This window comes from Sphingobacterium corticis (genome assembly GCF_042684745.1).
GTDB lineage: Bacteria > Bacteroidota > Bacteroidia > Sphingobacteriales > Sphingobacteriaceae > Sphingobacterium > Sphingobacterium corticis.
Window position 1 is genome coordinate 57,672 of record NZ_JBHUMA010000006.1, and the last position, 230,686, is coordinate 288,357.

General features: G+C 41.0%; 196 protein-coding genes, 4 tRNA genes and 1 pseudogene (2 of these 201 only partly in view). 123 read left to right on the plus strand and 78 right to left on the minus strand.

Annotated elements, in window-relative coordinates; genetic code table 11:
* The 3 genes from ACFSQ3_RS06320 to ACFSQ3_RS06330 form a co-directional block, all read left to right on the plus strand.
* On the plus strand, positions 1-976 hold the 3' end of the coding sequence (locus ACFSQ3_RS06320; RefSeq protein WP_380868570.1) for a SusC/RagA family TonB-linked outer membrane protein. The gene continues 2,303 nt to the left of window position 1, outside the view; 976 of the gene's 3,279 nt are visible here — the last part of the coding sequence; the start codon falls outside the window, past its left edge; it ends in the stop codon at positions 974-976.
* Between the two features lie 21 nt (positions 977-997).
* Positions 998-2,476, plus strand: coding sequence for a SusD/RagB family nutrient-binding outer membrane lipoprotein (locus ACFSQ3_RS06325; protein WP_380868572.1), 1,479 nt, complete (start codon positions 998-1,000; stop codon positions 2,474-2,476).
* 155 nt (positions 2,477-2,631) lie between these two features.
* Positions 2,632-2,705 (plus strand) — tRNA-Asn (locus ACFSQ3_RS06330).
* A 273-nt stretch (positions 2,706-2,978) separates the two neighbouring features.
* On the opposite strand, the gene ACFSQ3_RS06335 is transcribed toward ACFSQ3_RS06330, so the two are convergent.
* Positions 2,979-3,509 carry a YfiT family bacillithiol transferase gene (locus tag ACFSQ3_RS06335; RefSeq protein WP_380868573.1) on the minus strand — a complete coding sequence of 177 codons (531 nt, stop codon included), beginning with the start codon at positions 3,507-3,509 and terminating at the stop codon, positions 2,979-2,981.
* 142 nt (positions 3,510-3,651) lie between these two features.
* Between ACFSQ3_RS06335 and ACFSQ3_RS06340 the strand changes: the two genes are divergently transcribed.
* Both ACFSQ3_RS06340 and ACFSQ3_RS06345 read left to right on the plus strand, forming a co-directional pair.
* Positions 3,652-5,412 carry a TlpA family protein disulfide reductase gene (locus tag ACFSQ3_RS06340; protein WP_380868575.1) on the plus strand — a complete coding sequence of 587 codons (1,761 nt, stop codon included), beginning with the start codon at positions 3,652-3,654 and terminating at the stop codon, positions 5,410-5,412.
* Between the two features lie 219 nt (positions 5,413-5,631).
* On the plus strand, positions 5,632-6,555 hold the full coding sequence (locus ACFSQ3_RS06345; protein ID WP_380868576.1) for a PfkB family carbohydrate kinase: 924 nt from the start codon (positions 5,632-5,634) through the stop codon (positions 6,553-6,555).
* A 20-nt stretch (positions 6,556-6,575) separates the two neighbouring features.
* Here ACFSQ3_RS06345 and ACFSQ3_RS06350 read toward each other — a convergent pair whose 3' ends face one another.
* The 4 genes from ACFSQ3_RS06350 to ACFSQ3_RS06365 form a co-directional block, all read right to left on the minus strand.
* Positions 6,576-6,782 carry a cytochrome b5 domain-containing protein gene (locus tag ACFSQ3_RS06350; RefSeq protein ID WP_380870025.1) on the minus strand — a complete coding sequence of 69 codons (207 nt, stop codon included), beginning with the start codon at positions 6,780-6,782 and terminating at the stop codon, positions 6,576-6,578.
* 35 nt (positions 6,783-6,817) lie between these two features.
* A complete protein-coding gene (locus tag ACFSQ3_RS06355) occupies positions 6,818-7,321 on the minus strand; it encodes an RNA polymerase sigma factor (RefSeq protein ID WP_380868578.1) in 504 nt (167 codons plus the stop codon).
* A 248-nt stretch (positions 7,322-7,569) separates the two neighbouring features.
* A complete protein-coding gene (murB, locus tag ACFSQ3_RS06360; RefSeq protein ID WP_380868580.1) occupies positions 7,570-8,586 on the minus strand; it encodes a UDP-N-acetylmuramate dehydrogenase in 1,017 nt (338 codons plus the stop codon).
* Positions 8,587-8,668: 82 nt separating this feature from the next.
* Positions 8,669-8,755 carry a hypothetical protein gene (locus ACFSQ3_RS06365; RefSeq protein WP_380870026.1) on the minus strand — a complete coding sequence of 29 codons (87 nt, stop codon included), beginning with the start codon at positions 8,753-8,755 and terminating at the stop codon, positions 8,669-8,671.
* Here ACFSQ3_RS06365 and ACFSQ3_RS06370 point away from each other — a divergent pair.
* Positions 8,726-9,304 (plus strand): TetR/AcrR family transcriptional regulator, encoded by a 579-nt coding sequence (locus tag ACFSQ3_RS06370; protein WP_380870027.1) that lies wholly within the window; start codon positions 8,726-8,728, stop codon positions 9,302-9,304. The two genes, ACFSQ3_RS06365 and ACFSQ3_RS06370, sit on opposite strands and share 30 nt — an antisense overlap.
* On the opposite strand, the gene ACFSQ3_RS06375 is transcribed toward ACFSQ3_RS06370, so the two are convergent.
* Positions 9,290-10,276: a YpdA family putative bacillithiol disulfide reductase gene (locus ACFSQ3_RS06375; protein WP_380868582.1), complete on the minus strand. Its 987-nt coding sequence runs from the start codon at positions 10,274-10,276 to the stop codon at positions 9,290-9,292. The two genes, ACFSQ3_RS06370 and ACFSQ3_RS06375, sit on opposite strands and share 15 nt — an antisense overlap.
* Entirely contained in the window at positions 10,269-12,449 is a 2,181-nt protein-coding gene (locus ACFSQ3_RS06380) for an FUSC family protein (RefSeq protein WP_380868584.1), read from the minus strand. Before ACFSQ3_RS06380 ends, ACFSQ3_RS06375 begins: the two co-directional genes overlap by 8 nt.
* A 303-nt stretch (positions 12,450-12,752) precedes the next feature.
* Here ACFSQ3_RS06380 and ACFSQ3_RS06385 point away from each other — a divergent pair, with 303 nt between their 5' ends.
* The 6 genes from ACFSQ3_RS06385 to ACFSQ3_RS06410 all read left to right on the plus strand — a co-directional run bounded on the left by ACFSQ3_RS06385 (position 12,753) and on the right by ACFSQ3_RS06410 (position 19,259).
* Positions 12,753-15,329, plus strand: coding sequence for a phosphoenolpyruvate carboxylase (locus ACFSQ3_RS06385; protein WP_380868585.1), 2,577 nt, complete (start codon positions 12,753-12,755; stop codon positions 15,327-15,329).
* A 68-nt stretch (positions 15,330-15,397) separates the two neighbouring features.
* Entirely contained in the window at positions 15,398-16,003 is a 606-nt protein-coding gene (locus tag ACFSQ3_RS06390) for a hypothetical protein (RefSeq protein WP_380868587.1), read from the plus strand.
* Between the two features lie 12 nt (positions 16,004-16,015).
* The gene (locus tag ACFSQ3_RS06395) at positions 16,016-17,047 is read left to right on the plus strand and encodes a Gfo/Idh/MocA family oxidoreductase (protein ID WP_380868589.1); all 1,032 of its coding nucleotides are present in this window, start codon (positions 16,016-16,018) and stop codon (positions 17,045-17,047) included.
* A 98-nt stretch (positions 17,048-17,145) separates the two neighbouring features.
* Entirely contained in the window at positions 17,146-18,027 is an 882-nt protein-coding gene (locus ACFSQ3_RS06400) for a Ppx/GppA phosphatase family protein (protein WP_380868590.1), read from the plus strand.
* Positions 18,028-18,076: 49 nt separating this feature from the next.
* Positions 18,077-18,160: transfer RNA gene (locus ACFSQ3_RS06405), tRNA-Leu, on the plus strand.
* 160 nt (positions 18,161-18,320) lie between these two features.
* Entirely contained in the window at positions 18,321-19,259 is a 939-nt protein-coding gene (locus ACFSQ3_RS06410) for a hypothetical protein (protein ID WP_380868592.1), read from the plus strand.
* 293 nt (positions 19,260-19,552) lie between these two features.
* On the opposite strand, the gene ACFSQ3_RS06415 is transcribed toward ACFSQ3_RS06410, so the two are convergent.
* Entirely contained in the window at positions 19,553-20,638 is a 1,086-nt protein-coding gene (locus ACFSQ3_RS06415) for an agmatine deiminase family protein (RefSeq protein WP_380868594.1), read from the minus strand.
* Between the two features lie 46 nt (positions 20,639-20,684).
* Positions 20,685-21,560 (minus strand): carbon-nitrogen hydrolase, encoded by an 876-nt coding sequence (locus ACFSQ3_RS06420; protein ID WP_380868596.1) that lies wholly within the window; start codon positions 21,558-21,560, stop codon positions 20,685-20,687.
* 184 nt (positions 21,561-21,744) lie between these two features.
* On the opposite strand from ACFSQ3_RS06420, the gene ACFSQ3_RS06425 reads away from it, so the two are divergent.
* From ACFSQ3_RS06425 to ACFSQ3_RS06435, 3 genes are all read left to right on the plus strand, one after another.
* Entirely contained in the window at positions 21,745-22,086 is a 342-nt protein-coding gene (locus ACFSQ3_RS06425; RefSeq protein ID WP_380868597.1) for a VOC family protein, read from the plus strand.
* A 37-nt stretch (positions 22,087-22,123) separates the two neighbouring features.
* Complete coding sequence (locus ACFSQ3_RS06430) at positions 22,124-22,693, plus strand: DUF3267 domain-containing protein (protein WP_380868599.1); 570 nt, start codon at positions 22,124-22,126, stop codon at positions 22,691-22,693.
* Between the two features lie 138 nt (positions 22,694-22,831).
* Positions 22,832-23,494, plus strand: a complete 663-nt coding sequence (locus tag ACFSQ3_RS06435; RefSeq protein WP_380868601.1) for a sterol desaturase family protein — start codon at positions 22,832-22,834, stop codon at positions 23,492-23,494.
* A 146-nt stretch (positions 23,495-23,640) separates the two neighbouring features.
* On the opposite strand, the gene ACFSQ3_RS06440 is transcribed toward ACFSQ3_RS06435, so the two are convergent.
* The 3 genes from ACFSQ3_RS06440 to ACFSQ3_RS06450 form a co-directional block, all read right to left on the minus strand.
* Positions 23,641-24,018, minus strand: a complete 378-nt coding sequence (locus ACFSQ3_RS06440) for a VOC family protein (RefSeq protein WP_380868603.1) — start codon at positions 24,016-24,018, stop codon at positions 23,641-23,643.
* A 149-nt stretch (positions 24,019-24,167) separates the two neighbouring features.
* On the minus strand, positions 24,168-25,253 hold the full coding sequence (locus ACFSQ3_RS06445) for an MBL fold metallo-hydrolase (RefSeq protein WP_380868605.1): 1,086 nt from the start codon (positions 25,251-25,253) through the stop codon (positions 24,168-24,170).
* Between the two features lie 26 nt (positions 25,254-25,279).
* Positions 25,280-26,671, minus strand: coding sequence for an arginine decarboxylase (locus ACFSQ3_RS06450; protein ID WP_380868607.1), 1,392 nt, complete (start codon positions 26,669-26,671; stop codon positions 25,280-25,282).
* A 107-nt stretch (positions 26,672-26,778) separates the two neighbouring features.
* Here ACFSQ3_RS06450 and argS point away from each other — a divergent pair, with 107 nt between their 5' ends.
* From argS to ACFSQ3_RS06465, 3 genes are read left to right on the plus strand one after another with little or no spacing between them, the layout of a single operon-like run.
* Positions 26,779-28,566: an arginine--tRNA ligase gene (argS, locus tag ACFSQ3_RS06455; RefSeq protein WP_380868608.1), complete on the plus strand. Its 1,788-nt coding sequence runs from the start codon at positions 26,779-26,781 to the stop codon at positions 28,564-28,566.
* 10 nt (positions 28,567-28,576) lie between these two features.
* Entirely contained in the window at positions 28,577-29,653 is a 1,077-nt protein-coding gene (locus ACFSQ3_RS06460; RefSeq protein ID WP_380868610.1) for a Gfo/Idh/MocA family oxidoreductase, read from the plus strand.
* Positions 29,646-30,842: a BaiN/RdsA family NAD(P)/FAD-dependent oxidoreductase gene (locus ACFSQ3_RS06465; RefSeq protein WP_380868612.1), complete on the plus strand. Its 1,197-nt coding sequence runs from the start codon at positions 29,646-29,648 to the stop codon at positions 30,840-30,842. Before ACFSQ3_RS06460 ends, ACFSQ3_RS06465 begins: the two co-directional genes overlap by 8 nt.
* 30 nt (positions 30,843-30,872) lie before the next feature.
* Here ACFSQ3_RS06465 and rodA read toward each other — a convergent pair whose 3' ends face one another.
* The 9 genes from rodA to ACFSQ3_RS06510 form a co-directional block, all read right to left on the minus strand.
* Complete coding sequence (gene rodA, locus ACFSQ3_RS06470) at positions 30,873-32,150, minus strand: rod shape-determining protein RodA (RefSeq protein WP_380868614.1); 1,278 nt, start codon at positions 32,148-32,150, stop codon at positions 30,873-30,875.
* Positions 32,143-34,089: a penicillin-binding protein 2 gene (gene mrdA / locus ACFSQ3_RS06475; protein WP_380868615.1), complete on the minus strand. Its 1,947-nt coding sequence runs from the start codon at positions 34,087-34,089 to the stop codon at positions 32,143-32,145. The genes rodA and mrdA overlap by 8 nt, the downstream gene beginning before the upstream one ends.
* A 20-nt stretch (positions 34,090-34,109) precedes the next feature.
* Complete coding sequence (locus ACFSQ3_RS06480; protein ID WP_380868617.1) at positions 34,110-34,634, minus strand: rod shape-determining protein MreD; 525 nt, start codon at positions 34,632-34,634, stop codon at positions 34,110-34,112.
* Positions 34,627-35,460 carry a rod shape-determining protein MreC gene (gene mreC, locus ACFSQ3_RS06485; protein ID WP_380868618.1) on the minus strand — a complete coding sequence of 278 codons (834 nt, stop codon included), beginning with the start codon at positions 35,458-35,460 and terminating at the stop codon, positions 34,627-34,629. Before mreC ends, ACFSQ3_RS06480 begins: the two co-directional genes overlap by 8 nt.
* 132 nt (positions 35,461-35,592) lie before the next feature.
* Complete coding sequence (locus tag ACFSQ3_RS06490; RefSeq protein WP_380868620.1) at positions 35,593-36,615, minus strand: rod shape-determining protein; 1,023 nt, start codon at positions 36,613-36,615, stop codon at positions 35,593-35,595.
* 149 nt (positions 36,616-36,764) lie between these two features.
* Positions 36,765-38,426, minus strand: a complete 1,662-nt coding sequence (locus ACFSQ3_RS06495; protein ID WP_380868622.1) for a M1 family metallopeptidase — start codon at positions 38,424-38,426, stop codon at positions 36,765-36,767.
* Positions 38,427-38,693: 267 nt separating this feature from the next.
* A complete protein-coding gene (locus tag ACFSQ3_RS06500) occupies positions 38,694-40,370 on the minus strand; it encodes a helix-hairpin-helix domain-containing protein (RefSeq protein ID WP_380870028.1) in 1,677 nt (558 codons plus the stop codon).
* Between the two features lie 141 nt (positions 40,371-40,511).
* Positions 40,512-41,831, minus strand: coding sequence for an NAD(P)/FAD-dependent oxidoreductase (locus tag ACFSQ3_RS06505; protein WP_380868624.1), 1,320 nt, complete (start codon positions 41,829-41,831; stop codon positions 40,512-40,514).
* A 204-nt stretch (positions 41,832-42,035) separates the two neighbouring features.
* A complete protein-coding gene (locus tag ACFSQ3_RS06510; protein WP_380868625.1) occupies positions 42,036-43,016 on the minus strand; it encodes an acyl-ACP desaturase in 981 nt (326 codons plus the stop codon).
* A gap of 150 nt (positions 43,017-43,166) precedes the next feature.
* Between ACFSQ3_RS06510 and ACFSQ3_RS06515 the strand changes: the two genes are divergently transcribed.
* From ACFSQ3_RS06515 to ACFSQ3_RS06525, 3 genes are read left to right on the plus strand one after another with little or no spacing between them, the layout of a single operon-like run.
* On the plus strand, positions 43,167-44,390 hold the full coding sequence (locus ACFSQ3_RS06515) for an aminotransferase class V-fold PLP-dependent enzyme (RefSeq protein WP_380868627.1): 1,224 nt from the start codon (positions 43,167-43,169) through the stop codon (positions 44,388-44,390).
* Between the two features lie 9 nt (positions 44,391-44,399).
* Positions 44,400-44,816, plus strand: a complete 417-nt coding sequence (locus ACFSQ3_RS06520) for a SufE family protein (protein ID WP_380868629.1) — start codon at positions 44,400-44,402, stop codon at positions 44,814-44,816.
* Positions 44,817-44,846: 30 nt separating this feature from the next.
* A complete protein-coding gene (locus ACFSQ3_RS06525) occupies positions 44,847-45,272 on the plus strand; it encodes a Dabb family protein (RefSeq protein ID WP_380868631.1) in 426 nt (141 codons plus the stop codon).
* On the opposite strand, the gene murI is transcribed toward ACFSQ3_RS06525, so the two are convergent.
* Positions 45,265-46,101: a glutamate racemase gene (gene murI / locus ACFSQ3_RS06530; RefSeq protein ID WP_380868633.1), complete on the minus strand. Its 837-nt coding sequence runs from the start codon at positions 46,099-46,101 to the stop codon at positions 45,265-45,267. The two genes, ACFSQ3_RS06525 and murI, sit on opposite strands and share 8 nt — an antisense overlap.
* Positions 46,102-46,230: 129 nt before the next feature.
* A complete protein-coding gene (locus tag ACFSQ3_RS06535) occupies positions 46,231-47,652 on the minus strand; it encodes a glycoside hydrolase family 125 protein (RefSeq protein ID WP_380868635.1) in 1,422 nt (473 codons plus the stop codon).
* A 205-nt stretch (positions 47,653-47,857) separates the two neighbouring features.
* Between ACFSQ3_RS06535 and ACFSQ3_RS06540 the strand changes: the two genes are divergently transcribed.
* Both ACFSQ3_RS06540 and aroQ read left to right on the plus strand, forming a co-directional pair.
* Positions 47,858-49,501, plus strand: coding sequence for a gliding motility protein RemB (locus ACFSQ3_RS06540; RefSeq protein ID WP_380868637.1), 1,644 nt, complete (start codon positions 47,858-47,860; stop codon positions 49,499-49,501).
* A gap of 59 nt (positions 49,502-49,560) precedes the next feature.
* Complete coding sequence (aroQ, locus tag ACFSQ3_RS06545; RefSeq protein WP_380868639.1) at positions 49,561-49,980, plus strand: type II 3-dehydroquinate dehydratase; 420 nt, start codon at positions 49,561-49,563, stop codon at positions 49,978-49,980.
* A 25-nt stretch (positions 49,981-50,005) separates the two neighbouring features.
* Here the strand turns inward: aroQ and ACFSQ3_RS06550 are convergent, their stop codons facing one another.
* Together ACFSQ3_RS06550 and lgt are read right to left on the minus strand one after the other, a co-directional pair.
* Entirely contained in the window at positions 50,006-51,220 is a 1,215-nt protein-coding gene (locus tag ACFSQ3_RS06550; RefSeq protein ID WP_380868641.1) for a multidrug effflux MFS transporter, read from the minus strand.
* Between the two features lie 63 nt (positions 51,221-51,283).
* Complete coding sequence (gene lgt / locus ACFSQ3_RS06555) at positions 51,284-52,108, minus strand: prolipoprotein diacylglyceryl transferase (protein WP_380868643.1); 825 nt, start codon at positions 52,106-52,108, stop codon at positions 51,284-51,286.
* Positions 52,109-52,202: 94 nt separating this feature from the next.
* On the opposite strand from lgt, the gene ACFSQ3_RS06560 reads away from it, so the two are divergent.
* The 6 genes from ACFSQ3_RS06560 (at position 52,203) to ACFSQ3_RS06585 (ending at position 57,851) form a co-directional block, all read left to right on the plus strand.
* Entirely contained in the window at positions 52,203-53,318 is a 1,116-nt protein-coding gene (locus ACFSQ3_RS06560) for a M42 family metallopeptidase (RefSeq protein ID WP_380868645.1), read from the plus strand.
* Positions 53,319-53,324: 6 nt separating this feature from the next.
* Positions 53,325-53,648: a DUF3467 domain-containing protein gene (locus tag ACFSQ3_RS06565; protein WP_380868647.1), complete on the plus strand. Its 324-nt coding sequence runs from the start codon at positions 53,325-53,327 to the stop codon at positions 53,646-53,648.
* A gap of 130 nt (positions 53,649-53,778) precedes the next feature.
* The gene (locus ACFSQ3_RS06570; protein ID WP_380868649.1) at positions 53,779-55,290 is read left to right on the plus strand and encodes a carbon-nitrogen hydrolase family protein; all 1,512 of its coding nucleotides are present in this window, start codon (positions 53,779-53,781) and stop codon (positions 55,288-55,290) included.
* Between the two features lie 67 nt (positions 55,291-55,357).
* A complete protein-coding gene (gene folB, locus ACFSQ3_RS06575; RefSeq protein ID WP_380868651.1) occupies positions 55,358-55,723 on the plus strand; it encodes a dihydroneopterin aldolase in 366 nt (121 codons plus the stop codon).
* Between the two features lie 160 nt (positions 55,724-55,883).
* On the plus strand, positions 55,884-56,327 hold the full coding sequence (locus ACFSQ3_RS06580) for an Hsp20/alpha crystallin family protein (RefSeq protein ID WP_380868653.1): 444 nt from the start codon (positions 55,884-55,886) through the stop codon (positions 56,325-56,327).
* Between the two features lie 198 nt (positions 56,328-56,525).
* Positions 56,526-57,851 (plus strand): ammonium transporter, encoded by a 1,326-nt coding sequence (locus ACFSQ3_RS06585; protein ID WP_380868654.1) that lies wholly within the window; start codon positions 56,526-56,528, stop codon positions 57,849-57,851.
* A gap of 59 nt (positions 57,852-57,910) precedes the next feature.
* Here ACFSQ3_RS06585 and ACFSQ3_RS06590 read toward each other — a convergent pair whose 3' ends face one another.
* Together ACFSQ3_RS06590 and mazG are read right to left on the minus strand one after the other, a co-directional pair.
* On the minus strand, positions 57,911-59,059 hold the full coding sequence (locus ACFSQ3_RS06590; RefSeq protein WP_380868656.1) for a serine hydrolase domain-containing protein: 1,149 nt from the start codon (positions 59,057-59,059) through the stop codon (positions 57,911-57,913).
* An 18-nt stretch (positions 59,060-59,077) separates the two neighbouring features.
* On the minus strand, positions 59,078-59,881 hold the full coding sequence (gene mazG / locus ACFSQ3_RS06595) for a nucleoside triphosphate pyrophosphohydrolase (RefSeq protein ID WP_380868658.1): 804 nt from the start codon (positions 59,879-59,881) through the stop codon (positions 59,078-59,080).
* A gap of 103 nt (positions 59,882-59,984) precedes the next feature.
* Between mazG and ACFSQ3_RS06600 the strand changes: the two genes are divergently transcribed.
* On the plus strand, positions 59,985-60,302 hold the full coding sequence (locus ACFSQ3_RS06600) for a hypothetical protein (protein WP_380868660.1): 318 nt from the start codon (positions 59,985-59,987) through the stop codon (positions 60,300-60,302).
* A 129-nt stretch (positions 60,303-60,431) separates the two neighbouring features.
* On the opposite strand, the gene ACFSQ3_RS06605 is transcribed toward ACFSQ3_RS06600, so the two are convergent.
* Entirely contained in the window at positions 60,432-62,591 is a 2,160-nt protein-coding gene (locus ACFSQ3_RS06605) for a S46 family peptidase (protein ID WP_380868662.1), read from the minus strand.
* Positions 62,592-62,679: 88 nt separating this feature from the next.
* Between ACFSQ3_RS06605 and ACFSQ3_RS06610 the strand changes: the two genes are divergently transcribed.
* Positions 62,680-63,621, plus strand: coding sequence for a hydrogen peroxide-inducible genes activator (locus ACFSQ3_RS06610; protein ID WP_380868663.1), 942 nt, complete (start codon positions 62,680-62,682; stop codon positions 63,619-63,621).
* A gap of 43 nt (positions 63,622-63,664) precedes the next feature.
* On the opposite strand, the gene ACFSQ3_RS06615 is transcribed toward ACFSQ3_RS06610, so the two are convergent.
* Both ACFSQ3_RS06615 and ACFSQ3_RS06620 read right to left on the minus strand, forming a co-directional pair.
* Entirely contained in the window at positions 63,665-64,117 is a 453-nt protein-coding gene (locus tag ACFSQ3_RS06615; protein ID WP_380868665.1) for a DUF6314 family protein, read from the minus strand.
* Positions 64,118-64,123: 6 nt separating this feature from the next.
* On the minus strand, positions 64,124-64,714 hold the full coding sequence (locus tag ACFSQ3_RS06620) for a riboflavin synthase (protein WP_380868667.1): 591 nt from the start codon (positions 64,712-64,714) through the stop codon (positions 64,124-64,126).
* Positions 64,715-65,081: 367 nt separating this feature from the next.
* Here ACFSQ3_RS06620 and ACFSQ3_RS06625 point away from each other — a divergent pair, with 367 nt between their 5' ends.
* Together ACFSQ3_RS06625 and ACFSQ3_RS06630 are read left to right on the plus strand one after the other, a co-directional pair.
* Positions 65,082-66,338, plus strand: a complete 1,257-nt coding sequence (locus ACFSQ3_RS06625; RefSeq protein ID WP_380868668.1) for a putative DNA modification/repair radical SAM protein — start codon at positions 65,082-65,084, stop codon at positions 66,336-66,338.
* Entirely contained in the window at positions 66,338-67,114 is a 777-nt protein-coding gene (locus ACFSQ3_RS06630) for a TIGR03915 family putative DNA repair protein (RefSeq protein ID WP_380868670.1), read from the plus strand. The genes ACFSQ3_RS06625 and ACFSQ3_RS06630 overlap by 1 nt, the downstream gene beginning before the upstream one ends.
* Before the next feature lie 52 nt (positions 67,115-67,166).
* Here ACFSQ3_RS06630 and metQ read toward each other — a convergent pair whose 3' ends face one another.
* The 5 genes from metQ to ACFSQ3_RS06655 form a co-directional block, all read right to left on the minus strand.
* Complete coding sequence (gene metQ, locus ACFSQ3_RS06635) at positions 67,167-67,973, minus strand: methionine ABC transporter substrate-binding lipoprotein MetQ (protein ID WP_380868672.1); 807 nt, start codon at positions 67,971-67,973, stop codon at positions 67,167-67,169.
* 10 nt (positions 67,974-67,983) lie between these two features.
* Positions 67,984-68,637 carry a methionine ABC transporter permease MetI gene (metI, locus tag ACFSQ3_RS06640; RefSeq protein WP_380868674.1) on the minus strand — a complete coding sequence of 218 codons (654 nt, stop codon included), beginning with the start codon at positions 68,635-68,637 and terminating at the stop codon, positions 67,984-67,986.
* Complete coding sequence (locus ACFSQ3_RS06645; protein ID WP_380868676.1) at positions 68,618-69,655, minus strand: methionine ABC transporter ATP-binding protein; 1,038 nt, start codon at positions 69,653-69,655, stop codon at positions 68,618-68,620. The genes metI and ACFSQ3_RS06645 overlap by 20 nt, the downstream gene beginning before the upstream one ends.
* A 75-nt stretch (positions 69,656-69,730) precedes the next feature.
* Positions 69,731-71,653, minus strand: a complete 1,923-nt coding sequence (locus ACFSQ3_RS06650) for a gamma-glutamyltransferase family protein (protein WP_380868677.1) — start codon at positions 71,651-71,653, stop codon at positions 69,731-69,733.
* An 87-nt stretch (positions 71,654-71,740) separates the two neighbouring features.
* Complete coding sequence (locus ACFSQ3_RS06655; RefSeq protein ID WP_380868679.1) at positions 71,741-73,258, minus strand: NAD(P)H-hydrate dehydratase; 1,518 nt, start codon at positions 73,256-73,258, stop codon at positions 71,741-71,743.
* A gap of 48 nt (positions 73,259-73,306) precedes the next feature.
* On the opposite strand from ACFSQ3_RS06655, the gene rlmB reads away from it, so the two are divergent.
* The 4 genes from rlmB (at position 73,307) to ACFSQ3_RS06675 (ending at position 77,056) form a co-directional block, all read left to right on the plus strand.
* Entirely contained in the window at positions 73,307-74,089 is a 783-nt protein-coding gene (gene rlmB / locus ACFSQ3_RS06660; RefSeq protein ID WP_380868680.1) for a 23S rRNA (guanosine(2251)-2'-O)-methyltransferase RlmB, read from the plus strand.
* A 9-nt stretch (positions 74,090-74,098) separates the two neighbouring features.
* Positions 74,099-75,124: an isoaspartyl peptidase/L-asparaginase family protein gene (locus ACFSQ3_RS06665; RefSeq protein ID WP_380868682.1), complete on the plus strand. Its 1,026-nt coding sequence runs from the start codon at positions 74,099-74,101 to the stop codon at positions 75,122-75,124.
* 55 nt (positions 75,125-75,179) lie between these two features.
* Positions 75,180-75,692 carry a TlpA family protein disulfide reductase gene (locus ACFSQ3_RS06670; protein WP_380868683.1) on the plus strand — a complete coding sequence of 171 codons (513 nt, stop codon included), beginning with the start codon at positions 75,180-75,182 and terminating at the stop codon, positions 75,690-75,692.
* 146 nt (positions 75,693-75,838) lie between these two features.
* Positions 75,839-77,056 (plus strand): MFS transporter, encoded by a 1,218-nt coding sequence (locus ACFSQ3_RS06675; RefSeq protein WP_380868685.1) that lies wholly within the window; start codon positions 75,839-75,841, stop codon positions 77,054-77,056.
* A gap of 318 nt (positions 77,057-77,374) precedes the next feature.
* Here ACFSQ3_RS06675 and ACFSQ3_RS06680 read toward each other — a convergent pair whose 3' ends face one another.
* The 3 genes from ACFSQ3_RS06680 to ACFSQ3_RS06690 form a co-directional block, all read right to left on the minus strand.
* Positions 77,375-77,590 carry a hypothetical protein gene (locus ACFSQ3_RS06680; RefSeq protein WP_380868687.1) on the minus strand — a complete coding sequence of 72 codons (216 nt, stop codon included), beginning with the start codon at positions 77,588-77,590 and terminating at the stop codon, positions 77,375-77,377.
* A 103-nt stretch (positions 77,591-77,693) separates the two neighbouring features.
* Positions 77,694-78,815, minus strand: coding sequence for an AbiH family protein (locus ACFSQ3_RS06685; protein WP_380868689.1), 1,122 nt, complete (start codon positions 78,813-78,815; stop codon positions 77,694-77,696).
* 29 nt (positions 78,816-78,844) lie between these two features.
* On the minus strand, positions 78,845-79,681 hold the full coding sequence (locus ACFSQ3_RS06690) for an AbiJ-NTD4 domain-containing protein (protein WP_380868690.1): 837 nt from the start codon (positions 79,679-79,681) through the stop codon (positions 78,845-78,847).
* A gap of 121 nt (positions 79,682-79,802) precedes the next feature.
* Between ACFSQ3_RS06690 and ACFSQ3_RS06695 the strand changes: the two genes are divergently transcribed.
* Positions 79,803-80,714: a hypothetical protein gene (locus tag ACFSQ3_RS06695; protein WP_380868692.1), complete on the plus strand. Its 912-nt coding sequence runs from the start codon at positions 79,803-79,805 to the stop codon at positions 80,712-80,714.
* A 205-nt stretch (positions 80,715-80,919) separates the two neighbouring features.
* Here ACFSQ3_RS06695 and ACFSQ3_RS06700 read toward each other — a convergent pair whose 3' ends face one another.
* Complete coding sequence (locus ACFSQ3_RS06700; RefSeq protein WP_380868694.1) at positions 80,920-82,743, minus strand: DEAD/DEAH box helicase; 1,824 nt, start codon at positions 82,741-82,743, stop codon at positions 80,920-80,922.
* 132 nt (positions 82,744-82,875) lie between these two features.
* On the opposite strand from ACFSQ3_RS06700, the gene rpe reads away from it, so the two are divergent.
* The 3 genes from rpe (at position 82,876) to ACFSQ3_RS06715 (ending at position 89,051) form a co-directional block, all read left to right on the plus strand.
* Positions 82,876-83,559 carry a ribulose-phosphate 3-epimerase gene (gene rpe, locus ACFSQ3_RS06705; protein WP_380868696.1) on the plus strand — a complete coding sequence of 228 codons (684 nt, stop codon included), beginning with the start codon at positions 82,876-82,878 and terminating at the stop codon, positions 83,557-83,559.
* A 382-nt stretch (positions 83,560-83,941) separates the two neighbouring features.
* Positions 83,942-86,713 carry a bifunctional aconitate hydratase 2/2-methylisocitrate dehydratase gene (locus ACFSQ3_RS06710; RefSeq protein ID WP_380868698.1) on the plus strand — a complete coding sequence of 924 codons (2,772 nt, stop codon included), beginning with the start codon at positions 83,942-83,944 and terminating at the stop codon, positions 86,711-86,713.
* Positions 86,714-86,774: 61 nt separating this feature from the next.
* Positions 86,775-89,051 carry an aconitate hydratase gene (locus ACFSQ3_RS06715; RefSeq protein WP_380868700.1) on the plus strand — a complete coding sequence of 759 codons (2,277 nt, stop codon included), beginning with the start codon at positions 86,775-86,777 and terminating at the stop codon, positions 89,049-89,051.
* Between the two features lie 87 nt (positions 89,052-89,138).
* On the opposite strand, the gene ACFSQ3_RS06720 is transcribed toward ACFSQ3_RS06715, so the two are convergent.
* Positions 89,139-89,546 carry a DUF5606 family protein gene (locus tag ACFSQ3_RS06720; RefSeq protein WP_380868702.1) on the minus strand — a complete coding sequence of 136 codons (408 nt, stop codon included), beginning with the start codon at positions 89,544-89,546 and terminating at the stop codon, positions 89,139-89,141.
* 15 nt (positions 89,547-89,561) lie between these two features.
* Complete coding sequence (locus tag ACFSQ3_RS06725; protein WP_380868704.1) at positions 89,562-90,020, minus strand: peptidylprolyl isomerase; 459 nt, start codon at positions 90,018-90,020, stop codon at positions 89,562-89,564.
* Positions 90,021-90,149: 129 nt separating this feature from the next.
* Here ACFSQ3_RS06725 and radC point away from each other — a divergent pair, with 129 nt between their 5' ends.
* Both radC and ACFSQ3_RS06735 read left to right on the plus strand, forming a co-directional pair.
* Positions 90,150-90,842 carry a RadC family protein gene (gene radC / locus ACFSQ3_RS06730; RefSeq protein ID WP_380868706.1) on the plus strand — a complete coding sequence of 231 codons (693 nt, stop codon included), beginning with the start codon at positions 90,150-90,152 and terminating at the stop codon, positions 90,840-90,842.
* A gap of 40 nt (positions 90,843-90,882) precedes the next feature.
* Positions 90,883-92,628, plus strand: coding sequence for a M14 family zinc carboxypeptidase (locus ACFSQ3_RS06735; protein WP_380868708.1), 1,746 nt, complete (start codon positions 90,883-90,885; stop codon positions 92,626-92,628).
* Here ACFSQ3_RS06735 and rmuC read toward each other — a convergent pair.
* Positions 92,612-93,925 carry a DNA recombination protein RmuC gene (gene rmuC / locus ACFSQ3_RS06740; RefSeq protein ID WP_380868709.1) on the minus strand — a complete coding sequence of 438 codons (1,314 nt, stop codon included), beginning with the start codon at positions 93,923-93,925 and terminating at the stop codon, positions 92,612-92,614. The two genes, ACFSQ3_RS06735 and rmuC, sit on opposite strands and share 17 nt — an antisense overlap.
* Before the next feature lie 86 nt (positions 93,926-94,011).
* On the opposite strand from rmuC, the gene ACFSQ3_RS06745 reads away from it, so the two are divergent.
* Entirely contained in the window at positions 94,012-94,233 is a 222-nt protein-coding gene (locus ACFSQ3_RS06745; protein WP_380868711.1) for a hypothetical protein, read from the plus strand.
* A 95-nt stretch (positions 94,234-94,328) separates the two neighbouring features.
* Here ACFSQ3_RS06745 and ACFSQ3_RS06750 read toward each other — a convergent pair.
* The 9 genes from ACFSQ3_RS06750 to xerD form a co-directional block, all read right to left on the minus strand.
* Positions 94,329-94,400 (minus strand) — tRNA-Arg (locus ACFSQ3_RS06750).
* A 192-nt stretch (positions 94,401-94,592) separates the two neighbouring features.
* Positions 94,593-95,051, minus strand: a complete 459-nt coding sequence (locus ACFSQ3_RS06755) for a MarR family winged helix-turn-helix transcriptional regulator (RefSeq protein WP_380868713.1) — start codon at positions 95,049-95,051, stop codon at positions 94,593-94,595.
* Position 95,052: 1 nt separating this feature from the next.
* Positions 95,053-95,286 (minus strand): hypothetical protein, encoded by a 234-nt coding sequence (locus ACFSQ3_RS06760; RefSeq protein WP_380868715.1) that lies wholly within the window; start codon positions 95,284-95,286, stop codon positions 95,053-95,055.
* A 9-nt stretch (positions 95,287-95,295) separates the two neighbouring features.
* Entirely contained in the window at positions 95,296-95,484 is a 189-nt protein-coding gene (locus ACFSQ3_RS06765) for an EVE domain-containing protein (RefSeq protein WP_380868717.1), read from the minus strand.
* Positions 95,474-95,833, minus strand: coding sequence for a VOC family protein (locus ACFSQ3_RS06770; RefSeq protein WP_380868719.1), 360 nt, complete (start codon positions 95,831-95,833; stop codon positions 95,474-95,476). Before ACFSQ3_RS06770 ends, ACFSQ3_RS06765 begins: the two co-directional genes overlap by 11 nt.
* A gap of 138 nt (positions 95,834-95,971) precedes the next feature.
* Positions 95,972-96,616, minus strand: a complete 645-nt coding sequence (locus tag ACFSQ3_RS06775) for a hypothetical protein (RefSeq protein WP_380868721.1) — start codon at positions 96,614-96,616, stop codon at positions 95,972-95,974.
* Between the two features lie 8 nt (positions 96,617-96,624).
* Entirely contained in the window at positions 96,625-98,940 is a 2,316-nt protein-coding gene (locus tag ACFSQ3_RS06780) for a TonB-dependent receptor (RefSeq protein ID WP_380868723.1), read from the minus strand.
* A 53-nt stretch (positions 98,941-98,993) separates the two neighbouring features.
* Entirely contained in the window at positions 98,994-99,362 is a 369-nt protein-coding gene (locus tag ACFSQ3_RS06785) for a hypothetical protein (RefSeq protein ID WP_380868724.1), read from the minus strand.
* A 41-nt stretch (positions 99,363-99,403) separates the two neighbouring features.
* Positions 99,404-100,321 (minus strand): site-specific tyrosine recombinase XerD, encoded by a 918-nt coding sequence (gene xerD, locus ACFSQ3_RS06790; RefSeq protein WP_380868726.1) that lies wholly within the window; start codon positions 100,319-100,321, stop codon positions 99,404-99,406.
* 133 nt (positions 100,322-100,454) lie between these two features.
* Here xerD and fabV point away from each other — a divergent pair, with 133 nt between their 5' ends.
* The 7 genes from fabV to ACFSQ3_RS06825 all read left to right on the plus strand — a co-directional run bounded on the left by fabV (position 100,455) and on the right by ACFSQ3_RS06825 (position 108,976).
* Positions 100,455-101,654, plus strand: coding sequence for an enoyl-ACP reductase FabV (fabV, locus tag ACFSQ3_RS06795; RefSeq protein ID WP_380868728.1), 1,200 nt, complete (start codon positions 100,455-100,457; stop codon positions 101,652-101,654).
* 780 nt (positions 101,655-102,434) lie between these two features.
* On the plus strand, positions 102,435-103,667 hold the full coding sequence (locus ACFSQ3_RS06800; protein WP_380870029.1) for an MFS transporter: 1,233 nt from the start codon (positions 102,435-102,437) through the stop codon (positions 103,665-103,667).
* A 168-nt stretch (positions 103,668-103,835) separates the two neighbouring features.
* Positions 103,836-104,579, plus strand: coding sequence for an SDR family oxidoreductase (locus tag ACFSQ3_RS06805; RefSeq protein ID WP_380868730.1), 744 nt, complete (start codon positions 103,836-103,838; stop codon positions 104,577-104,579).
* A gap of 54 nt (positions 104,580-104,633) precedes the next feature.
* Positions 104,634-105,548 (plus strand): helix-turn-helix domain-containing protein, encoded by a 915-nt coding sequence (locus ACFSQ3_RS06810; RefSeq protein WP_380868731.1) that lies wholly within the window; start codon positions 104,634-104,636, stop codon positions 105,546-105,548.
* Between the two features lie 80 nt (positions 105,549-105,628).
* Positions 105,629-106,195: a DUF1543 domain-containing protein gene (locus tag ACFSQ3_RS06815; protein ID WP_380868733.1), complete on the plus strand. Its 567-nt coding sequence runs from the start codon at positions 105,629-105,631 to the stop codon at positions 106,193-106,195.
* On the plus strand, positions 106,186-107,520 hold the full coding sequence (locus ACFSQ3_RS06820; protein WP_380868735.1) for a GH1 family beta-glucosidase: 1,335 nt from the start codon (positions 106,186-106,188) through the stop codon (positions 107,518-107,520). The genes ACFSQ3_RS06815 and ACFSQ3_RS06820 overlap by 10 nt, the downstream gene beginning before the upstream one ends.
* 175 nt (positions 107,521-107,695) lie before the next feature.
* Positions 107,696-108,976: a sugar porter family MFS transporter gene (locus tag ACFSQ3_RS06825; protein WP_380868737.1), complete on the plus strand. Its 1,281-nt coding sequence runs from the start codon at positions 107,696-107,698 to the stop codon at positions 108,974-108,976.
* Between the two features lie 112 nt (positions 108,977-109,088).
* Here ACFSQ3_RS06825 and ACFSQ3_RS06830 read toward each other — a convergent pair whose 3' ends face one another.
* The 4 genes from ACFSQ3_RS06830 to ACFSQ3_RS06845 all read right to left on the minus strand — a co-directional run bounded on the left by ACFSQ3_RS06830 (position 109,089) and on the right by ACFSQ3_RS06845 (position 113,905).
* The gene (locus tag ACFSQ3_RS06830; RefSeq protein ID WP_380868739.1) at positions 109,089-110,111 is read right to left on the minus strand and encodes an LLM class flavin-dependent oxidoreductase; all 1,023 of its coding nucleotides are present in this window, start codon (positions 110,109-110,111) and stop codon (positions 109,089-109,091) included.
* A 194-nt stretch (positions 110,112-110,305) separates the two neighbouring features.
* Positions 110,306-110,782, minus strand: a complete 477-nt coding sequence (locus ACFSQ3_RS06835; RefSeq protein ID WP_380868741.1) for a DUF2721 domain-containing protein — start codon at positions 110,780-110,782, stop codon at positions 110,306-110,308.
* A gap of 33 nt (positions 110,783-110,815) precedes the next feature.
* Positions 110,816-112,336, minus strand: a complete 1,521-nt coding sequence (locus tag ACFSQ3_RS06840; RefSeq protein ID WP_380868743.1) for a DEAD/DEAH box helicase — start codon at positions 112,334-112,336, stop codon at positions 110,816-110,818.
* 90 nt (positions 112,337-112,426) lie between these two features.
* A complete protein-coding gene (locus tag ACFSQ3_RS06845) occupies positions 112,427-113,905 on the minus strand; it encodes a sensor histidine kinase (protein WP_380868745.1) in 1,479 nt (492 codons plus the stop codon).
* A 176-nt stretch (positions 113,906-114,081) separates the two neighbouring features.
* On the opposite strand from ACFSQ3_RS06845, the gene ACFSQ3_RS06850 reads away from it, so the two are divergent.
* Both ACFSQ3_RS06850 and ACFSQ3_RS06855 read left to right on the plus strand, forming a co-directional pair.
* On the plus strand, positions 114,082-115,812 hold the full coding sequence (locus ACFSQ3_RS06850; protein WP_380868747.1) for an alpha-L-rhamnosidase-related protein: 1,731 nt from the start codon (positions 114,082-114,084) through the stop codon (positions 115,810-115,812).
* A 96-nt stretch (positions 115,813-115,908) separates the two neighbouring features.
* On the plus strand, positions 115,909-118,416 hold the full coding sequence (locus tag ACFSQ3_RS06855) for an alpha-L-rhamnosidase C-terminal domain-containing protein (protein ID WP_380868749.1): 2,508 nt from the start codon (positions 115,909-115,911) through the stop codon (positions 118,414-118,416).
* Between the two features lie 79 nt (positions 118,417-118,495).
* On the opposite strand, the gene ACFSQ3_RS06860 is transcribed toward ACFSQ3_RS06855, so the two are convergent.
* Positions 118,496-119,368 carry a helix-turn-helix domain-containing protein gene (locus ACFSQ3_RS06860; protein WP_380868751.1) on the minus strand — a complete coding sequence of 291 codons (873 nt, stop codon included), beginning with the start codon at positions 119,366-119,368 and terminating at the stop codon, positions 118,496-118,498.
* A gap of 146 nt (positions 119,369-119,514) precedes the next feature.
* Between ACFSQ3_RS06860 and ACFSQ3_RS06865 the strand changes: the two genes are divergently transcribed.
* The 3 genes from ACFSQ3_RS06865 (at position 119,515) to ACFSQ3_RS06875 (ending at position 124,876) form a co-directional block, all read left to right on the plus strand.
* The gene (locus ACFSQ3_RS06865; protein ID WP_380868753.1) at positions 119,515-120,333 is read left to right on the plus strand and encodes a phytanoyl-CoA dioxygenase family protein; all 819 of its coding nucleotides are present in this window, start codon (positions 119,515-119,517) and stop codon (positions 120,331-120,333) included.
* 1 nt (position 120,334) lies between these two features.
* Complete coding sequence (locus tag ACFSQ3_RS06870) at positions 120,335-121,174, plus strand: sugar phosphate isomerase/epimerase family protein (protein ID WP_380868755.1); 840 nt, start codon at positions 120,335-120,337, stop codon at positions 121,172-121,174.
* 540 nt (positions 121,175-121,714) lie between these two features.
* On the plus strand, positions 121,715-124,876 hold the full coding sequence (locus ACFSQ3_RS06875) for a glycosyl hydrolase (RefSeq protein WP_380868757.1): 3,162 nt from the start codon (positions 121,715-121,717) through the stop codon (positions 124,874-124,876).
* A 145-nt stretch (positions 124,877-125,021) separates the two neighbouring features.
* Here the strand turns inward: ACFSQ3_RS06875 and ACFSQ3_RS06880 are convergent, their stop codons facing one another.
* The 4 genes from ACFSQ3_RS06880 to ACFSQ3_RS06895 all read right to left on the minus strand — a co-directional run bounded on the left by ACFSQ3_RS06880 (position 125,022) and on the right by ACFSQ3_RS06895 (position 127,205).
* Entirely contained in the window at positions 125,022-125,159 is a 138-nt protein-coding gene (locus ACFSQ3_RS06880; RefSeq protein WP_380868758.1) for a hypothetical protein, read from the minus strand.
* A gap of 326 nt (positions 125,160-125,485) precedes the next feature.
* Positions 125,486-126,079, minus strand: coding sequence for an HD domain-containing protein (locus ACFSQ3_RS06885; protein WP_380868760.1), 594 nt, complete (start codon positions 126,077-126,079; stop codon positions 125,486-125,488).
* A 239-nt stretch (positions 126,080-126,318) separates the two neighbouring features.
* Positions 126,319-126,861, minus strand: coding sequence for a C40 family peptidase (locus ACFSQ3_RS06890; RefSeq protein WP_380868762.1), 543 nt, complete (start codon positions 126,859-126,861; stop codon positions 126,319-126,321).
* Between the two features lie 38 nt (positions 126,862-126,899).
* Complete coding sequence (locus ACFSQ3_RS06895) at positions 126,900-127,205, minus strand: DUF3157 family protein (protein ID WP_380868764.1); 306 nt, start codon at positions 127,203-127,205, stop codon at positions 126,900-126,902.
* Positions 127,206-127,361: 156 nt separating this feature from the next.
* On the opposite strand from ACFSQ3_RS06895, the gene ACFSQ3_RS06900 reads away from it, so the two are divergent.
* Entirely contained in the window at positions 127,362-128,414 is a 1,053-nt protein-coding gene (locus ACFSQ3_RS06900) for a type I restriction endonuclease (RefSeq protein ID WP_380868766.1), read from the plus strand.
* A gap of 28 nt (positions 128,415-128,442) precedes the next feature.
* Here ACFSQ3_RS06900 and ACFSQ3_RS06905 read toward each other — a convergent pair whose 3' ends face one another.
* Positions 128,443-129,462 (minus strand): hypothetical protein, encoded by a 1,020-nt coding sequence (locus ACFSQ3_RS06905; protein ID WP_380868768.1) that lies wholly within the window; start codon positions 129,460-129,462, stop codon positions 128,443-128,445.
* Between the two features lie 417 nt (positions 129,463-129,879).
* Between ACFSQ3_RS06905 and ACFSQ3_RS06910 the strand changes: the two genes are divergently transcribed.
* From ACFSQ3_RS06910 to ACFSQ3_RS07030, 25 genes are all read left to right on the plus strand, one after another.
* Positions 129,880-130,044, plus strand: coding sequence for a hypothetical protein (locus ACFSQ3_RS06910; RefSeq protein WP_380868769.1), 165 nt, complete (start codon positions 129,880-129,882; stop codon positions 130,042-130,044).
* A 310-nt stretch (positions 130,045-130,354) separates the two neighbouring features.
* Positions 130,355-131,827: a tetratricopeptide repeat-containing sensor histidine kinase gene (locus ACFSQ3_RS06915; RefSeq protein ID WP_380868771.1), complete on the plus strand. Its 1,473-nt coding sequence runs from the start codon at positions 130,355-130,357 to the stop codon at positions 131,825-131,827.
* Between the two features lie 9 nt (positions 131,828-131,836).
* Complete coding sequence (locus ACFSQ3_RS06920) at positions 131,837-132,502, plus strand: response regulator (RefSeq protein WP_380868773.1); 666 nt, start codon at positions 131,837-131,839, stop codon at positions 132,500-132,502.
* A 222-nt stretch (positions 132,503-132,724) separates the two neighbouring features.
* On the plus strand, positions 132,725-134,734 hold the full coding sequence (locus tag ACFSQ3_RS06925) for a phospholipase D-like domain-containing protein (RefSeq protein WP_380868775.1): 2,010 nt from the start codon (positions 132,725-132,727) through the stop codon (positions 134,732-134,734).
* Positions 134,724-135,788, plus strand: a complete 1,065-nt coding sequence (locus ACFSQ3_RS06930) for a hypothetical protein (protein ID WP_380868776.1) — start codon at positions 134,724-134,726, stop codon at positions 135,786-135,788. Before ACFSQ3_RS06925 ends, ACFSQ3_RS06930 begins: the two co-directional genes overlap by 11 nt.
* A 122-nt stretch (positions 135,789-135,910) precedes the next feature.
* The gene (locus ACFSQ3_RS06935; RefSeq protein ID WP_380868778.1) at positions 135,911-136,612 is read left to right on the plus strand and encodes a response regulator transcription factor; all 702 of its coding nucleotides are present in this window, start codon (positions 135,911-135,913) and stop codon (positions 136,610-136,612) included.
* Complete coding sequence (locus ACFSQ3_RS06940; RefSeq protein ID WP_380868780.1) at positions 136,596-137,978, plus strand: HAMP domain-containing sensor histidine kinase; 1,383 nt, start codon at positions 136,596-136,598, stop codon at positions 137,976-137,978. The genes ACFSQ3_RS06935 and ACFSQ3_RS06940 overlap by 17 nt, the downstream gene beginning before the upstream one ends.
* 77 nt (positions 137,979-138,055) lie before the next feature.
* On the plus strand, positions 138,056-139,255 hold the full coding sequence (locus tag ACFSQ3_RS06945; protein WP_380868781.1) for a porin: 1,200 nt from the start codon (positions 138,056-138,058) through the stop codon (positions 139,253-139,255).
* 43 nt (positions 139,256-139,298) lie between these two features.
* Positions 139,299-139,601 carry an urease subunit gamma gene (gene ureA / locus ACFSQ3_RS06950; protein ID WP_380868783.1) on the plus strand — a complete coding sequence of 101 codons (303 nt, stop codon included), beginning with the start codon at positions 139,299-139,301 and terminating at the stop codon, positions 139,599-139,601.
* A 17-nt stretch (positions 139,602-139,618) separates the two neighbouring features.
* Positions 139,619-139,990, plus strand: coding sequence for an urease subunit beta (locus ACFSQ3_RS06955; RefSeq protein ID WP_449329218.1), 372 nt, complete (start codon positions 139,619-139,621; stop codon positions 139,988-139,990).
* A 20-nt stretch (positions 139,991-140,010) separates the two neighbouring features.
* Positions 140,011-141,864: an urease subunit alpha gene (gene ureC, locus ACFSQ3_RS06960; protein ID WP_380868785.1), complete on the plus strand. Its 1,854-nt coding sequence runs from the start codon at positions 140,011-140,013 to the stop codon at positions 141,862-141,864.
* A 1-nt stretch (position 141,865) separates the two neighbouring features.
* Positions 141,866-142,393, plus strand: a complete 528-nt coding sequence (locus ACFSQ3_RS06965) for an urease accessory protein UreE (protein WP_380868787.1) — start codon at positions 141,866-141,868, stop codon at positions 142,391-142,393.
* Positions 142,362-143,048 carry an urease accessory protein UreF gene (locus ACFSQ3_RS06970; protein WP_380868788.1) on the plus strand — a complete coding sequence of 229 codons (687 nt, stop codon included), beginning with the start codon at positions 142,362-142,364 and terminating at the stop codon, positions 143,046-143,048. The genes ACFSQ3_RS06965 and ACFSQ3_RS06970 overlap by 32 nt, the downstream gene beginning before the upstream one ends.
* Before the next feature lie 20 nt (positions 143,049-143,068).
* The gene (ureG, locus tag ACFSQ3_RS06975; protein ID WP_380868790.1) at positions 143,069-143,680 is read left to right on the plus strand and encodes an urease accessory protein UreG; all 612 of its coding nucleotides are present in this window, start codon (positions 143,069-143,071) and stop codon (positions 143,678-143,680) included.
* Positions 143,681-143,689: 9 nt separating this feature from the next.
* Positions 143,690-144,598 (plus strand): urease accessory protein UreD, encoded by a 909-nt coding sequence (locus ACFSQ3_RS06980; RefSeq protein WP_380868792.1) that lies wholly within the window; start codon positions 143,690-143,692, stop codon positions 144,596-144,598.
* A gap of 17 nt (positions 144,599-144,615) precedes the next feature.
* Positions 144,616-144,969: a hydrogenase maturation nickel metallochaperone HypA/HybF gene (locus tag ACFSQ3_RS06985; RefSeq protein ID WP_380868793.1), complete on the plus strand. Its 354-nt coding sequence runs from the start codon at positions 144,616-144,618 to the stop codon at positions 144,967-144,969.
* Positions 144,962-145,681: a hydrogenase nickel incorporation protein HypB gene (gene hypB, locus ACFSQ3_RS06990; protein WP_380868795.1), complete on the plus strand. Its 720-nt coding sequence runs from the start codon at positions 144,962-144,964 to the stop codon at positions 145,679-145,681. The genes ACFSQ3_RS06985 and hypB overlap by 8 nt, the downstream gene beginning before the upstream one ends.
* 5 nt (positions 145,682-145,686) lie before the next feature.
* Positions 145,687-146,124, plus strand: coding sequence for an urease accessory protein UreE (locus ACFSQ3_RS06995; protein ID WP_380868796.1), 438 nt, complete (start codon positions 145,687-145,689; stop codon positions 146,122-146,124).
* 8 nt (positions 146,125-146,132) lie between these two features.
* The gene (locus ACFSQ3_RS07000; RefSeq protein WP_380868798.1) at positions 146,133-147,155 is read left to right on the plus strand and encodes an ABC transporter substrate-binding protein; all 1,023 of its coding nucleotides are present in this window, start codon (positions 146,133-146,135) and stop codon (positions 147,153-147,155) included.
* A 10-nt stretch (positions 147,156-147,165) separates the two neighbouring features.
* A complete protein-coding gene (locus ACFSQ3_RS07005; protein WP_380868800.1) occupies positions 147,166-148,170 on the plus strand; it encodes a FecCD family ABC transporter permease in 1,005 nt (334 codons plus the stop codon).
* Positions 148,171-148,222: 52 nt separating this feature from the next.
* Positions 148,223-148,942, plus strand: a complete 720-nt coding sequence (locus ACFSQ3_RS07010) for an ABC transporter ATP-binding protein (protein WP_380868801.1) — start codon at positions 148,223-148,225, stop codon at positions 148,940-148,942.
* A gap of 3 nt (positions 148,943-148,945) precedes the next feature.
* Entirely contained in the window at positions 148,946-149,446 is a 501-nt protein-coding gene (locus ACFSQ3_RS07015) for a GNAT family N-acetyltransferase (RefSeq protein ID WP_380868803.1), read from the plus strand.
* 82 nt (positions 149,447-149,528) lie between these two features.
* On the plus strand, positions 149,529-151,886 hold the full coding sequence (locus ACFSQ3_RS07020) for a TonB-dependent siderophore receptor (protein ID WP_380868805.1): 2,358 nt from the start codon (positions 149,529-149,531) through the stop codon (positions 151,884-151,886).
* 289 nt (positions 151,887-152,175) lie between these two features.
* Positions 152,176-154,482, plus strand: coding sequence for a TonB-dependent receptor (locus ACFSQ3_RS07025; protein WP_380868807.1), 2,307 nt, complete (start codon positions 152,176-152,178; stop codon positions 154,480-154,482).
* Positions 154,483-154,484: 2 nt separating this feature from the next.
* The gene (locus ACFSQ3_RS07030; RefSeq protein ID WP_380868808.1) at positions 154,485-155,675 is read left to right on the plus strand and encodes a PepSY-associated TM helix domain-containing protein; all 1,191 of its coding nucleotides are present in this window, start codon (positions 154,485-154,487) and stop codon (positions 155,673-155,675) included.
* Between the two features lie 41 nt (positions 155,676-155,716).
* On the opposite strand, the gene ACFSQ3_RS07035 is transcribed toward ACFSQ3_RS07030, so the two are convergent.
* The 3 genes from ACFSQ3_RS07035 to ACFSQ3_RS07045 all read right to left on the minus strand — a co-directional run bounded on the left by ACFSQ3_RS07035 (position 155,717) and on the right by ACFSQ3_RS07045 (position 158,947).
* Positions 155,717-156,268, minus strand: a complete 552-nt coding sequence (locus ACFSQ3_RS07035; protein WP_380868810.1) for a cysteine hydrolase family protein — start codon at positions 156,266-156,268, stop codon at positions 155,717-155,719.
* A gap of 12 nt (positions 156,269-156,280) precedes the next feature.
* Complete coding sequence (locus ACFSQ3_RS07040; protein WP_380868812.1) at positions 156,281-156,826, minus strand: TetR/AcrR family transcriptional regulator; 546 nt, start codon at positions 156,824-156,826, stop codon at positions 156,281-156,283.
* A gap of 168 nt (positions 156,827-156,994) precedes the next feature.
* On the minus strand, positions 156,995-158,947 hold the full coding sequence (locus ACFSQ3_RS07045) for a heavy metal translocating P-type ATPase (RefSeq protein WP_380868814.1): 1,953 nt from the start codon (positions 158,945-158,947) through the stop codon (positions 156,995-156,997).
* 287 nt (positions 158,948-159,234) lie between these two features.
* Here ACFSQ3_RS07045 and ACFSQ3_RS07050 point away from each other — a divergent pair, with 287 nt between their 5' ends.
* Positions 159,235-161,226: a BCCT family transporter gene (locus ACFSQ3_RS07050; protein ID WP_380868815.1), complete on the plus strand. Its 1,992-nt coding sequence runs from the start codon at positions 159,235-159,237 to the stop codon at positions 161,224-161,226.
* A gap of 123 nt (positions 161,227-161,349) precedes the next feature.
* On the opposite strand, the gene ACFSQ3_RS07055 is transcribed toward ACFSQ3_RS07050, so the two are convergent.
* On the minus strand, positions 161,350-162,303 hold the full coding sequence (locus ACFSQ3_RS07055) for an alpha/beta hydrolase (protein WP_380868817.1): 954 nt from the start codon (positions 162,301-162,303) through the stop codon (positions 161,350-161,352).
* Between the two features lie 263 nt (positions 162,304-162,566).
* On the opposite strand from ACFSQ3_RS07055, the gene ACFSQ3_RS07060 reads away from it, so the two are divergent.
* The gene (locus tag ACFSQ3_RS07060; protein WP_380868819.1) at positions 162,567-163,274 is read left to right on the plus strand and encodes a hypothetical protein; all 708 of its coding nucleotides are present in this window, start codon (positions 162,567-162,569) and stop codon (positions 163,272-163,274) included.
* Between the two features lie 262 nt (positions 163,275-163,536).
* On the opposite strand, the gene ACFSQ3_RS07065 is transcribed toward ACFSQ3_RS07060, so the two are convergent.
* From ACFSQ3_RS07065 to ACFSQ3_RS07075, 3 genes are all read right to left on the minus strand, one after another.
* A complete protein-coding gene (locus ACFSQ3_RS07065; protein ID WP_380868821.1) occupies positions 163,537-163,911 on the minus strand; it encodes a DUF4260 domain-containing protein in 375 nt (124 codons plus the stop codon).
* Between the two features lie 80 nt (positions 163,912-163,991).
* A complete protein-coding gene (locus ACFSQ3_RS07070; RefSeq protein ID WP_380868822.1) occupies positions 163,992-164,585 on the minus strand; it encodes a Crp/Fnr family transcriptional regulator in 594 nt (197 codons plus the stop codon).
* 114 nt (positions 164,586-164,699) lie between these two features.
* Positions 164,700-165,056 carry a VOC family protein gene (locus ACFSQ3_RS07075; protein WP_380868824.1) on the minus strand — a complete coding sequence of 119 codons (357 nt, stop codon included), beginning with the start codon at positions 165,054-165,056 and terminating at the stop codon, positions 164,700-164,702.
* Between the two features lie 165 nt (positions 165,057-165,221).
* Here ACFSQ3_RS07075 and ACFSQ3_RS07080 point away from each other — a divergent pair, with 165 nt between their 5' ends.
* A complete protein-coding gene (locus ACFSQ3_RS07080) occupies positions 165,222-165,497 on the plus strand; it encodes a winged helix-turn-helix transcriptional regulator (protein WP_380868826.1) in 276 nt (91 codons plus the stop codon).
* 326 nt (positions 165,498-165,823) lie between these two features.
* Here ACFSQ3_RS07080 and ACFSQ3_RS07085 read toward each other — a convergent pair whose 3' ends face one another.
* Positions 165,824-166,195: a response regulator gene (locus ACFSQ3_RS07085; protein WP_380868828.1), complete on the minus strand. Its 372-nt coding sequence runs from the start codon at positions 166,193-166,195 to the stop codon at positions 165,824-165,826.
* 248 nt (positions 166,196-166,443) lie between these two features.
* On the opposite strand from ACFSQ3_RS07085, the gene ACFSQ3_RS07090 reads away from it, so the two are divergent.
* Positions 166,444-166,896 carry an SRPBCC family protein gene (locus ACFSQ3_RS07090; RefSeq protein ID WP_380868830.1) on the plus strand — a complete coding sequence of 151 codons (453 nt, stop codon included), beginning with the start codon at positions 166,444-166,446 and terminating at the stop codon, positions 166,894-166,896.
* A gap of 58 nt (positions 166,897-166,954) precedes the next feature.
* On the opposite strand, the gene ACFSQ3_RS07095 is transcribed toward ACFSQ3_RS07090, so the two are convergent.
* On the minus strand, positions 166,955-167,185 hold the full coding sequence (locus ACFSQ3_RS07095) for a hypothetical protein (protein ID WP_380868832.1): 231 nt from the start codon (positions 167,183-167,185) through the stop codon (positions 166,955-166,957).
* A 391-nt stretch (positions 167,186-167,576) separates the two neighbouring features.
* Between ACFSQ3_RS07095 and ACFSQ3_RS07100 the strand changes: the two genes are divergently transcribed.
* Positions 167,577-170,087, plus strand: a complete 2,511-nt coding sequence (locus tag ACFSQ3_RS07100) for an ATP-binding protein (protein ID WP_380868834.1) — start codon at positions 167,577-167,579, stop codon at positions 170,085-170,087.
* Here ACFSQ3_RS07100 and ACFSQ3_RS07105 read toward each other — a convergent pair.
* A complete protein-coding gene (locus ACFSQ3_RS07105) occupies positions 170,058-171,224 on the minus strand; it encodes a calcium:proton antiporter (RefSeq protein ID WP_380868836.1) in 1,167 nt (388 codons plus the stop codon). The two genes, ACFSQ3_RS07100 and ACFSQ3_RS07105, sit on opposite strands and share 30 nt — an antisense overlap.
* A gap of 613 nt (positions 171,225-171,837) precedes the next feature.
* Between ACFSQ3_RS07105 and ACFSQ3_RS07110 the strand changes: the two genes are divergently transcribed.
* The gene (locus ACFSQ3_RS07110) at positions 171,838-173,067 is read left to right on the plus strand and encodes a tyrosine-type recombinase/integrase (RefSeq protein WP_380868838.1); all 1,230 of its coding nucleotides are present in this window, start codon (positions 171,838-171,840) and stop codon (positions 173,065-173,067) included.
* 7 nt (positions 173,068-173,074) lie between these two features.
* On the opposite strand, the gene ACFSQ3_RS07115 is transcribed toward ACFSQ3_RS07110, so the two are convergent.
* Positions 173,075-173,569 (minus strand): GNAT family N-acetyltransferase, encoded by a 495-nt coding sequence (locus ACFSQ3_RS07115; protein WP_380868840.1) that lies wholly within the window; start codon positions 173,567-173,569, stop codon positions 173,075-173,077.
* Entirely contained in the window at positions 173,538-173,852 is a 315-nt protein-coding gene (locus ACFSQ3_RS07120; RefSeq protein WP_380868842.1) for a type II toxin-antitoxin system TacA family antitoxin, read from the minus strand. Before ACFSQ3_RS07120 ends, ACFSQ3_RS07115 begins: the two co-directional genes overlap by 32 nt.
* A gap of 72 nt (positions 173,853-173,924) precedes the next feature.
* Here ACFSQ3_RS07120 and ACFSQ3_RS07125 point away from each other — a divergent pair, with 72 nt between their 5' ends.
* The 10 genes and pseudogenes from ACFSQ3_RS07125 to ACFSQ3_RS07170 all read left to right on the plus strand — a co-directional run bounded on the left by ACFSQ3_RS07125 (position 173,925) and on the right by ACFSQ3_RS07170 (position 185,902).
* Positions 173,925-175,097, plus strand: coding sequence for a hypothetical protein (locus ACFSQ3_RS07125; protein ID WP_380868843.1), 1,173 nt, complete (start codon positions 173,925-173,927; stop codon positions 175,095-175,097).
* 115 nt (positions 175,098-175,212) lie between these two features.
* Positions 175,213-175,383, plus strand: a complete 171-nt coding sequence (locus tag ACFSQ3_RS07130; RefSeq protein ID WP_380868845.1) for a hypothetical protein — start codon at positions 175,213-175,215, stop codon at positions 175,381-175,383.
* A gap of 205 nt (positions 175,384-175,588) precedes the next feature.
* Complete coding sequence (locus ACFSQ3_RS07135; RefSeq protein WP_380868847.1) at positions 175,589-176,797, plus strand: primase-helicase family protein; 1,209 nt, start codon at positions 175,589-175,591, stop codon at positions 176,795-176,797.
* A 226-nt stretch (positions 176,798-177,023) separates the two neighbouring features.
* A complete protein-coding gene (locus ACFSQ3_RS07140) occupies positions 177,024-177,638 on the plus strand; it encodes a hypothetical protein (protein WP_380868849.1) in 615 nt (204 codons plus the stop codon).
* On the plus strand, positions 177,610-177,951 hold the full coding sequence (locus tag ACFSQ3_RS07145; RefSeq protein WP_380868850.1) for a toprim domain-containing protein: 342 nt from the start codon (positions 177,610-177,612) through the stop codon (positions 177,949-177,951). Before ACFSQ3_RS07140 ends, ACFSQ3_RS07145 begins: the two co-directional genes overlap by 29 nt.
* Positions 177,952-178,034: 83 nt before the next feature.
* Positions 178,035-178,373 (plus strand): hypothetical protein, encoded by a 339-nt coding sequence (locus ACFSQ3_RS07150; RefSeq protein WP_380868851.1) that lies wholly within the window; start codon positions 178,035-178,037, stop codon positions 178,371-178,373.
* Positions 178,370-179,551, plus strand: a pseudogene (locus ACFSQ3_RS07155) (relaxase/mobilization nuclease domain-containing protein). Before ACFSQ3_RS07150 ends, ACFSQ3_RS07155 begins: the two are co-directional and overlap by 4 nt.
* Before the next feature lie 40 nt (positions 179,552-179,591).
* A complete protein-coding gene (locus ACFSQ3_RS07160) occupies positions 179,592-179,933 on the plus strand; it encodes a hypothetical protein (RefSeq protein WP_380868852.1) in 342 nt (113 codons plus the stop codon).
* 313 nt (positions 179,934-180,246) lie between these two features.
* Entirely contained in the window at positions 180,247-183,396 is a 3,150-nt protein-coding gene (locus ACFSQ3_RS07165) for a type ISP restriction/modification enzyme (protein WP_380868853.1), read from the plus strand.
* 16 nt (positions 183,397-183,412) lie between these two features.
* Positions 183,413-185,902: an HD domain-containing protein gene (locus ACFSQ3_RS07170; protein ID WP_380868854.1), complete on the plus strand. Its 2,490-nt coding sequence runs from the start codon at positions 183,413-183,415 to the stop codon at positions 185,900-185,902.
* A gap of 113 nt (positions 185,903-186,015) precedes the next feature.
* Here ACFSQ3_RS07170 and ACFSQ3_RS07175 read toward each other — a convergent pair.
* Positions 186,016-186,089 (minus strand) — tRNA-Ile (locus tag ACFSQ3_RS07175).
* An 87-nt stretch (positions 186,090-186,176) separates the two neighbouring features.
* Here ACFSQ3_RS07175 and ACFSQ3_RS07180 point away from each other — a divergent pair.
* The gene (locus ACFSQ3_RS07180; RefSeq protein ID WP_380868855.1) at positions 186,177-186,809 is read left to right on the plus strand and encodes an HAD family hydrolase; all 633 of its coding nucleotides are present in this window, start codon (positions 186,177-186,179) and stop codon (positions 186,807-186,809) included.
* Between the two features lie 91 nt (positions 186,810-186,900).
* Positions 186,901-187,092, plus strand: coding sequence for a 30S ribosomal protein S21 (gene rpsU / locus ACFSQ3_RS07185; protein ID WP_380868856.1), 192 nt, complete (start codon positions 186,901-186,903; stop codon positions 187,090-187,092).
* A gap of 102 nt (positions 187,093-187,194) precedes the next feature.
* Here the strand turns inward: rpsU and ACFSQ3_RS07190 are convergent, their stop codons facing one another.
* Complete coding sequence (locus ACFSQ3_RS07190) at positions 187,195-190,272, minus strand: beta-L-arabinofuranosidase domain-containing protein (RefSeq protein WP_380868857.1); 3,078 nt, start codon at positions 190,270-190,272, stop codon at positions 187,195-187,197.
* Positions 190,273-190,506: 234 nt separating this feature from the next.
* Here ACFSQ3_RS07190 and ACFSQ3_RS07195 point away from each other — a divergent pair, with 234 nt between their 5' ends.
* Complete coding sequence (locus tag ACFSQ3_RS07195; protein ID WP_380868858.1) at positions 190,507-191,580, plus strand: redoxin domain-containing protein; 1,074 nt, start codon at positions 190,507-190,509, stop codon at positions 191,578-191,580.
* 134 nt (positions 191,581-191,714) lie between these two features.
* Here ACFSQ3_RS07195 and ACFSQ3_RS07200 read toward each other — a convergent pair whose 3' ends face one another.
* From ACFSQ3_RS07200 to ACFSQ3_RS07210, 3 genes are read right to left on the minus strand one after another with little or no spacing between them, the layout of a single operon-like run.
* The gene (locus tag ACFSQ3_RS07200) at positions 191,715-193,895 is read right to left on the minus strand and encodes a S9 family peptidase (RefSeq protein WP_380868859.1); all 2,181 of its coding nucleotides are present in this window, start codon (positions 193,893-193,895) and stop codon (positions 191,715-191,717) included.
* Positions 193,888-195,279, minus strand: a complete 1,392-nt coding sequence (locus tag ACFSQ3_RS07205) for an aminopeptidase P family protein (RefSeq protein WP_380868860.1) — start codon at positions 195,277-195,279, stop codon at positions 193,888-193,890. Before ACFSQ3_RS07205 ends, ACFSQ3_RS07200 begins: the two co-directional genes overlap by 8 nt.
* A gap of 30 nt (positions 195,280-195,309) precedes the next feature.
* A complete protein-coding gene (locus tag ACFSQ3_RS07210; protein ID WP_380868861.1) occupies positions 195,310-198,054 on the minus strand; it encodes a DUF5695 domain-containing protein in 2,745 nt (914 codons plus the stop codon).
* A 199-nt stretch (positions 198,055-198,253) separates the two neighbouring features.
* Between ACFSQ3_RS07210 and ACFSQ3_RS07215 the strand changes: the two genes are divergently transcribed.
* From ACFSQ3_RS07215 to ACFSQ3_RS07320, 22 genes are all read left to right on the plus strand, one after another.
* Positions 198,254-199,117 (plus strand): helix-turn-helix domain-containing protein, encoded by an 864-nt coding sequence (locus ACFSQ3_RS07215; protein ID WP_380868862.1) that lies wholly within the window; start codon positions 198,254-198,256, stop codon positions 199,115-199,117.
* 119 nt (positions 199,118-199,236) lie between these two features.
* On the plus strand, positions 199,237-200,151 hold the full coding sequence (locus tag ACFSQ3_RS07220) for a dihydrodipicolinate synthase family protein (RefSeq protein ID WP_380868863.1): 915 nt from the start codon (positions 199,237-199,239) through the stop codon (positions 200,149-200,151).
* Positions 200,152-200,160: 9 nt separating this feature from the next.
* Positions 200,161-201,645, plus strand: a complete 1,485-nt coding sequence (locus ACFSQ3_RS07225; protein WP_380868864.1) for an aldehyde dehydrogenase (NADP(+)) — start codon at positions 200,161-200,163, stop codon at positions 201,643-201,645.
* A gap of 27 nt (positions 201,646-201,672) precedes the next feature.
* Entirely contained in the window at positions 201,673-202,671 is a 999-nt protein-coding gene (locus ACFSQ3_RS07230) for a 4-hydroxyproline epimerase (RefSeq protein ID WP_380868865.1), read from the plus strand.
* 25 nt (positions 202,672-202,696) lie between these two features.
* Complete coding sequence (locus ACFSQ3_RS07235) at positions 202,697-203,971, plus strand: NAD(P)/FAD-dependent oxidoreductase (RefSeq protein ID WP_380868866.1); 1,275 nt, start codon at positions 202,697-202,699, stop codon at positions 203,969-203,971.
* Between the two features lie 60 nt (positions 203,972-204,031).
* On the plus strand, positions 204,032-205,744 hold the full coding sequence (locus tag ACFSQ3_RS07240; RefSeq protein ID WP_380868867.1) for a DUF885 family protein: 1,713 nt from the start codon (positions 204,032-204,034) through the stop codon (positions 205,742-205,744).
* A gap of 31 nt (positions 205,745-205,775) precedes the next feature.
* Complete coding sequence (locus ACFSQ3_RS07245) at positions 205,776-207,191, plus strand: APC family permease (RefSeq protein ID WP_380868868.1); 1,416 nt, start codon at positions 205,776-205,778, stop codon at positions 207,189-207,191.
* A complete protein-coding gene (locus ACFSQ3_RS07250) occupies positions 207,188-209,419 on the plus strand; it encodes a S9 family peptidase (RefSeq protein WP_380868869.1) in 2,232 nt (743 codons plus the stop codon). Before ACFSQ3_RS07245 ends, ACFSQ3_RS07250 begins: the two co-directional genes overlap by 4 nt.
* A 175-nt stretch (positions 209,420-209,594) precedes the next feature.
* The gene (locus ACFSQ3_RS07255) at positions 209,595-209,996 is read left to right on the plus strand and encodes a hypothetical protein (RefSeq protein WP_380868870.1); all 402 of its coding nucleotides are present in this window, start codon (positions 209,595-209,597) and stop codon (positions 209,994-209,996) included.
* A gap of 866 nt (positions 209,997-210,862) precedes the next feature.
* A complete protein-coding gene (locus ACFSQ3_RS07260; protein ID WP_380868871.1) occupies positions 210,863-213,898 on the plus strand; it encodes a SusC/RagA family TonB-linked outer membrane protein in 3,036 nt (1,011 codons plus the stop codon).
* A 7-nt stretch (positions 213,899-213,905) separates the two neighbouring features.
* A complete protein-coding gene (locus ACFSQ3_RS07265) occupies positions 213,906-215,243 on the plus strand; it encodes a RagB/SusD family nutrient uptake outer membrane protein (protein ID WP_380868872.1) in 1,338 nt (445 codons plus the stop codon).
* 10 nt (positions 215,244-215,253) lie between these two features.
* Positions 215,254-216,594 carry a DoxX family protein gene (locus tag ACFSQ3_RS07270; RefSeq protein ID WP_380868873.1) on the plus strand — a complete coding sequence of 447 codons (1,341 nt, stop codon included), beginning with the start codon at positions 215,254-215,256 and terminating at the stop codon, positions 216,592-216,594.
* Positions 216,595-216,604: 10 nt separating this feature from the next.
* On the plus strand, positions 216,605-218,221 hold the full coding sequence (locus ACFSQ3_RS07275) for a hypothetical protein (protein WP_380868874.1): 1,617 nt from the start codon (positions 216,605-216,607) through the stop codon (positions 218,219-218,221).
* 16 nt (positions 218,222-218,237) lie between these two features.
* Positions 218,238-218,825, plus strand: a complete 588-nt coding sequence (locus ACFSQ3_RS07280) for a c-type cytochrome (protein WP_380868875.1) — start codon at positions 218,238-218,240, stop codon at positions 218,823-218,825.
* Between the two features lie 18 nt (positions 218,826-218,843).
* Positions 218,844-220,112, plus strand: a complete 1,269-nt coding sequence (soxC, locus tag ACFSQ3_RS07285; RefSeq protein WP_380868876.1) for a sulfite dehydrogenase — start codon at positions 218,844-218,846, stop codon at positions 220,110-220,112.
* A gap of 562 nt (positions 220,113-220,674) precedes the next feature.
* Positions 220,675-223,692, plus strand: coding sequence for a SusC/RagA family TonB-linked outer membrane protein (locus tag ACFSQ3_RS07290; protein WP_380868877.1), 3,018 nt, complete (start codon positions 220,675-220,677; stop codon positions 223,690-223,692).
* A gap of 31 nt (positions 223,693-223,723) precedes the next feature.
* The gene (locus ACFSQ3_RS07295) at positions 223,724-225,094 is read left to right on the plus strand and encodes a RagB/SusD family nutrient uptake outer membrane protein (RefSeq protein WP_380868878.1); all 1,371 of its coding nucleotides are present in this window, start codon (positions 223,724-223,726) and stop codon (positions 225,092-225,094) included.
* 11 nt (positions 225,095-225,105) lie between these two features.
* On the plus strand, positions 225,106-226,455 hold the full coding sequence (locus tag ACFSQ3_RS07300; protein WP_380868879.1) for a beta-carotene 15,15'-monooxygenase: 1,350 nt from the start codon (positions 225,106-225,108) through the stop codon (positions 226,453-226,455).
* Positions 226,456-226,471: 16 nt separating this feature from the next.
* Positions 226,472-227,941, plus strand: a complete 1,470-nt coding sequence (locus tag ACFSQ3_RS07305) for a hypothetical protein (RefSeq protein ID WP_380868880.1) — start codon at positions 226,472-226,474, stop codon at positions 227,939-227,941.
* A 22-nt stretch (positions 227,942-227,963) separates the two neighbouring features.
* Positions 227,964-229,421: an MBL fold metallo-hydrolase gene (locus tag ACFSQ3_RS07310; protein ID WP_380868881.1), complete on the plus strand. Its 1,458-nt coding sequence runs from the start codon at positions 227,964-227,966 to the stop codon at positions 229,419-229,421.
* 16 nt (positions 229,422-229,437) lie between these two features.
* Positions 229,438-230,085, plus strand: coding sequence for a hypothetical protein (locus tag ACFSQ3_RS07315; protein ID WP_380868882.1), 648 nt, complete (start codon positions 229,438-229,440; stop codon positions 230,083-230,085).
* A 227-nt stretch (positions 230,086-230,312) separates the two neighbouring features.
* Positions 230,313-230,686, plus strand: partial view of a phytoene desaturase family protein gene (locus ACFSQ3_RS07320; protein WP_380868883.1) — the beginning only. Its footprint extends 1,051 nt past the window's final position; 374 of the gene's 1,425 nt are visible here — the first part of the coding sequence; the start codon lies at positions 230,313-230,315; its stop codon lies beyond the right edge, outside the window.

The window sequence follows — 230,686 nt, forward strand, 5'->3', positions numbered from 1 at the left end:
TTTTACGTATTACAACAAGAAAAGTTTAGATCAAATTATGCAGGTAAATGTTTCTGGATCTACAGGTTTCCGTTCTTTGCGACTGAATGCCGGGGAAATTCAGAATACCGGTGTAGAAGCGCAGTTGAATTTGGGGATTATTCGTAAGCAAGAAGGTTTCCGTTGGGATATGGATATCAACTGGGCAAAGAATAACAGCCGTGTAAATAGCTTGTACACAGATCCAACAACGGGACAAGATTTGGAATCTTTCAATGTGACTTCCGCTTGGAGTATGACCATTGACGCTATTCCTGGTCGGCCTTACGGTGTGATGCGTGGAACAGCGTTCCAACGCGATGATTCGGGAGCAATTCTGGTTGGTTCGGATGGTTTGCCGCGCTATACAGGTTCTCCAGTTGAGCTAGGTAATATCACGCCAGACTGGGTTGGCGGGATCAATAACAGATTCAGCTACAAAGATTTTAGACTGAGTTTCTTGATAGACATGCGCAAAGGTGGCGATGTATTCAGTGTAACGCAATGGTTCGGTTTGCAATCAGGTGTACTGGAAGAAACTGTAAGCAACGGGATAAGAGAAACCGGTATTGTTTTGGGACAAAATTATATGGCAAATGAACGTTTTGTGTTGGAAGATGATTCTGCAAATGATATCCGCGTCGGAGCACGTGATTACTTCCAAAGCCTTTGGGGTGGAAGAGAAACAGGGATTATTGATGGAAGTTTCGTGAAGCTTCGCGAAATACAATTTGGATATGACTTCCCACAACGATTATTTACTAACTGGAAAGTGATAAAAAGAGCGGGTGTTTCGGTGTTTGCACACAACGTAGCGTTGTTGTACACGCATAAAAGCAACTTTGCCCACATTGATCCTGAAACTGGTTTTGGTGTTGGAAACGATGGCTTAGGTATCGAGCAATATCAAATCCCGTCCAACAGAAGCATTGGTATGAAATTAAACCTTACTTTTTAACCGCTCCTAACTCCTTTAGACATGACAACTATATTGAATAAAATAAAGAAACATAGGACAGCGATATTCGGAATTATGGCGGCAGCCTCTTTTCAGGCCGCTTGTACCAAAGATTTTGATCGGATTAATGCCAATCCAAACGAACCCACTGAAGCACCAATGACAAATGTTTTGGCCTACGTGCTGCAAGATTTTTCAGCGAATTTCTACAACGCTTGGGGCGATATGAACGAACCTTCGACCTATAGCGGTCATTTGGGAAAGATCGCTTATATTGACGAAGCGCGTTATATGTTTCGTGCCGGCACCATTACCGATTTGTGGAACAAGTTTTATCGCGATGTAAAGAATGCACAACTTGTTATTGCGTCGGCGGAACAACAAGATGCGGTTAATATGCAAGCCGCTGCGATGACTTTCCAAGCATTTATGTGGCAATTAGGAACCGATCGTTGGAGGGATATGCCATTTAGTGAGGCGGTAAAGGGAGATGAAGGTTTCGTGACTCCCAAATATGATACGCAGGAAGATATTTACCCAGTAATCATTGCGCAGTTGGAGCGGGCCGCTGAATTATTTGCCCAAAAGTCGAATGATCAGTTGGGTAATGGAGATTTGTTGTTCGGAGGCAATGTTACCAAATGGCAAAAATTTTGTAATTCTTTACGATTGCGTATCGCTTTGCGTTTATCGGAAGTAGATGTGCAACGTTCTCAAGCGACCGTCCAACAAATTTTAGGTAATCCAGCTCAATATCCGATTATGACATCTAATGATGATAATGCGTATTTCGTTTGGGCGGGCGCCGATCCGTACGTGGAGCCTTGGAATAATGACTCCAGAACCCGCGATGACCATGGAGTGAGTGTGAATATTGTTGATTCTTTGTCGAAATACGCCGATCCGCGATTGCCTATCTATGCCAAACCAGCTCCTTCCGATGGTACATATCGCGGGGTTGTGATAGGGCCTGCCAGTTCTCCGAGTGTGGCTATGTATTCGCGAATTGGATCGCGTTTTAGAGATAACAGTGCCGGATTCAGTCCGTTTATGAATTATGCGGAAACGGCGTTGATTGTTGCTGAACTTGCTAATTTGGGCTGGAGTACTGGAGCATGGACTGCGCAAGATGCCTACAACAATGGTGTTCGGGCTTCACTTCAAGAAAATGGCGTAGGTGCATCGCAAATTGATGCTTACATCAACTCTCCATCTGTGGCTTGGAATGGAAATACGTCAAAAATCTATTTGCAAAAGTGGTTAGCGCTGTTTAAAAATGGCCATGAAGCCTGGTCGGAAATGCGTCGTACAGATTTTCCCCTATTGCCTGCTGCACCGGGTTCTGCGTTCACAGGACATACTCGTCCGCCATTTAGATATCCTTATCCGGTGGATGAAACCACGTTAAATGGAAGAAATAGCGAACCATTCATCAAGGATGTGGTAGACAATTTTTGGGGTAAAAAGATGTGGTGGGACACCAGATCGAACGTTAGTTAATCAGAGTGGTTTTTTATAGCGTGTGTTTTCGCTTCCCGATTTCGGGAGGCGATTTTTTTATTAAGATGAAATTTTTCGAAAATCCATTTGCAATTATAATATCGGAATTGTACTTTTGTACCGCTTTAGAGGGGTAACTCAATGAAGAGCTAGATTCCTGAATAGCTCAGTTGGTTAGAGCATCTGACTGTTAATCAGAGGGTCGCTGGTTCGAGCCCAGCTTCAGGAGCTAAATAAAAAAGTCGTTTTTGATATCAAAAAACGGCTTTTTTTGTTTTTAGGGCAGATTAGGTACATTTGCTCTTGTCGGTTCGGGTTCTCCGAGTCGTCGTGATTTACATAGTTTTTTGTTGAACTTCACGCAGGAATGTTACAAATACGTTACAGAAATTCCAGCGTGTTTAAGGAAGAAAATTGTGGAAACCGTAAGCGCAAAAATTTTTGAACATCAAAAGAAAGCTGATGGCACTTACTCAGTTCGATTCATGTATATTTTCAAGTTTTAATTTTGTTTTGCGTTAACGATGTGAGCTAAGTGATGCTCGCAGTGCCAAGCATAAATTCCTATATTAGTCTTGAGTGAGATTTTTTCTTTGTTCTCGGGATGTAGAAATTCTTTTTCCAAGTCTTCATCGCTAAGGCTTTCCATTAAATTTACCCAGCGTTCGTGTAAACCTTCCAATATTAATAGTGAACTCCGTACCGGATAATACTTTGAATCCGATAATTCAGCCCACACATTTTCAAAATAAGGTTTTATTGTCGGCGTATTCTCTGTAAGAGTAAGTTTGAATCTAATAAAGCTGTTCATGTGGCTATCAGCGCAATGGTTTACCACTTGTGAGATTGTCCAACCATTCGGTCTATACTGTTTAGCGAGTTCTTCTTTTGTTAGATGTGCAACTTCCTTGTGAATTTTGGCTGGGAAATCTTTAATAGTTTGAATCCACTCGCGAATGTCATTTCTATCGATTCTTTCTGGATGTCTAAATCTTCCAATAGGATATTTTAGCTTTTCAATATTGTCTTCCATTTGAAGTTGAATTTAATTAAAGTTTATGCGCTATGAAACTTAAGGTAGCATAAATGTATTTTAAATAGAATTTTTATTAGTTAAATTATTATTATTAGGAAAAATTAGTAGCTTAGGACATACCTTTATTATCTATTTTCCAATGAATTACATCTTCGTCAAATTCATAGCGATTACATTTTTGATTGGATTCTTTTACTTTTCAGATGTTTATGCGCAAAATCCAGACAACATCCACCAAGATTATACTTCTTTTAGCTTAAAGGATAGCGTTCGAATTTTCAGAGGTAAAATTCTTGGCTTAGATTCAACGGAACTTGCCAAAATTCCTTATGCGGATGTTCGTGTTCAAACCTTTGATGTTGAAGGCGATTCCCGTATATCCTGTCCTATTTCGGTGAGCGGCACGTTCGATGTAATCCTTCCATATCACATTCCTTTGCAAGAGCTTTTTTTAGAATTAGGCGATTATAGCGAAACGTTCTTTGTGCTCGATTCAATAGAAGTGGACTTTGATTTTCAGCATGGTGATGAACCCGAAGTTCATTTCAGGGGAGAAAATGCAACGTCGAGCGAATTCTTGTTTTCCCACAATAAAGCTTTAAAGGAATCGGAAGGATATAAACAGTTCAGTTATGTCGCCGACAGTTTAATTGATGCGCAAATAGATTCGGCTGTGTTTTTCCGAGCGCTAAATACTTGGTCGGAAAATACAACGAGCTTAACAAATAAATTTTTGCATTCGAGAAATGTTTCGCCCGCGCTTCGTGATATTGTTTTGCAGTCCAATGAAGCGCAATTTTTGTCCTACGTACTACATTATTACTCAAACATGGAACGAATGCTGCCGGAAGAATTGTCACATCGTATAAAAGCTTTCCAAACAACGTATTTGCTATCTTCCATGAGTATGTTTTATCATTACTTATACTACTTCGCGCGATCTGTTTGGGAAGAAGAACGACAATCTCCTGCTTTAGATTTTATTTTGGATACAATGTCTAAAAGCGTGAATATGAATGCGGGTGACGTCGATCTTCTCATGCGAACAAAGACTTTATTTATCCAATATCAACAGGACAAAAGTACCGAGCTGAAACCGGCCTATTTTGATGAGCTTGAAAGTAATTTTCAGATTGTTAACGACCGATATAACGCAACTTTACAACGCACTATAAATGAATGGGTAGATACAAATCGTCAAACGCTTTGGGATTTCTTTTCCGACAGATACCCCCAACCAATAGATGACATCTTGATTGCGAAGAGCGGTCCGCGAAAGGAACAGTTAACGATCGACAGCTTATCGAAGACATACGAGCGTATTTTAACATACATTGAAACGCCCAAAATATCTTATTTTATCGATGCTTATGTGAAATCTATACAAAAACCACTTGTTGCAGCGGACGAAGAAAATTATAATGTAGTTAATAAAAGCGATTCTGTATTAGTTCCTATTGATTTTGCGAAAGATGCAGAACTTTACGTCGTGGATCACTTTGGTGGTGGCGAACTATTTGATCATTTGCTTACAAAATATAAGGGTAAGGTATTGTTTGTAGATTTTTGGGCAACTTGGTGTGTGCCTTGTTACGAAGATTTCGAACGAGCGAAAATGCTAAAAAATGGATTGGATACGTCGAATATTGTCTTCCTCTATTTATGTTGTGATTCGGAGCAAGGTGAATGGATCGGACGGATTCGCGAAAGAGAATTGTCTGGCGTGCATGTACTTTTTAATAAAGAACAAAGGCGCGAACTATTCAACCGATTTAACTTAGATGGTTATCCAAGTTATCTTTTTGTAGATAAATCAGGCCATATCGAACATCATGCGAGATGGGTTTTGAACGATCCAAAGAAAGGACAGGCGTTTTTATTGGAGCAGGTAGACAAATGATCCTTCCGACCTTGTAGCTGTTTTTCATCCAAATCGAACTGAAGCGAAAGCGAATCCGCGTTAACAGAACTTCACGCTTTCAACGAATTTTAAAACTTTAAAATAATATCTTTGCAAAACCGTTCGATTTCGTCGCACAAGCGTTTGAAATTGAAGTGAGGAAGCTAAACTTCCTGCAGCGCGAATTGGATTCGTTGTTCGGTATTAAAGAAATTATATATGTCATTAGTCATTGTAGGTTCGATTGCATTTGATGCTGTCGAAACTCCGTTTGGGAAAGCAGATAAAAATCTAGGCGGAGCAGCTGTGTTCGCCGGTTTAGCTGCTTCATATCTCTATGATCACGTGAAGTTGGTAGGAATTGTTGGTGGTGATTTTGGAGAAGATAATTTTAGCATTATTACCGATCGAGGGATAGATATTGCAGGTATTGAGATAGCTGAAAACCAAAAAACATTTTTTTGGTCGGGTAAATACCATGTGGACATGAATAGCCGAGATACTTTACAAACGGATCTTAACGTGCTAGCAGCATTTGACCCTAAAATTCCGGAGAGTTATCAAGACTGCGAATACTTGTTGCTCGGAAATTTGATGCCTGCTGTTCAAATTGCAACGCTAGATCGCTTGTCGAACAAACCCAAATTGGTCGTTATGGATACGATGAATTATTGGATGGATACGGCATTAGAGGATTTGAAAGTATTGTTGAAGCGCGTTGATGTACTAACCATTAATGATGGCGAAGCGCGACAATTGTCTGGAGAATATTCTTTGGTAAAAGCTGCCGAGAAAATTTTGGAGATGGGACCTTCTTATTTGATTATCAAAAAAGGGGAACACGGTGCGTTGTTATTTGGAGAAGGACAGGTTTTTTCTGCGCCAGCATTGCCGTTAGCTGAAGTTTTTGATCCAACAGGCGCAGGAGATGCTTTCGCGGGAGGCTTTATTGGTTATCTCGCCCAAGTAAAGACCGTCAATTTTCACAATATGAAAAATGCAGTTATTTACGGGTCTACTTTAGCATCATTTTGCGTAGAGAAATTTGGTACGGATCGATTGCGGGAACTGGAGCAAAAAGAAATTAAAAATAGGATAGGGCAGTTTGTGGCTTTATCGAAATTTGAAATAGGAGGCGAGTAGCCTCCTATCTTTTTTTATCATCATTCCAATTGACCAACAATCGGAAATCGTGCAAATACTTTCTCGCTGTGTGGCGCATCGCTTAACTCGGAAGTTAAGTCTTGACCCGCCCAGTGCTCGTAATGTTTTCCGTTTTGCCAAAGTCGACTTTCGGAAACATCGTAGATCATTCCTCGATAAGCTACCCAAATTTCTGGTCGATCTTGCCCATTTCTTCGGGCTAACATTGGTTTGCTGTAGCGTGGTAATTCGTTCAATGGTCTTAACTATATGCGTGCAAGGTTTTTTTCATTGCTTTGCGAGCAACGTGGATACGGGTTTTCACCGTTCCAATCGGAATTGCTAAATGATCGGCAATTTCGTGGTATTTGTATCCTTCGTAATACATGGTAAAAGGTACATAATAATCTTCGCTTAATTTACCCAAAGCGCTATTAATGTCTTCCATCATGAATTTATTCACACCCTTATTATGCGTTGCAGAAACAACTAAGTTGGCATTGCTGATTTCTTCTTCTTTTGTGATGAAAGAATTCGTTTTTACGACACGTCTGTAATTATTGATAAACGTGTTTTTCATAATCGTGTATAGCCAACCTTTTAAGTTCGTTCCTTCGCGAAAGTTCTTGAAATAAGTGACTGCTTTCAATAACGTATCCTGAACTAGATCGTTAGCATCGTCTCCATCTTTCGTGAAGTTTCTCGCGTATGATTTTAGCGAATCCGAATGTTGTACTACGAGTGTATTAAAATCTAACTTGTTCATACTACTGGTTATTTATGTGTTTACTAATGTGTGATTAACTATCAACTTATGCTCAATGCATAACACTAGGATAAAGACAAATACCGTGCAAAAACGAACTTGATTTGGAAAAAATGATACGGAATCTTTGGGTTAAAATACGCTAAAGTAGAAACGTAAACTCCGCAGATCATGCAACAGTAGGTTAATAAACGTAGTTTTTATGTTGGATAGAAAAAGATGAAAAAAGTTTAAAATCCGACAATTATTTATAAAATATTGACCTCGCGCTCCAATATAATCCCGAATTTTTGCCTAACATCCGTGATAATTTGTTCAGAAACGTCAAAAATTTCATCTCCTTCGGCCGCATTGGCATTGGTAAGTACTAATGCTTGCTTAGGCCAAACCAACACGTCGCCAACTTGTTTGCCTTTCCAACCACATTGTTCAATCAACCAGCCTGCAGCTAACTTTACGTTGCCATCAGCAAGCGCATAGGAAATCACGTTTGGAAATTCAATATTGATACCTTCAAATTGTTCGGCTGAAATAATCGGGTTCTTGAAGAAGCTTCCCGCATTTCCGATAGTTTGCGGATCAGGTAATTTTTCAACACGTATAGATGATACCACCTCAGCAATATCGCGGATAGTTGGGTTAGTAATTCCTCGGTTGTCCAATTCTTGTTGTATTGCACCATAGGAAGTATTTCTCTTCGCATTCAAATGAAGCTTATAAGTAACAGAGCAAATAATGAAACGTCCTTTATATTTGGTTTTGAAAATACTATCCCGATAGGTAAAACCACATTCATCGCGGTTGAACGTTACAAAAGTTCCTTCTTTTGTATCAAAGGCACGACAACTGTAAAAAACATCCATCAACTCCACCCCATACGCGCCAATATTCTGTACAGGAGAAGCGCCAACCGACCCCGGGATGAGCGCCATGTTTTCCAATCCGGGGAACTGATGTTCGATGCAGTGCCACACCAAATCATTCCAAACTTCGCCACCAGCGGATGTTACATACACATAGTTGCCATCAATGAAATGTTGTATTCCTTTGGTTTTGATATGAACGACCAACCCTGGGTAATCAGTTGTAAATAATACGTTGCTACCGCCGCCCAAGACAAAGAAGCTTTTGTCAAATGCATTATCGGTATGTAATTTTACCAACTGCGATTCGTCCGAAATCTGTACGTATTGATCAGCGAATGCTTCAATACGAAACGTATTAAACTGTTTTAGGGAAACTCGGTACGAAATCTGCTCGTTCATATTTGACTATCTTTGCTAAAAATTCAGATAAATTATTTAACTTTAATAATAAAGTGGCTAAAGATACCCAATAAGGGACGTATTAGCTAGAATTATCATTTCCAATATGAAGAGTGCTGACGCAAAACGTTTTAAAATAATTGAATCTGCCCTGCGTAGATTTTCTCATTTCGGTATGGCAAAAACAACCATGGCAGAAATAGCCAAGGATTTGTCGTTCTCTAAGGCGTTGTTATATTATTACTTTCCAGATAAAAATAGTTTGTACGCTGCAGTTTGGAACTACCTATTGGATGAACTGCTGGAACGAGGAGAAAAGATTATTGAAGAAGGAGGTGAGCTCGCAACGATAGTTAGTAAATTGTTGGATGCGCGTATGCATTTCTTTAATGAATATTACAACATCTTTGCGGATGCGTACTCTTTCCGAATGGAGTTGCCAATGGATTTGCAAGATTTGATCCCCAAAATCTATCAAAAAGAAATTCAGCAAGTCGTAAACCTTCTAAAGGTAGGCGTTGCCAATGGAGAAATTGCTCTTGATGATGAATATGATACCGCACGTTTGTTTCAAGCTTCGATGCACGGCTTGCGAGCTGGCCTGAAGAAAGATTTTAAAACGATGTTTGCTCCGCCTACTCAAGATGAGTTCAATGAGATCTTAACGATGCAGAAAAAAATGGCTACTATCTTTATTAACGGTTTACGGGTTCGTTAGTTTGTTAACGATATCGCTCACGATCATGTCCGCATGGATACGTGAGTTCTCAATAAACCAAAGATGCGTGTTCAATCCACCGCAAACTACCCCTGCCAAATAAAGCCCTTCTATATTAGTTTCCATCGTTACAGAATTGTGTTCCGGAATTCGGGGCGCTTCGTTCGGAACATCAATTCCAATTTTTTCCAAGAATGAAAAATTTGGTTGATAGCCAGTAAGCGCTAATACAAAATCATTTTCCAACGTAATCTCACCTTCCGGAGTTTGTATGCGAACATGATGCTCGGTGATCTCCGATAGGCAACTTTGGTAATACACGTTAATTTCTCCGGCACTTAAACGATTATCGATATCCGGACGTACCCAATATTTTACGCGCGGACTGATTTCATGCGAACGAATCACTAACGTAACATTTGCTCCTTTGCGATAGGTTTCCAATGCCGCATCTATCGACGAATTACTGGATCCAATCACGACGACGTTTTGCTTCGCATAATAATGTGGATCATCATAGTAATGTTTCACTTTCGGCAAATCTTCTCCCGGAATGCATACGTTAACCGGAACATCATAGAATCCTGTCGCCACTACAACGTGTTTTGCTTGGTAGTTTTCCTTCGAAGATTTTATGGTAAAAAAGCCGCTAATCTCATCCTTTACCACCGATGTGACTTCTTCGAACAAGTGCGTGTTCAGATCAAATTTATATTCAACACGGCGGTAGTATTCTAGCGCTTCGGCTCGTTTGGGTTTAGGATTTAAAGTAACAAATGGGACACCGCCAACTTCCAGTTTTTCCGCCGAGGAAAAGAAGGTCATGTTGACGGGGTAATGGTATAAGGAATTCACTAGACAACCTTTTTCCAAAATGATGTGCGACAGGCCTGCTGCTTGCGCTGCAATGCCGCAAGCGATCCCAATTGGTCCGCCTCCAATAATCAGTAGGTCGTAAATTTCCTTATGCATGTGTTACCTCCATCTCTTTATCAAACTTAATCGAATCGCGTTTCACTGCATCTTCGGTTGCTTTTGGCAAATCTGTTGATATTTTCCGCAAAAATTGTAATTGTTCGGTAATAAGCTTGGAATCTTCGTGATTTTCATCTTCATCGAGCGCACCTTGAAACTTGCTCGTCCAATCTTCCGGTGCATCATACTCACTAAAGGTTTGAATCAAACGGTACAAGTTGAAGGCTGTTTTCTTCAATAAATCGTATTGATTATTAGAAATGTGCAGGTTGCTCGCTTTATCAATTTCTGTAAATAGCGAAGCTGAATAAGAAAAGAAAACGTGATTCAATATAACGAATCTGTTGACATCCTTCGTGTTCTTTTGTCTCCATTTAGGCTCCGTAAGCATGCGTTGGAAAGTAGAGCCCATGTTAGCAGATGCGATATAAAGCTCTTTCCGCGCCAATTTATATTCCGTCACGTTGATGGGTTCGTCGGTAAACATTTTAGCCACTTGTTCGAGATAAACAAAGTTTGCCGTCAGCAGCTTGTAGATCGTCTCCTTAATTTTACTGCTCTCCCAATTCGGGAATACCACATAACTGGATAAGAACGCAAGCATTCCACCCAAAAATGTGTCAAAAACTCGCTCTTTAGCCATTTCGAACGTATTCACTCCAGTGAAACTAATCATAATTAATACGTATGGCGTCAAAAACACGACAAACATGATGTAGTTGATTCGAAATAGGCTGTAGGCAATCAGGAAAAATAAAATTAACAAAGCGAAAAGCACAATTTGATTTTGAATCGTAATTAAAATCAAGGCGCCGATAATACCGCCAATTACTGTCCCCATGAGTCGCTGTACATTTCGCTCTTTCGTTAGTCCAAAACCGGGCTTCAATATCACCAGTATCGTCAGCAGTACCCAAAAGATTCCCTTATCGCTAAAGTTCAGCAAGTGTAGCCCAATATAGGTGCCTGTCATTACAACGGCCATTCTTACTGCGTGCCGAAAGATGGAGGAATCTCTAGAAAGGTTACTTTTAAAGCTCTTCCAATCAATATGCGATGTTTGAATAAATTTGCTTGCGTCGTCTATTTCCTCTTTAACGATCGAAGAGGCATTTACTTGGCTGTAATTGTACATATTATTCAGCAATATGGTCATCTTTCGAATGTTGACAATTACCTTTTTCAAAGGAATGGTATTGCGTTCGTAATTTCTGTCGATTTGCTCCACTTTAAGGCGCAAATGCTCGATGTCTTTTGTGAAATCGTGCATCGGCGTGGGCATTTTATTGGCATTTAGCTGATAAGCAAAATGATCCAACTCATGGGTTAACTTGACTACTACATACCGAAAATGATGAAGAACTCCGGTGTCGTTAAACATCTTCCGGATCGCATCGTAATCGTAATACGTTGTCATTGTTTGTTCAAATAAATCGACAATATCGTTGAAAATCAAGATCAATAATCGGCCAAGTTTGGTCGTGTCTTTTACCGATCGTTTACTGTGAAACAGCAATTCGCGGACGTTTTCTTGATGCTTGTGAACTTCAATCTGTTTATCAATTACCTTTAGGTAATTTTCATCGTAATTTGTTTTCGCACTGTAGAAATTGGCACGTAGACGCAGAAATTCGGCAACGTGACGTATCGATTCGGCCAATTCCTGTTGTGCCAGTCGATATGGCTGAATTTGATTAAACGAGAAACTTACAATCATGTACCAAACTGCACCAATAGTGAAAAACATGATAAACTGCAGTTCTTCCTTTAGCGTGTATTCTCCTTCAATATGGATAAGCATCATCAATATACCCATAGCCCCGACGGTAGCTGCTCTTGCATTAAATACCCCAAACATGGAATATAAAAAGGAAACTAACGCAAGCACAACTCCCATAAAAACAATGGATGCGTTGACCAGAATGGTAAGTAGAAATGTAACTAAACAAACACCCAAACAAGCTAACATACCTGTACGACGATGATGCGGTGGGCCGGGAGTATCGGATAAGCCGATGAGAAGTGCTCCTAAAGATATTAAAGTGCCTACAAACAACTGATCGATAAGTGCGCACACCAAAACAGGTATAATACTTCCTATAGTGATGCGTAGGCCTTCGGCGAAATATTGTCCGTAAAAAAAACTTTTTATTTCTTTGGATTGTTTCATTTGTGTTTTCGGTTACAAAGATAACCATAATGCGCTTTACAAAAATGTTGCGACCAACAAATTATTACGCACAAATTCAGTAGGGTTTGCGAATACTTTATCTGCTTTAGACACTTCTTATAAGCGAATAAATTCAGCGCAGCTGTATTGCTATAATATAACAATCGAATTGATTTTGTTTTATTTTTTGTATTAATTTTTGAAACATAATGCGTTTTGACGAAAAATTTGGCAATTAACTTCAAAATATTATATTTGGGATTGCTTAAAAAATAGAGGAATAGTAAATAACGGAATACATACATGAAATCACTACAGAAACAAGCTATTTTCGGGAACGAAGTGCTTGTTCGCTTTGATTTGTTTAAAAGTCTTTTTTTGACTTTGCCCTTTCAACGCGTCAAGCATACAGGTACAATCCTGCCTTTTTTTGCTACACACTGCCAAAAAGGTGTGGAAGAGCGTCTTCCGCCAGAGGATATTATAGATAGCTTTTTCGGACAATACGAACAGTATGTTCAGGAAGATGATCGAGTTGATTTTCTTTTCAGGATAGTACAATATATTGAGCGCCAAGTGGTACTTTTTGATGCGGTGGAAGATTCATCTTTTCAAGAACTCGGCAAGACAGATGATTCCGAAAATCTAGACGCCTTTTTCAAATCGGTTAATCATAGCCCCGAACTTAAAAAGCAGGTTGCGAAAAAGCTAAAAGATTTTTCTGTTCGTCTGGTGTTGACCGCGCATCCCACACAGTTCTATCCAGGGCCGGTTTTAGGGATTATCAATGACTTAATCAATGCTTTGAAAGCGGATGATATTCAAGATATTCATCTATTGCTACAACAGTTGGGGAAAACCCCATTCTTAAATAAGGAAAAGCCAACTCCTGTGGATGAGGCGGCGAGTTTAGCTTGGTACTTGGAGAACGTATTTTATAAGGTTGCCTCGGATATTCATCAACGGGTGGATGCTGAATTGGACGACACCGAAAAAAGTGGGAAGCAATTGGTGGAATTAGGTTTTTGGCCGGGTGGCGACCGCGACGGAAACCCAAATGTTACGTGGGAAAGCACCAAAAAAGTGGCTTCGCTATTGCGAACAATTCTTTTCCGCTGTTATTACCGCGATTTCCGCACGGTTCGACGTCGCATTACGTTCCAAGGCGTTCAAGAGCCACTACAGAAGTTGCAAGAAATTTTCTATGAAAACAGTTTCAATCCGAAGGAAGATGCTACAGATTTAACGGATGAGATATTAGCAAATTTACACGATGCACGTGAAGTAATTGTTGAGCAGCATAATGGCTTGTTTGTTGAGTTAGTGGACGATTTAATTCATAAAGTAAACACGTTCGGATGTTATTTTAGCACACTGGATATGCGTCAAGATAGTTCGGTGTTGCGTGCCACGTTTGATCATCTTGTAAACAAATATCCAACAGAAACGGGCATTTCATCTTCGTCTTATTTGGAATCAGAAGATGAGAAACAAAAAGCGATTGGTTTCACAGAAGCTACCTTGGATCTGGAAGCTGAGCCAGATTCATTGATTGAGGATACGGTAAATGTTATCCGTTTAGTAAAGGATATCCAACGTTCAGGAAGCGAGCGCGCCGCGCAACGTTTTATTATCAGTAATTGCCAAAAGGCATCAGATATTTTAGGATTAGTGCAACTATTCTTGTGGCAAGGTTGGACGAAAGAGGAACTGAGTATGGATTTCGTTCCATTGTTCGAAACCGTCGACGATTTGAAGCATGCTGCGGAGGTGATGAAAACGCTCTATACACATCCATGGTACAGCGAGCATTTGCGCACACGCGGCAATAAGCAAACCATTATGTTGGGTTTCTCGGATAGCACGAAAGATGGCGGCTATTTGATGGCGAATTGGTCGATTTACAAAGCAAAAATCGAGCTAACGGCGATTGCACGCGAGTACGAGGTAGATTTGGTGTTCTTCGACGGTCGCGGTGGTCCCCCGGCACGTGGTGGCGGCAAAACGCAACGTTTCTACGCAAGCATGGGACGTGAAATTGAAAATAAACACATCCAATTAACCATTCAAGGGCAAACGATCAGTAGTCAATACGGATCACTGGACGCTGCTCGATTCAATATCGAAAAGCTGTTACATGCAGGCATTATTTCCGAAATTAAACAGCGCGAAGGCGATACATTGACGGAACAACAAAAGAAAGTAATCGATCAGTTGGCACAAGAAAGTCACCAAAAATTCTTAAGTCTTCGCCACGATCCACTATTCTTAAAATACTTGGAAGTGTTAAGTCCATTGAAAATGTTGTCTTCCATCAATATCAGCAGCCGTCCTGTAAAACGTAACTCGGATCGTGAATTACGTTTGGAAGATCTTCGTGCCATTAGCTTTGTGACTTCTTGGAGTCAATTGAAGCAGAATATTCCTGGATTTTATGGGGTAGGTAGTGCGTTGAAGTGGGCTGAGGATAATAACTTGTGGTCGACGGTAAAAAATCTGTATGAAACTTCCGGCATGTTTAGTACGATTATCGACAACTGCATGATGTCAATGACAAAGTCAAATTTTGACATTACGTCGTACATCCAGCACGATGAAACGTTTGGCGATTTTTGGAAAGGCTTATACGACGAGTTCTGTTTAACAAAAGAATATGTGCTCAAATTGACAGGTGCGAAACAATTAATGGAAAATTATCCGGTGGATCGCCTTTCTATTTTGGAAAGAGAGAAAATTATTCTTCCATTGCTTACTATTCAACATTATGCTATTCGCGTGTTAAATCGAGGACAAATTTCGGAAGAAAAGAAATCAGTATACGAGAAATTGATCGCGCGTACGGTTTATGGCGTGGTTAATGCAGGAAGAAATTTAGCTTAAGATCATTGTGGCGTTAAATAATGGAATAAGGGATATTTTATTATTTTTGTTGTCAAAATAGAATCATCATGAAATTAAATACAATTTTAGTAGCTGGAGCTTGTGCAAGTGTTTTGTTTACCACTTCATGCCAACCTTCTATGGGCGAGCGTCAATTGAAATATACGCACACTACGTTGGTAGATAAAGACGCTTACAATGCCATTCGCATTATTGGTGGAAAGGTGCCGTACGAATTGGATTACGCATCACATGTGGAAGCAAATGGTACAAGCGAAAACAAAGCATTGGCAGCGAAAGTGCAGGCAACATTCGCAGGAATGCTTGCTGAATTGGATACGTTAGCTACTAAAAATCAAGTTGATTTCCCAGTGTTGGGTGCTAAGCAATTCAAGGCTGAAAACGGCGAACACACTGCAGAGCATGTTGCTGCAACAGATTCTACTGCCGCAATAGCGCACGCGGATCACGCAGAGCACGGACACGCTCATGGTGCTGCCGATCATTATCAACATCATGTTCAACATGAGGTTGCTTTGATTAAAGATCAATTCACAAGATTGAGCCGTAACACCAACAAAGAATTGCGTGATTATGCTGCATCAAAATTGGAAGCATTATCAGAATTATACAAACAAGCAGGTGGCACCGAAGAAGCAGGTGGACACCACTAAAAGCATTATTATTTGAATAAGCACCAAAAAATAAAAACAGGTATTTTGGCGTATGGAATGTCCGGTAAGGTATTCCATGCGCCATTTTTAGTTGATAACGATCTGTTCGAATTCAGAGCAGTTGTTGAGCGAACCAAGAAGAATGCGCAAACGGATTATCCGAATGTGATAAGTTATGATTCGGTCGAAGAATTGTTGCGCGATCCGCAGATTGAATTGGTCATCGTGAACACACCGAATGATACGCATTTCGATTTTGCGAAGCAAGCCATTGAATTCGGTAAACATGTTTTAATCGAAAAACCCTTCGCGCCAACCACGGCGCAAGCAAAAGAATTGTTTGCACTTGGTCGGAAGTATGGCAAACAAGTGCTTCCGTACCACAATCGTCGTTTCGATTCCGATTTTCTTTCTTTAAAATATGTGCTGGAAAAACGGTTTGTTGGTCGGCCGATTGAATTACACATTCGCTTCGATCGCTACAAGCCGGAAATTGGACCAAAAGTATTTAAAGAAACGCGCCGACCAGCCGCCGGAGTAGTGTACGATTTGGGCTCTCACTTGCTGGATCAGGTCCTTTCTTTATTCGGTAAACCAAAATCGATGACTAAAATTTCCGGTTCTTATCGTGATCAATCGGTGGTCGACGATTTTGGAAATATCATTCTAAACTACGTGGATGGGCTCAATGTATATATTACTACAAGTTTATTAGTGGCTAATCCGCAAGCGTCAATCGTTTTGCACGGAACCAAAGGTTCTTTCGTAAAAGATAGAACGGATGTGCAGGAAGCGCAATTAATAAAAGGAATTCGCCCAATGCAAGCCGAATATGGCGAAGAAGCTGAAGGAAAGGACGGGCTACTTACTGTTCATCACGACGATGGTAGTTTCGAGCAATTAATTGTTCCGAGCAATCGCGGACATTATGAAAAAGTATTCCAACATGTGTATGATAGCATCCGCCAATCAGCTCCCTACTACGTTAGCGAAGACGAAATTGTCTGGCAATTGGATATTCTAGGGCCAAATAAAGGAAGTTAACGTTAATTAATCTTGTGTTAACAATAAAATAACGTAGTTTCATTAACATTGCGTTAAGCTATTGTAACGCTTGTTTCTACTACAACATCAAATTATTTATGAGATACGCTGCTATTGATATTGGGTCTAATGCTGTGCGATTACTGATCGCAGACATCATTGTTAGGGATCAGGAGATATCATTTAATAAAAATACGTTATTACGTGTTCCTCTTCGTTTGGGCGACGACGCATTTATCCAGCGCTATATCTCTGAATCGAAATTTACCGACATGGTCAAAACAATGCGCTCTTTTAGGGATTTGATGGACGTTTATAAGGTGACCGATTATATGGCGTGTGCAACATCGGCAATGCGTGATGCAGCAAACGGATCGGAAGTAGTAAAAGCCTGCAAAGAAGTTGGTGTCGACATTGATATTATCGATGGGAGCAAAGAAGCATTGATCATTTATAATAGCTATTTGGGCGCGAAGCTAGATAGAAGTCGTGTTTATCTCTTTGTAGATGTAGGTGGAGGAAGTACGGAAATTTCTTTGTTTGCCAACGGACGATTGATTGATTCCAGATCTTTCAATTTAGGAACGATTCGGATTCTAGATAATCAAGATCGTTCTGAAACTTGGGAAGAAATGAAAATGTGGCTGAAAGAGCTTACCAAAACCTATAAAGTCATTTATGGAATTGGAACTGGCGGCAACATCAATAAATTGTCGCGCCTATCCAGCGAGAAAGCCGATAAGCCGATATCCTATGCAAAGCTAAAAGCGCTGTATTTATATCTTAGTTCGTATTCTCTAAAAGATCGAATTAATGTATTGGGCTTGAAGAACGATCGTGCGGATGTCATCATTCCTGCTGCGGAAATATTCCTAACAGTCATGAAGTTCGGACGGTTGAAGAATATCACTGCTCCGCGTGTAGGATTGGCGGATGGAATTATTCAAACGCTCATCGATAATAATCGGGAGAATAGCTAATAAATCAGTTGCAACTGTCGCAAAAACCGCTATTTTTGTAGCACTCCAAGCTCAGGTGGCGAAATTGGTAGACGCACCATCTTGAGGGGGTGGCGCTCGCATGGGCGTGGCAGTTCGAATCTGCTCCTGAGCACAAAACAAAAAAGAGATCCCAAAGATCTCTTTTTTGTTTCAGACGCTTTTATTTTATCAGTACACACGTAATAAATTTCACTGCACAACGTAATTTTCAAAATATTTTATACTTTCGTCTGCGCAATAAATGCAGCTTCAACCATTCGTTTTGCCTCGTTATGAAAGAAATAATAAAGGATCGTAGTTTCCAACTTTCAATAATTTTGACATTTCTGTTTTTGGGAACAGGAATAGCCTTTTTGTTACTAGGATTGGCTGCGTATAGCTGGGTAATCTTTATATTGCTACCGATAGTACTCGGAATAGCATTGGGAGCTTTACCTAAAAAGCGACACGTTCTGAATGCTGCGATTGTTACAACAACCATAATTTTTATAGGATTGGTATTCCCAGGACTTTCTGGTGTGCTTTGCATTGTGATGACGTTGCCGCTCGTTATCCCCCTCATCTTTATAGGTTACATAATTACCCATCTGGTGAAGCGGTATAAGGATATCAAGGGTACTAACAAGTTTTCCGTCCTGATTCTACCAATTGTACCATTTTTGATTGCCGCGCCTACAGAAAATTACTTACAAAAGGATAAAGAATCCATCATAGAAATAAAGACCGAGCGGGTTTATAATTTCACGCCAGAACAAGTTTACGATGCGATAAAATCGGTAGATACTTTAGATGCGGAGAAACCTTACCTGATGTATTTCGACTTGCCAATACCTGTGAAATGCGTTTTGGAAAAGGAAGAGGTGGGCGGACTAAGGACCTGTTATTTCGAGGCTGGAGAGTCCAGTAGATATGATTTCGGAAAGGGAACCATTGTTGAAAGAATCACAGCGTTGGAGCGGGGAAAGGTTCTTAAAATGGACGTCGTCGATTATGAACTCGTGGGACGTAATTGGCTGGGCTTTAAAGAAGCTATATATTACTTCGATAAGGTAGGCGAATCATCATGCAAATTGACACGTATAACTACATATACATCTGTGTTGAATCCACGATTTTATTGGCGGCCCTTAGAAGAGTTGGGTATTAAACAAGAGCATGACTACGTTTTTAACAATTTGGCGAAAGATTTGAATAGCATGTTTAGCAAATAACGTATCATCAATTCTTGAAGCGGGGTATCTACACTTGTGGCGTTAGGGAATTTTAGTAGGTGCGGAAAAGGAGGAGAAAACTTCCATCTATACAAAAATTATTCTTTTTGCATGCTTACAGTATCCAATATGGGCGTAACAAACATATTTAGATGAACATAAGCCCCTTTTGATTACATCAATACGAACACTTCGATGAAAATCACTTCCGCACCTGATAAAATCCAACGAGCGAAGCGGATTTATAATCCTATTGAACTCGGTTAGCGTTGCAATGCGGAAGTGAATTCTATTTATTTTTTTACGCTAGGTTCTTGCTGACTTAAGCAGTGAAAACTCCCTAAACCCCAGATCAAATCTGTCGAATCAATGCCGATCACTTCACGATCCGGGAAATAGCGCGCTATAATTTCCAACGCTTTCGCGTCGTTCTTATCGCGAAAAGTTGGCACAACAACCACTTTGTTAGCGATGTAGAAATTCGCATAAGAGGCAGGTAACCTTTGGTCTTCATAAACGACGGCTTTTGGCATCGGAAGTTCAACGATATTCAATGGCCGGCCGTCCAACAAGCGCATTTCGCGTAAAGCGTGTAAGTTCTCTTGCAGAAGCTGGTAGTTTTCGTCGCTAGGATCACTTTCCACAACCGTCAGGACGGTGTCTTCGTTTACAAAGCGAGTAATATCATCGATGTGCCCGTCCGTATCATCGCCTACAATACCATCACCTAACCAAAGTACTTGCTTCTGACCGTAGAATTCTTTCAGGTAGCGTTCAATATCTTCTTTGGTTAGATGGGGGTTGCGATTTTCGTTCAACAAACAAGCGGTGGTTGTCAAAACCGTTCCGGCACCGTTGAACTCCACGGATCCACCTTCCATCACGATAGAAGGCGTGAACAAGCGATGTCCAAATTTATTTGCAATACGCGTTGGGATAACATCGTCCAAATCGTAAGGAGGATATTTTCCACCCCAAGCATTGTATCCCCAATCTACAACCGCTTTTTCGCCGGTTTCGCGGTTGATAACGAAAGCAGGTCCGTGATCGCGGCACCACGCATCATTCGTTGCATGATAGAAAAACTCAATGTTTTCGGAAGCCACACCTGCGTCGTTTAGGTGTTTCAATGCAAACTCGTGCATTTCTTCATTTTCCACATTGATGCGCACTTTTTGATGCGCAGCAACTGCTTTGATGAATTGACAATAAGGCGCGTAGATTTCATGCAATTTTCCGGGCCAAGAAGCTTCTTTATGCGGCCAGCTCAACCATAATGCATCTTGCAATTCCCATTCAGCAGGAAATGTGAAACCTAAATCTTTGGGAGTGGTTTGAAAATCTTGCTCCCAGTTTTTGTCGGATTGTACTTGTGCCATGTATGTTATAAAAAAGGCAAGCGAAGCTTGCCATCAATAATGTCAATTAATCTTCGTCAATAAATCGTTTGGTGATCGGGCTGTAAGTTTCTACCCGGCGATCACGCAAAAACGGCCAATGCTTTCTGAAATAATCGGATTCGTTCAAATCGATATCGACTACTTTCACTTCTTCCTGATCATGTGAAGCTAAATACAGCAGCTTTCCTTGCGCGTTGGCAACGAAACTACCACCCCAAAACTTCATGGCTCCATCTTGCTCAAAACCTACACGGTTGACAGAGATTACGGGCACACCATTCGCGACAGCATGCGATCGTTGGATCGTTTGCCATGCGTTATATTGGTCTTGATTCGTTTCCTCATCCTGGTCGGTTGCCCAGCCGATTGCAGTAGGGTAGAAGAGCATCTCAGCACCCATTAACGCCGTAATGCGCGACGCTTCCGGATACCATTGATCCCAGCATATCAAGATCCCGATTTTCCCGAATTTCGTTGAGAAAACTTTGTAACCTAAATCGCCCGGCGTAAAATAGAATTTCTCATAGAAAGCTGGATCATCCGGAATATGCATCTTGCGATATTTACCTAAATACGTTCCATCAGCATCTAAAACCGCTGTAGTATTATGGTATAAACCAGCCGTTCGTTTCTCGAATAGCGAAGCAATGATGACCACGCTCAACTCCGCAGCAACCGCCGATAAAGCATCGGTCGATGGCCCGGGAATGGCTTCTGCCAAGTTAAAGTTATCGTAATCTTCCACATCGCAGAAGTACAGCGACGTAAATAATTCCTGAAGACAAACAATTTGTGCGCCCTGAGCGGCCGCGTCCCGTACTTTCGCAATCGCTTTGTCTAGATTCGCCTGCTTATCGCTAACGCAAGACATCTGCACCAAGCCAACTTTCACTTTACTCATCTTTCTTTAAGTATGTTTTCCTATTGCAAAGGTATTCAAATTAAAATGTCCTTGGTCAATATTTCCAGATAAATTAATCTGCAAGAGGTAGTTTTTTGCGTAATTTGCTGAAGTTAATTCGAGTGCTGTATTTCGTGGTGTTTGGATTGCACGAAATGTTTTATCACCAAATGATCGTACAAATATGACTAATAATCACATCAACTATATTGAGTTTAAGGGCAGAGATTTAGTAGCAATAAAGAGTTTTTACACGCGCGCTTTTGATTGGGTTTTTACCGATTATGGACCCGATTATATTGCCTTTTCCGGAAGCGGATTGGATGGCGGATTTGAAAAATCTGCAACAGATCCAATCAATGGTGTACTCGTAGTACTTTACCACGAGGATTTGATGGTGGCGAAAGAACGGGTAATCGGAGCGAAAGGTATTATTACACAAGATATCTTTTCATTTCCCGGAGGGCACAGATTTCATTTTACAGATCCATCCGGTAACGAGTTGGCACTTTGGTCAGATAAATAGATCTAGAAAACATCATTTAAATATTTTGTAAAATAGTATGACCTCAAAAAAGGAGCATCTCATTGATGTGGCTGAAGCGAGTAGAATGGGATGCTCGATGCTGGTTCCTGTGCTTTTAAGTTACGTTGTTCCGTATTTGCTGATATGGAAATCGCATCTTTCCAAAGAATTTTTCGTTGTCGGATATTTGGATGTCGTTCCTGCATTTTTGTATCCACCGCTAGTTGTTTTAGTGATTTTTATAGGTATTATTTTGCATGAAGGATTGCACGGTTTGGCTTGGTCGATTTGCTCAAAAGCTGGATGGGCATCTATTCGCTTCGGGATAATGAAACCTAGTTATACACCATACTGTCATTGCATTGAGCCGCTTAGAGTTAGACAATACATTTTTGGAGCACTCACACCATTATTTGTTTTAGGGATGCTTCCTGCAATCTATGCGTTAATAACTGGCAATTGGCTGTTTTTAATCTTTGGCTTTTTCTTTACCGTTACCGCCGTAGGTGATGTTATGATCGTTATGAAAATGAGAAAGCTACATGCAAGTACGATAGTACTTGATCACCCATCCGAGGCAGGTTTTTATGTCCTAGAGAAACGTTGACAGCGCCAAACCTTTCTTTGATTCGATTTGACTATTGTAATAATTTGGTCAAACCGTGTTAATATATTTTTAACATAACTTACTTTGTTTATATTTGTATGTAAAATTTTATTACCAACACAATAATATTTATCGGTTATGGCAAAGAAGCATTATGTTTCCAACTCCAGCGAGTCCGTTCGCATGTTCAAGAGTAATTTTTTGGAGTCGTTAACGAAGGTGCATTATGCGGTGCCATTACTATTTTGGGTTCCCGTTATTGCTTACTTTATTTGGAGAGCAAATGCAATTGGAGAATTGGGCTTTGGCACTATTGCTTTGTATCTCGTGTATGGTTTGGGATTTTGGACATTGGCGGAATATGTGTTACATAGATGGGTATTTCATTATGAGTTGCCCGGAAAGTTAGGTCGCCGTATCCATTTTATATTTCATGGTGTACATCACGATTATCCAAAAGATAGATTACGTTTGGTAATGCCATTATCTGCCAGCATACCCATGGCGACGATTATTTATTTGATTTTCAGTTTATTCTTTTCTACATACTATTTAGCGGCATTTTTTGCCGGATTTTTAATTGGATATCTTGTTTATGACGAATGCCATTACGCTATCCATCACGCTAATTTTAAATCGGGATTTCTAAAAAGAATTAAGGATCACCATATGCTACATCATTATGCTGATCCAGAAAAAGGCTTCGGTGTAAGTTCCTATTTTTGGGATAAAATTTTCGGCACTACTTTTTCTAAAAAATCCGAAAAAAGAAAAGTAGACAACTCCACCTTACAAAGGTAATTATGGATTGTAAATTTACACATAAGGCTACATGAACTTTATGTTAACTTTGTTTAGGGTTGGTGTTAGTAGCAAGCGCGTTTAAACGAGAAATCACTTGATAATATAGTTTCCGAGCGAGATTTTATGTGTTTGAAACGGATTGCTCATATCTTCCAAGGTGGATCCTTTCTATTCTTCCCAGCGTAGTATAAAATGAGTTGATTGCCGTCAGGGTCTTTTAGCCTAGCTTCTTTCCATAGCCATTTTTGTTCCTTTGGCAAGGATTCGAATACGACGCCTTTTGTTTGCAATTCGATTACATCCTGATCTAAGCTTTCCGTTTCAAAGTAAATCCAAATATTATCGGTTCCGAATTTATTTGATTGATGAAGGGAAAAGGTTGAATCGCCACTTTTGCAGACAAATCGAGCGTAATGAGGCAGTGCTTGTACTATCAATTTCAAACCAAGCATTTCGTAGAAAGAAATCGATTTTTCGACATCTCGTACCGGAATGGTGATTTGATTTAGATTCAACTTCATTTATTTAAGGTTAACGGAGAAAATACGATTTCTAGAGATTTGCTAAGTTAAGAGATACATGGGAATTGAGTTATGTATTCTCCATCCAAAGAAATTCCGATAAAGTTATTTCTGCTTCACTTTGTCTTCGCGAAGATAACCTCCATTTTCTAAACTTGTTCCCACCAATGGAGGAAGGTCTGGTTTTGGTCGAGATATAGCACTTCGCCGATTTTTGGTGTTGCGACGGGAACACCGTTCGTTTGGCCGTGTTTGGAAACTTGCTTCAGCGGTTCATCCCAATCGTGAATGGAAAGAACAAATTTTGATGAATGCACGGGAAGCAATTTTTTTGCACGAAGTTCTTGGCTAGCTTTTACGACTTCGTCCGGCAACATATGGATGTATCTCCACGACTCGTTGTACTGTCCGTTTTCCAATACCGCCCAGTCAAATGGACCGAGTGCATCCCCAATTTTTTTGAAATGTGTGCCATATCCACTATCTCCACCTAAAAATAGGTTTAGATGTTGACCGCGAACGGCAAACGAAGACCATAAGCTGGTATTGCGTTTGAACCACCGTCCCGAAAAATGTCGAGCGGTACAGCTTGTGAAATGTAATCCATCAATATCGGCAGTTTCACCCCAGTACAATTCCGTGATTGTATTTGGTTCATATCCCCAACCTTCGAAATGTGCGCCCACGCCCAATCCGGTAAGCACTCTTTTTACTTTAGGTTTCAAAGCTAAAATCGTTGCATAATCTAAATGATCCCAGTGATCGTGACTGATCACGAGGATATCGATTTCCGGCATATCTTCTACATGGAAAGTGTTTGTTCCAAGAAATGCTTTGACATTGTTAATTGGCGAAGCGTTGCCGCTAAAAACAGGATCGACCAAAATGCGTTTGCCATCCAATTGGAGATAGTAGGAGGAATGGCCAAACCAAACCAATACATTGCTATCCAACGGCAATGCGTTCAGATCCGTTTGTACGTGCGGTAATTCGTGCAAAGGTTGTTTGTTCGGATTGCTCGTGAACAACCATTTTTTGATCACGGTGAACATGGATTCTCCTTCGGCCAAGCTCGGCGTATGCTCTAGGTTATCGAAAACACCATCTTTAAAATTAGGCGTTGCTTCCATACGTGCCAAGCGATCGCCCTTTGCGTAATATCCAACCTTATCCTGCTTGCTAAAAACATATACGGCTACAGCTAACAGCGCTAAAAGAATGATTAGTATTTGCATAAAACGCTTCAAGATGTAAATGGATTTTATTGATAACCCAATAGTTTCATTACTTGCTTAGAGTTTTGCTCCTCGCCAAAAACTTCGTAATTAAACGTTTCATCGCGATTGCGACGAATTAAAACATGTTTCGGAGAAGGCAACAAACAGTGATGGATACCGCCGTAACCACTTAACACTTCTTGGTAAGCCCCAGTATGGAAAAATCCAAGATATTGCACTTTACGTGTTTTAGGCATAAAAACCGAGTTCATGTGCGCTTCCTGATTGTAATAATCCTGACCATCACAGGTAATTCCACCCAAATTCACGCGCTCGTATTCCGAATCCCAATTATTGATCGGCAACAAGATATATTTTTGATTCAATGCCCAAACATCCGGTAGATTCGTGATAAATGAACCGTCTAACATCAGCCATTTCTCGCGATCATTTTGTTGCTTACGACCCAAAACTTTATACAAGATACCCGAAGCTTCCGCTACCGTGTATTTACCAAATTCTGTGATAATATCCGGTTCGATCACATCGTGCGAAGCACAGATTTGCTTGATGCGGTTAACGATTTCATTGACCATGTATTCATAATCGAAATCGTGTACCAAAGAATCCTTGAATGGCATTCCACCACCAATATCTAAGGTGTCCAAATCCGGGTTGATTTTTTTGAACTTACAATATAAGGTCACGTATTTCTCCAGCTCATTCCAATAATATGGTGTGTCGGAAATACCGGAGTTAATGAAGAAGTGCAGTAATTTCACTTTGAAATGTGGGTTTTCCGCCACTTTCGAATTGTAGAAGTCAATGACATCTTCCATACGGATTCCCAAACGAGAGGTATAGAACTGCGAATCAGGTTGCTCTTCCGCGGCAATACGAATTCCTAAATTACAAGGCGCATCCAATTCCACCTCATCATCGTACATATTGAACTCCTCTTTGTTGTCCAATACCGGGATGATATTTCTGTATCCATCATGCAACATATCGACGATATATTGCTTGTATTGATACGTTTTGAAACCATTACAGATAACAGTAATATCTTTAGTGACCGCACCCTGACGTTCCAGCGCATCAATCATCGGCATATCAAAGGCAGATGATGTTTCCAAGTGGATATCGTTCTTCAACGCTTCCTCCACGATGTGTTTGAAGTGCGAAGATTTAGTACAATAACAGTATTTATAAGATCCTCGATAATTGTGCTTCAATATAGCGGTTTGGAAAAGAATTTTCGCCTGCTGGATCTTCTTGCTGATGATCGGAAGATAGGTAAAACGCAATGGAGTACCATACGTTTCGATCATCTCCATCAGGTTTAGATCGTGAAAGTATAATTCGTCATCGATGATGTCGAATCCGTCTTGAGGGAAGCCGACACTTAAGTCAAGAAATTCCTGATAGCTCTGCATTTTTTGTTATTTTTGGCAAAGATATGCTTTCGTAATGAATACCCTATTACAATTACCGTAATTTTTCACCCTCATTATCAGAAGCTTTATAACATTCTTACATTTATATGGCGGATTCATCAATTCAACAAATACTCGTTGCCGAGACCGTAAATGCGGTAAAATCACTTTATTCAGCGGATATTCCTGATACTCAAATTAGTTTGCAAGAAACACGCAAGGAGTTTGAAGGGCAGTTTACCATTGTGGTATTTCCTGTAACACGATTTTCAAAAAAATCGCCAGAACAAACGGGTCAGGACATCGGAGAATTTTTACAAAATGCGATCGAAGATGTAGTATCCTTCAATGTTATTAAAGGCTTTTTGAATGTTGTTTTATCGGATGATTACTGGATCAAATTGTTAAACAATACGATCTCATCCGAAGAATTTGGTGTGTTTCCGGCAACAAGTAAACGGATTATGGTGGAATATTCATCACCGAATACAAATAAACCTTTGCATTTGGGGCATATCCGTAACAACCTTTTAGGTTTTTCGGTGGCTGAAATTTGGAAAGCATACGGTTATGATGTCGTTAAAGCAAACTTGATCAACGATCGCGGAATCCATATCTGTAAATCCATGTTGGCTTGGCAGAAGTTTGGAAATGGAGAAACACCAGAATCTTCCGGTTTGAAAGGTGATCATTTGGTCGGCAAATACTATGTCGAATTCGATAAAGCTTACAAAGCGGAAATTGAAACCTTAAAGGCGGATGGCCAAACGGAAGAAGAAGCGAAGCGCAATGCGCCGCTAATTCAAGAAGCACAGCAAATGCTTCAAAAATGGGAGGCAGGCGACGAAGCGGTAATCAGCCTTTGGAAAACAATGAATGAATGGGTTTATGCTGGTTTTGGCGTTACCTACAATTCCTTGGGCGTTTCTTTCAATAAATTCTACTATGAATCAGACACCTATTTATTAGGTAAAGATATTATCCAAGAAGGACTGGACAAAAATGTTTTCTTTAAGAAAGAGGATGGTTCTGTCTGGATCGATCTGACTTCCGACGGATTGGACGAGAAATTGGTTTTACGTGGCGATGGAACCTCGGTTTACATTACGCAGGATTTGGGGACGGCTCAATTGAAGTTCGATGAATTCGGAATGGAGGAATCTATTTACGTCGTTGGAAATGAACAAGATTACCATTTCAAGGTATTGTTCCTTATTTTAAAGAAACTGGGTAAAGCTTGGGCCGATGGATTGTTCCACTTATCGTATGGTATGGTGGATTTGCCTTCAGGAAAAATGAAATCCCGCGAAGGAACCGTTGTTGATGCCGATGATCTGATGGCAGAAATGGTCGAAACTGCACAAACGCGTACCGAGGAACTGGGCAAAACGGAAGGTTTTTCTGACGAGGAAAAGCAAGCTTTGTATCGCACCATCGGAATGGGCGCATTGAAATATTTCTTGCTAAAAGTAGATCCTAAAAAACGTCTGTTATTCGATCCAAACGAATCAGTAGATTTTCAAGGGCACACGGGTCCGTTTATACAATACACACACGCACGTATTAAATCGATCTTGCGCAAGGCGGATTATGTAGATACGAATACGACTGCCGATATAAAAAATATTACGGTTTTCGAACGCGATTTAGTACAAGCCTTAGGTAATTATCCGAACGTAATTGCTGTGGCTGCGAGAGAGTTTAGTCCAGCGCACTTGGCCAATTACGCGTATGAATTGGCTAAATTGTATAATAAGTTTTATCACGAAGTTAGCGTGTTGAAGGCAGACGATGCGGTAGAAAAAGCGTTCCGTTTAAAACTATCGTTTGCGACAGCGAAAATAATCAAGCATTCCATGAATTTGTTGGGCATCACTGTACCGGAACAAATGTAACGAAGAACAGATGTACAAAGTTGGTTTAATAGGTTTTTCCATTGGCGGTCAGGTTTTCCATGCACCATTTATTTCGGGCAATCCGGCGCTGCAACTTTACAAGGTAACCGCAAGAAAGCAAGAACAACAAGAACTGCTTGCTGCGCGGTATCCGGAAGCAGTTGCTGTACAATCAGCCAATGATATTTTTGAAGATCCTGCAATTGATATTGTGGTCGTTGCCACGTCAAATGATGTGCATTATGATTTTGCAAAAACAGCTTTGCTAGCTGGAAAGCACGTGGTTGTCGAAAAGCCGTTTACCAACACCACCGAACAAGCCGAAGAGTTAATCGCACTTGCTTCTGAAAAGAATTTGTTATTAACCGTTCACCACAATGCGCGTTTTCATTCGGATTTTAAGACCGTTCGTAAACTTATTCTAGAGAACGCTGTCGGCCGATTGACAAACTACGAAGCACGGTATGATCGTTTCCGAAATTATCTTCGCGAAGGTGCTTGGCGCGAAAAGAATTTGCCTGGTTCCGGCATTCATTACGATTTAGGTGCGCACTTGATCGATCAAGCTTTACAGTTATTCGGTGCACCTCAAACAGTCTTTGCAGATCTTCGCGTGCAACGCGATGGGGCAGAAGCAATCGATGATTTTGAGATTATTCTTTCGTACGATGCGCTGAAAGTTTCGCTAAAAGGACAAATGCTGGCGAAATTGCCAACGCCGAGGTACGCTTTGTATGGAACGGCAGGTTGCTTTATCAAACCAGGAACTGATCCGCAGGAGGAGATGCTTCGCAGCGGAAGTTTACCGCACCTAAACGCAGATTGGGGATTGGAGCCGGAATCGACCTACGGCACTTTGGCTGTTGAGGATCCCGAACACGGCGAACGCATCGAACCTGTTGCGAGCGAGCGTGGTTCTGGACAAGATTTTTATGCTAATATGGTGGATGTATTGGATGGCAATAGTACATTGATTGTACAGCCGAAACAAGCTCGCGATGTTATTCGCATTTTAGAACTTTGCGAACAATCTTGGGCGGAGAAAACCGTGATCTCTTTGGCTGGAGAACTTATTGCGTATGCCTAAATTCGATGCCATAATTGTTGGTGCGGGAGCGTGCGGATTAATGTGCGCTGCGCAAGCAGGCTTATTGGGTAAGCGTGTTTTGGTGCTGGAACGAAATGCTAAACCGGGCGCCAAAATTTTAATCTCCGGTGGAGGGCGATGCAATTACACCAATTTGCATACATCCATCGAAAATTTCGTCTCCGAAAATCCATCTTTTCTTCATGCTGCTTTCAGCCAATGGTCCGTGGATGACACAATTCAATTTTTCGAAAGCTTCGGTCGCATCCGAGGCGTAGAAAAAACCTTAGGACAATTATTCCCGCAATCCAATAAGGCAAAAGATATCGTCGAGGTATTCGTTCGCTTAATGGCGGAAACCGGACAAGTTTTACAGCTGAATAGCTTGGTGAAAAGCATTCGCAAAGAAAGCGAAGCGTTTTTTGTGGAAGTAGAAGCGGACGGTCGTCAACAAACCATTCAATCGACGAAAGTGGTTCTAGCTTCCGGTGGATTACCCGTGCATAAATTGGGCGCTTCAGATTTTGCGCTTCGAACTGCGAAGCAATTTGGCCATCGCGTTGTGCGAACTGCTCCAGCGCTCGTCCCTTTAACTATAACTGGGAAAGATGCAGATTGGTATGCTGCCTTGTCGGGAAATTCTCTGTTTGCGCGCGTTTGGAATGAACGTATATCTTTTGAAGAAAATATGCTGTTTACACATTGGGGACTGAGCGGTCCAGCGATATTACAAATTTCATCGTATTGGCGCGCGGGAGAGAAGTTCTTTGTTGATTTATTACCGACGCACCGTATGGATGCGCTGATCAAAGAAGAAAGGCAGTTTGGCGGTAAGCGCACGGTATCTCAAGTTCTGCAAGATCATTTCTCACGGAAATTGGTGGATGCATTAGGCAGTTTTCTGCCTTTGAGTTTGAAGATCGCATCATTAAGCAAAGCCGACGCAAAACTCATTCATGATTCGATTCACAGTTTTACGGTAAAGCCTGCCGGCGACAAAGGCTATGACAAAGCCGAGGTGATGTCCGGTGGTGTTGCAACAGATGAAATAAACGCAAAAACCATGGAATCAAAATTAGTTTCCGGACTGTATTTCGGTGGCGAAGCGATGGATGTTACCGGTTGGTTGGGCGGTTATAATTTCCAATGGGCTTGGGCTTCAGGCTACGCCATTGCACAAGCGATTTAATTATCTCATTTCAATTCTCACGATTTTTTCCTACCCGAAATTAGATAATCCTTTGCGGGAAGAATCAAATTTCAATAGAATGAATAGCAGGATTGTGAACGACCACAAAGACGATCCTCCGTAACTGATAAATGGAAGCGGAATTCCGATAACAGGTACAATACCTATCGTCATACCAATATTAATAAAGAAATGGAAGAAGATAATAGAAACGACCCCATATCCGTATATCCTACCAAAAGCAGATCGTTGTCTTTCAGCGATATTCACCAATCGCAGCAGTAGCGCCAAATAAACACCTATAAGAATCATACAACCTACAAAACCCCATTCTTCGCCAACGGTACAAAAGATGAAGTCAGTACTTTGTTCCGGAACGAAGTTATATTTAGTTTGCGTGCCTTGTAAATAACCTTTCCCAAAAAGCTGGCCCGATCCGATAGCGATTTTAGATTGGTTAAGATTATAACCTTGGCCACGAGGATCATCAATTTTCCCCAAAATGATGTCAATACGGTTTCGTTGGTGCGTTTGTAAAATGCTATTGTATGCAAAATCAACGCAAAGTATATACAGCGATGACGCTAAAAACAAAATACCGATATTAATCAGGTTTTTTCGTTTCCGACGAAGCAAATACATAAATACTCCAGCTGTGACGGCTAAGATTCCTATCAGAATCCACTGATTGAATACCAATGCCAACAGAAACAAAACGATCGCAAGTCCTGCAATAACTAGTACGTTCGTGCCGACGTAACCTTCTCTGTAGAATACAAAAATTAAAGAGAAGAAAGCCAAAGCCGATCCCGTATCGGGCTGAAGCATGACAAGTAAAACTGGGAACAGCACAATTGCCACACCGAAAAATAGTGTTCGTAAATTCGGGTTTTTAGTAATTTGGTTACTGAGATAGAAGGCCAACAATAAGCAAGTAGCTAACTTACCAAACTCAGATGGTTGTAAACGAAAGCTTCCAAGTGGAATCCAAGCCTGATTACCGCCAACGTTTCGTCCGACTACCAATACCGCTATAAGCAAAAGCGCAACGATAAAATAAACAAAGGGCGCTGATGTGATGAAAAAGTTTGCATCGATGATTAGAATACTGAACCCGATGATAATTGCAGTACCAATGAAAATCGATTGCTTGCCATAATTCGTTTCCAAATTAAACAGGCTTGCATGATCCGGATCGTAGACCGCTGCATGAATATTAAACCAACCGATTAAACAGAGCATAAACCAAAGGCACACCGTCCACCAGTCAATTTGTCCGAAAAAACTTTTTTTCTGTAAGCTATTCATGTCTACGCGGTCTTTGACTGTGGTGCACCAATAGAGCTGATGTTCCGTGTTGTTGCTTTTCTTTTTCCTTCTTGTTGTTCAACGCCGTTTGTGGTACTTCTACCGGTTTTTTCGGCTTGGGGCGCAAGTCACCGTTGTAAATACGATCTTGCAAATATTTCGGTAAGCTAATCGTATCGCGGATATAATTTTCTACCAACATGCTCGCAATTGGCGCAGCCCATGTTCCGCCATATCCAGCGTTTTCCACAAAAACAGCAATAGCGATTTTTGGATTCTCTCGCGGAGCAAATGCAAAAAACACGGCGTGATTTTCGCCATGCGGATTCTGCACGGTTCCTGTTTTACCACACATTTCAATACCAGGAATCGCTACCGCACGTCCTGATCCGCTTTTGTTGACAACGCGGCTCATTCCTTCAATAACTGATTCGTAGTATTTAGCATCAACTCCTGCCGAGATTTTTTCTGCAAACTCCGGTTTCACAATTTGTTCTTCACCAATCCCTTTGATCAAGTGAGGACGATAATAAAAGCCTCTATTAGCAACTATAGCCGTTAAATTGGCCATTTGGAGCGGCGTAATTCCGAGTTCGCCTTGCCCAATAGACAACGAGATGTTAAACGACGAACGCCATTTGCTACTGCCATAAATCTTCGTATAATAGTTAGAGGTAGGTACCAACCCAGGTTTCTCTCCTGGAAGATCAATGCCTAGTTTGTTTCCTAAACCGAATTTCATCAACGCTTCACGCCACAAATCGTAAGCCTGCGGTCCAGACATACCTCGCCCATCAATCATTCGGGCGAATACATTCGCGTAGTATGGATTACACGATGCTTCGATGGATCTCGCTAAATCAATTGTTCCATGCACGCCCGTGCATCGCATTAAACCTCTTCCGCCACCATAGCGATAGCCGCCATTACAAGTGAAGCGTGTGTTGGCATCGATCATACCTGCTTGTTGCGCGGTTAATGCGGCAACAATTTTGAAAATAGATCCTGGAGGATAGGAGGCCTGAATTGGACGTAAGAACATCGGTTTGTTTTCGTTGCGCAACAAATCCATGTAGTTGTTCCCCAAATCGCGGCCTACCATCAAATTTGGATCGTAAGTCGGACTACTGACCATCGCCAAAATTTCTCCGCTAGAAGGTTCGATGGCAACGACTGATCCCAACTTATTTTTCATTAATCGCTCAGCTAAAATTTGCAAATCGCGATCCAGCGATGATACCATTCCATCACCAGTAACTGCCAAGGTATCATATTTGCCCTCCATGAAAGATCCTTGTGGACGATTCAACGCATCCACCATTTGATTTTTCACACCACGCTTCCCACGAAGCAAATCTTCATAAGCGCGCTCTACCCCGGTAGCGCCGATGTAATCGCCAGGACGATAAAATCCCTCGGAACGCTCGATGTCGCGTTGATTGACTTCTTGAATGTATCCCAAAAATTGCGCAGCAATGCTATCTGGGTAACTTCGAACTGTTCTATTTTGGACATAGAATCCACGGAATTTATACAAGTGCTCCTGCAAGCGTGCGTACGTAGTGGAGGAAAGCTGCTTTTCGAATTGGGAAGCCCGATAAGGTGAATGCGATTTTGCTTTCTCCATCCGTTGGATATATCCTTCTTTGTCGATACCAATCAAATCGCACAATAGCAAGGTGTCAATATCTTTAGCCTCGCGCGGAGTAACCAATAAATCGTAAATCGGTTCATTCTGTACTAAAATCTTACCGTTACGATCCAAAATCGCTCCACGAGCAGGATAAACAATTACTTTTCGCAATACATTATTGTTCGCGGACAAAATGTAGCTATCGTCAATGATCTGAATATAGAATAATCGAATCACGATGAGCAGTGCCGTCGTAATAAAGATGCCTTGAATGACGTATTTTCGTGTAAAGAAACTATTGTTCATATACGCGATAGCTGATTAAATTAAATACCTAACCTTGATTTGCGTTTGTAAAATAACAGGCTGATAAGCATAGCGATAACGAATGTACTTAAACTACTTAACACGATGCTTCCAATCGTCTGTAAAAAGTTATGGAAAGAAAAGACTTCAATAACAAAAAGCAAAAAGTGATGAATTAATATGCTGAAAAAGACGTAAGATATATACCACTTTGATCCCAAATCGCCCCAAGATGGACTATTGGAAGATTGGCGAACATCCATTTCCAGTGTTACGCGAATAAACGCAATTCTAAACCAAGCTAAAGCTACGCACGCTGCGGTGTGAATTCCTAAAGAATCGTAAAACGCGTCGACCGTTAGTCCGGTAATGAATGCGAAGACGTATAAAAAGAAATTAGAGGTGCGTAACGGCAGCAGCAAAATTATCAGAATATACGGAAACGGAGCTGCTAGGTTGTAGTAACCAATATTTTTGAAGAGTACAACCTGAATAGCGATCATCGCCAGAAAACGAAGTACATTTTGGATCATTACTTTAGCCATTGTCTTCCCTTTCCGATTCTAAAGATTGCTTTTCTTCTTCCAAATTATCCTTTACAACATACACATGATGCAAATTATAGAAGTTGGTGCTTAGCTTAACGCGGATATCCAAGAAGCTTTCGCCCGACGTAATACCGGTTTCATCAACTTCTCCCACCTTAATACCTTTAGGAAATAAAGAAAATCCGGATGTGCGGATTACTTGGCCTTTCTCCGCTTTAATATGGTTCGGAATATCGCGTAATGTTCCTAATCGCGGATCCATATTATTGCCCCAAACCAACGACCCGAAGGCTTCGGTGCTATCTAATGTGACGGAAACACGTGAGTCGGGGTGAAGAAGCGAACGTACGGTGGAAAAATTAGTTGATACTTGTAATACGATACCTACTACTCCGTTCGATGTAATTACGCCCATACCTTTTTCAATACCTGCATTGGTACCTCTGTTTAGCGTTAAGTAATTACTTTTTTGGTGAATACTATTGTTTACCACCTCGGCAACAATAAACTCATACCGACTTTCGTCTATGGAATCTGCTAATGGAATAGAGTCAACGGTATCTTTCAGGATAAATTGTTGTAATTTTTGGCGAAGCAATGCATTTTCCCTTGCTAGATCTTCGTTCGTTTGGTCAAGGTCGAGGTAGCTTTTCCAACTGTTTAAGCGGCCGTAAAATGAGCCGACAACCGCATTAGATGAGCTGATAAAAGACGAACGCTGAAAACTATTGTTGCGGATTGCTAGTAAGATAGCTACCGTAAAAAAAAGGAGGAACCAGAAAAAGGCGTTATAACGAATTAAGAAAAGCCAAAGGTTTTTCATCCTGTTAGTTTATTGTTCTATTTTATAGGTTTACCTTAAAAGAGATTTCCCATAAATTATTTGACACGTTTACGGAAGTAGTAAATAACCAAAACCATAAACGTGTCTGTATTACTCCTGATGTGGAGTGGATTACTGCATTAAAAATTTGAATCGGCCAATGTTTTTCAGTGCGATGCCAGTACCTCGTACTACAGCACGCAATGGATCCTCTGCGATGTGTACAGGTAATTTTGTTTTCGCTTGAACGCGCTTATCCAATCCACGAAGCAAAGCGCCACCACCCGTTAGGTAAATTCCAGTTTGATAAATATCTGCAGATAATTCTGGAGGCGTGATCTCCAATGCTTTAAGAATTGCTTCCTCAATTTTAGAGATGGATTTATCCAAACAATGTGCAATTTCTGTGTACGAAACCGTGATTTGTTTTGGAATACCCGTCATCAAATCGCGTCCTTGTACCGGAAAGTCCTCTGGCGCATCAGTTAATTCTGGTAGCGCTGAACCTACTTCGATTTTGATTTTTTCTGCCGTACGCTCACCAATCATGATGTTGTGTTGACGACGAATGTACTGTACGATGTCCGAATCAAAGTTATCTCCCGCTACGCGAATAGATTGATCACAAACAATACCGGATAGTGCGATAACGGCAATTTCCGTTGTACCACCACCAATATCGATGATCATGTTACCAACAGGTTCCTCTACGTCGATTCCAATACCAACTGCCGCAGCCATCGGTTCGTGAATTAAGTACACTTCTTTAGCTCCAGCAATTTCCGCGGAGTCACGTACGGCACGTTTTTCTACTTCGGTAATACCGGAAGGAATACAAACGACCATACGAAGGGAAGGAAAGAACCAACTTTTACCATTGTTTACCAACTTTACCATGCCACGAATCAAATGTTCCGCAGCCGTAAAATCAGCAATTACGCCATCACGAAGTGGACGTACTGTTTTTATATTATCGTGGGTTTTCCCCTCCATTTGCATCGCGTGACGACCGATTGCAATAACTTTGTTAGTTGTACGGTCAAAAGCGACAATGGAAGGTTCGTCCACTACTACTTTATCATTATGTATGATCAAGGTGTTCGCTGTACCCAAATCAATCGCAATTTCTTGCGTAAACCAATTAAAAAGACCCATCTAGCGCGAATGTTCTAAGTTTTATTTTAAATGCAAACCTACTGAAAAAATATTGTTATCGGCTATAGTCATCCAATAAAAAATAATGGTTTTAGCCGATGCTTCTAGACGTTCCTTCGGTTTTTTATTCCAACGATAAAAGCGCTCGTTTATTGTATGCTTACTCCAACGTAGTAATTGAAAGTATCTACAATAATATTGTCTTTTGTCACTCCGGGAGCGCGTAGCATCTTGAAATCTTGAGTAGGTTTTAGTAAGATTTTTTTGCCGTCGACAAGGCTGACGTGAATCGGCATATCAAATCCTTCCACTTCGGAAATCCAGCGGTAAGCGATGTTTTTCTCAGGTATCACATTGATTTCTAAGGTCGGAATTCCGCGATGTTGCACGAATTGTTCAAAGGTTTTGGAAAGATTAATGCCGGAGTGCTTGCTGACATAGTCGACAATATCTGAGTAGTTTACCGTTTTATGGTAGAACTCTTTGTTTAACCCACGAAGAATTCCACGCCATCTATCGTCATCATCGATCATAGTGCGGATCATATTATGCATCACCCCACCTTTTGGATACATATCGCCGGAACCTTCTTTGTTCACATGGTATGGCCCTTGCATTGGAATATCATTTTTTATGCTTTTGCGATTTCCGTTTACATAGGTTTGGCTGGCTTCCTTGCCCCAGAAATAGTCAATAAATAGTGCTTCGGAATAGTTCGTGAAACTTTCGTGAATCCACATATCCGCCAAATCGTTCGAGGTGATGTTATTTCCAAACCATTCGTGTCCCGATTCGTGAACGACAATAAAATCCCACTTCAGACCCCATCCCGTTCCAGATAAATCTCTTCCCATGTAGCCATTGCCAAAACGGTTTCCGTAAGCAATCGCGCTTTGATGTTCCATGCCCAAATGCGCTGTTTCGACCAATTTGTAACCGTCCTCATAAAAAGGATACGGGCCAAACCAATATTCCAACGATTCCAACGTTTGGCGCGCATTTTTTTGCAAATGCCCCACCTTATCCTTGTTCTCTCGCAACACATAATAATCCATCGTGAGCGGACCATTCTCGCCTTGATAGATTTCGTTGACATGCACATAGTCGCCGATATTCAACGCTACATTGTAGTTATTGATTGGGTTACGAACCTTCCAATGATATTTGTTATATCCGCCTTTTAATTTTTCGGTTTTTACTAATCTGCCGTTCGATACATTCATCATGCCTTTCGGAACAGCAACAGAAATCAACATGCTATCTACCTCATCGGATTGATGATCTTTGTTTGGCCACCAAACGCTAGCGCCCATACCTTGGCAGGCTGTAGCTACCCAAGGTTTTCCTTGGCTATCTTGCTTCCAATCAAAACCACCGTCCCAAGGAGCGCGTGTGGCCTGAATCGGATTACCGGAGTATTCTACCACGAATGAATCCAACTTCCCTTTCGGAATGGTATTCGGAAAATCTACGAAAACAGCATTGTATTCCCTGGTGAAATTCAATTCCTTTCCCTGATAAATCACTTTATCCACCGAAAGATTCTCAAATAAATCGAACTGCAATTTGTTGAAATCATTTACCGCTTCGAAGCGAAACAAGTTGCTGCCTTCAACGTGCTTATTCTCAATATCGACCTTCACATCAAGATGGTAGTATTTGATGTCATAACACGTTCGATATGGCGTAAGCTGTCCACGGAGTGAATCGGCTTTGGAGAATAATTCCTTGGCTTTCATCAATTGGGCAGAAACACCAGTTGGGAGCGAAATGGTGCAAAAAAGTAAAATCTTGGCGAGTTTGTTTATCATGTTTATTTTGTCGCATATTATCCATTGTAAATCTACGAAAAATAGCGCTTGGTCTTCATATATGAAGGCATCGTGTTAGAATCGGTAAATCATTAGGTAATTTAGGATAATCAATAGACCAAGAAAATATTGAAAATTGTCATCATTGCCCAATCTGTGTTTTCTGTCGTAACCTAATCTTATTGTCGAAACTTGGAATTATTAGAACTCTAAGCTTCTAAATTAAACTTCGTAGCACCGGAACTCTATCAACTCTCTTAACCTTTCCTAACCTTTCCTAACCTTCCGCTCCTCAAAAAATGACTGAATTTGCTCCAAATTAAACGCATTCAAGCATTTATCCGCTGATAAGCCACCTTTTCGACCGGCCAAAACACCGTATTGCATATCGTGGAAACCTTCCATGCGGTGCGCATCCGGATTAATCGACAGCAGAACGCCTTTTTGCAATGCGTAACGGTGCCAGCGCCAATCTAAATCCAAACGCAGCGGATTAGCATTGATCTCAATAACCACCTGATTTGCCGCACAGGCATCAATCACCTTTTTGTAATCAATCGGATAACCTGCGCGGGAAAGTAACAATCGGCCAGTTGGGTGACCCAAAATTGTGGTGTATGGATTTTCGATGGCTTTGATTAGTCGTTCGGTAGCTTTTTCTTCGGTCATCCCCAAATTGCTGTGGATAGAAGCAACAACGAAATCGAATTTGGCTAAAATTTCATCTGGATAATCCAACGATCCATCTCCTAAAATATCGGACTCAATACCTTTAAATATTTTAAATGGCGCAAGTTGCTCATTCAATTGATCAATTTCCTTCCACTGATCTTCCAATCGTTCGATCGTTAAGCCATTCGCATAAACCGCAGTTTTGGAGTGATCGCAAATGCCCAAATACTGTAAGTTCATTTCTTCCTTACAATAGCGTGCCATTAGTTCCAAACTATGCACGCCATCGGAATAGGTGGAGTGATTGTGCAAAGTTCCCAAAATATCTTCGTTCGTAATTAATTGCGGTAGTTGGTTGTCTTTGGCTAAATCGACCTCATTAAATCCTTCACGCAATTCTGGTTCGATGTACGATAAACCAAGCGCAGTATAGATTTCTTCTTCAGATTTTCCGTCCGGAATTTCTTGCTGTATATGCGCTAATAGATCCAAATGCTCGCTCGATCCTGTCGTGATCAAAAGGTTTTTGGCAAAATCTTCTGGCGAACTGGTAAAGATGCGGTAGGAGATATTGTTGTCGTCTTTAAAATGAACGCTTTCTCGATCCGCGTCAACTTGCAAGACATAATCTTTGTTTTCTAAGGTAGAAACGAGTACGTGCTGCGGTAAATCGATCGAGAAATCGATAAATTGCAATACTTCTGATTTCCGACGATAATCTCCGGTAAATACTAACTGATTATCGGGGAAGCTTTTTTGCAACGCTTCGTAAGTGGCTTCTGCGAAAGGGATCGCTTTCGCGAAAAGCACCCAACCTTGGTTCGCAATGGCAAATTCTATATTTTTCTTGATTTCTTCCTGCGTTTTCAAACCGAAACCTTTGGCTTCCACCAAACGGTTTTCGTTGCAAGCGTAATATAATTCGCCGATGCTTTCGATCTCCAACGTTTTCCAAATGATTTGCATTTTTTTAGGTCCCAATCCTTTTATCTGCAACATTTCTTGCACGCCTTCGGGAACTTGTTCCAGTAATTTATCCAATTCCGGCAAAGTGCCCGATTGAATAATAAGCTTGATGCGTTCGGCCGTGCTCTTACCGATTCCGGGTTGTTCGGAAAGTTCTTCCAAACTGGCTTTTTCCGCCGCGAATGGCAACTTGTCGATCTTGAATGCTGCGCTCGTAATGGCTTTCGTACGAAATGGATTTTCGCCTAATAGTTCCATCAACTGACCATATAATTTGAAGCGTTTAGCGATACTTTTGTTGTCCATCTCAAAATCTATTTTACGAAGTTTATTATCTACGAAGATACTTAAATTATGAGCAACGTAATTCATTGGTTGCCCATAAACAGAGAAAGCGGCATAAGCCGCTCTCTTCCTGTTTTATACTAGGTATTTATTATTTCTATTTTAAACTTGCTCCACTTCCTCGGTTGGTTTAACAGAAGGTAATTGACGATCGTAACGGTGGACGATCAAACGAATACCACTATTTTTTGTGAAAAATTTCACCGACCAGTTGACAAAGGTTACCAATTTATTACGGAAGCCGGCAATGGAAAGTAAGTGAACAAACATCCATGTACACCAAGCCAAAAAGCCGTTCATATGGAATTTGCCCATATCTACCACGGCGCGATTACGACCAACGGTAGCCATGGAACCTTTATCGAAATATTTGAAATCCTCCACATTGTTGTCGTTTTTCATTTTACCCAAAATGTGGTTGGCCACGTATTTACCTTGCTGTTGCGCTACTGGAGCTACGCCCGGCAAACCATTTGGTGTTTTTTCGGTAACAGTTGCCGCCACGTCGCCAATCGCATAAACATTTTCCATGCCTTCGATCTCACATTGGCCATTTGTTTTGATTCTGTTGCCGCGTTGAATTAGTTCTTGATTAATTCCTTCGGGGAATTGACCTTTCACACCTGCACCCCAAATCACCGTTTTTGTTGGGATTTGATCGCCGTTAGATAAGGTAACCGTTAGGCCATCGTAATCTTTAACTACTGTGTTTAAGATCACTTTCACGCCCAATTCTTCCAAATAGCGTTTCGCATCGCGAGATGATTTATCGGAAAGTGCAGCCAAAACTTCGCCCAAACCTTCTACCAAATACACATTCATTTCGTGTTTAGAAAGTTCCGGGTAATCTTTTTTCAGCATGTGCAACTGAATCTCCGCGATAGCGCCCGATAATTCAACACCTGTTGGACCACCGCCTACAACAACGAAGTTTAAGAAACGTTCTCTGTCGTGCGCGTTTTTACGAAGCACCGCTTCTTCTAAGTTTTGTAGTACGTAACTACGGATATTTTGTGCTTCCTGAACACTTTTCATGCCCAAGGAATATTTCTCTACGTTAGCATTGCCAAAGAAATTCGATGTAGCACCGCTGGCAACCACTAAATAATCGTAATCGAAATCACCTACTGAAGTGTACACAATTTTGCTTTCCTGCTCAATACGTAAAACCTCCGCCATGCGAAAACGGAAATTATCTTGCGATTTAAACATTTTACGCAACGGGAATGCAATGGAATCCGATGCCAAAGTTCCTGTAGCTACTTGGTAAAGTAGTGGTTGGAAAACGTGGAAATTGTTGCGGTCAATTAATAAAACCTCAACTTCCTTGTCTCTTAAATGACGAGCTACTTCTATACCGCCGAAGCCACCGCCAATGATGACAACTCTTGGAAACTTTCTCTCAGACCGATTTAGCAACATAGTATTTCGATGAAATGTGAATTTTCTGCAAATATCCGACTATTTATCTCATTCTGATAAATAAAATTTAATAAATCTGAAAAAAAACCAGTCGGAGTGTTAGTTTTACTTTCAATAATCTATTTATCAGTTCTTTATCTCTTTTGGGTAAATGTGTACTTGCTACACTATAAAGACAAATATAAGAAGATGAATCCGAATTGTTTAACCTAAAATCCAGTTAAATTTATACTCCTGTTGTGGTACGCTAATTCGATCCGCTAATCGTAACAAACGATCCGGCAAACGCATTAGATAATCTCTCGCTTTTTCGCCTTGCTCATTGAGATCGGAAATTTTATCGATCTTCCAATCCTGCAACAAGGTTTTCAAAATATCGATATAATCTAGCGCGGTATATACGCCTGTGCGTTGAGCCGCATCGGAAAAATGCGAAAATAAACCACCTTTCGGACCACCGGATTCCCGAAGGAAATGTGCCGGCATGACAATCTTCTTCTTCATCATATCTTCAAAAGCGATCATCACCTCACTTGGATCGACGGTAAATGCTTTCGAGATAAACGACATATACGCTTTGGCATGGCGAGCTTCGTCCGACGCAATGACGCCGCACATTTTTGCCAATAAGGTATCGCCGGAGTTTTTGGAAATGCTCGCTACGCGCCGATGGGATACATTGGTAGCCAACTCTTGGAACGATGTATAAATGAAATTTCGGTAAGGATCGGCATCGGTCCCAATGTCAAAGCCATCTTGTATTAAATACTGTACTGATATTTCAAACTGACGCATATCAATCCGACCGGAAAGGTAGAGGTATTTATTCAACAAATCCCCGTGCCGATTTTCTTCGGCGGTCCATGCCCGAACCCATTTCATCCAGCCGCCTTGTTCGTTCTTTTCGACATCTTCCACCATCGTTAGCCACGATTCGTAAGTCGGCAAAGCTTCCTCGGTTACCGTATCGCCAATCAAAACGGCAACGAGATCATAAGGGAGTTCCTGCGCACTTTCTTGCAAATCCCGCACTTCATCGAAGAAAGTCGTACGAGAAGCATCCGGTAGGAAATCTGCGGGTTGCCACATTTTTTCTACAGGTTTTAGATAATCCGCCATTTCATTCAACATGAATGGCTCCAAATATTTCATTACCTCTTTGCGAGAACCTTCGGGTAAATTCATAGGTATCTGTTGCATAACAGAAACAAAGTTAGTCAAACGACCGCTCTTTCTCATCAAAACGTCAGCGTTTTGCCAAAAGGATGGCTTGCGGGCGTTATTTTGCAGGGATATATCGTAACTTTGTAGACCATAATAAAGAATATAAGCAGTTTGAAAGCATACGATATAGAAACCATTCGTGCCGATTTTCCGATTTTAAGCACGCAGGTGCATAATAAACCGTTGGTTTATTTGGATAATGGCGCAACGACGCAAAAGCCGAAACAAGTTATTCAGGCGATTACGGACTATTATTCGACCATGAATAGTAACATCCACCGGGGAGTTCACCATCTAAGCCAAATTAGTACAGACGCTTTTGAAGTAACACGAAGAAAAGTGCAAACGTTTATCAATGCGGTGCACGATTACGAAGTGATTCTGACCAAAGGCACGACGGAGAGCATCAATTTGGTAGCGGATTGTTACGGAAAAGGATTTATTAGTGAGGGCGATGAGGTGATGATTTCCGCCATGGAGCACCATTCGAATATCGTTCCTTGGCAAATGTTATGTGAATCGCGCGGCGCTACCTTGAAGATCATTCCTATGTTCGAAAATGGTGAGCTCGATATCGCCAGCTATCGCGAATTGTTGTCGGATAAAACAAAAATCGTAGCGTTTACGTACGTTTCTAATGCTTTAGGGACAGTCAATCCGGTTAAGGAAATGATTGCCGAAGCACATCGACACGGCGCCGTTGTTTTGTTGGATGCCGCACAAGCCATTCAGCACATGAAAGTTGATGTGCAGGAGTTGGATGTGGATTTTTTGGTTTTTTCCGGACACAAAATGTATGGGCCAACCGGAATCGGCGTGTTGTATGGTAAAGAAGCTTTATTGAATGCGATGCCGCCTTATCAAGGTGGTGGCGATATGATTAAAGAAGTTACCTTGACGAAAACAACCTACAACGATTTGCCGTTTAAGTTTGAAGCAGGTACACCGAATATCGAAGCCGGAATTTGTTTAGCGGATGCGATCGATTATATCGAAAACATTGGTTTGGAAGCGATCCAGCAACACGAAGAAGAATTGGTGCAGTATGCAACAGCGGAGTTGAGCAAAATCGAAGGTATGCGCTTCATCGGAACGGCCGCAGAAAAATGTTCGGTTATTTCATTCCTAATTGATGGTACGCATCCGTATGATGTGGGTGTATTATTGGATAAACAAGGAATTGCAGTCCGGACGGGTCATCACTGTACGCAACCGATTATGGATTTTTACGGTATTCCGGGCACGGTTCGTGCGAGTTTTGCGATGTACAATACCAAGGAGGAGGTTGATGTTTTGGTAAAAGGAGTGGAGCGCGCTGCGAGTATGTTACGATAAATAGAAATCATGACTATCAACGAAATACAAGACGAATTGATCGAGGACTTCGCTTTTTACGAAGACTGGATGGAGAAATATGAATACATCATTCAATTGGGCAAAGAATTGCCATTAATTGAGGAAGCGTATAAGCAAGACGAATACATTATCAAAGGTTGTCAATCCAAAGTATGGTTGAAGCCGGATATGCAGGCGGGAAAAATCGAGTTTACGGCAGATAGCGACGCAGTAATTACCAAAGGTTTAGTGAGCTTGATGGTAAAAGTGCTTTCCGGACATACACCGAAGGAAATTGCTGATGCAGACCTGTATTTTATCGATCAAATCGGTTTAAAAGAACATTTATCACCAACCAGAGCAAACGGTTTGCTTTCTATGGTGAAGCAGATGAAGCTTTACGCTATTGCTTTGCAAATGAAATAATAGTAACTTTCGGAAAACGAATCTACTATTATGGAAAGAAAATTTTTTATCAAAACATTGGGCGTTTCTTTGGCAACCGGTTCCATTATTTCTAGCTGTGCAGCGCAGGACGAGAAGAAAGAGAATTCACCTTTGGAGATAGGAGGGGAAAGCGTTATTGTTCATTCGGTTTATTTTTGGTTGCGCGAAGATCTGACGGAGGAAGAGCAAAAGGAATTTCCTCAATTTTTTGAAGCGCTAAAAAAAGTGCCCGGAATTTCTGCTTACCGAGTTGGAAAACCTGCACCGACAACGAAACGCGATGTAGTGGATAATTCCTTTTCGTACCATTGGTTGGCGTTTTTCGAGAATATGGATGATATCAATACCTACGAAAAACATCCGGATCACTTAGCTGCGGCAGAAAAATACTCTTCGTATTGGACGCGTGTGGAAGTGCGCGATTCCCTTACTTAATATCGTCATCTATGGCTTCCACCGAAGTGTGGAATGCCAAAACTTCTCGACCAAAAAAGAGCTTGGCTTTTTCACCAAAATCAACAGGATCGTCGGTTGTATAAAAGCTATATCGACTTTCCTGTTCGCATAATTGCTCCACTTCAGGATGTCTTTGCAAATATTCCTGCAAACTTTTGGCTACTAAATCGCCTTGCGAAACAAGCTTTACATGCTTTGGCGTATGCGCTTGAATGGTCGGTAGTAGCAGTGGGTAATGCGTGCAAGCTAATAAAATGGTGTCGATTTCATCCGATTGCGCGAGCAATGCTTGCACATCTTCGTTGACGAAATAATGAGTTCCTTCGCTGGACAGATCATTGTTTTCCACTAAAGGTACCCAAACCGGACAGGCGTGCTGATGTACCGTGATATCAGGATGAAATCGTTCAATCTCAATTTTATAAGAATCGGATTTGACCGTTCCTTGCGTCGCTAAAATACCAACGTGCTTGGTTTTCGTGTATGTGTTAATTACTTCGGTGGTCGGCCGGATTACGCCAAGCACTCTTTTGCCTTCCGGCAGATCATTTTGTTGTATGCTGCGGAGCGCTTTCGCGGATGCAGTATTACAGGCTACGATTACCAACGGGCAACCCATTTCGAACAACTTAAAAACACATTCTTTGGTGTATTGGTAAACCGTTTCAAACGATCGATTGCCGTACGGCACGCGGGCATTATCGCCAAGGTACGTGTAGCTGTATTGCGGAAGCAATTGACTGATAGATTTAAATACGGTCAAGCCGCCAAAGCCTGAGTCAAATATCCCGATGGGTCCCTGTTTCATTGCTTTGCATAGTTACGCATTATTCTTGATAGATTACGATTGCGATCTACGATTTGAATAAGCGCGCTAAAGGGTAAAAGGCTATCCCGTCGTCCGAGATAGCCTTTTTGCATAATTATAAAACTAAACTTACGCCAATAAATTTGGCTTTTCTTGGTAGGTTTTCCATAGAAGCTCACCAAACAAGGTGTTTGTCCAAGCAAACCAATGTCTTGTGAATTTTTTAGGATCATCTTTATGAAACGATTCGTGCATAAAGCCCGTATCGCCATGCGTTTTCTTCAAGGTTTGAATGCACGTACGGATTTCTTCGTCATTGGTTGACGTCATTGCGCGCATGATAATCGCCATCGGCCAAATCATATCGCGACCGATGTGCGGTCCACCGATACCTTCCGCATAAGTTCCTTTGAAGAAAAATGGATTTTCTTCTGACAGGATGAACTTGCGCGTGCGTTGGTATACTTCGTCATTTTTGTCAACAGCGCCCAAGTACGGCAACGATAGCAAGCTCGGCACGTTAGCATCATCCATCATCATGTAACTTCCGTAACCGTCAACCTCGAAAGCGTAAACACGGCCGTGCGTTGGGTGATCTACAATTCCATATTTGTTGACTGCTGCTTCCACTTCATTCGCTAATGCTTCCATTTTTTGTGCTAAATCCGTGTTGTTTTTTATTGTTTTTAAAATTGCAGCCGATTGTCTCAAACTCGTAATCGCGAAAAGGTTCGAAGGAATCAAAAACGGCAACATGGTACAATCGTCGGAAGGGCGGAAGCTTGAGCAAATTAACCCAACCGGTTTTACTGGATACCCCCAGCCATCTACTTGCAACGTATCTGTTCCGCGTGGCGTAGTACGCATGAAGTTATAAGGTCCTAAACTATCTTTACGTTGTTGCTCAACAAACGTTTTGTAAATATTTTCTTGTGCTTGCACCCATTCTGCGTCGAACGGCGTAGTATCCTTGGTTTCGTCCCAATAAGCATGCGCTAAACGGATTGGGTAACATAGCGAATCAATTTCCCATTTACGCTCGTGGATACCGGCTTTCATCTCAGTGTGATCCGAAAACCATTCGCCTTCTTTCGTTGGATCATTATAAAATGCATTCGCATACGGATCGATGTTGATACATTTTGCTTGTTTGTTGATCAATCCCAAGATCAAATTTTGCAAGCTTTTGTCCTTTTTCATGAAAGGAAGGTACGGCCAAACCTGCGCGCTGCTATCGCGTAACCACATCGCGTCGATATCGCCGGTGATCACATAAGTTAATTTTTGAGTAGCGGTGGATTCATCGTAAATCGTGGTATCCAACGTATTTGGAAAACAATTGTGGAACAACCAACCCAATTCTTTATCGGCAACTTTGCTTTGGAATTCTTTGATGATATTTTCGACTACTTTACTTTTAAAATGTCTGTCTTTTTCCGCTACACGAACGATTGGAAAAGATGAAGTCGCATCAGCAGCAAAAGAATATTTGCTCGCTAATACGCCTGCGCTTAATAATGCAGAATTTTGTATAAAGGTTCTACGCTTCATGCTACTATTTATTATAGGTGTTATTTAGTTTATTATTGCGAGCTCCAATATACATATTTTATTGATAAATGCATGCGTAAAATCGTTTTAGCTTTGGTGAAGAATATTAGAAGATGTTTGATTATAAACATGTCTGTCACAAAATCGGTTTGGTGGGTCTTTGCTTTACTATTTAGGCTTAATAATTGCGTGCTACCTCAAAAAAATGTCTAATTTCGTTTCTATGAAGATTATTCGTGGCTTAACACTGGCTTTTGGCGTTTTCGGACTGTCCGTTTCGGCGAGTGCGCAAATTGATTATTTACCGTATTCCTATTCGCTATATCAGCAATACGGCGAAACATTGTACAGTCCGGATAGTCGCGAATTCACGGCGGCAAAACCACTTTTAATCAGGAAAAGGTTATTCGCAGCACACGATTCCTTGATGAATCATCAGCGCGTAGCTTCAGATAATTGGTTCGCCAGGAAGCTCTTCAATGAGCATTTGGTGGAAGCCAAAGGAGAAGATTACCGATTTTATGCCGATTTCCTGCCGGATTTGGTAATTGGCTCCGATCTGAGAGCGGATAACAACAAGAACGTTTGGTTGGGCTCGAAAGGAGTTCAAGCAGGATTGAATATCAAAGATAAATTCGTATTCTACGGTAATCTAATTGATAATCGCGCCGTATTTCCGAATTACCTAAACGACTATATTAATACCAATGAAGTGATTCCCGGTCAAGGCATGGCACGTTTTCGCGGAGGCGATCGGAAAGCCTGGCTTTTCGCAACAGCCAACGCAACGTACGATTTCGGTGATTACTTTCAAGCAACCGTCGCTTATGATCGCAATCATATTGGTGATGGTTACCGCTCCGTTTTGCTATCTGATTTTTCTTCCAATTATGCGCATTTGCGTTTAACAGGAACTATTGGGAATGTGCGTTATACATCCGTTTGGGCTTACATGAATGATCCTCATACCGCGAGAATCGATTCTTTGCATAGCGGTGCCGAATTTGGCGATGGTCGAAAATGGGGTGCTTTTCAATATTTGGATTATAATATTAGCAATCGTCTTTCCGTTGGTTTCTTCCAAGCAATCACTTGGGCAAATCGTAATCAAGCTGGACACCGCGGATTCGATTTTAACTACGCGCTACCGGTCGCATTTCTGCGTCCAATAGAAAGCAATAACTCCTCGTCGCCCGATAAAATGTTTTTGGGTTTGAACGCGAAATATAAAACGTGGAAGAACGTAACCGTTTACGGGCAGTTCTTGTTGGGTGAATTTACGGGCAGTGAGTTTTTTGCCGGAAAGGGCTATATCCATAACAAGTGGGCAGCTCAGTTGGGCGCGAAAGGATACCACATGTTCGGTGTTCGTAATTTAAGTTTGTTGGCAGAATACAATTTGGCACGACCATATACCTATCAGCACTTTGTTGCAATCTCCAATTACAGCAATAATGCAGAACCGTTAGCGCATCCGCGCGGTGCGAATTTTCGCGAACTGATCGGTATGGCGAATTATTCCTGGAAGCGATTCCATTTTTCTTTGCAAGGGATGTACAGCTTGTATGGCACGGATCCTGGCGACGGAACGAGTTTCGGCGGAGATATTTTTCAATCGTATGAAAACTATCCAAACTTTTACGGCAACAAAATTGGGCAAGGCATTCGCAACGACTTATACTTTGCGGATATGCGCGCTTCCTATGTGCTGAATCCTGCTTATAACTTACGTTTTGAATTGGGTTACACGCATAGGCAACAGAATGTGGCAGATCGTCCGTCGATTCGTACGGGTGTGATCTCAGTTGGACTTCGATCCACATTTAGGCCGTTCTACGGCGATATTTAAAGCTTGGTTAGCGAATTTTAGTAGTCGCTGCCCAAATAGAAATGCATTATTAGCTAAACATGAAGAAAATCTTAATATTAAACGGCCCAAATTTGAATCTATTGGGCGTTCGTGAGAAAAGCATTTATGGCGATCAGGATTTTGTTTCCTTTTTCGAGGAATTGAAAGCGGAATTTCCAGATGTGGATTTGACGTATTTTCAAGCGAATGGGGAAGGAACAATCATTGATGAAATCCACAAAGTTGGATTCGAATGGGATGGGATTGTTCTAAATGCTGGAGCATATACGCATACTTCTATTGCAATTGCTGACGCAATTGCAGCGGTGAATACGCCAGTGGTGGAAGTGCATATCTCCAACGTCCATCAGCGTGAATCATTTCGTCAGCATTCCTACCTTTCGCCCAACTGCAAAGGCGTTATTCTCGGTTTCGGATTGAATAGTTACCGATTGGGGATTTTAAGTTTAATGTTGTAGTAGCTACAACATTAAACTTTGAAAGTTATATCGTGCGCGGTTTTCGCTTGAATTTTGGTAATCCCAAATAAATTAAAAAGCTTGTTACCGCGCCGATGCACATCACCGTAGCCATCGGTAATTGTGTCCCGTTGTGAAAATGACTAACCATTGCCGATGAAGCGGCGCCTAAAGCCATTTGGATACATCCCAATAAAGCCGAAGCGCTACCTGCTAACGTGCTGAATGGCGATAGCGCCAACGCGGAAGTGTTGGGGAAAATAAATCCTTGCGCGCATAAAAATATACAGATCAATCCCAATAAAACATATAGCGATTGTATACCCGAAAGCGCAAAAACGACTAAGGCAATTGCAGAAAACGCTTGAAAGTAACTCGCCTTTTTAGAAATCTGCTCACTAGTCATTCTGTTAAGTAATAACCGATTCAACTGCGTTGCCAAAATCAGACAGGATGCTACCATCGCGAATGCAATGCCATATTCCGATTCCGACAATCCGTACAAATTCTGTAACACAAAGGGCGATCCCGATAAATAAGCATACAATCCGCTTGCGGCGAATCCGCCAACCAAAGCATATAATAAGAAAACCGGTGTTTTAAATACCGACCAATAACCGCTCAAAATATCTTTCGGATATAGCGACATTTCCTTGTTTCCTTTGTATGATTCCGGTAAAATGAATATTACGGCAGCGAGAATTAATGTAGCCAAAGCAGCTAAGATCAAGAATATGACATGCCAATCGAAATGCGCTAAAACGAATGCACCAACGCTTGGCGCAACAATGGGAGAAACGCCGATAACGAGCATCAGCATGCTGAATACTTTTGCGCCTTCGCGCGGATCAAAATAATCCCTTACCATAGCGCGCGCCGCTACCATTCCCGAGCAACTTCCCAATGCTTGTAGAAATCGGTAAGCGATTAAGTGGTTTGCATCCTCCGTATAAGCACACAGAATGGAAGCAACAATGTAGATGATTAATCCAATCAACAACGGTTTTTTACGACCGAATTTATCAAGTAATGGTCCGTAAATGATTTGTCCCAAAGCAATTCCTACAAAAAATGCAGTCAGCGATAGCTGAATTTTTTCTACTGGGGAATCGAAATCTTTGGCAATCGTTTTAAACGCAGGCAAGTACATGTCAATTGAAAAGGGGCCGATCGCAGAAAGTAAGCCCAATATCAATAGGATAGCGAAGCGTTTGGATTTAGATAAATTGTTAAATGTCATAAAGTAAATGCGTACAAAATCAAAAATTAAAAAGCCCTTCTTGAATGGAAGGGCTCGTATCTCTTAACGTTTAACCGAATTCGGTTTTCGAAACAATAAATAGAGTCCTGCTAGAATAAATGGAATGCTTAAAATCTGTCCCATGTTGAGTAGCATTCCCTGCTCGAAAGCAACTTGATCGACCTTGAAATATTCTAAGACCAATCGAGCGCCAAATAGCAAGACGAGCAATAAGCCAAATAGTTTTCCCGGTGTTGGATGCTGATTTTTCTGATAAATCGCCCACATAATGAAGAACGAAATTAGGTAAGCAATCGCTTCATAAAGCTGTCCGGGATGGCGCGGAATGTTATCTTCCTGCGCGAAAATAATTCCCCAAGGCATATCCGTTGGATGACCAATAATTTCAGAATTGAAAAAGTTGCCCAAGCGAATAAAGAAGCATGCAATTGGTACGACTAGCATCAAGCGATCGGCAATCCAAATAAAGTTTATTTTGGTGTTTCTCGAGAATAACCAAAGTGCTGTCAAGATTCCGATAGCGCCACCGTGGCTAGCTAATCCAGTAAATCCGGTCATCTGCCAACCATCGCGCGTTTTCTGAAATGGAATAAACATTTCCAAGATATGATCTTTGTAATAGGCAAAATCATAAAACAAACAATGTCCTAAGCGTGCACCAATCAGCGTTCCTAAAAAGATATACATCGTCAGCTTGTCCAACAGTTCTTGTGGTTTTCCTTCGCGCACGAATACTTTATACATAAAATAGTACGAAGCAGCGAATGCAAAAAACCAGCAAAGCGAATAGTATCGCAAACCGAATGATCCTATGGTAAATATTTCTGGATCAATGTCCCAAACAATATGTGATAAATTAAGGTGCATGCCGTAGAATTATGCGGTAAAGATAGGGTTTCAGCCTTTAAATTTTGTCATGTGTATTTGAAATACTTATTTTGCATAGCACAAAAGCAAAAACATGAGTAAAAATAAATCTAAAGAAAATACACACGTACCAGTAATCAACGAAAAATCCTTAACGTTTTTTGAGTCTTACATCAATAATCCCTCACCGACCGGCTTCGAATGGCAGGGTCAGCGTTTGTGGTTAGATTATCTGAAACCGTACGTGGATGATACGTATATCGATAATTATGGAACTGCTGTGGGTATTATTAATCCGGAGGCGCCATACAAAGTGGTTATCGAAGCGCACGCAGATGAAATTTCTTGGTTCGTAAACTATATTACTTCCGACGGATTGATTTATTTAATTCGCAACGGAGGATCTGATCATCAAATCGCGCCATCAAAACGCGTAAACATTCATACCGATAACGGTATTGTGAAGGCGGTATTTGGCTGGCCGGCAATTCACACGCGTTCGGGCGAGAAAGAAGATTCGCCGAGCTTGAAAAATATCTTTTTGGATTGCGGTTGCACGTCGAAGGATGAAGTGGAAGCTTTGGGCATCCACGTAGGTAGCGTGGTGACTTACGAAGATGAGTTTATGGTTCTGAACGATCGTTATTATGTTGGTCGTGCTTTGGATAATCGCGCTGGGGGCGTCATGATCGCTGAAGTTGCTCGTTTGTTGAAAGAAAATAAGAAAACATTGCCGTTCGGTTTGTATATCGTGAATTCCGTTCAAGAGGAGATCGGTTTGCGCGGAGCGGAAATGATTGCAGATTATATCAAGCCGAATGTGGCTATTGTGACGGATGTTACGCACGATACCACAACACCGATGATCAATAAGATTACGCAAGGCGAATTGGCATGCGGAAAAGGTCCTGTGGTTTCTTATGCGCCAGCAGTTCAAATCAACCTCAACCGTCAGTTAATCGAGGTAGCGAAAAAGAATAATATTCCTTTCCAGCGTCAAGCTTCTTCCCGTTTTACGGGAACAGATACGGATGCATTCGCTTATTCAAACGGTGGTGTACCTTCGGCTTTGATTTCATTGCCACTGCGTTATATGCATACAACGGTAGAAATGATTCACAAAGAGGATGTCGACAACGTAATCCGTTTGATTTATGAAATGATTCTTTCTATTCAGCCTGATCAGGATTTCAGAACATTCAGCAAATAAAATACGATGAGTAATAATCAAAATAATCCTAATCCGGATGGACAGGAGATCAATATCGAATTGACTGAGGAAATCGCCGAAGGTATTTATTCTAATCTGGCGATCATCACGCATTCCAATACAGAATTTGTAGTGGATTTTGTTCGAATTATGCCGGGTGTGCCGAAAGCAAAAGTAAAATCTCGGATTGTGCTAACGCCAGAGCATGCTAAACGTTTGCTAACGGCTTTGCAGGACAATGTCAATCGATTCGAAGCGCAAAATGGAAAAATCGATACACGCGAAATGCCGATACCACTGAACTTCGGTGGCCCGACGGGCGAAGCGTAAGTTAATATAGAAAATAAGAGGTTCCGAAACGAACCTCTTATTTTTTTGGTGTGCTATTTGTTCATAATCGAATTTCAAGCAAAAACAATCGATAAAATCATCGGTTACTACAACGCATACAAACGACAAAATGGATATTAACTTAAGAACGCTCACGAAGAAAGACTACAAAGATCTTCGTGAATCTATGATAGAAGCTTACGACGGAAATGCAGGGGAAGCGTGGACCAGAACACATATTGATGATTTGGTAGAAATGTTCCCAGAAGGACAAATTTGTGTAGAAGTAGACAAGAAAGTGGTGGCTTGTGCGCTGTCGATCATCGTCAATACGAAGAAAACAAATATCTACGAAAAGTATTACGAAATCATCGACGATGGAAAATTTTCCAAGCATGATTCGGAAGGAGATACCTTGTATGGTATTGAGGTTTTCGTGCACTCGGAATACCGTTCGCTGCGTTTAGGTCGCCGTTTGTACGATGCGCGCAAGGAGTTGTGTGAGCAGATGAATTTGAAAAGTATTGTTGCCGGAGGACGTATTCCAAATTATCATACTTACGCGGCAACGATGAGTCCGCGCATGTACATAGAGCGCGTAAAACGCAAAGAAATCTATGACCCGACATTAACCTTTCAGCTGTCGAACGATTTCCACGTCAAGAAAATATTAAAGCATTATTTGCCGGAAGATGCCGAATCCATGCAGTTCGCCACCTTGTTGGAATGGAATAACATTTACTATGAACCGGATGCGAAGTTTAACAGCGCATCCCGCCAAACCATCCGTTTGGGATTGGTACAATGGCAAATGCGATCGTTCAAAGATTTGAACGAATTCTACGATCAGGTGGAGTTTTTCGTTGATGCGGTGAGTGATTATGGCTCGGATTTCGTGATGTTCCCGGAATTTTTCAATACGCCTTTGATGAGTCCGTACAACGATATGCCGGAGCGGATGGCGATGGAGAAACTGGCAGAATCTACAAAAGAAATCGTAGCAAAGATTCAGGAGTTTGCTGTTTCTTACAATGTTAATATCATTGCTGGATCAATGCCCGTAATGGAGCGTGGAAAGTTGTACAACGCCACGTTTTTATGTCACCGAAATGGTCAGCAGGACACCTATAAAAAGATTCACATCACACCGAATGAATCCAAATATTACGGAATGGTCGGCGGCAACGAAGTGAAGGTCTTTGATACAGATTGTGGCAAGGTAGGTTTGTTGATCTGCTATGACGTGGAATTTCCGGAACTCGGTCGAATTTTGGCCGATCAGGGTTTGCAAATACTTTTTGTTCCGTTCATGACGGATACGCAAAATGGGTATATGCGCGTTCGCGCATGCGCGCAGGCCCGCGCGATCGAAAACGAATGTTATGTAGCGATTGCCGGTTCGGTAGGTAATTTGCCGCGCGTAAGCAATATGGATATTCAGTATTCGCAGTCCGCGGTATTTACGCCTTCTGATTTTGCATTTCCAAACAATGCGATTAAAGCCGAAGCAACACCAAACACCGAAATGGTATTAATTGCCGACGTCGATTTATACGCCTTGCGCGACCTGCATGAATACGGTACGGTGAAAATATTGAAAGATCGCCGTAAAGATTTGTATGAAGTGAACCTGTTGAAGTAGGTTTCGCACATCTTGTTATGGATTTGTGTGTTTATTGTTATCTTTAAATACACAAATCTATTTATGCATGGCTACCATTACGCAGGAAATCGCCATTAAAGACGCGCGTTTCTTTTCTCCCATTGGTTTTTACTCGGAAGAACAATTGTTGGGGAATGAATTTTACGTGGACGTTTCGGTTTCCTTTCCTTTTAATAACCCCAATTCTGAACAGCTAGATAATACCATTAACTACGAAGAGCTATATCAAATCTTAGTGGAAATTATGGCGCCGCGCCGCGAATTGTTGGAATCTGCAGCGGAAGATGTTTTAAATAAATTATTAGAAAAATACGCCAATCTACAGACGATTTCGATATCCATTCGTAAACAAAATCCTCCATTCGGAGGTGATATCGCGCAATCTGTAGTGAGCTTACATTATCAACGATAGACAATATCTCATCGTAAAAAAAGCGATTTAAGACATTTTGTCTTATAAATTCGTGTTGTTTTGACATAATGTCATCTTTTTATTCTCATTTTAGTGTTGGTATGTGAATTGAAAAGCCATTCCTAAATAAACATTGATTTAAAAATAGGAGAACATAAAAATGGCTTTAGTAAAATTTCCAACTCGTACCGTTAACACTGATGCGGTTAACCCATTCGTAAATAACGTATTTGACAGCTTGTTTACCGATTCATTTATCAGCGACCGTTTAGTAACTCGTGTTCCGGCGGTTAACATTACCGAAACCGATACTGCTTTCAAATTGGAATTAGCAGCACCGGGGTTGAGTAAGTCGGACTTTAAAATCAGCGTAGATAAAAATTTGATCACGGTTTCTGCTGATCGTCAGACTAGCGAGTCCGATAAGTCAGCATCGTATAGCAAACGCGAATTTAATTACAGTTCTTTCAGTCGTTCTTTCACATTGCCGGATGTCGTAAATTACAACAATATTGAAGCAAACTATGCCGACGGTGTTTTATCAGTAGAAATTGGTAAGAAAGAAGATGCTGTTATCGCGAAAAGAAGTATTGAGGTAAGATAGTGTTGAGTTCTTAGAGTGTATGATGAGCTCTCGCGAAAGCGAGAGCTTTTTTTATTACAAATATTTTAATCGTGATCGGTATTTTTAATATTAATTATGTTTTATTCTGTTTTTAGTATCAATATTTTAAATATATGTTTGATATTTTAAATTTTTTATCGTTTTTTTGGTTCAATATTTAATTTATCAATAAAAATTATGAGTTTATCTGGAAAAAGATCTTTTATCCCAATAATTTTAATGGGAATTGTGGTTATTTTAGCGTTTTTCATACCTGGAATTCCAGATGTTACTAAAAATTATGATTATGATGGCGCAGATGTGGCTTGGATGCTTACCGCTGCGGCCCTAGTTTTGATCATGACGCCGGGATTAGCCTACTTTTACGGTGGTATGGTGAAGAAAAAGAATGTTATCTCCACCATGTTGCAAAGTTTTATCTGTATGGCAATCGTTGCAGTTTTATGGGTCGTATTTGGCTTTTCTTTAGTTTTCGGAGAATCCATCGGTGGATTCATCGGAAATCCAATGACATATTTTATGTTTGAGGGTGTAGTCGACGGAGAACCTTGGGGAGGTGCTCCGACGATTCCCTTCGTTTTGTTCGCGATGTATCAGTTAAAGTTCGCAATCATCACACCTGCTTTAATCACCGGAGCATTTGCCGAGCGTATTAAGTTTACGTCGTATGTATTGTTCGTTGTTTTATTCTTCGTGTTCATATACGCGCCCTTAGCGCATGCCACTTGGCATCCGGATGGATTATTGTTTAACTTGGGTGTTTTGGATTTCGCTGGTGGTACAGTGGTTCATATGTCGGCCGGTTTAACGGCACTTGCTTCGGCTATTTATTTAAAACACGGTAAAGATTTTAATACGCATCCGCATACTCCTGCAAGAATTACCTATGTTTTGATGGGTACAGGATTACTTTGGTTTGGTTGGATTGGCTTCAACGGTGGTTCTGCTTTTGGCGCTTCGGCATTAGCGGCAACTGCTTTAGCAACAACATCTACAGCGTCTGGTGCAGCAGCATTAACGTATTTGTTTTTCGACGCGGCAAAAGGAATTAAGCCATCTGCAACCGGGGTTTGTATCGGTGTGGTTGTCGGTTTAGTAGCGATCACTCCGGCAGCAGGATTCGTCACCATTCCACATTCTATCATTATTGGATCGGTAGCTGCGGTAATTAGTCGTTTGTGTATCGAATGGAGAACTAAATCGAAATTGGATGATACGTTAGATGTGTTCCCGAGCCACGGTGTTGGTGGTATGGTCGGTATGTTGTTGACGGGTGTTTTCGCGCACAGCGCAATCAACGAAGCGGTTGAATCTAACGGTTTGTTTTTCGGGGAAACTTCGCTATTTACGGCGCACGTGATCGGATTAATTGGTGCTACGGTGTTCACATTGGTTATGGCCTTTATATTATTAAAAGTAACCGATATCATTACACCACTGCGCGTTACCGATGAAGAAGAAGAGCTGGGCTTAGATTTCAGTCAGCACGGCGAGAAATTGTAGAATTCGTATTTATTCCATCCTCTATTATAAGCTTGTCTCGGTTCTCGGGACAGGCTTTCTTATTTTTCCAGCAGTTGATAAGTGTGTTGAATAAAGCGATAAAAATTGGATTTTGGGTTTGATGCAGATAACTTATCCGTTTGATGACCAAGGCGAACAATCATCAAGTCATCTTCCGGAATCGTAATTACATATTGCCCCAAATGTCCGTTCATATAAAAATAAGGCTTGCCTTGGAAATCACCCATCCACCAGCCGTATCCATATTCCGGAGAATCCGAAAAACGCGGAGTTTGGGACTGTGCTACATAGCTGCTATCCAATAACTGATCGCCATTCCACGTTCCATGATCACGGTATAATTTGCCAAAACGTGCAAAATCACGTGCATTACTCGCTATGCAACAATATGCTTTTTCTATTCCTTGCTCTTCGCTGTCAACCTGCCAAAGCGCATCATGTTCAGCGCCCATAGGTTTCCAAAAATAATCGGATAGCAATGTGCTTAAGCTTTTTCCGGTGGCGCGTTGGATGGCGATGCCCAAAAGTTGCGTATCACCACTTTGATAAATGAATTTCTTTCCTGGCGCCTGATAAATAGGTAAGGTGTTCATTACGGATTGGATATCACCGTCGAAGTATAATTTTGTAGTGATGGACGATGGACTATAATAATCTTCGCTCCACTTCATTCCGGAGCTCATCGTTACTAAATCTCGAAAAGTCAGATCCGAAGCGAATTCACCCTGAATTTCCGGGATATAGTCTGCGATCTTTTGATCGATGCTTTTGATTTTATCTTCACTGATGGCTCTGCCCAAAATCGCAGCAACCACACTTTTGGCCATCGAAAATGAATTGGATTTACTATCCACCTGATAACCGTCAAAATATTCTTCCAGGATGATTGTATCACGATGGATGATCAGGTAAGCGATGGATTTGATGTCTTGATGGAAATCACGAAGCGAATCGGGAAGATTAATTTTGTTATCCGCATTGGCGATTGCCCAAGGTTGTCCTTTTTCGTGGGCAATCACGTGATTATCGAAATGTTCGTAATCTGCTAAATATGCCGTATTGTGTCCGTGTAAATATGTCACCCAAACGGCTTTGACTAAATAACCGTAGCCAAATGCATACGCTAGCGCAATTGTTAGCGCGATAATGCCGATAAAAGAAGCTAAAATCTTTCCGAATAATTTCATGTGATGTTATGTTTAAGGTTACAAACGTTTGGCTTCGTTCCAATACACATCCATCTCCTCCAAACTCATTTCTGATAATTTTTGTCCTGCTTCCTGCGCACGCTGTTCTACATGCGAGAACCGCTTGATAAACTTTTTATTGGTGCGTTCTAAAGCATTTTCCGGATTTATACCCAGATGACGGCCGTAATTTATTAAAGAAAATAATAAGTCGCCAAATTCCGCTTCCGCGCGATCGGCATCTATAGCTTCATTATTCTTGATGTCAAATTCTTCTTTGAACTCTGCCATTTCCTCTTCTACTTTCAACCAAACTTCCGCTGGATCTTTCCAATCGAAACCGACACCGCGCACTTTGTCTTGAATGCGATATGCTTTCACTAACGCGGGCAATCCTTTCGGCACACCGGCTAAAACGGATTTGTTTCCTTCTTTCAGTTTTAGGCTTTCCCAATTTTTCTTCACGTCGTTTTCGTCTTCCACTTCCACATCGCTATAAATATGCGGATGGCGCGAAATCAATTTATCGCAAACGCCGTTTAATACGTCCACAATGTCGAAAGCTTTCTGTTCTTCCGCAATTCGTGCATAAAACACCAAATGCATCATTACATCGCCCAATTCCTTTTTGATTTCGGGCATATCTGATTCCAAAATCGCATCGCCCAACTCATACATTTCCTCGATAGTCAACAATCGCAAAGATTCCATCGTTTGCTTTTTGTCCCACGGACAAGCGACGCGTAAGGTGTTGAGTACGGTTAGAAGTCGATCGAAAGCTGCGTTTGCTGTTGGTTCCGCCGAAGGTATTGGATATGCCATGTAATGAATGTTGCTAATTTATGAGGCAAGTTAAAAAATGCCCGGCTGAAAACACATTTTAATTTCGCTTGTTGTTTCTGTAGGACACGATAAAATTGGGCTTATGACAACTAAACATAATTACGAATCGGCTTCCGTAGCCATCGAGAAATTGAAGGCGGAAGGATATGAGGTAGATTATAATATTGAATTTGATGAGCTCCACGCGAGTGCGACCGATTATAAAATCGATCAAATTTATCGCTATGAAGGCGCGACCGATCCGGGTGATGAATCGCATGTTTATGGTATTCAGAACGTCAAAACGGGATCTAAAGGTATTTTTGTAGCCGGAGATATTTCGGTTATTGAAGGTAAAAAGCGCGATATTATTTTGGAGCTGGATTTAAAAGCGCGTAAGGAAGAGCACGGAGAAGATTAAACTTCGCTATGTCAAGAGGGGATAGCTTGCCGTAGATTTTTTTTGAATAGATAGATAGATGAATGAAAAAGCAGGTTGGAAGAGTTTCCAATCCTGCTTTTATCAATTTTATAGAAAGGTTTGCGGTATTTATTTCACGCCCATTTCTGTTAAAATAAACTGTGCATTATCCACTTTGTCGGCAACCCACAATACAAAGCGAATATCGACTCCGATAGAGCGACTGTAGCTTTCATTCCATGCAAAATCATTGATCGTTGCGTCATAAGCGCGGTCGAAATTCACACCGATCAGCTCTCCATTTGCATTCATAATTGGCGAACCGGAATTACCACCGGTCGTATCCATATTGTACAGGATGTTGACAGGAACATCGTTCAAATCTTTCTTGAAATAGCTGCCGAAATCTTTCGCTAGCCAAGCTTCTTTAATTTTGCTAGGATAGCCAAATTCCGGAAGTCCTGAATTTCCTTTTTCGATCAATCCTTTCACCGTGGTGAATGGCTCCATGTAGGTTGCATCGGCAGGACTGTAGCCTTTAATATTTCCGAAAGTTAGGCGTAAAGTTGAATTGGCATCAGGAATAAATGCTTTGTCCAAAAACTTTTCACGGACAGCAACGTAATCACCCATTAACTTGTTCAGCGTGCCTTCCCGACGTTTTTGTTCCGCGCTAAATGTTGCATATTCTTGCTGTAGTGCGCTGTGTAGCTTTAGTAAATCATCTTGATAAGACAGGATGTTTTCCGGTGAGGAAATAATCTTGTTCAGCGATTCTTGTTGATTGATTTTGCTGCTTCCCAACATCGGAACAATCCATTGACCGGTTGTATCTTGTTGCGCTTTTGGTTGGCTTTTCAAAAACTGCAAGCTGTTTGCTCCATCTAATTGTGCAGCTTGGGCAAATAGATGTTTCGCAATTTCTTGATCGACTCCCAAGTGATACGCTTCAAAAAGGTCGTTGATTCCTTTTTTTAAAGCAATGATATTTTGATCGTACAGTGCTTGTCGAGCTTTTGGATTACTTTGTTGCGCTAATGCTTGTTGAAACGATTGAAAATAATTAGCGATATTGAATGATTTAACACCCGTGTAAATGTTGTTCATCCACAATTCACGTGGCGCATCGGCAAATACCTGCTCGTAATGTTTTTCGATGTCTGCCATTAGCGTGCCGTAATCGTTGCGCAGTTGCGGATTTTTCTGAATGAATTCCGCTAATGCAGCATCTTCTTTTTTCTTTGTTTCGATCAAGTCGATGTTGCGCAAACCTTTCAATTTGCCGCGGTAATTCTTAAGCACATTTGCATTTCGTTTAATACGAGTCGCTAACGCCAATTCTACCGATTTGTCTTTCTTTCCCGCTTGTTCCATGCGTTGATTTTGAAAATCGTACAGTTCGGATGTATAAGGAAGGAGAAATTCTTGTTGGTAAGCGATATAAGAAGCAGGGCGATGGCGGAACGTGCGCCCCGGATAACCTAAAATGAAAACGAAATCATTTTCTTCCACGCCGTTTGGATTTACTTTGAGGTGTTTTTTCGGTTGATAAGGCACGTTTTCTTTTGAGTACGGTGCGGAAGATCCATCTTTTGCCACGTACGCACGCAAAAAAGAATAATCGCCAGTGTGACGCGGCCAAACCCAGTTGTCCGTTTCAAAACCAAATTCTCCAATATTCTGTCTTGGAACATACACCAAACGTACATCTTCTATCGTTTTGTACTTAAATAGCACATAGCTTTTTCCGATGAACATTTCGGAAACCTCCGCTATAATTGTCGGATCTTCTTTCTCCGCTTGTCGAGCGATGGATTCGCGTTGTTTGTTGATGATATCAATGCGCTCAATCGGATCAGAAACATTTGCAACCGCGCTTAAAACTTGTTTGGAAACATCTTCGTACGAATCAGTGATGCGAATGGTAAGCCCTTTCGCTTCAATTTCCTTTTCCTGTTGTTGCGCAACGAAACCATTTTCTAGGTAATTATGTTCTGGCGTGCTGGCCAATTGAACGGCGCTAAACGCACAGTGATGGTTGGTAATGATCAATCCTTTGCCTGAAACGAAAGAACCCGAACATCCGCCTACGCGAACCAAAGCGTCAACCAAACCGACGCTTCCAGGATTGTAAATGTCCTTTTCTGAAATTTTTAAACCTGCTTTTTTCAATCCGGCTCGACTTAATTCGCTCAGTGGAAACATGCCTTCGTCAGGAACCGTTGCGGCAAACTGAAATGCACTGGCGCTGAGTAGGAGGGCGGTTAGAATGGTTTTGCGTGAAATCATATTTTTATTTCTTGTGTTGGATTTCAAAAATACGATATTCCAAACTATGAGTGATATTTATTAACTTGCTATAGTTTAAATTTATATCATGACGCTGGTTCAATTAGAATATATTATAGCTGTAGATACGTATCGAAGCTTTGTGGCAGCAGCGGAAAAATGTTTTGTGACGCAACCGACGCTTAGCATGCAGATTCAGAAATTGGAAGAATCATTGGGCGTGAAGATATTTGATCGGAGTCGGCAGCCCGTTGTACCAACGGAAGCGGGAGGCAGAATTATTCGTCAGGCGCGTGTTGTATTGGCGGAGAGCCGAAAAATAAGGGACATTTTACAAGAAGTTTCCGGTGAATTGTCCGGCGAATTTAAAATTGGGGTGATCCCGACGGTAGCGCCATATCTTTTACCGCCGGTTATTGCATCCTTCGCCAATCAATATCCCAATCTGAAGATCCAAATTTGGGAATATACGACGGAGAAAATTGTGCAAGAATTGAAATCCGGAACGTTGGATTGCGGTATTCTTTCCACGCCGTTGCAAGATAGCGCGATCGCGGAATTGCCTTTGTACTATGAAACTTTTGTGGCTTATGTTTCGAATCAGAGTAAGCTATATGCTAAAAAATTGTTGCAAGCAGATGAAATTGCGGAAGAGAATTTGTGGTTGCTCAATGAAGGCCATTGTATGCGTGGGCAGGTTTTAAATATTTGTAATTATCGACATAATCAAACTGAAACTGGAACATTCGATTATAACACGGGAAGCGTAGAAACGCTTAAAAGAATGGTGGATGTGAATGGCGGGATCACTATTTTGCCCGAACTTACTATTTTGGATTATGATGAGGATGCATTGCAACACGTTCGCTATTTTAAAGCGCCGGAACCTGTTCGTGAAATCAGCATCGTTATGACTAAAAATTACAGCAAGCAACAAGCGATTGAAGCTTTGAAAAAGGAAATTATACAAGCTATTCCGGAACGGTTTCGATCAAAGAGAAAGATGGATGTGATGGGATTTCGACGATGATGATTTTCTTGGTTAAGCATTTTCTTCGGCTGATCAGACCGACCTAGAATTTGTAGATGCAGGAAATGCGTTCCTCAATATGGTGCTTCTTGTGGATTGTCCAATCTAATTGAATATAAGATTTTTCAAAGCGCAATTCGCCATTGTATTCATCCAAATCACATAGATGTGGGTCATTGGAAGACCAAAGGTTATCTCCGCGATAGCTCATATCAAATAGATAAACGGGATTTTCTGCTCCGAATCGTAAGTGTGCTAGCGAAATGGAATTTTTCACGCTATCAAAATGCCATTGATAAACATTGCGGCTTTTAAATTTGCCGTGCCCATTTTCAGAATGGCCATTCTCCAAGAAAATAAGATTGTTATAATCATCAATCTCAACTGTCACAAATCCAGAACCTGAAACAGCCGTTGCGCCTTCTTTCGTGGAAGTTGCGCGGAGGTCGTATGTTTTTACTAAGGAAAGTTGTTGTCGGCAATCGCTTAAATACATAAAACCTTAATCTCGTAGCGACATGATTTTACTAACATACTTGCCAATGATATCAAACTCTAGATTGACGGTTTTACCGACCGCGATATTGCGAAAGTTTGTATGCTCTTTGGTGTATGGAATGATGGCTACAGAGAAGCGGTCATTTTGCGAATTTACAACAGTTAAGCTAATGCCGTCAACGGTGATGGATCCTTTTTCCACGGTGATATTATTCAATGATGGATCATAAGCAAAAGTGAGCAAAGTGCTTCCGCCTTGATCTTCAATTTCTACGCAGGTGGCTGTTTGATCAACATGTCCTTGAACAATATGTCCGTCCAATCGTCCGCCTGCAACGGTGCAGCGTTCTAAATTTATGACGTCGCCAACCTGCAATCCACCCAAGCTAGATTTTATTAAAGTTTCCTGAATAGCCGTTACTTTATGTGATGATTCGTCGATAGCAACTACCGTCAAGCAAACACCATTATGCGCAACGCTTTGATCTATTTTAAGGGCGTCACTAATGGTGGATTCGACAAAGAAATGTACATTGTTTTCCTCTTTTTCTATTGCTTTGATGCTTCCTAAGCATTCGATAATTCCTGTAAACATAAGCTTGTTTCTGTTGTAAACAAAGATAAGTAATATCTCAGGAAACTATTTTTAAAAATATTTCAGAAAAATTTTTATAGTGTAAAAAATACACTATCTTTGTGGTATCATAATTTAGGTTTATAATTGGTTAGTAAAGGTTTTCATTCTCCCCGTTTGAAAACCTTTTTTTATGCCCTTAAATTTGTGAATTCCTCGATTGCTTCTTTTCATTTTCTATTCATTTTACAGCTTAGAATTCCTTGTGCCAAACGGATTAAGTATAAATACTATTTTTTATAGTTAATAATGCTAAATAAATTAGTTTTATTATTTTTGATTTGTCGGTGATAAATCGATGGGTTTGAAAAGCAATAAACCTTGGGAAATGGCAAACGATCGGATTAAGGAAAAGTTGGAAATATTGGCGGACGCGGCGAAATATGATGTCAGTTGTAGTTCGAGTGGAAGTGATCGAAAGAATAAAAAGGGCGGATTAGGAAATACCGGCGCGGGAATCTGCCATACCTATACGGAGGATGGTCGCTGTGTTTCTCTTTTGAAAATTCTGTTAACAAACCACTGCATTTTCGACTGCGCTTATTGTGTTTCTCGCAGAAGTAATGATATTAAGCGCGCGGCGTTTACGGTGCAGGAGGTGGTGGATTTGACCATTAATTTTTATCGTAGAAACTATATCGAGGGGCTGTTTTTAAGTTCCGGTATTTTTAAAAATGCAGATTACACCATGGAACGTTTGGTATTAATTGCTCGGAAATTAAGGCAAGAACATCATTTCAATGGATATATTCATTTGAAAACCATTCCCGGTGCTTCCGATGATTTGTTGAATGAAGCAGGTTTGTACGCCGATCGTTTGAGTGTAAATCTAGAAATTCCTACGGAAACGGGCTTGAAGCTGCTAGCTCCGGAGAAGAATAGGAAGGATATGGACGTTCCGATGGATTATCTTAAAAATCAGATTATTCGTACGAAGGAAGAAAAAAAGATATTTCGGTCGACACCAAAATTTGCTCCAGCTGGACAAAGTACGCAAATGATTATTGGTGCGTCTGGTGAATCGGATATGCACATTATGAAAACAGCGGATCATTACTATTCGCAGTATCATTTAAAACGTGTTTATTATTCCGGTTATATTCCCATTTCCAATGATAATCGCCTGCCGGGATTAGGTTCGGATGTGCCAATTATTCGGGAAAATCGCTTGTATCAATCCGATTGGTTACTGCGTTTTTATGGATTTAAGCGCGATGAAATCGTTAACGATTTGCATCCGAATTTGGATTTGGATATCGATCCAAAGTTGGGTTGGGCTTTGCGTAATTTGAATCAATTTCCAATCGATATTAATCGTGCGAGTTACGAAATGATTGTTCGTATTCCCGGTATTGGTGTTACTTCGGCAAAGAAGATCGTTGCTGCTCGGAAGTTCGGTGCTTTGCGCATGGAGCATTTGCAGAAGATTGGCGTTTCTGTTTCCAAAGTCCGTTATTTTATTACTTGTCAAGGTTTTTTACCACTGCTGTCGGATCGACCTGCGGAGATGATTAAACATTATATTTTGGCTGGATCGAATACGAAATATAAGAAAGTATTCAATCAACAATTGACATTATTTTAATGCTGCAGCATCGGATCATATTGGCTTACGATGGCAGTTGGTTGGGTTTGCTAACGGCTATCTTTGAGGTGTATGAGTATAAATATACTTCTGCTTCGATTCAGCGTTTGGAATATGCGGATCAAGGCGACCTTTTTGCGAAGCGCCATGAAGTACATACGCAGGAGGAGAAAGCCATGCGCGTTAAGAAAGGCTTGTTAGCGAAGATCGATAAAGCAGGATTTCATGAGCTTTACTGCGCTTACTTGTCGGAACTGGAAGATAGCGAAAATTTAATCCTGCGTTTGGTGCGGCATTATTTAGGCGATGTCGGAAATTCGCTTCGACAAAATTATGGTCATGAAGATGTGTTGCGATTGAAGCAAATCAACAAATCAGTTTCCCGAGAACGTCATCGCTTCAAAGCTTTTGTTCGTTTCAAAAAGTTAAATGATAATTTGTTTTTCGCTCGAATCGATCCAGATTTTAATATTTTGCCTTTAATTATTTCCCATTTCGAACAACGCTATGCCGATCAAACTTGGGTAATTTATGATTTGAAACGTGATTACGGTGCATATTACGATTTGAAAACCGTAACGGAAATTCATTTAAGCGATCTGCCGACCGATCAAGAATTGATGATGAAAGGAGAGGAGTTTGAGGAATTGTACGATGATCTGTGGAGAAGATATTTTCGAAGTACAAATATTACGGAGCGGAAGAACACGAAGTTGCATGTTCAGCATGTTCCCAAGCGCTATTGGAAGTATCTCAATGAAAAAATGGATTTGTAAAACTATCGACTTCGCTAGTTTCACAAATCCATTCGTTATCTTCAAATGGTATTTACCAGCCTTTAATCGCTTGGCCTTTGAAAAGCTCCTGCGCTTTTTTCTCCACTTCTTCCGACTGATATGCTTTCACGAAATTTTTTACCTTTTCTAAATCTTTGTTGTCTTCGCGCGTGACAATTAGATTGACGTAGGGAGATTCTTTTCCTTCGCGGAAAAGGCCAAATTCTTCTGCATTCAATCCGGCTTGTGCTGCAAAGTTGTTGTTGATGATGGCAATGGTCACTTCCTGATCATCCAAAACTTTCGGCAATTGCGGTGCTTCCAATTCCAAAATGCGCAGATTTTTCGGGTTCTCCGTGATATCAATTACTTTCGGAAGGATGCCAACACCATCTTTCAATTTAATCAAACCTTGTTCTTGCAGCATCAATAAAGAACGTCCGCCATTAGTCGGATCGTTGGGAATAGCAATCGTTGCATTTGCGCTTAGTTGATCCAAAGATTTAATCTTTTTGCTGTAGGCAATGATTGGATACACAAATGTGTTTCCAACTGCCGCTAATTTGTAACCGCGTTGCTTTGATTGCTCCGATAAGTACGGCGTGTGTTGAAATGCATTCGCATCGATATCGCCGGTGCTCAATGCTTCATTAGGCATGACATAATCGTTGAAGGTCACCAATTCGACCTCCAAATTGTATTGTTCTTTAGCCACTTTCTTAGCGGTTTCAGCAATATCTTTTTCTGGTCCGGCTACGATGCCAACACGAATGGTATTTTCATCCGTTGCGTTGCTTCCGCACGCGCTAAAAATGGAGACAGTAGCTAGAACAAGTAAGGGAGCAATAATTTTGTGCATATTTTTAATATTAACGATGATCGAATTTTTTTGAAAGGAAGTTTCCGCCGTATTGGATGAGGATAACCATAATGATTAGTAGCAATAGTACCGCGTTCATGATTTCTGCATCATAACCAATATATCCATATTGATAACCGATTTGTCCTAAACCTCCTGCGCCAACAGCGCCACCCATTGCGGAATAACCGACTAAGGTAATAAGCGTCACGGTAGCGTGATTAATGATTGATGGTAATGCTTCCGGCAAAAGCACTTTTTTGATGATTTGAAAATGGGTAGCACCCATGGATCGAGCGGTTTCTACCAAGCCGACAGGTAAATCCAATAAACTGTTTTCGATTAAACGTGCTATAAACGGCGCAGCTCCAATACTTAGGGGAACTAAAGCGGCCTTCAAACCAATGGAAGTGCCCACGATGCTTCGTGTAAATGGAATCATCCAAACGATAAGGATAATAAATGGAATGGAACGCGTCACATTGACAATAAACGATGCAATATTGTGAGCGGTTCGATTTTCCAACATGCCACCTTTGCGCGAAATAAACAAATAGATGCCAGTCGGTAACCCTAAGCAGAATCCGAAAAAGCAAGATACAAAAGTCATGGCGAGCGTTTCGCCTGTTCCTTCCACCAATAGCTTAATTACTTCCGACGACATATCCTATTAATTCTGTTTGTGTATAATTCTTTGAAGCAAAGTGATGCGCCTCATCCGCGCGGGAACCCGAAATCTTCACAATAAATGATCCCAACTTCAACGTACCAATACTTTCAATTTGTGCTTCGATAACTTCTAAATCCACATCAAACTGCTCACGAAGTGCGGTGAACGTATAATCTGCATTATTGCGCGTCTGGACGCGAATCAAAAGTTGATCGGTATTTGAAATGCGTTGTTCCTTCAGTTTGCTTTGGTATTCGATAGGCAATTCCGCGCGCACCGCCGACGCCACGAATTCCGCAGTATGAGCATCTTTCGGAGAACCGAAAATTTGTTCGCGATTGCCCAATTCTACGATCTTGCCATCCTTTACAATCGCTACGCGATCGCAAATGGATTTCACCACGTGTATTTCATGTGTAATTAGAACGATCGTTATTTGCAGTTGCGCATTGATCGTTTGCAATAATTTCAAAATCGATTTAGTTGTCGCCGGGTCCAGCGCGCTGGTTGCTTCATCGCAAAGCAGTAACGAAGGATTGGTAGCCAAAGCACGCGCTATCGCAACACGTTGTTTCTGTCCGCCGGAAAGTGCATTCGGGTAATCCGTTGCCTTTTCGGAAAGACCGACAAGCTCCAGTAATTCTAAAACTCTGTTTTTGATTGCAGCTTTTGGTGTTTGACTCAGTTCAAGCGGTAATGCTACGTTCTCGAAAATCGTACGTGAAGCCAAAAGATTGAAATGCTGAAAGATCATTCCGATGTGGCGACGCTCATTTTGCAGTTGGCGCTCCGACATATTGGTCAGCGCATTTCCTGCTACCCAAACTTCCCCTTCATCAGGCTTTTCTAACATATTTAAGCAGCGAAGAATCGTGCTTTTCCCGGCGCCGGAACTACCAATAATTCCGAATATCTCACCCTTTTCAACAGAAAAAGAAACATCATCCAATGCTTGCACGCGCTTTCCTTTGTTGGTGGTGTACACCTTCGAAATATGCTTGACTTCAATCATTACCTAAACTCGTTGTAAAAAGAGTTTCAAAAGTACGCAAAAAGGCGTTATGTTAATCTACTAAAATGATAGTTTTTACCAAGCAATTCCGTAATCTTCGCCATTATTACTGCTTCCGCCCCAAAGCGTTCCATGTTTCTCGTCGAAATAGATTGCATTAATAGGTCCGCTGGTGCGATTGCCAAGTTGAATGGTATATCCCATGCGCTCCAATTGTTCAACCACATCTTTTGGTGTGCGTCGATCCAATAATAAACTTCCCGCGCGTGGTTTTCGATCATCGATTTTTGTTCCGCCCAAGGAAAGCCAAAGCTGGTTGCTGTTTATATTAGCTGCTTCCGCGGCAGGTTGCGGTTTCATATCAAATTCGACCACGTTTAAAAAGAATTGCAACAAATTCTGATCTTGTGTATCTCCGCCTTGAACAGCGAAAGAAAGGAAAGGCTTTCCGTCTTTAAGCGCCATCGCAGGAGTGAGCGTAACGCGCGGTCGCTTGCCGGGTTCTACCACATTGAACGGACTGATCAAAGAGTCCAAAACAAAACTCTGTAAACGTTGACTCATGCCCACGCCCGTATTTCCGGCAATGCATGCGGGCAGCCATCCACCGCTCGGTGTAATGGAAACTACCCAACCTTCGGCATCTGCCGCTTCCACGCTCGTCGTGCCGCGAAGTAAACGGTCGTTGTAAAGACTGTCAACGGGCAATAACGAAGCGGTTACATCATGTTTTGGAACGAAATCCCCTTCACCTTGCGCTGTTGTATCGGTCAGCTTAGCTCTTTGTTGAAGTAAATCGATATACGGATTTTTGCTATTTTGAAATGGATATGGATCGCCAGGTTGCGTGCTTGGATTATTCTTTGTTGGGTCGATCGTTGCAGCGCGTTGTGCTGCGTAATCATCGCTCAATAATCCTTTTATCGGCGTCTGCGGTTGAAATGCTGGATCGCCGTAATAGAAATCACGGTCAGCAAAAGCTAAGTTCATTGCTTGATAAACGGTGTGGATATATGGAGCGCTATTATAACCTAAACTTTTTAGATCGAAGTTTTTGAGGATATTTAAAGCCTGCAGCATCGCAGGACCCTGCGTCCACGATTGCAATTTATAGACATCAATTCCTTTGTAATTGATTTGCAAAGGTTCTTCTTCGATCGGTTTCCAATTCGCCAAATCTTCTTTCGTAATCAGGCCACCCTGCTCTTTGCTGCCGCGGACAAATTCATCCGAAATATCCCCTTTGTAAAAGCGATCGTATGCCGCCATAATCGCATCTTCCCGACTTTTTCCTGCTTTCAATGCTTCTTGCTCCGCAGAAATCATTTTGGATAAGGTTTCCAAAAGATCGCGTTGGACAAATATTTCTCCAGCTTCGGGCGCTTCGCGTTCTTCGCCTTCGTGCGTCAAAAAGACCTTTTTACTGTATGGCCATGTTTTGATACGCTCTTTGCCACGCTCGATGCTGTTCGCGGTTTGCGCGTCAATTGGATAACCTTCCGCCATTTGCATCGCAGGTTGAAGTACTTCCTTTAAACTTTTTGTGCCGTATTTCGCCAACATAAAACAAAGTCCGCCCGGCGTGCCCGGAGTAACTGCCGCCAACGGTCCAAATTCCGGTGGAAAATTATAGCCCTTGGATTTAAAAAAATCAGCAGTCGCTCCAGTTGGAGCAACGCCTAATGCATTTATAGCGATAACCTTTTTAAGTTTGGGATGATAGATCAAAGCTTGCGTTTCACCACCCCAACTCAAAACATCCCACATCGTGCAGGTTGCCGCCAACATCGCGCATGCTGCATCAACCGCATTGCCGCCTTTCTGAAATATTTGCGATCCAGCAGTTGCAGCAAGTGGTTTTCCCGTAATCGCCATCCAATGTTTTCCGTGCAATGGCGGTTTTTGCGTTTGTTGCGCGGTAGCAGAAAAAGTTGCAAGCGCAAAAAGCGGAATACATAGAAATTTCCCTTTTTTATAGATAGATGATGATTTAAACATGCGGTGTTGTGTTGTTAGTTGTGCTAATATAGCGTGAATCTCTCCAGATTATACGAGTTTGTGCGTAATAATGCTGTTAGTTTTTACTTATACAGGCAAAATATCCTCCCAAGCATCAGAAATACCGCTAATTATATCAGAAGCAATGATGCTTTTAGGATGAATATGTCTGCTTGCGCAATCCGCTGCTAAGCCGTGCAGATAAACGCCAAGGATCGCTGCATTTTTTGGTAAGAAGCTTTGCGCTAGCAAGGAAGTAATTATTCCAGCCAACACATCACCGCTACCAGCAGTCGCCATTCCCCAATTTCCGGTCGAGTTAAAATGAATTTCTCCATCGGGCAATACCACGGCTGTGTTTGCCCCTTTAATTAAAACAATAACTTGATGTTTTTGAGCGAAAGCACGTGCTTTTGCTAACTTTTCCCAATCATTCTGCCAGGAGCCGATAATTCTTTCTAACTCCTTGGGATGTGGTGTCAGAATCGCTTCCTTTGGTAATAAAAACAAGTATTCAGGATGCTGCGAAAGTATATTTAAGGCATCTGCGTCCAATACTAAATTTGCGTGCGTAGAAGAATGTGAAAGGTTTCTCAAAAATTCGAAAAGTGCACTTTTCGTTTTTTCATGCTGGCTCATTCCCATGCCGAATCCAATCGCTTTGTATGGATTAATCGCCGTTGGAAAAGCAGAAAGATGCTCGAACGTTTCATCTGTCGTCAGCATCGCTTCCGGGAAATTGGTTTGTAAAATCGGATATGCGCAGGCCGGACTGTGAATGGTGATCATGCCACAACCGCTTTTCAATGCTGCTTTGGCACTGAGATGCACCGCGCCAATCTTGCCGTAGCTTCCGCCACTAATCAACGCATGTCCGAACGTACCTTTGTGTGCAAACCTACTCGGCATACTGACTAATTGTTGGACAGATTTTTTCGTTATAAATTGGTGCCGACTTTCTATTTCTTGTAAAGCAGATTCCGATAAGCCAATATCCAAGACCTGAAACGATCCAACATATTTACCGTTCTCAGGTTGTAGCAATGCTAATTTCGGACAATGAAATGTATATGTCCAATCCGCTTGAATAATGGGCGCAGTAAAATCAGATGTTTGATCGGCATACAATCCGGAAGGAATATCGACGGCGATCACGGTGTTTTTTGTCGCATTGATAGCAGAAATAAGCACGTGCCAATCTTGGTTAAGCGGTCTGGAAAGGCCAATTCCGAAAAGGCAATCCACAATTATATCAACGTCTGAAAAGAGGATTTCGTTAGAAATAGCCTCAACCTTGACCGCCATATTATGCAATCGCTGTTGATTTTCTAGATTATCCGCGCTGTATTCTTCGGAATTCTGCAAAAGAATACGAACCGATCTTCCTGCCTGATACAATAATCTTCCCAACGCTAATCCATCGCCACCATTATTACCATTTCCGCAAAAGATCACGAAAGTCGTTTTTTCGTTTGGAAAATCGAGCTGGGTTTGTTCAAATAAACGTTGCGCAGCGCGCTCCATCAGGTCAATCGAACGGATGCCTTGCCTTTCTATCGTAGCACGATCTACGGTGTGAACATCGGAAGCGGATAAGATTTTCATTCTTCATCGAAGATAATGTTTACTTTTGAGCTTTAAAAAGTAAAATATATGCAGCAATTTCAGCGTAGAGAGCCCCGCGGTGAGCGAAGAGAGACAAATCAAATGGTTTTTGGTATCCGTGCCGTGATGGAAGCGATCGATAGTGGAAAAGAAATTGAATCCTTATTTATACAACGCGGACTGAGTGGCGGTTTATTGATGGAGCTAAAAGCGTTGTTGAAAGAACATAATATTCCGTCGCAACAAGTGCCCGTCGAGAAATTGACTCGTATTACGCGTAAAAACCATCAAGGGGTAATTGCGGTTATTTCTCCGATCACCTATCAGCAAATCGAAGACTTGTTGCCAACGATTTACGAAAAGGGCGAAACGCCATTACTATTGATGTTGGATGGGGTGACGGATGTGCGCAATATGGGCGCTATCGCACGAACAGCAGAATGTGCTGGCGTACATGCGATCATTGTACCTAAAAAGGGATCGGCGGAAATTAATCCTGACGCAATTAAAACATCGGCGGGAGCACTTTATAAAATTCCTGTTTGCCGTCAAGATTCATTGTCCAAAGTTGGGCGTTTCCTAATCGAATCGGGTGTTCAAATGGTGGTCAGTACGGAGAAAACGGAAGATTCGATTCACGATGTGGATTACACCGTTCCTACCTGCGTGGTTATGGGTGCGGAGGATGTAGGCGTTTCGGACGATCTTATTCGTATTTCGGATAAGTTGGCGCGCATTCCGATGTACGGTGAGATTAAATCCCTGAACGTTTCTGTTTCGGCTGGCGTCGTGATCTATGAAGCCATTCGTCAACGTGCGATCAACAAATAAAATTTTTCTATGAAGTTTTCGTATCTATTTGCTTCGCTATTGATTGGCGCGCTAAGTTTTTCAGCGGTTTTCGCACAGCAATCCAAATATGTGATGGCTATTCATGGCGGTGCCGGAACTATTCTGAAAAAGAATATGACGGATTCCATGGAAGCTGCTTATACGGAAGGTTTGAGACAAGCGTTGCAAGCGGGATACGATGTTCTAAAAGCTGAACAAGGAACAAGTTTGGATGCAGTAGAAGCAGCAGTGCGCGTGATGGAAGAGAATCCATTGTTCAATGCCGGGAAAGGTGCGGTATTCACCAACGAAGGCAAGAATGAAATGGATGCCGCCATCATGGACGGAAAAACAGGGCGTGCTGGTTCCGTAGCAGGCGTAACAACTTTGAGAAGTCCTATTCAGGCGGCTCGAGCTGTGATGGAAAAATCAGCACATGTGATGATGACGGGTGCTGGTGCGGAAAAGTTTGCTAAAGAACAGAATTTAGAAATAGTGGATCCGAGTTATTTCCATACGGAAGCGCGTTGGAAAGGTTTGCAGCAAGCGAAGAAGCAAGATTCATTGGCTATGCGCTTAGATCATTCCATGAACGCAGAATCCTTGGAATTATATAAAGATTATAAATACGGCACGGTGGGCGCAGTGGCGGTCGACCAGAATGGCGATTTAGCAGCAGCGACCTCCACGGGTGGAATGACGAATAAACGTTACGGTCGGGTAGGAGATGCACCAATCATCGGTGCTGGAACGTATGCTGATAATAATACGGTGGCAATTTCATGTACTGGCTGGGGCGAGTTTTTTATTCGTAGCGTAGCTGCTTACGACGTGGCTGCGCGAATACAATATGGAGGCGCAACGCTGGCTGCAGCGGCAAAAGCAACCATTGCCAAAATCGCTGAAATGGGTGGTGACGGCGGATTGATAGCGATCAATCGCGATGGAGAAGTCGCCATGCCGTTTAACACCGCCGGAATGTACCGCGGAGCTGTAAAAGAAGACGGAACGATAGAAATTTACATCTACAAATAATCGAGTGAGCGTTGTTTCAAACGCTCACTTTTTGTTTAATTCAATCTATATTTCAATGAAGAAGTTTTGTTTTTTATTGTTGATGTTGCCACTGTTTGTGGTTGCGCAAAAGAATGCGGATCACGGTGCGCGCACCTTTGTTGATAATTATCAAAAGATTAATACGTTCGAAGCTTTGTTGAAAAAGCTGGAAGGCCGTACGGTTTACATCGATCTTTGGGCTACTTGGTGTGGACCTTGTGTTGCTGAATTTGCGCATAAAGATGCGTTGCATGATTTTGCTGCAAAAAATGATATCGATCTGCTTTACATTTCCATGGATCAGGACAAAGATGATCACAAATGGAAGAAATTTATAGAACGCCGTGAACTTTCGGGAATGCACATGCGTGTAAATAAGGCATTGTATACGGATATTCAGAAGAAATTTTCCCAAACCGTTCAAGGCCAGCGTGTGTTCGGTATTCCTTACTATATCATTGTGAAGGATGGAGAAATCGTTCTTAAAGATGCACCACGACCAAGTTCCGGCGAATTGCTGTTTACCGAGTTAATAAATTACAAGTGATGGAAATTGAGTAATTAGTATTGAGATGCTAGTATTTAGATCGTAGACTAAGCTTCTCACTTCTAGTTTCTCACTACTAAAATCTAACATCTATCTACTAATATCTAAATACCAACTACTAATATCTAAATACTAAAATCTAATTAATGCCATCTATTTTTAGTTCGAATAATCTTCAAAAACCAACATATTCATTACTATTTGCTGTTTGTGTAGCGCATTTGTTCAACGATTTGTTGCAGTCCGTGATTCCGGCGATTTATCCTCGATTGGAAGATAAATACGATTTGAACATGGCGCAAATCGGTGTAATTACTTTGTGTTTTCAGTTATCGGCATCTATTTTTCAGCCAGTTGTTGGCGCGTATACGGACAAACATCCGAAGCCTTATTCGCAAATGATTGGCATGTTGTTTTCCACTGCCGGAATGATTTCTTTGGCCTATGCAGCGAATTATGAGTGGATTTTGATTTCGGTAATCCTGGTCGGAATTGGTTCGTCAATTTTTCATCCCGAATCTTCTCGCGTAGCCTATATGTCGGCCGGTGGCCGACGTAGCTTTGCGCAGGCAATGTTTCAAATTGGTGGAAATACAGGTGCTGCTTTAGCGCCGTTGCTTATCGCATGGATTGTTATTCCAAACGGGCAGCAGTATATTCTTTGGTTTGCCGTCGTTGCTTTGTGTTCACAAGTCATTTTAGGATATATCGGACGTTGGTACAGCAGACATTTAAAAAACTTACAATCGAAGCCGAAAAAGGCGATTTTGTTGCCGGATTTGTCGGCCGCACGCATCAATTGGTCGGTCGTCATTTTGTTGTTGCTTATTTTCTCCAAATACTTTTATACCGCGAGCATTACCAGCTATTTTCAGTTTTATACGATTGATCGATTTGGGTTAACGGAGGTGCAGGCGCAGGTTTATCTGTTCTATTTTCTGATTGCTGTTGCGGTCGGATCATTGGTTGGTGGATTGTTGGGCGATTATGTAGGTAGAAAATATATTATTTGGTTTTCTGTACTCGGTGCTGCACCGTTTACATTGCTGTTGCCGTATGTTGACTTATTTTGGACAGGCGTATTAATTGTGATCATTGGGTTGATTATTTCCTCCGCCTTTGCAGCAATATTGGTGTTTGCGCAAGAATTACTACCTCGGAAATTAGGAATGATATCTGGGTTGTTCTATGGCTTTGCTTTTGGAATGGGCGGATTGGGATCCGCGTTTTTAGGTTGGTGGGCAGATCAAACATCGATTGATTTTATTTATCACGTTTGTTCCTATTTGCCGTTAATGGGTATTGTCGCTTATTTCCTTCCGGATATGAAGAAAGTAACTTTCCGTCCATTGGATGGGAATTAGGGAAAATAGTCCTTTGGGGTTTAGGTTATTTTTGATGATCAAATGAAGGTTATCGGCTGTCGGAGCTATGGAATTTCGATATGCAGATTATAGGCATGCTTTAAAATGAGCTTTACGACAGATGAGAACACTAACCGGAAAAGCTCCCAAAACAGTCAAGTTACAAAGAGGCTATCAGGGTTGAACTTTCTGAAGTCCATCTTCTTTGTTTAGTTATAACCGTATAGAGCTGCGATGCTCATACTTGTATGCCTGAATACAAAAGTATGGAGGCTTGTGGTAGGATAAAACGTTAAGGGACAACAATCCGGGGTTTTGTCAACTGTTTGGGGGATTGCCGTCATCGATTTCGACAATCATCAATTCATCGTTTTGCCAAATTCCTTTTCGCTGCAGTATATTTTTGATGAGTGATAGATTTGCGGAAAGATCGAGGTAAAGCTTTTCCTCTTGCTCATTGTCCGAGTCATCCCATTTTAGTTGTAACAAGCTGTCGAGCTTCTCGATGGCTTGTCTTAAATTTACTTTTGTCATAATCGCAAAGATGGTGTGTGCGATTGATGCGCGAGGAATGATTGGGGAGGTGATATCTACACATATGGGAATGTGTCTGAAATAGCTCACTATCGGATTAATATTAACTACCCAACGGGAAGCATTTGGTCTTGTCAACTAGCCTATTCCGAAGCTTTTGTTTATTCCTGAAGTGTCTCGATATGTTTTGAGCAATCTCCGTGTAATTATCATCTCCATACCCCTTATTCCAATAATAAGGTTGAATAGCGCAGCAGTTATTGTGTTCAAAAATTTCATTCAATAATGTTCTGTCGGATAATCCGCATGAGTGACCCCAGATGTTTACCACGAATAGTTTCGAATCAAGGAATCGTAATAAGTCTGAATAGTTTGAAGTATTGAAATACCCAAATGACTTTATGTGCTCAAAAAATCGGTTGTCATTAGTTTTCTCCATCATAATATATTCATCTCCTATCTCATCACCATAACCAAATATTGGGATATTCTTTTTGTCGAATAAGGAGCCATGGATATCTACTGTAGTAGAATAGTTTTCACAGTGAATTTGGTGAGTAAGTCCTGTATAATTAAAATTTAAGAACATGGTACTTGAAGGTTGAACCGTGTGATTACTCAATATCTGGTTTCCGTATTCTTTCTCTATTCTATTGATGTGTGCCTGATCTAACACTATTTGAGTATCAATAGAAGCATCGGCGCAGACCTTAAAATTCCAGCTAGGCTTTTTGGACTCACAAGCAATCCGTAAATAATCGCATAACCTGTTTTTTAGAACTCTTAACTCCTCATTTAGACTGTCTAAATTGTTTGATTTTTCTAGACAATTGGAAAGATGTTGATAGTAAATCATTTCGATGTCAACCCAACTTAAGTCGTTGAAATGATATGCTATTTCTCGAAAGAATGCAGAAAAATACTTAAAATTAAACACCAGCATTAGTTCACCATCAACAAAATAGTCGAACTTCATAGTGTCTCCATACTGAAACATAGTTTTTCGTATGATTTCCATATATTCAGGATCAGAGATTTCATAATATGGTCTATCGTACTTTAATGAATGCTTTACAGAAACCTCAAAAAAGGTTGTAATGCTTTGCCCTTTTTCAACTGCCTCACGGAACCGCTCGATAAGATACCACTCCAAAAAATCTTTATACTGGGATTTGATACCGTTGTGAATGTCGAATCCATTTCCAACAATGATGAGCTTATTCATGGATTATATAATTAAAATATGTCGAAAAGTTATACTTTGGATTCCTTGATTTGAAGATAGTTTATAAATGCACTACATGAGACCAGCATAAATTGCGCGTCTTCTTGAGATAACACATCTTTATCCATTAGAGCATGTCTTATACCTTTTTCGTCGCTAGTATATGCATACAGCTTTTGAAATGCAGAATTAAGGGCGGGATGGAGGTCAATTTTTTTTGATAACGCATTTAACGAGGCGCCTAACATGGCTTTTGTATCACCAGTCGACGCTTTACAATATGATTCAACCGCGCTAATAGATTCCTTAATAGAGTTTCTATAATCTGGATTTTCTCTATCTGAAAGCATGCTTAATGCACTTTTCAAATGTACTTTTACACCATTGAATTTATTGTCATTAATTGCTTCTTCGATAGTATTTATCTCTTCCACTGATGTTATAGGAGCTAGCTCAAAATTTATAAATCTATAACCAGACATACATTTTTCTAAAGCAATATTGCATTCCGAGACAAAAACTTCATTCGTTGGTATCTCTAATCTATCGCCATAATGTTGAGGTAGAAATTCAATAAAATCGTAGACATTAAACCATTCTGTTTCAAAGAAAAATTCTTTGAGTTTGTGTTTTAAACGATATGTATCTCTTGCAAGTTCATCATATCGGTTATTAAATAAATCAACCCAAATATGAAACATCAAGTTTCGAAATTCTGGACGACAATCTGATAATTCGTGCCTTACGTTATTCCAATAAGCCATTAAAAATAAGTTCCATAGTCTATTTCTAAGCGCGTCATCTATATCATCAATCTGAATCGTATCTCTTACGGACGTCATTCCAAATCTTTGCGAAAATCTCATAAATTGTTGTAGTTAAATGAATGATAAATATAATTTATTTCTAACAAATAAAATATACGGTTTCCCGTATTGAGGATAATAATATTGAGTTGTATATTCGCATACCAAACTTTTACCTGTAATGAATAAGAAAAAAGAAGAAATGCCAAATGAGACTGTAGAATCAAATCCTGTGGCGAGTGCTAAAGAATGTTTTATTATAACACCAATTGGCAAAAAGAACTCGGAAATATATAATAAAACTGAAGGGCTTTTGAGATCGGTGTTAACCCCCGTATTAGAAAGCTTTAACTTCATCTCAATTCCAGCACACAAGATTGATAACACAGGCTCTATAAATAAGCAAATCATAGATAAGATTGTTAAGTGTGACTTGGTAATAGCAAATTTGACAGGAGTCAATCCAAATGTAATGTACGAGTTGGCGATTAGGCACTCATTTGGTAAGCCTGTAATAATGATTGCTGAGGCAGGAACTATTTTACCTTTTGATATTTTTGATCAACGCTGCATTTTCTATAGTGATACATTTTTAGGAGCTGAAGAACTTAAACCTGAATTACATCGAAGAATTGAACTCATTCTGGAACAAGGTACTGATCAAACAGAAATTAATAATCCAGTATACAACGCAATAACTGAAGTCGCTCAAATTAACAACCTACCTTCGGATGAAAAGGGGGTTGTTGATATTATCATGAATAGACTGGATGAAATTGAATCTACTGTTCGTACAAAGTTCACGAGTTCAGAAACAGTAAGAGCTGTTGGATCAACTCCTATTTCAACTAGACCTTACTATTCGGTCGCTAGGGTCGAGTTAAAGGATCTAAATGATGAAGAATTTAATAGACATTTAACGCAACTTAAAAGAAGATTTGCTATTCGAATTATTGAGACTATTGATCCAAGTACTTTAGTGATAAGAATTATTGGTAGAAAGGAAGAAATAATGAGGTTTTTATCTCTTATATCAGACTTTCCTAGTGTCATATCCGTTGATATGGATACACCTATGAAAAGATTCGATTAAGTTTTTCGGATTGTCTTGCAAGCCTACCTCCAGTTCTTTACCAGTAAGCGCGAAGTACAAGTTCTGTAGCTGGTGGAGATATTCAACGTGATAAAATCTTTTGGAATGACCGTTTAATCCTTGCAAACAGTTTTTTAACAAATCCATCAAAAAAAATAGGTCAACAGCATGCTGTTGACCTATTTTACTATTTATTAGATTCTTCTTAGTATCTGCTTTTTGAAGAAGACGAAGATCTACGTTTTCCGGAGAAATCTTTGAAACCTCCACCGCGGCTGTCGTCAGAACGATCAGAACGGTAAGATGAACGGCCGGAACCCCCAGAGCGGTTGCCGCCATTTCTTGAACGATCTCCACTGCGTCCGCGACGGTCACCACCGCCACCACCGCGACGTTCTTCACCAGAAACTTCGATGCGTACACCGCGTCCGTTGAAATCTACGCCTTGGAAACCTTGAATCACTTTCTCTACTTCAGCATCTTGTACCTCGAAGAATGTGAAAACACCTTTCAAGTCAATTTTACCGATGTCTTTTCCAGAGATACGTGTGTTGTTGCAGATATATCCCAACATGTCACCACGTGAGAAATCATCTACAGAACCTAAGTTGATAAACAATCTAGTATAACCTTTTGATGCTTCTCTGTTACGTCCTTCACGACGATCACCGCGTTCGCCACGATCATTTCTGATATCGCGCGCATCCACATTCAAATCTGGAGCATTACGGTAATAATCTAGGAATTTGTTGAATTCCAATGATGCAAAACGCGCAATGATTTCCTCTTTGCTTAGGTCTTGCAAGTTTTCCATGATGGATGGTAAAAACGGAGCAATCTCTTCTTGGTTAACCGTGACATGATTGATCTTGTCAACAATTTTGAAAAGTTGCTTTTCGCATACCTCAGCACCAGTTGGAACTTCTTTCTTATCGAAAGATTTACCAATGATTTTTTCGATATGACGAATTTTACTCATTTCTTTCACGTTAATCAAAGAAATAGAGATACCTGTTTTACCGGCGCGAGCTGTACGACCAGAACGGTGCGTGTAGTTCTCTACCTCGTCAGGAAGTGAATAGTTGATTACGTGCGTAACATCATTCACATCAATACCACGAGCAGCAACGTCCGTAGCGATAAGCAATTGTAAACTGCGATCGCGGTAACGCTTCATTACTCTGTCGCGTTGTTGTTGCGATAAGTCACCATGCAAAGAATCTGCATTGTAACCGTCCTTCATCAATGCTTCAGCAATTTCTTGCGTTTCGATTTTGGTACGGCAAAATACGATACCAAAAATTTGAGGATAAGAATCCACGATGCGTTTGAAAGCAGCGTATTTATCTCTCGCTCTAATCAAGAAGTACTGGTGCTCGATGTTTGCATTTCCCGTGTTTTTTGTACCTACGGTTAATTCAAACGGATCGGTCATGTATTTCTGCGCAATACGACGTACCTCTTTAGGCATCGTTGCAGAAAATAACCAAGTTTTTTTCGTGTCTGGAGTTTCAGAAAGAATGTTGTTGATATCCTCTTGGAATCCCATGTTCAACATTTCATCTGCCTCATCCAATACAACATAGTTAACGTCTGAGAAATCGATGGCTTTACGGCCAATGATATCTAGCATACGTCCTGGAGTGGCTACTACGATCTGCACACCGCGTCTGATTTGACGAAGTTGATCGCTAATGTTCGCTCCTCCGTATACAGCAACCACGCTAACGCCGTCAATGTATTTCGCGAAGCTTTCCAAATCTCTAGAGATTTGCAAACACAACTCACGCGTCGGACAAAGTACTAAGGCTTGCGGATGCTTTTGTGAAGGATCGATTTGTTCTAATAATGGAAGACCGAATGCTGCTGTCTTCCCTGTGCCGGTTTGGGCTAATCCGACAAAATCGTTGGTGCCAGTCAATAAAACAGGAATGGCTTGTTCCTGGATAGGAGAAGGTTTTTCGAAACCTAACTCGGTGACTGCATTAACAATCTCATGACGGATTCCCAATTCTAAAAATGGGTTCATGAAATAAAATATACAATAGGCGATATTGCCTAAGGCGGTGCAAAGATAAGAGTAATAATTGATAAATACTAAATTATTAAAAAACAGTATTTTACTTCAGAACCCGTATCTTTGGATTTAGTATAAAAACACATGAACACGGCTTCTAAACACCTGATTGCGCCATCCATGCTGGCGGCTGATTTTGCTAATTTGCAAAGCGATACCGAAATGATCAATGCAAGCGCGGCGGATTGGTTTCATATTGATATTATGGACGGATTATTCGTTCCGAATATTTCTTTCGGTTTTCCGGTGATGAGTGCAATAGCCAAGCATGCGCAGAAACCATTGGATGTACATTTGATGATCGAAAAACCTGATCGTTATTTGTCGGAATTTCGCGATGCCGGCGCAGCCAATATCACGGTGCATTACGAAGCTTGCACACATTTGCATCGCACGATTGCGGCCATCAAAGATTTAGGTTGCCATGCTGGTGTTGCGCTGAATCCACATACGCCGGTTCATTTGTTGAATGATATCATCGCCGATATTGACTTAGTGTGCATTATGTCCGTAAATCCGGGATTTGGTGGGCAGAAATTCATTGAAAATACCTATGCCAAAATCCGTGAATTGCGTGCAATGAGCGCAGGCGTGAATGATAATTTGTGGATCGAAATTGATGGCGGAGTTAGCTTGAATAACGCTGAAGCGCTGCTCTCTGCTGGTGCGGATGTGCTGGTTGCAGGTAGTTTTGTGTTTAACTCTTCTGACCCGGTTTCCACCATTCAACAATTGAAGGACGTCAATCCTGAAGTAAAGTTCCTTTAAAACATTTATCAGTTGCTTGAATGTCTGATATATCGGCTCGAGTGGCGCTCTTTGTTTAGAATATTTCCAAATTAAGGAAGCGCTTGGTCATATTATGTTTACACATTCATTTTTGTTATTTTTGGGGCGATCGTGCGAAGCGGGATGCTGAGCTTTTGCGGTCGCCGTACTCATTTTTCTACTTGGTGGTCAGAAGGTGTCGGGTAGCTGTAACGGAAGTTTTTGAGAATGTGGGGAGCCTACACGTTTATTCGTCGATCGACGATGTGCCGATGTCTACTACGGAGATTGGAGTGAGTTCAAATATTTTAATAGGAGAGTATTTTAGAAGTTTATGCGTTTGCTTTCAGCGACGCTCTGTTAGATTGAATACAATTATAATATGAGTTTATATAACGAATACGTACAAGAGATTAAGGAAAGAGAAGAACAAGGTCTTCATCCAAAACCAATTGATGGTGCAGATTTGGCGAGTGAAATTATCAGTCAGATTAAAGATGCTGATAACGCGAATCGCGAAGATTCTCTTCAATTCTTTATCTACAATACATTGCCGGGTACTACAAGTGCAGCTGGCGTAAAAGCAAAATTTTTAAAAGAAATTATCTTGGGCGAATCAATCGTTCCAGAAATTTCAGCCACTTTTGCTTTCGAACTATTGTCGCACATGAAAGGTGGTCCGTCGATTGAAGTACTGCTTGATTTGGCTTTAGGTAGCGATAGCGCAATTGCGGCACAAGCTGCAGAAGTATTGAAAACGCAGGTTTTCCTGTACGATGCGGATATCGATCGTTTGAAAGTAGCTTTTCAAGAAGGAAATGCAGTAGCCAAAGCGATTTTGGAAAGCTATGCGAAAGCAGAGTTTTTCACGAAGTTGCCGGACGTTCCAGAGGAAATCAAGATCGTGACGTTCATTGCTGCGGAAGGTGATATTTCTACAGATTTATTATCTCCAGGTAACCAAGCGCACTCCCGTTCTGACCGCGAGTTGCACGGTAAATGTATGATCACGCCAGCCGCTCAAGAAGAAATTAAAGCATTGCAAGCACAGCATCCAGATGCAAGCGTGATGTTGATTGCTGAAAAAGGTACGATGGGCGTTGGATCTTCCAGAATGTCAGGCGTGAACAATGTGGCGTTGTGGACAGGTCGAAAAGCAAGTCCTTATATTCCCTTCGTGAACATTGCGCCAATCGTTGGTGGTACGAACGGTATTTCTCCAATCTTTTTAACTACGGTTGATGTGACGGGTGGTATCGGTATCGATTTGAAAAACTGGGTGAAGAAAACGGATGCGGAAGGAAATGTCGTTCGTGACGAAAAAGGCGATCCAATTCTAGAAGAAGTATATTCCGTAGCGACAGGCTCTACATTCACCATCAACACGAAAGCGAAGAAACTTTACAATGGCGATCAGGAATTGATCGATATGTCGAAATCGTTGACACCGCAGAAAATGGAATTTATTCGTGCAGGTGGTTCATATGCGATCGTATTTGGTAAGAAAATCCAAACCATTGCAGCTCGTATTTTAGAAATCGAACCTACGGCAGTTTTTGCACCATCGAAAGAGATTTCAGTAGAAGGGCAAGGATTGACCGCAGTAGAAAAAATATTCAACAAAAACGCAGTTGGCGTTGCCGCAGGAAAAGTGCTGCATGCAGGTTCTGACGTTCGTGTGGAAGTTAACATTGTCGGATCGCAAGATACAACAGGTTTGATGACCGCACAAGAATTGGAATCCATGGCTGCAACGGTCATTTCTCCGATCGTGGATGGTGCTTATCAGTCTGGTTGTCACACGGCATCGGTTTGGGATAAAAAAGCGCAAGCAAACATTCCGAAATTGATGAAGTTCATGAACGAATTCGGTCTTATCACAGCGCGTGATCCGAAAGGAGAATATCACTCGATGACGGACGTTATTCACAAGGTATTGAACGATATTACCGTGGATGAATGGGCAATCATCATCGGTGGCGATTCGCATACGCGTATGTCTAAAGGTGTTGCTTTCGGGGCCGATTCTGGTACAGTAGCATTGGCTTTAGCGACAGGTGAGGCGTCTATGCCGATTCCGGAATCTGTTAAAGTAACCTTCAAAGGTGAAATGAAAGATTACATGGATTTTCGTGATGTGGTGCATGCTACACAAGCGCAAATGCTTCAGCAATTCGGCGGAGAAAACGTATTCCAAGGTCGTATTATTGAGGTGCATATCGGAACGCTTCCAGCGGATCAGGCATTTACATTTACCGACTGGACTGCGGAGATGAAAGCGAAAGCTTCTATTTGTATTTCGCAAGATGACACTTTGATCGAATCCTTGGAAATTGCTAAAGGTCGTATCCAAATTATGATCGACAAAGGCATGGAAAATGATAACCATGTATTGCAGGGATTGATCAACAAAGCAAACAAACGTATTGAGCAAATTAAATCAGGCGAAAAACCAGCGTTAACGCCAGATGAAACTGCTAAATATTATGCGGAGGTCGTGATCGATTTAGATGTTATTGCCGAGCCAATGATTGCCGATCCAGACGTAAACAACGCAGACGTTTCTAAAAGATATACACACGATACCATCCGCGGACTTTCGTACTACGGTGGCGAGAAAAAAGTGGATTTAGGTTTCGTAGGATCATGTATGGTGCACAAAGGCGATTTAAAAATCGTTTCGCAGATGTTGAAAAACTTAGAAAAACAACAAGGTAAAGTGGAGTTCCACGCGCCTTTAGTTGTTGCTGCACCTACTTATAATATTATTGATGAGTTGAAAGAAGAAGGAGATTGGGATATCCTTCAAAGATACTCAGGATTCGAGTTTAGCGATCTTTTGCCGAAAAGCACTGCGCGTACCGAATACGAAAACATCATGTATTTGGAACGTCCTGGCTGTAACTTGTGTATGGGAAACCAAGAAAAAGCAGCTAAGGGAGATACTGTTTTGGCAACTTCTACGCGCCTTTTCCAAGGTCGTGTAGTGGAAGATTCTGAAGGCAAAAAAGGCGAATCGTTATTGGCTTCAACGCCGGTAGTTGTTCTTTCTGCGATCTTGGGACGTATTCCAAATGTGGAAGAATACCGTGTTGCAGTGGAAGGAATTGATTTGACGACTTTCGCTCCGCCTGAAAAAGCTTTAGTAGGTTAAAACTACTTTGAACTTGATTTGTTCAGAACAATAGAGTTTACAACATAAATTGAGAAGAGATATGGCTTTTGATATTGAGATGATTAAAAAGGTCTACGATCACTACGAGGAGCGTGTAAACGCTGCTCGTAAGGTGGTTGGCAAACCTTTAACTTTAGCAGAGAAAATCCTGTACACGCATTTGTGGAATGGTAATGCGGAAGAAGCATACGAAAGGGGACAATCGTATGTGGATTTTGCGCCTGATCGCGTGGCGATGCAGGATGCGACCGCGCAAATGGCTTTGTTGCAATTTATGCAAGCGGGCCGACCGCAGGTAGCTGTTCCGTCTACGGTGCATTGTGATCACTTAATTCAGGCTCGAGATGGAGCGCAAGAAGATTTGTCGCGTGCTAAGCAAGAAAGCTCAGAGGTGTTCAACTTTTTGAGCTCCGTTTCAAATAAATATGGTATTGGTTTTTGGAAACCTGGAGCAGGAATTATCCACCAAGTAGTTTTGGAGAATTATGCTTTTCCCGGTGGGATGATGATCGGTACGGATTCGCATACGGTAAACGCAGGCGGATTAGGCATGGTAGCTATCGGTGTTGGTGGGGCTGATGCCTGTGATGTTATGGCGGGCCTTCCTTGGGAACTAAAATTTCCGAAGCTGATCGGTGTTAAACTGACTGGAAAACTTTCCGGATGGGCGACACCAAAAGATGTGATTCTAAAAGTAGCCGGAATTCTTACCGTAAAAGGTGGTACTGGCGCTATCGTAGAATATTTTGGCGAAGGTGCAAAATCTTTGTCGTGTACGGGTAAAGGAACGATCTGTAACATGGGAGCGGAGATCGGAGCAACGACTTCCACTTTTGGTTATGATGAATCGATGGAGCGTTACTTACGCGCTACCGACCGTGCAGATGTTGCAGATGCCGCGAATAAAATCAAAGATTATTTGACCGGAGATGATGAAGTATATGCTGATCCGGAAACTTATTTCGATCAACTGATTGAAATCAACTTATCGGAATTGGAACCTTCATTAAATGGCCCATTTACGCCGGATTTATATACGCCGATTTCGCGCATGCGTGAGGAGGCGGAAAAAAATGGTTGGCCAACGAAAGTTGAGTGGGGATTGATTGGTTCTTGTACCAATTCTTCTTACGAAGATTTATCGCGGGCTGCGTCAATTGCGCAACAAGCAATTGATAAAGGTTTGGTCACCAAGGCAGAATTCGGGATCAATCCCGGTTCGGAGCAGGTGCGATACACTGCCGATCGCGATGGTTTGTTGAAAACCTTTGAAGATCTAAATGCCACATTATTTACCAATGCCTGTGGTCCATGTATTGGTATGTGGGATCGTGCTGGCGCGGATAAACGCGAGAAGAATACGATCGTTCACTCCTTCAATAGAAACTTTGCAAAACGTGCGGATGGAAATCCCAATACCTATGCATTTGTAACATCCCCAGAAATGGTCGCTGCGATCGCCATATCCGGGGATTTAGGTTTCAATCCGGTAACTGATACCTTGACGAACAAGGACGGTGAGCAGATTAAATTGGAAGCGCCGACGGGTGATGAACTGCCGGAAAAAGGTTTTGCGGTTGAAGATGCGGGATATCAAGCGCCAGCAGAAGATGGATCTGAGGTTTCTGTAGATGTTGCTCCGGATTCGGATCGTTTGCAGTTGCTAGAACCTTTTGCTGCTTGGGAAGGTACAGATTTGAAAGGTCTAAAACTTCTAATCAAAGCGAAAGGAAAATGTACAACCGACCATATTTCCATGGCCGGTCCGTGGTTGAAATACCGTGGTCACTTGGATAATATTTCCAATAACTTATTGATTGGTGCTGTTAACTTCTTCAATGATGAAACCGATACGGTAAAAAATCAATTGACGGGCGAATACGGCGCTGTACCGGCTACGCAACGTGCTTACAAAGCGGAAGGAATCGGTTCGATCGTCGTGGGTGATGAGAATTACGGAGAGGGTTCTTCTCGTGAACATGCTGCCATGGAGCCTCGCCATTTGGGTGTTCGTGCGGTGTTGGTGAAATCTTTCGCTCGTATCCACGAAACAAACTTGAAAAAGCAAGGTATGCTAGGTTTGACCTTTGCCGATAAAGATGATTACGATAAAATTCAAGAGAACGATACGATCGATATTATCGGATTAACTGATTTTGCTCCGAATAAATCCCTGACGTTGGTACTTCATCACGACGATGGATCGTCGGAGGAGATTGAGGTAAATCATTCATACAATGCGCAGCAAATCGGTTGGTTCAAGGCTGGAGCGGCATTGAATATTATTCGCAAAAATCAAGAGAAGAAAGAAGCATAGATTTTATATCTTCTAATAGTATTAACAATAAAAAGTCCGGAATCGTATATACGATTCCGGACTTTTTATTGTTAGACAACTAGTTATCTATTCGCTAATTGGCTCAGGCGTTTCCTCATCAAATAGTGGAAGTTCTTTGATGATAGCGTACCAGCTAATTACTTTTTTAATGTCAGAACTGTATACGCGTGATTCGTCATGTCCTGGCGCAGCCTGACGGAAAAATTCACGTAATGTATTTCCATCTGCTTTCGCTGAAGGCACTTCCAATTCACCCGCTTTTAACGTTTCGAAGATATCTAATAAACGGATTTCTTCTTCCTCGCCGTAGATAGTAATATCTTCCAACGTCGCCATTTTCGTGTTCGACAAGTTGATTACGGTCTTCACTTTAGCGTTGTCCAAGCTTTCTAAGATGAAACCACCTTTATTCTGTCCAACTAATTTGAAAAGTCCGGGCTTTCCAGTTACTGAAACTAATCCTCTTAAATTCATGCTTACCTAAAATTATTAATCTTCGATAACATCAATACTCAAAATACGGTCGCCTTGACGGATGTCATCAACAACATCAACATTCTCAATCACTTTGCCGAAACAAGTATGGTTGCGGTCTAGGTGAGCGGTGTTGTTGCGACTATGGCAAACGAAAAATTGAGAACCGCCTGTGTTTCTTCCAGCATGCGCCATAGAAAGCACACCGCGATCGTGGTATTGGTTTTCGCCAGTCAACTCACAGTCGATGTGGTAACCCGGACCACCAGTTCCAGGCATTCCAGTTGCGCCTTCGCGCGTATTTGGACAACCGCCTTGGATAACGAAATCAGGGATTACGCGGTGGAATGTCAAACCATTATAATAGCCCGATTTGGCCAATTTGATGAAGTTCTCTACAGTTTTAGGTGCATCTTCCGTGTAAAATTGAACGGTCATATCACCTTTTTCAGTTTTGATTATTGCTTTGCTCATACTATAAAATTGCTAAACGCCAAAGATACATATTATACCGCGAATAGAACGTCAAGCACGGCGTCAAAAATGGTTAACAATATTTTGTGTAAAAAATATTAACTTTAATGATAATTAAAAACCTAGATCATGATGATGGAAAAGATGGTCATTCGAGAATGGGATGAAGCCGATCGTCCTCGAGAAAAATTGCTGGAGCAGGGTAGAAGGGCGGTGAGCAATGCAGAATTGTTGGCGATTTTAATCGGCTCCGGATCGCGGAAGGAAACTGCGGTGGAGCTCTGTCGCCGATTGCTTGCGGATGTTGATAATAGTTTATCGGCGCTTTCTAAACTCGAAGTTTCGGAACTTTGTCGCTATAACGGCATTGGCGAAGCCAAAGCAATCACGATTATTGCCGCGATGGAACTCGGGCGGCGACGAAAGGAAGCGACAGAGGAAATGCCGTCCGTACTGAATAGTAGCAAGCGCGTGTACACTTTTTTTCGCGATAAATTGATCGATCTTCCGCACGAGGAATTTTGGGTGTTGTATCTCAACACAGGTTGTAAATTGATTAATAAACAGCAAATCGGTCGTGGTGGAAATGATTTTACACCAGTTGATGTGCGAATTATTTTAAAACATGCGTTGCAAGCCAATGCACATTCGATGATTTTGATTCACAATCATCCATCGGGAACGCTTTCGCCCAGTCAAGCAGATAAGCAATTGACAGATCGCGTGGTGGAGGCAGCAAAATTGATGGATATTCGCGTAAATGATCACGTAATTTTTACAGATCAAAGCTATTTTAGTTTTCGCGACGAAGGAATTTTATAGCTGAGCGCATGTTTGGTATCTTTGTGCAAAACAATCTGCCATGTTCGCCTTCAAACGCATTCTATTTTTTAGTTTTCTCGTGTTTTCGTTCAATCAAACAACGATTGCACAGCAAACGCCTTACGAACTTGACCCTGCTCATAATACGACAACTACGTATGAGGAACTAATTCGTTACTATCAAACGTTGGCTGATTCTTCGCCAAAAGCCAAGTTGTTGGAATTAGGAAAAACGGACGTGGGCAAACCGTTGCATTTGCTCGTGCTTTCGCAAGATGAACTGTTCGATCCTGAGCGGGTAAAAGCAGCAGGTAAAGCAGTGTTGTTCATAAATAACGGGATTCATCCGGGTGAGCCCGAAGGGATTGATGTGGGGATGATGTTTGCTCGCGATATGCTGCAAAAAAATATGTTGCCGAAAGATGTCGTGATTTGTATGATTCCGGTTTACAACGTGGCCGGTATGTTAAATCGCGGCGTTTCGCGAGTCAACCAAAACGGACCGACCTCGTACGGTTTCCGTGGAAGCCTGCAACATTATGATTTGAATCGCGATTTTATCAAAGCGGATACGCGAAATTCCCTTTTATTCCAAAAAGCATTTACAAATTGGGATCCGGATATGTTTTTCGATACGCATGCCAGTAATGGTGCGGATTATCAGTATATCATGACGTTGATTGCTACGCAAAAAGATAAATTGGCTGCGCCATTGAGCCAAATGATGCAACAAACCTTTTTGCCCGAACTTTATCAACGCATGGCAAAATCCGGATACGATATGGTGCCTTATGTCAATACCATTGCAGCAACGCCGGAATCTGGTTTGGTTGATTTTTTGGAAACGCCGCGTTATTCATCCGGCTTCGCCGCATTGCATCATACGATTGGTTTCATGCCCGAAACGCACATGTGGAAACCTTACGAGCAACGTGTGGAATCCACGTACATGCTTTTGCAGCATTTGTTGGATTTGGTGGTAAGCGAAAAAGATGCTTTGAAAAATGCGCGTTCGCAAATTAAGGAAACCGTAAAATCGCAATCCCATTTCCCGATAACGTGGGCTTTGGACACGGCGAAAATCGATTCATTCTCATTCAAAGGATTTCAACATGGCTATAAACCAAGTAAGATAAGCGGAAAAGATCGTTTGTATTACGATCGTTCTGTGCCAAAAACAATTCAGATTCCGCATTACAAAGAATATTACGCAACGCGAACGATAGAAAAGCCGATGGTTTACGTATTGCCACAAGCTTATGATCGCATTGTAGAACGTTTGCTGGCAAATGGTGTTCGCTTAAAACCGTTGGAGCAAGATACGGTTATGGAGGTGCAAATGTATTATATCCAATCCCTGAAAACATCTCCAAATGTTTATGAAGGACACTACATGCACACGGACATTCAGCTCAAACCTGTCGCTATGAAAAGACAATTTTACGCTGGTGATTGGTGGATAGAAATGGATCAAACGGTCAATCGTTATATTGTCGAAACCTTGGAGCCAGAAGCGCACGATTCTTTCTTTCGTTGGAATTTCTTCGACGGAATTTTAAGTCAAAAGGAATATTTTTCAGCATATATCTTTGAGGAAGAAGCCGAAAAACTGCTCAACGAACATCCGGAATGGAAACAGAAATTGGAAGCAAAGAAAGCAGCTGATTCTGCTTTTGCCAGCAATGGACAAGCGCAATTGGATTGGATTTACAAACAATCTGTGTACTACGAGGACTCGCATTTCCTTTATCCTGTAGGACGCGTAATTTCTAGTCCTCGTCAGTAAATGAATCGTCGGTTGATGCTGGCAAATCCAAAATGTTGCGCGCTTCTTGACTTTCCAACGTTCCCACATCACGCAATTTTCGACTCATCACGTTTGTGCGTGTTAATCGAAGGTCGTGCAACGATTTTGAAGCAGAACTCAATTGTTTGTCCACTTTGTCGAGCTGATCGGAGAAAGTTTTAAATTCCGTTTTTACCGCTTCCAAGATTTTCCAAACTTCGCTGCTTCGTTTTTGGACGGCCAATGTGCGGAAGCCCATTTGTAAACTGTTGAGTAGCGCGGAAAGGGTGGTCGGACCGGTGATGGTAACGCGGTATTTGCGTTGCAATGTTTCAAACAAGCCGGGATGGCGAAGCACTTCGGCGTACAAGCTTTCGATGGGTAAAAACATAATCGCAAAATCCGTGGTGTGCGGCGGATCAATGTATTTGCTGCTGATATCTTTCGCGAAAGATTCAACGCTTCGCAATAAAGCTTTTTGGTGTATATCAATCGTTAATTTATCGCCAGCTTCATAAGCATCTAAAAGTGCCTGATAACTTTCAACTGGAAATTTTGAGTCGACCGGCATCCAAACTGCTTCATCACTATCTTTACCAGGCAGTTTTATAGCAAACTCCACATTTGCTTGCGAACCTTTTTTGGTCGCCACATTTTGCGCGTACTGATCGGTAGTGAGCAGTTGCTCCAGTATATTGGCTAATTGATATTCGCCGAGTACACCCCGCGTTTTTACGTTGGAAAGCACTTTCTTCAAATCGCCAACGCCCGTTGCCAAAGTTTGCATTTCCCCCAAACCTTTATGCACCAATTCCAATCTTTCGCTGACCAGCTTAAACGATTCTCCTAATCGTTTTTCTAACGTCGTTTGTAGCTTTTCATCAACGGTTTGTCGCATTTGTTCCAGCTGCCGACGATTATCTTCGCGCAATCCTTGTAGATGTTCCGCTGCTGAACGATTGATGTCGTGTTGTTGCTTGGTTAATTCCGAAAAACGTAAAGTCAGCAATTCATGCAAAGCTTGACTTTGTTGTTGCGTATGCTTTTCTACGGAGCGCAAACTATTGTTTAATTCTTCCCGGTTAATTTGCGATTGTTGATTGGCTTCCGTGCGATGCCGATGAAAATCATCGCGAATCGATTTTTCCAACAGCTCCTGCTGATGCGCCAAACGTTGCAATTGCTGATCTAGATGCTGCCAACGATTGGCGGCATTGCCATCGTTTTTTCTAAATAGCTGAAGTAAAATGATGATTACCGTTAAAGCAATCAGTATAAATAAAAGTGTGTGCGTCATCCGTTTATTTTATTGCGCAGTGTGTTTGCAAGAAACAATTTGGCGGTTTGGACTGTTGTATTGATAATCATTAACATAACAATACTATGAGAAAGCTAATATACATGATTTTGGGGATAGGTTCATTCGGTTTTGTAGCATGCCATTCATCGCAGGAAAAAGCTGGCGACACGGAAAGTGAATTGACACCGGTTGAACCTGCTGATAAACAGCTTTACAACATCAACCAATCCGATGAAGAGGTGATTAATTTGGATACCACGCAAACGGATACGACGGCAACTGACACCGCAAAATGGAGAAAATAGGGAATTTCTAGACTTTGCGAATGTGCGTCCATAACGAGTCGGACAGCATACAAATGCAAAAAGCGTTCAACTATTGTTAGACGCTTTTTTTATTGTGCCCGCGGCGAGATTCGAACCCACATCGTCAGAACCGGAATCTGATATTCTATCCATTGAACTACGCAGGCGGTGTCTGCAAAAATAGTGTTTTTTTGAAGCTTTTGTCGAAAAAACAAATCAAATACGCAACCTGTTGATTAATAGTCATCTTAATTAGCGAAATTAGCCGATAACTACTCTCGGCGATCTATGCGATGGTGTTGAATTTTTGAATGCGTTTATATTGTACTCGAAAATTAAGCTATGTGATGGTGTAGAAATCATCGTTTATGCACAGCTATAAGATCCAACATATACTCGTTGAAGTTCGATAAGCGTTCATTCAATGGTGCGAAAAAGGTTTTATCTGCATTTTCCACCGCTGTTAATGCTTCCTGCAAAATCAGTGCGCCAGCTTCCGTCAGCTTAATAACTTTTGCACGCGTATCCGTTCTGTGTTCATGTCGACTGATAAATGCTTTCTCCTCCAACGTACGAAGTACTTTGGAAACCATCATCCGATCCGCGTTTCCTTGATTAGCAATGTCAACCTGTGTAACCTGATCATTCGTTTTGCTCAACCAGCCTAACGCCGCCAATAAAACAAATTGCGTTTGCGTTAGATTTAGCGGATCTAATTCTTTTTTTAGCTTGCGTTGCCAAAGTAGCGTTACTTGCCCCAACAAATATCCCGGACTGTCGTTGGGCGTTTTGAATTGAAATTCGATATCTTTTTGCATTTTATTTTTTAAGCATCTTCGAGGATATTAAACTAAAATCATGTTCGTTTATTTCCAAAAAACCAAAACGGAATGGTATTCCCCAACTGCTTTTATTTTGGATAAACTCCAAATCATCAATCAGTGGCAAGATAGAAATATCTTCGGTTTTAAGAAATTCGATATCTCTTCGCGAAGGACAAAAGTCGGCAGAAGCGTTAAATGTGTATATTTCATCATCCAATACCTTTCCCAATGCCGTAAATTACTGACATTTTTCGGTTTTGCCCAAAGTTTGTTTTCCTGAATAAAACATGACAAAATCACCTTTATGCATCCGCTTTAGCGGAGTGGATTTCCCATGACAAGTTTGTGCGATGGATTGATCCACCGCGGATTTTACATGATCCTTCGATGCAACAATCACCCAAAATTGGGTGGCTCTATCTTTCATTCAAAAATGTAAGCTTGTATCCGTCGATATCTCTCACATGAAATGCGCGACCAAATGGTGTGACGATAATAGGACCGACGCCTTCCAACGCATTAGCAATAAAACTTTCGCGTAACCTGTCCACTTCCTCATCGACCGCAAACCACAACGCAACACCAACGCCCAATTCGCGATCTTCCAAAGGTTCTAATGGCGTACGAATTGCGAAACTCGCTTGACCTTTGTTGTATTTGAAAACACAAGCTTGTGGATTAGCATTTTCAATTTCGAAACCTAATTTTTCGGTGTAGAAAGCCTTTGAAGCTTCTAAATCTTTCACTTGTAGTGAAGCAAATGTCAATTGAATCATTTTAAAAATTTTTGTTGTCACAAATATAGTATATTCGACAACAAAAAAAGAAATGTGTTTCTTATATTTTAGAAATCCCTTAAACAAAAAAAGGTTGCTAACACGAGCAACCTTCTAATTTATTGTGTTTTATTATTTTTAGTGACCACCGCCATGTCCGTCTACGAAATGCATTTCTACGCTCAAGTCTAAATCTGTCGCTCCAGCGAAATTCATAAAATCAGTTCTATTCCAATCATCAGCGGTGATGCTCGCTTTTACACCCGGGTTCAAGTGACGCAAAACGTAGCGCAACGTAAATGTTTGGGAAGCTTCTAATACGGTTAAGTATCCGGTCACCCCAACATTAACAGCGGTTCCATCTTCTTTCTTATCAGCGTACACATAATCGAATGTGTTAATTTCTGTTGCAGGATTGGCCGTAAAGAAAACTTGATGAATATCATCTCTCGCAACGAAAGTTTGCTCGGAGCGGCGTCCGGCGAAATCAGTACTTTGCAACTCCAAGCGATAGGTTTTGCCCTTATCCAAATGGTAGTGCGCGCCTACCGGTGGCAGTAATTTTCCACCTGTTTGCGTGAATTTTATCGTGTCGGTATGCGCACCACTAAAATCTTCATAGTGGACATGATCACCGTGTGGTTCCACATTTACTTCGGTCAAGATTAATGTTGCCGTGCCTGTTTCTTCTTGATCGGTTTCCGGAACGGGATCATCTTTCTGGCAAGATTGAATGGATAATCCAGCAACTGCTGCGAATAAGAAAATTAAATTTTTTTTCATGATGTTTTTTAAAATTGATAAGTAAAACCTAATGTTATGTTTCTTCCCATTTGATGGGTGAAATACCGCATTCTGTCCATATAATCTTTGTAGAGCACATTAAAGATGTTTTCTACGCCTAGATTACATTGAATACGGTTATTCTTTATAGGTAGTTGTGCGCTACCATAAAGATGAAAAAGTTGATAGGATGGCGGCGGATTTGTGTAGTCGGTCGCTGGATCAAATCTTCTTTGTCGATCGACAAAGGTTTGCGCTAAACGAATGTAGTTTTCGGTTGGTTCGCCGTATTGCCATTTAATGCTATGTTGCAAGCGATCCGCCGGGATAAATGGGAAATAGCTGTTGTTGTCCAAATCGCGCGCACGAACCAATGATCCTTTCAATGCGTAAGTAAATCTTGGAGCGATATTCCAATCCAATTGCACATCTACGCCATAGAAAAAGGCATCGTGTTGACGGTAGTTAAAAACGGGAAATGTACCGCGGATCGTTTGTCGAACGGAATCCGGATTTGGCGTTGCGTAAATATAGTTTTGAATGTATTGCGCATATAAATCGGTTGTTAGCGCGATACGCTCATTTTTAAACAGCATAGAATTCACCCATTTCAATCCGCGTTCCGACTTCAAATTCGGATCTCCAACTTCGTACGTTCCACTTCCGTGATGCAGTCCGTCGCTATACAATTCGTTGGCAGATGGTGCACGCCAGGCTAAGCCGATATTGCTTTTTATAGTCCAGTTGGAAGATGCGTGGTACGCCAATCCTGCCGATCCGCTCCAATTGTGAAAATCGCGGCGATCGGTAAGTAGATATTGGCGAACTACGCCATTTTCATCGATGTTGCTGTAATCATAGCGGTATCCGGCAACGTCGAAATAGTGGTAATCGTAGCGCGCGCCCAATTCCCCGTGAAATTTGCCCCAATGATGTTGCGTAATAGCAAATATGCCCAAATTATGATTATCAAAATTGGGGATAATCGGGGTCGTTCCGGTTCCCGGAACATTGTTGTTAATCTGTAACATGCCGTCCACGCCGATGCGATGATGTCCGTGCTTCAGCGTTACATTCAGCGTTTGCGTGCTCAAATTCATGTCCGCCATTGGCACGTCATCGGCGAGAACGCGACGTAAATCAAACTCTTTACGGCGATTGCTTTGGGAAGCAAACTGCGTTTCCAAACTGGTTTCACCGCTAATCGCGTAGTTCCATTTTATTTTAGCGAGATCGTGATCCACGCGCTGTCTTGGCGATCCGATAGCATAACTAAAATCGTAGTCGGTAGATGGTCGGCCACGCTCAATATTCGTGCGGATATCTTCCACCGTACTCACGTGTGCGCCATAAAAGATACCTAAATCCGTTCCGAAGTGACTGTAATACAATTCGACATCGTGCTTGCCAAAATCGTATTGCAACATGCCGGAAACGTTCAATTCTTCCACACCCGTATTTCCCATATAATAATCCGCTGTACGCAGGTTTCCCATTTTTTTTCCGGAAGCCTGTATGCGCCAACCGAGATTGGCTATGGAAGAAACACCACCTTCCAAGCGCAAGTTGGCGACACCGCCGCGCCCGTTAGATTGCCCCAATAAATCCACGCGTCCAGCTATTTTATCTCGATGGATTGGATTTGCCGTGCTTATGATAACGCCGCCCAACGCATCAGCGCCATAACGAACGCCTTCTGCACCTTTAATCACTTCCAGTTGATCAGCAGTAAAAGGATCAATTTCGGGTGCATGTTCCGCGCCCCATTGCTGTCCTTCCTGGCGCACGCCGTGATTTAAAATCAAAACACGATTGCTATGCAACCCATTAATCACGGGTTTTGAAATGCTGGATCCGGTGTTTAATTGATTGACGCCAGCAATTTGACTAAGCATTTCCGCTAATGGCTTCGCACGAAATTCCTGTTTCGTTTCGCCCTTTATTAAATGCCTGCTGCTCGTAATATGCTCGGTTTGAATGCCTGTAACTTGTACATCTTGCACATGCATTTCAGAAATCTGCAGTTGAACACGGATTTCCTCATTCGCTGGCAACATCACTTTCCGCTTCACTTCCTCGTAACCCAAAGAGTTGATTTGCATTTCCACTTCGCCCGGACAAAGGCGATTGATATTGAATCGACCATTTCTGTCCGTGTGATAAATTGATTTATCGGTAGATAAACGAATAGCTGCGCCAGCCAACGGTTTGTTTGAACCGTCGACAATAATGCCTTGAAGAATTAAATCGCATGAGCGTTGTTGTGCATTTGCTTGCTGAATAAATATGCTCAGCAGGAGCAACATGCATAGATTTCGAAGCATATGTTCGATCTATTTATTAAATGAAAAATGAAATAATAGGGGATTTGCATTAACTACGAGCGCGAAAAAAGGGGAGGTCCGCGCAGTTGATGTGCCGTGTGATTTAGTTCAGGCAGCGAAACGATCGCAAAGGACGGGTTAACATCGGCCATCGTTGTCGGATACAATGCAACAGCATATGTTATCCAATAATCGAGATGGATCGAAGATTGATTGTGGATGACGAAACACAACCCGCAATCCTGATGAGATGGGTTTGAGTTGTCGTGATGGTGATCGCAATCGTGGTTCGCGATATTATCGTGCGTTTGTTGATTTTCGATCGGATCGTGATGATGCACAGTGGTGACTGCCACAGATAATGTCCATAGCAACAAACTTAGTAGCATCCCGAAAAACCGAAACTGTCTCTTCCTTCTCACGATAGTGCAAAGGTAGATCAAATGCAATAATGTTGCAAGGTTTATTTTTCGCTGTTCATTCTTTTTTGCGAACGCGGATGAAAATCTGTAATTACTGTATGCAGATAAGCGCTGTCTAAATGAGTGTAAATTTCGGTGGTACTGATGCTTTCGTGCCCCAACATATCTTGCACAGCGCGTAAATCGGCGCCGCCTTCGACCAAGTGAGTAGCAAAGCTATGTCGGAAGGTATGCGGACTGATTTTTTTAGCAAGCTGAATTTCGGCGGCTAGTTTTTTTATGATGAGAAAAACCATTACACGCGACATTCCTGCACCGCGCCGATTCAGGAATACGAAATCTTCTTGTCCGGATTTTATTGTTTGCATTGATCGGCTATGCTCCAAATAGATTTTCAAATGTTTGATGGCTTGTTCGCCAATCGGAATTAATCGTTCTTTATTTCCTTTTCCTTCGACTTTAATAAACTCTATATCTAAAAAAAGATTGGATAGCTTAAGGTTTACCAATTCGGAAACGCGTAATCCGCATCCGTAAAGTAATTCCAAAATAGCACGATTTCGAGGACCTTCCGCCGAAGACAGATCAATTGCAGCAATTAATTGGTCGATTTCATGGATGTGCAAAACATCGGGTAGTGCACGCATCAGGCGAGGCGCTTCGATAAGTATGGCTGGATTAGTAGGCCAATCGTGCTCAATTTGTAGAAAAGTAAAAAAGGATTTTAGCGCGGAAAGCAATCGTGCTTGTGAAGTAGGAGCGATGTGTTGCTGGTTCATGTGCGACAGGAAATGCTGTATATCCGAGCTGCCAAATTGAGGCAAAGTCAACTTCTGACTTTCTGCATAACCTTCTAATTTCGCAATGTCAAGCAAGTACGCATCGATTGAATTGGTCGATAATCCACGTTCTAAAAGCAAGTATCTTTTGAAGTCTTTTTTCCAGGTCGACCAGTTCATTTGGTAAAGATAGAAAATTAAATTCCGCGAATGTTGGTAAAAGAACGGGCATAACGATGGGATTACGTGGAATATTTGCTTATTTTGCAACCTGATTTTCAAATTAGCAATTAAACACATTTAAGTATAGCATATGATCATTCAACCACGCGTAAGAGGTTTCATCTGTTTGACAACACATCCGGATGGTACAGCTAAAAACGTAAAGAACCAAATCGACTACGTTAAAAGCAAAGGTGCAATCAGCAATGGACCCAAAAAAGTATTGGTAATTGGTGCATCTACAGGTTTCGGGTTATCCTCACGAATCACGGCAGCTTTCGGTTCGGATGCGGCAACTTTGGGTGTTTTCTTTGAAAAACCTGCTGCTGCAGGAAAACCAGGTACCGCAGGTTGGTACAATTCAGCTGCCTTCGAAAAAGAAGCGCAAGCTGCCGGATTGTATGCAAAAAGCATTAATGGCGACGCATTTTCCGATGAAGTAAAAAAACAAGCGATTCAGTTGATCAAAGAAGATTTAGGTCAGGTGGATTTAGTGGTTTATTCCTTGGCATCCCCTCGTCGGACGCATCCTAAAACGGGTGTTGCACATTCATCGGTATTGAAACCAATTGGTCAGCCTTTTACCGATAAAACGGTAGATTTTCACAGCGGTGTGGTTTCTGATATCACGATTAATCCAATCGAGAACGACGAAGATATCGACAATACTGTTGCGGTTATGGGCGGCGAAGACTGGCGTTTTTGGATGGAAGAATTAAAAGCTGCAGGCGTTTTGGCAGAAGGCGTGAAAACAGTTGCTTATTCATACATCGGCCCTGAATTAACCTATCCAATCTATCGCAACGGAACAATCGGCCGTGCGAAAGATGATTTGGAAGCAACGGTACCTGCGTTGAACGAATTGTTGGCAGATCTAAACGGTGTTTCCTACGTATCCGTAAATAAGGCGTTGGTAACGCAGTCTAGCTCCGCTATTCCGGTGGTGCCATTATACATTTCTTTGTTGTACAAAGTGATGAAAGAAAAAGGTATTCACGAAGGTACAATCGAGCAAATGCAACGTTTATTTGCTACACAATTGTACAGCGGACAAGCGCCAGCATTGGACGAAAAAGGACGTATTCGTGTTGACGATTGGGAAATGCGTGCTGATGTTCAGGAAGAAGTGGATGCGTTGTGGAAGCAGACATCTACGGAGAACTTAGAAGAAATCTCTGACATCAGCGGATACCGCGATGAATTCTTCCGTTTGTTTGGTTTCCATGTAGATGGAATCGATTACGAAGCAGATACGAATGAATTGGTTAACGTTCCTTCTATTCAAGGTTAAGTTTTAGTACTGCTGATAAGCAGATTTCACTAATTTTATAAAAAAGCGAGACTATCCAAACGGTTAGTCTCGTTTTTCGTATCATATAAGTAATTATTAACATCAAGACTGCCGAATTTCAATTCAATACTCCAATATTTCGCACAAAATATGTGAATGTGATGAAAAGTTATGCGATCGTCGACTAGATTTGATTAGTATTTTTTGTAACCCAATTAGATATTGCAGGCATTGCGTATCTACAATAAATGAATAATAACGCAAAGAATACGATCCGGCTCAGATTGGTGTTGGGGATCTCTAATCCCTTTTTAATAGTTGCTGCGAAAACAGCGAAAAAAATAATGCACAGGACATCTATCAAGAAGATTTGATATTTTCTTTTGATCTGCATGGTTATGTCGATTTTGTGTTAGTCAATACTTACTAAAAGGCAAATTATAATTAGGTCTTGATAGAATAGGCTGTACTACGTCGTGACACCAAGCCAAAAAATTGTTTCAATTGAAAATTCCACTAAGTTTTTATCAATATACGAAAATAGCAAATGGCTTTTTCGAAGAAATAATCTTTCTAGGAGAAGGTTTTAGTATAACGCTTCGCTAAAGTCTGTGTATGGATGTTACATTATATACTTTGATCCGCTTTATTATGATAAGAAGAAAATGATTGATGATGGACGATTAGCATCTTCTGATTATAAGAAAAGGCACTCTTTCAACGGAGTGCCTTTTTGCGCTGATAAATAGCTACTTTTGCAAGCTCGATAATACGTTCATGATGAAAAATCAACCGTGGTTGAAAACCTATTTATTCATTTGGGTGGGTCAGTTTTTTTCGATGGTCACCAGTTACGCCGTGCATTTCGCGGTAATTATCTGGTTGAGTTTGGAACAACAATCTGCAGAAGTTTTGGCTTTGGCTGGAATAGCAGGTATGTTGCCACAAGCTATTATCGGCCCTTTTGCGGGCGTGTTTATCGATCGTTGGGATCGTAAGAAAGTGATGATGTTTTCCGACGGATTTATCGCTATCTGCGCATTTGCTATGACTTTTCTGCTCCGCGAGGAACAACCTGATTTGCATTGGGTGTACGCGCTGTTAGCTTGCCGATCTGTTGGCAACGCTTTTCAATCGCCGGCGATGCAAGCAATCGCTCCGCTCATCGTTCCCGAAAAGGATTTGCTGCGCGTTTCCGGAATTAATCAAATGTTGCAATCCGTAAGTACAATTGCTGGTCCCGCGCTGGGAACTTTGGCGATTACGTATTTTGCCATCGCTGATGTACTTTATTTGGATATTGTAGGCGCGATTGCAGCGATTACATCCTTGTTGTTTATTCGTATTCCACATTTAAAAATCGAAACAAATTCATCCATTAGAAATGTGCTCGTAGAGTTGAAGGAAGGATTTGGAGCCATTCATAATAATCGTGGGTTGGGTTTCTTATTTGTGTACGCGATGTTGGCAACCTTATTTGTTATGCCTGCGGCCATCATGTTTCCTTTACTAACTACCGGACATTACGGTGGCGGAAAATTGGAAATGAGTATCGTAGAAATTGTATGGGGAGTGGGAATGCTGATCGGTGGTTCGGCAATTGGATTTCTCGGAATTAAAACGAGAAAGGTCATTTTAGCGAATGCAATGCATATTGCGTTGGGTATCGCATTTGTCTGTTGCGGTGCTTTTCCGCCGAGCTGGTTCATGGCCTTTGTGATTATTACTGCACTTTCTGGTATGGCATGTTCCATCTTTTCGGCTACGTTTATGACGACGATTCAAGAAGAAGTGGATCCTAAAATGCTCGGTCGCGTATTTTCGCTCTATTTCAGTATGGCTATTTTGCCGAGCGTAGTCGGACTGCTTTTTACGGGGACTATTGCGGAGCAGGTCGGCGTCGCAAAAGCTTTTATTATTGCAGGTTCTTTAGTCACTTTTGTTGGAGTTATTTCCTTTTTTACGCCAACGCTGATGCAACTCGGTAAGAAAGCCAATCAATCCATATCCTAAGTGTCGATTCCAGTTGATTAATTTTAATTAGTAACAGTCCACCTCATTTTTTTAATTAAAATTAATTTTTCACGATCCAGCTACGAATCTCCACGATCCAGCTACATCCTCGCTAAGGCTATTTATCAACTTTGTTTTATCATTTTTTACTTAGAAAATTTTAAAACAATGGAAAACGTAAAAGGAAAAGTAGTCGCTATCACGGGCGCAAGTAGCGGAATAGGAGAAGCGATCGCCAAACATTTAGCTGCGCAAGGTGCTAAAGTCGTTTTGGGTGCACGGAGAATGGATCACTTAAAAGAGATTTCTGAATCTATTCATGCCCATGGTGGAACCGCCGTTTATCAGGAATTGGACGTTACCGATTCATCAAGCGTAAAATCTTTTGTAGCATTTGCCCTCGAACAGTTTGGACAATTGGACGTGTTTGTTAACAATGCAGGTGTTATGCCGCTGTCCATGATGAACCAATATAAATTAGAAGAATGGCATCGCATGGTTGACGTAAATATCAAGGGCGTGTTACATGGTATCGCGGCAGCGCTTCCGGTTTTTGAAGAAAAGGACAACGGACAGTTTGTTAATATTACGTCGGTTGGAGATCGGTGGGTAGGACCAACATCAACGGTTTACAGTGCGACTAAATTTGCTGTTCGTGCTATTTCCGACGGTTTGCGACAAGAGGTCAGTCGCAATATTCGTGTTGCATTGGTTGCGCCCGGAGCGACGGAATCGGAATTGGCAAACACCATCTCCGATCCGGAGTTAAAGAAAATGGCGATCGAAATGTTTAGAAAAGAAACGATTCCGGCAGACGCAATCGCTAGGGCGGTGGCTTTTGCTATTGCTCAGCCTGCGGATGTTGATGTGAATGAGTTGGTCGTACGTCCGACAGCGCAAAAAGCTTTTTAAGCTTTATCCATTCCATGAATTTGCATTAAATTTATAGCACCTTACAACGAAAAGATGGATCACACATTTCGCTTCCATTCGATTGCTGAATTTCATAAATTCTGCGGTTTGCCCAATCCCGAACATCCCTTAATCAGTTTGATTGATTATAGTCAGGTTTATTATCCGGTAAACGATAATAAGATGAAGTGGATTCAACACTTTTATTCGGTCGGATTGAAGCGAAATGTGAATGCTAAATTTAATTACGGTCAGCAGGAATACGATTTCGATGCCGGCGTGTTATCTTTTGTTTCGCCACAACAATTCTTGCGCATTGAAATGAATCCCGAAGCCAAGATTGAACCGACGGGATGGTTATTACTTATTCATCCGGATTTCCTGTGGAACACATCTTTGGCTAAGAAAATGAATACCTATGATTTTTTTCAATATGCAGCTAATGAAGCCTTATTTATGTCGGACAAGGAAGAAGCGACGATTGTCGATTTGCTGGTCGCGATTGAAAATGAATACCAATCGAAGATTGATAAGTTTAGTCAACAACTTATTGTAGCACAGTTAGAAACCTTATTGATTTACGCGGAAAGGTTTTATGAGCGTCAATTTTTGACACGAACTAAAACGAGCGCCGAATTGTTGACGCGGTTTGATGGAATCTTGACTGATTATTTCAAAAACGGCGAAGCGCTGAAGCATGGGATTCCTTCGGTGCAAAGGATTGCGGAACAGATGCATATTTCTGCAAATTATTTGGGTACGTTATTGCGCTTGCACACGGAGCAAAATACGCAACAGCATATTCAAAACAAACTCATTTCCTTAGCGAAAGAACGCTTAAGCACATCCGCATTGACAATTGGTGAGATCGCTTATGAGTTGGGTTTCGAACACGCGCAATCATTCAGTAAATTTTTCAAAACCAAAACAAACCAATCTCCGTCCGATTTTAGAACAGCGTTTCAGTAGTCTATCCGACGGGCGAAAATATTTCTAATTCGGTCAAGCTAGGCACAACTATTGATCTGTTTGAGACTAAATTACAGCAAATGGAATTATTTATGGTGGTGTTGGGCGGAAAGCCGGAAGGTCGGCATACGGAACAGCACGATGTGTTTTTCGGTATTGCCGAAACCTTGAAAGATTTGGTGCCGGAAATGAATCGTTTTTGGCCAGAATTGGCAGATCGTATGCATATTGATTCGTGGCGGAAAGTATCCCAAGTTCAAAACTACCATATTGCTGTTGTCCCAAAATCAAAACTAAAACCAGAAACGGAAGAATCGTCCAGCAACAAATTATTCTTCGTTAATTTGGGTGGCTACAAACCGGAGGATATGGAGGAATATCATTATAAGCAATTGGTCGTTGCGAATAGTTTAGCGGAAGCTACCAAAATAGCTAAAGCATCAACTTTTTGGAAACACCATAATTCTTCTCATATCGATGATAAGTACGGCATCGATGTGGATGATATTTATGAAATACAAGATTTGCTCGACGCTCATTTTAAATCGAATTACCACTTAGCGATTGTGCGTTCAGAAGACGACGTTGCCGACGATAAATTAGAAATCGGCTACCTTAAAATCAGTAAGTTACTTTCATGGGATTAACCAAAGACGCTTTCGGCGACGATTTTGTTTGGGGCGTATCCACAGCCGCTTATCAGATTGAAGGCGGATATCTGCAAGATGGTAAAGGATTTTCGATTTGGGATGATTTTGTACGTAAACGCGGTAAAATATCTAATAATGAACACGCGGACGTAGCTTGTGATTTCTATCATCGCTATCCACAGGATTTAGAAATGATGCGAAATATGAACATTCGCCATCATCGTTTTTCTATTTCCTGGAGCCGAATTTTTCCTTTCGGGAAAGGTGAAGTTAATCAAGCAGGAATCGATTACTATAACAAACTCATCGACCATTCGTTAGCGCTGGGAATTACACCTTGGATTACTTTGTATCATTGGGATTTACCTTCGACTTTGGAAATTCACGGCGGATGGACGAATCGTGACGTGGTTGGCTGGTTTACGGATTACGTGGCTTGTTGTATTAAGTATTTTGGCGATCGCGTAAAACATTGGATGGTTCTTAACGAGCCGATGGTTTTTACGGGAGCAGGACATTTTCTTGGAATTCATGCGCCGGGTCGCCGCGGATTAAACTCGTTTTTGGCGGCTACGCATCACGCCGCACTCGCGCAAGCAGAAGGTGCGCGAACAATTAAATCGCTTCTGCCCGAAAGTACGGTCGGAACTACATTTTCCAGTTCGCATGTCGAACCATTGAATACATCTGAGCGGAACGTGCTTGCCGCGAAAAGGGCAGATGCTTTGCTTAATCGCCTGTTTTTGGAACCGCTTTTGGGAATGGGATATCCAACGGATGAGATTAAAACCTTACGTAAGGTTGAAAAGTTTATGAAGGCAGGGGATGAGCAGAAATTAAAGTTCGATATGGATTTTATTGGTGTACAAAATTATACACGCGAAATTGTCGAGCATTCTTATTTTATCCCTTATCTGCGCACCAAATTAGTAACCGCCACGCAACGCAAAGTTCCGGTAACCACCATGAATTGGGAAGTGTATCCCGAATCGATTTATCATATTCTCAAAAAGTTTGCAGCATATCCGAATATGCCACCAATTATGATCACAGAAAGCGGTGCTTCGTTTGCCGATGAAGTGGTCAATGGAGAGGTTTCGGATGCGAAAAGAACATCGTATTTGCAAGAAGTTATCGTTCAAATGCATAGAGCAAAAAGCGAAGGTGTGGATTTACGCGGTTATTTCATCTGGACTTTCCTCGATAATTTCGAATGGGCGGAAGGTTATCATCCTCGCTTTGGTTTGGTACATGTGGATTTCGAAACGCAGCAACGCATTATCAAGGATTCGGGGAAATGGTACGCTGATTTTTTAGGCTAGGAAAGGCGAATACATTTACTTTCGATTAATTTATGCATTATTTTGATACAGATCGTTTGTTTATTAACGATTAATAAACCTATTTTAGAAGATCAATTAAAAGATGTGTTCATACGATGAATTGGGGCTATCCCATTTTTATCGATGAATGTGACTGCTAAAAATTATAAACCTTATGAATAATGTTTGGAAATTTTCGCTCATAGCCTCGCTAGGCGGCTTTCTTTTTGGTTTTGAAACGGCCGTGATTTCGGGAGCGGAGCGGATTATTCAAAAACTGTGGGAATTAGATTCCTTTTGGCATGGACTAACGGTCGCAATGTCGCTAATAGGGACAATTATAGGAGCTATCGTGGCCGGAAATTTGGCCGAGAAATACGGGCGAAAGTCCGTTTTAACCTTTGTTGCGGCTTTATATTTGCTATCTGCACTAGGATGTGCTATCGCTCCAATATGGTCGGTGTTCTTATTTTTTCGACTTTTAGGAGGGCTGGCAGTAGGTATAAGTTCGGTCGCTGGACCAGTTTACATATCCGAAATTTCTCCAGCAAAAGACCGTGGGAAATTAACTGGATTATTTCAAATTATGGTTGTGTCCGGAATTTTCGTCGCTTATTTAACGAATTATTTGTTCTCTGGAATGGGCGATGATGCTTGGCGTTATATGTTAGGGATTATGGCTATTCCGTCGCTGTTGTTCTTGATATTGATGTTTTACGTGGCCGAAAGTCCACGTTGGGTAATGATGCATCAGGGTTTGGAGAAAGCGACTCCGTTATTTCAAAAAATCGGGCAACCAGCAGCAGTTGCTACTTCGGATAACCAAATTAGTAAAGTGAGTGTATTTCAAAAGAAATACATCAAACCAATTGTTATGGCTGTGTTATTGGCCTTTTTCAATCAGATGGTTGGTATAAATGCGATATTGTATTACGCGCCGCGTATTTTCGAAATGGCAGGATTCGACGGCGATAAATCGTATTTACAACCCATATTCATTGGTGGAACCAATCTCATTTTCACGTTGTTTGGTATGAGTATCATCGATCGATTTGGTCGTAAGAAATTACTTCTGACGGGTGCGGTCGGTATGTTTGTCTTTCTATTGTGTGCGGCTTTTGGGTTGCGTGACGGTGCGACACCATATTTATTATGGTATATCGTTGGGTTTATCGCTGCCTTTGCATTGTCGCAAGGTGCCGTTATTTGGGTGTTTATCTCCGAAATATTTCCCAACGAAGTACGATCCCAAGGTACTTCTATTGGCAGTACCACGCATTGGTTATTCGCGGCAATCGTTTCTGGACTGTTTCCGGTAATAGTAGAGCAAATAAAGGATGGGGCGTTTTATATTTTCCTGTTTTACGCAATTATGGTGGTCGTTTCGTTCGTGTTTATTTTGTTTATACCCGAAACGAAAGGCAAATCACTTGAAGAAATTGGCGATACGATATAGCATGTAAAGCTACTTATAGATTGGGAGCGAAATCACTTATTAAAAAAAAGCCTGACAAATTATTACTTCGTCAGGCTTCTTGATTTTTACAGATAAAAAAGGAACGATACGCCTATCTCCACCCTAAATCTGGAGCAACATATTGCAGGATGCTGGAAAGAACATGTACATTATAATCAACTCCTAAAGTATTCGGAATCGTTAACAATAATGTATCTGCTTCTTGAATAGCTTCGTCATTAGCTAGTTCTTTAACGAGCTGATCAGGTTCCGCAGAATAACTTCGTCCGAAGATAGCGCGTTTGTCTGCTTCGATCATCCCAATTTTGTCATTGCGATCGGATTCATGACCGAAGTACATACGATCTTGATCGTTCGTAATCGCAAATATGGAACGGCTGACAGATACGCGGGGTTCGCCGGCATGCCCTGCTTTCTTCCACGCTTCTCGATATGCACGGATTTGTTCCGCTTGTTGAATATGAAATGGCTTTCCGTTTTCATCGTACTTCAATGTCGAGCTTTGTAGATGCATCCCCTTTTCTGCAGCCCAAATTGCTGTCGCATTCGATGCTGCACCCCACCAAATGCGGTTTCGCAACCCTGGAGCGTGCGGTTCTAAGCGAAGTAAGCCCGGAGGATTAGGAAACATCGGATACGGATTTGGTTCAGCAAATCCTTCGCCTTTCAGCTTTTCTAAAAACTCCAGTGCTTTTCGGCGCCCCATATCGGCATCCGTTTCGCCATCGCGTAACGACTCGCCGAAATAACGCCATCCATCGATTACTTGCTCGGGCGATCCTCTACTGATTCCTAATTGCAGGCGGCCGCCAGAAATTAAATCTGCAGCGCCAGCATCTTCCACCATGTAAAGTGGATTTTCATAACGCATATCGATTACACCAGTCCCTATTTCAATGCTTTTGGTTCGCGCACCAATGGCCGACAATAAGGGAAACGGCGATGCTAATTGACGAGCAAAATGGTGCACGCGAAAATAAGCGCCATCTAAGCCTAATTCTTCCGCTGCTACTGCCAAATCAATAGACTGCAACAGCGTATCGCTAGCCGTTCTTGCTTGATAGGCTGGGTGATTAGACCAGTGTCCAAATGATAGAAAACCTAACTTCTTCATAAGCGAATCCTCCTTGTTTGGGGTTGTAAAACTTTTATTACTAACATGATAAAACCAATCGCTAACAGAAATTCTCGTTCGGTAAAATCATGCACAAAGATACGAAAAAAGATGTTATAACAACTATTTAGTTCAATAACAGGTTCAGGGCGGATTTAATATCGTTCGACGGGAAAATTGACTAAAAGCTACTGCTAATCTATCGTATTTGGATCTTCGTTTTGCCCTTTCTTTTTCGGGTCAAACTTCTTTTTTAAGTACCTTACCAACGAACGATTGTCATGTTCTTCCATATCGCTCAATTCCAGCTCCAAAGCTTTGTTGCTGAATTGGATTTCTACAAAAGATAGCAGTAAAGAGATGGTAAAAAATAGCAAACTGAGCGCAAACATAATTTCGGCAAACAAGGCTATTTCTAAATAAATACCGTACATGCAGATGATACAAGCGATGAAACTTAAGACGCCCATTCCCTGCATATGTCGCAATAATTTTAGTCGGAATCTTAAGTTTCCGATTTGTCCTTTCAAAACACCGCCCTCCCTATGTTCTAAGTATTTCGCATGCAGGCTTCTTACTAAAGCTGCCAACGCTAAAAATCGATTGGTATAGGCGAGCATAATTAGACTTATTGCCGGAAAAAGTAGTGCCGCGGTGCTGTAAGTGATCATATTAGCAGCAAAAATAACAAGTAATACTCAAAATTAGCCAGCTAATTTGCTTTTTAAGCGCCGAATCATGTGTGTAAGCCGATTTTTGTAATCTTCAAATAACCATTCTCGGTAATTTTTTGTTCCATTTCCAATGCATTTTGCATATTCACGAACCCTAATTTCAATTTCTTTGTGAAGATATTCAGAAAGTGCCATAGCTTCGCTTACTGTTTCGCTATTTTCAAGACACATGGTAGCATGTTGCCGAATGGAATCTCGTATAGCATTTTTTGTTTTCTGACCATCTTGCGAAAGCTTCTCATAAGTGGCAAACATATCGAAAGATGTTTCTAAGCTATTCGGAAACTTGCTTCGCATCTCCGGATCAATGTATCGAATGTTGTCGGTACGCTGTTTCAAATTTTCGTGATAGATTTCTGGATTTTGAAATACGTCCTGCCAGTCGATTTCTGCATCCCAATCGCCAAATCGATCTGCATTGTTGCCCAAATCGATGATCTGAAACGTTTTCTTATTTGGTAAACGCCTCGCACCTCTGCCAACCATTTGATGGTACAATGTTATCGAGGTCGTAGCTCGATAGAGTATTACGGCTTGTGTTTTCGGCTCATCGAAACCTGTCGTCAAAATAGATACGGAAGTCAAAATCGCTCCTTTGGTTTTCCTATACCACGAAAGTATTTCTCTACGTTCGGCCGCCGAGGTTTTATTGTCTAAATGTCGTACGGGATAACCTTGTGAGTTAAATAGTTGTTGTACTTTTCGTGAAGTCAATATACCATTATTGAAGATTAGCGTTTTTTTGCCTTTCGCGTGCTTCAGGTAAGTTTGTAACAATAGGTCGAGCATGACATCTGAACTAAAAAGCTGATCGGAAGAATTGATCGTAAAATCTCCATTTATTCCGGTAGTCAACGTGTTTAATTCTACATCGTAACTTTGATATTTAGGCTTCGCCAAAAAACCTTCATCGATCAATTGACCGATTGGAGCGCCGACAATAAGCTTGTCGTAAAATTTATTCATTGGCAAATTTACATCCGCTGAGAACGGCGTGGCCGTAACGCCGATTACCTTGGCGTTGTCAAATCGATTCAAAAGTTTCCTAAACGAATTGTGGTGTGCTTCATCAACAATAACCAATCCAATATCGCTCGTGTCAATCATACCCTCATCTATTCTATTTTTGAGCGTTTCGACCATAGCGACATAGCAATGGAATAAGTTTTTCTTTTGAACTCGCTTTACAGCGCTGTTGATAACCTTGTTGATAATACCACTTTCCTGCAACGCGCGATTGGTTTGTGCGCACAATTCTGAACGATGGGTTAGGACAACAACTTTTTGCTGATATTTTTCGATGAAGCGTTTTGCAATTTCGGAAAAGATCAATGTCTTGCCACCTCCAGTAGGAAGCTGATAAAGCAAATTACTTTTCGATAATTCCTGATCTTCTAAGTGATCAAATAGCAAATCAATATCTTTTTGTTGATAGTAATAGGGCGTCTTAGGACTATTTTCTTTATCGATTAATGTAGCGTTCCGAGTCATAATAGAATAACCTTCCACGGTATTGGAATGTTTGTAAATGAAGCTGTTATTTACTCACAATTTGATATGCAAAAATGTAGGCAGCGCTGACTAAGCGCTTAAGATCATCTCGGCTTTGAGAGGTATTGTAAATGACACCGTTGTACCAACGCCCAACTTGCTATCCACCCATATATTTCCGCCATGTAGGTCGATAATCTGGCGGCAAAGATACAAGCCAATTCCGAAACCGGAAACGTGCCTTTTTGCTTCCGCTCTTGAGCGATAGAATCGATCAAAAACTTGTGGTAAATCTGCCTCGGCAATTCCCACTCCTTTGTCGGTAACGCTAAGTTCTAGATTGTTGCGGGAACCCATGTCCACTTCGATTTGAATAGTGCTTCCCGCGGATGAATATTTCGTTGCGTTAGATATTAGGTTGTTCAAAACCTGTTCTAGCATGCCTTGATCGGCATGAATTTCCATGTGTGCCTTGATGGAAAATGTAAACGAATAGGCTGGGTAGAAATCACGGCAACTTTTCTCCACGTTTTTCAAAAGATCCATCAATGCAAAAGGTTCTTTACGCAAATCCATTTTTCCTGCTTCCAAACGAGATATGTGAAGGAAGCCATTGATTAAATCCGACATGCGACCAATTTGTCCCATCGCGCGTTGCGCCATTCCCAACAGTTTCGAATCGCCGTACGACATCAATTGTTTAGTAATCATCTGTGTGTACGCATTTACTGCGGTCAATGGTGTCTTCAGCTCGTGGCTAACCATGGCAATAAAATCATTTTTGCGCTCGTCTTCTTTGATTTCATTGGTCACATCTAAAACAATTCCTAAAACCTTTAACGGATTTCCTTTAGCATCGTGGTGCACTTTAGCTACTACCTTTATCCATCGCTTTTCTCCAGTGATCAAGTGTTGTATGGAGTAAGTACAATTTACGGATTTACCTTTTTCTAAACAATCTGTAAATGCTTGGTTAACTTCCTCATGAAAGGCTTCATCAACAGCTACTAAGATTGCTTCCCAAGTTACGTCACCTGTTAGGGGCAATCCAAATAAGTCTCTACTTCGTTCTGATAGGGTCACTTCGCCCGTGATGAAATCAATGCCGCAACTGCCAAAATTACCTGCATCAAAAGCTGCCTGTAAATTTTCCTCACGTTCGCGCAAAAGATTATCTAAACGCGTTATTGTTATATTATTGTCGGTGTCGGTTGCTTGCAACTTGGTCCAAATTTCCAAAAATGTAGGTTCTTCATCCGAAGAAAACCGGAGTACATATGATGTATTAACCAACACACGTCTATTTAGGTAATCAAATTCGAACGTTTTCGGAGAGTTAGGAAGGGCTTCGGTAGTTAGCTTTGCGGAGCTAAACGGTTCTGGAAGCCAAATAGGGTCTAAAATTTGATGAAATGGATACTTAAAAGTGTCTTCGAACGTGCGACCAATTAGCTGAAGGAAACTTTCGTTAGCATAATTGATTTGTCTACTTCGCAGATCAATTAAACAAAATCCATCATGTTCTAAAAGTTCGGAATTCTCCGCAATCATTTTCTTAACCTTTTCCATCCGATTTTAGCGCTTCATCAATAGGAGAAACTTACTTTTTTTTAAAATGTTTTTACAAAAGTGAAATATGCGTATTAGTTCTGTCAAATAGTGAATTATATGAAACACTTTATACAACTACTTTTTCCGGATGAACTGTATATTTACGAATTACTTTAAAGCAATTAACCGAAACGATGTTGTTAAGAATTTACGGAATTTTTCTTTTGTTGTTACTGTTGCAGGTAGGGGATACTTACGCCCAAAAGCGGAGCAACGAAATCGAATTGGTAAGTCCACTAACCAGAACTTACGTTTATCCAACTCGAGTACTTTGGTCGGAAGGTAATTTGGAAAACGTCCCGCATTTGCTGGAAAAAGGAAACGGACAAGCAAATTTGACCAATACGAACGTGGCTAAGTTCAAAAATACTTCAGTGAGTAGAAGTAGTGTTTTGTTAGATTTTGGCAAGGAGATGAATGGCGCCCTAGAAATAGTTACCGGAATGTGGCCGGGAGGCGGTGCCCGAAATATACGCGTACGTTTCGGTGAATCTGCTAATGAAGCGATGGCCGAACTGGGTGAGAAAGGTGCTACGAATGATCATGCACTGCGTGACATTGAACTGGCTCTACCGTGGTTGGGGAAAAATCAAACTGGAGAATCGGGTTTTCGGTTTGCACGCATAGATTTTTTAGACAAGGATGCCGAATTACATCTGCGGGAAGTTAGGGTAATTTCTACCATTCGGGACATTCCTTACGAAGGAAGCTTTCATAGTAGCGACGAGCGGTTAAATAAAATTTGGGAGGTTGGTGCATACACTGTGCACCTGAATATGCAAGATTATCTTTGGGATGGAATTAAACGCGATCGATTAGTTTGGGTAGGCGATTTGCATCCGGAAGTCGCTACTGTAAATGCAGTTTTCGGTTACAACGATGTTGTGCCCAAAAGTTTAGATTTAGCGCGGGATGCTACGCCGCTTCCGGGTTGGATGTGTGGGATTAGTACCTATTCTATGTGGTGGATTATTCTGCATCATGATTGGTATATGCATCATGGTAATTTAAAATACTTGGCCGAGCAAAAGCCTTATTTGCAAGGATTGGTAAAGCAAATCGTCGAAAAGGTAAAGGATGGCAAAGAAGATATGAATGGTAATCGCTTTTTAGATTGGCCATCGAGTGAAGACCCGAAGGCAATTCACGCAGGTTTGCAAGCCTTGGCGATTTTGTCGTTGGAGCGCGCCGCGGAAATTAGCGAAGCGTTGCACGATGTTGATACGAAAAAGTTATGTGAAGAAACGGTAGCAGCAATGCGTAAATATGTGCCGGAACACAATAATTCTAAGCAGGCAGCAGCGTTGTTAGCGAATGTTGATTTGTTGGATGCAGGGAAAGCTTATGATCAGGTGTTGTCGAGAGGCGGATCACAGAATTTTTCGACTTTCTATGGTTATTATATGTTAGAGGCGATGGCTAAGGCTGGAAAATACGAGGAAGCGATGGCGATCATTAATGAATTTTGGGGGGCAATGTTGGATCTGGGGGCGACCACATTTTGGGAAGACTTTAATATGGAATGGCTTCCCAACGCCGCCCGAATTGATGAGTTGGTGCCGGAAGGCAAAAAGGATATTCACGGTGATTACGGAGCATACTGCTACTTGGGTTATCGACATAGTTTTTGTCACGGTTGGGCATCCGGCCCTACAGCTTGGCTGTCCGAACATGTTTTAGGTATTCAAGTGATTGAGCCAGGTAGTAGAAAATTTAAAGTGCGTCCGAACTTGGGTCATCTTACTTTTGTAGAAGGTACCTACCCAACGCCGTTCGGCAATATATGGGTAAAGCATACCAAGTTAGAAAATGGTAAAATAAAATCGAAGATAAAAGCGCCTAAAGGTGTGAAGATTATACGTTAGCAATGTGTAGCTTGCCAAAAAGTATAAAAAAAGATGCCTAATGTGCATCTTTTTTTTGTGCCTTTGGGATATGTTTACAGTCAATCTAACCTATTTATGATGCGAACATATTTACCACTTTCTATTTTCTTTATGTACTTTTTCTGTTTCATTTTGCAGGCATCCGCTGAATTTCTGTATTCAGATTCTATAAAGACAAGATTATCCATTCCAAGTAAAAGCGTCCTCGCTCCGTACAAGATTGTATCTGGCGGAAAGATGGGGAATCATGGAATTTCATCCTCTCCCGATCCTATGGTCAATTATTATTGGGAAAATGAAGATGCAGATTTGCAGGTTTATCATTTGCGTCCGACAAGCATTTCTGTCAACAACGAGGAGGCATTTGAAAATGCGAAATCTCTGCTTCATTCGTCCGGTGAAATTACAGTAAATGGTGTTGGGGAGTTATGTTTTGATTTCGGAACAGAAAGTGCAGCTTGGTTAGAATTCGACAGTCCTGATTTTAATGGAGACGTAGAAATGAGCATCAGCGAATACAATCAACCTGGGGTTTTCAACTTAGGTCCGCAAGCTCCAACAAAAACGGCCAAGCCGGTAAAACACGGAAATACTTATCGATTGGAGTTGAATAAAGCACTATATGAAGGCGTTCGCTTCGGATGGATACAAGTCAAAGCCATCGATAAACCGTGGCACATTACAGATGTGCGTCTGGTTTGCCAAACAAAGCCAGCTAATTACAAAGGCTATTTCGAGAGTTCCAGCGTATTACTTAATCGCATGTGGTACACGGGCGCATACGCTGTAAAATTGAACTTGTTGAAGGATCATCTCGGAGCAATTCTCATTGACCGCGGTGATCGATATTCGTGGACAGGGGATGCTTATGTATCCCAAGGGGTAAGCATGCTGGCGTTTGGAAATTATGATCTTATCAAGGAAAATTTAAAACGTACCGCCAAAGATGATAACGCCATAGAAAGTTATTCCCTTTTATGGATTCATAGTTTGTTAGACTACTATAAATACAGCGGCGACGAAGTATTTTTTCGTGAACACCTTTCCACCATTGATCTTAAGATAACTCATGCCGCCGAGGTGATAGAAAAGCAATCCCACCTTGGTTTTTACGGTTGGGACGAACGAATCGGCGCTGGATTTGAAGATCCAAATAATCCAGAAAGCCGAGCCGCTTACCAACTTCTTTATATCCAAACCTGTAACATGCTGAGCCCCATTTTGAAATCGCTGGGGCAAAATGAAGCGGAAGAAAAATATACGGACGCGGCGATTGCTAGTTTATCCGCACTGAAGAGCGATGTAAATCGTTGGTCCAAAATAGGGATTCACGCGGCTACAGAAGCCATTAACGGAGGATATCTTTCCGATGTGGAAACCAAAGCGATGCTTGAAAGGCACTTTGTGGACGATAGTCAAATTGTTTCCTTTTCGCCATTTAATCAATATTTCATAATCCGAGCAATGGCAAAAGAGGGTTGGCATGAACAAGCACTCCACGCGATCGATTTATGTTGGGGCGGTCAGTTGCGTCTTGGTGCAACCACATTTTGGGAATGTTACCGTCCGGAATGGGAAGCCTTTTTAAAACCACATAGTGCAGTTCCCAACGGTCAGCACGGATACACGAGTCTTTGCCACCCATGGAGCAGCGGGGTTACAAAGTGGCTAAGCGAAGAAGTTTTAGGCATACAACCGATAGAAGCAGGGTTCAAACGGTTTATTGTGAAGCCATTCCTAAATGAGGAGATATCCGAAGTCCGTGGTGGTGTTCCCACTCCGCAAGGAATAATTCATTTTGCATTAGACAGTAAAAGTGGCACCGGCAAGTTGACGGTGCCTGAAAATACGGTTGCTGAATTGATGATTCCGACAATGGGTAAAAAGATTTCTCGCGTGCGTTTAAACGGAGACGTGGTTCGCGATAGCGAATTATCGAAAAATCAAGAGTATCTGTCTCTCCAAGCATTGAAAGGTGGTGTTTACGATATCCAAGTAGAATATGCGCAATCCAGAAGCAAGATGCTTATCGACTCCGAAGACCAGGACGGCACATCTATAACAAATAATAAGATAAGCTTAGTCGGTATAGACAGCGTCAGTAATAAAAATGACCATTCATTTCTAGCAGATGGTTACTTACATTTTACCAGTGAAGACGGCTCTGTTGATAAAACTACCTTACCAGATTATATAAAAGATGTCACATGGAAAATGAAGGGAAATGGAACACCTCGTTTAGATGTTTGGCGTGATAAGCAGAGTTCGGAGATACCTGTTTTAGCTACGCGTAACCCACAAACCTGTCAACAAACCTATGCAGTAGATATTCTAACAACGAACGATGATAGGTATGAATTTACGATTCGCACCGCAGAAAATACGGAAATCGGAGAAATGGTAATTGATCTGTTTGATCAGGATAGCAAAAAGATGATCTATCCGACGATTGCTGTTGCGCCAAGTGGTAAGTTGCGATATTATACTTTTCGTACACAAGGGTCTATTCGTGTAAGAATTAGTCATGTACGTGGAGGTGACGTAGGTATAAGTGGGTTGTATTTTAGGAAGGTAAATAATTAGCTTAAAATGGTCATAAACATCGAAAAATAGCTCGAATGGATAAATCAAAATACTCGACGGAGTTTATATTTATAGCTTCCTAAGTTGTAACGCGCATAGACTTTGGTGTTCGTCCAAATTTTTGTTTAAACAAACGGGAGAAATAGTAAGGGGAATCAAACCCGGTATTGTAACCCACTTCCTTGATACTCATATTGCTTTCTTCGAGCAATTCCTTGGCTTTATTTAATCTTAAGTCGATGTGATATTGATTCGGTGATTTTCCAGTCTGTTTTTTGAACGCCTTTCTAAACTTCGAATAGCTTATCGGGAAATTATCTGCTAACGTTTCCATGTTGACCTTATCGTCCAGCTGATGCTGTAACAAGAAGATGACCTGAGATACCCATAGCGCTTCGGAATCATTTTCTATAGTTTTTAACAGTTTTACGCGGTTCAGAAGTGCGACAATTTGCATCGTGGTTCCTGCAATAAGTTGTGGGTAAGCGATTTGTCCATTCACTACGGTTCCAAGTAAGTTTGTAAATGCATTTAATAAATCTTTATTCAATCCCGTTTTTATCAATGGCACTTTTGGATCGAAAAACTTCTTCATCAACTCTTTTGGGTAAGATCCATTAAATCCCACCCAATATTCTTCCCAGCCAATTTCAGAATTAGGCTTATACCGATGCCATGTTTCTGGGAAAAGTATAAAGCAGGTGCCTGATTCGACAGTGGTTTCTGGTAAATCGGCAGACTCAAAAACTCCCGCTCCTTGTGTGATAAATACAATATAATAGTCATGTAACACACGGCCTTTATTCCATGAAAATCCATGATCAACAGGATGCTGTTCGGAGGCGGGATACTGAAAATTTTTACTAGTTTTACTGTATCCGACCGTCGTGACGTAAAATCCCCATTCTCTTTCTAGTTCGCTTATGTTAAGGTATTTGTGAAAATTTTCCATTTATTTATCGGTTTATATTTGGTGTCCCAAGTTATTCAATTAAGTCAAAAAGTGCAAAAAATATATCACTTCAGAGATGTTCGGTCGTGCTGCTGTCGGTAGATTTGTATTGCTATCAATTTTGTAAATAAATCTATCTTATTTTTATGAATACCAATCTAAGTGCAGCGCAAATAGCGTTCTATCAAGAACATGGATACATCATTATTAACGATTTTCTTTCTCCTTTAGAATTGGAGAAATGGAGAAATGCAGTCGATACAGCTATTGTTCAGAGAAATGGCGTAAAGATGCCGGGTAAGTCTGTTCACGTAGGTGAAGAAGACGGTATCAATGAGGATGCTACCTACTTTAATAACGTATTTGACCAATTATTGAATCTGTGGCAAACTAGCGATCAGGTGCGCGAGATCATGCTCGATGAACAAATTGGAAAAATGGCCGCAACACTTGCCGATGTTGACGGGATACGTATATGGCACGATCAAGCTTTGATAAAGCGACCTTGGGCGAATCCCACATCTTGGCATTTAGATACACCATTTTGGTCGTTTACCGATCGTCGAGCGTTGTCGATTTGGGTGGCACTCGACGATGTTACTTTGGAAAACGGTTGCCTATTTTTTATTCCCGGATCGCACAAAAAAACGACCTTTGATAATACCGGAATAGGTAAAAATATGGGTGGCATTTTCGACGTGTACCCTGAGTTTAGAAAAACAAAAGCTCAACCCGTTGTGATAAAAGCTGGCAGCTGTTCCTTTCACAACGGATTGACCATCCACGGCGCCCATGCCAATATGACGCCAGGATTTCGACGCGCTATGACCTGCGCATATATGCCTGATGGGAATGTGTACAACGGAATTCCAAATATCTTACCAGATGCCTATGTGAAAGCGTTGTCGATAGGCGAACCATTGGATAGCGATGCACAAAATCCGCTCATTTACAAAGCCCCATAACATGAAGATCGATTTCTTTTGTCCGCGTTGGGGATCGGAAGGGTTACAATGGAACGAATTTGCTGAGAAAATTGCAAACGATGGTTATGTCGGTGTCGAAGTTTATCCGCTGGGCGATGAAAGTACAAATCAGGATATGCTATCTGCGTTAGAAGAGAAAAATTTATCCTACATATTGCTTCATGCAGAAATGAAAGAGGGCAAAAACTTTGAGAAATATCTTGAGGCGTTGGAACGTAATCTATACCGTCTACTAGACTATCAAAATCAACAGATGCAGCCGCGGTTTATTGTAACCCAAACGGGAAGGGAGTATTATTCAATGGATCAAATGGAGCAATGTTTTGCTATCTGCAACCGTATAGCCAAGGAATCAGGAATCGAGATCATTCAAGAAACTCATCGAAACAAATGGTCGTACGCCGCGCATGTAGTAAAAGATTACTTAGCGCGTTTCCCTGAGTTAAAGTTGGCGTTGGACCTTTCACATTGGGTATGTGTGTCTGAGAGCTACTTGGAGGATCAACAAGATGCGGTAGATTTAGCTATTCAACATACCCGACATATTCATGCGCGTGTCGGACATACGCAGGGTCCTCAAGTGCTCGATCCCAGCGCACCCGAAAATAGGGAAGCATTACAACATCACCTCAATTGGTGGGATAGGTGGGTAAGCAGATTGGATGCCGACGGCGTTAAAATAGCAACGATAACACCAGAATTTGGCCCGTATCCATATTTGCCATTTAAACCTTTCACAAAAGAACCGATTTCCGATCAGTATGCCGTAAATCTTTGGATGATGAATCATTTAAAAAAGAGATATGAAGCGATTATTTAAACCCGAGATGTAAAAGGTCGGATACGGACCTCGAAGTGCTTCGCGAACCGCAATGAATAGTGCATGACTTATGTTTACGGATCGCGATTTGGTGTTGCGAAGCGTTTTCGGGGCATACTGTAAATCGTGTTATCTCAGTAACAACGAAAGCGACCAAAGATCGATAGAAGCGCTCAAACTAATCCTGTAATTTTTGCAGATGCAAAATGATTCCGCAACCACTTCAAAAAGCGAAAAATCTGTATAGGAATTTGGGCACAAAATGATCAAAGTACAACTAAGTGATTTTATTTTAGGATTTATTCCGAACGGTTAACAACAAACTTAAATCGCAATCGCCTGATCTACGCAATACCGAATCGCGAATTGTTGATCAATAGCACGCTTACTCAAAATCAGGGATACTAGGCAAAGATGTAGTATATTGGTAAACCAATTAAAACATAACTATTTATGAATAAGATATTAATCGCTCTAGCTATTTTTTTAACGGTTTCTTGTGTTACAAGAAGTAAAATAGCTCCACCTAATTGGGAGCATATGGAAACCGTTTTTTCCGAAGCTCACGATACAATCCAAACCAGCGTTTATTGGTATTGGATATCCGATAATATTTCGAAAGAGGGCGTGATCAAGGATTTACACGCCATGAAAAAAGTGGGTATCAATCGAGCATTTATTGGCCACATTGGATTAGATGATATCCCAAAGGAAAAATGGGGGAACGTTAAACTATTTAGCGAAGAGTGGTGGGAAATTTTGCGTACAGCATGCGCGACAGCTACAGAGCTAGGTATTGATATCGGAATGTTCAATGGGCCGGGATGGAGTCAATCGGGCGGACCTTGGATTAAAGAAGATCAGTCGATGCGCTATTTGCATCGTGTGGACACCATCGTAAAAGGCGCGAGATCTTTTAACGGGAAAATTGCGGGCAAACCAGCCAATTTTCAGCCGACAAATGTAATTGCCTTTCCTTTGCCAAAGGATTATCGCGCTAATATTGCTGATCAAAAATTGAAAGTAAAGAGCGACTTGAAAGATCAACCAGTCGAACAACTTTTCGTAAAAGGAAATAAGCGAGAAGTGGTATTCCCAAATGGGAAATCCACTCAAATAACCTTCTCCGCCGATCAACCTTTTACAGCAAGAAGCCTTACGATCTATCCATCAGAAAAGACGGGTGCGTTTAATGTGACTTTAGAAGTCTTGAAGGACGGGGAATTCAGCGCCATCAGGACATATCGAGTGGATCGTACAAACCCAGCAGAAAACGTCGGATTCGACGCGTTTGCACCTGCAGCTATATCATTTGAAGCGGTAGAAAGTCCCACTTATCGAATTACAATTGATCAAACTTATGGGCAGGCTGGGGTTCGAGAAATTGAATTAAAAACGATTCCTGTTATTGAGCGCTTTGAAGAAAAGACGTTCGCCAAGATGCACCCGACACCATTACCGTTTTGGCACCATTACATGTGGCCAAAACAAGCTGAAGTGGATGCTACCAAGGGACATGCTATCGCACCGGAACAAGTGATAGATCTGACCCAAAAATTATCCGCCGATGGATCATTGCTTTGGGATGTTCCGGAAGGGGAATGGATGATCATGCAGATGGGTATGTTGCCTACGGGCGCATTCAATGCTCCAGCGAGCGAACTAGGTCGAGGTATTGAAGTGGATAAGATGAGTACGAAACATGTAGCATCACATTTTGACAATTTCATAGGTGCGATTATTCGACGCATCCCGGCCGAAGACCGGAAAAGCTTCAAGGTTGTTGTGCAAGATAGCTATGAAACCGGCGGACAAAACTGGACGGATGATTTTGAAGAAAAGTTCGTCAAAGCATTCGGGTACGATCCAAAGCCATATTTGCCCACCTACTACGGTCTCGTGGTTGGCAGTCAAGAACAATCGGATAGGTTTCTGTGGGACATGCGCAGATTTGTCGCTGATCAGGTGGCATATGAATATGTCGGTGGGTTTCGCAAAATCAGTCATGAACATGGATTGACAACCTGGTTGGAGAATTATGGACATTGGGGCTTTCCGGGCGAGTTTTTGCAGTATGGTGGACAATCGGACGAAGTCGGAGGCGAATTTTGGAGCGAAGGAAACCTGGGTGATATTGAAAACCGAGCAGCATCATCGGCTGCCCACATCTACGGTAAAACTAAAGTGTCAGCGGAGTCCTTTACCTCTGCAGGAAACGTTTTTGGGCGTTATCCCGCTATGTTTAAGGAACGTGGGGATCGTTTTTTCGCGGAAGGAATCAATAATACGTTGCTTCACGTCTATATCCACCAACCTTATGAGGATAAGCTGCCTGGCGTAAATGCATGGTTTGGTAACGATTTCAATCGTTTGAATACCTGGTTTTATGAGATGGGAGGATTTATATCGTATCTAAAGCGGACCAATTACATGTTGCAACAAGGTACGTATGTAGCCGATGTTGCCTATTTCATTGGGGAGGATACGCCTAAAATGACCGGAGAACAAAATCCATCATTGCCAAGCGGATATGATTTCGATTATATGAACGCCGAAGTGATCATGAATCGCATGGAAATGAAAGATGGTCGATTTACGTTGCCAGATGGTTTGTCTTACAAGATTTTAGTGCTTCCCGCTATTGAAACTATACGTCCAGAATTACTGGAAAAGATAGAAAAGCTAGTAAAAGATGGGGGTGTCATTTTAGGTTCCAAACCTACGCGTTCCCCGAGTTTACAAAACTTTAAAGACGCCGATGAACGTGTGAGGATGTTGGCCGATAAGCTTTGGGGAAATATTGATGGAAACGCCATTAAACAAAATACGTATGGCAAAGGATTGGTGTTAAACAACATGTCTTTGGAGGATGCTTTTGCACTGTTGGATTTAAAACCAGATTTTAAGATTGATTCGGAGAAGAACATACATTACTTACATAGAAAACTACAAGATGGGGATATGTACTTTTTGTCTAATCAAAGTGGTCAAGAGGTCGCTTTTGAAGCGAGTTTTAGAAGTACTAATAAAACCGTCGAATTGTGGGATGCGCTTTCAGGTCGTATTAGAAACCTACCTGAATGCTATGTGGATGGATCGATTACGCGTGTGCCTTTGGAATTAGCTTCTCAAGGCAGTGCATTTGTCATATTCCGAAATAAAAAACCTGCAAAAGCATCAGAATCAAATAAAAGAAAAAACTTTGTCGATCCAGAGCAGGTAATAACCGTTGAGGGCGAATGGAAGGTAACATTCATTAATCCAGATTCTTCTAAATTTACCAGAAATTTTGATCAATTAGCAGATTGGTCTAAACACGCGGACGATAAGGTAAAATACTTTTCTGGAAGTGCGCATTATGAAATTGATATATACCAATTGCCTTCTTTGAAAAAGAAACGCGTCGTGCTAAATATCGGTCAGGTTGGCGTATTGGCATCGGTAAGTATTAATGGAAAGGAGGTCGGATCAGTTTGGACGGATCCTTATAGTATAGATATTACCTCGTTTTGTCAATCAGGATCCAATCACATTGATATCAAGGTTACAAATACTTGGGTAAACAGTTTGATCGGAGATCAACAAAAGCCAGAAGATGAAAGGAAGTTCTGGACGATTGTCAATCCTTATAAGAAAGATAGTGCCTTGCATAAGGCTGGCCTGTTGGGGCCGGTAACGTTCGAGATATACCCAGAACGCTGATCTTTCCAAGTTTAAATAAGATTGTTTTTTAAATAGAAGAAGGATCCCCTGAGATCCTTCTTTTGTTAAATATATTTATTGATGATTTGGTAAATAGAGGGTATTTTAAGAAAAACGAAAAATAAAAATCAAAAGCTTTTAAAACTTACCATTCCATGTTTCCAACTACATCTGGCGAGGTTTCCCATTCTTCCCTAACTTGGTTGTCCGAATTGACTGGATTGACGGTGGCAGAGCCTGCTGCAATACTATGTTCAATCTCTATCAAATTTATTTGAATCATAGGGGATTGATATATCTTGGTGCCTCTCGTCAGCAAGTTTGCGTTTTGAAAATTTGACATTTCTCTTTTAATGATGGATAAGCGTTAGCATCTGTCTAAATGCCTTCGCTAGATTTTATTTGTTTTTCGTTGTGTTGAAATACAGTAGTTTGCGATGTTTAACCTGCTAATCAACGCGACAAAAGTAGGTATAATATTTAGACGGATTTTTTCAAAGTTGAATTTTGTAGCGGTTATTCTACTCAATGAATGTAGTGCAACAATTTTTCTAAAATATATCCCGAATCGTTGTCGATTAACTCCGATAATTTAAAGTGAAACGACCCCTAATCTTTTTTTAGAAGACCTTTTTCTACGCCTTCGTTAATCAGTCCTTCTGCATACGGCCAAATGCTAGCTGCGCCATCTTGGATTACGCGCTTTTTGGCATGTACCTTCTGATAATTTACGCCAGTCTCTTTCCAAGTCCCTCCGTTATTCGAGCTATTCTGCAGTAAGGGTTCAAGTCGATCCATAGCGCGTGCAAATTTCGCTTCCGCAGTTTTTCCTGCTTCAAACTCTTCCCAAACCTCGATGAAATCGCGTGCTGTTTCATCTGGCAACATGCCAAAAATTCTCTGCGCTGCTAAGCGTTCCTCCTCCGTATTGTCATGGCTTTTGTGTGTGTCGTAGATAAAGGTGTCGCCAGCATCAATCTCTACCACGTCGTGGATCAATACCATTTTTAAAACCTTCAATAAATCGACTGGCTCATTCGATCGTTCTACCATAACCATCGCCATCATGGCAAGATGCCAGCTATGTTCCGCACTGTTTTCTCGACGATCGCTGTTGAACAATTTGGTCATGCGCTGAACGTACTTCAACTTGTCGATTTCCTTGATAAATGCAATTTCTTTTGCTAAAAGATCAGAAGCCATATATGTTTGTGTTTCGGACTACAAAATTCCGAATTAAAATAGAAAGTGTCCAAACGTAACGAATGCTATCGGAAAACTAATAAAAGGATGGTTTCCAGCTGCGTATAAGATTCAAAAGCTTGTTATTAGCACATTACCAACGTTTTCTTTGTAAGAGTATCAGCAATGTTTTTTTAAGGAAGAGGACGGAAAGGCTCGACCTAATCGGTTTCACGAGAACCATATCGCCCTATTAACCACTAAAGCACACGAACAATTTTCATAAATCGTTTTTGATAACTTCCTTCCAGTTTGGTTTCTGTGACTGCTTGTGCCTTACCGGAACTTGCATGAATGAATTCCAAACCGCTGTTCAAGGAATTGGATGTGACAATACCGACATGTCCAATTTGTCGCTTCGCAGGATTTGTTCCAGTAAATAAAATGATATCGCCAGCTTGTGCGTCGGCCGTTTCTATACCTTTTCCCACTTGCCCCATTCCAGATGAACTTCTGGGTAGGTTGATGCCAAACTCCTTAAAAACGTAATACACGAATCCTGAACAATCAAAACCGTTGGACGGACTGGTTTGTCCATATTTGTACTTAACGCCGAGGAATTTCTTAGCAAAAGATATGATGTCTGGATCTTTGTTATTATCCGTTTTTGACGACAATTCAATTTTGTCAACACCTGTGCCTTTGGTATGCGAAGCGGCATCGGATTTTGTCGTTAATCCCCAGCTAGCGAACAAAAATAATCCCGTTACACCAATCTTTCTCACATTTTGAATCACTTTCATTCCAGCAAAGTTACGGAAAATCAGTCAATTGCAATTAACTAATTGCACATACTTCGATCTACATACGTTTTGTTTCCATTTCGATTAATGTAATAACACCCTCCACGTGGTCCACGAATGTATTTTTTCGAACTACTTGCAGATGTAGATCTAGAAGATGCCGACTTGTTTGAGGTAGAGGTATAATCTGATGACGAAGTGACGGACGAATTGACGTAGCTCCAAGTGCCATCTTGATTTAAAATTACCCGTTTTCCGCTCGTAGTAGTGGCGTATTGCGATTGCGCTGCTACAGGCAATGATAAACATACAAGTAGTAGTAAGGCGTATAAATTTTTCATCATGTTTTTCTTTGGCGATCTGTTTGACAAAGTTCGTGAACGAAGAGGCATTTTCGTTATGGTTTCCCGTAATTGTAAGTCTTTGTAAGTCATTACTTTTAACACATAGAAAGCAATTAACCAACCCAACGTTATTATCTACTTAAATGAATATGTATTATGGATTTTAAAGATGAAATCAAACAATTTGGAAAACGTGTAGAACGACTTTTACCACAAATCAAAACCGAGGAAGCTACCAAAACTTCATTGGTGTTGCCATTTCTGAGGATATTGGGCTACGATGTATTCGATCCTTTTGAAGTACATCCGGAATTTGTAGCCGATATCGGCATCAAAAAAGGGGAGAAGGTGGATTATGCCATTCTTCGGGAAGAGAAGCCAGTTATTCTAATTGAATGTAAACATTATGCGGATGGATTGGATCCGCACAATTCCCAGTTGTTTCGTTATTTCCACACGACGGATGCGAAATTCGGTTTGTTGACAAATGGAGTCGAATACCGATTTTATACAGATTTGGTAACGGTAAATAAGATGGATGATAAACCATTTTTTGAATTTAAAATTTCGGACATCAAAGATGCGGAGATACAAGAATTGAAGAAATTTCATAAGTCGGTATTTGATTTGGATAATATCTCCACGGCTGCAAGCGATTTGAAATTTTCCAACGAGCTTTCGATACTGATCAATTCGGAAATGCAAAATCCAACCGATGAATTTGTGCGTTATTTCGCAAAGCAAGTTTATCCAAGCATGGTTACGGCGAAGGTGCTGGAGCAATTTGTGCCTTTGGTAAAACGCGTTTTTACACATATCGTCAACGATCAGATCGCCGAGCGATTAAAAAGTGCACTTAAGAAGGAAACAGAAGTGGGCGAGCAAGAAGCTCCTCAGCCGATTGAGCCAACTTCGGCCATTATCACTACGCAAGATGAGATTGACGGATTTCTCATTGTTAAATCGATCTTAAGGAAAAATATTGAAGTCGGCCGCGTATTTATGCGCGACAATCAGTCGTATTGCGGTATTTTGCTGGATGATAACAATCGGAAACCGATCTGTAGGTTCTATTTTACGACAAATAGATTGCGCTTAGGATTGTTCGATAGCGATAAAAAGGAGACTAAAGTGGATATAAATCATTTGGATGATATTTATAGCCATGCAGAAGAATTGTCCGAAACGGTTGCCAATTATGACGCGTAAAATAAGCGAAATTGGAAAGCGGGATTAATCACTTAATCTCGCTTTTTTTTTCGTCTGCATTTTCTCCGGCGTACTTAGTTAATATATGCTCTGTAGCTTCTTTCAATGAGCGGTTTTGGAAAACAGGATGTTGACCTAATTTTGTGAAAAATTCAACATTGCCATTCATCTTTAGATACCAAACTTTCCCGGCATGTTTTGCGGTAAGCGTATCTACACGCATAATTTTCTGAAAGCCAGTTAGCAATTCCTCATTTTTCGCGATCACTTGTCCATCGATGTTTGAATTATCATCGCAGTAGATTGCGATGTAGCGTTCTCCATTCCAATACATACAATCTTTCTTCGCCCAAGGATAAAAGGCTAAACAAGCAATTGCCATGATAGCTCCTATGGAAGCGCCAGCCCATTTGTGAGAGATGATTTTATGTAAAGGCTTTTTGGATTCGGTTAAGAGAGAATTCTCCTTATGATCGTCTTTATTATCCGGACTAATAGGTGCTACATAATTATTTAATTCCGTTCCACTTAAGGTCGATTGATTTTCCTCTTTCTTTTCTTCTGTTACGAGTTCGATCGTTTCGTTTTCAATGCCGTTGGAAGTTTGCGGGAGTTGATTTGGATTGGATTCGGTTACGCTATTTTCTTTTCCAGAAGATTTACCGTCGTTTTCTGATTTTGACTCGTATTGTTCAAGCCAAGCCTTGTAAGGACGAGGTTGGAAATCAATTAGAACTGATATGAGATCCTTAGTATGATCATTGGGTGCGTTTGTTATCCCATTAACGAATTGAGTGATAGGTTTACATTTATCTGCACCATCCGCTCGAATAATTTTTATGAGATGGTCACCATCTTTATAGTTGTCGAAAAAGTTATTAAGAATATTTAGATCATGCTGATCCAGTTTGTTGCTATTCAGCTTTTTCAATATTCTATCCCTTATAGCAGCAGGAGTCCATTTCAGACCGCTGGTCAAATCGTCATTTTGTTTCTTTTTTATCGCGCAGCGAAGTACTGCGTCATAATATTCATTAATCGTAGGCATGGTTACAAAATTAGTTGGATTTCGGTATCGGAATTTACGGAAAACCGTAACCTAAAACCTTTGTTTCAACATCTTTTTTAATCGGAAAAACCGGAATTCGATCGAAATTATCGGAAATGCATCGGAATAGTCGGAAACATCGGAAGTGTCCTTTAGTCAGGATGTTATCCGCTATACATTTGTTCTCAGAATCAGCTGCTAGATCAGCATCGTCTTTCTAGGAAAGTCGAGAGAACGATTCTAAATCGAGAAAATACTGCGGCATTCTCTAGCCGGTTTGGGAAGCAGCTTTAGTCTTCCGCAGTACGATCTCACCCACTTCCCAAAAAATCAGAAGGCCTTCTGAAAACAATCGTAGTAAGCCCGTGCATGGTGCACGCGGACCTACCTAGTTTTTGACTTTTAATTTTTTGAATTATGTGGTATTTAATCCTATTATTATCAATCGGACAAGGCGGACAATCAACAACTTCAGCCGACCAAAATACACCAACAACAACTGCACAAACGCAAAATGGTGGAGGTGGAGATGAGGGAGAAGAAGGGACCATTTTGCCACCTTTGCCGCCGAAAAAACCTTAGATTTTTACAGTTATTTAAATAATTAAAGGGCTACAAAATGTAGCCCTTTGTTGTTTTTTTATTAAATTTCCAAAAAATCTATTTTGTGAGATATCTGCCATTGTTAGCAATTTTGCTCGTTTTTCTATTCGCGTGTGATAATAAAATAGAGGTCAAACAAAGAAATCCTATAGGAGACGAGTTTTTACGGACGGGAGATTCTTTGTTTTCAATACGTGAAATTGATAGCGCCTTTTTGCTTTTTGCTAAAGCAAAGGATGTCTATCTTGAATCCGGCGATAGTTTGGATGTCGCTAACAGTTTAATTAGGATGGCAATTATTGAAAGAGATGCTGGGGATTACTTCGGTGCCCAAGAAAGCGCATTACAAGCAAGGGAATTCTTGAACGAAAACGATTCATCGCATTTCCCATATATAACCGCAAATTATAATACATTGGGCGCAACCAGTAGAAGTTTGGAAGACTATGATCAAGCCTTGTTATTCTTCGAGGAGACAGTAAAATTTTCACTTGATTCTGCAAATCGTAAGATTGCACTGAATAATATCGCCCTTGCTCATCGAAACTTAGAAAACTACGGTAAGGCGGATAGCATTTACCAACAAATTCTCGCTGATCAATCTATCAGTAACAAAGAACGTGCTCGTGTTTTATCCAATCAAGCAAACGCACGGTGGGAAAGCGACTCATCCTATTTTGCTGTTCCTCAATTGTTAGATGCGTTGCGAATTAGATTGAAGGAAAAGGACGTCAGAGGTCAGAACGCTAGCTACGCGCATTTGTCAGATTACTACAAAAGCACCAAACCAGATTCTGCGCTATTTTACGCGCAAAAGCAATATCAAACAGCTATTAAAATCAAAAGTCCGGATGCGCAAGTCAAAGCTTTGCGAAGATTGATTGATTCGGGTTGCAAAGATTCTGTTCAATATTATTTCCAAACGTATGCCAAGCTCAGCGACAGTTTAGATAATGCTCGATCTGCTGCGAAGAATCAATTTGCATTGATTCGTTATGAAGTAGAGAAAAATAAAGCCGATAATTTGCGCCTGCAAAATGATAATACGGAAAAGGAATCGCGGTTATTTAGGCAGCGTGTGATGACGGGAAGTTTGACTTGCTTAATGTTACTATTTGTCGGCGGAGGTAGTTTTTGGTACAAAAAACGGAAAGAACGGCTGGAGCTGGAAGCGGCTGCAAAAATTAAAGCCAGTAAATTGGAGACTTCCAAGAAAGTACACGATGTAGTTGCTAATGGAATTTACTATGTAATGAGTCAGATCGAATATAATCCAAACATGGACAAAGAACAATTATTGGACAGTTTGGACGATATGTATAATAAATCTCGAAATATTTCACATGAAGCGGAGGAAGACGAAGAAGTATCTACGCCGGATTATCACAATGCCTTAGCTGATAAACTGAAATCCTTCGCAAAAGAAAATCGTCGTGTTTTGCTCGCTGGAAATGAACCCAGTATTTGGAGTCATGTTGGTAACAATGCGAAAAATGAAATTCGTGAAGTATTGATCGAGTTAATGGTAAATATGTCTAAACATAGTCTCGCTGAAAATGTCGTAGTACGATTTGAACGGGATGAAAAAAAGTTACTTATCCACTATCAAGATGATGGAATAGGAATGGCTGAGCATTCAAAAAAGGGAAAAGGTATGGAAAATACGGTTTCCCGTATAAAGGGAATTGGCGGAGCAATTACTTTTGTACAAGAGCCGGGAAAAGGAGTTAAAGTGACTATTCAAGTTCCCGTAGCCGTATAAAGAAAAAGTATGTTTAAGAAAATCCTTATTGCTGAAGATCATCAAATGACAAGCTTGTCTTTGCAGAAAACCCTGCAAGAACTGAGCATTGAAAAAGCGGACTACCTCCATTATTGCGATCACGCTATTTCCTGGCTGAAGAATGCAAACCGAGATGGCGAGCCGTATGATTTATTGATTACGGATTTGAGTTTTGAGGCGGATGATGTGAAACAAAACTTAGTACATGGGACTGATTTGATCCGCGAAGCGAGATTAGTTCAACCGGATTTGAAAGTGATCGTTTTCTCCGGAGAAAACAGGCCAAAGGTCATCGACGAATTGTTTGAAGATTTGAGAATCAATGGTTATGTACGCAAAGCGCGTCATGATGCTGATCATTTAAAGCAAGCGATTCACACTGTTTATGCTGACAAACGTTATCAGCCGTCGGATGTGCGCCAAGCTATCCAACAAGAAAATTCTTTTGAATTTACTACGGTAGATATCGCTATCGTATCGTTGCTTTATCAGGGAGAATTACAGAAGAATATTCCATTCAAACTAAAGCAAAGAGCACTGAAGCCGAGTAGTTTAAGTAGCGTGGAGAAGCGATTGAATGTTATGAAAGAATCGCTTGGATTTTCAAAGAATGAGCAACTTGCGGTTTACTGCAAAGAAAAAGGATTGATTTAATATCCCTTAAAAATAATTTCAAACCAACCAAATGATCTGTTAATCGAAGGAAGGCCGCAAATGCGGTCTTCTTTTTTTAATAATCTGTAAATCATCTGATTGAATTTTTGGTCTTTACGGAAAACCGTAAAAAATCTTAAGTCGATTACGGTAATTTTGAATCGTTAACGAACTAACAACCAAATCATAAGCTCGTTGACCGAACTATGAAAATCAAAACAGATGAATTTTAAAACACTATTCTCATCGTCCAAGCCGGATGACCAAGCGCCTGTATTGAACCAGCGTGCTATCGATGATAATCAAGCTATCCACGAAGCAATTATTGAACTATTGAAATCTGCCAAAACGGAGATATTAATAGCTGCCGCTTGGTTTACAGATGAAGATTTGTTCGACGCTGTTAAAAATTGTGCTGACGAAGGTATCAAGATTGAAATTATCTTGGCAAATAACCACGATAACACGCGCCTTCCGTTTGATGTATTACCAACAAGCTTAGTTTCTATCTATCGCGTAAGCAATTCCGGATCCGGAATGATGCACCATAAGTTTTGCGTTGTTGACAAAACGACTGCCCTTCACGGGAGCTACAATTGGACATATAATGCTCGACAGAATAATAGCGAAAGTGTTATCCTAACCAATCATGACTCAACGGTCAAGAAACTTATTGAAACATTTAACGAGCTTAAGGAAGTGGCTAAGCAACAAAGCCAACAGCATCTTTTCGCTGATGTAAATGCTTCGCAGGATGGTGTAAATAACCAAATGGTTAGTTCTCAAAGCGATCCTTTCTCCGGAGTTTTGGATTCCATGATTGCTGCGGAAGTTGCAGGTTTTGATCGCAGCCTTCTTCGTCAGCAAGGTTTTGACCGTGCGAAATCTAATAATGGCGATCATCAGATATTACCGCAAGCTTTGGATACGGTCTATTCGATGTTTATTAACGATATCGATGTAATGGAAGATAAAAAGCGTCGCCTATTGAGCAAAGTCGAGGAGCAGAAATTGAAGGCGATGGAAGCGGATAAGGAGCAGACGGATTTAAAAATCAATCAGCAAGCAGCTGAGGCGGAGTTAAAGAAACAGCAAGCTGCATCTTCCATCGTAAACAACGATTCCGCTATTGCCATAAATGTGGAAAGCATCAACCAGCATAATCGCAAAGCGCAATCTGAACAAGATCAAATTGCAAAGTTGGATGCGGATATCAAAGAACAGCAACTTGCTTTTATACAGCCGAGACATCGTTGGTTCGAGTTAATTCCGTTGGCAAGTTTTGGAATGTTACTGCTTTCGTACCTGTTTATTTTCTATTCGTCAGCTGCGTACATCATGATTTATAGTGCTTCGGATGCGGAAAGCAATATGGAAATTGGTTATGTTCAATTGCCGGAAGTTTTTAATCCACAAGCGTTATCGTCAGCTTGGGACAAAGGTTTCGTTGCTTTTCTATTTGTAAGCACCTTCGTGTTGGTTCCATTGGCTTTGTCCGTATTAAGTCGAATTGCAAATTTTAGTAAAAAGGAAGACAAGCTTACTTGGGTAGCAATTATTCTCGTAGATGGCGTGATTGCTTACCAAGTCGCTTCCGTTGTGCATCGGGTCATGGAACTACGCGGTGATATTTTAGAAAAGTGGCATTTCTCCAAAATATTTTTTGATACCAATTTCTATTTGGTATTAATCTTGGGAGCACTGGGTTTATTTCTGTTTAAATTTGTCTACGGAAAATTTATTGGCTATTTTGAAGATAGAAATCCAGATCACGCGGCGTTGAAAAGTAGAGAATTAATTCGTCAACACGAAAGCGGTCAACAAAAATGTCAAGAAAACATTCGCCAACTTGCAGATGATTCTGGCGTATTGGAACAAAAAAATATCTTACTTCGCGCGGAAAACCAATTGTTGCAGGCGGAGATTGAAGAAACGCCGATTTCTTTATCTCGAGCGAAAGAAGAGTTGATGTTGGTACTAAGCCAAAAGAATCAACATACACAGCAAACCACCGATATATATATTAGCCATATCGAGAACGATAGTTTTCCAATCTCTTTGAATGCATTAAAAGATCGTATTAATATCTTTTTAGAAGGTTGGAACGATTTTCTACACCGCGAATATTCTATCGCAAAAGCAACGGAAATGTCGCAAGCTGCAACGAACAGCGTCGACGATTGGCAAAACAATAAAATTATTACCCAAAAATTAGATCACCGTGTTTCATAATCGATTTATCATTTTAAAAATCACATCATTAACTGTTGCTATTTCTGCTTTGATTGCTGGTTGTAATTCTACCGATCATCAATCATCAAACGATGATATTGCAATAGAAAATTCCAGTGATAAGGTCAGTATAAATGATATAGCGCATTATAATATTACTATAGCGCCGGATTTGTCGAACCGAATAAATCCGACTTTATACAAGCGTCCTGTCTCCGATGCAGAAATTACGAGCCGTATTACGGAAGCTTTTTATCCAACCATCGTTAGATACAGTTTAAGGTTAGGAAAAGAGGATATGCGTAAAACTGGACAGTTGGATGTATTGCGTATTGGATTTATTAATCAACAGACCATCGGACAAAAAGGCGTTGATGTAACAGAGTTGAATTTTGCACAGTTTGATAGAAATCAAGCTGACAGAATCGCATATATCAATAATAAATATCCTAAAGACAAAAGTGAATTTGTGAAGTCGTTCAGTACGTTAAATGATGCATATGCCAGCAAAAATGCACGAGCTGATATTTGGTCCTATTTTAATGACGGAATCAAAATCGATGTGGTGGATACATCGGTTGTCGAACGTCCAAATCCAATAGAAAATCGGTTAAATCGTGATATCAAATGCAATGTTTTGGTGTTATTTACGGACGGTTATATCGAAGCGGGCTTAAACTCGAAAGCACATTGCGAAGGAAACAAATGTTATTACCTCGATTCAAAAACAATCGACAATTTCCGAAAAGCCTTCAAGCAATCTGGTTCGAAAGATATGAAGGCATTTTTTAAACAAGAAGGATATGGAATTATCCCGGTTGATAATCCTTTACTTAAAAATTTGAATGTAATCGTGATGGAAATGTTTGATCGTTCCAAAGATCAAAAAGGCGGCGCAACCGTTCATCCAACAGATTGGGATATTTTACAAATCTTCTGGCAAGACTGGTTAAAAGAATCCGGAGTAAAATCCGTTGAGTTACATCAAACAACAAATTCCGCGAAGGAGGCTGTGGATAACGTTAATCGATTTTTGAGAAGTAGAGCTATTTAGTCGAGCTACTTCCATATCCTGATTGATGTACAACATCGATCTGTTCCCAATAAATTGATATCTTTGGATTCAATTCCTAAATACATTGCGGGAAGAATTCGCCGACCGCATAGTTAGAGGTTATGATGGAAATTCTATTGGTAGAAGATGATACAGCCGTTGTTTCGCTGATCCGCAGAGGTTTAGCGGAGTTGGATATCAATATATCTGTAGCATTGAACGGCCCTTCCGGTTTGGAGATGGCATTGGCCAATGCCTACGATCTCATTATTTTGGACGTAATGTTGCCCGGCATGGATGGATTGAAAGTTTGTCGGAATATTCGGAAAGCTAACGATCAAGTCCCAATACTAATCTTATCTGCATTAGATCAGCCGGAAGATATCGTTGACGGATTTGAGAATGATGCCGACGATTATCTTACGAAGCCATTCAATATGGAGGAGTTAAAGGCTCGGGTAAGTCGCTTTTCTAGGAAGCGAAACCAAGCGCCCGAAGTATTGAAATCTAATCTACTTGTTTTCGCTGACCTAACGTTGGATCTGGATAGTAAGACTGCCAAACGAGCTAACAACCAAATAGCACTAACTGCCACAGAGTTCCGCCTCTTAGAGTACCTCATCCGAAATGCAAAACGCGTGGTATCTCGTATGGATATCTTGGAGAATGTGTGGAGTATGGAGTTCAACTTAAGTACCAATGTGGTGGACGTGTATGTCAACTACCTGCGCAATAAGGTCGACAAAGGGTATGAAAAGAAATTGCTACATACTATGGTCGGGATGGGTTATGTACTAAAGGATCCTGATGAGACTGCAAACTAAAATCATCGTATTATTCAACTTAATATGTCTGGCTTTAATTACCGGATTCGCTATTTACATCTCTTATTTTACGAGAGATAGTTTGCAAACAAAGTTTTTCCATCGATTAGAAGAAAATGCTCAAATTGTAGGTAAGCACACGATTGAAGAGGCGGAGCATATCAATGAGATTTATTATGAGATTATGCGCACCTATCTTCGGCAGCTTTCAGCCGGGAAAGATTATATTTTAAGGGTGGATAAAGGACATCCAGATGTATTAGTAAAGCCTAATCTTCCACTACCGACGGATTTTTATAAAAAAGCCATTGCAGATGGGCGCAGCCAATTTATGCATGGCGATACCGCCTACCTCGCTTTGCATTTTGCAGATCCGGAGCACGAGAAAGATTTAGTGATTATCTCCTCGGGAAGGGACGACTACGGCTTAAGTGAGCAGGTGGATCTTGATCGTACATTGTTACATGCTGCTGGAGTTTGCATGCTTATCATTGCACTAATTTCCTACTTGTTTGCGCGGCATATCATTAAACCGATTGCGAGCATCAATCGAGAAATTAACAAAATAAGCATAGCCAACCTACATCTACGTTTAGCGAATCCGAATGAAGCGAAGGATGAAATATCTGTATTAATTGACAGCTTCAACAAAATGATCGAACGACTGGAAGTCTCGGTCAGATCTCAAAAAAGTTTCATTGCAAACGCTTCGCATTCTTTTCGCACGCCTTTGACTATTATACGTGGCGAAGCAGAGTTGACGTTGCAAGTGGGCAATTTGAATCAAGATGCTTCGCAATCATTGCATCGTATTATTCACGAAACCGATCAGATTATTACCATGATCAATAATCTGCTGATGATTGCCAGATCGGGATTGGACGATAGCAAGAAGAATTATACAAACGTACGTTTAGACGAAGTATTGTTCCGAGTGCTTAGTTCAGAAAGTAAAGCAAGTGGACATCCGTCGATTTTTTTGGATATGGATGATTCGCCGGAAAGCAGCGAACTGCTTGAGGTTTTTGGCAATGAGAACTTGCTGTTTATCGCACTAAGTAATATTGTATCGAATGCGTGCAAATATGGCGAAAATGCGGACGTTGTTCTTTCTATCAAAAGTCAGGGAAAAGATATCGTGGTGGATATTCGAGATCAAGGTGTCGGTATTCCGTCGAAAGAGAAAGATTTCGTTTACGATTCTTTCTACCGCGCAAGCAACGTTCGAAATATTCAAGGTACAGGCTTAGGTCTTTTATTGTCCAAAAACATCATTGATCTTCATGATGGGGACCTTTTTATACATTCGGTAGAAGGAGAGGGGACGCATGTGAGTGTTATATTGCCCAAATATAACGCACTCTAAGATTGTTTTAATGTAGCTCTTAGGTGGCTCTAAGGTGTGTGAGGTATTATTGCTGTAGGGCAATCTCCTATATACCTATGAAACGATTTTTTATTGGCGTTCTTCTCGGAAGTGTTTTGATGCAATCCTATGCGCAGGATGGTCGCGAACCCATTATACCTAGTATTGGAAGCAACCAAGTAGACACGATAGCAGAACGAGAGGGCGATAGAGCCCGTTTATTCAAGTTTGATTTTTTGATGCGGTCGGCATTCGACGCAGATAATATAGGAAGTGAAGATGCGCTTTCTAGATTTAATTTGGAAGAAGCTCGTGTCTTATTTCATGGCGAATACAATGATCGACTGAGCTACAATATTCGGTTTCGATTGAATAGATCCTTTTCGCACTCCGGATTAGACAACTCATCGCAAGCATTAGATTTCGCATCCTTAAAATATGCGTTTGGAAAAAAACGCGATTGGTCCATTACTTTGGGAAAGCAAAGTGCGATGGTCGGTTCGTACGAGTTTGAAAATAACCCGATTTACGAATTCCTGTTTACCGATTATGTAGATCGTATTTTGAATCTGTTTGTAGTGGGTGCTAAACTATCTTACGATCTGAACGATCGGCATAGCTTTCACCTGCAAATGTATAATACCGTCAATAATTCTTTCGACACACATCTTCTTACTAATGGATTTGCTGCAGGAGATTTGACACGAGCCAAAGCTCCGATAGGTGGGTATTTGACTTGGGTTGGATCGTTTGCCGATGAACGCTTCCGCACCAAATGGTCTTACAATTTAGCACAGTTTGCAGAAGGAAAGCCAACACAGGCAGTTTCATTGGCAAATAAATACATCGGGAATCGACAAATGGTCTACCTCGATTTACAGTACTCACATCTAGGTGTCGATCATGCTCTTATTGCTTCGCGAGCGATCAACGATTTTTATGCAATGACCGGTGCAGCACGACAACTTGCAAAAAATGTCGTTTACAAATCTGCCGTTTTGCGATACGATCAATTCTTAGTTGATAAATGGGAATTGGCATTAAAGGGCGCGGTAGAAACAGCTGGAAGTCGTAACGATGAAACGTTCGGTAACGATTTTAGAACGAATTATACCTATTTCGCAGCTATACAACATAAGCCATTGGCGAAGCAAGATTTACGATTCTATTTGGGCTACATCGGTAACCGTGTTTCTTATCATAAAAGCCTGAACATTGAACCCGTGCAATTCAGCCGCCTTGCCGTGGGCGGATTGTTTACCATTCCGGTTTACTAGGCGTATTAAATAATGAAAGGTCTTATCTAATAATCATACTTATATGCATTTAACACCAAGAGAAACCGAGAAGCTGATGTTGCATCTCGCCGGCGAACTTGCCGCAAAGCGTCTCAAACGTGGCGTGAAACTGAACTATCCGGAAAGTATTGCATACATCAGCGCTGAGCTGATGGAGAAAGCGCGCGACGGAAAAACAGTGGCCGAATTGATGGAGTGGGGCACTAAACTCCTTAAACGTAGGCAAGTAATGGAGGGCGTTCCGGAAATGATACATGATGTACAAATCGAAGTGACATTTCCCGATGGAACGAAGCTCGTTACCGTACATAATCCAATTCGTTAATCTAAAAAGATACATATATGGTACCTGGAGAATATTTTTTAAAAGCGGACGATATCAAAGCGAATGCAGGATATCGTACTGCAACTATTTCAGTAGCGAATACGGGAGATCGACCAATACAGGTGGGTTCGCATTATCATTTTTTTGAAGTAAATAAAGCGTTAGAATTTGAGCGCGAAGAAGCGTTTGGAATGCGCCTAAACATTCCGGCCAGTACGGCAATCCGTTTTGAGCCAGGAGAGAAAAAGGATGTTATCCTTGTCGAACTTGGTGGTTCTAGGGAGATCCATGGCTTTAATGGCTTAACCAATGGGAAGTACACTGACGAGAAAGTGAAGAAGGCAGCTTTGTCTAAAATGAAGAAACAGAACTATAAATCAACACAATAACACTAAAAGAAACGTGTATTATGGGTGAATGGAATAGAAGAGACTGGATCAAGATCGTAGGATTGGCATCAGCCAGCGTAGCTACGACGAAGTTGAATGCGCTAGGTTTAGAAAAGCTAGGATTAGATAAATCCTCCATCCGTTACGAAGATGGCGAGCTGTATATACCACGCGATAAATATGCTTCCCTATTTGGACCTACGACTGGCGATCGCGTACGGTTGGCAGATACGGAATTGATGATCGAAATCGAAAAGGACTTCGCCGTCTATGGTGAGGAGAACAAATTTGGAGGCGGTAAAACCATTCGCGATGGTATGGGACAATCAGCTCGTGCATTGCGCGATGAGGATGTCCTCGACTTTTGCATCAACAATGTCATCATCATAGATCATTGGGGTATTGTTAAAGGAGACGTCGGTATTAAAGATGGGAAGATCGTTGGTGTAGGTAAGGCCGGAAATCCGGATGTTCAAGATGGAGTTACTCCAGGTATGATCATTGGTCCGTCTACCGAAGTACACGGCGGAGCGGGAATGATCCTGACTGCCGGAGGTATTGATACGCACATTCACTTTATCAGTCCGACACAAGTAGAAACGGCATTGTATAGTGGTGTAACTACGTTTATTGGGGGAGGGACAGGACCCGCTGATGGTACAAATGCCACGACGGTTACATCTGGTAAATGGTTTATTCATAAAATGTTGGAGGCATTTGAGAACTTGCCAATCAACGTTGGGTTTTTCGGAAAGGGGAATGTTTCTACCACACGCCCTATCGAAGAGCAAATAGAGGCCGGAGCGCTCGGTGTAAAGATTCATGAAGATTGGGGCGCAACGCCTTCGACGATTGACGCTGCCTTAAAGGTTGCTGATAAGTATGATGTGCAAGTGGCTATCCATACCGATACGCTAAACGAGGCGGGATTCTTGGAAGATACCGTGGCAGCGATCGACGGTCGCGTAATCCATACGTTCCATACGGAGGGTGCTGGTGGCGGTCACGCACCAGATATCATTAAAATTTCGATGTATCCAAATATCCTTCCCGCATCCACAAATCCGACAAAACCATTTACGGTAAACACTGCGGAAGAGCATTTAGATATGTTGATGGTTTGTCATCATCTAGACAAAAGCGTGAAGGAAGATGTCGCCTTTGCGGATTCTCGCATTCGCCCACAAACTATTGCTGCTGAAGATATACTGCAAGATATGGGGGTATTCTCCATCATGAGTTCCGATAGTCAGGCAATGGGACGAGTGGGCGAGGTAATTTCTCGTACATTCCAAACTGCACACAAAATGAAAGTGCAAAGAGGGCCTTTGGAACAAGATAATGGTACAGGAAATGACAACTTCCGCGTAAAACGTTACGTATCGAAATTTACTATCAATCCTGCGAAAGCACATGGTATAGATCAATATGTTGGATCTATCGAGCCAGGCAAACATGCCGATCTTATTCTTTGGAAACCCGAAATGTTTGGTGTAAAACCGGAAATGATCATCAAAGGTGGGATGATTTTGGGTTCGAAAATGGGTGATGCGAATGCTTCAATCCCTACGCCCCAACCTATTATTTACCGACAAATGTTTGGCAATTTCGGTAAAGCAATGACGAATATCTGTTACAACTTCGTGTCGAAGATATCCATTGAAAACGGTACCATCGATTCGTTAGGATTGGCGAGAAAAAGCTTGCCGGTGGAGGGATGTCGTACCGTAATGAAGAAGGATATGGTGCATAATGATGCAACGCCAAACATTGTTGTCGATCCCGAAACATATGATGTGACAGTAGACGGCGTTTTGGCGAAATGCGAGCCTTTGGCTGAACTTCCGATGGCACAACGCTACTTCTTATTTTAATATGATTTTGGCTACCGACATATTAGGCAATATACAAAGTAATTCGGCAGCTTTTGATGCGCTAGAAAAGGATTATCTCGCACTGGACTGGTTTGAGGTGGACAGCGGACGATTACGCCGCCAAACAACTGGCGGACGTGATATTGGTTTTAAAAACAGTAAAGGCACGTCGCTGAAGAACGGCGATGTGCTTTTTCACGATACAAAATTTTGCGTCGTCGTTCGCGTTCTACCTTGTCTATGCCTAATTATTCGGCCAAATACGCAATTGGAAATGGCGAAAATATGCTTCGATATTGGCAATCGCCATATTCCTATTGCTATTCGTTCCGAGTCGGAGTTAATGGTCGCGTTCGAAGAACCGTTGTATCACTTATTTGAAAAACAAGGCTATTCTATCGATCGAGAAATCGCTGTACTAGAACAAACACAAACGTTAAGAATCCACCAATGGACTCGCAATACAAAATTTAAAGTAACCCTAGCAAAGAACATCCATGAATCCTTTATTGACACTGCTTCAAATTAACGATTCGGTATTTCCGATAGGAAGTTTCACGCATTCCTATGGATTGGAAACGTATATACACAAAGGAATTGTGCACGACAGCGCTACAGCTAAAACGTATGCTGCAAATATGCTTCGGCACAATGTATTTTACAATGACGCAGCATTTTTCGCGAAGGCCTGGCAATTGTGCGAAAGCAAATTCTCCAAAGCAAAATTACTCGCATTAGATCGTCTAGTTAGTTCCTATAAATCTCCGTACGAAATACGACAAGCGAGCAAGAAGTTAGGAATTCGTTTTTTGAAGGTGGTTGATAAGTTTGGTGCGCCCAGGCGCTGTAAAATTTATCTGGAAGCCATCCAAAAGGGAGAAGCTGGCGGACACTACCCGATTGCTTTTGCGATGTACGCGCAAGCGCAGGAGATCACTTATAGTGATGCGCTGAGCGCATTTTATTACAACACCTTGAACGGGATGGTTACGAATTGTGCTAAGCTTGTTCCGATCAGTCAAATGGATGGACAGCAGATATTGTTCAGCCTGCAAGGACTCATCAACGAACTTGTCGAGCAACAAAATAATATGGACGAGGACATGTTGGGCAATTGTTGCGTCGCACAGGACGTGCGTTGTATGCAGCATGAGAAGCTCTATACACGAATTTATATTTCATAATATACAACAAAGAGAATCAGATGGAAAGAAAATATGTAAAGATTGGCGTGGCAGGTCCCGTGGGGTCTGGTAAAACGGCATTAATAGAAAGATTAACTCGACAAATGGCTGAGGAATACAGCATTTGTGTCGTTACCAATGATATATATACGCGCGAAGATGCGCAATTTTTGCAAAAGAACTCGACACTGCCAGCCGAACGTATTGCTGGTGTAGAAACGGGCGGTTGTCCGCATACTGCAATCCGGGAAGATGCTTCGATGAATATTGAAGCCGTAGAAGAATTGGTAGCGCGTTTTCCGGATACCGAAATTGTTTTTGTAGAAAGTGGTGGCGATAACCTGACCGCAACATTTAGTCCAGATTTGGCGGATGTGACCATTTTCGTCATTGATGTAGCTGAAGGAGAAAAAATACCACGTAAAGGCGGCCCCGGCATTACGCGGTCAGATCTGTTATTAATCAACAAAATTGACTTAGCACCTTACGTAAACGCCGATTTGTCGGTAATGGAAAGCGATACAAAACGCATGCGAGGTGATCGCCCCTTTATTTTTACCAACCTCATGACTTTAGAAGGTTTGGAAGATGTAAAAAGCTGGATCCGAAAAAATGCCTTATTAGAAAACTAAGACCGTGTTATGGAGAGCAGGATCAATATTAATGTCGAGCGGGAGGAAAATTACAGCGTACTGAAAGAGAGCTTTCATAATGCGCCCTACAAACTTACCCACTATGGAGCTCCGCGAGCACAGAAGCATTTAGAGATGATTATTATGAGCGCCTCGCCGGGTATTATGGATGGCGATCACCTAACGATCAATGTCCACGTGAAAGAGCAAGCTCAGATGAAGCTGTTTACGCAGTCTTTCAATAAGTTGCACCCGATGAAGAACGGTGCTTTCCAGGATACGAATGTGCAGCTGGAAGAAAACAGTATTCTCCATTATATACCACACCCAGTCACTCCATTTAAAGATTCGATCTTCAAAGCGCAAAATACGATTCAAATGAACGAATCTTCCACCTTAATTTGGGGCGATATTCTCAGTTCAGGTCGGATATACATGAACGAGTCATTCTTGTTCAACAAACTGCATACAAAGACCACATTGTATAGAAACGGGCAACTTATTTTTACGGACAATCAGGTGCTACGAACCGTTGATCAACCGGTATCCGAGTTGTTGTTTTTTGAAGGATACACACATCAAGCAACCTTCATTTATTCTGGTCCTTATGCAGAGGGTATGAAAGCGGAACTCGATGAAATTTTGAGCGGTGAGTATGAGGATATCACATTTGGTTTCACAGATTGTGGAGAACAAACCATACTACTGCGAGCTCTTGGGCATGATGGAGAGTTACTTTACAGCTTCCTAACGATGCTGGGACAGATGTGTTGGGAATTTACGATGCACAAGCAATTATTCGATCCTATCCCGTTAAATCCGAAAGAAGATAGGGTAAAAAAGCCGAACACTGCGAAAGCTAGCAAGGCGAATGCTTCTGCATCTCAAAAAAAGAAAAAACAACAAAGTGCTGCATAAAACGAACGCAAGTAGGTATGCATGAAACGGGAATAGTACAGGAAATATTTGAAACGTTGCAGCAAGAATATCCATCACGTTATTCTTCGATCGTTAAAATTCAATTGGAGGCGGGATTGCTTAGTAATATTCAACCCATATTAATCCAAAATGCTTTCGAAGCATATGTAATTGATGAACCAGGCTTCGCCCACGTAGAGTTAGAAGTCAAAGTATTGCCGATCCATGCTTTTTGCAATCATTGCCAGAAAGCCTTTGAAGTCGTTTTTCATCGGTTTGTCTGTACCTGCGGCAAACCATCCGATCAGGTAATACAAGGGGAAGAATTGAGAATAAGTCAAGTTATTTTTAAAAAGAACAATCATGAGTAATACAATAAATCCAAAAAGTAATCAGATGCCGGTAGGTTCCGTGCAATGCGAGAACACATCGCTAAACTTGTTGAAGGCGAATGATTTCGTGGCAAAATCCATTCGTCAACGATTGAAGGATGTATGTGTCATTAACATCTGTTCATCGCCGGGAAGCGGGAAAACAACCTTAATGCAAGAAACAGGAAAGCGTTTAGGTAAAGATTTGAATATCGCTGTTTTGGTAGGTGACCCGGAAACGGAACGCGATGCGGTTCGTATGCGGGAGGTCGGCATTAATGCGTTGCAGATTGTGACGGGTGGAATGTGTCATATAGAGGCACAGATGATATTACAGGCATTGGATCATATTAATCTGGATCAAGTCGATTTACTATTTATTGAAAATGTAGGTAATCTCGTATGTCCGGCAGCATTTGATTTAGGGGAGGATTATCGGGTCACGTTGTTAGCCGCCACCGAAGGCGATGATAAACCGAAAAAATATCCGCGGATGTTTCTTACAAGCGAATTAATGGTTGTTTCGAAAGCCGATTTATTGCCCCACGTGCCATTTTCGGTAGATGCTGTTACGAAAGATGCTCGCGAGGTTAATCCTAATTTGGATGTAATTACGATGAGTAGCTTGAAAGGCGAGGGGATGGATGAGTGGTGTAATTGGTTGACAGAAAAAGTTCAAGCAAAAAAATCTGCACTGGAGCTTGCCGACTAACGTTTATGCTTGAGCTCACAGATCATAATTACCAATCTGTGCCTTCCAATCTTCGGGAAGAGCATATTGCTATAGAATGGTTTGAAGCAGGCAGATCGTTGATAAAGCGGAACACATCCGCAGATACGCCGACGCAACTTTCGCGTCGTTTCGCAAAGTATTTGCAAGATGGACAGATTGTGTATCAAAACCAAGAGCTATTCGTACGGATAGTTATTCGTCCGTGTGTATGTATGGTGCTAAGAACGCATGATGCAGTGGTAATAGGTTGTTTTTGCTTCGACGTTGGAAATCGGCATTTGCCGGTATTTTCCGTGGACGATAATGCTTTTGCTGTGGCGTACGATGCACGATTGTATGAGGCACTTTCTTCGAAATTTAAAGGTTTGATTTCGCTTGAACAAGCTAAGTTGATACCTGTCAAAGCCTTGCATCAGTTTTAATTTTTAGTATGGCGTACCGCTCGAATTATTGGTTAGAAAACTCAAAAGTATGGATCGGGTGCTTCGTGCTGATCGTTTGCATGGGTTGCCAGTACACTTCGGAACACCGAAAAGAAAGTTCCACTATCCACGCAATAGATGCAAGAGGAAAGTCGGTTGGTTTAGATAAATATGCTGATCGTGTGGTCGTCTTGTTTGAGCCATTTGTGGATGCGATGTTTATGCTGCAAGCGAGCGATAAGTTAGTAGGCATTCCCCAACAAATTTACCAGAACGCCAGTACTTTTCGGTCTTTGTCGCAATTGGATAAGCGTATTGCACAACGTGCTATCGCAACACCGACGTTTGGCGGGCGATCGAGCCATACGGAAACAATAGTTGGATTAAACGCGGATCTGGCTATTGTTTACGAACATGATCGAGAAACTATTGAGCAATTGGAAGGGTTGGGCATACCGGTGTTTGCCGTGTCCAGTCGCGATAAATCCTGTATCTATAAGGAATTGATAGGTGTGGCTAGTTTAATTGATCGAAAAGAACGGGCAGAAGAAATTGTGCAGCGTGTGGAAACTGGCGTTAAAGCTATGCAAGTAAATCAGCACAAGGTAAAAAAGAAAGTATATTATGCATGGTCGAAAGGTCGGGTGTTTTCGACATCCGGACGAGGATCTTTGGTTGATCTTTCTGTGGAAGTTTCGGGAGCAGCAAACGCCTGCCCCTTAGCTATGGAAGCGCCGAATATAAGTGCGGAATCCATCTACAAATGGAACCCCGACTTAATTGTTCTTTGGAACTCGGATGTGGAAGACGTGTATAGCCTTCAGGAACTAAAATCGCTACCGGCAGTCGTGAATAAGCAAGTTTTTGTGATGCAACCTACGTTTTACTTCGATCCACATACGGTCAAATTCCTGCTTTTTGCAAAGCAATTGAAACACTGGTGCTACCCAAATTACGGAAAGGAAGCTTTCCAAAGGGATTTGCAGGAAATGCTCCAGTTTCTGTATGGTGAGAATATGAAATTAGAATAAGAAATCTGTAATGTGGAAATTGACGTGGCTGGTTTTAGTATCCCTAGTGATACTGTTTTTATCCCTTGCTCTTGGAAGTACGGGATTTGTTGGTGTAACGGAGTTGCTATATTATGTGTATGCAGCTGTTGCATCGTGGGCTGGTGTGGAAACAATCGCACTAGATGCTAATATGGAAACGATTTTATGGCAGGTTAGGTTGCCCCGCATTCTTTTAACCTTCACGGTGGGCGCAGCGCTTGCCGTTGCTGGTGGAGTTTTGCAGGCAGTTTTTCGTAATCCTATTGTAGATCCATTTTCCTTAGGTATTTCGTCTGGGGCGGCGTTTGGAGCCGCACTTTCTATGCTGATCTCATTGATTCCGCTCAATCTTTCTGCGTTCATATTTGGCGTGATTGCCGTGATCATAACCTATATGGTCTCGTACAGCGGTGCGCGAGGGTCCTTAGTTACTATGGTTTTGGGCGGCATGATTATATCAGGCGTATTTACAGCCTTCCTTACAGTGCTACAGTATCTAAGCGATCCCTATAAGTTGCAGTCCATTGTGCAGTGGACCATGGGGAATTTACATACCGCTTCTTGGAGTAAACTCCGCCTTGCTTTTTTCCCTATTTTGATTGGTATCGTTATCATTATTGCTTTCCGTTGGAAGTTGGATTTGCTTTCGCTTGGCGAACAAGAATCTTTGGCGGTAGGCGTGAATCCGAAAATGATCAAACTGATCATGATAGGAGCAGCAACGATGATTACTGCATCTGCGGTAGCTGCAGTAGGAATGATTAGTCTTTTTGGATTAATTGTGCCTCATATCAGTAGGATGTTATTTGGTCCAAGCAACGGAATTGGTGTATGGGCAAATATATTGATAGGTGGCATTTTTTTGCTTTTAATCGATAACTTCTCTAGAGCCTTATTGCCTTTCGAAATTCCTATTGGCGTATTTACGATGATGTTGGGAACGCCGTTATTTATTTATCTGATGCGGAAAAACGCGATCAATTGGAACGGTTAATATGGATGTTATTCAGATAAAATCGCTCTCTTTCCGATACGGAAAAAATAGTGTGCTTGATAAACTTGATGCTTCATTCAAGCAGGGAAAGGTGTCCATCATTCTTGGTAGGAATGGAAGTGGTAAATCTACCTTATTTGAAATCCTCGCTAATATCAAGAAAGATTATGATGGTGAAGTTTTGATAGGCGGTTTTCAAGACAAATCGAGTCGGATTTCTCGAACGAAGCTACCCAAAGTCGGTTTTATGACGCAATTTCATCAGACCACATTCCCGTTTTCGGTGTACGATGTCGTAATGACGGGAAGAGCATCTTTTACACGATTTGCACCAAGATCGGAAGATCACCAAAAGGTCGAGGATGTGTTAATTAGCTTTGATCTTTGGAAGCACAAAGACAAGCCGTACACGAAGCTATCTGGCGGAGAACGGCAATTGGTGCTGTTGTGTCGTGTCCTGGTACAACAACCTGATGTGCTTCTGCTGGACGAGCCGACCAATCACCTCGATTTACACTATCAGGTTAAGGTGTTGGAGAATTTACGTAAGCTAGCCAAACAGGGCATCAGTGTCATTTGTATCATGCACGATCCTAATCTTGCATTCTTGTATGGCGATCGGTTTTTCTTGATGCAGCAACGTCGCTTGCATGATTTATCGGATTTAGGGACATACCGCATTCATCAGTTATTGGAGGAAGCATATCAAGTGGAGTTGGAAACAATTATGCACGGAGGAAAAATTTTGATCGTTCCCAAAATTCAACCCTAGCGTATGGCAGATTTTCATATTAGACAAGTGTATTTAACTACTGCGAATGAGGTGGTTAATTACGTGATGGGAGCGAGAAAGGAACTCTTTCCTATGCTAGATCATGAACGACTACCGAAGGATTTGGCAAAGTTTGAAGCCACGTATATTGATCAGGAAATCGGCTTTTTTCTAGAAGCTAGAGATCACGCTGATCGTTTGATAGGTGTATTGGGTTTGGTCGCTTATGACCATCGCTTTTCTTTTTTGAGTTTTTCAGCGGGTTGCGTGGCGGAAGTCGTACGCTTGTATATTGATCCTTCACATCGACGCAGAGGCTTAGCCGCAAACATGGTCGACAAACTTATTTCTTACGCGCGCCATCAAAAGATCCACACCTTGTATTTACATACCCATCCGTTTTTAACCGGCGCTTATGATTTTTGGCTAAAAATGGGGTTTGAGACCGTAGCTGAACGCGAGCACTCCGGATTTGATACCATTCACATGCAGCGGAAGCTCTAACTTTATAATGATCCTTTACAAAACAAGATTATTCTTGGTGCTGGTCCTCTGTTTTTTTCTTGTCAAAGCACATGCGCAGCATTTGGAAATACTCCGAGGTCATATCACAGATCCAAAAGGAAAACCTATCGCCGGTGTCGATATAGTTATCGTTAATGTGGCGCGCACTCAAAGCGATAAGGACGGAATGTACGCGTTTACCGAATCGGTTACATTTCCGCAACATGTTCGTTTCGAACGCATAGGTTACGATAGTAAAGTTATTTACGTGGACGCTAAGCGGCTGAGTTCAGATAGCACGTTGAATATCCAGCTTTTCCCATCGGAAGTAGCGGTCGAAGAAATTTCTGTAACAGGTCGAAGAAATAATTCGTACTTGAATGACTACGCCCAATTGGGCAATAAACTTTCTGGATCAGTAAAGGATTTGCCGCAGTCTGTAGCACTCGTTAGCAAAGAATTGATGGAGGATCGTCAGGCTTTTATGCTTACCGATATGGTACAAGATCTCGCAGGTGTAAATCAAGCTTCTGCTTATGACGATCTCACGATTCGTGGATTCAATAGCGGATATACTAGCGGCTTTCGGTTAGTAAATGGTATGCGATCTGGTTATGGGTATGGAACCAGCTTTTGGCGGACTCCGCTGACAGCAAACCTTGAAAGTATCGAGGTACTGAAAGGGTCGGGCGCATCTTTATTTGGCGATATTGCTCCCGGAGGCACCGTAAACTTAGTAACCAAAAAACCATTGGCAGACAAGCATGGATCTATACAATTTTCGATCGGAAGCTTTCAGACTTTTCGGTCGAGTTTAGATGTAGGCGGTGCAATAGATTCTACCCATAATGTACTGTACAGACTCAATCTGGCATATGAGGATACTCGTACTTTTCGAGACAAAAATCAAAGAACGAATTTGCTTATAGCGCCTTCATTTACGTTTAGACCTACAGAATCCACCGTTTTGGATGTCGACCTCACATACGATCGCTTCGATGGCTTTTTAGATCGAGGTTTAGGAATTCGAAACAACAATTTTTACGGACAGTCACGTTCATTCAACGTTAATCAACCAACTGATTTTCTTCGAACTAGTTTTCTTACCCTATCAACACGATTAATCCAAGAAATCAGTCCTACTTTATCGTTTCACGCCAATTATATGAAGTCGATATACAAGGAAGAACTAAATGAATTTCGTACGTTGAATACGTTCGCTAATGCTCCGGAAAACACCTTGATGAACATGCGTTTTCAATCCAAGAAGGCTACTGATTATACCGATAATTTCGTCGGCTACTTTCGGTATAAATGGAATAGAGAGTCGTATAAATATCAATTTATACTTGGAGTTGACTACGCAAAATATGCGGGCGATCCAGATAATATACTCCGCGAAGCCAGATCGCGCCGAATCGGGGATCAAGAAATTCCGCTGACATTAGATTTGAATGCAAGCGAGCAACCCGTTATTGATCCTTCTACCTATGTATGGAGGCAGCAAGCTGAATTTCCATTTCTAAACCCGTATCGTAGTACCGGTTTTTATATACAAAATCAGATTTCAATCTTTAAACGCCTAAAAATGATTGTCGGATTGCGACACGAATATTTTAGGTCGAGTAGCGCGGATCTACTTGCTACTTTCCAAACTGCCCAACATGTGTGGCTTCCTCGATTTGGATTGACTTTTACCCTTAACCCATCAGTTAATTATTTCGCGAGCTACTCGAAAGGCTACATTCCCGTCGGTGCAGATTTCATTTATAATTTTAAGGATTATGGCGCAAGTCAACCTTTCGTTTCTGAGGATAGCTACCAATTGGAAACAGGAATGAAAACCGCTTTTTTGAACAATCAACTACAAACCGAATTATCGTTGTATCAGATCGCACGAAATAATATGCTTTTGGCAACTGGAGCAATATCAGACACTGGATTTCCGATCTACCGCCAGTCAGGTCGTGTCATTTCTCGAGGAATAGAGATCGATTTGCGAGGACAGTTGAGTGAAGCATTCCAATTGACCGCCAATTATAGCTTCAATCACACCAACGTTCTTTCGTCGACCCTACCGGGTGAAATGGGGCAACCATTGCCTAACGCTCCCCGAAATACGGCTGGAATTTGGGCAAAGTATGCTTTCTTGCAGAATAAATTAAAAGGCTTTGGGCTGGGGATGGGGATTAATTACGTCGATAAACGCCGGATGGATAATGCTTCCAGCATCACAGATTTAGGAGAAAATATATGGGATCAATGGCCAAAGTACACCGTGCTAAATACAGCAGTTTACTATCACATCGGTAAACTAAGAATAGCGGTTAATGTAAACAATGTGTTTGATAAGTATTTTTATTTAGGAGGCTTCGATTATACGCGCGGTTTTGTTGGTTCACCTAGGAATGCGATGATATCAGTGAGCAGTAAGTTTTAAGCGTGCTATTGAGCTAATTAATCTCCCTTTAGTTGCATGACCTAGACAAATCTGTATACGATCTTAGTGCGTTGAACGGTGGAATATGATCGATGATCACAATTCGTTTCTATTGCAATATGATCTTCAGAAGCTACCTAACGCGTTTTGTATGCCGTGACAGGTATGTAGTTATTTTAATAAAAAATGTATTTGTAAGTTTTCGATTTAGCTTGTTTTTCGTATGTTTGGCAACTATTTAAAACAAGTCTAAATAAAAATGTCGTCGACCAATATTTTTTGGAAACGCATGGCGCTCCTGTCATGTTTCTGTGTTCAAGTTCTTTTTGTATTCGCTCAAAACTTGACGATTCAAGTCAAAGATGTTAAATCTCTACCAATAGCCGACGTACAAGTCTGGTTAGATGCACGACCGCAAGGTAGAACTGATGCTGAAGGGCTTCTGTATTTGTCGAAACCTACTAAAAGTCAATTTCAAATTCGGTTAAGCCGTTCTGGCTATAACGATCAAGTTCGTTCTGTCCGGGTAGACACATTGGCCGACGACATACGGTTCGTATTGCAAGAGGGGCAGCGTATGGAAGAGGTGGTTGTTACGGCTGGCAGAAAGCCTGAAAGTATTGCCAATGTTCCATCATCCATATCTGTTTTAACTCAAAAGGATATAGAAACGCAAAGCCAAATAAGCACCAATATGGCGAGTGTACTAGGCAATACTATCCCTGGATTAGGTGTTTCTACAGCCAAAGGGAGTAACGCCGGACAAACGTTGCGGGGTCGGTCTGTGTTGATACTTATCGATGGAATCCCACAATCTACCCCGCTCATGAATGGAGCGCGTGATATTCGTTCTATTGATCCAGCTGTTTTGGAACGCGTTGAAGTGATCAAAGGCGCAACGTCCATTTACGGTAATGGTTCCGCTGGAGGTATTATTAATTATATCACCAAAAAGAATGATCCGCAGGCACCACGTATTGGTGGTACCACGACATTGCGCGGAACGCTCGCGCCATGGAACGCAGACGAAACCTCTGGATACCGCATTGCACAAAGCCTATACGGTCGAAGCAATAAGTGGAGTTATGCGGCAAGTGCTGTATTGGATTACACCGGGCTACAACGCGATGGTGATGGTGTACCTTTAGGGCAAACGGATGGTCTGTCTAACAATCGCCAACGGAATGGATTTTTGAAACTCGGATACGATATCAGTGAGGAATCCGAAGTTTCTTTAGTATATAATTTCTTCAACAGTTTGCAAGATGCACGCTACATCAGTCAGGTGGGAGCCTACGGCTTAGTGCCTACTATAGGAATATTAGGCGTGGATCCGGGCGCCCAAACCGGAACTCGGTTTAATCACAATGCGATGCTAACGTACAGCAATCGTAATCTATTTGCTCAATCATCGTTAAACGCATCTATTTTCTTAAATAGCTTCCGGTCAATGAATCGTTATGTCGTGCAAACACCATCTTGGTTCGGTCCTGGGCAAACACAAATTAACTCCAATAAAAAAGGTTTTCGCTTAGATTTGAATACGCCATTTGCAATTGGCAATATGCCTTCAGAAGTTACGTATGGGTTCGATGTATTGAACGACGTCACCTATCAAGATCTGACGGATGGACGTGTATTCGTGCCGCGAATGAATATGATGAATTACGCACCATTCGCCCAATTAACTGTTAATTTGATTGAACAATTAACCTTCAAAGGCGGGGTACGTTACGAAAACGCTTCCGTCAAGATCAACGATTTTAATACCCTTGCTTCTGGTCCGGACGGCGAAGGGAGCGTGGCGGTGGATGGCGGAACTATTCCTTATCGTGGAACCACATTTAATGCTGGACTTCGTTACAGCAAATACGATTTATTCAACCCATTCATCAGCTTCTCTCAAGGTTTTACCATTAACGAGCTTGGTCGGATTGTTCGAAACGCTACAGAAAGCGATCTTACACGCGTGCAGACTGATCCAATTGTTACGAACAATTATGAAGTTGGGTTTTCAAGTCATTGGAGGATGTTCAATCTTTCCGCAGCCTATTTTATCAGCACTTCGAAGTTGGGCGTTAGCGTGGTAGCCAACGAAGCCGGCTTTTTCGTACCACAGCGAGCGCCGGAAAGAATACAGGGCGTTGAACTAGCATTAGATGCGCGCATTAACTCGCAATGGACGATCGGCGGAACGTATTCTTTTGTTGAAGGAAAGGTAGAAGCAGAGGACGGTACAGAAACATACCTAAACGGTAGCCGTATAATGCCGCCGAAAGCGACAGGGTATCTGAATTTCGATCCGACATCGACACTTTCTTTCCAATTATCTTGGGTGCATACTGGGACGCGTGATCATTTTGAGCCAAATAGTTCTGGCGTGTATCGTGCTAATGAAGGTCCGGTAAAATCAGTCGATTTACTAAATCTTCAAGGTTCTTACCGAATGAGTAAAAATTGGATGGTTGGATTGGCAGTTTCTAATTTATTAAATAAAACCTATTTCCCAGTATACAGCCAATATGGTGCTAATGCAGCCAACTATGTACGTGGAGAGGGGTTTTTAGCCTCGCTAAACTTACAGTATAGATTTTAAGCATGTTCAAGAAAGCATCGCTTTGGCTACATAAATGGCTAGGTTTATTCACGGGTCTAGTCATTTTTGTAGTAAGTTTTACTGGCGCTATTTACACGTTTCACGATGAGTTGAAGTTGTTGGTATATCCAGAGAAATATTTTGTCGAAACTACGTCGAAGGTTGAGCGCTTACCACTTAGCATTTTAATTCAACATGCGCAAGACGCGCTTCCGAAAGGCGAGCGCATCTCTCGGGTAGATCTTTATCCCTCGAACGGCCGTAGCTGGGTATTTCGCGCAAGCGAAACGAATGAGGGAGCGTTCGGACATTGGAATTATTTCCGGTACTATAAACGCGTATTTGTAAATCCGTACACCGGAGAATGCGTTGCGGTGGAAGATTCCAAAAATGAATTCTTTCAGCTGGTGCTTCAATTGCACATGAATTTGTTGCTGGGTAAAACGTACGGACATGCGGTGGTAGCGTATAGCACGCTGGTATTTACGTTTTTGCTTTTTACGGGAATGATTCTTTGGTGGCCAAAAAAGTGGAAAGGTAAGACTTTGAAACGTAGCATTTGGTTGAATCGTAAGACCAAATGGAAGCGCTTTAACTACGATTTACATAATGTGTGGGGATTTTATACGTTTCCAATTGCGTTTGTGCTGTGCATTACCGGATTGCTCTTCAGTTTTCCGAATTGGAAGCAATCTTATAGCCGATTTATCGATCAAATTACATTTTTTCAAAAAGACCAAACGCCGGTGCAAGAGCTCGCACAAAATGTTATCAATCGATACGATCAACCTATCGATAACCTGTTGGCGTACGTACTCGAAAGGCATCCCAATGCCGGAATGATGTCGATACGATTACGCGGAATCGACGCGCCCTTGGTGGATGTACAAGTTCGTTTGCAAGAAGATCGCAGTGGATTATTTCGCTGGTATTATATGAAGACGAGCGATTTGAACATGAATGAAATACGTTCTAACCAAGGTTTGTCGAACGGGGAATTGATGGCTGCGCTAAATTTTGATCTACATACCGGAAGCATTGGTGGCATGGGTACCAAGATCTTGGTTTTCCTTATTTCTTTAGGTTGTGCTAGTCTTCCCATTACCGGATATATTCTTTGGTGGAATAAGCGGAAACCAAAAGGTATAAGGAAGAAGCGTTCAAATAGGCATTCTTCCTTGGCTACAATGTAAAGCCACGCTTTTCATATCAGGCGCAGCAATCGGCAAGTGATTTATTTAAAAGCTTTCAAAAATTCGTCGGTTGTAATTACCGGGCAAAATGCATAATTAATTGCCGCCAAATAAGCAGTATGCACTTCCTCCGCGCGTGTTGTTTTGCCAGCGAAGGTTAAATCGCGTGTAGCACAAGCGTCCGCAATCAGTTCAACGTGCAGCCCGCTATCCACAGCCGCACGCGTCGTCGTGTCGATGCAAATATGTGTCATCATTCCGGTTATTGTCAAGTGATCAATACCGTTCGCTTCCAAATATTCACGAAGTTTGGTTTCCCGAAAACTATTGGGATAGTGCTTTTTGAACAAAGTATCATCTTTTTGCGGTGATACCGAAGGATGGATTTCAATTCCGATGGTGTTTGGCAGAAAAAATTCTGCATCTTCTTCCAAGGAGATATGCTGCATGTAAATCACAGGTAGGCCTTTTTTACGAAATGCTTCTGCAATCCTATTGGCGTTTGAAGCAGCTATTTCAGGTTCGACCAGCTCCATTCTTCCACCAGAAAAATAATCGTTTTGTATATCTACAATTAATAATGCTCTACTCATAGTTTTATGTATTTAGTGATCCAATTTTATGATTTCTAATGCGAATTCCCTTGCCTCTTCGGCTGGCCAGTTCGCCGAAAATACCTGACATTCCATTAATGCAGCTTCGTACAACACATAAATGTGTTTTGCTTTTTTTTCATTCGGAATCAATGAGTGGAAAAAATTCAGTAACCGTGTTTTGTGAGTCAAAATCTCCTGAGCAATCTTTGGACTGCTGCTGCCAACTTCGGCGCGAATATTTAAAAATGCGCAGCCTCTGAAACGGTGTTCAGCATGAAATTCAATCAAGTGATTAAAAAGAGCATCTAGTTTATTGTCGATGTTTTTTTCATCCAGCGTTATTCGCTTTAAAATAGTAAACCAAGCGTCACTTTCAAGCTTGAGATAGGTTGCACACAAATCTTCTTTTGTAGGAAAATGACTGTAGAAACTCGCTTTCGCAACACCCGACTCGGCAATAATCTGATTGATGCCGGTCGACTGATAGCCTTGTCGATAAAACAGTTGGCCGGTTGTTTCTAAGATTCGCCTTCTTACCTTCGATTCTGTTTTCATAAAGCAAAGATAATAAAAATGAACAGACTGGTCTGTTTTTTTTATCAAAAATATTTCAGCGATTTTTTCATCGACCAGTTTTATCGTTTAGTATCTTATATGTCTATTTGCGCTAGATATCTTTACCGCATCAAGACAACAATCTTATCCCATGCATAAATAAAATTTTTAAAGAAAATCTCCACGTTGGATGCGTATAGCATTTAAAATAGCAAGCAAAGCCACGCCAACGTCCGCAAACACCGCTTCCCACATGGAAGCCAATCCGCCGGCACCCAAAATCAATACCATTGCTTTTACGAAGAAAGCTAACGCGATGTTCTGCCAAACAATCTGTCGTGTTTTTTTACCGATCTGTATAGCAATCGGAATTTTGTAAGGATTATCATCCTGAATGATAACGTCGGCGGTCTCGACTGTAGCGTCACTTCCCAATCCACCCATGGCGATGCCAACGTCGCTCAAAGCGACAACAGGAGCATCATTTAAGCCATCACCAACAAATGCCACTGTTGCTCCGGTTCGTTTGATGGCTTCAAAATGACGGACCTTATCTTCCGGAAGCAGTTCGCCATGAGCTGCATCAATTTTCAAATCATTCGCCACCGCTTCGACCACAGAAGATTTGTCTCCACTTAACATCGTGGTTTTTATGTTCATAGCAGAAAGCTTGCGAATGGTATCCGCTGCGCTGTGTTTAATGCGATCCGCAATTGTGATATGACCTGCAAATTTTCCATCGAATGCAATCGCAATGGTTGTATAAACAAGCGATTTCGGATCCATATCGTACGAAACCTCAAATCGATCCATCAATTTGAAATTACCAACCAAAAGTTCCTTTCCTTCAAAAAATGCGCGCAAACCCTGACCCGCGATTTCTTCTACCTGATCCAACTTGATATCACTTATTTGGTCGCCTACATAGTTTTTAATGGCCGAAGCAATAGGATGGGAGCTGTAGCTTTCCAGTGCGTTTACAAAATCCAACATCCGTGTTTTATCAAAGGAATCATGCATGCTTACCTGCTGCACCTGAAAAATTCCCTCGGTCATAGTTCCGGTTTTATCCATGACCACATGGTCGACATTCGCCAAAACATCCAAAAAGTTGCTTCCTTTACATAAAATTCCATGGCGACTAGCAGCGCCGATTCCGCCAAAATAACCGAGTGGGATCGAAATAACTAACGCGCAAGGGCAGGAGAGAACCAAAAAGACCAACGCACGATACAGCCAAGTTTCAAAAACGTAATTGTCGACGAAAAAATAGGGAAGCAACCAAATGCCAAGCGCCAAAAACACCACAATGGGTGTGTATATTTTGGCAAACTTTCGGATGAAAAGTTCGGTCGGTGCTTTCTGCGTAGTAGCGTGCTGGACCAATTCCAATATTTTGCTCAATTTGCTGTCTGTATAAGCTTTTCCCACACGAACCTGACTTGGTGCGTTGAGATTTATCATTCCGGCAAGTACTTCTTGTCCCCTAAACTTGGTATTCGGTTTACTTTCTCCTGTCAAAGCTGCAGTATCAAAAGAGGCGCGTTCTGATATCAATTCACCATCAAGTGCTAATTTTTCTCCGGATTTTAGTTGCAAAATCGTACCGATTCCTACCTCCGCCGCTTTGGTAATTATTTGTTTTCCATTTACCAAGGTGGTTACTTGATCTGGCCGCTGGTCGAGTAGGGTTTGGATGTTAGTTTTCGCTCGTGATACGGCTAAATTTTGAAAGGCTTCTCCCACAGAATAAAATAACATCACGGCAACAGCTTCTAGATATTGACCAATGTAAAATGCGCCTAATGTTGCAATGCCCATCAAGAAAAACTCCGAAAAAACATCTCCTTTGCGAATACTTCGCCATGCGTCCTTTAAAACAGGAAATCCGACGATCGCATAAGCCAATACATACCAAGCCAACAAAATTTCGTTTTCAAACCAGTTGTTTGCGATGAAATGATCGTAAGAAAGCGCCGAAAGCAATAATATTAAAGCAATAATCGACGGCAGGAAGAGTTTCCATCGGTTCGTTTCAGGATTATGCGAATCCGTTAGATTTTCCACGTGCGATTCGCAGCAGCAACTGCTCGTCGTAGGATGTGCGTGTTGGTCCGCCATAGCTTAGCGTTTTGCTTTAAGTTGTTACTAATTTACGAAAATCGTATGTGGTTTCTATTTCATCGTAAAGAAATAACATGATGCCATTATGATCGACATACTTTACGCTATCAAAGATCTTTCAATAAACGATCAACATGATGTTTATAGTTGTTAACTATTAGTTATTTTTATTTTTATTGATTTTTAGTAAAGCGATACAGCGTAATAATGGCGTTTGTTTATAATTATGATTCAATTTTGAACAATTTGTTTACTGTCGAGTTTATCCATCAGAAATACGTTTTATGAGAAAATTGAAAACTACTATGGATTTGGGCGTAAGTATCCCGAGTCTGTTATTTATTTTGGGCGTCTGCGTGTTGTCAGCTATAGCACCTGAATCTACAGAAAAAGCGCTAACCGTCATCAAGGAGTTCGTTTTTGTCAACTTAAATTGGGTGTATGTTTGGGCAATTACCATTTTTGTAGTTTTCTTAGGATTCTTAACTTTTAGCAAATATGGCAATATCAAGCTAGGCGCTAATGATAGTAAACCCGAGCACTCATTTTTTTCCTGGGTTTCTATGTTGTTTGCCGCAGGAATGGGAATTGGATTGATGTATTTCAGCGTGGCGGAACCGATGACGCACTATACTTCGGAAGCTTTCGCCGAAACCAATTATGAAAATAGAGCGCGTAATGCACAATTGTACACTTTCTTTCATTATGGTATCCATGCTTGGGCGATCTATGGATTAGTAGGATTGGCATTAGCGTATTTTGCGTTTCGATACAAACTACCGCTTTCGCTTAGAAGCTGTTTATATCCGCTATTGAAAGACAGGGTAACTGGAAAATGGGGAACTACGATTGATGTATTTGCGTTATGTAGTACATTTTTCGGCATTACCACTACCTTAGGGTTTGGTGTAGTCCAAATCAATTCCGGGTTGGAACGTCTTGGAATCGTTCCGGAAACAAGCTTCCTATATCAATGCATTTTGGTTTCTATTATGGTTTCTTTGTCGATTATATCCGCAATATCTGGGGTAGATAAAGGTATCAAACTGCTTAGTAACGCAAATTTAATTGCCGCTATTTTTCTGCTTTTATTGGTGCTATTTCTTGGTCCTACAAATTATATTATTGCATCGTTTACCGGTGGAATCGGTAACTATATTAACAACTTTTTCAATTTAACGTTCGATACACACATCTACGAAGAGCAAACATTGCCTTGGTTTTACAATTGGACGATATTGTATTGGGCATGGTGGATTTCTTGGGCGCCATTCGTAGGACTATTTATTGCCAAAATATCGCGAGGGCGCACGATACGCGAATTTATTGCTGCGGTATTGTTGCTGCCAACTTTGTTTGTCTTTATTTGGATGACCGTTTTTGGGAACAGCGCAATATGGACAGATGTTCATATCGCATCAGGAGCACTCGGAGCGATGGTCTCCGATCCAGATTCTATGATGTTTGAATTCTTCAATTATCTACCTTGGTCAAATGTGTTAAGTGTATTAGCAATTGTCATCGTGATTATTTTCTTTGTTACATCAGCCGATTCAGGAATTTTAGTAATGAATACGATTGCTACTCGAAATGCCAAGCATTCACCCAAATGGCAAACGATATTTTGGGGCGTCTTATTGGCTTTGTTGGCGCTGATGTTGCTCAATGCCGGCGGTCTGCAATCTTTGCAAATCATGACATTGATTACCGCACTCCCATTTTCTGTGATCATGGTGCTGTTCGCGGTCGCTTTGTTGAAAGCCCTAATTATTGACCAGAATTATTACGATAGCCAATTTTCAGTTACTACCATTCCTTGGTCGGGCGAATTTTGGAAAGATCGACTGAAGAAGATCGTACGATTCAATACGCAGGATGCTGTGCACCAATACATCCAAAATGAAGTTCAACCAGCATTTAATGAGTTGAAGGAAGAGTTTGCGAAAAATAATATCCACGCTACCATCAAGAAATTGGAAAATCCGCTTCGCATAGAAATAGATATCGCGCATGATGCGGTGGATGATTTTCTGTATGGCGTAAAATGTCAACGTAAACAAGTCGCGGAATTTTTTGTGAAAGAAGATAACCTTCCAGACGTGGAAAATGCAAAAACATATTATCCGAAAACATATTTTGGCGATGGGCGCGATGGTTACGACGTGAAATATTTCACTAAAAATGAACTGATCAGCGACGTGCTTAAGCACTATGATCGTTTTTTAGGTATTGTTTCTAAAGAGGATAATGAGTTGTTTGTGAGTAATAATGAGTAGGTAATCAGGAAAGCTCATTTTCTAATAAGGGTATTTTATTCATAATTACGCAGTGATAGCGCGATTTATGATTTAACAAAACAAGCATACCTTGGCGCAAGCTTGTTTTGTTTCGAACTAAATCTATTTTTTTGCGTAACAAGTCCGCAGAAAGCTAAACCAGGAAGAAACTCCCCCTGTCAAGTGCGTTTCTAGGGGAATTAGTTCGCTGGTAACTCGCATACCGGATAGTGGAAATTGTGATGCCTTTGCAATTAACTCACTCGTTCCTCGAGCAGTAAGCCATTGATAAGGACCGAAATCGGCAAGTTCTCTAGCTCCAAGCGTAATATGTAAGTGTCTTCCAGAATAGTCCTTTTTGGAAGATACTGATTCATCGTACATTTTATAGATAGAGCTATCGTTTCCAACGATGCCGGGACTTCCAGCGCCAATATATTTAAATAATTCGGACTTTTTCAAGGCTACATAGGACGTAAAAAGTCCGCCATAAGAGAAGCCCCAAATGCCAGCATCATTTTTGTCGATTCGATAAGCTTCTTCTAAATGAGGATGAAGTTCATTTTCTAAAAAGCTTAGAAATTTGTCACCAGCGGGTTTCCCGAACATCTCGCGGTATATCTCACTCTTTTCTTGTGATACAAGACCTGCTTGAACGCTTGCATCTAATGTTTGATAAAAGATTTCGGGAACACTTTCTTCCGGTGGTACCAAATCGCGCACGCGTAACCAGTCCCATTCTTGACTTTCTTGTTCAGAATACCCTATGGAAACTAGAATAAAAGGTCGCAAAGTTGACATGATGTCGCCGTGTGTAGCCAAGTGGAACGGGGCGGTTGATGGGAAATAGATGTTGGCATCTAATTGGTACACCACCGGAAATAGCTCGTTTTCGTTGTCTGCATAGGTAGCAGGTAAAGTGACAAATGCCGAAAATCTGTTTCCCGCACTTTCCGAATCAATTTCGAAATAATGAGTGTTTGGAAACACAGTATGGAATGAGGGAACTAATTTTTCTAATGACGAATGGATCGTTTTCTGTTTAGAGGTGATCTTGTTTGAATTATTTTCATTCATAGTTTTGAAATTAAGTTGACTCACAATTATACTGACTTTTTTACTTAAATAGTTAATTTATCAATTTTTTAACACTTTTTATCTGTAGGGAATTGGGGTAAGCCGTGGGTCAATAAATGTTGAATTTTCCGCTCGTCGACTTTCAATTATTTTTGTAAATTTAACCTTCGATATGAAATTAAACGATCACAATACGGGACATTGGATTCGTATTTAAGAAATCTTCATTGTTCAAAAAATATCGCACTTTATCCTAACCATCTATGAATAAGCTAAAACTAACATTTCTTTCCGTTTCCATTCTGTTTGTCATGAGCTCCTGTGTAACTACCCTCCTAAAAGTTGCCGGAATACACGAGATTAAAAGTTTTAACGCCGTTGAATATCAAAAGAAGTCCGACCAGCTCACAAAAAAATATCCAGGCCAAAAAGTTAGTTTTGCTATTTCGGACACAAGTTCAGTTCGGTATTCGGCGCTTTTCGATTCGATATATCCCAATTTTTCGCTTCAGCCTATACAGATACTTTATTTCGACAAGCAACGAAAGCTTGTGTCGTATCATACAAACTGTTTAGCTCCCGGAAGTATCAATAAACTCAATTGGAATCATGAACAGCGACTGGAGCAATATTTCCCTAAGTCGGCGGCTGATGTATCTCACGAAACGTGGACATTAGATGATCTCATTCAAAAAGTCGGGCTAAGCGAATCTACGATACCTCGCAATAAGGACGTTGTGGTATTTATGTGGTCGAATATGCTCAAACGGGAAATCAATAACGCTAATAGCACGATGATTAGTAACATTGTTGATCATTTAGATAAGAAGGATTATCCCTTTATCATATATTTAAACGTAGACAAACTGCTCGCTTCCTCTTATAACGATGCGCTTACACAAGAGTTTTTACAGCGCGTACTTACTGAAAGTGAGTACAACAAACATCCGTTAAATAAGAAGAAGATTTAATCCGGCTAAAATATCGCGTTTCTGAAAGCAATATCTATACATTGAAGCGCATTGAGAGCGAAATTGCCCATCGATTTAGATAAGTTTGCCTTAAAACGTTGCGAACGGTAAATATTTTTACTATTTATATGCTGGCAAAATGAATTAGTTGTCAATTCGGCAACTTATTCGTTTTATACATATTGTTCACAATCGTCAACAACGATGCAGGTTGACTGAAATAGTTCTTTTCTAAGGCGCTGACTTTAATAGTTAGATAAAGCTAATTCGACAACTTTCGTTTGTGTCCAATTGTACCTAGATGTGTAAATTGAAAACCCGCTTCTAGTTTTAATCCGTATCCCATCAGCCTGTCTAAGCTACTGTGTCCGATCAATACTAAACCTGCCAATTCTACGTAAGGCAATTGTAATATAAAGCCGAATATGGCGAGTATTGCCGCAAAGGTTTGGTGATGTAAAACATTGTAACTAATCGCTCCAACGCGGTTTCCGAATGCATAGCCAAACATGCTTAAATCTGGTAATAGAAAGATGAGTATCCAAATCCACCAAGCGAAATTTACATCCATTGTGTGTATTAATAACACGCTTATGATAAATGGGGCAATGGCTTCCGCCTGTAAAATCTTTTTCATTTTCGTATATGTTTGATACGCAAATGTCATGAAACGAAAATTGTAAGCCGTTAACAAAAGCTAATAAATTCATTTTAGAATTATCTTTGCGAAAAGATCCTTTTTCGTATTCTGCTCAGGCTAACGGGACTGACCCCCAGATAGTCAGCGATATAATGCTGTGGTATTTGTTCTACAATTTTACGTTTGTTTCCTTGAATCAATTGTAGATAGCGATCCTTAGGAGAAAGTACAAGCAAATCGACCATTCTTTCTTCCAGTCCAATTGCGAGGTATTCGGCAAGTTTTCGTCCAAATCTTTCCCAAACTTTTGATTCATCGAAAAGCGACGTCAGTAAGCTGTACGGAAACGTTATAAGTTTGCAATCGGTTAGAGCTTGAATAGACATTTTGGAAGGCGCGTTGGTAAGGGCGCTGAAATACGCGCTAACAAGATGATCTGCAAAATAAAAGTAGGTCGTCTTTTCTTCTCCGTCGCGCGTATAATAATGCCGCATATTTCCATCTAAAATAAAACCAATTCTGTTCTCTTTTTTACCTTCAACAATCCATTTTTCACCCTTTTTTAGGTTAACATAGGAGATGTTATGCGCAATGAGTTCCCAGTTTCTATCGTCTATTTCCAGCAGTTGATTGATAGTTCGACGTAGTCTTTGCAAATCTGAAATTTCCATAATGCAATTTAACAGATCGAAACGCAATTTTTATCCTTTGGTTACGAATTCATGCATGATGATGGCACCCCCCCCCGTCATAAATGTTAGATTATGGCGCTATTTTACTCACATTTATTCATTCAGCTGGAGGTATTCAATTATTTTTCCATCTGGTTGCTCAACGATAAATCGAATTCCAGTGCTGACGCGATTGATAGGAATTATAATATTTTTCGCCACCTTGCTTAATATTTCCCAAAACGGTTGAAGGTCATCAACGATGAATATGGCATGTACAAGACTCGGAATCTCTAAGGCCTTAGGAGAACTTACCGCACCAAGCACGACAAAGCTATCTATCGCACTCAGTTTATAGCCATCATGTTCGGCAGTTATATCAACTTCCTTACCTGTGATCTTTTTATAAAACGCTACTGTTTTGTCAAACTCATCTGTAGCTATTGGTAGCATTACTCTTCGTATTTCCATAACGTAATGATTAACTTTGGTACAAAGCTATTATCCACCTCGGATGTAGGCAATAACTCACTTTTTAATGAGTCGTGTAATATGGGAACTATAATCAAAAAAGGCAGTAGTAATCAGATAAATAGGAACTCCTTAGTAGGACGATGTAGTGTTAACGATACGCTTATGATCACGGGTAAACGCTGGCTAATGATGGTTCTATATGAAATTTCTTTAGGGAATAATCAGTTTTCGGCTTTGCAAAAAAGCATTCCAGAAATCTCTCAGCAGGTTTTAGCGACACGTATCCAAGATCTTGTAGATCAAGAGTTAATCACTAAACACGAAGTGATGAACACGGTACCTACCCAGGTAACTTACTTGTTAAGTAAAAAGGCAGAGGAATTATTGTTATTGATGGATGGATTGTTTCAATGGACGAAGCAATGGAGTGGTAAATAATCAGCAATAGTTTGATGTGCTCGTGTATAAAGATGTCTGATTAATTCTGATAAGATGGATCTTAGAATATATAGTTTTTAGTCAAACCAATTGCTGTCCTAAATTAGGCCTTGTCATTTGCAAGCACTTGATAAAATCGGCTAAAAACGCGTTTGAAATTTTCTTTTGCGATACCAATTTCTGAATTTGTGACGGAAATTTTCGCAGAAGTTCCAACCCGAAAAACGGGTAGAATATATTTGCTTGGATTCTCTGTATAAGCTAGCACTGTTATGCTATTAAATCAAACGAAATAGGAAATCTTTCTAATTATCTTCGATCGCTCGTCATTTTGAACTGTCGGGTATTAGGCGGTTCAACGCATCTTCAAAATCCTCGATATCGAATGGTTTGGATAGAAAAATATCAGCCTTACTATCTTTTGCCAAATTTTCGAAATCTGTATTAGCAGAATAAAAGATAATCGGAATGTGCGCTGTTGAAGCCGTATTTTTGAGCATGTCTATTGACGATAATCCTCCTTCGCCGGGGATCCAATTATCCATCACGACAAGGTCGGGAGCCTCTTCCAACACATCGTTCAAAACATTATCTGTTTTTGTTCGAAACGCAACTTCAAATCCCAATTGCTGTGCGAGTATCCCCGAAAATTCAGCAGTAGCATTATCATCCTCAAAAATTAAAATTTTTTTATTCATAGTTGTATAGTGCCCAGCAAAGCATGAAGAATTACAAATATAACTAAATTATTTAGTATTTATCGATTAGCCACGTTTTGCAGTCGTCTATTTAATCATCTATGTTGCGTTTTAAAGTATAAATACCCTACTGGTTTTAGCTTTACTCGATCGTGAAGTTACTTATACCTTTTGTTGCTAAATAATAGTATATAATAAAACTAATTATGCGGCATTATGTTCTTTAAATGCAATCAATTTTTTTTAATATGGTAAAAAATAATATAGAAGTTACGAAAGAATTCACGGTGGATGTTGCGTCCGTATACAGCGCTTGGACGGATCAACAGAAATTGAAATCTTGGTGGAAGCCGCTAGAAAAAACCTTGAAACATGTGGATATTAAACAGGGAGAGAAAGAAGTCGTTTATCATTTTTCGGACGATAACGTCGACGAGAAAGATCTGATTATAAAAAGCGAATATCATGAGCAGGTTGAAAATGAGCGCTTGGAATATTCATGGAATTGGTATTTCGATGATTTACCTATCAAAGATGGATTTTATACACTAAAAGTGACGTTCGAAGAATTGGAGAATGGGTCTAGCATAACGGTTGTACAGGAAAACGAGTCGGAAGAGGAAGGTGTACATCCGCATTCGGAAGGCTGGGAAGATGCTTTAAACCAGTTGAAATCATATGTGGAATCGACCCATGATTAAAAACGAAGAAGGCTTTCAAATTTTGAAAGCCTTCTTCAATTAGTTAAGATTTCAAATCTTAATCGTGCCCTTCTGTCTTTACGATCTTGTTGTAGATACCAAGAAGCAAGAACGGTGCAGCCCATTGTCCTACGAAAAGTGCGTTTTTGTCTTTACATAAGCATTTCAACGTTAGAGAAATTCCCATCGATGCAACCGCGGCACCTAAAAATACAATTGATGGTATTTTTGACGTTTGATCTTCTACCACTTTTGTTAATTTTCCTTCGTTACCTGTTCCTAAAGCCATAATAAATTTTTTAGTGTGATTTAATCTGTTTAATAGTATAAAAACATTCTATTTATTCAACATACGATGATAGAAACAGTTTGGCCGACAAGCACTCGTTCAGTGATGTAAAAACACCTGATTCTTTTTCGTATTAATTCCAGAAGCAAGCATTAGATAGTTTGATATTCATGTAATGATCATCAAAGTCAGTCGCAACCTATTTAAATAATACGAATCTAGCGGATAGTTTTGCATGAATTGGCTAACACAGTTTTTTAAAAACATCGCAACATCGCCTCCAAACTAAAACCATTTTTCACAAAAACGCTTTTACACATAATTACATCTATTTTTTTAGGTGCAGAAAAACGTAATTTAGTTACCATATTTAATGAACTGATATCCGAATATGTCTGATGAATTCTCTGATCACGGCGAAAGCAGTAGGCTAGATGCTTTACATTCCTATGATATTCTCGATACGCCATCCGAAGTGGATTTTGATGAAATTACCAATTTGGCTGCCGCAATATGTAATACACCTATAGCTTTAGTCAGTTTCGTTGACAAAAATAGGCAATGGTTTAAATCTGTAAAAGGCCTAGATCTTCGCCAAACTGCTAGATCAATGTCTTTCTGTACGGTAGCAATTCAGAATCCGAAACAAATCCTTCAAGTCGAAAACACCCATCAGGACGATAGGTTCAAATCGAATCCATTGGTAACAGGTGATCCAAAAATTGGTTTCTATGCAGGTATGTCTATTGTGGATGAAAGCGGGCATGCCTTAGGGACGGTTTGTGTGATAGATACAATAGAACGCAAACTTACCGCAGATCAAGAAATGGCGTTGCGTATCCTTTCTAAACAAATTGCAGAGAAGCTGACGCTGAGGAAAAGGGTAAAACAGCTGGAGGTAGCTCGACAAGAGAGCAAAACGTTTGAACAAGGTCTCTTAAGGACTGAAAAATACCTTCGTAATGTCATAAATCAAGCCCCAACTGCTATTGTTATATTCAGCGGCTCCCAAATGATAATAGATTCCGTCAATCCGTTAATGCTGACGTTGCTGAATAAAGATGAGGGTATTAAAGGAAAGGCTTTTTTGGAAGTGTTATCCAATCCTGAAGATCAAGAGGTTTGGGAAATTCTCCGCGAGATCTATCGTACTGGCCAACCCATGCTTAAAAAAGATCAAGCAGTTTCTAAAAGAGGAACTGGAAAATCGGAAATAGCTTATTACGATTACATTTACACCCCGATCGTAGAAAATAATGCGGTCGTTGGTATCATCAATATGGCCACCGAGGTAACTGATAGAGTGATAAACAGCGTTCAGTATAAAGAAAATGAAGCAAAATTATTAGAAACTAATGGACATCTTTGGGAGCTGAATAACGCGCTGAGCGCATCTGAACTAACCTTGAAAAATTTGTATCGTGATTTAGGTGTTAAAGAGGCGCGATTACAATACATCCTTGATTCATTGGGAGAAGGTGTGGGGATTACGGATGAGAAAGGGAACATTGTTTATACAAATCGCCGCAATCAGGAGATTTTTCAAGTGAATAAGGATGACATGCTCAAGTTGAGCAATACATCGGTAATATGGGGCAACAAACGCTTGAACGGTACACCACTGCCCGACGATGAACATCCGGTGACGATAACCTTAAAAACGGGCGAAACGGTTCGAAATTTTGAATTTCTCGTTCGCGACTCGAATGGTACATCGATTTACTTAAGTATGAATACCAGTCCCATAAAGAATGATCGGGGAGAAGTCACCGGAGCTATTGCCAGTTTTTCCGATATTTCTGAGAGAATTCTTCTCCATCAACGTTTGACGGAGAGTAGGGAGAGTTTACAAATGGCATTGGCTTCAGCTAACTTAGGAACTTGGTATATCAATGCGGATACACTAGAGTTTCTGCCATCGGATCGATTGAAGGAGTTGTTTGGTTTTTATGCTGACGACGAGATGCCTTATGAAGCGGCAATAGAACAAATTGTCGATTCGCATCGAACCAGAGTAACAGAGTTGGTCAACGCGGCTATCGAGTCCGGCGAGCCGTATGATTTGGAATACCCGATCATAGGTTTTCATGACAAAAAATTACGATGGGTGCACGCTACCGGTCGATTATACGCTTTTGAGGGTGAAGAAAAGAAATCCCACTTTTCCGGTACAATTGCAGATATAACCAGTAGAAAAATGGACGAGCAGCGACGCAACGATTTGATTGCCATGGTAAGCCATGAGCTGCGCACACCACTCACATCGCTCAGCGGCTATTTGCAAATTCTGACGGGTAAAATCAAGCGTGGTCAAAATGATACGGCGCTAGAACTTGGTACTAAGGCTCAGAATCAAGTCGACAAAATGATTGGTATGGTTAAGGGGTTCTTAGATGTTGCTCGTAGCGGAGAGGGAAAAATATATTTAGATACTACGCGTTTTGATATGTCTGATTTAATTCAATCCGTTCAGAGCGAGATGTCGTCCACAGTTATTGGTCATAGTTTACTATTTAGTCCGGTTGAGAAAGTTACAGTGGAAGCCGACTTTGCTAAGATTGAGCAAGTTATTGTGAATTTTATCGGGAATTCCATCAAGTATGCCCGAAATAATTCGCCTATAAACATTTCGTGCTTTCGCAAAAGTAATTCCGTGGTGGTTGAGGTAAAGGACGAAGGAGTAGGTGTATCAGAAAGAGATCAGCGGTATATATTTGATCGATTTTATCGCGCAGAAAACTCACAAGTCCAGTTAAAATCCGGGTTTGGTATTGGGCTGTACATCTGTAAGGAAATAATCATACGGCATGGCGGTGAAATTGGTGTTAGCAGTGAGTTGGGGAGAGGAAGTACATTTTGGTTTTCACTGCCGTTAACCAGCGAAAATCAAAAGTACGAATAGCGCAAAAAGGCCCAAGTGGGCAACACCCAAAATTGGAGAAGTTCGTCGGCCTTGGAAACTGATTAAACTCAACAACAATGTAAGCACAAATAAAATCATTTCTGATGGAGATAATCCGAACAAAACAGGTTTGGAACTGACTAATCCAACGATTAATACCGCTGGCACAGTTAAGCCGACCGTAGAAACAAAAGCTCCGTGGCATAAATTGATGGTACGTTGAAATTCATTGTTTCTTGCGGCCTGAATAGCAGTTATCGATTCTGGAATAAATACGATCATCGCAATAAGAACGCCACCAAGGGAGATTGGCAACCCAGTCGCCGCTATTCCAAAATCTACCACAGTAGCCATATTATGAGATAGTAGCACAATCGGTAGGATCATTAATATGAGTATAATGGATCGAGTGAAAATTTCAGATTTATCTGTACCCAACGGAGTGACATCCTTGTCAAAGGAAACTTCCTCTGGCTTTAATTCTCGATTTCTCGGATAGGGAATATCCATCATTCCTGCTTCAGGCTGCACATAGAGGTGTCGATAATCCGTGATTTGATATTTTAGAAAGAATGCATAAATAATGAAAACAATAATGGCCACTGCAATCGATTGTACGAAAGTAAATTCTCCAGTGCCTTTGCCGATTACAAAGTTTGGTAGTATTAGAGCCGTTCCACCTAATATAATGATCATAGCAAAATAAGTCAGTGCTCCTGAAGCATTGTACTCCTGCTCCTTATGACGAAGGTTCCCTAAGAGGATACACAGTCCGATCACCAAGTTCATGATAATCATCATCACAGAAAAAGTAGAATCTTTTCCAATGGTACTCGATGATTCAGCGGGTCCCAACATGACAGCACTGATTAGAATAACTTCGATAGATGCAATGGACAAGGTTAGAATAAGTGTTCCGTAAGGCTCGCCGAGTTTGTGCGCTAATTGATCCGCTTGTTTTACTACCCCGAACGACGCCACGATAATCGTAATCAAAAGAATGACAAAGCTCAATCCCGCGCCAATGTTAGACATACCTGTCGTGAAACTGTGTCTACCGAATAAAGAGATCATTCCTACCATTGCCCAAATGAAGGATAGTCTATAGATAGTCGCTCGGGATAAGATCTGTTTCATGCGAAGTGAAGTGTGTAATTTTAAAATGATCGCAAATCTCCAGATTATTGCGCTGAATATATTTTACATAGGATAAAAAATAGGAGCGAAGTATTTCGAACAACTTTTATAAGCTATTTCGTGGCTATTCATTTCGAATACTAGGTAGTTTAGCTCACTCGATCGATGAGGTCGTTTGGTAGTATAAGTAGTAATTTTTTAGTTGACTATTCCTTTCCTTATTGATTGTTGATGATCAAACACCTTGGCGCTAACTGTTGCCATAATTTTAAAATTGTCACGCAAAAGGACTGTAACCTATTTGTAACCGTTTTACGTGAAGTTCAACAAAAAAGGATGTAAATCACACCAATCGGAGAACTCCAATTTAGCGCAGGGTACAAACTCCTAAAGTGCCCTGAGAAACGAAAAAAGCCGTTTTCCGTACAGAAAAACGACTTTTATACTTTGTGCGCCCACCTGCACTTATTTGCATTTTTAATTTGTTTTCATATACTTTAGTGTGTTGGTAATCAAATTGTTGTGAATATATTTTAAACTATATTAATTCATTTTAATACATTTTAATCTAAAATCTGCCCCCTTTGGTTCCCCTAATTTAATGTTTGTTACAATGAGGTATAATTTAGAAATCAGAAAAGACAAAGTGTCGAAAAACGGACTAGCGCCAATCAGATTGGTAGTGAAACATGAGAAAATTCGCATTCGCAAAAATCTCGAAGTGCGTAGTGCAATTGAAAATTGGGATACTGAAAATGAACTTATCGTTTTCGATCGGAAACATCCTTATCAAAAAGAGTATAAAGAATGGAACAGATCGCTCATCGAGATTAAAGACAAAGTGGAATCCATTTTTAAGTTTTTTGAATATAACGAAGTGGAATTTAACGAGAAGCAGTTCTTAGATCGATTTGAAAACGATGACAAGAATGTTGCCGTTGATTTCTTCGATGCTTTTGATGAATACATAAAAGTATCTAAGTTAACCAAGGCGGAAAGCTCTGTTAAGAAATTCATCACCACACGAAACAAGCTCATGCAGTTCAAATCTTTTACCAAATATCCTTTACGTTTTGACACGATTAATGTACGATTTGAGGAGGATTTTATGAATTATTGCTTTAATGAGAAAGAATATCTCAATAATTACTACAGTCGATTGATTGCTGTGATAAAAACCTTTATGACGTGGTCTAAGAAAAGAGGTTATCACAGTAGTGGCGAATACCATGACCTGAAACGTCTTGAAAATGAAACAGAAGTAATTCGTCTCACATACAAAGAGCTCATGGAATTGTATAACTACGACTTTAAAAATAAAGCCCTCGAAAGATCAAGGGATATGTTTTGCTTCGGTGCGTTCACAGCACTTCGTCATTCCGATGTTTTTCTTGTTTCAGACGCTAGGTTCGAAGAGAATTTTTTGAATATGACCATTGTTAAAACGAAAACCATGAATCACATAGTCCCCTTGATGGATACGTTAAAAGAATTGGTCTTGAAATATAAAGGGACGATTTACGAACCTATCCCAAAAATCACAAGTACTAAACTCAATAAAAACTTACAGAAATGTGCAGAAATATTGGGCTGGGATGAACGGGTGGTATTAACAAGGTATCGTGGTGCTAGACCTATAAGAAAGGAATTTCGTCGTTATGAATTGATCACAAGTCATGTAGCACGAAAAACGTTCATATCTGTCTCATTGGAACTTGGTATTCCTGAACGAGTTGTTAAAAACATTAGCAATCACAAAGACGAGCGTAGCTTCAGAAGATACGTAAAGTTAGAAGGCAGCTATTTGTCCAAAGAAATGACAAAATGGAATAAAGGTGCTTAACTCACCTTTATTCTTTTTCAAATAAAGTAGCTACTGTCTTGAGGGGAAGAAACATGCGCTTGGAATCCTTTAATTGGATAAAGCCAAATTTGGCGTAAAACTTTTCGGCAGATTCATTAATTGGATCTACTATAACGGCATGATTACCAACAAGATAACTAACTTCAATAATACGCTTTAGTGCATCAATTAATAGGATTTGTCCTAATTTGTTACCTTGATAGTCCACGTGAACAGCAAGACGACCGATGATCACAACTGGAATTTCAGTGTACTTTAATGAATTCTTAAGATCGTCGGGAATATCGTTCAGATCAACACTGCTAGAGGATAACGTGTAATAGGCAATTAAATTTGCATCCTCATCGTCGAGAACGCAGCAGACAGCCAATTTGCGTTTTACATCTTGGCTAACATATTGTTTAATGTAGTTGTCCAGTTCGACAACACCACAAGAAAAACCTTTTCGGTTATGCTTTTTTTCTAAAACCTTTAAGGTCATCCGATGAGAAATTGGAGAATTGATTGTAATCTTTTAATGCTGTCTTTAGTGCTTTATTTGGCGCTGGTGGATTCAGTAAGGTTTCGACAAAAAGAACCCTGTCGTCCATAGATTTTAGAATTTTAGATTCCTCTTCTATGATACGGTTAGCTTCATTTTTTGCCAAAGTCACAATAAACTCTGAAACAGTCTTAAAGCCACTGATCTCAGCAGCATATTTTATAAGCTCTTTATGCTCTTTGCTGATGCGTACATCAATCCTATCATTCACTAACGTAGCCATAAACCTAATCAATTAATAACACAAATGTACGTTATTTTTCCGTACATTTAAAGTAGTTTTAAATTTCTATCTATGAAAAGATCTAAATTTCTATCTAAATCTGATCAAACTATAATAATGCTATCTACTGACAAGATCAATTTTACTGATTTGATAGAATTGTCTGATGCCATTACAAAGGAATTTAGTGTTACAGATTATCTCGAATTAGACAGTCACTTTGATAGAATACCAGCATTACAAACTCTTTATCAAATTCTATACTCGGGAAGTGAAATTAAGAAAACATTCTCCACTGATATTTATAATGCTAAACTAAGTTTAAATGAAGGAGAATACATACTCTTTTTACTGAATAAAAAGAACGAGGCACTGAAATTCCAATCAATTTCCAGCTATATAAAATGCTTAATTGACTGGTATTTAATCCAATTAGATAGCGAAATTATTAGAAACATATCCGTGCTTAAGAACTATTTGAGCAACGGAATCAATACAGATAAGGACGCTCTTAGCATTTTTCTCGTCAATCCAAAGGACGATGCGCTGAAAAAATTTGAGCATTATATTTTCAAACAAACTTCTGTATTTGGCTTTGACACTTTGGCTCAAAATCTTCAAGTTTTTGCCGGGAGAACATATGATTTGATAAAGCTAGATCATATACCCTATTTGAATTTTTCAAATTATTCGAATCCATCCATTTTTGAAAATATAAATCAAGAATTTGTAACGTTTAAAGAAATTAATCAAATCTTGACCAACTACAATTACTTCCGAACAGATATACCATTGTTGAACCTTGACAACAAATTTCGATTAAACTTGGATCTTGATGTTAAAAGTCCTGACATCGTTAGGCGTGTGCTCTCCAATTATTTTGAACAAAGCACCGATTTAACAATTGATAAATATGGTAATCGAGTCTTCGACGTCTTTTGGGACAATATTAGTCTCTACCCATCAAAATATAAAATTCATGAATACTGCTATAACCAGAATCAAATTTCGGAAAGAATAAATGATGGCGTAAACTTGAAATATTTCATAGGATTGCTGAATAGACTGAGAGATGATGACCATCTTTCAAATGCAACCGCAAAATTTCCAATGATTCTTTACAATTATGTAAAGCGAATTAAACTTAAGCCAACTTCTATTAAACAGCTTTTCACAAAAGAAGATAATATTAATGAATCTGTCAGGGAAAACACAGATAACATGTATGAAAGATATTTATCTTAATTTCAGATGTTTACAACATATATTATTTACAGATGTAATGAAGTGTAAATAATAAAATGTCTATTCTATGGAGGTTTGTTCAAGCAAATTGTTGCGAATCAAAATCATTTAAAATATGAACAAATTCAGTGAAAAAGGAATTTCCGTTCAAGGAGACGGCAATTCAAAAAAAGAAAAACAAGATGATTTCTTTCCTCCTAAGGAAGATAGAATTAACCTGAAGGAGGTGGCTGAATTATTTGGCGCCACGCCACAGACCGTTATCAACTGGAAAAGAAAAATCTAATTCCTTTTTATCAGATTAATCAATTCAGCCGACCGTTCTACTCCAGATCACAACTTATAAAGTTGGCAAGCAAAAATCAGCACTTAATTAAGCACTAAAAAAGCGTCAAGCCTGCTCGCTTGACGCTTCAATTTCTTATGGTACTTGCTCTATCTAAACCACTCAATCAAATTTAGAGCATTCTACCCAAGTAAACAAACGTGATATGGAAAATCATCAATCATATCCCTACATAAGGGTAAGAACAACTTATTTTAAAAAAATCAAAAAGCCCCTGCTTTCTGGAGATTTTTTAGAAACCTTAGCGCCTTGGTCGCTTGATGTAATCAAACAAGATTACGGACGTAAATGGTCTGAGATTTTTGATCAGATTCCGAAGTACGATGGCTTTACTAATATACCTTCGCATATAGATTATAAAAGATCATATAGGGGGTTTTATAACCAATATGAACCTTTGCCAGTCTCGCCTTTGGAAGGCAATTTCGAAACGATTCTAGCATTTCTAAAACATATATTCGGAGAACAGTTTGACATTGCTTTAGACTACCTAACAATATTATTTCAAAAACCTACTGAGCTGCTTCCAGTTTTATGTCTAGTAAGTATTCAGAGAGGCACTGGGAAATCTACCTTCTTGTCTTTACTCAAGGCAATCTTTGGGGCTAACATGACATTTAATAGTAACGAAGATTTTCGCTCGAATTTTAATGATTCATGGGTAAACAAGCTGATCATTGCTGTGGATGAGGTACTACTTGACCGAAAAGAAGATTCTGAGAAGATTAAAAATCTATCAACCGCACGCTCATACAAAGTAGAAGCAAAAGGTGTGGATCGAAGCGAGACAGAATTTTTTGGCAAATTTGTTCTTTGTTCCAACAATGAAGATGATTTTATTTTCATCGATCCTCAAGAAACCAGATACTGGATCCGTAAGATTCATCCATTAACATCGATTGATCCATTTATGCTAGATAAGATGAAGGAGGAAGTACCTGCTTTAATGTATTTCTTAGCGAAAAGACCGATTATTACTGAAAAGAAGAGTAGAATGTGGTTCACTCCAGAGCAGTTAGTAACAGATTCGCTTTTGAGAATCAAGAAACGATTCAGAAACAAAGTCGAAACAGAACTACTAAGTATCATCTTAGAAATCATGGAAAGCTTTGAATTGGAAATATTTCATTTTACCAATAAGGATGCAATAGAACTTCTGAAAAGTAATAATATTCGCATCAATCGTGTCGAGACAAAAAGAATTATTGACAACTGGAATATTCCAGTTTCAAACAACACTTTTAATTATACGACGTACAAGTACGATATGAGTGGTATTGTATATGAATCGCAGCAAAAAGGACGATTCTATACGATAGAAAGATCGCAAGTGAATAAAATATTGATGCTCTGATGATTTTTAACTATAAAATATTATCTATCAAAACATTATATCATCATCAAACGATCATCAAGCGGTCATCATTCATCAAAGTGTTCTTAATCAAACTACCCAAAATCATCGATGATCATCAGAATATGATTGATTGATGACGCAATGATGACGACACAACTAATTAATAATAAGATGATTAAACTACGTTATCATCAAATCATCAAGAAAATTTAAAATTTTGACTATGGATTGTAAACAAGCGAAGCAAATTTCAATGCTCGATATATTGAACCGACAAGGTTTCAGAGCGTCGTATACTAAAAATAATAAAGGTGTAATCTACCATTGGTTTATATCGCCATTCAGACCGACCGAAACTATCGCCAGTTTCTCCTATAATTCAAGATTGAATACGTTCTACGATTATGGTAATGGTCTCTCGGGGACTGTGGTAGATTATATCTGTGCATACTATCAATTTGATATCCCAAAAACACTTAATTTTCTCCGAGAAATCGATTTTTCTTTTTCTCAGCATAGCAATTTGAATATCATATCTGCTGAGAAAAAAGAGAATAAAAGAACTTACAACATCAAATCTATTAAATCTGTCGCGCATCCGGCATTAGTAAACTATTTGGCTAGACGAAAGATCTCAAAGTCACTCTGCAAAAAGTACCTATTGGAAATTGAATACGAGATTTACGGCCGTTCCTTTTTTGGTGTAGCATTTCAAAATGATAGCAAAGGCTATGAGATTAGCTACGAATATAGAAAGCAAAATACAGGAGAATTTACACGCGTAAAAACATGCCTTATTTGCATAAGATATGACATCATTTTCAACGGGAAGCACTAGCGTGGTCGTTACGGAATCTTGGAGTGATTTTCTAGCGCTTTTAACGCTCTATCCAAAGATGGAAGATCGTAACAATTTTATAATCTTGAACAGTGTCTCCATGCGAGATAGACTGATGGAGATGATTAAAACAGCCAATTATTCGACTATTTATTCTGCAACAGATAATGATACAGCAGGCTATGATATCCAAAAAGTATTGATTGATGAATTTCAGGATCGAGTCATCCCACTTAATGCTTTCTACAAAGATTGCAAGGATATTGGAGAATATCTTGAAAAAGGAAAACATATAATTCACTATGAAGGATAGCAAGACATGGATAGAGTCCCTCAGCAAAATATTGCGAGGGTCTTCTATCCGCTTGCTATCGGTAAACTGCACTTTGTTTAGTTATGAAAAAAAGGAAATTACATAACGATGAAAAGCGGGTTTTCGAAGTGAAGATCCGCTTGAATATTGGAGAGAAACAAAAGCTTGAAAAAATCATCGATCGAACCAATTCACATGCTCCCGATATATTCAGAAAGCTGTTGATGAAAGGAAAGCTGCCTGATGCCTCGGTTCCTCTTTTAGATATACAAACGTATTACCAACTGCGAAAAATTGGCTTAACCTATAATGCATATATGAAAGCAATTAATCAAGCTCGTATTACAGAAATAGACCGGAATATAGGCAAGCAGGTTTCGGATATCTTAGATACCGTACAATACAAAATTCGCAAGTCATGATCGCCATCCAAAAAGTACACCGTTTCGCAGATGCCCTAAAATACAATGAAAAGAAATTGAATCTGCAGGACGCAGGTAAGCGAGCAGAGTTATTAGACCACAATTTCTTAAACCCGACTGGGGAAGCTGTTTTAAAAGAAATCAAAATGATCAATAGTCTTCATAGTAATCGTATGAAAAATGATGGCTACCATGTTGCTTTGAGTTTTTCTGAGAAAGACATTGTTTCCGACGAAGTCCTTAAATCCATTGCAGATGATTAAAAAAAAGGAATGGGATTTAGCGATGATCATTTGTTTCTGCTTTACAAGCATAATGACGGTGAAGATCATAAGCATATTCATGTTCACCTGTTACTGCATCGACTCTCTATTGATCCCGCAACCGGAAAAACAAAACTGGTCAGTGACTCCAATAATTATCAGCGTAGCGAGAAGTTATCTCGGCAAATCGAACAAAAGTACGGGCTAGAGATTGTAAGGTCATCGAAAGATGCACAAGATCGAGCGCCCAATAAGGATGAACTGGAGATGATTCAGCGAACAGGAGTGCTTTCTCATCGAATGCTGATGCAGGAAAGAGTCAAGGACGCTTTATCTACATCAAAAAATATTATAGATTTTATAACCAAATGTGAAAATAATGGCTTTTATCTAATTTTTAATCAATCAGAAAGTACAGGCAGAGTTTCTGGCATAGCTTACATTTCGAAAGATGGATTTATAGCTAAAGGTCAAAAACTAGGAAATCAATTCAAATGGTCACATATAAACCAAAAATTTAACTATGAACAAGGCAGAGACCGTCAGGCAATTAGCGAAACAAACGATAGAACAAGAGAAAGATTTGAAGATTTACTTGACAGAACGCTTCGCGAAAACAGAAAAAATGATCGCTCATATAGTCGACACGCAGGCAACAATTACCGACAATCAGCAAGTAATATATCGGAAGCTGGAAACCCTCGATACAGCAAAAGTGAAAATAAACTTGAATCCTGTCATGGAGGAACTTACAATGATGAGGAAGCAGAACAAGGAACTGAAAAAGCAATTCCTAATCAATTTTCTATTGGTGCAAGTACCTTTATTAGCGGTATTGGCGGCTTACTTAGTAGTGTTGGCGCTGGTCAGGTAAATGATGCAGAAGATCGCAAAAGAAAGAAACGAAAACGCTAAATTTATAGTTGGTATGCTCTCTAAATTTGAACTACATGCTATGTATTTAAACGAACTGCAAGAAAGAATCAACAAAGCATTTACTTATCAGAAACAACTTCAAGATTCGAATGAGGATTTACAAAAGTCTATCCTAAACCCTCGAAGATTTTGCAAAGCAATAGAGCTGTATGAATCCACCGACGACCAGAGTTTAAAATCAGAATTGATTTACGCAATGGGAAAATACGTTTGGTATAATTATTACCAAAACTTACATATCCCAAACTGTTCAATGGAAGATCAAGAAAATGAGCGAATCTACAAGGAACTGGAGCAATCAAGCTATGATTTGTATCGTTTAATTGAAAACCATATAGAATGGGAGATGAATAAGCGGTAGCGTGTTAGCTATCGCAGATAGGTTAATAAGGCTGAATAGTCTAGTGTTTTTGTTCTTGTGAATATTTCCGAATAACCCGAATTGGCTCTCCCCGAGTCTCAATAAATAACAACCTTTATTTTACGGTTTTTTATTGCCAATTGGATTTTTTCTTGATTATGGTTTTCACTACCTTTAGTGCACGACAAACCACTTGAATTTACTTTAATCAATGATTTCTAAAACTAGACAATACATAGACAATATTAATAGATTGTACAAAACTAGAAATGCACGAGAACATTCATATCGTGGAGACCTACAAGCGTTGTTGATGAATATATTGCCAAAGGAAATATTGGTGACCAACGAACCAGCACGCGTGCAATGTGGTGCACCTGACTATGTATTGACAAGCGGAGCAGCTAACATTCCGGTTGGGTATATTGAAGCGAAAGATATCGGAGTAGATCTAAACCATAAAAGTCTAAAGGAGCAGTTCGATCGATACAAATCAGGCTTATCCAATTTGATTTTTACCGACTATTTAAACTTCAAATTCTATCGAGATGGTGAATTTATTACCGAAGTAAGAATTGCAAAAACCGAAAATGATACAATTATACCCATTGAATCAAACTTCGAACAATTCGAATCACTAATTCTAAATTTCGCTAATACTGTCACGCAATCTATCAAATCGCCGAGTAAACTTGCCCAATTGATGGCGGGCAAGGCTAGATTAATGGCAAATATAATCGAGCAATCTTTGGACTTCGACGACGAAATGGGAACGAATTCTAATCTAAAGAATCAAATAACATCTTTCAAGACGATGTTAATCCATGACATTAACAACCGTTCATTTGCTGACATCTACTCGCAAACGATTGCTTATGGAATGTTTGCAGCAAGATACCATGATCCAACATTACCCACTTTTTCAAGGATAGAAGCTGCGGAACTTATTCCTAAATCAAATCCTTTTTTGCGAAAATTATTTCATGATATTGCTGGTTTTGATGTGGATACTCGGATTGTCTGGATAGTCGACGAATTAGTAACCATTTTCTTAGCTACCGATGTGGCAAAAATCATGAAAACCTTCGGCCGATCAACCAAAATGGAGGATCCAATCATCCACTTTTATGAGACCTTTTTGGCGGAATACGATAAATCTTTAAGAAAAGCACGAGGTGTTTGGTATACACCCCAACCCGTTGTTAATTTCATCGTTCGAGCAGTTGATGATATCCTCAAAGAAGAGTTTGGATTGCCGCAAGGATTAGCTGATAAAAGCAAGATCAAGGTTAAGATCAAAGTACAATCTGCCGACAAAAGACACAAAGGAGGTGTTACCGACTTCGAAAAAGAAGTTCACCGTGTACAAGTACTAGATCCAGCAACTGGTACGGGAACTTTCTTAGCTGAAACGATCAAACACATCTATTCCAAATTTAAGGGAATGGAGGGCATGTGGCCAAAATATGTCAAGGAAGACCTTATCCCGAGGATGAATGGATTTGAGCTGTTAATGGCATCATATGCGATGGCACATCTAAAATTAGATATGCTGTTAACAGAAACAGGTTACACTGCTGAAGACAATCAACGTTTTCGGATTTACCTAACAAACTCGCTTGAGGAAGCACATCCAGATACCAATACATTGTTTAGTTCGTGGTTGTCGGATGAATCCAGTCAAGCGAACGAAGTCAAACGAGACACCCCTGTGATGGTAGTTATTGGTAATCCACCTTACGCCGTAAGCAGTCAAAACAGAATAGTAGATGAGGATGGCGCCCCAACTTGGATTGGTAAGTTAATAACAGATTATAAAAAGGAATTAAATGAAAAAAGTTATAACTCTCTTTCCGATGATTATGTAAAATTCATTCGATATGGACAATACCACATTGAGAAAAAGGGAAGCGGAATTTTAGCATTTATATCTAATAATAGTTTCATAGACGGTATTGTTTTTAGACAGATGCGAAAAAGCTTATTACGATGCTTCAATTCTTCCTACATTTTGGACTTACATGGCAATTCAAAGAAAAAAGAAAAAGCTCCTGATGGGAGTATTGACCAAAATGTGTTTGATATTATGCAGGGTGTATCTATAAACATTTTTGTGAAAACAGGAAACATGAAGCGCAATGAATTAGGGAAAGTATTTCATTCTGAAATTTTCGGTAGAAGAGAATTTAAGTATAGTTTTTTAAACGAAAACGGTCTAAAAACTATTAACTGGCAACAGCTCCAATTTAATGATGATAATTTCTTTTTTGTTCCTAAAGATTTTGAAGAAGAAAAAGAATATGAAAAAGGATTTTCTTTAAATATTTTATTTCCAATAAATAATACAGGGGTTAAATTTAGGAAAGATAATCTTTTGGTGAAATCCCATTTTGCCAAAAACAATGTGGTTGAAATGATTAATGATATTAATTCTTTATCTACTAATGATTTACAAAACAAATACAATTTTAAAGAAACTCCAGATTGGAAAATTAATGAGAAAAAATTGTTATTTAAAAAATATGAGTTTTCAGACATACAAATCGTAGACTATCGTCCATTTGATTATAGATATACATATTATCCGGAAGATAAAATTTCTAAAATTATTGTAAGAGGAGATTCAAGAAGAAATTTGATGCGCCATATGCTTAAAGATAATTTGGCAATAATTGTAACTAGAGCGAATAGAGCTTTAAGTACTTCTTATTTTTTCTTGTCGAATAAAATTTGCGATTTACATCTTTTAGATTCTGCTGGAGATTCATTGATCGTATGCCCCCTTTATCTCTATCCCGAAACCAATGGTCAAACTTCCATAGAAGAACCATCCGAAAGAGTTCCCAATCTCAATAGGGAGACGGTAGATAAAATCGCCAAAGATTTAAGGTTGCAATTCACCAATGAGAAAGAAAATACAGAAAATACTTTTGCTCCTATAGATATTTTGGATTATATCTATGCTATATTGCACTCATCAGCTTATCGTGAGAAATATAAAGAGTTTCTGAAAATAAATTTCCCACGAGTGCCTTATCCCACCGGTCAAATTATCTTTTGGAAGCTTGTGGAGTTAGGACAGCAGATTCGTGAACTTCATCTTCTAGAAAGCCCCCATCTAAACAAATTAATTACTTCCTATCCGATATCCGGCACGAATCAAGTAACGAAACCATATTTCGAAGAAAATTATGAAATCATAGATGGTGATAAAATCTCACTTATCGATCCTATTTATGAAATTGGTAGAGTTTATATTAACGAAACTCAATTTTTCCAAGAAGTTCCTAAAGTTGCGTGGGATTTCTACATCGGTGGTTATCAACCCGCTCAAAAATGGCTCAAAGACCGCAAAGAACGCGAGTTGGATTTTGACGATGTGTTACATTACCAAAAAATAATAGCAGCATTAATGGCGACAGATCGGTTGATGAAAGAAGTGGATAAAGCTTTAGAGGTTTAAATAATTTTTGTTTATTGTGGATTCTAACAGACTATTTACAGATACATTTGATAAAATTCGTTATCCAAACGACTCAAAATACATTGATTTTTTACTCTCGGAAATAAATAAATCTGAATCGAATTTGGAGGCAAATTTAGAATCTATTAGAATTGATTTTCCAAATTTAACTGATCATTCTCTACTGCATTCTAAAATGCTTTGGAAGTATGCAGATTTGATTCTTGGAGGTAAAATGAGATTAAATCCATTGGAAGGCTATATTTTGCACATGTGTTTTTTAATACATGATGCCGGAATGTGTTTTTCAATTTTAAATAATAAAAAATACTTGCAGGGATTACCAATCTACCTTGATTTTATAGCCTTAAATCCCGATATAAAGAATTTAGAAGAAGAAGCATTATTTTATTGCGTTAGAAAATTACATGGAGAATTTGCGGAACAAATTCCACTATCAAAATTGTCGTCAGAAAGGATGGTAATAGAAAATGAAAATCTTCGAGATGAATTTGGTGAACTTATTGGAAAAATCTCGAAGAGTCACTCGATGGATATCGCTTATATTGATAGTGAGTTATTTGTTTACAACAGTCCCGAACACACCCATTTCCCAATTGATTCAAAGAAATTGGCATATATATTACGGGTATCAGATGCAGCTCATATAGATCGCTTAAGAACTCCATTAAGTGAAAAGGAAATAAGTGAAAAAATTTCTGGAGATTCTCAAAACCATTGGGTATTTCAGAAAAAAATTGGTTTTCCATCTGTTGATAAAGGCTTAATAGTCTACAATTCCGTAAAATCCTTTGATAAGAATGAGAGAAGAGCATGGTGGCTATGTTTTGAAGCGCTCTCTGTATTAAATGAGGAACTGAAAAAAGCAGCTGTTTTCTTTTTTGAAAGTGGCGCCGACGGATTTCTAGCGAAAGGCGTGAAGGCAATTGATAATACTTTATTGTTAGGTCAACAATATATAAGAACTAATGGATGGGACTCCGTTGATACAAAAATAAAAGTCTCTCAGCCTAATTTATTAGCCCTTAATATAGGCGGTAAAAAACTGTACAATTATACTTATTTAGCGCTCAGGGAATTAGTTCAAAATTCTATTGACGCTCTTCATCTAAGAAAATATAAGCAAAAAGATTTTCAAGGTAAGATAACTATTGAGATACAAAATCAAGAAAACGAATGGTTTTTATATGTGAATGATAATGGTATTGGGATGTCTAAGAATATAATGATCAATCATCTTCTGGATTTTGGACGATCCTATTGGGATAGCTACGATTTCTACGACGAGTATGTAGGAGTAGCTCAGAAAAGTTTCAAATCTATCGGGCAGTTTGGTATAGGTTTTTATTCAGCGTTCATGCTAGGGGATGAAATTGAGGTTATTTCTACAAAATTTGGTGATGAAATTAACAGCCGAAATATCCTTAAATTTGAAAAAGGTCTCCTAGAAAATCCTAATTTGGTAGTTAAAAAAGTAAATGAGCTCGATTCAGATTTTGGCACTAGTGTAAGAATAAAACTGTTTAATGATCCGTATGGAGATGGAGGCTTTGTAAATGAAGCAAATCTAGAAAATCCAAATTTACATAACATCGTTAAATATCTCGCTCCTAATATTGACCATCAAATTGAAATTTTAGAAAACAATAATGCGAAGATGATAGAAAAGCTTTCGCTCAATACCTACACAAATTTTGATTTCAAATCTTTTTCAGATCTAGTTTGTTTGCAAAAAAAGAAAGGCGGTTCAGAAGTCTTACACAATAATTTGAAAGATACAAAAAGGAAACTTTTACCGATTTATCAAGAAAATAAAATAGTTGGTCAGCTTGGAGTACTTCCTTATATAAATGGGAGAGTTAGTCAAGACACTGGCGTGATTCTTTCCAGAGGTATCAGAATTACAAGTATGCAAGGGAATATAATGGGATTCATTAATGTCCCAGAGGTCAAAAATCTAAACAGAGATCAATACGAATCCGGAATAACATATGAGGCCTTAATAGATTGGGCATTACGATATATTGAATACCTTTCAAAAGAGTCAAGCATTAGTGGAAATAATTTAGATGTAGAAATTAAAACAATCAAATACGCGCTTGGTATTCTCGAGGATAATGAAATAATTTTCACATATATAGACAATGTAAGCAACACTTGTGAACCATTAACTAAAGGTGGATTAAGAAATTTTATTAAAAAAAGAGATGAGTTCAATCACATTCAATTGTTCGACAAGTTGCACGATGATTTTGTTTATAACGGAATATTTGACGTCATTAGACCCCTATATCTAGACAATCTAATCCGAGAAGAAGATAATTATAAATTAATCTCAATCTCTAAGCTCATTCAAGAAATTATCAAAGATGAATGGGGAGACTTTGAAAAAAAAGAACGTCACGGATTTACGGAATATTGGCACGTCAATGCAAATTCTTATCCGTTCTCATCTATTATTAGTTATAAAAAGATAAAAAGCTAAATTCGAATAGTGGAACCTTAAATCCTCTCCATCATTGTTACAATCCAGCCCCCCATTTAGCCCCCTAATAAAAAATAAAACCCTGCAAGTTAGCAACTTACAGGGTTTTTCAGTGCGCCCACCTGGGCTCGAACCAGGGACCAAAAGATTATGAGTCTTCTACTCTAACCGACTGAGCTATAGGCGCAGTAATTTTTGATCATCAATAACCCTTTTAAAAGCGGTTTTGACGATGCAATTATCGATATTTGTCGGGACAAATCAAAATCTTCGCATGCAAAAAATAAAAAATATCATACTCGATTATGGCAATGTAATCTTCGCTATTGACTTCCAACGCGCGCAACAAGCTTTCAACCAATTAGGTGTAAATAATGTAGAGGAGGTATTCGCACATAAACAGCAAAACGAAATTTTTGACCAATTTGATAAAGGATTGATTACGCCTGCCGAATTTAGGAACGGTATTCGTGCCTTGGCAAAAGCACCTCACTTATCCGATCAAGATATTGACCAAGCTTGGAACGCGTTATTGATTGGAGTTTCAGAGGGAATCCACGATATACTAATCGATCTGAATGAAAAATATCGCATGTTTCTGTTGAGCAATAATAATGAAATCCATTACGCGTTCTGCATGCAGCATATACGTGACGAATACGGAGTAGAAAGTAATGCCGAATTTTTTGAAAAAACATATTACTCCCACGAAATGGGAATGCGGAAGCCGGATCAAGAAATCTTCGATTTTGTACTGAGAGATGCCAATATCGTTGCGTCGGAAACGTTATTTATAGATGATAGTCCGCAACATTTGGCAACCGCTTCTAAAATGGGTATACACACGGCTCTTTGCACCAAAGAACAGCATTTAGCTAAGATTTTGAAGGATTGGGATTTGATTTAAAAATCTTTTTAATAACATTTTAATATGTCAGTGGAAAAAGCTACTTTTGCACACCAAGAATTCCACGACGAAAGGAGGTATATAAAAAGCTATGATTATTGTAAATGTAAAAGAAGGAGAATCGTTAGATAGAGCATTAAAACGTTTCAAGAAGAAATTCGAGAAAACTGGCGTTTTAAGAGAGTTACGTTCACGTCAAGCTTACGAGAAAAAATCTGTTACTCGTCGTACCCAAGTGAAGAAAGCAATCTATAAAGAATCTTTACAGCTAGACAACGCTTAAGTAAAGTTTCCAAAACAATAAAAAAAGGTGATCCATGGATCACCTTTTTTTATTTAATAGTTTTATGCGAGCTTGATCCTTATGATCAAGCTCGCATTCAATTTATTTTAACGTGACATCTAAATACACGGAGTGACGGCCGTAGCTTTCGTAGAAAGGTTTGAACTCCACACCATCAATGTTAAACTGCAACGCTTGTGGATCGCCCGTAATCGTGTTGCCAAGTTCTTTTGCATGCAATGTGATAGGGCGCCAATCTTTGCGTGCTTCCGGTTCTTGCGCTGCCAAGAGAACAGGACCGTAGAATAAGCTGGCAATATTTTGTTGATCCATAACCGGCTCTAAGCGGAATTGGAAAGGCAACTGCCATTCAATCACGTCGCCGTCTTTCCAGTTCTGCGATAACTTCACGTATGATCCAGCTTCCGCTTTAATATTTTGGGTACGACCGTTGATTTTCACTTGAGCGCCTTTTGTTGCCCAAGAAGGTACACGTAAGTGAATCGCAAACTTACCTTTTCCACGAACGGTAAGCTTCGTATGATCTTTCTTTGGAAAATCCGTTTCCTGTTCGATACGAATGTTGCGTTCGTTCCAATTTAAAGTCGAAGGAATAAATAAGTTAACGTATAAGTCGTTGTTATCGATGCTTTTGAAATAGATGGCATGCTGTAACTTGGTACTGCTTTCGATTGCCGTACCGTTGCAACAGGTAAAACCATTTAGATGCGGATTGCCAAACTGTTTCACCGAAGCCGGACGTAACGGTACATGGTAAGTATTCGCTGGACTATCTTCTGCCACCGATGCTAAAATGTGATTGTACAAACCACGTTCGTAGTAATCCATCAGTTCCGGACGTTGCTCGTACATAAACAAACTGCTGGTTAGTTTCAGCATATTGTACGTCGCACAAGTTTCATTTTGTCCACCGGACGAAAAGCCGTTTTGGTAAATGGTTGCTGGTTCAGCGATGAAACATTCCGCATTGACAGGATTTCGCGCACCAGCAACGCCACCAATGCTATACATGTAATCATTTACCGCTTTAAACCAAAAATTATCCGCAATCTTGAAGTAATCCAACTCATCGGAAACGCCGTACATTTCAATACTGCCGACGATTTGCGGAATGTGTTGATTTGCATGCAAACCTCTAAATGTATCAATGTTTTTAGCCAGTCCGTGTGTACGTTCTGCATTACCGAAAAACATATCGACATTGTCGAATAATTGCGCCGCTTTCCAGTATTTTGCTTCCTCAGTGATCTGATAAAGATGCGCCAAGGTTTCGTTCATTCCGCCGAATTCGCCAGCGATATAGGTATTCCACATTGCGCGCAGTGTGTCAGCAGGAACAGCGCTCAAGCGCGATTCCACCCAGTCGGCCATGCCCGTTGCCACGTCCAACGCTTTTTTATTTCCGGTTTGCGTGTAGATGTCAATCAGCCCTGCTAAGATCTTATGTAGCGTATAGTATGGCGCCCAAACCTGATTTTTTTGTCCTCCATATTTTGCACCTTGTTCTAGCATAATGAATTGATCAGGCGGATAGGCGCTGATATAACCTTCGCCCCAGTTCCAATAATCCGTTCGAATACCTTCCACGCTCAAATCCGAATCAAAACCTTCTTTGCCGGATCCCGGAGGAACCAGTTTAGCATCCGCTACAGCGGAATTTCCATCCTTGTTGGCTTTGCCCGACATGTTTGAAAGTTCATACAACGTTTCGATCATGTAAGAAATCTTTTGCTTGAAGTTTTCTTGCAATTTTGGGTCATATCCCGTTCCGGCATAAGCTTGCGCAATGGCAGTTAGATAATGTCCTGTAGCATGGCCGCGTAGCTTGGTGTCTTGACTATCCCAAACGCCCAAAGGCTTCGCTCCATCCGGTTGTTTTACGCCAAATGCATTTCTAAACATGTATAAGAAATCATCCGGATTGGTGTTCGCTAAACCCTGAATGAATTTATCTCGATTGGAGATAAATGGATTCTTCTCATTGGATGCATTGTTATTTAATGCAACATGATCCAACGGAAATGCTTCCAATACTTTTTTTGGTGCTTTCGATCCCTTTTTTTCTTTGATGGTTACGTGCGCTTTCGGTTGTAAATTCGTGCCTGGAATACGACCAATAACTGTGTATTTTCCAATTGCTTGAACGGCGGTATTATCGGTCGGCGCGGGCCAAATCACGCGCACTTTTGGTCCTTCCAAACCCTCTGCATAACTTCCTTGTACGTGAGTGGGCAAACGCGGCGATTCTCCAACCAAAGTTTCTACTTCTATATCTTCTACGGTTTGTAAATAAGCATTATACAGCTGCGCTTGCGTCATCGGGAAGGATGGCATTTCTTCGCCATCGTGTGGACGTTGATTTACGCGGTTTCCGCTCGATTGCCCACCATTTTTTGCGTTTTCATAAATGGTTTGCACTTGGTTTCCAGTCAACGCAACGCGGTAAATGCGGAAATCATGTAATAATGCTTGGAGTGTATTTCCTTGATTTATATTGTTTTGCCCAACAGTAAGTTGACGTTTTGACGCGTTATTACTTTGCGATAATCCAGAAAAATCAATCGAAACATTTGATTTCTCGGCCATCTTTTTACCGTTCAGATAGATAGAAATTGATTTCGACGGTATATCGATCACGCTAACGATATGTGCCCATTGGTCAGCAGGAAGCGATGTTAAAGATACTGTATGCTTGGTTTTCTGGTTACGAAAAGCAAATTCATAAATATGCTGATTAGCTTCTTGTTTAATTTGTCCGCCAACCTCATGTTCTTTGTCGAATGAAAAATCAAAAAGATAGGAATTCTTCGCATCCTTGGAAAGGAATATCCAACTGGAAATACTCAGCGATTCTAAATCGTTGAGTGCTTCGTTCGGGAGCTGCAAATAGTTCTTTTGAGAACCATTTAAAGCCAGTACTTTGCCCGGTTTATCATCTTTAAATGTAGGCGTATTTTCACCTAAGTATTTCGCATGTAAGTTGTTTCGTGACCAATCTTTGAGGTCGCCGCGAAATAGATAACGCGCTATCATTCCGGTTTCACCGATTCCATCCAGAATCTGATCGCCGCTTTGCGCTATCGCTGTTCCAAACTGGGAAAGCAACGCTATTATTGTACATCCGAGAAAATAGGGGAGTCGTTTTAATACTTTCATCATTCACCATTTTATTTTTCGTAAATTAGATAGTATCGTGATGGGATGTTTGCTTTATTTTGTCGATTCACTGTCGGATATTAACCTTTCGGTTTTAAATGAATAAGACAATAGGGAGCCAAAGCCAAGAGGATTAAATCTCATGGGTAAGAATTAAAGAAAGTTTTTGTTGAATAATTTGTATTTTGACGTCGCACTTTGAAATGCACTAACAAATTATAAACTAACAAATGCGTTATGAAAAACATCGTATTGATGATTTTGCTTATGAGCTTATCAAGCGGAATCATGGCTCAACAAACTGTGGTAAATGGAGATATTGCTGGACATGGAGATGGACAATTAATTATCAATTCGTCGCATAATGGTGAATCTAAGATAGATACTGTAAATATAAAAAATGGCAAATTTACGTGGAAAGGCTATCTTAAGGAGCCACAAAACCTTCTAATTAAATTTCCTTCAAAAAATTTTCAATTTTATGCCGATAATAACGAACATATTTCCATTGTGGGAACTGCAGATTCTATATCAAGATTGCGTGTTTATGGATCAAAAGTTCAGGATGAGGCGGACCTACACAAAAAATCTTTACAAGATCTGACCGACAAGGAGATGGCGATTTACAAACTATGGGGCGAGGCGTCCGAAGAGGAACGTAGCGGATTAGAAAAGAGAATTTATGCACTACGTCGCGAACGGCGCGAGCGAGGAGTCGAATATATCTCGAAAAATCCGGATAGTTATTTTAGCTTGAATTTGGTGAACAACGATGCAATAACGGGATCTTACGAAGATATAGCTCCCACGTTTAAACTACTTTCTTCACGTATGCAACGGACAGTGCAAGGCATTCGGCTTGCTGAACGACTCGAATTGTTAAAGCGAAGTCGATTGGGGGAGGAAATGTTTGATTTTACCCAAAATGATCAAGACGGAAATGCCGTGAATTTTAACGATTTCAGGGGCAAATATGTGTTAGTGGACTTTTGGGCAAGTTGGTGCGGACCTTGTCGAGCAGAAAACCCAAACGTGCTTGCTGAATATAACAAGTACAAAGAGAAGAACTTTACCGTATTAGGAATTTCTTTAGATGAAGATGCATTGAAATGGAAGGAAGCTATTAAGCAAGATCAGTTGCCATGGCTTCAAGTGTCCGATTTAAAAGGGTTTGATAATGAGGTGTCTGCGTATTATGGAATCGGAGCGATTCCAAGTACGCTGTTGGTTGATCCAGATGGAAAGATCATTGCTAAGGATCTACGTGGAGAAATGCTATCTTCCAAACTAAAAGAATTGTTTGAGGATTGAAACTTGAAGTTGGGTTTGAAAAAAGGAATCTAAGATATAATTCGGAAAGCTAGCGCTTTTAAGTTCTTCCAAAAAAATAATTGCCTACAAAAATGAGATCATTTTGTAGGCAATTTAGTGTCAAAACGTCGATATTATTGCTTTGCGCCCGGAGGACAATGCGTTTTCAAGAAATTAGTAAATGTTCTTGCTAGATGTTCCGAAGTGCCTTCGCCTTCGTTGATCGAATGACTGCGGTTCGGGTAAGACATCATTTGAAACGGAATATTGTGTTTTATCAATTCGTTGATGTACACCTCTGCGTTCTGGTAATGCACGTTATCGTCGCCTGTTCCATGAACGAGAAGCAAATGACCGCGTACATCTTTCGCGTAGGTAATCGCCGATCCTTTGATGAAATCTTCCTCATTTTCTTGTGGCAATCCCATATAGCGTTCCTGATAAATGTTATCATACAACAATTGATTGGTTACCGGAGCAATGGATATCCCGGTTTTGTAAATCTCCGGATATTGTCCTAGCAAATGAAGCGTTGTCGCGCCGCCACCGCTCCATCCCCAAACTGCCACGCGTGCCGTATCTACAAAATCCCATTTTAGCACTTCTTTTGCGCCCATCGCTTGATCGCGGATGTTTAAGATGCCGATGTTTTTGTAGATCGCTTTGCGCCATTCGCGTCCTTTTGGCGCTGGCGCTCCACGGTTTTCTAAGGAAATATAAATATATCCGTCTTCCGCCATATCACCTTCGTAAACGCGATTTCTTCCAGCGTAGATATTATCGGTAACCGTTTGTGAAGCAGGTTCGCCGTACACATAAAAAACGACTGGATATTTTTTGTTTGGATCGAAGTTCTTTGGTTTAACCATCCAACCGTCCATCTCGATTCCATCTACCGTGCTTACTTGGAAAAACTCAGCAGATGCTGCACCGTTCGGTAAATTAGAGGTACGTTTGGCAGGTTTGATTTGTTTGTGCGTAGGCAAGCTAACTAGCGCATCCAAACTATAATGTTTGGTGCTCGTGCTGGTGTGAAATGCCAGAACGCCATTTGGCGAAATGCGGTACATATTTGTTCCGGCACTTGCGTTAGGTGTTACACGTTTTGCCTTACCACCACGTAATGGAATTTGATACAAGTATTTTTGCGTCGCATTTTCCGGCGAAGCCGAAAAGTAAATGGTCTGTTGCTTTTGGTCAATGTGGTCGATTTGTATAACATCGAAAGCGTCCTGGGTAATCAGTTTTTCTTTACCATTTAGATCGATGCTATAAATCTGACGAAAGCCACCTTTTTCGGAAACCCAAATAAACGCTTTTCCGTTATCCAACCAATCCCAACCGCTGGGATCACCCGAATTCCAACGCGATTTAATGTCGATCCAAGCTGGATCGGTTTCCTGGTGGATCGTCTTCGATTGTCCGGATACCGCGTCAGCTGTGATAATTGCACTAGCATTTTGCTTTCTGTTCAAACGTTGTAAAATCACGCCGGATCCGTCGGTCAACCATTCCATACGCGGAATGTAATGCTGCGCCGGATCGCCGTCAACGTTCACTTGAACTTGTTTTTTGTTTTGCACATCATAAATCCAAATACTGCTAGCAGAAGGATTTAAGCCGACTTTTGGATATTCCACCGGAATGGTAAAGGCATATAAGCTATCCGTGTTGTTGATCATCAAGAAATGACGGGTATCTTTCGCATCCAGTTTCCAGTAAGCAATGCGTTTGCCGTCCGGCGACCAGCGAAAACCATCCTGCGTACCAAATTCTTCTTCGTACGCCCAATCGAATGTTCCGTTAATCATTTTATCACTGCCGTCCTGCGTTATTTTTACGTAGGTATTGCTCTTCAAATCTTCTACGTAAATGTTGTTTTTGGAAACGTAAGCAACTTGATCGCCATTAGGAGAGAATTTCGCAAACATCAAGGATGCTTTTGGCAAGCCTTTTCCTAATTGTTGCAGTTGATTCGTGGATTGATTGAAAATCCAATATTCGCCACGCGTATTATCGCGCCAAACGCGCTCCGTATTCGCGAATAACAATAAATCTTTTCCGTTCGGAGAAACCACAAAAGACTGTACGTTCAAAGGCGCTTTACCTCCGCTCGGAATCAATTGCTCGGATTTGATGTAGGTGCTAGATTTGGATTCGTCCAACAAATGAACCAGCTTTATCCCTTCGGGAGAAAACTCATAATATGCATTTCCGTCCGACGACCACTGTTCTTGTGCTTTGGCGGATTGAAACGACAGCAATGCTGCCAAGCCAGCTACGAATAGCCGGGCTATACGAAAAGGTTTATACATATTGTGCGCGGTAATTTTCAACGTCGTCAATAGATTTTATCAGGTCCGGACCCAAAAGTTGGTGTCCGTTCGGTGTGATCAAGAAATTATCTTCTAATCGAATACCTCCGAAATCACGGAATTTTTCCAACTCATCATAATTGATGAAGTCAAGATATTGTTTGTTGGCTTTGCAATGATCGATCAATTCCGGAATAATGTAAACACCCGGTTCTACGGTTAGCACAAATCCCGGTTCTAAAGCTTTGCCTAAACGCAAGGATTTCAATCCAAATGTTAAGGTATCTTTCGGCTCCTCATCGGTGTATCCAACATATTGTTCGCCTAAATCTTCCATGTCGTGCACGTCCAGTCCCATCAGGTGTCCGAGTCCGCATTGGAAGAACATGGTATGCGCGTGTGCGCGAACAGCCTCTTCAGTATCGCCTTTCATCAAACCAATTCCTTTCAAACCTTCCACAAGAACTTTTGCAGCATGCAGGTGAACCGATTTAAAGGAAGTTCCAGGACGTAATTCTGCTCGAGCTGCCGTCAACGCATCTAAAACGATTTGATAAACGGCACGCTGTCTGCTATCGAACGCCGCCGAAACCGGAAAAGTGCGCGTAAGATCGCCAGCGTAGCCCATCGCTGTTTCTGCGCCCGCATCGATCAATACCATATCACCCGATTTTAGGGCGTTACTACGCACCTGATTATGCAATATCTGTCCGTGAATCGTGATGATCGGCGGATAGGCTAAGGGGCAATCTTTATTTGCTGCGAATGCTTGTACAGCACTTACCACCTCACTTTCTTTCATGCCTTGCTTTGCCAAGCGCATAGCTAACAAGTGCATTTCGGTAGATACAGCAACTGCACGTTCGATTTCAACGATCTCCTGATCCTCTTTAATGGAACGCTGAGCCGCTACCGCCCGAATGAATGGAGCGGAAGCCGTTAATGCATTGTAATTCACTTGAAGCAGTTCGCTTAACTGCAATTTATTAGCGGATTGATAAGCCGGAAGGTAATGCACGGTGCGATCGCTGGTAACAGCCTGTTTGATATAATTCGCCAATTCGCCCATTGGACGAACTTCTCGCACACCTACGCGTTCCGCTTTCTTGCTGATCGATTCTTGCGGACCAGTCCAAACCAAATCGTCAATGGTAGCTTCGTTACCGAAAATGATTTCTCGATTTTCGTCTACATCAATTAGTGCAACTAAAGAAGGAACCGATAATCCGAAGTAATACAAAAAGGTGCTATCCTGGCGGAACGGATAGGTATTGTGTTCGAAATTGATGGGATTTTCGATGTTTCCCATAAAAAGTAATATACCGCTGGGAACGTTTTCTCGCAGGGTATTGCGTCTATTTTGATAGGTTGTTGTTGAGAACATATAAGTACAAATGTATCGATTTGCGTTTAATTAACGGCCTGATTGCTGTCTTAACTTCACTTGTTTTGTGCCGTTTGGAATGACGTAGATGCCATTTTCGCCTCGCTCGATTCCTTCAATCGAATATCTTTCTGTTCCGTTGTTTTCCTCCAATAAAAGATGCGCCGAAACGTTTTGCTTATTATCTGATTGCTCGGTAAAGGTTAATATGATTTCTTTATTTTTTGGATTATAGTTTAATTGCTGAATCTCGCCGGATGTGGTTTGAATAAGCAATTGCTCCGGTGCGAGGTAAACGCGACTGCGAGATGCGGTAGTAATTTCAACTTGAACACCATTTTTGTTCTCCGATAAATTTCCGCTGAAAGCTAACCATCCAAATTCCGGATGCTGTACGATGTAAGTTCCCGCGTGGGAAGCATATCCGTAAAATCCGGAACCATAATCACCTGTGATTCCATCGTTGGCCAACGTGGAAGGATAGGAGTGGAAAGCGCCCGGCGCAAAACCTTCTTCGGTCACGTTGGCAAGTGCGCCGATGATGCCAGCGTGGCCAATGCGAAGTAAATGATAATCTTCCGGGTTTTTGCGATAAGCCGACAAAACCGGAATGGCATTTAATGCCGATCCGTAATGATGCAGTTGACGTTCTACACGCGACAATTTTCCGCCATAGATAAAATCCCAGTATCTACGCGCGCTACCATTGTATCCCCAATGCGGAATGGCTGGCATGTATGCCAAAATAGCGTTGAGCGTTACCGTAGCTTTGTCGTCGAATCCGAAATAATCCGACCACATATAAACTTCTTCCTGTCCGGTCGAATCCCACGGCATTTCACTGCCAAAAGGATAGTTTAGTGTGCGCCAATGTTGCGCACGCTTTTGCATCAAATCCTCCAGTTTGCTAGCTTCTGCGGTCTTTCCTTCCCGTTGCAAATCGTTAAGGATTATCAAGAAAATACTTCCTTCCATCTGTCCGAATTGTGCATAATGCGGCGCTTGTTCAACCATAGCAACCGATGTTTCGTAGGCACGATCCAAATATGTATCCCAGCTTTCCTCAGCAACCAAATGCGGTTGGTATCGCGCTAAGCGGTAAAACACCCAATGCGCAGCAGCCACGTGCGGATAATTATACGATCTTCCGACATTGTCGGCTTCTTTTTTCGGCCAAGCCGACCATGTCGTATAATTGATGCTATCGCTGTATGTGCCTGCTGGCAAGGAATCTGGTTCGTAGTAGAATAAGCTTTTTACCACACCATATTTGTTCTTTCCGGAACGGTGCTGAATGTTGCCATACAGCGTTTCGTTCATAAAGCGCTTGAGCTTTGCAAGTTCCTCCGCATTTGGTTGTACCACTTGTTTCATCATAGCCGCCAGCCAACTTCCGGCACCTGCTTCATCACTCAAGCCTGCATACCACGCGCGCTGTTCCTCCGTCACTTGCCGTTTTTCTTCGTTGTCGTAGGTTATGACAGAAGGCGATCGCTTAAACGGATCTTTATCATCCTCAAACCATTGCTTGGTCGTTAGAAAATTCCCTAAATCGTTTACCACATCTTTTTCAGATTTGATAACCTTATAATGTACGGATTGCTGTTTGCCGTCGGCGTAGGTAATCGTCAATCGAGCGCGTCCCCATTGATTTCCTTTTATTTCGTAACCTTTCCATTTGCCATGATCGGTTTTCTTTTTGGAAACAGATAGCGCATGTGCAGGATACACGGTAATATCTTTGATTGGCGATTGATGTTGGATAAACAATTTTGCGGTGTTGTTGATCGGTAGCACATAACCGGATGCGCCAATCGCCAGCGGACGATCGTTCTTTACCAATGTATTTTCAATTTCCCGAATACTTGGCGCGAATGCAAATCGAAGTGCGACAGTTTTCTTTTCACTGGGTTTCAATAGCGTTGAAGTTGGTTTATTCCACTGGTCGACACCTTTCCAATCGGTTTCCGCATGTGCTTTGCTATGGATCATCCATTCATGGAAACCCTCAAACGTAATGCTTCGCGGCGTTGGATCGTCGTTCAGTGGATTGTACGCTTCGAAGGAAGCATTTTCTTCCGGCAATACCAATAAACTGTTTCCGCGTCCATGCAGATGATTGACTTGCACATATCCGGCATCCAAACCAATGTACGGATCGAAAAACACATTATGAGCATGTGCTTCATCCAAATTTTTGCCGTCCAGATTATTGTTAAATGGCAATGGAATGCCTAAGGAACCGATCTCGTAAGTTTGATCGGTTTTATTTTCTATGGTAAACTGTAATACCAAATCATCGCCTTTTTGTTTCCATGATCGCTCCACATGCAAAGGGATTCCCTGCAAACTGGCCGATAAATCGGCAGATGCCAAAACATCTTTCCCAGTTGGCAACGCTTTTACATCTTTTCGATCGGATGCCGTAGAATAATCTTTCCACGCCGTTTCCGAATCCTTTCGTATACGAAGATTGATATCTCCTAAATGATAGAAGTGATTTCGATCTCTTTTGGACAAAAAGTTTTTCGGCGTGTAATCAAATACATTGTCTCCATTTTGCGGTTGTAGCGAAGCGATGGTTTGCGAAGCATTTAAAATAGAAAATTTCAGCTGCGGTAATGCAAATTGTTTTTCGCCCAAATCCAAGTGGAGCGTTTGAGGTTGTTGCCTTACCTTTTTCCACACCGGATGTTCGTTTTCCTGCGCCTGAACGCTTATCGAAAAAAGAGGCAATAGCAAAATGGTGGTTGCGGAATATAGTTTTGTTAGCATAAGAAGGGGATGATTGGTCGTTTGTGTTGACAAATTTAATACACGTCGGGCTTTAGCATAAACCGGATTTTACCGGATTCCATGCAGAAATTAATCACTTTATTCAGCCTAATTTTTTTTGTTAAATTTTAGTTGATTTCTTGTGAAGGAATCGTTTTTAAGTTTATCTTAGTGTTAACAACTAACACAAACTTCTGCTATGAAACCTATTCAATACAGCGTTCCTGTACCAAAAGACAGAACCGTGTTTATCCAAGAAGATGTTTTGGACAAATTTTATCCATACATGCATCGGCACGAGGAATATCAATTGATATGGATTGTAGAAGGCGGCGGACAGCTGCTTGTCGATGATAATTTGCACGACTTTCAGGAAGGCGATATCTTCTTATTGGGATCCAACCAAGCACATGTCTTCAAGAACACGCCGTTAAGTGAACGTGTCCGCTCTATCTCTATATTTTTTAGTGATAAAGGTGCTTTAGCCAATATGTTGCATTTGCCCGAATTGAGCGTTCTGTTAGATTTTATCAGCAAAAACAAACGCGGATTTCAGGTGCCTAGGCAGCAACTTTCGCGCGTACGTCGTCGCTTCGATATCTTAAAACGCTCTGATCACATGGATCAGTTGATCAACTTTTGTTACCTGCTACGCGCACTGAATGCAGTTTCTTCTGAATTGAAGCCATTGTCAGGAATCTCCATCAGTGAGACGGAAGAAGTAGGATCTATTCGTATCCACGCGTTGTGTCGTTATATCGAACAAAATTTTCGAGAAAATATCAGTCTAGATGCCATGTCCGACAAGGCGAATTTGACACCGCAAGCATTTTGTCGATTTTTCAAACGAAGTACCGGAAAAACTTTTGTTTCTTATTTAAACGAGGTTCGTGTTAGGGAAGCGTGCCGTCTCTTGGGGTCGTCCAGGTATGAATCCATTTCCGGTGTAGCGTATGACTGCGGTTTTAACAGCATCACTAATTTTAATCGCGTATTTCGCAGTGTTACAGGCTTGTCACCTAAAGAATATGTTCTTAGTTATCAAAATCTATTATATCAATAAATTTCTGATGGTTAATATTTAATAAGGAATGATTAAAAGGTGGTTAGTTGTCCTTTAGATTAGTCGGTAGCTTTGATACTAGTAAACAATAGATGGATTAAACTAAGAACAAACTGACTATGGCCGATTTAAATTGGAAGGGAATTTATCCCGCAGTATTAACACCTTTTACCGAGAACGGAGAAATCGATTACGACATGTTCGCGAAAAACACGAATGCACAAATAGAAGCAGGAGTGCATGGAATTATCGTGGCAGGTACCTTAGGCGATTCGGCTACCTTAGAGACCGAAGAAAAATTTGACTTATTAAAGTACGCAAAACAAATCGTTGGTGGACAAATTCCAGTTATTCTTAATATCGCCGAAAACACCACGAAAAACGCTGTTTCCGTTGCTCAGAAAGCGAAAGAATTAGGTGCCGATGGATTGATGTTATTGCCACCGATGCGTTATAAAGCAGATGATCGCGAAGTATTAGAATACTTCAAAGCTGTTGCAAAATCTACCGATTTACCTATCCTCATTTACAATAACCCAGTAGATTACAGTACCAACGTAACCTTGGATATGTTTGCCGAACTAGCAGATTATCCTTCCGTACAAGCTGTAAAAGAATCAACACGTGATTTGGCAAATATTACGCGTATGAAAAATCGTTTTGGCGATCGTTTCAGCATTCTTGGTGGTGTGGATACCATTTGTTTAGAATCTCTTTTATTGGGTGCAGATGGTTTGGTAGCCGGATTGGTTGATGCTTTCCCGAATGAAACGATGGCGATGTACAACTGTGCAAAGAATGGAGAGATTCAAAAAGCAGTAGAAATTTACCGTTGGTTTATGCCTTTGTTGGAATTAGATATTCATCCAAAACTTATCCAATACATCAAATTAGCTGCAACAGCAGAAGGTATCGCAACACCGCACGTTCGTGCACCACGACTTCCACTAATTGGCGAAGAAGCGGAAATAGTACAAAAGATTATTGCAGATAGCATTGCTACGCGTCCTGTTTTGGATGCGGTGCAAGCATAAAAAAGAACAATGAATCAAACAAAGGAAATATTGGATGCGTACGTGCAGAAATCCGCGGAAGCATTTCAGTTTTTAAAAACAACAACGGTAACGGAGCGTGCAGCTTTTATGCACGCCGTTGCTGATAATATTGAAGCGCTTGACGACAACTTGTTTGAAGTTGCTCATCGAGAATCTGCCTTGCCGATGGCTCGTCTTCAGGGCGAGAAAGGCAGAACAGTTGGGCAATGGCGCAGTTACGGCGATGCGGTCGCTAAAGGTACTTATATCGATGCACGCATCGATCGCGCAAATCCAGAAAGCGGTAAAAACGATATTCGTAAATACAGCGTGGGCTTAGGTCCTGTTGTGGTTTTCGGTGCAAGTAATTTTCCGTTCGCATTTTCTACCGCCGGTGGCGATACAGCTAGTGCGATTGGTGCTGGTTGTCCAGTTCTGGTTAAAGGCCATCCCGGTCACCCGGAAACATCACAAATCATGGCGGATGCCATCAGCAAAACCGTAAAGGAATTTGGTTGGCCGGAAGGCGTTTTCGGACATGTGGCTGGAGATTACGTAGAAGGAACAGATACATTGATCGGTGCTTACTTGACCGCACATCCTACCATCCAAGCAGTCGGATTTACGGGATCACAGCAGGGGGGAAAAGCTTTGGTAGCTGTCGCGGCGAAGCGCGAAGTGCCAATTCCCGTTTTCGCCGAAATGGGAAGCATCAATCCGGTTTTTGCTCTTCCTGAATTGTTGGAAAGCAAGGCGGAGGAATTTGCGAAGCAATATGTTGCATCGTTGACACTAGGAACAGGTCAATTCTGTACAAATCCCGGTATTTTGGTAGCGCAGACTGGAAGTGCTTTCGAGCGTTTGAAAGCGGCTTTAAGCGAAGCGATCCAAGAAGCAAAACCAACAGCGATGTTGCATCCGGGCATTGCCAAAAATTATGTTGATAAGAAGCAACCTTTCCACAGTCAGGAACAGGTAACCATATTGGCAGAATCAGCCACTAAAGCAGAGCAAACACAAGGGCAACCCACCATTGCGTGGACAAATGCGGAAGCTTTTTTAAGTAATACACAATTATCTGCGGAAGTTTTCGGTCCGTTTGGCTTGTTGGTAGAAGCACAATCCACGGAGCAATTCGTAGAAATTGCGAATGCCTTGGAAGGTCAACTTACTGCAACAATCGCTGGAACAGAAAATGATTTGGCTACAAACCGATCTTTGGCGAGCGTTTTACAAGATAAGGTTGGTCGTTTGTTATTCAACGGAATGCCAACTGGCGTTGAGGTCGTATATGCGATGCAACACGGCGGACCATTTCCAGCAACCAGCGATCCGCGATTTACTTCGGTTGGGCCAGATGCTGTAAAACGTTTTGTTCGTCCGATTTCGTTTCAAAATTGGCCGGAGCAATTTCTGCCGGCCGAATTACAATCGAGCAATCCACTAAAGCTGACGCGCACCGTCGATGGTCAGCCAACATCCGATATTTTATAACAAATATGTCTATCTGCGCGACGCAAAATGAAAAAGACTTTTTTTTGTATTGATTCCCATACCTGCGGATGTCCGGTACGATTGGTTACCGGTGGCGTACCGTTTTTGAACGGTAGCAGTATGATGGAACGACGGCTACATTTTATGGCCGAGTACGACTGGATTCGCAAAGGACTGATGTTCGAACCGCGTGGCCACGACATGATGAGCGGAAGTATGCTTTATCCGCCGACTGATCCTGCTAATGACGTGGGCGTGCTGTACATTGAGACGAGCGGTTGCTTACCAATGTGTGGGCACGGCACAATCGGCACGGTAACGATTGCTATTGAGGAAGGATTAATTCAACCTAAAACACCAGGGAAATTGCGTTTGGAAACCCCGGCAGGATTAATTCATATCGATTACGTTCAGGAAGGTCCGAAAGTGATAACCGTGAAGTTGACCAACATAAAATCTTTCTTATATGCAGAAGGATTGACTGTTGACTGTCCAGATTTAGGTGAAATTGTAGCGGATGTTGCCTACGGTGGTAACTTTTATGCCATTATCGATCCGCAGAAGAATTTTCGGGATATCAGTGATTTCAGCGCAGCACAATTGATTCACTATGGAAAGATTATCCGCCAATTGTTGAGCGACAAATACAGCTTCGTGCATCCAGAAAATCCGTTAATTGCAGGGTTGACGCACATTCAATGGACAGGAAAACCGACTAAGTCGAATTCTACGGGAAGAAATGCTGTTTTAGTCGGGGAGAATGCTTTGGATCGTTCGCCTTGCGGAACAGGAACATCTGCCCGGTTAGCACAATGGCATGCTAAAGGTAAATTGAAATCGGGCGATGTATTCGTTCACGAAAGTTATATCGGTTCGCAATTTATCGGTCGTATTGAAGAAGAAACATCGATTATCGATCGAGCAGCGATCATTCCATCCATAGAAGGTTGGGCGCGGATTACCGGCTATAGCCAAATTATCATCGACGACGAGGATCCTTATTTCGAAGGATTTCAAGTAACATAACAAACTACCAAATACCACCACAAGCGTGTCAACAACTACAATAAACACAAACAATAAAGGCACGGCGCTAGTCGTCGGAGCCGGAATAGCTGGCCTCTGTACTGCTTATTATTTGCAGAAAGATGGCTGGCAAGTCAGCGTGCTGGATAAAGAAGACGGGCGAAATAATTGTTCAATCGGCAATGCCGGAATGATTGTTCCAAGTCATTTTACGCCGTTGGCTGCGCCTGGAATCGTTGCGCAAGGAATCCGTTGGATGCTAGATAGTAAAAGTCCATTTTACGTTCGTCCGTCGCTTAATCCAGATTTAATTAATTGGGGATTAAAATTCTTAAAACATGCTAATGAAAAGCATGTCAATAAAAATGCGGAAGCAATCCGCGATCTAAATTTATATAGCAGTCAGCTTTACGACGAGTTGAAAGGAGAGGTCGATTTCGATTTTGAATTGCGACAAAACGGTATCATGATGCTGTATAAATCGAAGGCTGCGGAGCACGAAGAACGCGAATTGGCCGAACGTGCGCAATCTTTAGGATTAGACGTTGTCGCTTACGATAGAGCAGGGATTCAAACTTTGGAACCCAATTTACGTTTAGATGCGGAAGGTGGGATTTTATACAAATGCGATGGTATCCTATCGCCATCTAAATTGATGTTCGGGTTGACGGATTACCTAAAATCGGTCGGTGTACGTTTTGAATTTCAAACCGCAGTAGAAGGTTTCCATGTTTCGGGAAACAAAGTTTCTGCGGTTAAAACAAACAAAGGAACATTTAAAGCGGATGAGATTGTGGTTACCGGTGGTGCATCCTTGCCGAAAATTGTAAAAGGTTTAGGATTAAAAACACCGTTAATGCCTGGTAAAGGATATTCTTTCATGGTGGACCCCGAAGGAGAAGCGGCTATGGAACATGCTGCGTTATTGGTGGAAGCGCGTGTAGCCGTGACGCCGATGAATGGCCAAATCCGTTTTAGCGGAACGATGGAACTTGGTCCTGCCAACGATCGGATTTACCCGAATCGTGTAAAGGGAATTGTAGAATCTATTCCAAAGTATTTTCCTGATCTCAATGTTTCATATCCTGAGCAAATTTGGTATGGCTACCGTCCTTGTTCGCCGGATGGTCTACCTTATTTGGGGCGTTGTGCGAGCTATCAGAATGTATCTTTAGCTGGCGGAGCAGGCATGATGGGATTGAGTTTAGGTCCTGCTTTCGGGAAAACAATCGCTGATTTATTGGCAGGATCAACACCAAAAACAAACATCGAAGGATTCAGAACGGATCGTTTTCAATAAACCCTAAAAAACTTGGCTATGAGTTCATTTCGTCAAAATATAATGGTAGGATTTTGCTTAATGGCAACTTCATTTGTTCAAGGACAAAACAGCGATATGTATTCACATACTACAGCATTAGAACCGTATGTTGTCCGTTATGGACATGATGTGCAGGCGGTGAATTATTTCTATGGTCCTATGCCGAAGGGAAGAAGCTATCAGCGATTTGCGGCTTCTCCGCAACAAATTGATCGATTGATAGCTCTGGATCAAACTTATTTAAAGGAATTGAATGAACTTGATTATCAACATTTGCCAACTGGCGGACAAGTTGATTATCAATTGCTAAAAAGAAAAATAGCGCGCAATACGGAAGATTTGAAGAAGGATCAACAAACGTATGCGCGTTTGGAAGGCTACTTGCCGTTTGCTTCGGTTATTTACAATTTCGAGCAAACGCGCCGCCGCGGGCATGCTTTAGATGCGAAGAAGCTTGCCACGGATTTACAACATGTATCAAGGCAGTTGCACGAGAAGTCCAAAGAAATTAAAACCGGAAAAGCAATTCCTTCCGCGGATGTAACGTTCTTAACCAATGCGCTAGAAAGTCTGAAACAAAGATTGACTAGCGCATTTGAATTTTATAATGAGTACGATCCAGAATTTACTTGGTGGGTTCCTACGTCGTTTGCGGATGTAAATGAACGTTTAGATGAGTATAAGGAAGCCTTACAATCCAAATCGGATTGGCAGGTTTTCGATGACGGAAGCAATATCGGTGGACAGCCAATCGGAAAGGCAATGTTGAATCAGAAATTGCAAGATGAATCCATTGCGTATACAGCCGACGAATTGTTGAAAATTGCTGATAAGGAATGGGCTTGGTGCGTGAAAGAATTATTAAAAGCGTCCCGAGAAATGGGATTTGGCGATGATTGGCGCGCAGCGCAAGAAAAAGTCAAAAACACATACGTTCCTGTCGGAAAACAACCCGAATTGATTAATCAGTTGTACGATAAAGCACAAGCGTTCATCCAACAAAACAACCTGATGGATATTCCGCCTTTGGCAGATGAAACATGGGGAATGATCATGATGACGCCGGAAAGACAACTCGTCAATCCGTTCTTTACTGGAGGAAGAGAAATCAGCATTTCATATCCGACGAACAATATGTCGTACGATCAGAAAGTGATGAGCATGCGTGGTAACAATCCACATTTCTCACTCGGTACGGTACAGCACGAATTGGTTCCCGGTCATCACTTGCAATACTTCATGAACCGACGCTATAAACCCTATCGGGAGCAGCATTTTAACACGCCGTTTTGGACCGAGGGCTGGACGCTATATTGGGAATTGCTTTTGTACAGAATGGGCTTCGCTCAAACGCCGGAAGAGCGCATCGGAATGCTGTTTTGGAGAATGCATCGCTGTGCACGCATAACATTTAGCATCAAGTTCCATTTAGGGGAATGGACACCGCAACAATGTATTGATTATTTGGTGAACGAAGTTGGACACGAACCGGCGAATGCACATGGCGAGGTAAAAAGATCTTTTGAAGGTTCGTACGACCCGTTATATCAATTAGCTTATATGATTGGTGGATTGCAACTATTGAGCATCAGCGATGAATTAGTTGGTAGTGGCAAAATGTCGTATGCGGAATTTCACGATCGCGTAATCAAGGAAAATTACCTTCCAATGGAAATGTTGCGCGCAATCCTAACCGATCAAAAGCTACCCATGAACTACAAGCCCACGTGGAAATTTTATGATTTCAAATAACTAACTGATCGCCTTTACAACTAACCTAAATATGAGTGAAAACGCTTCGGAATTTAAAAAATCATTAGGATTGCTCGATGCGACCATGCTGGTTGCTGGAAGCATGATTGGATCGGGAATATTTATCGTTTCCTCCGATATTGCCAGAAATACAGGGTCGGTCGGATGGTTGATGGTAGTTTGGCTGATCGCAGGATTTATGACCTTGACAGCCGCGCTCAGCTACGGCGAACTCAGCGCAATGTTTCCGCGCGCTGGCGGTCAGTATGTATATCTGAAAGAAGCCTATAATCCTTTAGTGAGTTTCACTTTCGGATGGACATTTTTTGCTGTAATTCATACAGCGACCATAGCTGCGGTAGGTGTGGCCTTCTCGAAATTTACGGCATATCTCTTTCCTATTTTGGATGAGGATGTGATCTTTTGGTCGATCGGAAGCTATGAAGTTTCGTATGCGCAGTTGCTCGCTATCGCGGTGATTTTCTTGCTTACTTTCATCAATACGAAAGGTGTGCAGAATGGAAAATCCGTACAAACTGTTATTACGATTCTAAAGCTGTTAAGCTTAATCTTATTAGTTGGATTTGGTTTTTGGGCATTCGATTCGGCGGTATGGCAACAGAATTGGGCGAGTGCCGAAACTTGGCATTTGCAAAGTATTTCCAAAGATTGGAGCAGGAGTGATTACACCTTTATTAGTGGGCTAGGCGCATTGTCGGCTGCCTTGGTCGGTGCGTTATTTAGTAGCGATTCTTGGCATACATCTTCCGCCGTTGCTGGAGAAATTAAGAATCCAAAACGAAATATCGGCTTAAGTTTGGCACTCGGAACGATCATCGTGACCGTCGTGTATTTATTGACGAATTTAATGTACACCGGTGTTTTGTCGTTGGATCAAATGGCCTCCGCACCGAAAGACCGTGTAGCAATGGTTGCAGCGCAGGAAATTTTCGGTCCCGTCGGAATTACCATTTTGGCGGTCATGATTATGCTCAGCACTTTCGGCTGCAACAATGGATTGATTTTAGCTGGAGCGCGCATCTATTACTCCATGGCGCAGGATGGTTTATTCTTTAAGAAAACCGGAAAATTAAACAAAAACGCTGTTCCGGCTTACGCCTTGTGGTTGCAAGGAATTGTAGCCGCCTTATGGTGTTTAACAGGAAGATATGGCGATCTGCTAGATATGATTACGTGTGTCGTCGTGATCTTTTACATGCTATGCATCATCGGTGTATTCATCCTTCGAAAAAAACGTCCTGATTTACCACGACCATACAAAGCATTTGGCTATCCATTCTTACCTGCCATTTACATCGTAATGGGTTTGCTGTTCATCGGTTTGCTAGTTGTTTATAAACCACAGTTTACCTTACCTGGGATTGGTATTACCTTGGCGGGAATTCCTTTGTATTATTTAATAAAGAAGAACAATAAAATAGCATGAGATTAGCATTGGTGGCGGTTTTATCTGCCTTTTATATATCATCTGGTTTTGCACAAGGATTGTCCTCGGACTACGATCGGGCGAAGCAAGTGCGCGAAAATGCACGAAAAGTGTATAATATTCCGCAACAGATTACATGGTCTAAGGATGGAAGCGCGTTTGCCTATCGCGTACGCACATCGCAAGATGAGGAAACGTACGCGTTGGTGAATGCCAACAAAAAAGCTAAAACCTATGTGGATATTAAAAAGTTGGCCGGGCAGCTTTCTCAGCAAACTGGAACCCCGACAGGAATAGAAGATATTTCCGCTCGCGGATTTGAAGTCATTGATGCGCAGAACTTTCAGTTTGCGGCGCAAAAACATCGATGGAATTGGAATAACAAATCCCAACAACTTAGCAAACTTGACCAGCAAGAAGAAGAGTCAAACAACGGCTATTGGGGTAGAAGATGGGATGATGCAAAAGGGGAACCCATTACATCTCCAAACGATATATACGTTGCGTACATTAAGAACAGCAATGTTTATGTGAAACGAAAAGCGGAAACCGCTAAAGATGCTGAAAAACAGCTGACGTTCGATGGTAGTCCGGGGGAATTTTATTCTGCACGTTTGTATTGGTCGGGCGACGGCAAGAAGATTGCCGTTTCTCGCGTCCGCAAAGCAGAAGTTAGACAGCTTACTTTGTTGGAATCTTCGCCCGCTGATCAGTTGCAACCCAAATTGCAAACCAGGGATTATGTGAAACCAGGCGACGCGATACCGCAATATTACCCGACTATTTTGGATGTGGAAACTGGTGATGTTAAGTCGGTAGATCCTACAATGGTGAGCAATCAATTTTCGGTATCGCCATTGGTTTGGAACAAGCAAAATACGGCGGTTACATTTGAATACAATCAGCGCGGACATCAGCGCTATGATGTTATGGAATTATCCGCGGTAAACGGCCAAACAAGATCAATTATTTCGGAAACCAGTCCAACCTTCATTGACTATAGTGGCAAAAAGTTTCGGAAAGATTTAGAATCTGCTCGTGAGATCGTTTGGGCTTCCGAACGCGATGGATGGAATCATTTGTATCTATTCGATGCGCAAAGCGGAAAAGTGAAAAATCAAATTACGAAAGGGGATTGGGTAGTTCGCGGCGTGACACATGTCGATGAATCTGCTCGACAAGTTTATTTCCAAGCTTCGGGAATGAAGAAAGGCGAAGATCCCTATTTAGTACGTTATTATTCCATTGGATTGGATGGCAAGGGATTGAAAGAATTGACTCCGGAAGAATCCAACCATCAAGCCTTTTTTAATGCCAACCACAATCTTTTCGTCGATCAATATTCCCGTGTGGATCAAGCGCCAGTCACTGTTTTGCGTGATGCTAAAGATGGTAGTGTGGTTATGAAGTTGGAAGAAGGCGATATTTCGCAGTTGGAGGCTACAGGTTGGCATGCTCCGGAAATTTTCGAATCAGTAGGTCGCGATGGGGAAACAAGTATTTGGGGCGTGATTATTCGTCCTTCCAACTTCGATCCATCGATGAAATATCCGGTCATTGAATACATATATGCAGGTCCACATAGTTCCTTCGTTCCAAAATCTTTTTATGCAAATCCGTCGGGCATGCACGAGCTTGCAGAGCTCGGATTTATTGTCGTGCAAATTGATGGAATGGGTACGTCGAATCGTTCGAAAGCATTCCACGATGTTGCTTGGAAAAATCTGAAAGATGCTGGATTTCCGGATCGAATTGCTTGGATGAAAGCTGCCGCACAAAAATATAACTACATGGATTTAGATCGCGTTGGTATATATGGGACATCGGCTGGCGGACAATCATCAACGGCAGGTTTGTTGTTTCATCCGGAATTTTATAAAGTCGGCGTTTCTTCTTGCGGATGCCATGATAATCGCATGGATAAAATTTGGTGGAACGAGCAATGGATGGGTTGGCCGGTAGGACCGGAGTACATTGCCTGCTCGAATGTGGAAAATGCACATCGTTTAGAAGGTAAACTACTTTTAATAGTCGGAGAATTGGACGACAATGTCGATCCATCGTCGACTTATCAACTCGTCGATCAATTAATTAAACACGGAAAAGATCATGATTTTATCATGGTTCCGGGGATGGGCCATTCTTCCGGTGGCGATTTCGGAGAACGCAAGCGCCGGGATTTCTTCGTCAAGCATTTATTGCATACTAATCCGCCAGCTTGGAATTAGTGATAAAATATTTGAAAAAATCCGCTTTTCGATATAGAAAAGCGGATTTTTTTATGATTTGATGTAGCACGTTTTGTTTCGTAGCGTTTTCAATATGTTAACCTTGCACAACCACATTATCAACATCAAAAATATGATTCGATCAGTCATTTTTTTAACCTTAATATCTACCTTGATGTCGTGTCAAAAGGATGCGCAATCAGAATATGCAATGGAACCCACCGAAGCACATCTTTTTGGTAGATGGAAATTAGTGAAGACGACCACGAGCGACGGAGCAAAGATTTTGGAAGTAAATACCGAAAGTGAAAATTATATTATCAGTTTTGATACGACTGGTAAAGTGAAATCCAGCGACTTTCCATGCGAAGGTACTTACGATGTATACTTTGACAAAGTAGAAGACGTCGGCAACCATAACTTAGTAGTCCAATTTTCAAACTGCCAGCCATCATACAACCGATGGTATTCGATAAGTGGAAGCGCTAACGCGATTCTGATCGACGATAATACGCTGGTGATAAATTCCTATTGGTGTGATGAGGGCTGTGCGCGTACCTATCGAAGGTTGCGGTAGCTGATAAAGTCAAATTCGTCGAATCCTATTTGTCGAATCTGAAGCCTTTCCAATATTTTGTTGATATCGATTGTCGCAACAAATACGCTTTCCTCGAAATGTATTTATAATACCTTAATGCGATTATTATTTATGATATTCCGAATCATTTACTGAATTCAATCGCGTCGTTTCTCCATTTTTTTCTGCCTGTTACGGCAGTCTGTACAAAAGCCGTGTTCGGGGTACTGCGCGATGCCAGTGAAGAACGTCAGCCAGACATTTAATAGCATTTCATGTATGAAGAATTTTTCTGCGTTTTCCCCTTTCTTGGTTATATCCTGCGCTTCGATCGCAATGTGCTGATATGTAATGGTTTTACCACCTCCGATATTCTTTACCTCAACTCCGGAAGCTTCCAGACTTCTTGCTTCATAAGCCGGTTTTAGCCATTCTTGTAGGGTGATTGTACGAAAAGATGGCTTAAGTAATAAGATATTTCACATACCAAGTAGTTGCAAAATAAACCGCTTTAAAAAATAAAGACTACTTGTATAGTAGTCTTTATTTTTTTGTTACTATATTTGTGTGAGAAGAAACAAAAACGATTTAGGACTTCCTCCGAATTTATCCTGAAATTAATTTTATCATTTATTCTATATAAACGTCACATGCAGCGTATCTACTACCGAAATGAGCAATCTTTAGATTTATGTTTTTCAACTCCCATGAAGCTTTTGACACGAATGTGCTGGACCGCATAGATCTACGAATAACGACCTATGCAAAAAGGGAAGCCTAAGCTTCCCCCGTGTGTCAAATAATGAAAGCAAGTAATCAATTGGCGTTGGCACTTGTATCTTTTCACCATTAAACATCTCAAAAATATGAAAAATTTGGGAGTACTTCGGTATTCTTTCTGCCTACTTTTCTTTCCGCTCTTACTGACAAACTTGTCGTCAAATGCCCAAGAGCGCTCACAGCCGATCATTAACGCTACCTTGTCTGGTAAAGTGGTAGATGCTAAGACCAAACGTTCCATAGAAGGCGTAACTATTCAGTTAGAGGCTGTAACACATGCCATCAAATCTGGGAGAAATGGACAATTTCAATTTGTTACAGGTCAGAAACTACCACTAACAGCTACATTTTCATTTATAGGCTATGAAACCAAAAAGGTTACGATAAATAGTTCACCAACCGTTATTGAATTAAATCCTTCTTCTGAGGATTTGGATGAAGTTCTGGTCGTTGGTTATACCACTGTGCAGCGTAAAAACTTGATAGGTGCTGTGGATCGGATATCGCAGGAAAGTGTTAAGGACATTCCTGCCGGAAGTTTTGATGCGCAACTACAGGGCAAAATACCGGGAGTTCAGGTGGCGGCGAGTACGGGCGTGCCGGGAGAAGCTTTGCATGTTCGGCTACGTGGTGCCACTTCGATCAATACAGATAACAATCCTTTGTACGTTATCGACGGTGTGTTTTTGAATTCGGAAAGTTTGCAGACCATCAACACCGGTGGCAAAGCTACATCGCCGATTGCAGATATTAATCCGGCAGACATCGAACACGTGGAAGTGTTGAAAGATGCGGAAGCAACGGCGTTGTATGGGTCGCGTGGAGCGAATGGCGTTATCCTTATCACAACGAAACGTGGTAACCGATCGCAATCGGCGAAGGTCAATGCTAATTTATATGCTGGTACGGCAAAAGCTCCCCGATTGTGGGATCTTGTGACTGGCGAGGAACATGCCATTTTGGTTAACGAATATTTCCGAAATATTGGTCAGGCGGAGCCATTTCGATCCACTGCAAATGGGGGCCGAGGTTTGCCGAGTGAACAACAAACCTACGACCGAGTTTCAGAAGCATTCCGCACTGCAGGAATCTACAACGCGGATGTATCTGTTTCTGGTGGTAGTGAGCGCACTACTTATTATGTTGGAGCTGGTTACAATAAACAAGAATCTATCTTAAAACCCATTTCGTTTGACCGAGCAAGCTTTCGTTTTAATTTGGATCAGGATATCAACGATCGTTTGAAAATAGGAACGAGCAATGTCCTTTCTCGCACTGGGCGCAATCAGGGAAGGGCAGGAGATGGTCCTCAAGGCGGTATTTTGCAAGCAGCATTACATACGCCTACGTATCTTTCCCCATTTAACGATGCTGGCGTAGCGGTCGGAAGAGCCGGGTTTGATAACTTGACGCTTTTGTTGGACAATTACGATGTGGGATCTGTAAGCTTGCGCTACATTGGAAATGTTTACGGTGAATACCAAATTGCGCCATCCTTAAAATTTCGCTCCACGTTTAGCGTCGATTATAATAACTATGATGAGCATGAATATTGGAATAACTTGTTGATTGCAGGCAGTCCGAATGGCTTAGCTACTTCTGCGATCTCTCAATCTACTACATGGATTAACGAGCAAACATTAACTTACCGTAAGCAACTAGCTGATCGGCATACGTTTGGTGTGCTGTTGGGAAACACGTTGCAAGGAAGTACCTTTTCGCTTACATCAGCGGAAGGACGTGGGTTTGCAACGAACGATTTTAAGTTAATAAGTGCGGCCGCTACAACTACCAGTTTCCAAGATTGGGATAAGTACAGTTTGGCTTCCTTTTTTGGAAGAATAGATTACGCGTACGACGAGAAGTATCTCGTAGATTTTTCGGTACGTGCAGATGGGTCGTCCAAGTTCAATCCCGGTTATAGATGGGGGTATTTTCCAGCGGTTGGCGCTGCATGGCGCTTGAGTAAAGAACGGTTTTTAGAGAATGTTTCTTTTATAGATGATCTCAAAATTAGAAGTAGTTATGGTTTGACGGGCAACCAAAACGGTATTAACTCTTTTGCATCACGTCAATTATGGTCGGGTGTTGGTACATCCTATCAAGGTGTTGCCGGCATCTCGCCTGAGCAGTTGGCAAACCGACAGTTAAGTTGGGAAACGACTTCACAGTTTAACATCGGAGTGGACGGAACGTTTTTGAAGGGAAGTATTTCGGCGTCAGCCAATTATTACCACAAATACACGCGCGACGGGTTGTTGACAGAGATTTTGCCTGGAACTACTGGGTTTAATGATTATATAAACAACGCCGTGGAGATCAGTAATCGAGGTTTCGAGTTTAGTATTAGTTCTGTAAACTTTAATCGCGCCGATTTTAATTGGACCACCCAATTCAATGTCTCTCGGAACATCAATAAGATTGAAAAATTAGAAACTCCTCAAAATTATGGAAGTCGCAATTTGATCCAATTTCGGGAAGGCTATCCGATGTACTCTTTTTGGGTGTACAACCAATTGCATGTAGATCCGCAAACTGGTGATGCCGTGTATGAGGATGTAAATGGCGATGGCCGGATTACGACGGACGATAGACAGATTTTGGGTAATATATGGCCGGATTATTTCGGTGGATTAAGCAATGATTTTCGCTATAAAAAATTCGATATCAGTACCTTTTTCACATTCTCAGTAGGTAATGATATCTATAACCACAATCGGTTTTTTGGGGAAGGTGGGGGAGCACGCGATGCAGCACGGGTAATCTTTGCAAGCAATTTAGCGCGTTGGCAAAATCCGGGTGATATCACAGATGTGCCGAGATCGGACGGTGTAAATAATAACAACTACCGCGATGGTGGCGGACGCTGGTTGGAAGATGGGTCGTACCTCAGATTTAGGACACTAAGTGTAGGATACACATTCGATACGTCAAAGCTTGGACGTTTGTCTGGCTCGAAATTGCGACTATACGCGCAGGCAACCAACCTTTTCACGCTTACTAATTATACCGGACTCGATCCGGAATCCGCCGCAAATAGCGCCCCGAATCAGCAAGGGATTGATTTAGGTACGCCACCTCAGCCGCGTAGTTTTCAATTGGGCATTAATTTAACCTTATAAGATCAACATGAAAAAGTACATATATATCGTAATCTCCACGTTCGTCTTAAGCAGTTGCTCTACTTTTTTGGATATAGATCCCAAAGCTTCCATTTCTGGAGACAACGTTATCCACGATGAAACTTCTGCTCAAGCAGCAATTAATGGCGTGTATGCTGGGCTTCGTGATTACTATAGTTTAAACTATCAATCTATTGCCTATTTATCTGGCGATAATGTGCAATGGACCGGTTCGCAATCGCTCGTGCAGGAATTTATTAACCACCGTGTGAATCCGGAGAACGCCACGCTGTCCACTACATGGATTGATATCTATAAAACGATAAATCGCGCAAACCACGTGATTAAAGCTTTGCAGTCGACTACCAGCGAATCGATATCTGAGTCGGTCAAAAATTCGGTACTCGGCCAAGCTTATGGAATTCGCGCACTTGCTTATTTTGATTTGGTGCGTGTTTGGGGTGGCGTGCCTATAATTACTGAACCAACGGAAAACGTCGGCGATAATGTCGGAATAGCTCGTAGCACGGTAGAGGAAGTTTATAATCAAGTAATCAACGATTTGAATAGCGCAGAGGAGTTGCTTCCGACTACTACCAATCGATTCATCTTTACAAAGAAAACGGTTTGGGGAATAAAGGCACGCTATTACTTATATCGCGAAGATTGGGCGAATGCCAAGGAGTTCGCGACGCGTTTGATAGAAGACAGTGCTAATTACGAATTGCTTAATCCGTATTTCGCATTTTTTAAAGATAACGTTGCTGGTACACGGGAGTCGGTGTTTGAGTTGTTTTACAACGTGAATGAAACAAACCCGCACCGTGGACAATGGCAGCCACAAACGAATGGCGGTACCAGACAATGGGCGCCGAATCAAACATTGATTAGCTTATTGAACAACCCCGAAACTGGCGGATCGCGAAAAGATTTGATTGCTCTAGATAATCAAAATCGATGGTACGGGAATTTATATTATCGAAGTACCGGTGCAGATCCTACTTACATCATACGCATTGCTGAACTTTATCTCATTCGTGCGGAGGCTTCGGCTGTGTTGAATGATTATACTACGGCTGTTAATGATTTAAATAGCGTACGAAGACGGGCAGGGTTGGGTTTAAAACCGCAATCGAACGATTCACAAACAATTCTCCGTTGGTTGGAAGACGAGCGCCGTTTAGAATTTGCCTTAGAAGCACATCGCTGGTTTGATTTGGTGAGAACACGGCGGGCAGCGGAAGTGCTGGGGATAACAGAATCCTTCAGGTTGTTGCTGCCTATACCATTTAGTCAAATATTAGCGGATCCTATTTTGGAACAGAACCCAGGTTATTCTTCATAAATCATTTGCTATGTCTACAGATTCATCCATTGGTTTAGAAAGAAGGTTTTTCTTGCGCGTTGCCATCCTTTTTATTGCCTTCATAAGTTTGCCCGTGCATAAGGACTTTTATCAAACGCTGTTCACGATAAGTTGGTCGTCGCTAATCCCTGATTTGTTTAACTTACTCACTTATCTACCGCACTATTTTGGCAAGCTAAACGGTTTCTATGATTGGGGATTAATCTTGTTTATCGCGTTGATTGGTGCGTTCGTCTGGCTTAAAGCAGAAAAAGGTAGGCCCGAAGCGCTAAGAGAATTTAGGTATTACTATTATCTACGCATATTTGTTCGGTTCAAATTGGCGGCTATTCTTTTGGTTGCGGGTTTTATCAAGTTGTTTCCTTTATTTGCACCGCAGTTATCACTCAGTCACCTTAACACCGCTTACGGTCAATTCGAGGATTGGAAGCACTTGTTGCTAAGCTTATCGGCCGCGCCCGCGTATCTTGTATTTCTCGGTGTTGTGGAACTCCTAGCAGCTAGTTTATTGCTATTTCGAAAGACGTCATTTTTAGCGGTAGTTTTTATCATTCCGTTTTACGGAAATGCATTTCTAGCGGATGTCGCTTATCAAGGTCCAACGTATTTTGCATCTGCATACGTGGTACTGCTAACGTTGCCAATATTTCTCTATGACGTACAACGGCTGGGATCATTAGTCCTCTATTTAAAACCAACAAATCCATCTACGAATCGCGTCAACTGGAGCGATTCTTCACTATTCCTTTGGCGACAAGTTGGAAAACTGGTGTTCGCCATTGTGTTCTTCGGTTTAGTAGGAATTCGCGCTTATCAAATACACAGCAACGCTAATGATTCCTTACATTATCCGCAACACGCAGGATTGCCAGCTGTTGAAGGTAAGTACGTAGCGGATGAGTTTGTTTGGAATGGTGATACGTTGCAGTATTCCCCCACAGATACTATCCGATGGAAAGATGTGGTCTTCGAAAAGTGGAATACGTTAAGTATTCGACGAGAAGCAGGAAACGTCCATCATGCCGTATCGGAAGGATTGTTTCAGCGAGCAACTCAAAAGCGAGATTACGAACATACCCATACGGGAGATCGCTTGTATTACCGCTATACGGTAAAAGGAGATAGTTTGCACTTAAAAAATCCAAATGATCAGTACACGCAGGATGTGTACCGATTACATATTGAGCGCCCCGATAGCGCGCACATTAGGTTATCTGGTGCTAATTTACGGGGAGATTCCTTGTCTGTTTCCCTTACAAAAACAAATAAGAAATATCTGCTGGAAGAGATTAAAAAATCGGGAAGACGAAGCTTAGGTTACAAATTATAACTCAGATAACATGTCTACAAAATATAACTTTCATGAAGTGAATTCACCTCGTTGGACCTCGTTTCAGCGTATTGCTTTCCGGATTAGTTTCGTGTTTTTTATCATCATAAGTATTCCGAACAATCCGTTGTGGTACAAGCATGTGTTCGCTATTGATTGGACGAATCTTGATTATCGAGATTTATACGATATATGTCGTTTTGGTTCCGGTGTGAACTGGTTTGGTCGCACCATTTTTGGCTACCGATTAGCTGGTTATAGTATATGGGTAAATACACTCGGTTTTTCGGTAATCGTTGGTTTTGTGTGGACAGCATTAGCGAAGTGGTTTAAATCGCCTCGTCTTGAATACAATACGTTGTTATATTGGCTGAATGTTATTGTTAGGTACCGTGCTGGATTAGGAATTATCGGTTTTGGATTTACAAAAGTATTTCCCGTACAAATGCCTTATCCATCGTTAGGGATTTTGGATACAGATTATGGCGACCTGACCGCTCAGAAGATATTTTGGCTGTCATTTGGTATTGTTCCTTGGTATCAAGTTTTTGCAGGCGTACTAGAAGTGACTGCAGGAACGATGTTGCTATTTCGCAAAACGGTAGCAATCGGCGCGACACTTTTGGTTGGCGCTTTAGGAGCTATTGTAGTTGTCAATTTTGCTTACGATGGTGGCGTGCACGTATATAGCAGCTATTTCGTATTATTAAGTTTGTTCCTGCTGGTCCCTTATTTCGTGCCATTTTATCAACTTTTCGTGAAGGAAGTTCCGGCGAAGGTCATTTTATTCTATCCAAAATTTGCAACAGCCGGCAATGCTGCGCGTTACGTTTCGAAATCTGTCGTCATTTTCCTATTCGTCGGCGTCTTTTTCTACTTGCAGTATATTGATTTTCGCTATGATCCATACAAACAACCATCTTCCGCGGGCGTCAAAAATCTGCGTGGTAATTATCAAGTGACTACGTTCCGATTAAATGGTAAAGAGCATCCTTTCAACCCTGAAGATTCGATTCGTTGGCAATCCGTTACGTTTGAAAAATGGTCTACGCTGAGCTATAAGGTAAATCGCCCGTTGCCACTAGATTTGTCAAACGGCGGTGGCGATCCTAAACGAGATGTCAACCGAACATTTGAGTTATCGGGAGTAGCGGGCGGAAGACGTGCTTTTCATTATTATGCAGATACGGAAACGCAAACGCTTTATTTGGAGGATAAATACAAATTAATTCCCGACCAACGAAATATCACAGCTGGAGATGGTGGCGATGGAGGCGTGCGTAATTACTCGGAAGAATCTGGTTTGGACAAAAATGGCCAGCCTGCAATCAGTTATGATCAATGGATTCCTAAAGAGATTAAGCAAAAGTTCGCTACTGAAGTAGACGATGTACACCCAAGAGCGAGAACGACAAGGCGTATTCGAGAGTTTGCGCGTGCAGATGAATTGGCTAAAGAGGAGGTTCGTCGCAGATTTGTCGTTCACTACGATGTTTTTAATAATGGTAATGAAGTGGTGTTGAGAGGCGTCGACGAAAATAATGATTCGCTTTACGTACAATTGGATCGAGTGAATAAGCATTTCAAACTTGCTCCGGGAAAGCTTGACGCAGGACAATATGATTAACACCTTCAAATGCTGCATGATGATTCTGGTCATTGTAATATTTGGCATAGTTGGATGTAGAAATTCATCAGTTAACGAATCGAAAAAGGAAAATGTTCCTGTTGAATCGTGGTCTGACGGATTAAAAGAATATGAGGCATCGTGGCCAAATCGTTTTGATTTTGGTCGATCTGCATCGAAAGAATTTATAGCCAAATGGGATATTGATGTTCGGCCAGATGGGAGAGGACTTCCAAAAGGCAATGGACGACCCGCTTATGGAGCATTAATGTATAAGCAGAAATGTGCTTCCTGTCATGGAAAGAATGGGTATGAGGGCCCGGAAGTTAAATTGGTCGATGATGGATCAGGTGCTAACATCATTGGCAATTACTGGCCATACGCGACTACAATATTTGATTACATAAGGAGAGCCATGCCATTCGATCGACCGGGATCTTTGACAGATCAAGAAGTGTACGATATTACTGCGTATTTATTATCGTTAAATCAAATTATTGATGCAGATGATGAAATTAATGAACAATCATTGCCGAAGATCGAAATGCCCGCTCGTAAACAGTATGTTTTAGATGATCGAAAAGGTGGTAAGGAAATAAAGTAATTAAGCAGATAACACAAAATGGAAAACAAAGAGCTTAAAAAAATATATCAATCGATTAAATGGTTAATAGGTAGTATGGTTGTTTTGCTTATCGCTGGCGTTTTTACCACATACTATCTTAAATCTTCTAATCAGATTGTTGAGCCGGATTTTGATTCTAAAATCGTTGTCGATCCGAGTAAATCTCAAGGTGCTCCATCGTCCGAAAATGGTTGGCGCTCACCCTTTGAACGCCCAACAAAATCAGCGAGTTACGCATCCGCTTCCAGAACACCGCTTCAGGATTTACAAGGTACCATAACGCCCTCGGATTTACATTTCGAAAGGCATCATGCCGGAGTTCCGGAAATTGATCCGGAAAACCATGAATTGTTGATACATGGCTTATTGGAGAAGCCTATTCGTTTAAAATTGGCTGATCTTAAAAAGTATCCCTCCGTTTCGCGTATTTGTTTTATCGAATGCTCGGGTAATTTCCGCTATGGAAAACGAGAAATGACACCACAGGAAGTTTGTGGACTAACGAGTCAGAGTGAATGGACGGGCGTATTACTATCGACCGTACTTCGCGATCTAGGTGTAAAGCCATCTGCGAAATGGCTTTTGGCAGAAGGTGCAGATGGCGCTTTAATGGCCAGAAGCGTGCCGCTTCAGGAAGCGTTGACGGAAGCAATCATCGCCTACGGGCAAAATGGAGAAGCTATCCGCCCACAACAAGGTTATCCTATGCGATTAGTTATTCCAGGATTTGAGGGAAATACGCAAATAAAATGGTTAAGGCGAATTGAGGTTACCGATGAACCGGTCATGACGCGCGAAGAAACCTCTAAATATACAGAGAAGGTAAAAGACGGTAAGATTAGGATGTTTAGCTTAGTCATGGATGCACGGTCCATAATCACTTACCCATCCTATCCGAAAGTAATTGAGAAAGGATGGCAGGAGTTGCGCGGTATTGCATGGAGCGGGAGAGGCAAAGTAAGTAGGGTGCTTATCAGTACAGATAATGGCAAATCATGGGAAGATGCGCATTTGCAAGGACCTGTTTTGGAGAAAGCGCATACGGCATTTCGATTGATGTGGAATTGGGATGGTAAGCCAACGCGTGTATTAAGTAAAGCAATCGATGAAACAGGATATGAGCAGCCCACTTACAGTCAATTAGTCACGGCACGCGAATCTAAAGGAGGTTATCACTTTAACCCAGTCGTAGGTTGGGATGTCGAACAAGATGGTAAAGTCTATCTTGCAGATGTGAAGGATATTGCGCCACAAAAGGCTTTATAGTAAACCGGACAAACGTTAGTTGATGAATACATCAGCAATTGCATAGCGGTTGATCATTCGTTGTAAGTTCTATTTTTAGGTATCAACTTTGACAAATTGATTGGAACGTTTCTCGCACAATAAAGGTTTATGCGCACGTTGATTAGGTGATGATTTTTGCTGTGCTAAAGCCCTCAAAAGCAGAAAACACTCGAACCGATAACGACATTGAAATAATTTCAAAATAAAAACTACCAAAACAGTAGACATTAAAAAATTATTATTTACATTTGTTTATCAAATAGATCGCTAAATGGTTTTAACAAACGTATAAACAGTTCAAAATGCACCACCACATTATTATTACACCTACCACGGAATTTCCCGAATCAATACACCATCACCGGTACTTCGCAAGAATATTTTTGAATGCCCGAATGTGTAGTTAAGTAGACTACATAGGGGAACAAATCTCCGCATAGAGATAACAGCAAGTAAAAATTGGCGTTGGCACTTGTAATCTTTTACCATTAAATAAACTTTCATGCATATTCGAGTATTTAAGTACTCCTTGTCATTTCTTATGACCTTTTTTTTGGCGTCTACTATTTTTTCGCAGGTATCACAACCTTTGATAAATGCTACGCTAAAAGGAATCATTATCGATTCTCTAACTAGAGAGCCCATCGAAGGGGCAACTATACAATTACAAGGAGTAACGCATCGTCTCAAATCAGATGCGAAAGGAAATTTTGAAATCGTTACAGGTCAAAAACTTCCTATCAATCTATCTATTTCATCCATAGGTTATTACACTAAAAATATCGTTGCAAATACGCCGCAAATAGAAATTGTTTTACAGGCAAGTCTTGATCGATTAGAGGAAATGGTTGTTGTCGGTTATGGCACGCAACGTCGACGCGATTTGACTGGCGCCGTGGCAAAAATCGATGCTGCTGAAGTGAACAAAATACCTGTCGCCAGTTTCGACGCCCAGTTGCAGGGTAAGTTGCCTGGTGTTCAGGTGGTAACCAACTCAGGCGTACCTGGCGAAAACATTTTTCTGCGCGTTCGTGGAACAACTTCCATTAATTCCAGTAGTGATCCGCTATACATTGTCGACGGTGTATTCTTGAACAATACCTCCCTACAAACGATTGGATTGGGCGGTAGAACCAGTTCTCCGCTTACGGATATTAATCCTGCGGATATCGCGTCCATTGAGGTATTAAAGGATGCTTCCGCAACAGCAATTTATGGGTCTCGAGGTGCAAACGGTGTGATCATCATTACCACTAAAACGGGAAGTTACGGCAGTAAAACTAAGATTGATGTAAACGTGCTTTCCGGATGGGCAGAGGCAAATCCGTCTTTATTGCCAAAGCTGGCATCGGGTTCGGAAACTGCTACCCTCGCCAACGAGTGGTGGATTAACTCGGGTTTAGATAACCCAAGATTAAATCAAACATTTGCTAACCGGCCATTCCGACCTGTTTCGGAGGGCGGTAAAGGCAATCCGGAAGATCAAGAGACATACGATCGTCTGGGTTTTTTGCTTCGCCATGGAAAGCTTCAGGATTATAGCATAGGTATACAGGGCGGAGGAGAAAAAACTCGTTTTTATATAGGAGGAGGTTACACCGGGCAGCAGGCATACATCAAAGTAATCGATTTCTCACGAGCAAATTTGAAGTTCAACTTCGACCACCAGCTTTCTGATCGCGTGAAAATTGGACTTACAAACAACTTCTCCAGAACATATCGAAATCAAGCGCGTACGGGCGATGGTCCGCAAGTAAGTTTATTTAATTCTGCGATATCGTCAGCCACTAATATCCCTATTTTCACCACAGATGGTGCTATAAATGGCGTCGATAATACGTATACCTTGGTCGATAATTATGATGTCAATACCACAAGTTTACGCTATATCGGAAGTGCTTTTGCCGAGATTAACTTAGCCAAAGGCTTGACATTAAAATCAACTTTTAGTGCGGATTACAATTTGTACGATGAGTCGCAGTATTGGAATAGTAAAACCAGTATTGGGATAGCAAATGGTAATCAAGCAACATCTGGGATTACACGTAACAGTACATGGATAAATGAGCAAATCCTTTCTTATCAAACGACAATTGCAAATAACCACCAATTGAATGCGTTAGTGGGAAATACCCTGCAAAGCAACGTTTTAGATTTTTCTTATCTGGAGGGCAATGGATTTGCGAATGATTCGTATAAACTTATATCTTCTGCAGCTACGATTCGCGGTTCGGAAAATTGGACGAAATATACTATCTCATCATTTTTTGGTAGGGTAGGATATAATTATGCCGACAAGTACTTTGCAGAAGCGACCTTGCGGACGGACGGATCTTCCAAGTTTGGCGCAAACAATAGATGGGGTTATTTTCCTGCCTTTTCTGCCGGATGGCGTATTAGTGAGGAGGCCTTTTTATCTCAGGCTGAATGGCTAAATGACTTTAAAATTAGAGGTTCGTATGGGATAACAGGTAATCAAGCCGGAATCAGCAATTTTGCAGCGCGCGGGCTGTGGTCGGGAGATGCTAGCTATGCGAATATTCATGGAACCGCGTTGCCAGGAGTTGGTCCATTCCAATTAGGAAATGATGATTTGCGTTGGGAACGTACCGCTCAGACGGATTTGGGCGTCGACCTATCTTTATTCGGACATCGATTAGGCGTAACCGTAGATCTGTACCATAAGTACACTTCCGACCTGTTGCTCGAACAGCCGATTAAAGGATCCTCAGGTTTCTCCGATTACTGGGCAAACGTGGGTGAAATAAGTAATAAAGGTTACGAAGTATTAATCAACGCGGTTAATATTAAGAATCAAAATTTTTCATGGAACACCACATTAAATATTTCTGGCAACAGAAATAATATTGAATACCTGCCTAGTCAAATTACCCAATACACCCGCGACTGGGTAATTTTAAAGCAAGGACATTCACTAAATTCTTTTTGGTTGTACGAACAATTGTATGTCGACCCGCAGACGGGAAATGCAGTCTTCGATGGGCAACTTGCCGATGGATCATTGCCTACATCGGCTCGAAAGATCTTTCGAAATGCCTATCCTAAATTTTACGGCGGTATTGGAAATACGTTTACCTACAAAGAATTTGACTTGGGTGTAGATTTCAGTTTTCAATACGGAAATTACTCTTTGAACCTTTATCGTTATTTCAGAGAGCGCAACCCGAGCACGGGTGGAGTATTTGATAATGTATTAAACAGGTGGCAGGAATCAGGAGATGAGACGGATGTGCCTCGGTTAACATCGGTTGGCCTAAATTACACCATAGATGCAAACAGCCGTTATCTTGAGGATGCTTCGTTTCTGAAACTTCGTCAGCTCACTTTTGGCTATAAGCTTCCGCGACAGATAGCAGAAAAGGTAGGGGTTTCCAACGCTCGGATTTATTTTCTGGGATCCAACCTTTTCTTATGGAGTAAATATACGGGCGATCCGGAATCTAACGTAACAAGCAATCCCAACGCACAAGGAATCGGCTCGTTTGGCACACCGCCACAACCGCGAACATTCCAATTGGGCTTAAACGTCACGCTATAAACCTTTCTTGATCTTTCAAACACATTCGGATATGAAATTTATTAACTACATTATATTATTGATCTTTTCGATTAGTATCACTAGCTGCGAATCGTTCTTGGACGTCGCGCCAAAAGATTCTGTTTCGGACGATGTCACTATAGTGGATCGAAGTTCAGCAGAAACCGCTGTTCGCGGTATTTATAGCGCATTGCGGTCGGATGGCTATTATGGATATAGCTTTCAGATTTTGGGCTTTTTCTCTGCAGATAACATCGTATACACAGGTAGTCAAACAGTACATCAAACATTAACTAATCATAGCGTAAGATCTGATCTAGCTGTGCTGGCAACAGTTTGGAATCAAATTTATCACACGATTAACAGAACGAATCATGTGATAGCAAAGGTTCCCGGTTTGCCAATAACGACGGACTTTACGCAGCAGATCAACGACCAACTTACCGGAGAAGCGTATTTCGTACGGGGGTTGGCATATTTCGATCTAGCTAGAACTTGGGGCGGCGTTCAGTTGGTTTTGGAACCCACAAGTTCTGCCAATTCACTTCCAACATTACCTAGGAGCAGCCTGCAGGAAACTTACGCACAAGTGCTTTCCGATTTGAAACGTGCGGAAGAACTTTTGCCGGAAACGACCAATCGAATTCGCGCTACCAAAAAGACCGCTAGAGCACTGCTTGCTAGGTTTTACCTCTATCAACAAAACTGGGAAGAGGCTATTCGCTATGCTAGTTATTTGATCAGTGACCAAGCGAATTACACTTTGGTTGCACCTTATCAATCGTTTTACGCTAATAATGCATCGAACACCCAAGAAACTGTTTTTGAACTTTTTTATGACGTCAACAATACGAATAATCAAGCAGGGCAATGGTTAGCGAGTGCAAACGGTGGAACCGCCTGGATCCGACCTTCCAGCAAAATATTTGATTTGTTGAATAACCCACAAATAGGAGGCGATCGTGCTGCATTAGTTTACAAAACTTCGACTGCTACCGATCCGAATGTTTTGATAGGTAATTTGTATTACCGCGTTAATCGAACTGATCCGGCATTCTTGATACGTACGGCCGAATTGTATTTAATCCGGTCGGAAGCATTAGCCCAACGGAACGGTGCAGGTGATTTAGCAGCATCGTTGTCTGATTTGAATGCCGTAAGAAGCCGAGCGAATATTCCGCTCTTAACAAATATTACGTCTTCCACCGAATTACTGCTCCATATAGAAAGAGAAAATCAGGTCGAATTTGCACTCGAGAATCACCGTTGGTATGATTTGGTGCGTACGGGTAGAGCGCAGGAAGTATTGAATATTACCGACCAAAATAGGTTGTTATTGCCCATTCCTTTCGCGCAATTGGCCATAGATCCCAGCTTAGAACAGAATCCAGGATTAGATTAAATTTTGTATAAATGAATACGAATACATCATCGCAAATTGAAAGAACACGATATAGCTTCCTGTTGGAAGTAGCCGTGCTGTTCTTTTTGATACTTTCTATCCCGTATGATTTGGCGCTATTCGAGTCTTTATCGAACGGATCGGTATTTTCTTTCGAAAACCTATTTCAGTTGGCTACTTACCGCACATCATTTGTACCCGAAAGCGAATACGCGGGTGGTAATGTGATAGGCTATTATAATTGGATTATTGCGCTATTCGTTGCGGTCGTATTCGTAGTCGTCTTCGGAAGATCTACGAGAAACAAATTAAGTTTGGATGACGATAGCATCTATTATTGGCTGCGTGTGCTGTTGCGCTATCGACTGGCGTTGGCAATAACTTTTATCGGTATTGTTAAAGTAATACCGATTCAAATTCCCGAGCCAACGCTTAGCGAACTGCATACCGAATACGGGGATTTTATGCTCTGGAAATTGTATTATCTGACCAATGGAATTGCTACCGCTGGTTACCTGCCTGTAATCGGTGCTTTAGAAGTAGTTGCCGGATTATTTCTTTTGAATAGGCGCACCGCAGTAATCGGTGCTGGATTATTGCTAGCTACGCTACTGAACGTTGTGATTGTTAACTATGTGTACGAGATCGGCGAGCAGGTGTATAGTTCGTTTCTGCTCTTAGTTGCATTCACGATCTTTCTCCATGATCTCCCTCGATTTTTTAATTTATTAGTAAAAAATAATGCGGCAACGCCTGATCAATTTATACCGCATTTTACGCAATCAATCTGGAAATACCGACCGTATTTGCAAGTTGTTTTTCTGATCATCATCGGAAGTTTTAGTGTCGTAGCATACGGCGTTTGGAAGGATAGCAACTATCCTTTTCCTAAACAAGAAGGCGTATCGCGTTGGAAGGGAGTATATGATGTGGAGGATTTTGTGTGGAATGGCGACAGCATAGCACATTCTCTTACGGATTCTTTGCGATGGAAAGATGTGGTTTTCGAGGCGTGGAATACCGTTAGTGTTCGGTCAAACTTGAAGTTCCCAGCAGATAGCTTGAAACCAAAGATCGCGGCCAATCGCTTACGCGATTACGAGTTTTTAGGCAATGCTTCCCGAAAATTCTTTAGTTACACCTATAAAAAAGAAAAGGGTAAGAGGACGGCAAAACTAAGGCTGACAGATCGAAGAAATTCTAAAAATACCTTTACGTTTTCTGTTAAAGAAAAAGCGCCAAACATCCTAATTCTTTCTGGTAGCGATCAGTTGGGCAATTCATTGAACGTGACTTTGCAGCAGCAGCAAAAACGCTATTTGATAAAAGAAGGAAGAAGAAATCCTATTAAAATTTACTAACGATAACGATGCTACGATGGATACTATTTTTACAATAAGACCTTACGATAAAGATCACAAACCGCCCATTTGGAAGCCTTGGGAACAAGTGGGATTTAGATTCGTCTTTATATTTTTTATACTCATGGTCGTGCCAATGGACGGCGGTTGGTATAGTAAGCTTTTCTCTCCAGATTCCCTATACGATTTTTTAGCAAGTATTGCTGGCGGATCTCGCGCCGGATGGATAAGCATTGCTAGCGAAAGCGGCACTTGGGGATTTGCATCCTATGTATCCTGGTGGCTGACAGCATTAGTTGCTGCGATCGGTACCGCGGTGTGGACCATATTGGCAAGAAATAGTTCTCAAACAAATTATCAGGTACTTTATTATTGGCTTCGCGTAATCGTGCGCTATCGTGTTGCTTTCGGATTGATTGCATTTGGGTTTATCAAGTTTTTTCCGATGCAAATGCCGTTTCCATCACTAGCCAATCTAAATACAGATTTGGGCGAATACGCACCATTTAAACTTTACTGGCAAATCGTGGGTGTGTCTTACAAATACGAAATATTTTTAGGGGTATTGGAAATTCTGGGCGGCGCGCTATTATTTTTTAGAGGTACTACCGCCATAGGTGCTATTATTAACGCTGGTGTTTTATTCAATATCGGACATGCAAATATTGCGTACGACGGTGCTGTACATGTATATAGTTCTTATTTCGTTTTATTATCGTTGTTTCTATTGGTGCAATACCTGCCGGATATTTGGAAGTTGTTTATCGCGCGTGAACCCATCTCACCGAACTATTATCGTCCAATAATAGCTCAGCCGACGTGGCGAATCGCTCATACGTCGATCAAGATAATTGTTATTGTACTGTTTGTCTTTGTTTATGGATTCTTCCGTTACGATCGTTTTTACAACGAAGGTCGTTTGAAGGAACCTGTACTCCCTGGACTTGCGAAAGCGGCTGGCCATTACACCGTTTCGTCTTTTTCGGTAAACGGAAAAGATCTGCCCTATCACCCGGCTGACTCGGTGCGTTGGCATGAAGCATTTTTCGAACGCTATTCCACCTTGGTGTACAAGGTCAATAAGCCCTATGATATTAATTTGGGAAATGGTACGCCAGCATTAAACGATGTATTAAAAACGTATGAGTTTACCGGGCGTGCAGGTGGCAAAACTTACTTGTACTACGAAATAGATTTGGAAAATCAGGATTTATACTTAATCGACAAAAACAGAGAATTCAGTAATGATGAGCGCAAACTTTTAGATAAAAAGCTTGATGTCGGATTAAATGAATTGTATGGAACTTCCGTGGGAAAAGGTTTGGGGATTTTGCGATGGCATTATACAAGACCGTCTAAGCATAAAATTACGTTGGAAGGATTGGATGCTAATAACAATAACGTACAAATCGCTTTAGATAGATTGGATGAAGATTACTTGACAGGTAAAGAATGGTATATGGAAAATAATTTATTCCGCTATTAGCAGATCGATAAATAAGTTAGCTATGAAAAGAAAACTATTTCTACAGAAATCGTTGAGCGTATTTGGACTTGTTTTGATAAACGGTGTTGTTTCATCGTGTAAAAATTCAAGTAAAGAACAAGCCAACAAGCTATATACCGTTAAGCAATTTGTGGATGAGGGATTGGCGCAGTTCTCTTACGCGTTAGAGGCGGAGGGAAAGATCGTTTTAATTGATCCGACCCGAAATCCTTCAAACTATTATGCTTATGCAACTACGCAAAATTCGAAAATAATCGCTGTCGTAGAAACACATACACATGCCGATTTTGTGAGCGCTCATCGACAAGTTCACGAGGAGCAGCATGTGCCTATATATATAAGTAAATATGCTAAAGCGACTTATCCGCATGAAGTTTTCGACGATAATGACACGCTGAAGCTAACAGACCACGTATCGCTTCGAGCAATTAACACACCGGGCCATTCCCAAGACAGTATTTCGGTATTGCTCGAAGTGGATGGGAAAGTGGAAGTTATTTTTACAGGCGACGGGCTATTGCTTGGTGGTGTAGGACGACCAGACTTGCGAGAATCCGACGGAGAGTTTAGCGTTCAGCGAGAACAGCTGGCTAAGCAATTGTATCAAACGATACGTACAAAATATAATGAATTAGAAGATAACATTGTGGTTTATCCAGGCCATGGTGCAGGATCTTTGTGCGGACAAAGCCTTAGCGATGCGAAAGAAAGTACTATTGGGTACGAAAAGGCAAATAATCCTGCTTTTCAGTACAAATCAGAGCGAGAATTTGTCGATTTCCTGTTGAAAGATCCATTGACTATTCCAGCATATTTCCCATTTGCGATTGAGGTAAATAGGCGAGGTGCAGATAATTTGGAAAATAGTATTACAAAAATTCCGGCAATCACCGCCATTCCTGATCAGTCTAATGCGGATATAGTAGTAGATACCAGATCTTCGGATGATTTTCGCAAAGCGCATATAAAGGGGGCATTAAATATTCCAATACGAAATAAATGGGAAACTTGGCTCGGTACGATCGTGCATCCTGAAGAAAAGTTTTACTTAATTGTAGAAAATGAAAAATCAGTAGAAACGACGTTGGAAACTATTAGCAAGATCGGCTACGAAACCTTAGTTAAAGGAGTGATCGTACATAATCCGGTCAACGCTGTAAAATCGCTTGATTTTAACCAAGATGATTTTGATCATAACCGAAGCACTTATCAAATTCTAGATGTTCGTACTAAGGAGGAAGCACAGGCTAAGCCGATTTTTAATGAAACAGATGTCATTCCTTTGCAGAAGCTGCGAGAGCAAATATCGTCACTCGATGCAGATAAACCTATTGTGATACATTGTGCGTCCGGGTATCGGTCTGCAATTGCGACAAGCCTTATACAACGATATTTGCCTAAAGCAACGGTTATTGATATGGGAAACAAAATAAAAAAATATACACCAACTGAAAAATAGAAAGCGAGGCAAAATCATGAAAAGAACAATCACCTATTTGCTATTATTCGGAATCCTGATTCATTTTTACAGTTGCGATTCCGAAGCAAAATCGAAGAATGCGGTTAAGAACAGCGCGGTTTCTATCGACAACAAAGAAGCACAGCAGTTCAAGAAGGAGCTGGAAAGTTTGAATGATAGCACAAGTGTTCAGGTAATTCTTCCTGATAGCATACCAATCATCTATGCTAATGAGGATGAAATTTTGAACTTGCAAAATGGAGTCGTACTATTCGGATGGCCCAAATGTCCATGGTTTAGAAATGCTGTAGAACCGCTTATCGAATTCGCTAACGAGGATCATGTCCGAATATATTATCTTAATATTCACGATATCCGTGACTTTAAAGAACTTGAAGATGGAAAGGTGATCACTACCAAGAAAGGTAGCGCAGGTTACCAAGCATTGTTGGATAAATTCAAAGATATATGGAATCCATACACCGCCGTCGGCGTGGATTCTATCAAAAGAATATCATCGCCTACGGTACTGTACATTGAAAAAGGAAAGGGCGTGAGTAAAGTGGTGTCCACTGTCGTTTCGCAAACGGATCCTAAAGTGAAATTGGATAGTACACAGAGAGAGGAACTTAAGGCACGTTACCGAAGATATTTTACTTCTTAAAAAAGCAATAAATATGAAAAATCGTTTAAAATTCGCATTGTGGGCAGGAGTGTTTACCTTTATAGTAGCATCCTGCGGGTCGAGCACAGAAAATAATAATGAGGCAGTAGTTGATGCAGCGGACTCTACGGTAGTAGATAAAGACGCTCAACCAAATACGGGGTGCGATTAATATATAATCTGCACCAAAACTATGTATGAACAACTAGAAAAATCAACAAAGGTGGATGAGTAAGTTTGATGCAGTTATTGTAGGGTCTGGTCCTAATGGTTTAGCTGCTGCCATAACGTTGCAACAGCACGGCCTAGCTACACTTATAGTGGAAGGCGATGGGCAGATTGGCGGTGGGATGCGGACAAAAGAGCTCACATTACCCGGTTTCAAACATGATGTTTGTTCGGCTATACATCCGATGGCAATGGCTTCGCCATTTCTACGAAAGCTACCTTTGGCCGATCATGGATTAGGCTTCGTAAAACCGAAATATGCTGCTGCCCATCCTTTAGATAGCGCAGATACAGCATTTCTGCATAACTCTGTCGAGGAAACAGCGCACGGATTGGGCATTGATGGCAAACGCTATGAGCGACTTATACGTCC

Bases quoted from the DNA above. Each gene is read 5' to 3' on its own strand.
- ACFSQ3_RS07160 (WP_380868852.1), top strand. From the start codon at position 179,592: ATGTATTTAAACGAACTGCAAGAAAGAATCAACAAAGCATTTACTTAT.
- ACFSQ3_RS07190 (WP_380868857.1), bottom strand. From the start codon at position 190,272: ATGATGAAAGTATTAAAACGACTCCCCTATTTTCTCGGATGTACAATA.
- ACFSQ3_RS06910 (WP_380868769.1), top strand. From the start codon at position 129,880: ATGTGGTATTTAATCCTATTATTATCAATCGGACAAGGCGGACAATCA.
- ACFSQ3_RS06880 (WP_380868758.1), bottom strand. From the start codon at position 125,159: ATGATTCAAATAAATTTGATAGAGATTGAACATAGTATTGCAGCAGGC.
- ACFSQ3_RS06680 (WP_380868687.1), bottom strand. From the start codon at position 77,590: ATGACAAAAGTAAATTTAAGACAAGCCATCGAGAAGCTCGACAGCTTG.
- ACFSQ3_RS06410 (WP_380868592.1), top strand. From the start codon at position 18,321: ATGAAAGAAATAATAAAGGATCGTAGTTTCCAACTTTCAATAATTTTG.
- ACFSQ3_RS06875 (WP_380868757.1), top strand. From the start codon at position 121,715: ATGGAAACCGTTTTTTCCGAAGCTCACGATACAATCCAAACCAGCGTT.
- ACFSQ3_RS06325 (WP_380868572.1), top strand. From the start codon at position 998: ATGACAACTATATTGAATAAAATAAAGAAACATAGGACAGCGATATTC.
- ACFSQ3_RS06890 (WP_380868762.1), bottom strand. From the start codon at position 126,861: ATGAAAGTGATTCAAAATGTGAGAAAGATTGGTGTAACGGGATTATTT.
- ACFSQ3_RS06605 (WP_380868662.1), bottom strand. From the start codon at position 62,591: ATGATTTCACGCAAAACCATTCTAACCGCCCTCCTACTCAGCGCCAGT.
- ACFSQ3_RS06720 (WP_380868702.1), bottom strand. From the start codon at position 89,546: ATGAATTTAAGAGGATTAGTTTCAGTAACTGGAAAGCCCGGACTTTTC.
- ACFSQ3_RS07055 (WP_380868817.1), bottom strand. From the start codon at position 162,303: ATGAATGAAAATAATTCAAACAAGATCACCTCTAAACAGAAAACGATC.
- ACFSQ3_RS07215 (WP_380868862.1), top strand. From the start codon at position 198,254: ATGAAACCTATTCAATACAGCGTTCCTGTACCAAAAGACAGAACCGTG.
- ACFSQ3_RS06770 (WP_380868719.1), bottom strand. From the start codon at position 95,833: ATGATTCAATTGACATTTGCTTCACTACAAGTGAAAGATTTAGAAGCT.
- ACFSQ3_RS06870 (WP_380868755.1), top strand. From the start codon at position 120,335: ATGAAGATCGATTTCTTTTGTCCGCGTTGGGGATCGGAAGGGTTACAA.
- rodA (WP_380868614.1), bottom strand. From the start codon at position 32,150: ATGAATAGCTTACAGAAAAAAAGTTTTTTCGGACAAATTGACTGGTGG.
- ACFSQ3_RS06350 (WP_380870025.1), bottom strand. From the start codon at position 6,782: ATGTTAGCCCGAAGAAATGGGCAAGATCGACCAGAAATTTGGGTAGCT.
- ACFSQ3_RS06715 (WP_380868700.1), top strand. From the start codon at position 86,775: ATGGCTTTTGATATTGAGATGATTAAAAAGGTCTACGATCACTACGAG.
- ACFSQ3_RS07260 (WP_380868871.1), top strand. From the start codon at position 210,863: ATGAAAAATTTGGGAGTACTTCGGTATTCTTTCTGCCTACTTTTCTTT.
- mreC (WP_380868618.1), bottom strand. From the start codon at position 35,460: ATGAAAAACCTTTGGCTTTTCTTAATTCGTTATAACGCCTTTTTCTGG.
- ACFSQ3_RS06525 (WP_380868631.1), top strand. From the start codon at position 44,847: ATGGAAAGAAAATTTTTTATCAAAACATTGGGCGTTTCTTTGGCAACC.
- ACFSQ3_RS07040 (WP_380868812.1), bottom strand. From the start codon at position 156,826: ATGAAAACAGAATCGAAGGTAAGAAGGCGAATCTTAGAAACAACCGGC.
- ACFSQ3_RS06855 (WP_380868749.1), top strand. From the start codon at position 115,909: ATGATGCGAACATATTTACCACTTTCTATTTTCTTTATGTACTTTTTC.
- ureG (WP_380868790.1), top strand. From the start codon at position 143,069: ATGGAAAGAAAATATGTAAAGATTGGCGTGGCAGGTCCCGTGGGGTCT.
- ACFSQ3_RS07195 (WP_380868858.1), top strand. From the start codon at position 190,507: ATGAAAAACATCGTATTGATGATTTTGCTTATGAGCTTATCAAGCGGA.
- ACFSQ3_RS07165 (WP_380868853.1), top strand. From the start codon at position 180,247: ATGAATATATTGCCAAAGGAAATATTGGTGACCAACGAACCAGCACGC.
- ACFSQ3_RS06860 (WP_380868751.1), bottom strand. From the start codon at position 119,368: ATGGAAAATTTTCACAAATACCTTAACATAAGCGAACTAGAAAGAGAA.
- ACFSQ3_RS07130 (WP_380868845.1), top strand. From the start codon at position 175,213: ATGAACAAATTCAGTGAAAAAGGAATTTCCGTTCAAGGAGACGGCAAT.
- ACFSQ3_RS06345 (WP_380868576.1), top strand. From the start codon at position 5,632: ATGTCATTAGTCATTGTAGGTTCGATTGCATTTGATGCTGTCGAAACT.
- ACFSQ3_RS06650 (WP_380868677.1), bottom strand. From the start codon at position 71,653: ATGTTTAAATCATCATCTATCTATAAAAAAGGGAAATTTCTATGTATT.
- ACFSQ3_RS06520 (WP_380868629.1), top strand. From the start codon at position 44,400: ATGACTATCAACGAAATACAAGACGAATTGATCGAGGACTTCGCTTTT.
- ACFSQ3_RS06980 (WP_380868792.1), top strand. From the start codon at position 143,690: ATGGAGAGCAGGATCAATATTAATGTCGAGCGGGAGGAAAATTACAGC.
- lgt (WP_380868643.1), bottom strand. From the start codon at position 52,108: ATGCACCTTAATTTATCACATATTGTTTGGGACATTGATCCAGAAATA.
- ACFSQ3_RS06800 (WP_380870029.1), top strand. From the start codon at position 102,435: ATGAAAAATCAACCGTGGTTGAAAACCTATTTATTCATTTGGGTGGGT.
- mrdA (WP_380868615.1), bottom strand. From the start codon at position 34,089: ATGAACAATAGTTTCTTTACACGAAAATACGTCATTCAAGGCATCTTT.
- ACFSQ3_RS06965 (WP_380868787.1), top strand. From the start codon at position 141,866: ATGATTTTGGCTACCGACATATTAGGCAATATACAAAGTAATTCGGCA.
- ACFSQ3_RS06835 (WP_380868741.1), bottom strand. From the start codon at position 110,782: ATGATCACTTACAGCACCGCGGCACTACTTTTTCCGGCAATAAGTCTA.
- metQ (WP_380868672.1), bottom strand. From the start codon at position 67,973: ATGCACAAAATTATTGCTCCCTTACTTGTTCTAGCTACTGTCTCCATT.
- ACFSQ3_RS06700 (WP_380868694.1), bottom strand. From the start codon at position 82,743: ATGAACCCATTTTTAGAATTGGGAATCCGTCATGAGATTGTTAATGCA.
- ACFSQ3_RS07090 (WP_380868830.1), top strand. From the start codon at position 166,444: ATGGTAAAAAATAATATAGAAGTTACGAAAGAATTCACGGTGGATGTT.
- ACFSQ3_RS07000 (WP_380868798.1), top strand. From the start codon at position 146,133: ATGGCGTACCGCTCGAATTATTGGTTAGAAAACTCAAAAGTATGGATC.
- folB (WP_380868651.1), top strand. From the start codon at position 55,358: ATGGCTACCATTACGCAGGAAATCGCCATTAAAGACGCGCGTTTCTTT.
- ACFSQ3_RS06885 (WP_380868760.1), bottom strand. From the start codon at position 126,079: ATGGCTTCTGATCTTTTAGCAAAAGAAATTGCATTTATCAAGGAAATC.
- ACFSQ3_RS07310 (WP_380868881.1), top strand. From the start codon at position 227,964: ATGAAAAGAAAACTATTTCTACAGAAATCGTTGAGCGTATTTGGACTT.
- ACFSQ3_RS06850 (WP_380868747.1), top strand. From the start codon at position 114,082: ATGTTGTTAAGAATTTACGGAATTTTTCTTTTGTTGTTACTGTTGCAG.
- ACFSQ3_RS07290 (WP_380868877.1), top strand. From the start codon at position 220,675: ATGACCTTTTTTTTGGCGTCTACTATTTTTTCGCAGGTATCACAACCT.
- ACFSQ3_RS06625 (WP_380868668.1), top strand. From the start codon at position 65,082: ATGGCAAACGATCGGATTAAGGAAAAGTTGGAAATATTGGCGGACGCG.
- ACFSQ3_RS06825 (WP_380868737.1), top strand. From the start codon at position 107,696: ATGAATAATGTTTGGAAATTTTCGCTCATAGCCTCGCTAGGCGGCTTT.
- ACFSQ3_RS07180 (WP_380868855.1), top strand. From the start codon at position 186,177: ATGCAAAAAATAAAAAATATCATACTCGATTATGGCAATGTAATCTTC.
- ACFSQ3_RS07075 (WP_380868824.1), bottom strand. From the start codon at position 165,056: ATGGAAATACGAAGAGTAATGCTACCAATAGCTACAGATGAGTTTGAC.
- ACFSQ3_RS06450 (WP_380868607.1), bottom strand. From the start codon at position 26,671: ATGCAGAGCTATCAGGAATTTCTTGACTTAAGTGTCGGCTTCCCTCAA.
- ACFSQ3_RS06945 (WP_380868781.1), top strand. From the start codon at position 138,056: ATGAAACGATTTTTTATTGGCGTTCTTCTCGGAAGTGTTTTGATGCAA.
- ACFSQ3_RS06375 (WP_380868582.1), bottom strand. From the start codon at position 10,276: ATGCATAAGGAAATTTACGACCTACTGATTATTGGAGGCGGACCAATT.
- ACFSQ3_RS07035 (WP_380868810.1), bottom strand. From the start codon at position 156,268: ATGAGTAGAGCATTATTAATTGTAGATATACAAAACGATTATTTTTCT.
- ACFSQ3_RS06915 (WP_380868771.1), top strand. From the start codon at position 130,355: ATGGCAATTATTGAAAGAGATGCTGGGGATTACTTCGGTGCCCAAGAA.
- ACFSQ3_RS06670 (WP_380868683.1), top strand. From the start codon at position 75,180: ATGAAGAAGTTTTGTTTTTTATTGTTGATGTTGCCACTGTTTGTGGTT.
- ACFSQ3_RS06435 (WP_380868601.1), top strand. From the start codon at position 22,832: ATGGCAAAGAAGCATTATGTTTCCAACTCCAGCGAGTCCGTTCGCATG.
- ACFSQ3_RS07095 (WP_380868832.1), bottom strand. From the start codon at position 167,185: ATGGCTTTAGGAACAGGTAACGAAGGAAAATTAACAAAAGTGGTAGAA.
- ACFSQ3_RS06665 (WP_380868682.1), top strand. From the start codon at position 74,099: ATGAAGTTTTCGTATCTATTTGCTTCGCTATTGATTGGCGCGCTAAGT.
- ACFSQ3_RS06690 (WP_380868690.1), bottom strand. From the start codon at position 79,681: ATGAGATTTTCGCAAAGATTTGGAATGACGTCCGTAAGAGATACGATT.
- ACFSQ3_RS06735 (WP_380868708.1), top strand. From the start codon at position 90,883: ATGTTCGCCTTCAAACGCATTCTATTTTTTAGTTTTCTCGTGTTTTCG.
- ACFSQ3_RS07230 (WP_380868865.1), top strand. From the start codon at position 201,673: ATGAAAAAGACTTTTTTTTGTATTGATTCCCATACCTGCGGATGTCCG.
- ACFSQ3_RS06935 (WP_380868778.1), top strand. From the start codon at position 135,911: ATGATGGAAATTCTATTGGTAGAAGATGATACAGCCGTTGTTTCGCTG.
- ACFSQ3_RS06895 (WP_380868764.1), bottom strand. From the start codon at position 127,205: ATGATGAAAAATTTATACGCCTTACTACTACTTGTATGTTTATCATTG.
- ACFSQ3_RS06805 (WP_380868730.1), top strand. From the start codon at position 103,836: ATGGAAAACGTAAAAGGAAAAGTAGTCGCTATCACGGGCGCAAGTAGC.
- ACFSQ3_RS06400 (WP_380868590.1), top strand. From the start codon at position 17,146: ATGAGATACGCTGCTATTGATATTGGGTCTAATGCTGTGCGATTACTG.
- ACFSQ3_RS06590 (WP_380868656.1), bottom strand. From the start codon at position 59,059: ATGAAATTATTCGGAAAGATTTTAGCTTCTTTTATCGGCATTATCGCG.
- ACFSQ3_RS06745 (WP_380868711.1), top strand. From the start codon at position 94,012: ATGAGAAAGCTAATATACATGATTTTGGGGATAGGTTCATTCGGTTTT.
- ACFSQ3_RS07060 (WP_380868819.1), top strand. From the start codon at position 162,567: ATGAATAAGCTAAAACTAACATTTCTTTCCGTTTCCATTCTGTTTGTC.
- ACFSQ3_RS06500 (WP_380870028.1), bottom strand. From the start codon at position 40,370: ATGGACAACAAAAGTATCGCTAAACGCTTCAAATTATATGGTCAGTTG.
- ACFSQ3_RS07210 (WP_380868861.1), bottom strand. From the start codon at position 198,054: ATGCTAACAAAACTATATTCCGCAACCACCATTTTGCTATTGCCTCTT.
- ACFSQ3_RS06355 (WP_380868578.1), bottom strand. From the start codon at position 7,321: ATGAACAAGTTAGATTTTAATACACTCGTAGTACAACATTCGGATTCG.
- ACFSQ3_RS06535 (WP_380868635.1), bottom strand. From the start codon at position 47,652: ATGAAGCGTAGAACCTTTATACAAAATTCTGCATTATTAAGCGCAGGC.
- ACFSQ3_RS06610 (WP_380868663.1), top strand. From the start codon at position 62,680: ATGACGCTGGTTCAATTAGAATATATTATAGCTGTAGATACGTATCGA.
- ACFSQ3_RS06580 (WP_380868653.1), top strand. From the start codon at position 55,884: ATGGCTTTAGTAAAATTTCCAACTCGTACCGTTAACACTGATGCGGTT.
- ACFSQ3_RS06335 (WP_380868573.1), bottom strand. From the start codon at position 3,509: ATGGAAGACAATATTGAAAAGCTAAAATATCCTATTGGAAGATTTAGA.
- ACFSQ3_RS06900 (WP_380868766.1), top strand. From the start codon at position 127,362: ATGGATTTTAAAGATGAAATCAAACAATTTGGAAAACGTGTAGAACGA.
- ACFSQ3_RS06955 (WP_449329218.1), top strand. From the start codon at position 139,619: ATGGTACCTGGAGAATATTTTTTAAAAGCGGACGATATCAAAGCGAAT.
- ACFSQ3_RS07065 (WP_380868821.1), bottom strand. From the start codon at position 163,911: ATGAAAAAGATTTTACAGGCGGAAGCCATTGCCCCATTTATCATAAGC.
- ACFSQ3_RS06830 (WP_380868739.1), bottom strand. From the start codon at position 110,111: ATGAAGAAGTTAGGTTTTCTATCATTTGGACACTGGTCTAATCACCCA.
- ACFSQ3_RS06445 (WP_380868605.1), bottom strand. From the start codon at position 25,253: ATGCAAATACTAATCATTCTTTTAGCGCTGTTAGCTGTAGCCGTATAT.
- ACFSQ3_RS07050 (WP_380868815.1), top strand. From the start codon at position 159,235: ATGAGAAAATTGAAAACTACTATGGATTTGGGCGTAAGTATCCCGAGT.
- ACFSQ3_RS06440 (WP_380868603.1), bottom strand. From the start codon at position 24,018: ATGAAGTTGAATCTAAATCAAATCACCATTCCGGTACGAGATGTCGAA.
- ACFSQ3_RS06565 (WP_380868647.1), top strand. From the start codon at position 53,325: ATGAGTAATAATCAAAATAATCCTAATCCGGATGGACAGGAGATCAAT.
- ACFSQ3_RS07255 (WP_380868870.1), top strand. From the start codon at position 209,595: ATGTCGTGTCAAAAGGATGCGCAATCAGAATATGCAATGGAACCCACC.
- ureA (WP_380868783.1), top strand. From the start codon at position 139,299: ATGCATTTAACACCAAGAGAAACCGAGAAGCTGATGTTGCATCTCGCC.
- ACFSQ3_RS06755 (WP_380868713.1), bottom strand. From the start codon at position 95,051: ATGCAAAAAGATATCGAATTTCAATTCAAAACGCCCAACGACAGTCCG.
- ACFSQ3_RS07245 (WP_380868868.1), top strand. From the start codon at position 205,776: ATGAGTGAAAACGCTTCGGAATTTAAAAAATCATTAGGATTGCTCGAT.
- argS (WP_380868608.1), top strand. From the start codon at position 26,779: ATGGCGGATTCATCAATTCAACAAATACTCGTTGCCGAGACCGTAAAT.
- ACFSQ3_RS06920 (WP_380868773.1), top strand. From the start codon at position 131,837: ATGTTTAAGAAAATCCTTATTGCTGAAGATCATCAAATGACAAGCTTG.
- ACFSQ3_RS07270 (WP_380868873.1), top strand. From the start codon at position 215,254: ATGTCTACAGATTCATCCATTGGTTTAGAAAGAAGGTTTTTCTTGCGC.
- ACFSQ3_RS07300 (WP_380868879.1), top strand. From the start codon at position 225,106: ATGAATACGAATACATCATCGCAAATTGAAAGAACACGATATAGCTTC.
- ACFSQ3_RS07265 (WP_380868872.1), top strand. From the start codon at position 213,906: ATGAAAAAGTACATATATATCGTAATCTCCACGTTCGTCTTAAGCAGT.
- ACFSQ3_RS07305 (WP_380868880.1), top strand. From the start codon at position 226,472: ATGGATACTATTTTTACAATAAGACCTTACGATAAAGATCACAAACCG.
- ACFSQ3_RS06685 (WP_380868689.1), bottom strand. From the start codon at position 78,815: ATGAATAAGCTCATCATTGTTGGAAATGGATTCGACATTCACAACGGT.
- ACFSQ3_RS06570 (WP_380868649.1), top strand. From the start codon at position 53,779: ATGGATATTAACTTAAGAACGCTCACGAAGAAAGACTACAAAGATCTT.
- ACFSQ3_RS07280 (WP_380868875.1), top strand. From the start codon at position 218,238: ATGATGATTCTGGTCATTGTAATATTTGGCATAGTTGGATGTAGAAAT.
- ACFSQ3_RS06425 (WP_380868597.1), top strand. From the start codon at position 21,745: ATGACTAATAATCACATCAACTATATTGAGTTTAAGGGCAGAGATTTA.
- ACFSQ3_RS07140 (WP_380868849.1), top strand. From the start codon at position 177,024: ATGGATTGTAAACAAGCGAAGCAAATTTCAATGCTCGATATATTGAAC.
- ACFSQ3_RS06995 (WP_380868796.1), top strand. From the start codon at position 145,687: ATGCTTGAGCTCACAGATCATAATTACCAATCTGTGCCTTCCAATCTT.
- ACFSQ3_RS06865 (WP_380868753.1), top strand. From the start codon at position 119,515: ATGAATACCAATCTAAGTGCAGCGCAAATAGCGTTCTATCAAGAACAT.
- ACFSQ3_RS07120 (WP_380868842.1), bottom strand. From the start codon at position 173,852: ATGGCTACGTTAGTGAATGATAGGATTGATGTACGCATCAGCAAAGAG.
- ACFSQ3_RS06495 (WP_380868622.1), bottom strand. From the start codon at position 38,426: ATGATAAACAAACTCGCCAAGATTTTACTTTTTTGCACCATTTCGCTC.
- murB (WP_380868580.1), bottom strand. From the start codon at position 8,586: ATGAACGAGCAGATTTCGTACCGAGTTTCCCTAAAACAGTTTAATACG.
- ACFSQ3_RS07150 (WP_380868851.1), top strand. From the start codon at position 178,035: ATGAAAAAAAGGAAATTACATAACGATGAAAAGCGGGTTTTCGAAGTG.
- ACFSQ3_RS06815 (WP_380868733.1), top strand. From the start codon at position 105,629: ATGGAATTATTTATGGTGGTGTTGGGCGGAAAGCCGGAAGGTCGGCAT.
- ACFSQ3_RS07145 (WP_380868850.1), top strand. From the start codon at position 177,610: ATGACATCATTTTCAACGGGAAGCACTAGCGTGGTCGTTACGGAATCT.
- ACFSQ3_RS07125 (WP_380868843.1), top strand. From the start codon at position 173,925: ATGAAAAGATCTAAATTTCTATCTAAATCTGATCAAACTATAATAATG.
- ACFSQ3_RS06725 (WP_380868704.1), bottom strand. From the start codon at position 90,020: ATGAGCAAAGCAATAATCAAAACTGAAAAAGGTGATATGACCGTTCAA.
- ACFSQ3_RS07105 (WP_380868836.1), bottom strand. From the start codon at position 171,224: ATGAAACAGATCTTATCCCGAGCGACTATCTATAGACTATCCTTCATT.
- ACFSQ3_RS07275 (WP_380868874.1), top strand. From the start codon at position 216,605: ATGTCTACAAAATATAACTTTCATGAAGTGAATTCACCTCGTTGGACC.
- ACFSQ3_RS07200 (WP_380868859.1), bottom strand. From the start codon at position 193,895: ATGTATAAACCTTTTCGTATAGCCCGGCTATTCGTAGCTGGCTTGGCA.
- ACFSQ3_RS06645 (WP_380868676.1), bottom strand. From the start codon at position 69,655: ATGATTGAAGTCAAGCATATTTCGAAGGTGTACACCACCAACAAAGGA.
- ACFSQ3_RS06340 (WP_380868575.1), top strand. From the start codon at position 3,652: ATGAATTACATCTTCGTCAAATTCATAGCGATTACATTTTTGATTGGA.
- ACFSQ3_RS07045 (WP_380868814.1), bottom strand. From the start codon at position 158,947: ATGGCGGACCAACACGCACATCCTACGACGAGCAGTTGCTGCTGCGAA.
- ACFSQ3_RS06420 (WP_380868596.1), bottom strand. From the start codon at position 21,560: ATGAGTAAAGTGAAAGTTGGCTTGGTGCAGATGTCTTGCGTTAGCGAT.
- ACFSQ3_RS07080 (WP_380868826.1), top strand. From the start codon at position 165,222: ATGATCACGGGTAAACGCTGGCTAATGATGGTTCTATATGAAATTTCT.
- murI (WP_380868633.1), bottom strand. From the start codon at position 46,101: ATGAAACAGGGACCCATCGGGATATTTGACTCAGGCTTTGGCGGCTTG.
- soxC (WP_380868876.1), top strand. From the start codon at position 218,844: ATGGAAAACAAAGAGCTTAAAAAAATATATCAATCGATTAAATGGTTA.
- rpsU (WP_380868856.1), top strand. From the start codon at position 186,901: ATGATTATTGTAAATGTAAAAGAAGGAGAATCGTTAGATAGAGCATTA.
- ACFSQ3_RS06480 (WP_380868617.1), bottom strand. From the start codon at position 34,634: ATGGCTAAAGTAATGATCCAAAATGTACTTCGTTTTCTGGCGATGATC.
- ACFSQ3_RS07250 (WP_380868869.1), top strand. From the start codon at position 207,188: ATGAGATTAGCATTGGTGGCGGTTTTATCTGCCTTTTATATATCATCT.
- ACFSQ3_RS06560 (WP_380868645.1), top strand. From the start codon at position 52,203: ATGAGTAAAAATAAATCTAAAGAAAATACACACGTACCAGTAATCAAC.
- metI (WP_380868674.1), bottom strand. From the start codon at position 68,637: ATGTCGTCGGAAGTAATTAAGCTATTGGTGGAAGGAACAGGCGAAACG.
- ACFSQ3_RS06970 (WP_380868788.1), top strand. From the start codon at position 142,362: ATGAATCCTTTATTGACACTGCTTCAAATTAACGATTCGGTATTTCCG.
- ACFSQ3_RS07085 (WP_380868828.1), bottom strand. From the start codon at position 166,195: ATGAATAAAAAAATTTTAATTTTTGAGGATGATAATGCTACTGCTGAA.
- ACFSQ3_RS06390 (WP_380868587.1), top strand. From the start codon at position 15,398: ATGAAATTAAATACAATTTTAGTAGCTGGAGCTTGTGCAAGTGTTTTG.
- aroQ (WP_380868639.1), top strand. From the start codon at position 49,561: ATGAAGAAAATCTTAATATTAAACGGCCCAAATTTGAATCTATTGGGC.
- ACFSQ3_RS06465 (WP_380868612.1), top strand. From the start codon at position 29,646: ATGCCTAAATTCGATGCCATAATTGTTGGTGCGGGAGCGTGCGGATTA.
- ACFSQ3_RS07220 (WP_380868863.1), top strand. From the start codon at position 199,237: ATGGCCGATTTAAATTGGAAGGGAATTTATCCCGCAGTATTAACACCT.
- ACFSQ3_RS07005 (WP_380868800.1), top strand. From the start codon at position 147,166: ATGTGGAAATTGACGTGGCTGGTTTTAGTATCCCTAGTGATACTGTTT.
- ACFSQ3_RS06600 (WP_380868660.1), top strand. From the start codon at position 59,985: ATGACAACTAAACATAATTACGAATCGGCTTCCGTAGCCATCGAGAAA.
- ACFSQ3_RS06710 (WP_380868698.1), top strand. From the start codon at position 83,942: ATGAGTTTATATAACGAATACGTACAAGAGATTAAGGAAAGAGAAGAA.
- mazG (WP_380868658.1), bottom strand. From the start codon at position 59,881: ATGGCATATCCAATACCTTCGGCGGAACCAACAGCAAACGCAGCTTTC.
- ACFSQ3_RS07115 (WP_380868840.1), bottom strand. From the start codon at position 173,569: ATGACCTTAAAGGTTTTAGAAAAAAAGCATAACCGAAAAGGTTTTTCT.
- ACFSQ3_RS06380 (WP_380868584.1), bottom strand. From the start codon at position 12,449: ATGAAACAATCCAAAGAAATAAAAAGTTTTTTTTACGGACAATATTTC.
- ACFSQ3_RS06940 (WP_380868780.1), top strand. From the start codon at position 136,596: ATGAGACTGCAAACTAAAATCATCGTATTATTCAACTTAATATGTCTG.
- ACFSQ3_RS07295 (WP_380868878.1), top strand. From the start codon at position 223,724: ATGAAATTTATTAACTACATTATATTATTGATCTTTTCGATTAGTATC.
- ACFSQ3_RS06550 (WP_380868641.1), bottom strand. From the start codon at position 51,220: ATGACATTTAACAATTTATCTAAATCCAAACGCTTCGCTATCCTATTG.
- ACFSQ3_RS07100 (WP_380868834.1), top strand. From the start codon at position 167,577: ATGTCTGATGAATTCTCTGATCACGGCGAAAGCAGTAGGCTAGATGCT.
- ACFSQ3_RS06810 (WP_380868731.1), top strand. From the start codon at position 104,634: ATGGATCACACATTTCGCTTCCATTCGATTGCTGAATTTCATAAATTC.
- ACFSQ3_RS06510 (WP_380868625.1), bottom strand. From the start codon at position 43,016: ATGAATTTACCCGAAGGTTCTCGCAAAGAGGTAATGAAATATTTGGAG.
- radC (WP_380868706.1), top strand. From the start codon at position 90,150: ATGATGATGGAAAAGATGGTCATTCGAGAATGGGATGAAGCCGATCGT.
- ACFSQ3_RS06505 (WP_380868624.1), bottom strand. From the start codon at position 41,831: ATGTTGCTAAATCGGTCTGAGAGAAAGTTTCCAAGAGTTGTCATCATT.
- ACFSQ3_RS07225 (WP_380868864.1), top strand. From the start codon at position 200,161: ATGAATCAAACAAAGGAAATATTGGATGCGTACGTGCAGAAATCCGCG.
- ACFSQ3_RS06780 (WP_380868723.1), bottom strand. From the start codon at position 98,940: ATGCTTCGAAATCTATGCATGTTGCTCCTGCTGAGCATATTTATTCAG.
- ACFSQ3_RS06620 (WP_380868667.1), bottom strand. From the start codon at position 64,714: ATGTTTACAGGAATTATCGAATGCTTAGGAAGCATCAAAGCAATAGAA.
- ACFSQ3_RS06675 (WP_380868685.1), top strand. From the start codon at position 75,839: ATGCCATCTATTTTTAGTTCGAATAATCTTCAAAAACCAACATATTCA.
- fabV (WP_380868728.1), top strand. From the start codon at position 100,455: ATGATCATTCAACCACGCGTAAGAGGTTTCATCTGTTTGACAACACAT.
- ACFSQ3_RS07110 (WP_380868838.1), top strand. From the start codon at position 171,838: ATGAGGTATAATTTAGAAATCAGAAAAGACAAAGTGTCGAAAAACGGA.
- ACFSQ3_RS06820 (WP_380868735.1), top strand. From the start codon at position 106,186: ATGGGATTAACCAAAGACGCTTTCGGCGACGATTTTGTTTGGGGCGTA.
- ACFSQ3_RS06615 (WP_380868665.1), bottom strand. From the start codon at position 64,117: ATGTATTTAAGCGATTGCCGACAACAACTTTCCTTAGTAAAAACATAC.
- ACFSQ3_RS06925 (WP_380868775.1), top strand. From the start codon at position 132,725: ATGAATTTTAAAACACTATTCTCATCGTCCAAGCCGGATGACCAAGCG.
- ACFSQ3_RS06905 (WP_380868768.1), bottom strand. From the start codon at position 129,462: ATGCCTACGATTAATGAATATTATGACGCAGTACTTCGCTGCGCGATA.
- xerD (WP_380868726.1), bottom strand. From the start codon at position 100,321: ATGAACTGGTCGACCTGGAAAAAAGACTTCAAAAGATACTTGCTTTTA.
- ACFSQ3_RS06415 (WP_380868594.1), bottom strand. From the start codon at position 20,638: ATGGCACAAGTACAATCCGACAAAAACTGGGAGCAAGATTTTCAAACC.
- rmuC (WP_380868709.1), bottom strand. From the start codon at position 93,925: ATGACGCACACACTTTTATTTATACTGATTGCTTTAACGGTAATCATC.
- ACFSQ3_RS07315 (WP_380868882.1), top strand. From the start codon at position 229,438: ATGAAAAGAACAATCACCTATTTGCTATTATTCGGAATCCTGATTCAT.
- rlmB (WP_380868680.1), top strand. From the start codon at position 73,307: ATGCAGCAATTTCAGCGTAGAGAGCCCCGCGGTGAGCGAAGAGAGACA.
- rpe (WP_380868696.1), top strand. From the start codon at position 82,876: ATGAACACGGCTTCTAAACACCTGATTGCGCCATCCATGCTGGCGGCT.
- ACFSQ3_RS06695 (WP_380868692.1), top strand. From the start codon at position 79,803: ATGAATAAGAAAAAAGAAGAAATGCCAAATGAGACTGTAGAATCAAAT.
- ACFSQ3_RS06490 (WP_380868620.1), bottom strand. From the start codon at position 36,615: ATGGGTCTTTTTAATTGGTTTACGCAAGAAATTGCGATTGATTTGGGT.
- ureC (WP_380868785.1), top strand. From the start codon at position 140,011: ATGGGTGAATGGAATAGAAGAGACTGGATCAAGATCGTAGGATTGGCA.
- ACFSQ3_RS06460 (WP_380868610.1), top strand. From the start codon at position 28,577: ATGTACAAAGTTGGTTTAATAGGTTTTTCCATTGGCGGTCAGGTTTTC.
- ACFSQ3_RS06585 (WP_380868654.1), top strand. From the start codon at position 56,526: ATGAGTTTATCTGGAAAAAGATCTTTTATCCCAATAATTTTAATGGGA.
- ACFSQ3_RS06845 (WP_380868745.1), bottom strand. From the start codon at position 113,905: ATGGAAAAGGTTAAGAAAATGATTGCGGAGAATTCCGAACTTTTAGAA.
- ACFSQ3_RS06840 (WP_380868743.1), bottom strand. From the start codon at position 112,336: ATGACTCGGAACGCTACATTAATCGATAAAGAAAATAGTCCTAAGACG.
- ACFSQ3_RS06365 (WP_380870026.1), bottom strand. From the start codon at position 8,755: ATGAGAAAATCTACGCAGGGCAGATTCAATTATTTTAAAACGTTTTGC.
- ACFSQ3_RS07135 (WP_380868847.1), top strand. From the start codon at position 175,589: ATGGAAAATCATCAATCATATCCCTACATAAGGGTAAGAACAACTTAT.
- ACFSQ3_RS06765 (WP_380868717.1), bottom strand. From the start codon at position 95,484: ATGAAAGATAGAGCCACCCAATTTTGGGTGATTGTTGCATCGAAGGAT.
- ACFSQ3_RS06385 (WP_380868585.1), top strand. From the start codon at position 12,753: ATGAAATCACTACAGAAACAAGCTATTTTCGGGAACGAAGTGCTTGTT.
- ACFSQ3_RS06655 (WP_380868679.1), bottom strand. From the start codon at position 73,258: ATGAAAATCTTATCCGCTTCCGATGTTCACACCGTAGATCGTGCTACG.
- ACFSQ3_RS07015 (WP_380868803.1), top strand. From the start codon at position 148,946: ATGGCAGATTTTCATATTAGACAAGTGTATTTAACTACTGCGAATGAG.
- ACFSQ3_RS06775 (WP_380868721.1), bottom strand. From the start codon at position 96,616: ATGAAAAAAAATTTAATTTTCTTATTCGCAGCAGTTGCTGGATTATCC.
- ACFSQ3_RS07030 (WP_380868808.1), top strand. From the start codon at position 154,485: ATGTTCAAGAAAGCATCGCTTTGGCTACATAAATGGCTAGGTTTATTC.
- ACFSQ3_RS06630 (WP_380868670.1), top strand. From the start codon at position 66,338: ATGCTGCAGCATCGGATCATATTGGCTTACGATGGCAGTTGGTTGGGT.
- ACFSQ3_RS06985 (WP_380868793.1), top strand. From the start codon at position 144,616: ATGCATGAAACGGGAATAGTACAGGAAATATTTGAAACGTTGCAGCAA.
- ACFSQ3_RS07025 (WP_380868807.1), top strand. From the start codon at position 152,176: ATGGCGCTCCTGTCATGTTTCTGTGTTCAAGTTCTTTTTGTATTCGCT.
- hypB (WP_380868795.1), top strand. From the start codon at position 144,962: ATGAGTAATACAATAAATCCAAAAAGTAATCAGATGCCGGTAGGTTCC.
- ACFSQ3_RS06430 (WP_380868599.1), top strand. From the start codon at position 22,124: ATGACCTCAAAAAAGGAGCATCTCATTGATGTGGCTGAAGCGAGTAGA.
- ACFSQ3_RS07070 (WP_380868822.1), bottom strand. From the start codon at position 164,585: ATGGAAATTTCAGATTTGCAAAGACTACGTCGAACTATCAATCAACTG.
- ACFSQ3_RS06540 (WP_380868637.1), top strand. From the start codon at position 47,858: ATGTCTAATTTCGTTTCTATGAAGATTATTCGTGGCTTAACACTGGCT.
- ACFSQ3_RS07205 (WP_380868860.1), bottom strand. From the start codon at position 195,279: ATGTTCTCAACAACAACCTATCAAAATAGACGCAATACCCTGCGAGAA.
- ACFSQ3_RS07240 (WP_380868867.1), top strand. From the start codon at position 204,032: ATGGCAACTTCATTTGTTCAAGGACAAAACAGCGATATGTATTCACAT.